Genomic DNA, 229663 nt, shown 5'->3' with positions numbered 1-229663 from the left:
CGAACGCACCGACTTCGTCGACAACGCCGCCCGCATCGAAGCCGCCAACACCCTCACCCTGCAAGCCGGGCGCGACGTCAACAGCACCGGCGGCGCCTTCAAAAGCGGCGCCGACCTGGGCGTTCAAGCCGGGCGTGATGTAAACCTGGCCACCGCCGAACAGCGCAATGCCAACACCGTCAGCACCTACATGCGCAGCAGCAGCGCAAACCAGTACGGCACCGTGATCGAAGCCGGGCGCGACTTCCAGGTGGTGGCTGCGCGCGATATCAGCGCCATCGGCAGCCAGTTGAATGCCACGCGTGATCTGGCGCTGGTAGCCAAGGGCAATGTGAACCTGGCGTCGGCGGCGAATGAACAGCATTCGGCGTTTAATTCCAAGAAGGTCACCAGCCAGGAAGACCACGTTCAGCAAGTATCGACCGTGCTCAAGGCTGGCGGTGGCGCCACCCTGAGCGCCGGGCAGAACCTGCAACTGGTGGCCAGCCAAGTGGATGCGGGCAAAGAAGCGTACCTGGTTGCGGGTAACGACCTTGCCCTCAAGGCGGCTGAAAATCAGGACTACAGCTTCTACAGCAAAACCAAGAAGACCTCGTCCGGGAAGAAATTCCGCCTCGATGAGACATCCGCCGTCAACAATGTCGGCAGCCTGGTCAGCGCAGGTACCAACAGCACCGTTGTGGCGGGTGCAAACCTGTTACTGGCCGGGAGTGCCGTCACTGCCGAAAAAGGCGCTGCGCAACTGGTCGCAGGCCAGGACGTCAGCATTCTAGCGGTCACTAACTCCGACAGCGCCCGTCACGAACGCAAAGAAAGTAAAAGCAGTTGGGGTGGGTTCAAGTCGAGCAAGGTTGAATACAAAGTCGACGAGAAACGCACCACTGCCGTGGGCAGTATGGTGTCCGGTGATACGGTCACCGTCGCAAGCGGACGGGACGTCAAAGTCACTGGTTCATCCTTGGTGAGCACGGGTGATCTGGCTGTGCAGGCCGGGCGTGATTTGACTATTGATGCCGCGCAGAACACGTTCTCGCGCACCGACATGCACAAAGAAAAAAATCGCGACCTCACGGGTGTGTTGACTGGCAACAAGCTGGGTCTGGATGACGCCACCGGCAATCAACATTTGTTCATCAATAGCCAGAAACACAACGGCACAGCCAACGAAACGACGTTGACGGGCAGCACCGTCGGGTCCAGCGCCGGCAATGTAAGTCTGGTCGCCGGGCGTGAACTGAAGGTAATTGCCAGTGATCTGGTGAGCACCAAAGATATGTCGCTCAATGGCTCTAATGTCACCATTGCGGCCGGAACAGAAACGGCTAACCAAACGAGTCAGGACAGCTCCAAGAATTTGGCGGTAGGGCGGGTGATCGGTGGTGTAGTGGTCGACACCTACAAGAGTATTCGTAACGATGTGCAGGCCGTTCAAAAGGCCGACGACAGCCGTTTGAAGGCCGTCAAAGGGGCTCAGGCGGCGCTCTCGGTCTACGATGCTTTGGGTGGCGGCAATGAAGCGGCCAACGATTCAGACGGCAAGCCCGCCAACAGCAAAGGGTCGGTGTTCAAGATTGGTACTGAACTCGCGAATACCCGCAAGAAAAGCACCAGCGAGTACAACGCCGAGACGGTGAAGCAATCGACTCTCAACAGTGGCGGTGGCCTGGCGATCGTGGCAACCGGCGATGCACCGGGCACCGCAGGTGACTTGCATGTGATCGGCAGCAGCATCAAAGCCAAAGACACGCTGTTGCAGGCTAAGAACGACGTCATCCTGGAAAGCGCTCAGGACCGTAAGAACTGGGACAACCAGAATAAAAACAACAAGACCAGCATCGGTGTGAGCCTCAGTTTCGGTGAACAGAGCGGCTTCGTGCTGGACCTGGGGGCGCAGATGGCCAAAGGTATGGGAACCGGCCATGAAGTCACCCAAGTCAATAGTACGGTGGAGACGGGTCTTCTCGTCCTCAAGAGTGGCCAGGACACAACACTGGCAGGTTCGCAGGTGCATGCCGACGCTATTAAGGCGCAGGTTGGCGGCAACTTGAACATCGCCTCTCGCCAGGACGAAGCGAGCCAGAAGAACAAGCAAACCAGCGGCGGTGTTGGCGTGAGCATTTGCGTGCCACCTTTCTGCCTTGGCTCCATGGTTTCAGGCTCCGCGAATATCGCCGGCAACAAAATGAACAGCGATTACAACGCGGTGACCCAGCAAACCGGCCTTTATGCCGGCAAGGGTGGCTATGACATCAATGTGGGTAAAAACACCACGCTTCAGGGCGCGGTAATCGCCAGCGAAGCCAGCAACGACAAGAACTACCTGAGTACTGATCGCCTGCTGGTCAGCGATATCAAAAACAACAGTGACATCAAAAGCCAGGCCGCGAGCTTGAGCTATTCCGGCGCGACAGCAGGGTTCACCGATGCGCGCTCGGGCGTGGGTGGCACGATTCCGTTGTTGCTCAAGGAATCCGACAGCAACAAAACCCGCAGCGCCGTCAGCCCGGGAACAATCGAGGTAAGGAACGCGGCCGGGGCCAATGACCTGGTCGGCTTGAACCGTGACACCGCCAACGCCAACAAGCCGCTCGACCGGCCCGACGAAAAGGCCATGCAAGAGCGGATCGACTTGATCCAAAGCTCGGCGCAACTGTCGAGCACCGTGATCAACAAAGTTGCCGAAGCCAAGGCGAACAAAGCCGCAGCATTGAGCAAGCAGGCAGATGATCAGGCCAAGGCGGGCTCACCCGATGCTGAGCAAACCGCACTGGCGGCAAACGCGGCATATCTGGATGCCAAGGGCTGGCAGGTGGGTGGTGACAAACGTGTGATGGCCGATATCGCCACCGGTTTGATCGCAGCAGGGTTAGGCGGAGCGACGGGAACTACAGCCGTAGGGATTGTTGCCAATACGTCCTCCAGTGACATCTTTAAAAAGATAGGCGACTACGCTCAGGCCAGATCCATAGATCCGAAATCTGATGCGGCCACGCGTGCCGCGTGGGCCGAGGGTGGTGCGGCGCGCGTGATGTTGCATGCGTTGGCTGGCGCGGCAATTGGGTTGTCCAGCGGTAGCCCTCAAAGCGGTGCACTAGGTGCAGGTGCATCAGCCGCGTTGATACCGGCGATCACAGATGCTTTGGAAAAAAACCAAATCAAGGGCACGGATCAAGATGCGCTGGCGTCTTTGATTGCGGCGGGTGTGGGCACTGTTGTAGGTGCTGGTAATGGCGTAAACGGTTCGATAGTAGCTGGTGGAACGGCTAATAGTGTTGAAGTATTCAACCGCCGCCTGCACAAGACCCAGGAAGTGCCAATTCTGGAGAAGAAGGCCGAAGAGCTGGAAAAGCGGGGCAAGGCTGAGTCCAGTACACGTTGGATTGATTTGCTGATGATTGCCGCAGGCGGTGCGGTCGATAAAGCTGACGAAGCACGCTTGAATGCACTGGTGCAGCAATCCAAGGGCAAGGACACCGAGTCCGAGCGATTTATGGAGGATTTGAACACTGCCAAGGGAATTGTTGCCCAGTTAGCCGCACAGGAAATTCCGCTGACCTGGAAAGATGGCACGCCCATCATGGTCAAGGGCGAGAAGGTCTACGCCTTTGGTGCTACAGAGAGTCAGAAAAACGACCCGACCCTTTTTAATGCGGCAAATGTTTACGGCCCCGGGGCGGTCTACGATCAATGGCGGCAGTACGGTCAAGAGCAGACGGCTCAGCACCAAAACGAACTATCGGGGTTGTCGACGTATGAGTCGAGTGTTGCGGATGCATCGCAGCGGTTGGCGGATATTGCGATCAAGGGGACTAAAGACGTCACGCCTGAATTCGACATTCTGGCGGCTGTGGTACCGGCGGCACGGGGTGCCAAGACTGTTTTCGAACTTATTTTAGAGAGCATTGCGATTAAGAGGCTTGCATCAGGTGCCGAGTTAAACGGTGCGGCTAAGTCCGGTGAGCTAATTGCGGGCAAAAATTGGGCTGGCGCAGCTGATAACGAAGCTGGGTTAGCCGGGAGACCTCTTACGGTTGTTCCAGGAAGATTTGATAATGAAATTGACTTGGCACTTAAATCAGATGTCACGGGAGAGGTTTTAGAGGGGCAAGTTGGAAGGGCATTGAGCGAAAAAGGAATGCTTTTGGATTATCAAAGCAAATTCAGATCTGGTTTTGTTGATGGGAAGCCTGTGGGGATTGGCGAGATTGACGCTGAAACACCTCGTTTTATCATTGAGGTTGCCAGCAGTCCGAAGCCTGGAAAAATCGAACAGTTACAGAGGTTACAAAATAACACTATGCTTAACCCTGATCGTAAAGAAGTCATACTTTTTGCTCCGAACGTGGTTAAGCCGCAGCAGATCAAAGCTTATGAAAAGGTAGGGGTTAAAGTAATTAATAGCGTCGACGAGTTATTCGAGTATGGAGCCAAAAAAGGGGGGTTATAGCTGTGAGCAACTCAGCATCAATTATATCGGATGTGGCAATTGATGAAGACGCGTTCGCTGATTTTCTCCACGCTATAGGTGGAGTCGTCAGCGCGGGTAAACGTAGTCGTGGAGTATTGATCTGGGGTGAGGCCACTTTGTATGTGTCATTACTCACCTCCGAAAAGTTCATAGGTTTTTATGATGCGCAAGATATTCTCGATTGGGAAACTTTGTTGGGTGCCACACCGAGGACAATGATTGAAATGCAGTTGGGACACTCAAAAGGGTCGATGGAAATGTATTTATGGTTGGCGTACGAGTTTGGTAAAAAATGGAATTGTGTTGTTGATGATATTAATTCTGTGACCATTAACTACTCTGAAATCTGTGACAGGTACACAAGACCGAGCGTGAAATAGGGGCATGAGATAGGGGTCAGACCACGGTTTTGTTTTTTAGAGTTAAGCAGAGTTGCTCTTTAAAAATGTGATTTATTTTTGTAATTATTCCAATCTGTTGGCCTGTTGAAGGGCGGCTAAGCTGTAAGCTCTTATCCAGTTAGGGGTTTATATGGCTCGCCGTCCTAGGGTTTTACTGCCGGATATCCCGTTGCATATTATTCAGCGGGGAAACAATCGGTCTGCGTGTTTTATTTAGATGAAGACTATATTTTTAGAAGAATAGTGGTATGACCCCTATTTTCCCAGAATAAAATGGGGGGCGGTGAAAGCTCCAACTAACTTGGTGTGGGCCTACGGCGATGGAAAAGTAGTAGTTGCTCCGAGATCCCCTTCGAATCCAAATTGCCCGGACTTATCGAAGCAAGGTGAGTTCAAAATTTTTAATCCAGGTAAGCCATAGTGTCTATTTCATTAGTTGTGTGCGAGCGATGCGGCGGTGGTTTGGTAAGTTTTGAGGAAAACAGCGCTAAAGGGCTAAGGTGTTCAGTTTGTGACTGGTCGTTAGTTACTACGAACATGTCTGGTGTTAAGGTTGATGAAGAGATATACGAAGTATTTTGTGTTGGTGATTATAGAAATAAATCACATATAATGGCTGTGTCCGAGGTGTTCGGCTCTAATTTTTTAAAGTCCAGGGATTTACTTCAGCAGGGCATGTTTAGAATTTTTTCTGGAAAGGCTGTAGACGTATTAAGAGTTCGAAAAATTCTTGCTGAAGTTGGAGTTGAGTATATAATTAAACCCGATTTTATCTAGGTTTGATGGCATAGATGCAAAAGAAATACAGGCTGGGGCTGGCAGGAATTGGAATGTTTTGGACGAGATTGCTATCCTTAACGTGGTAACGCAATCCACTCCTATAGCTTGCGGTGCTGCCTGTGGTGAGATGCTGTTGTGTGATATCTGTCATCTTTCCGCCCGAGATGAAAGTGGCCAGTTCCAATTCGCCACCCTCTAAGCACATTGGGGCTACGGTACGAAACATGATGGTGGTGAAATAGGGATCAGGCCACGGGTTTATGTTTTTTTGAGGTCAACAGTGTTAATAGTGGTCTGCCCCCTATTTCCTCTATTTCTCTGGGGAAGTTAAATATATTGATAACACATCTGGGCACTATGAGCCTTCTGGTAGCGCTGCTCAGGCCGCAGCAGAAAAGGCACTCTCTCAAAAGGGGCTTGATGTGGGAGGGAAGTATATAGAAAAGTCTGGGTGCCAGATCCTGGCAATTCCAGAAAAGGTGCTTGGGTGCCGAAATGAGTAACGTAATTAAACAATTTGATATGCTTTGCAATGCGGCTGTGGCCGCTTTTAGCGAAGAGCTAGAGATTTCCTATGAGATGTCTTTGTTGAATATTTTGGAGTTTGTAAAAAAAATCCTGGCTATAGAGAGGATTTTATAGACAGATTTAAAATGATGTTAACGTCTGGAAGCTCACCATTTGAAGCTGTAGCGTTTTGCATGCGTGAGCTTCAGTGGCCTGAAATTAAAGAATTTGTAATTTTAAATATGAATCCTTCGGAGAATCCTCGTAGTGAGGCTCTGCGAAGCACATTAACCGCATATGACGAACTTTGGCCTGATGCGGATCTTTATAGTTACTACCGCATGGATTAGTTGGTGCAAAAGAAACAGGTGCAGGAAAGGCGCCATACTCCTCGACTGCCTCGCCGGATGCTGAGGCTGGCATGCCGTACACCCATCCGGTAAAGGAGGCCGGTGCAAAAGGTATTTCTCCGGTTGTCACCGCAGAGGGAAAAATTGGAGATGCGGCATTTACTGATGTAAACCAAACAGCTCGTCCAGTAGCTCAGGCAAATCCAGATGAGCCAACTCTGATAGCTGATCGAGTAAAGGCCAAAACTGAAGCACCAGGAAAATCTTTGCCGAATGGAAATATGGCTGACGCTCATGCAGAAATTGGCGTCATACAGCAGGCAAATAATGCTGGCAAGACTCAAGGTGCTGATATGGCTATGAGCGTTGCAGGTAAAGATGTATGTGGATTTTGCAAAGGTGATATAGCGGCCGCTGCGGAAAAATCCGGATTGAGTTCTTTGACTATTCAAGCGATAGACGACGTAACTGGGAAATAGGGGTTAGACCACGTTTTTCCGTTTTTCGTTTTTTAGAGTTCAGCAGAGTTGCTCTTTAAAAACATAATTTATTTTGTGACTTTTCTGTTGTTGTCGTCCTCGGAAGAATAGTGGTCTGACCCCTGTTTTTCTCAGGGCGAGCTGTCAGGCTTTATAAGCCCGCATGCGGTTTATAACGAATTAGGTAGCGGCACCGCGCAACGAGCCGAAGCTTACCGGTCTATATTCAATGATCGACTTTCACCTGGGCTGATAGAACAAATTCGATCTTCTACAAACGGAAATTACGTTTTGGGCGATCAGAAGTTTGCGTCCGAGATCGCGCAGGCGTTAGGTAAAAGAGTTTCGCAGGGCGTGTCAGGACGCCCGAAAAGTGTCAGTTAAAAGAATAGAGGAATAGTGGTCTGACCCCTATTCCCCTCAGGGTCTGTCCCCTATTTCCCTCAGCTCAAGGCGCGACGGTGGAGTAGTGCCCGTCGCGATCAGGGCGGCAGATGTTGGTTGAAACGGGCTGGGTTTCCTGGAAGGAGCCGGCGCCGCTGAGTGTTACCAGCTCGATAGAACATTTGGCGGAGTAGAAATTCTGCTTGTGGAATTCGATGCTTGCTTCGTAATCCTTTCCGGCCTCTGGGACGAACTGGATGGTAGGTGGGTAGCAGTAACCGTTTTCGGATTTATACCCGATGTCGACCAGAACTGGCTGGTGGGCGGGGATGACGAATTCGTCGTAGCCCAGCCGGTCGGTTTTCACTGCTTCGGTGTGCGCGGTGGCGGGCATGCCGATCACGCGGTTTTGGTAGTCCTCGGCCTTCATGCCAAGTAGGTCGGCGGTGCGCCAGAGGATGTAGCTTTGTTTGGGATCATGGACGCGAGTAGCAATGCTTCCCTGTAAGCGACCATTTTCTGGATGGTTATAGTAGGCCTCACAGGTTTTGCCGGGGACATAGATGGCGTACTTTTCCGGTGCAGAATAGATGCGGATGCGCGCGCTGGTAGTCGGATCGTACTTGGCCGCTTCAGCTTCGTTACGCAGGTTGGTCTTATCGTAGCTGGTGCACCCTATTAGAAGCAGTGCGCTTGCGGTGAGTGTGAGTAATTTCATCGTGTAACAACCCTCCTTGTCGTTTCTGTAATCAGCATCTATTTGATGCGAAAGACCTCGATCTTACATGTGCGAGTCTTCCGGCCCAATCTCGCAAGAAGGAAAAAGCCGCAGATTTATTTAATCTCGTTGGAGTGATTTTCTTCTCTACCACCCACATACAAAACGGGCGACGTCTAAGCCGCCCGGCTTTCACTCAAGATGGATCGGCATTGAGTCTACGACTGATGACATCCAGCAAATCACACCCATCACGCAGCGGAATAGCCAGCAATTGGGCGAAGTCTTGAAGCACCACGGCATCGCTGCTGAGCTGTTCGCGGAAGGCCAGGTTTTCCAACAGTTGGGTGACGGCGCGAATCCGGTACGCAGCGGCGTCGTGGAGCACGTCGAGGGGCGCACAGGTGTCGATGAGCAGAGCGGGGACGGTACTGTCGTGACCCGTTAGGGGCATGTATTGGTTCATGGTGAAACCTCGGTCAGTAGAGTGAAGCAGTCACCTATCGTCGCCAAACGAATGGGTGACAGCTGTACGCAGGTTGGCGAACCGGGACCGAGTTCCGGCAGACCCGAAGGTCTCCCGCGCACAGCTGCCATAAAGCAGCGATGCGGGTACGGAAGCCCCTGCAAGCAAGCAGAAAGCTTTCGCATACGGTCAACGGATCGCCAAATCCGATCGCCCTTGTTGGGCGACGGGCCGGACTATAAGCCCCGCACCCAAACCCACGCAAGGCATCAACGCCCTGACTCAAACCCCTGCGTCCTATCCCCAACTCCCACCGACGCCAACGCTTCCCGCCGTCTGCTCACGGGTATTACGCAAATCCCCAGTCGTTTCGGGAAGCGTCCTACCGCAAAAGGAACCATTTCCCTCAAGCCCGGGTCTTTACCCCGCCCACCCGCAACCGGTCGGGCTGCATGGACTGCAGCGTTTTCAAACGACATTAAGGATTAATGTGAACCTCACCTCCCCAACCCCTTTTCTGCCACCACCGGCTGCGGTGCGTTTGCTCGCGCCTGCGTTTCAGAAAGACGCCTTGGGAGCATGCACTCGGATCAAGTGATCCTTCGCTCAGCACACCTACAGCCGCCGGGCTTATTGGCGGCTTTGACTGTAGTTCATGGAGTTTGAAATGAAGCGTAAGCCGTTCCAGAAAACCCTGTTGGCCTTGATGGTCAGCGCAGGCGCCGCGCACGTTGCTGCGGTGGAATTTGACGTCAGCAGCGGCCAGAACACGTGGAAAGGCCAGGTGTTCAACGAGCCTGTGACCTTGGTCGGTTCACGCAATGTGGTGGCCACCCAGCGTTATGTCGATGGGGCGAGTGTTGCCGAGACCGATATTCAGGGCTCGCTGATCAACCGCGCCGACTACACCATCGATGGCAGTGGCCTCAACATTCGCGGGTTCGTGGTGGATGGTGCGATTGACTCAGATCTCAGAGCCCGTGGCGGCATTATCACCGGCGATGTGGTTCAGTCCGGTGTGATCAGGCTGACCAACCAGACCTGGGCCGAAGGGTTTGAGGTAGGCGCCGCCACCGTCGGCGGCAACGTGATCAACACGGGCACCATCATCACCGTCGACGTGCCGGGTTCCGGCCCCGAGAGCGACGGCGAGGGGATCTACCTCAACGGCACCACCGTAGGCGGCGATGTCGTCAACTCCGGCCTGGTGGACGTGACGTCCTACTACGGCTTCGGCCTGATCCTGGACACCCACAACAATTTGCCGGTGACCGTCGGTGGCAAGATTCTCAACTCCGGCACCATTCGCGTCACCGGTGAAGAGGCGCTGGGCATTGAGGTTGAAACCGACACCAGTGACCTGCGCATTGAAAACAGCGGGTTGGTGACGGTCAATGGCGGCCTTGCCAGAGCGGTTCGGTTCGACTCCGGTACTTACGACTATCTGCTCAACACTGGCACTATCGAAGCCAATGGCGCCAACGCGGTCGCTGTCAGCCTGCGGGGCGCGACCTTTACCTTGAACCCACAGACGGGCGCGCGCGGCATCGTCAACCGTGGCCTGATCAAGGCCGACAGCACGGCGATCCTGGTGGATGCGCGGTACCAAACCTCGCCTTTCGAAATCAACCAGCAAGCCGGCGAGATCCGCAGTAACGCCGGCACCGCCATCGACGCCGCCAACCTCGCCACGCTGAACTGGACGGGCGGCAAAATCACCGGCGACCTGCTCAACCTGAACGCGGTGAATGTCGCGGGCCAGGCTGATTTCGTCGGCCAGCGCATCATCGCGCCGGTCTCGGTCAACGCCGGTTCGTTGAACCTCTCTGCGCCGGGCACCACGATCACCGGCGACCTTAACGTCGCCAGCGGCGCGGGCATTGATATGCACTTGGCCGACAGCGTGGTGCCGACCACGCCGTACCTGACGGTCAACGGCACGGCCAATTTTGCCCAGGCCTCAAAGCTGACCGTGAGCGCCAACCCTGGCGATTTCACCCGCACCAACAATGGCACCCAGTACACACTGCTGCAAGCCAGCAGCGTGCAAAACAACGGGCTGTCTGTTGCCAGTTCTTCATCGCTGCTCAACGTGCTCAGCTACTCGGCGGATGCCCAAACGGTCAAGGCTGTCGTCGCGGTTAAAGACAACCAGCAAGTGCAGCAGGAACTTGCCGGTGCAGGTGCCACCGCCGCAGCGGCGACGGCGGTCAATACCTTCAAGAACGAGGTGCTCGGCGGGCTGAACCAGAACGACCCCGTGTTCCAGTCCCTCGCCAACGCCGGTACTGCGCAACAGCTTGCTCAGGTGGGCGAGCAGCTCAAGCCAGACGTCAACCGTGGCGCGCTGGATGTGGCCTTGTCGGGTCAAACCGTGATCAACGGCGCGATCTTCAACCGCCTCGCTGATCAGCGCGAAGGCCATCAAACCGGCGGCGTGTGGGTGCAGGGCCTGAGCAGCAACATGGACCAGGACGGCCGTGGCGGCAACAACGGCTACTCGGCCAACAGCAGCGGCATGGCGGTGGGTGTGGACGGTCGCTTGAACGACACCACCCGCTTGGGCGTGGCCTACAGCTACCTCAACTCCAACATCCATTCCGACCTGGGCAACAAGACTGACGTCGAGGGCCACGCGCTGTCGCTGTATGGCAACTGGGCGCTGCAAAACTGGTTTGTCGACGGCAGCCTCAGCTACGGCCACAACGACAACGACAGCAAACGTCATGTGGCAGGCACCACGGCCAAGGGCAGCTACGACAGTAATGTATTGGCGGCCAGCGTGATCGGCGGCTACAGCTTCAAGCCGTCGCAGGCCGTGGTGATCGAGCCGCGCGTGACGGCGCGTTATGCCGACGTGCGCATGGATGGCTACGACGAGAAGGGCTCTTCGGCAGCGCTGAGCACCCGCTCGCAACGCTATGAAGTGGGTGAGCTGGGCGCCGGCCTGCGGTTGGCAGGCAACCTGCCGATGGGTGCTGGCAAGCTGCAACCGGAAGCAACCCTGATGGCCTATCACGACCTGATGGGCGATCGCGTCGCGCAAACCTCCAGCTTCGTGGCGGGTGGCTCGCCATTCACCGTCACCGGCGCTTCGGTGGCGCGTGACAGTTATGAAGCCAGCGTGGGCGTGAACTACCAGGTGTCGGACTTTACCGTGGGCGCCAGCTACACCCGCCAGGCGCGCAGCGGGTTTGACGCCGATGGCGTAATGCTCAAGGCACGGTATGCCTTTTAAGCGCTGACGGCGTTGCTCGGTCCGGGGCCTGCTGGCCCCGGACCACGATTATTCAACCTCGAGGTTCTTATGAAAGCATCCATCGCAATCCCCGTCGCACTGGCCTTTGCCGTGCTGATGGCGGGGTGCAGCAGCCATCGGCTTGCCGAGCAAAATTTCTCGAAGCCGGTGGTTCCGTTGGCCACCAATGACTATCAGGCCAGCCTGACATTTCGCACCAAGGGCGGCGCAGGCGACAACCCCGTGACCTATTCCCTGGCGTACGCGGAGTCGAGTTATGGCTTGGCCGAGGCTGGCGAGCGGGTTTACGACGGGTATTACTTCAGCCGCGTGCCGGGCTACCTGAAAAAAATCGGCGGTGGCACTGACTCTATCGACAAAGTGATCGAGGCCAACAAACCGCTGCGCATACACGCCAACGTCAAGCAGCAGATCGCGACGCTCAACGGCATTCCGATGCATTCCATGTTTGGCTATGCCATTACGGCGCAACCGGCGACTCAGGCGTTTACGCCGCAGCCGAAGAAGCATTACCTGATTGAGACGGTCATCAGTGATGCGTTTGTGATGAGCATTTATGAAGTGACGGCGACGGGTGAGCGCAAACCGGTGGAGGTGACAGTGGGCGCGGACTGAGCCGGCGACGCAATTGCCAAGGCGAGCACTGCGACCGTGGCGAGCGGGCTTGCCCCGCGTTGGGTTGCGAAGCGACCCCAAAAAATGGGCCTGCTACGCAGTCCAACGCGGGGCAAGCCCGCTCGCCACAGGGTGCGATCGCTACCGAATCAGAACAACTTGCGCTGCACCGCCTCGTCCAGCGTGCTGCGCGTCAACGCTTCAACCACTTCACCCGTGTTCGCCTGGAACGGGATGCCCAGAATCAGCACCAGGTGCATCCAGGTGCGCACGGATTCGCTTTTGCTCACCCGGCCCAATTCTTTGCCGTCTTTGTCCTTGAACACCGTTTCCATCGTGAAGGTGTTTTTCGCCGTGGACGGAATAATGAAGAAGGTGGCACCGGTAATGATCGCCGAGGCCATGCTGAACTGTTCGTTGTTATACAGCTTGGCGTCGGCGTAAATGTCCGAGTCCACTTTGTCAGTGCTTACCCGCGCAAAGCGGTTGGACTGGCGGAAGGCATCCGCCACAGCTTTTTCCCATAGCGCTGCCGGGGCGCCGGCGGCGGCGTTGGCGGGGCCACCGTTGACCTGGTTCAGCGCTGTGGTGCGCACGAATGCGCTGGGTTTCTGCGCTGGCGCGTTGGCGGTCGGCGGCCAAGTCTGCACCGGTGGCAGTTCGTGTTGCGAGTAGGACACGCAACCGCTCAGCAAGATCGCGGCGAGGACCAGGCTGTGCTTGATCAATCCTTTCATGTGTTGCTCCTTGAATTCAGGGTTTGGCCAGTTTGGCGGTAGCGGTGTCGAGCAGTTGCGCGACCAGTTTGTTCAGCTGCTGGGCGCCCATCGACGGTGCCCAGTATTCGCCGCCATACAGACCGACGTTGTGTTCGAACTTGAGCGCTTGCTCGGCCGTGGCCAATTCTTTGCCGTTGCGGTCGACGATCACCAGGTTGCCGGCCACGTCGAAGCTGTCGACGTAGATCGGCCCGTTGACCCAGATCCAGATCGTCAGCGTCAGCAGCGCGCCGGGTATGTAGGCCGGGTGCGGTGCGCGATGGCCCTTGAGCGAGGTCATGTTGAATTTGAGCACCACGTCGCTTTCTTCCAGGCGCGTGGGGTACTCGGTGACCTGCTTGAAGTAACCCGCCGCGCGCACGTACTGGTTGAGCTGGGCCGTGAGCGAGCGACTGATCGCAGTTTTGTTGGCCTCGTTGACGTCGGCGGCGTTCACCGTCACGTCAGCGATTTGTGCACTGCGCGGGCTGCTGGCAGCAGCCGGGTGGAGCGGGGCACCGATGGGGCCGGTGACGGTGTAGGATACGCAGCCGGTCATCGACAGCGTCGCGATCAGGGCCGCAGCCCTCAGGAGGGTGTTCAACACGCAATATCCCTATTTAATGAGCAAGCCAAGCCAGTGTCTCGACCGGTGGCTGTGAAACTTGAGGTGGGCGCGCAGCTTAGCAGGCCGCCGTTGGGCGGCGAACTTCACGGTGGCGGCAAAACCGCTTGAGTACATCGGGCAACCCCGTAAAATGCCGCGGCATTGGCTACATCGCATTTTTCAAGGACGAATCAAGCAATGCGCACTTCTGCTTTTCTCCCCGTCACCTGCCTGATGGCGGGCTGCACTTTCCAGCCGGGCCGCTGCGCGCCGGTCATCCTTGCCAAAACACCTGCCTGCTGGCCCGACACCTTTGATGTTGAGGTACTGGGCAAGATCGCGCGTTTTTTCAGCAAGTTCTGATCGCCGCGACAGCGTAGTTGACGTACACAACAGTCCCTCCCGCGGGTTCACCCGCTGCAACCGCGGACCTCTCACCCTAGGAGCACCCTGTGAAAACACTGTCCAAAATCCTGCTGTCTGGCCTCACCGCCGCAGCGCTGCTGACCGTGGCCGGTTGCGCCACGGAGAGCAACCGCGCGATGCCGGTGGAACAAGTCGCCAGCGCCAACGTCGCCTATTCCGGCGTGCGTGTGCCGATTGCCGTGGGCAAGTTCGATAACCGCTCCAGCTACATGCGCGGCATCTTCTCCGATGGCGTCGACCGCCTCGGTGGCCAGGCCAAAACCATCCTGATCACCCACCTGCAGCAGACCAACCGATTCAGCGTGCTGGACCGCGACAACATGGGCGAAATCTCCCAGGAAGCCGCGATCAAAGGCACCGTACAGAAGCTTAAAGGCGCGGACTACGTAGTGACCGGCGACGTCACCGAGTTCGGCCGCAAAGAGACCGGCGACCGCCAGCTGTTCGGCATTCTTGGCCGTGGCAAAACCCAAGTGGCTTACGCCAAAGTCGCGCTGAACATCGTCAACATCAGCACCTCCGAAGTGGTGTATTCCACCCAGGGCGCCGGTGAATACGCGCTGTCCAATCGTGAAGTCATCGGCTTTGGCGGCACCGCCAGCTACGACTCCACCCTCAATGGCAAGGTCCTGGACCTGGCCATGCGCGAAGCCATCAACCGCCTTGTCGACGGCATCAACGCCGGCGCCTGGAACCCGCGCAACTGATCAGCAGCACCTCAAGGAGCAGTACACGGATGAGCAAGGCAGTGAAGTTGGCGCTGATGCTGACAACAATCGCGACGGTCGCCGGGTGCCAAACGGCGCCCCAACCCCTGTATCAGTGGGAAAGCTACCAGCCGCAGGTTTACGAGTACTTCAAGGGCGAGCCCAAGGAAGCGCAGGTTGAGGCGCTGGAACGCGATCTGCAAAAGATCAACGCCAGTGGCCGCAAGGCGCCGCCGGGTTACCACGCCCACTTGGGCATGCTGTACATGACCATGGGCAAGGATGACCAGATGGTGCAGGAGTTTCGCACCGAGAAGGCCCTGTTCCCCGAGTCTGCTTCCTACATGGACTTTCTGCTGAAAAACGCTAAGACCGGAGTCGCCACTAAATGAGCCTGTTAAAACTCACGGGCGCCTTGCTGGCCCTGGCCTTGCTCGGCGGTTGCGCAGCGCCCAAGACCATCGATTACACCGCATACAAACAGGCGCGGCCGAAGTCGATCCTGGTACTGCCGCCGATCAATGAGTCGCCTGAAGTGCAGGCGTCCTACAGCCTGGTGTCGCAGGTGACTTACCCGCTGGCCGAAGCGGGCTACTACGTGTTGCCGATTGCCCTGGTGGACGAAACCTTCCGCCAGAACGGCCTGACCACCGCCAACGACATCCAGGGTGTGGCACCGGCCAAGCTGCATGACATCTTTGGTGCGGATGCGGCGCTGTACATCACCGTCAGCGAGTACGGCACCAAGTACATGCTGATCTCCAGCGACACCTCGGTGACGGCCTCGGCCAAACTGGTCGACCTGCGCACCGGCACCACGCTGTGGACCGGTTCGGCGCGGGCGTCGAGCGAGGAAGGCAACAACAATGGCGGCGGCCTGGTGGGCATGCTGATCACGGCGGCGGTCAAGCAGGTGATCAACAGCTCCACCGATGCCGCACACCCGATTGCCGGCATCACCAGTGCGCGCCTGCTGTCGGCGGGGCAACGCACCGGGATTCTGTACGGTCCGCGTAATCCGAAGTACGGCACCGACTGATCCGGGTACGGAAAACACTGCAGATCCAATGTGGGAGCTGGCTTGCCTGCGATAGCATCACCTCGGTTTAACTGAAAAACCGAGGCGTTTGCTTCGCAGGCAAGCCAGCGCCAACACACTTGCACAGTGATCGAGGTGTTATCCGACTCCGGTTTAACCCGAACCCTCCACACCTTGCGTCTGACCTTGTGAACGGATCATTCATTCACGAGGTTCAGCCCATGTCCCGTCCGCTGCTTTTCCTGCGCCCTGCTGCCCACGGCTTTACCGTTACGTTGCTGGTCGCGTTGGCCGGTTGTGGGTTGTCTTCTTCCCGTGATGCCGCCAAGCCTGAGCACGCTGCACCTGTCGCCGAACTGCAAAGCGCGCCGGTACAGGGTGCGCTGAGCAAACGCATGCCGATGCCGGCGCCAATGGCCATGCGCATGGTCAGTCAGGATTCAGCTGCGATGGCCTACCGCAGCGAACCCCGCGAGCACTACGCAAACCTGCCGGACAACCCGGTGCACCGCGTGGCCGAAACGCCCGTCTCGACCTTCAGTGTCGATGTCGACACCGGCAGCTATGCCAACGTAAGACGCTTCCTCAACCAAGGCCGTCTACCGCCTGAAGGTGCTGTGCGATTGGAGGAAATGGTCAATTACTTCCCCTACGACTACGCACGCCCCACCGACGGCTCGCCGTTTGGCGTGACCACAGAGATCGCCGCCACACCGTGGAACCCGCACACTCAGCTGCTGCGCATCGGCATCAAGGCGTCCGACCGCACCGTCGCGGAGCTGGCGCCGGCCAACCTGGTTTTTTTGGTGGATGTGTCCGGCTCCATGGACCGCCGCGAAGGCTTGCCACTGGTAAAAAGCACCCTGAAATTGTTGGTGGACCAGCTCCGTGACCAAGACCGCGTGTCGCTGGTGGTCTACGCCGGTGAATCTCGCGTGGTACTCGAACCCACCTCCGGCCGCGACAAAACCAAGATCCGCAACGCCATCGACCAACTCACGGCGGGCGGCTCCACGGCCGGCGCATCCGGCATCGAACTGGCCTACCAGATGGCCCGCGCAGGTTTTATCGACAAGGGCATCAACCGCATCCTGCTGGCCACTGACGGTGACTTCAACGTGGGCATCAACGACTTCGACAGCCTCAAGCAGATGGCGGCCGAGCAGCGTAAAAGCGGCGTGTCGCTGACCACCCTGGGCTTTGGTGTGGATAACTACAACGAACACCTGATGGAGCAATTGGCCGACGCGGGCGATGGTAACTACGCCTACATCGACAACCTGCGCGAAGCGCGAAAAGTACTCGTCGACCAGCTCAGTTCAACCCTGGCGGTTGTAGCGCGGGATGTGAAATTGCAAGTGGAATTCAACCCGGCCCAGGTCAGCGAGTACCGACTGCTGGGCTATGAAAACCGCGCCTTGAAACGTGAGGATTTCAACAACGACAAGGTGGATGCCGGCGAGATCGGCGCAGGGCATACCGTGACGGCGTTGTACGAAATTGTCCCGACGGGCCAGAAAGGCTGGCTGGAGCCGTTGCGCTACGCCGCTGCGCCGGCGGCTGAGCACACATCCACCGAGTTGGCGATGCTGCGCGTGCGCTATAAACCGGCAGCGCGCGGCGACAGCCAATTGATAGAGCGGCCCATCAGCAACCAGGCGACCAAGGCCAGCGACGACCTGCGCTTCTCGGCAGCTGTGGCAGCCTTCGCCCAACAGCTCAAGGGCGATGGCCGCTACACTGGCAGCATGAGTTTGCAGGACACCGCCGCACTGGCCCGCTCGGCCCGAGGCGATGACCCGTTCGGGCTGCGCAACGAGTTCGTGCAACTGGTGGAGTTGGCGCAGAGTCTTAAGCACTAACGACAATCAATGTGGGAGCGGGCTTGCTCGCGAATGCGGTGGATCAGTCGGTATATCTGTTAACTGACACTGCGCATTCGCGAGCAAGCCCGCTCCCACATTTAGAACGATTTCGACTGTGAGAAAGGAGTTCGCCACCTACATGGCCGTACCCGATGATTCACCCAGCGACGAAGCGCTGCTGGCCCGCTACCGAGCCGGAGACGGCGCCGCGTTCGAGGTTTTGTACGCGCGCCATCGCCAAGGTTTGTACCGGTTTCTGGTGTCGCTGAGCAACAAGGTCGAACTGGCCGAAGAGGTGTACCAGGAAACCTGGCTCAGCCTGATCCGCAGCACCACCCAGCCACAAGGTCGGGCGAGCTTTCGTACGTGGTTATTCCAGATTGCCCGCAACCGCCTGATCGATCAATGGCGCAAGCACGGTATCCACAACCCGCTGCACGACAGCTACGATGAGCAACTGCACGCCCAGCCCGACGACAGCGCCGGCCCCGAGCAGCAACTGAGCCTGAGCCGCGACCAGGCGCGCCTCGACGCAGCGTTGCAAGACTTGCCCGAAGACCAGCGCGAAGTCTTCCTGCTGCGCCTGCACGGCGACCTCGAAGTGCCGCAAATCGCCGCCCTCACTGGTGCCCCGCTGGAAACCGTCAAAAGCCGCCTGCGCTACGCCCAGCAGAAACTGCGCCGCCTGCTGGCCGAGGAGATACCTGCATGACCGACTCCCGACACACCCAGGACCCCGACGACGTGTTGCTCCAACACTTTCGTCAACACAGCACAGGCGAGCCGCCCGCGTCCCTCGACGCCTTCATCCTCAACACCGCCCGCCGCGAAGCTCCAACGCCGCCGCCGAGCCTATGGCAACGCTGGCTGAACGCCTGCCGCCAGCCGCGCTGGCAGATGGCTTTCGCCACCGTCGCCGGCGTGGCGCTGATGATCGGCGTGGTGATGCGCTCACCCGTGCCGCAACCGGAGATATCCACCGCGACCTTCTCCGCGCCTCATCAGGAAGCCGCGCGCCCACTTGTCCAAGCGTATTCGGCGCCGGCACCGGCGCCCATGGCCCGCATGGCTGCCGCACCACCGGTTCAGGCTGAGGTCGCCGGCGCAATGGCGGATGAGCCGGCCGCGAAACTCAGCAAACGTGCGGTGGCGTTGCCATCATTGGAGGAGGGGTTGCAGCAGATCGTGGAGCTGCGCCGAGCTGGAGAAACCAAAGCGGCCGATGAACAGCTGCTGGCGCTGCATAAGCGCTTTCCCAAGGAAGACTTGCCGGCGCGGTTGGAGGCGTTGCAGAAACGTTAGATCACGCCCACAAAAAAGCCCCAGGCCTTTCGACCTGGGGCTTTTTCGTCTGTATCTGGTGTCCCGGCGTCGTTTGAACTGGGCTATGAAGCCCCAGTATTTACTGGGGCTAGCAGACAGGTTTTCGATTAGGCATACATGTGGGCATACACGACCAGCTCGCCTGGCCCATTAATGCCCTATGCAATGCTGCCATCTATTTTGGGTTACTAGCTGGTGTGACACTGGTTGGAACAGTAGTAGCAGCCGTTAATCCGGCTATCCGACCATTTTTGTTTAGCTGCGGCTACGGCTCCATGGCAAGTGGGATAGGTGCCAACTTCGACCTGGTTTTCAAGGGAAGGCATGAACCGGCATCCGTTGGTCGCATCATGGACTTCATGATCACCATTCGCCTGGGCGTTCTTGTTGATGATAAATCTTGGCATTGGCTGTCTCCTTGGCTGCGTCATTTTTATTTTTAACCGACCAACAGCGGTACAGCGTTCACCTGGTCATGAGGGCCAGTTTGGAACGGTAGTATGAGAGCACCTACACAGCCCCCTCTAAAACCGGTGTAACGCGTGTTACTCGTGTAACGCCTATCGCCAAACGCCTGTTTTCATTGGCTTTTAGGGCCGTTACACAGTTTAGATGTCTAGCGTACATCCGATGTAACGCTGCCCCTGCGTGTAACGCAGAAAGTCAGCGCACGTCTGCTGCGGGGCAAGCGTTCTGCACCTGACGGCTTGGAGAGTAGCTGGGGAATTGGGAAATGCCATTAAGGCGCACCCTCTATTCAACCCACGGTCTCGCTGTCGTTACAGAGTGGCATGCAGCTATTCGAATTTTCGGCGACGGAAGCTAGCCCTGGTGCCAAAAACTGGCGGGGCCCCTGGGAGTATTAAGGTGGTACGGGGCATGAAACCCGCGGGATCGAGTTAGTGGGAGGTGCCGGAAGTTACTGAAATTTCAATCGTTGAAATTGAAAGGATGTTGAAGAAAAACGGCCATCGTTACAGCTTCGGTAACGGTGGCTGTATCTGTTGCTGATAGTGAACACCCGCACGGCGTCAACCATGGTGATGGGTGTCAACCACGTCAACCTGTCAACCAACTTAAAAAATCCAGCCGCTAACACGAACGCGCGGGTTCTATGCCCCGTGCCTATCCAAAATGCCCAGGGTCCCCAGCGGCTTTCCGATTCATAGGGCAAATGCACTGGTGAACAGCAGTTCACCCGGTTCACTTGTTCACTAAGCTGGGCACCTTTCCGCTGACACGATCACGCGGGTTTCCTACCCCGTACCAACCCGATGCGCTCAGGGGCCCCCTTAGCTTACCCAGGCCTAGAGCATGATCAATCTCCTCGCTGGCGGCGTTGTTGCGAGTGGGGCTTAGGGGATGCCCTCATGAAAACGTGTTATGGGTGCTACGTTCGTTAAAAAAGGATTTAACCATATGATTTTAATGAAATTTATTTGTGTTGAACGTCCTCAGTCGTATGTTGCGCAAGTGTGTGCATGGCCATTAGGTGTTACATCAACAGCTGTTTTTTGAGGAGCTGTTTATAGCTATTTGGGCGGGTGCTAACTGACCAGAGCCCTTCGCTAAAAAGGGCATCTGCCGGAAGAAGCAACCTCGCAAGACTGCTTGCAAGCCCATTATCAGGCAAGGCCGCTTGCGTCAAATCACAATTGCAGTCTCCACATGCCCGCGTTCCTAGTGCCCATAATTTGGGATGCCAAGAACAGAGCGCGGTAACCACTTCACTGCTCAACGCACGATTGGGGGTGAGGAGATCAATCAATAGGAGCATATTCAGTGGAGCTAGCGGCTATCATGTGCACCGCATTGATATGCTCATAACATGCGCTATCAAGAACTGGCTTATTTAAGTGGCGTATGACCACCATGGGGTAAACATTGGCAGTCGATCTTCAAGATCTTTCTCGGCGTCTATTCGCCACGGCGAACCAGCTTTGGACCAACACTGAGTTGAGGCCAGATCAGTATGCGCAGCCGGTATTGGCATTAATTGCTCTGAGGCAGATGGAGGCGCGGTTCGACGTTGCAGATGCTCAGCTTCCACGCGGCGGGCGGCTCGGCAATCCCACGCCGCCGGATTACCATGCGAGGGGGGCGATATTCCTGCCGCCTCATGCGCGTTTTTCCTATCTTCTTGGCCTACCGGAAACGGAAAATCTGGCCGAAGCGCTGAACGAGGCGATGAAGGCCATCGCTGAGCACAATCCGGATCTCGCCGGTGTGTTACCGCAGGGTTACGGCTCTCTGCCTAATTCTGTCCTGCGTGAGTTACTGCGGTTGCTACATCCGCTCGCGATTGCAGGCGACGCCTATGGTCTGATATTCGAATATTTCATGGGGGAATTTGCTTCCGCCTTTATGCAAAAGGGGGGCGAATATTTTACCCCGTCGAGCATCGTGAAGCTGATCGTCGAGGTGATCGAGCCTTTTCATGGACGTATTCTTGATCCGGCCTGTGGTTCCGGCGGAATGTTCGTCCATTCCGCCGAATTCGTGAAGCGGCACAATGAAAACCCGGCCCGTGCCATCAGCGTTTATGGCGTGGAGAAGATGGGCGATACCCAGAAGTTGTGCCGTCTCAATCTGGCGGTACATGGGCTCTCCGGTGATATACGCGTTGCTAGTAGCTATTATGACGACCCGCACCAGATGGTGGAAAAATTCGATTTCGTAATGGCCAATCCACCCTTCAATCAGAAAGAGGTGGATGTCGCTCGCTTGATGAACGAAGCAGGGCATGTTGATTCGCGCTTTTCTCTGGGGGTGCCAGGCGTAAATAACGCAAACTACCTTTGGATCGGGATGTTTAACGCGGCTCTCAATGATCGAGGTCGCGCTGGTTTTGTAATGGCGAATTCCGCTTCTGACGCGGGCGGTTCCGAACGAGAGATGCGACGCAAGCTGATTGAGAGCGGGGCTGTCGATGTGATCATCTCTACTTCACCAAATATGTTTTTCACCGTCACTCTGCCAGTGACGCTGTGGTTCCTGGACAAAGGAAAGAGGGGAAGCGCCCGTGAGGATCAGGTGCTGTTTATTGATGCGCGTCATATCTTCCGGCAGGTGACGCGTGCTTATCGCGATTTCACACCTGAACAGATTGAGTATTTAGGTAATATCGTGCGCATTTGGCGTGGCGAGGAGCCGGAACTGGCGGCGGATAGTAGCACTAGGATGAGCGCTCTTTTTGGGGGGGAGGGCTATAAGGATGTTCCCGGCTTGTGTCGAGCCGCTAACCGCGCCGAGATAGCCGCGCAGGACTGGAGTCTGATTCCCGGCCGTTATGTCGGTATTGCCACGGGCGCACAGCCTGATGACGAGGACTTCCGCGAGCGGTTGGCAGTCTTACAGGAGGATCTGGAAAGCCTCAATATTGAGGCTGCGCGATTGCAATCGGTGATCGCAGCGAATGTCGCAGAGGTACTGGCGGGATGAAGACTTTCCCCCTTCGCCCGTTCAAAGAACTGGTGGATATCAATCCAAGAACCAAGCTGTTGAAGGATGTCGAATATCCTTTTGTCGCAATGGAAGATCTCACACCGGGACGTCGTTATGTACATTCCCGCCAACAGCGGAAACTGGCGGGGGGGGCGAGGTTTGAGCCTGCGGACATTTTGTTGGCGCGAATTACACCTTGTCTTGAGAATGGAAAGATCGCGCAATATGACCCCGCTGGTAAACCGGCGTTCGGCTCTACAGAGTTCATTGTATTGAGGGCGAAACCGGGCGTCGCGGATCCGGGTTTTATCCATTGTCTTGCTCTCAGTAAGGAAATTCGTAAGCCAGCTATTCTGAGTATGGCTGGTGCTTCTGGGCGTCAGCGAGCAGATGCGAAGGTTGTGGCGGAGGCTCTTGTACCTGCTCCAGCCCTCGTAATTCAGCGCCGGATCGCTGAGGTTTTGGGTGCTTATGATGATTTGATCGAGGTCAACCGGCGGCGAATTGTCGTACTGGAAGAGATGGCGCGGGCACTGTTCGAAGAATGGTTCATCCGACTTCGGTTCCCTGGTTACGAGAGCGTGCCAATCGAAGACACCCCCGATGGCCCACTGCCAGCCGACTGGAGTTGGGGAACCGCTGGTGATTTGTTGCTGTTCGACCCCCGCACTCGGATACCGCGTGAGGGAGAAAAACCCTTCATCCCTATGGGGCATGTCGACACTGCAACTTCTCTGATCGCGGAGCCCGAGGTTCGCACTGGCAACTCTGGCTCAAAGTTTCAGAACGGAGATACGCTGTTTGCGCGTATCACGCCTTGCCTTGAAAATGGCAAAACCGGCCTTGTGCGGCATCTCCCCGGCCCGGATGGTATTGGGTTCGGCTCGACCGAGTTTATTGTAATGCGCGCGGCGCGAGCGGGGCTGGCTTTTAGCTATTGTCTGTCGAGGCTGCCTGCCTTTAGGGAGCACGCGCGGCAGTCCATGTCTGGGGCGAGCGGCAGGCAACGTGCCCGAAAAGAAAGTGTGGCGCAGTTTGTTATCGCTATTCCCCCAACTAATGACTTGTTCGAGCGGTTCGAAAAGGCTGCATCACCGATGTTGGAGTTAGCTGGCGAGATTGGATTGTCGAACGAGCGGCTAGCCTCCGCGCGCGATCTACTACTCCCTCGCTTAATTTCTGGCCCGCTTTTGATCACGCCGACAGACCGCGAGTTAGAGGTCGACTGAGATGGCACAACCTTCGCTTTCTAGTGAGTTTTCTGAAGATGGCGCAGTGGAGCAGCCAGCGTTAATGCTGCTGCAGCAACTGGGCTGGCAGTACGTCAACTTGATGGAGGAAAAGCTAGGCCTGGATAACCCTACCGGCCGCACCAGCTTTCGTCAGGCTTATCTCCCCGCGCGGCTGCGTACTGCACTGATAAAGCTCAACCCTAGTCTGCCTGATGAGGCTCTGAAGCTGGCACAGGAAGTTTTGATACAAGATCGCTCGGCACTGTCGCCTATAGCTGCCAATCGCGAGCTGTATCAACTACTGCGCGCTGGAGTGCGTGTTGAGATAAAGCTTCCGGAGAGCGGTGTGAGTGAAACCGTCACCGTCCGCGCGATTGATTGGCGCGATGTGGCTTCCAATGATTTTGTTATAGCGAGCCAGGTCTGGGTCGAAGGTTTGCTGCACAAGCGTCGTCCAGACACCCTAGGTTTCGTCAATGGTCTGCCGCTGCTCCTTGCTGAATGGAAGGCACTCTCCAAACCAATCTTCAACGCATACGACCAAAACCTGCGCGATTATCGTGACACCATCCCGCAGCTGTTTCCGTTCAACTGTTTCGTAGTTCTCTCGAATGGACATGAATCGCTGATGGGCGGCTCGCATACCGATTTCGATTTCTTTGCGCCTTGGAAACGACTTGAAGAGGGTGGTCCTGAGGACCCGAGTCTTGAGACGTTGCTGCGAGCCACTTGCGACCCGGGCCGATTCCTTGACCTGGTTGAAAATTTCATGCTGTTCGATGAGGCCAGGGGAGGACTACGCAAAGTGGTTGGTAAATACCATCAGGTGCTAGGCGTGAACCGAGCAATGGCAGCCGTGGAGCAGATTAGACAGAACGATGGCCGTCTCGGTGTGTTTTGGCATACGCAGGGGTCGGGAAAGTCTCTTTCAATGGTTATGTTTGCCGAAAAGGTTCTGCGACGCTTAGGCGGTAATTACACTTTTGTGATTGTGACGGACCGCGCCGAGCTGGACGACCAGATCGCTGGACAATTCGCCAGCGTTGGCGCCCTCACCAAGGATACGCAGCAGGTACAGGCTGATAGCCGTGTGCATCTGCGGGAGCTGCTAGCGGGAAATGAACGTTACGTTTTCACGTTGATTCAGAAATTCTCGACCGCTGAACGAGAACCGATGCCTGTACTTTCCGACCGTTCCGACATAATTGTTATAACGGACGAGGCGCACCGAAGCCAGTATGATCAGCTTGCAGCTAATATGCGCGCAGCGCTGCCCAATGCCGCGTTCATCGGTTTCACCGGTACGCCGCTAATCCAGGGCGAGGAAAGCCGCACTCGTGAAGTGTTTGGTGATTACGTCTCAGTCTACGATTTCGCCCAGTCCGTCCGCGATGGTGCAACGGTGCCGCTCTTTTATGAGTCTCGCAAACCCGAGCTTCAACTCAACTCTGCCGAGCTGAAGGAAGAGTTGGGTGAGCTCCTAGATGAGGTTGAGTTGAGCGAGGAGCAGGAAAAGAAGCTCCAGCGCGAATTCGGACGACAATATACTCTCATCACCAATCCTAACAGGCTCGACAAGGTGGCCGATGATGTAGCGCTGCATTTCGCCTTGCGCGGCTATCGCGGTAAGGCGATGTTTGTTGCCATCGACAAGGCGACGGCGGTTTCCATGCATGATCGCGTCAAGGCGGCGGTAATCAGACTGATCGCGGCTGATGAGAAAGCACTTAAGACGGCGCATGAGGCAGAGGGTGCAGCTATTGCAGAGCGGCTCGTGTGGCTACGCGAGTTGGATATGGCCGTGGTTGTCAGCCAGAGTCAGAACGAGATCGACGATCTCAAAAAGAAAGGCCTCGATATTCTCCCTCACCGCGAGCGTATGCAGAAGGAAAATCTGGAGGAGAAGTTCAAGGACAAAAACGACCCACTGCGGCTCGTCTTCGTCTGCGCGATGTGGATCACTGGGTTTGACGTACCCACCATTGGCACTGTCTATCTCGATAAGCCGATGAAGAACCACACGCTGATGCAAACCATTGCGCGCGCCAATCGCAATGCGTTGGGCAAGACCAGCGGTGTAATTGTCGATTACGTGGGCGTGTTCAACAATCTGCAAAAGGCGCTGGCGATTTACGCTGGCAGCGTGAACGATTCGGATACGGATGAAACGCCAATCAAGGATAAGGAAGCCTTGAGGGAGGCGTTGGAGCAGGCGCTGGAACAGGCGCAAAGGTTCACTGAGCAGTTAGGCGTAGATACAAATTTGATCATGGCAGCAGATGCTCTCTCTCGGCTCGGTTTGATTGCCAAGGCCATCGAGGTACTGGTCTCGCCCGATGATCGGCGGAGGGAGTTTGCCTATCTCGCTGGTGCGGTCACAAAGACCTACAAGGCGTTGCTACCCGATGAGCGGGCTGCACCGTATCTAAAGCCTGTTGCTGTATTCCATATGTTGGCGGACGCGGTAAAGGCCAAGCTGGGGCCCATCGACATATCGGCTATTCAGGCAAAAATTGCGGAACTACTTGATGAGAAACTGGAAGGCGTCGCGATCTTAACGCCTATCGTTGAAGGTACTGGCTCGGAGGGGCGCGTTGATCTCTCCGGCATTGACTTTGAAAAGCTGGCCAAGCTGTTCGAGACCAGCCCCAAGGTTACTGTCGAGCGAGTGCGGGAGGAGGCCGAGAATAAGGTCAAAAAGATGGCCGATGCCAACCCCTCTCGTGTGGATCTTGTTGGGAAGCTGGAAAAGCTGGTCGCCGAATACAACGCGGGATCTATCGACGCGGACAAATTCTTCGAGGCGCTGAAAGAGTTCGTCGCCGGCCTCTCAGAGGAAGAGGAGCGTGCTTCCCGAGAAGGGTTGACCGAGGAGGAGCTGGCGATCTTCGATCTGCTTACTACGCCTGAGCCGAAGCTGACCAGGTCCGAGGAGGCGGAGGTGAAAAGCGTGGCGAGGGCGCTGCTTGCCAAGCTCCAAGATCTAATGGTCGGTATGGACTGGTTGCGTGCCCAGGAAACGCGAGGCGCTGTGTGGTCAGAAATCCGGCAGCGGTTGAACGAACTGCCGCAGGCACCTTATCCAGATGCGCTCTGGAATGCAAAGGTCAGCCAAGTCTGGGACTTTGTGACGCGGCGCTATGCTAGCGAGGGCGCGCGTATTCACTAATGCAATGGCGGATTCGGATACGCGACGAGCGTCGTTCGCTCCCCATGCTAGTTCTGCGGCTTACCCCGGATTAACATTCGCCCTCGTCAAATAACTGCTTTTGCCCAACTCTGCTGCAAAATTCGGTCGTGGTTCCCACGATAGAAAAGTAGGACCCTAAGATTGAAATGTTTACTTTTAGCTGAGGATTCCGGGCATGTATCTCGCAACTGCGCGCAATAAAGGGGTATTCAGCGGTCAATATTTCGGGAGTTTGGAAGATCCGAGTTCTTTAACAACATCGGACGATGGTGGTCATGTAATGGTCTTAAGCCGAGCGTCGCCATAGACCAAAAGCCGAGAAGGCCTGAACCCTTGTTTGTAAGGATCAGATCCAGCAAAGCGGAAGCTGCTTAAGCTTCCGCTTCGTAATCACCCATTCTTTCTTTTGAGCTGGAGGTCAATGAAATCAAGCTCTGCCTTGATTGCATCAATCGTGAGCGTCTCAACCTTGGTGTCTTTGTTTGCTCTTGCTTTGAGCTTTTTCGCTCCAGCCATGCCGGCAATTATCCCGTTCAAATGCAGTTTTCGGGCCTTTAGGTATTCAGGCATCTGAGCACTGTTCTGTGGTGGTGTATTCATGGTGAGGCCGATGGTAGGCCCGAAACAGCCTGCTTTTCTCAGGCTGCTTCGGGGAAGTTTTGGGTTACGCTGCCAATAGTTCAAGTAGGCTGTGTTGGCGAGCGCGATCTGCTAGTTCATGCCAGGTCCAACTTCCAAAGCGCTCGCCCTGTTCAGGGATATCCAGCTTCATCAATGCAACCGGGTCTCGATTAATCAGGTCGCGTGCGGCCCACAACTTACCGCCTGTTTCCAGCAGCGCTTTCGCGGCCTCATTCCATTGTTCCTCCAGCACAGTGTTCGCCAGGTGAGCCGCTTTTTTCTCGATCTTGGCGCGTTCTTTTTGTGCCTCTGTGATGTGCAGATCAATCGTCACCAGCTCTTGTTCCAGAGCGGTGATAAGCAGTTGTTGACGGCGGTGATGCTCAACCGCGGCTGTGAGGTTTTTTGCTGCCTTTTGAGCTTCTGCGTTAGCCGCTTTCTCGCCCTCTACATCGCCCCAGGCGACAGCCTGCGCATAGGCGGTGGCTGCATCCGTTTCAGCTTGTCGGGCTTTTGCCATGTCTTCCTGATCGCTCTGGCGGACCTGCTGCAACCGGGTCTCGATGCTGCTGCGCTTTTCGTTGAGTTCCATCTCGTCGGCTTTCCAGTTCGCCATATCGCTGAGATAGCCCGCAGCCAAGCTCTCACGGTTTGCCAATGTATCAAGGCGGTCTATCTTCTGATTCAGTGCGCTGATCTCGAGATTTCGCGAGTCGATGCGTCTTTTGTGATCGTTGATTTCATCCTGCACGGCCCGTTGACGGCCCTGTTGGATAACCTCTGGACTTTCCAGTGCCGCTTCAAAGGGTGCCAGGTCGAGCCGAATGCTCTCCATCTCGAGGGTCAGTGTGTCGCGGCGGTCTTTCAGTTCTTGGATAGTGGTCATCTGTATTGTCTCTGTGTACTGCGGTTGATTGGGATGGTTGTCGAACGGCTGGCGAGGCCGGTAATCAGCCGGCGCTACCTCGATCAGCAGGCATGCCGTCAGGCAGCCACGGCCTCGCTCTCTTCCGTGCCCGGAATCGTCTTCACGATGTAGCAGCGTTGCTGACCCAGACCGGGTAACCGAACCAGACTCGACGCCTTGCCTTCGCTGGACGGTTCCAGCACGCCTCGTTGCAGCAGCTCCTTGTTCACTGCACTGATGTTCATGCCCTTGAAAATTTCGGCCCTCCAGGCTTCCGGCAGTACGTAGTAGGTGTTGGTGGTGTGCAGTGCATCGCCCATGCCGTGTTCCATCGTCTTGCGAAAGCCCAGTCGATCAATCGTGCGTGGGCCGTGCTCATCGATCTTGGCGGCGGCAGATTCCCAGCGGGTAAAGCGGCTTTCTCCGAACCGTTCGATGACCTGGTGTAAACGCGCCAAGATCGCATCTCCCTCAAAGTTTCCGGCGCCGCCGCGCTCAGCCAGCCATGCATGCAGGCAAACCCGTGCAGCAGTCGTGGCCGTACCATCAGGCCAACCGGTGACGCCGAAGGCGGTGGCCAACTCTCCGGCCGCTGCTGCGAGGCCAAAGCGAAGGGCGGCACGTTGGGCTTGTCCACTGGCCGATACGGGTAGGTTTTGTGTGATGAACTGCTCCACCGTGCGGCGAATGATCACCGTCCATCTAAGCATCTCGCCAGGCGCGCACAGTGCATGTAGGAAGGCGGTGAGGGGTGTGCCGTAGTATTTGGCTACGCGGGCCTTTAGCGCATCGGAGAGGGCGGCGGCGTCATCAAAGCCATTGAGCACATCGAACATGCCGAGGCCTTTGCTGGCATCCGCCGGCACGGCGAGCATGCGCACCTCCATACCGGCTTTCAGCTCCTTGTTGGCATCCGCCATGTGCTGCGCCAACGTCTTCTCGCCGGTCGAGAGAAACAGCAAGCGCCACTCCTGCACCTGTCGGCCCGCTTGTCCTCGATCATTCGCCCGGGCCTTGCCGGTGCCGTTGCCGAGCATGTAGACCGTCTCGCCGATAATGCGCGGATCGCACATGCCGATTTCATCCAGCACCAGGAGGCCGTCTGAGTGTGCGGCGGCGATGGACTCCAGCGCGTTGTCTGTCGAGCGCCATGAACGCACCAGGCGAGGCCCGCCATAAACCGATGCAGCGACTTGCAGGTGAGTTGTCTTGCCCCCGGAGCTGTCGCCATACAGGTGGAAACCGCCCGACTCATGCCCCAGCATGTTCAGAAGAGGCCCTGCAAACGCCACAGAGACGACAAACGCCAAGCGATGGTTACCAACGCATAGCGCGCCGATTTGCTGCTGCCATTGCTCCAGGGAACCTGCTTCGCTGATTGGTGGAAGCTGTGCCCCGGCTTCATAAAAATGCAGGTGTTCGGCGTGTGAGCCGATTTGCTGTTCGGGCAAAAGGAAGGCGTTGTCGTGCCACCCCAAGCGCGTCACCAATCGTGCGCGCTGGGCGCTGTCGAAGCCGCCGAGGTAACTCTGCAGGTCATTGCGTGCGTTTCGCCCTGATCGGCTTCCTGCTAGGCGCAGGCCCATGTCTACCAATGGGCCGAGTACGTCCTTGCCGAAGTCGCCGGTCATGGTCCTGGCTGGAATATTCCAGCGTTTTTTGGCGCCGTCCGGGTCGTCGAATTCGACCAACAAGCCCCAGTTGTGGCCCTTGTCGTCGCGGGTGCGAGCGATGATTTCGAGAGGCGAGCACACGGGGCGAGCCTCGCCATCATCGCCGGAATAAAACACCCCTTCAGGCGTCAGCCGAAAGCCGCCCGGCAACAGATCATTTTTCGATTTCGCAGGGCGTTTGGCGGGCGCCTTGGCCTTCTGTTCTTGAGGTTCAGTTGGCTCAGCGGCACTGCCGAAAAACTCACCGCTGCGCACCAACTCGGCGACGTGGGCAGCGGTCCAGCCTTTGGCTAACGCATCCACTGCATCGTCGCCGTCTGCCCATTTTCCACCCTTGATGAGCGTGGGCTTTCCGCCTTTGCTGCTGGGCTTGAGCTTGAACACGTCGAGCGAGATTCGTTGTACCGAAGCGACGCCCAGCTCAATCAACTTGAGCTCGATGGCGCCCATGCAGGTCTTCCCGCTGGCATCGTTATCCGGCCATAGCACCACCGTGCGCCCTTTGAGTGGCGTCAGGTCGGCCTTGTGCCAAGAGTTGGAGCCGTTCGGCCAGCACGTGGCTACATGGTCGGGCATCAGTTCAGCGGCGGCATCAGCAGCCTTTTCGCCTTCACACAGCACCACAGGCGCATCGGCCCGCTGTGCCAGCTCATCCAGGCGCAGCAGTGGCCGAGGCTCCAGCAATCCTTGCCAGCGCCATTGCGTGGTTTGCCCATCGGAGCGCTTGCACCAGGTCAACGGTGCAAAGACCTTCCTCGGTTTGCCGTCTTCATCTGGGCCCAAGTCGAAGCGATACAGCGCCATGACCGGTTGGCCCTGTGCATCGCGATAGATCCACACCTTGGACGGAACACCATGCTGCCGGTGTTTTGCTGGGCACTTGTTCATGGCCTCGGCCGGGATCGGCTGAATTGCGATCCACTCCGGCGTTGCGCTCTTGGCCGGTGCGCTTTTGGTAGTTGCAGATCCTGCGGAAACGCTGAGCAGATCCGCCAGCTTTTTGCAGGCGTCAACGTCTGTGCCGCCTTCGATGTAGCGCACCAGGTCGATCAAGTCACCGCCCTTATCACCGGTGGCAAAATCCGCCCAGGTGCCTTTGCTCAATTTGACCTTGAGTGAGCCCGCACGTTTGTCCGTGCGCGTCGGGTTCGGTGCGGTGTATTCCTTGCCGCCGTCGACGCGTTTGCCGTTCGGCAGCCAGTGATTAAGGACGCGGTCGATGTTATTCAGGGCAGCGCTTTTTACGTCGGCAAAGCTGGGACGTTTTGAGGTGTTGCCGATGCGCTGGGTCATTGCGCAGTACTCGCTGCACACAGCGCATCGTTCACGTCATCTATCAGAGCTTTCGCCATTTCTCCCAGGTAGAGGGCAGGCCAACTGAACCGCTCGCCCTCATTACTCATAGCTGCGTCGAGGGTCAGTTGGTTGGCGTAGTACTGAAACAGCGATATGGCCTCAAGTGCGTCCTCGATCGGCACGCCTTCATTGACCCTAAACAGCTTTTGAGGACCGCTGGCAACGCATGAGAATTCGGTACGCCCGAGGGTGTTGAGAGTGTTCACAGGGCACCGCCTTTCTGGCCCATTGGCACAGAGGAGGCATCACCGTACAAGGCGAGTGTTTTGATCAAGCCTAAGGTTCCGCGCACGTCCCAAATGACGGATGACAGCACGCGGTTGGAGAGTACGGGTTTATCGCCGTCTAAATGATCTTCCAGCAGCATCAGGACTGAGTCGGCACGGTCGAGGGCGCAGGTGATGGCATCGATGGGAATACCGGCTTCAGCGTCCTGGCTGACGCAGAGCAGATCCTCGGGAAGTGAGAAGCCTGGGAGCATGCTCATTGGGCACCCCCTGCGGCTTCCAGGGCGCGAGCCTTGGACATATGGGCGTTGTAACGGGAAAGGCGTGTAGCGAGGCTGGAGTTGGCGTGTAAAGCGGCGAGAGCCATTGCTCGATGAGCAGCAGCGCGAATTTTGGACGGATTGAGGGCGTGCATGGGTGGCGCTCCAAGTTTTGACTATGGAACTGCCACGATCCTTTCCACGGGATTGGGTGGCAGCTGTGCATGGGGTGGAAATACCGGGAAACTTGGAACCCGGCCAGGCCGAAGCCTGCCCACACACAGCCGCCATAACTCGAAATCGCAGGCGTAAAAAAAGACGCCTGCAATGGTAATGGGGGCGCCTGTGCGCCAAGTTTTCAAACGGGTTTCCACGCCCGGTCGCTGAATTTGCAGCGACGGCCAGAGAGTAACGTGCGTTTTTTGAAAGCGCAACTATGTAGATGGCTTGCGGATTTTCTCGATGCGGCATAAATTGATCAGGCATGTAGATTTACCTCAACGCCTCCGGTTGCCGCCGGGGGCGTTTTCGTTTCAGGCATGGACTTCCCATCGCAGGGAAACAAAGGGCAAGAAGTCGCCATCGAGGCAGGCGCGTGCATCCTCGTAGGCGTCGATTTGTTGGCCTTCGTCGACGATGATTGCTTGGGGGGCTTGGCAGGGAACTGACAATGCGCACCAGATGCCATCTCTCCATCGCATCACCATCACGTCCCGCTTCAGGCGTTTTTGCTCTGTGCGGTAACGTTCAAAACGCTGCATACCGCGTGATGAGAATCCGACTGTTCTGAGTACAGAAAAGGGCTGCAAAATGGCGTTGTTAGCGGCTCGATTTTTCATGCCGCCACCTTGTCGCGATCTGCAATTCGCGCACGTGTCCAATCTAAAACTTCAGCCAGTACCCATGCGACGGGAGCACTACGGGCGTTACTAGCGCTAAGCTTCACTGGAAGTGGGAAGCCGCTATCTGCTTGCTGCATTAGTTTGTAAATCGTTGGGCGCGCTAACCCAACTATTGCCATCACTTCCGGCATGCGGATCAGAATTGCTGAAGGATCTGCGGCAAAATGACTGGCTCGCTTGGCGTTCAGATCGCTTGTGTTGTAAGAGCGGATTTCGGTGGGATTTGCGGATTTGCAGTTATGATCATTCATGGATAACCCCTGGTCATGGATACAGGGGTATCTATCTATACATTTATCTAGATGAAGAAAACTACTTTTTCCCTAGATCGGTCAATGTATGGTCAATATGGGGTCAATGTAGGGTGAACGCGGCGGTTTAGTAATTGCGCAGCTAGCACTGGTCGATCAGGTGGCAGACGTCAGCACCTGTGCACGGCAAAGATCATACTGCGGTTGCGTTGAGAGAGATTTGAGCAGGCCGCTGCTAGCGCCGAATGCAATATGTTTTGGCGGTCAGTCATTGCCAAGTGTCTCAGGCGCTGTGTAACCGAAAGTCCCACGCCCTGCGCTTGAAGGGCAAAGCCAGCGAGGGTCGCTTGGTAGCTCGGGCGAAAAGCGTCTGCCCGCAGCACCTGAGCGCTGGCTTTTGCGTTACACGTTGGGGCAGCGTTACATCGGATGTACGCTATGTCGTTCAACTATGTAACGGGCGTGAAAGCCAATGAATCCGGGCACTTGGCGAGTGGTGTTACACGAGTAACACGCGTTACACCGGATTCAGAGGGGGGCAGGTTAAGTGCTCTCACACAGCCTTCCCAAATTGACCTTGCACTACATTTCCACTCACTAGGGCATCAAGGTGATCGGCGTACCACTGCATCATCACTCTACGCTGAGGCAGGTACACGGCTTTGTTATAGACCCCGGCAATACCCTCCTTTGCATGAGAGAGCTGGGCCTCAATGTGATTCTCATCGAAACCCTGCTCATTGAGTATGGTGCTCGCGATGTGACGAAAGCCGTGGCCTGTTTGCCGACCGGCGTATCCAAGTCTGCGGAGCGCCATTAGAAAGACGGTGTTACTACGGGGGATTGTCCTGTCTTTCCTGCCTGGAAATAGGAGAGGGTACGCACCTGTAAGTGTTCGTAACTCAGTGAGCGCTTCGATCGCCTGTCGAGAGAGGGGCACCACATGTTCGCGACGACGTTTCATTCGCTCGGCTGGGATCGTCCATAGCTTTTTGGAGAGATCGATTTCTGACCAGCGTGCTTCTCGGATCTCGCTCGGGCGCGATGCTAATAAGGAAAGCAAGCGAAGCCCTATACGGACGTCCTTTGCGTGAGGGTAGGAGTTGATCGCTCGAAGTAGCGCAGGCAGCTCTTCAATCGAAACGTGTGCATAGTTTTCAGCGCTACGTGATTGCAGGAATTTGCTGAGACCTTCAAGGGGGTTGTGGACGGCTCGTCCTGTTACGCGGGCCAGGTCATAGATCTCTTTGCAAAAGGCGCGAACTCGGCCCATTTGTTCAATGATCCCCTTCTGCTCCATGCCACGTAGAAACTCCATCCATTCCAGGGGCAATATTTCTGTGTACACGCGCTCGCCGAAGACAGGGAACACATGAAGCTCCAGTGCTCCCAGTACTCGTCTGGACGTACCTGCTTCCCAGCTTGTGCGTCTGGCTTCAAACCACTCACGGCCTAACACCTCAAAAGTGTTGTTGGCAGCAACCTGGTCGGCAACCTTGCGAGCTTGCTTGCTCACCAATGGATTTTTGCCGGTCGATGCGTCTTCCCGCAGTTGAGCTGCTTTCTGTCTCGCCAATGAGCCACTGATATCGGGGTAGCCGCCGAGGCCCAGCCACGACCATTTCCCGTCTGGCTTTTTGTAGCGCAGCTCCCACGATTTTTGCCCGTTAGGTTTCACCCGGAAGTACAGGCCATTCCCGTCCTGCTCACGATACGTAGTGTTCTCCGGCTCCAAGCCTGCAAGTGTGGTGTCTGCTAAGGGGCGGCGTTTGATTTCAGTGCGCTTCACTTCCTGTATGCCTCCAGTTATAGGAATCTCAAAGCATACACGTGGGCATACACGGCGTGAAGTTATAGAGGTAGACAGGGATGGATAGCCAGAAACAAGAAAGCCCGCACAGGGCGGGCTTCTTGGGGCGTTTCGTAGACTGTCTGAGACAGCCCGAGACTGCTATATGGTGCACCCGGCGGGATTCGAACCCACGACCCCTGCCTTCGGAGGGCAGTACTCTATCCAGCTGAGCTACGGATGCTTGTGCGGGCGACATCATACCCATGTCGTCCTTGGGCGTCCATGCCGGTCTTTGGCCGTTTATGGGTAGGAATTGGCTGCGCAGAGGCCCTGCGCCGGGCGCCGGTGGTCGATGGGGTGGAACGCGGACGAATCACGCTGATCAGAAAGATTCGGCAAATGCGCCGTTTTCGTTCTTTTTTTCGAACAGACTATTGCCCTGTACCCCCATTGATCCTAGGATTCGTTTGAGATTTCAAACGCTCTGTCTCCCGTGCGCTCTTTCACTCTTGCCGCGCGCTGGGGCTGATTTCCCTGACGGCAGCCCACAAGGCGCCTTTCAACAACTCTAATTCGCTCCGCGTGCGCGCGGTGCTGTTAAGGAAAGCCGACATGCAGCTCAAAGATACCCAGTTGTTCCGCCAACAAGCCTTTATCGATGGCGCTTGGGTCGATGCGGACAACGGTCAAACCATCAAGGTCAACAACCCGGCCACGGGCGAAATTCTCGGCACCGTGCCGAAGATGGGCGCCGCCGAAACCCGCCGCGCCATCGAAGCCGCCGACAAGGCGCTGCCGGCCTGGCGTGCGCTGACCGCCAAGGAGCGCGCGAACAAGCTGCGCCGTTGGTTCGAGCTGCTGATCGAAAACCAGGACGATCTCGGCCGCTTGATGACCCTGGAGCAAGGCAAACCGCTGGCCGAAGCCAAGGGCGAAATCGTCTACGCCGCTTCCTTTATCGAGTGGTTCGCCGAAGAAGCCAAGCGCATCTACGGTGATGTGATTCCCGGCCACCAGCCCGACAAGCGCCTGATCGTGATCAAGCAGCCCATCGGCGTGACCGCTGCAATCACCCCGTGGAACTTCCCGGCCGCGATGATCACCCGTAAAGCCGGCCCGGCCCTGGCCGCCGGTTGCACCATGGTGATCAAGCCGGCTTCGCAAACACCGTTCTCGGCCCTGGCCCTGGTTGAGCTGGCGCACCGCGCCGGTATCCCTAAAGGCGTGCTCAGCGTGGTCACCGGCAGTGCCGGCGACATCGGCGGCGAGCTGACCAGCAACCCGATCGTGCGTAAATTGTCCTTCACTGGCTCCACCGAAATCGGTCGCCAGCTGATGGCCGAATGCGCCAAGGACATCAAGAAGGTCTCGCTGGAACTGGGCGGCAACGCGCCGTTTATTGTGTTCGACGACGCGGACCTGGATAAGGCCGTCGAAGGCGCGATCATTTCCAAATACCGCAACAACGGCCAGACCTGCGTCTGCGCCAACCGCCTGTACATCCAGGATTCGGTGTACGACGCGTTCGCCGAGAAACTCAAAGTGGCTGTGGCCAAACTCAAGATCGGCAACGGTCTGGAAGACGGCACCACGACTGGCCCGCTGATCGACGAAAAAGCCGTGGCCAAGGTTCAGGAGCACATCGCTGATGCCCTGAGCAAAGGCGCCAAGCTGTTGGCCGGTGGCAAGGTGATGGAAGGCAACTTCTTCGAGCCGACCATTCTGGTCGACGTGCCGAAAAATGCCGCTGTGGCGAAGGAAGAAACCTTCGGCCCGCTGGCGCCTCTGTTCCGCTTCAAAGACGAAGCCGAAGTGATCGCGATGTCCAACGACACCGAGTTCGGTCTGGCTTCCTATTTCTACGCCCGCGACCTGGGCCGTGTGTTCCGTGTGGCTGAAGCCCTGGAATACGGCATGGTCGGCGTCAACACCGGGTTGATCTCCAACGAAGTGGCGCCGTTCGGCGGCATCAAGGCGTCGGGCCTGGGCCGTGAAGGCTCCAAGTACGGGATCGAGGATTACCTGGAAATCAAATACCTCTGCCTGGGCATCTGACCGGCAAGAGCTTGCAGCAAACGCAGAGGGCACGAGAGCGCTGACCCTTTCGTGTTTCACACCGTTATTCGTAGTGGCCGGGAAAGCTGTGGCAGTCGATCATCGCATGCTGCCGTAGTTGCCTCCCCGCCACGTATTCCTTGGACCACGCCACCCGATGAGTGGCGAATGAGGACTTTATGAGCAAGACCAACGCATCCCTGATGAAACGCCGCGAAGCCGCTGTACCCCGCGGTGTTGGCCAGATTCACCCGATCTTCGCTGAATCCGCGAAGAACGCCACCGTGACCGACGTTGAAGGTCGCGAGTTCATCGACTTCGCCGGCGGTATCGCTGTGCTGAACACCGGCCACGTGCACCCGAAAATCATCGCCGCCGTGACCGAGCAACTGAACAAGCTGACCCACACCTGCTTCCAGGTTCTGGCCTACGAGCCTTACGTGGAACTCTGCGAAAAAATCAACGCCAAGGTGCCAGGCGACTTCGCCAAGAAAACCCTGCTGGTCACCACCGGTTCCGAAGCGGTTGAAAACGCCGTAAAGATCGCACGTGCCGCTACTGGCCGTGCCGGCGTGATCGCCTTCACCGGCGCCTACCACGGCCGCACCATGATGACCCTGGGCCTGACCGGCAAAGTCGTGCCGTACTCGGCCGGCATGGGCCTGATGCCAGGCGGCGTGTTCCGCGCGCTGTTCCCGAACGAACTGCACGGTGTGAGCGATGACGACGCCATCGCCAGCATCGAACGCATCTTCAAAAACGATGCCGAGCCGCGTGATATCGCTGCCATCATCATCGAGCCGGTGCAGGGCGAAGGCGGTTTCTACGTCGCGCCTAAATCCTTCATGAAGCGCCTGCGCGAACTGTGCGACAAGCACGGCATCCTGCTGATCGCCGACGAAGTGCAAACCGGTGCCGGCCGTACCGGTACCTTCTTCGCCATGGAGCAGATGGGCGTCGCCGCCGACCTGACCACCTTCGCCAAATCCATCGCCGGCGGCTTCCCGTTGGCCGGTGTGTGCGGCAAGGCTGAATACATGGATGCCATCGCCCCGGGCGGCCTGGGCGGCACCTACGCCGGTAGCCCGATCGCGTGCGCCGCTGCATTGGCGGTGATGGAAGTGTTTGAAGAGGAGCACTTGCTGGACCGCTGCAAGGCTGTTGGCGAGCGCCTGGTGACTGGCCTCAAAGCCATTCAAGCCAAGTACCCGGTAATCGGTGAAGTGCGTGCCCTGGGCGCGATGATTGCGGTCGAGCTGTTCGAAGGAGGCGACAGCCACAAGCCGAACGCTGCTGCCGTCGCCTCCGTGGTGGCCAAGGCGCGTGACAAGGGCCTGATCCTGCTGTCCTGCGGCACCTACGGCAACGTGTTGCGCGTACTGGTCCCGCTGACCTCGCCAGACGAGCAGTTGGACAAAGGCTTGGCGATCATCGAAGAGTGTTTCTCCGAGCTGTAAGCGGAACCTGATTTGATCGACAGAAAAAACCCGCTTCGGCGGGTTTTTTTGTGCCCGATGCAGCACATTCAGGCCGTGTTCATTGTACCTAGGCAGCGTGATTGTCTAAGGTTGCAGCATTGCCGATGGAGCGTGCTGGATGACTGCTGTTGATTTACCGGCTGTACCCCGAGTGTTGATTGCCGAGGCGGACCCTTGGTCGCGGGATCTGCTCAAGCAAGTGTTGTTGAATGTGCGCTGCGACGCACGGCTGGATGTGTGTGCTGATGGGCAGCAAGCAGCCACGCTGTTGCGAGAAAAAACCTACGACCTGATTCTCGCGGATTGGGAGTTGCCGGGCGTCGATGGCCTGAGCCTGCTGCGCAGCGTGCGCCAGAAGCGCCGTTCGCTGCCCTTTATTCTGTTGAGCAGTCGTAATGACAGCGCCAGCGTGCGCGAAGCCTTGCCCCTGGCGCCGACGGCGTACCTCACCAAACCACTGAACATGGAAGGCCTGACCCAGCGCCTGCAAGACCTGCTGCTCAACGAAGGCGAAAGCGTGTACTGCGAAATTGCGCCGCTGGCGCCGGGCATGACGCTGCCGGTGTTCCTGGAGCGCCGCCGCGAAGCCTCTGACGGCGCGCCGTTGCGGGTGGATGTAAAAGACGCCGTAGAGCACAGCCTCACGCCGGATGGCCTGGACCTCGGACGCCTGGAAGACCAGGTGCGCATGGACCCGCAAATAACGGCCGTATTGATCGCCGCCGCCAACAGCGCCGGCCATCACGGCACGCCGGTGCAAACCCTGTCCGCCGCGCTGCACACACTGGCGGCCGGGCAGAGCATGAACCTGATTCTGGGCCTGGCCCTCAAGCACAACGTGGTGCTGGGCGACCCGGCGCTGGTGGCCTATGCTGAGCGCCACTGGCAACTGTCCCAAGACACTGCCGACTATGCTCGCCACCTGGCGCGCATGCTGGAGCTGGACCACGAGCGCTGCTACAGCGCCGGCATCCTGCATCGGTTGGGCGACTTGGCGTTGTTGCGTTGCCTGGAAGACTGGCGCCAGGGCGGCGGGGCGTTGGATGACGAAGCGATTGGCGAGTCTCTGGCTACCTACGGTGCGGCCTATGGTTCGGCATTGCGCGCGCGTTGGCGTTTGCCGTTGGAGCTACGCCAGTTGATTGCGTCGATCTATTCACTCGAAGGCGGGGTGTATTCGCGAGAATCGCTGGTGATGAACCTCGCGGCGCAGATGGCGCGGCTGACCGAGCGTGAAGGGTTGGAAGAGCTGGCCGGCAGCAAAACGGCGCGCTTGCTGAGGGTCGGGTTGTCGGAGTTGAGTCGGGTACGCAAGGCCTAGTCAGCAACGAGGTCACGTGTGGGAGCCGGCCCGCTCCCATCGTTGAGTGCCGTTAACTCGCTATGACGCGGTTCTTGCCTTGGCGTTTGGCCTCGTACATCGCCGCATCCGCGCGCGCAAACAGGCTGTCCAGAGACGCATCTTCTTCGCGCAGCGTAGCCAGGCCCTGGCTGACGGTGACGGTAAATTGCCGCCCTTCGTAGCTGAAACTCAGCGCCTGGATTTCCTTGCCCAACCGCTCGGCCACTTGCAACGCCATGTGCGGCGCACAACCGGGCAGCACGGCGGCGAATTCTTCGCCACCGATGCGCCCGAACAGGTCGCCACGGCGCAGTACGCTGCGACCGCTCTCGGCGATACGCCGCAACACCTGATCGCCCTCCAGGTGGCCGTAACTGTCGTTGACCTCTTTGAAGTTATCAATGTCCAGCAACAGGAACGCCAGCGTTGTGCCTTGGGCGCAGGCGCTGTCGAAGGCCAGGTTGGCGCATTCGAAAAAGTGCCTGCGATTGCTGCTCTGGGTCAGTACGTCGGTGGTGGCGAGTCGGTGCAGTTCCAACTCCATCTGTTTCTTTTCGGTGATGTCTTCGGCCATGCCGACCACGATCACCGGCCTGCCGGGCTCGACCTGCTGGTTGATATAGCATTTGTCGCTCAGCCAGCGAATCTGCCCGTCGGCGGTAATGATGCGGTACTCGCGGTCCTCCACGGCGCCTTGCTCCAGCACGCGGGCGAGGCTGTATTCGGCGTAATCGAGGTCTTCGGGGTGAACGCTGTTGCGCCATTCGCGATGGTCGGCCAATAGCAGACCGGCCGGACGGCCAAACACTCGCTCGTAGGCCGGGCTCACGTACAGCACTTGGCGCGTTTCCCAGTCGATGGCCCACAGCACGGCATTCACGCTGACCAGCAGTGAGCTGAGCAGTTGCTCGCGCTCACTCAGCCGCTCGACTTCACCCTGGGCGTGCATGAGCGCCAACAAGGTTGCCGCCGCAGCCGGGCGGGCAGGCTCAGCTGTGGGGGCATCGGGCAAGTAAGGCTTTTCGTGAACCATCGGTACAACTCTCTCTGGGCGCGCCGCAGGATGGAGCAGCGGTCACTACAAGGGGTCACCATGATGGCGAAGTGTTCTTTGAGAGAGGGGAATTGCGGTGAAGTTCCGTGAACAGGCTGACTAAGAAATGACGTCAGAAACCGGTTGTAGGCCGATTTTCGCGGTGAATAGGCTGGTTTTGGTGATTAGTTTTACGGTGGTGAGGGTGCTTGCTGTGGCGAGAGGCTTGCTGTGGCAGGCGGGCTTGCTGTGGCGAGCGGGCTTGTCCCGCGTTGGGCTGCGAAGCGGCCCTGAAACCTGGCACTGCGGTTTATCAGCAGAAATGCGATGGCTTTTATTGGGGCTGCTTCGCAGCCCAACGCGGGCAAGCCCGCTCGCCACAGGGAGCCCGCCTGCCAAGGCCAACCCGCTCACACGAGCGGGCTGTGAATGCTCGATCAGGCCGCTGTAGGACGCAGCGAATAGGTCTTCAGCTGGTGGGCAAAATCGCGCAAAGACTGAATGCCGCTGGCCTCGGCCTCGTGCACCCATTCCTTGATCGCAGCCAGCATGTCGTGGCCATTGGAGCTGGTTTTCAGCCAGATCTGCTGCAGCGCCAGGCGCTTCTCGTAGATCACGGTGAGCGCATGGCTGTGTTCCAGCAGGCTTTGGATACGCACGTGGTGGCGGTCATCCAGCAAGCTGGTTTCACGCGACAGCAGGCGTTTGGCACGGTGAAACTGATGACGCACCGAGTGATCGACCTTCTCCAGCTCTTGCTTGACCAGCGGGCCGATCACCAACTTGCGGTACTGGGCCATGATCTGGAAGCGGTTGTTGAGGATCGCCATGGCGGTGTCCATGTCCAGATGGCCTTTGCCTTCGACACGGTGGGCGATGGGGGCAACGCGCTGCACCTTGGCCAGGCGCAGGAAGCTGAAGACTTTGATCCACGCCCAACCCAGGTCGAATTCCCACTTCTTCACCGACAGCTTGGCCGAATTGGGATAGGTGTGGTGATTGTTGTGCAGCTCTTCGCCGCCGACGATGATGCCCCACGGCACCAGGTTGGTCGCCGCGTCACGGCATTCGAAGTTGCGATAGCCCACGGCGTGCCCCAGGCCGTTGATCACGCCGGCAGCCCAGAACGGAATCCACATCATCTGGATCGCCCAGATGGTGATGCCGATGGTGCCGAACAGCATCAGGTCGATGACGCCCATGATCGCCACGCCCAGCAGCGGGTAAGGCGTATAGATCTTGCGCTCGATCCAGTCGTCCGGGCAGTTCTTGCCGTAGATGCGCAGGGTCTCTGGGTTTTCGGCTTCGGCGCGGTACAGCTCGGCGCCTTTGCGCAATACGGTGGACAGGCCTTTGACGACCGGGCTGTGCGGGTCGTCGACGGTTTCGCATTTGGCGTGGTGTTTGCGGTGGATGGCGGTCCACTCGCGGGTGTTCTGCGCCGTGGTCAGCCACAGCCAGAAGCGGAAGAAGTGTTTCAGGCCGGCATTGAGCTCCAGGGAGCGATGGGCTGAATAGCGGTGCAGATAAACCGTGACCCCAACGATGGTCACGTGGGTCATCAACAGAGTGACTGCCACCAGTTGCCAGGCTGACAAGTCAAGAAAACCGTTGTACCACATAGGCTGTATGGCCCTCAGATAAAGAAAAAAGCAGCTCACGCATTATCACTAAGCCTACAGAGAAAACCAGCCGCCCTTTCAGATAGAAGTGACTGGATGTTTCTTATTCTATAATCCGCAGCCTTTGTAGGGCGATTTTGTTTTTTGGTAAGGATTACTGACCATATGCTGTTTTCATACCGAGGTGCCCTGCGTGTGGGGCTGGTATACCTGCTGGTTTCCATTGCGTGGCTCCAGCTCAGCCATCATCTATTGATCGACTTTCTCGATGACCCTTGGGAATTGGAACGCTGGCTGCAGGTGCGCGGCTATGTCTGGGTGGGGCTCAGCGCGCTGACCCTGTCTCTGATTTGCGCCCGTTTTGCCCGTGCTCACCAGCTGCAGCAGCCCCTGAAAGAAAACCGCGAGCGCCTGCGCCAGGCGGCTGCCGTGTTCGATTGCACCCGCGAAGGCGTGCTGGTCACCGACGCCCAAGGGTTGATCGTGCACGTCAATCGGGCGTTTATCGAGATCACCGGCTATCGCCGCGAAGACGTCATGGGCGAGCGGCCAAGCTTGTTCAAGTCCGGGCGCCATTCGTCGAATTTTTATCAACAGATGTTCCAAACGCTGGAACGCACCGGCGAATGGAGCGGCGAAATCTGGAATCGGCGCAAAAGCGGTGAAATTTATCCACAGTGGCAAACCATCCGCGTCATCCAGGATGACCAAGGCAAGGTCAGCCATTACGTCGCGGTGTTTTCCGATATCAGCGCGATCAAGGATTCCGAGCACGAACTGGCGCACCTCGCCCATCACGACCCGCTCACCGACCTGCCCAATCGCCTGCTGTTCACCGACCGCGCCGAGCAGGCGCTGGCCTCGGCGCAAGTGCACAAACGCGGCTGTGCCTTGCTGTTGCTGGACCTGGATCACTTCAAGATCATCAACGACAGCCTCGGCCATAACGTCGGCGACCAGTTGCTCAAAGCGGTCGGCGAGCGGCTCAAGGGGCTGTTCGGCCCCGGCGTGACCCTGGCGCGCCTGGGCGGCGACGAGTTCGCCGTGCTCGCCGAAAGTTGTCCACAGGTGGTGCAGGCCGCCGCCCTGGCCCAGCGCATGCTCGACGCGATGAAGCAGCCGTTCATCTTTGACGGCCACCAACTGTTTATCAGTGCCAGTATTGGTATCAGCCTGTTCCCCAGCGATGCCCTGAGCGCCCAGCAGTTGCTGCGCAATGCCGATTCCGCGCTGTTCAAGGCCAAGAGTGCCGGGCGCGAAAGCTACGCGCTGTACACCGAAGAGCTGACCGCCCATGCACAGAATCGCGTGGAAATCGCCAGCGAACTGCGCCGCGCCCTCGACCAGCACGAGCTGCGCGTGTATTACCAGCCGGTGCACAACCTGCAGGGCAGCCGCCTGATCGGCGTCGAAGCGCTGGTGCGCTGGCAACACCCGGAGCGCGGTCTGGTGCCACCGGGCGATTTCATCCCCATCGCCGAACGTACCGGGCTGATTGCCGACATCGACGCCTGGGTCATGGACCAGGCCTGCCGCCAGATGTGCCAATGGCTGGCCGATGGCGCGCCGCTGAGTTTTATCGCGGTGAATGTCTCCAGCCGGCTGTTTGCCCGGCGCGAGCTGTACGAGCAAGTCGCCCAGGTGTTGCACGCCACCGGCCTCGATCCGGCGTTCCTGGAGCTGGAAGTCACCGAAAGCGCGGTGATGGATGATCCGGAAGTGGCCCTTGAGCAGCTGCACCGCCTGCGTGAACTGGGCTTGCGCCTGGCCATCGACGACTTTGGCACCGGCTATTCGTCACTGCTGCGCCTCAAGCGCCTGCCGGTGCAGAAGCTCAAGATTGACCAGGGCTTTGTCGCCGGGCTGCCATGGGATGAGGACGATGCGGCGATTGTGCGCGTGGTAATCGCCCTGGCGAAAAGCATGGGCATGCAGGTGCACGCCGAAGGCATCGAGCAAGTGGAACAGGCGCGGTTCTTGTTGGAGCAGGAATGCGATATGGGGCAGGGGTATTGGTTTGGGCGGCCGATGCCGGCACAGGAGATTGATTGGCATCGGGCACCCGCTATCCGATAGGCAAAACTCGGTCAATGTGGGAGCCGGGCTTGCCCGCGATAAGGGCCTTTCAGGCGAAATATTTCGTGCCTGACACACCGTCATCGCGGGCAAGCCCGGCTCCCACAGGCTTCAGCCGCGCCTGGGTATCAGTATTTTCAGTACCAAAACCTTCGCAACCCCACGTCCTGCCAGAAAATTCTTTCTGGTTATATAAACATTCTTAAATAGTATTTTTAAGAATATCCGCGCTTATCTACTATCGCCCTCACGCCGCAAGCAGTGCCGCCACTGCCAGGCACTATTCATTTCAGGAGCGAGACCATGAGCGCATCTCTACGTAGCGTCGACGGCCAGGACGAAGCAGCCATTTTGCGTGAGATCCAGAGCGCCTTGCGCGACCTGCGGTTTGGCGCGGTGGAAATCACTGTGCATAACGCCCAAGTGGTACAGATCGAACGCAAGGAAAAATTCCGTTTGCAGAACCCGGGTAACAAACCGAGCTGAGCAACAACGGCGATTCGCATGCTAGACCCGCAACTATAAGAAAAAGCCAACACCCCAGAATTTCAGGAGCCTTCTATGTCGTCGATTCGCCGTTACGCCCTGGCCGCACTGGCCAGTGCCGTGTTTGCCGGTTCCGCTGTTGCCAAGGACTACGAGTTGCTCAACGTCTCGTATGACCCGACCCGTGAGCTGTACCAGGACTACAACGCTGAGTTCACCACCTTCTGGAAACAGTCCCACCCCGGCGACAACGTCAAGATCCAGCAATCCCACGGCGGCTCGGGCAAACAGGGCCGAGCGGTGATCGACGGCCTGCGCGCCGACGTAGTGACCCTGGCCCTGGCCGGTGACATCGACGAAATCGCCAAACTGGGCAAGACCCTGCCGGAAAACTGGCAAACCCGCCTGCCGGACGCCAGCACCCCCTACACCTCGACCATCGTGTTCCTGGTGCGCAAAGGCAACCCTAAAGGCATCAAGGATTGGGGCGACCTGATCAAGAAAGACGTGTCCGTGATCACCCCGAACCCGAAAACCTCCGGCGGCGCCCGCTGGAACTTCCTCGCCGCCTGGGCCTATGGCCTGAAAGCCGGTGGCAGCGAAGCCAAGGCCCAGGAATACGTGAAAGAGCTGTTCAAGCACGTGCCGATCCTCGACACCGGCGCGCGCGGTTCGACCATCACCTTCGTCAACAACGGTCAGGGTGACGTGTTGCTGGCCTGGGAAAACGAAGCCTTCCTGGCGCTGAAAGAAGACGGCGGCGCCGACAAGTTCGACATCGTCGTACCTTCGCTGTCGATCCTCGCCGAGCCGCCAGTGGCCGTGGTCGACAAGAACGCCGAGAAAAAGGGCAACACCGAAATCGCCACCGAATACCTCAAGCACCTGTACAGCCCGGCTGGCCAGGAGATTGCGGCGAAGAACTTCTACCGCCCACGCGATGAGAAAGTCGCCGCCAAATACGCCCAGCAGTTCCCGAAACTGGACCTGGTGACTATCGACAAAGACTTCGGCGGCTGGAAAACTGCCCAGCCGAAATTCTTCAATGACGGTGGTGTGTTCGACCAGATCTACTCGGCGCAGTAAGCCAAATTAAACTGTAGGAGCCAGCTTTCTGTGGGAGCCGGGCTTGTGTGAGAGCTGGCTTGCCTGCGATAGCATCACCCCGGTGTGACTGACACACCGAGGTGCCTGCATCGCGGGCAAGCCCGGCTCCCACAGAAGAGCCAGCTCCCACACAAGCTCGCTCCTATAGTGGTATCTACCCGCTAACCAAGGACTCTTATGTCGCGTCGTATTTCCCCCGTCATACCCGGCTTCGGGCTGACGCTGGGCTACACCGTGGTGTACCTCAGCCTGATCGTACTCATCCCCCTGGCGGCGATGTTTGTACATGCCGCTCAACTCACTTGGGATCAGTTCTGGAACATCATCTCCGCTCCGCGTGTGCTGGCGGCGTTGAAACTGAGCTTCGGCACGGCGCTGTATGCCGCCATCATCAACGGCGTGATCGGTACGCTGCTGGCCTGGGTGCTGGTGCGCTACACCTTCCCCGGCCGCAAAATCATCGATGCGATGATCGATCTGCCCTTCGCACTGCCCACCGCCGTTGCCGGCATCGCACTGACTGCGCTCTACACCCCCACCGGCCTGGTCGGCCAGTTCGCCGCTGACCTGGGCTTCAAAATCGCCTACACCCCGCTGGGCATCACCCTGGCGCTGACCTTCGTCACGCTGCCATTCGTAGTGCGCACGGTGCAGCCGGTGCTCGCCGATATCCCCCGGGAAATCGAAGAAGCCGCCGCGTGTCTCGGCGCCAAGCCCTTGCAGGTTTTTCGCTACATCCTCGTGCCTGCGTTGCTGCCCGCCTGGCTGACCGGCTTCGCGCTGGCCTTCGCCCGTGGCGTCGGTGAGTACGGCTCGGTGATTTTCATCGCGGGCAACATGCCGATGAAAACCGAGATCCTGCCGCTGCTGATCATGGTCAAGCTCGACCAGTACGACTACCACGGCGCCACCTCCATCGGTGTGCTGATGCTGGTGGTTTCCTTTGTTTTGCTGCTGCTGATCAACTTGCTGCAGCGGCGCATCGAACACCCATAAGGAGGCGCGGAACATGTCCCAATCGTCTATTTCCGCCGCGTCTTCGGCCAACGCCGCCCGTCGTGGCAGCGCGGTGTCGCGACGCATCCTGATCAGCCTCGGCTGGCTGGTGTTCTTCCTGTTCCTGCTGTTGCCGCTGTTTATCGTGGTGTCCCAGGGTTTGAAGAACGGCCTTGGCGCGTTCTTCACCGCGATCCTGGAACCCGACGCGCTGTCGGCACTGAAGCTGACGGTGATCGCCGTGGTGATTTCGGTGCCGCTCAACGTGGTGTTCGGCGTCAGCGCCGCCTGGTGCGTGAGCAAATACTCATTCCGTGGCAAGAGCATCCTGGTCACGCTGATCGACCTGCCGTTCTCGGTATCGCCGGTGATCGCCGGCCTGGTCTACGTGCTGATGTTCGGCGCCCAGGGCTTCTTCGGCCCGTGGCTGCAAGACCACGACATCCAGATCGTCTTCGCCTTGCCGGGCATTGTGCTGGCGACCATCTTCGTGACGGTGCCGTTCGTGGCCCGTGAACTGATCCCGCTGATGCAGGAGCAGGGCACCCAGGAAGAAGAGGCCGCGCGCCTGCTCGGTGCCAATGGCTGGCAGATGTTCTGGCATGTGACCGTGCCGAACATCAAGTGGGGCCTGATCTACGGCGTGGTGCTGTGTACCGCGCGGGCCATGGGCGAGTTCGGCGCGGTGTCGGTGGTGTCCGGCCACATTCGCGGCGTGACCAACACCTTGCCGCTGCACGTCGAGATCCTCTACAACGAATACAACCACGTTGCCGCGTTTGCCGTCGCGAGCCTGTTGCTGATCCTGGCGCTCTTCATCCTGCTGCTCAAGCAGTGGAGCGAGAACCGTATCAACCGCCTGCGCAAAAGCGCCGGTGAGGAATAAGTCATGTCGATTGAAGTCCGTAATGTCAGCAAGAATTTCAACGCCTTCAAGGCCCTGAACAGCATCAATCTGGACATCCAGAGTGGCGAGCTGGTGGCGTTGCTGGGCCCGTCCGGCTGCGGCAAGACCACCTTGCTGCGCATCATTGCCGGCCTGGAAACCCCGGATGCCGGCAGCATCGTGTTCCACGGTGAAGACGTGTCCGGCCACGACGTGCGTGATCGCAACGTCGGTTTTGTGTTCCAGCACTACGCGCTGTTTCGCCACATGACCGTGTTCGACAACGTCGCGTTCGGCCTGCGCATGAAGCCCAAGAACCAGCGCCCGAACGAAAGCCAGATCGCGGTCAAGGTTCACGAGTTGCTGAACATGGTGCAGCTGGATTGGCTGTCGGATCGCTACCCGGAACAACTCTCCGGTGGCCAGCGCCAGCGTATCGCCCTGGCCCGCGCCCTGGCGGTCGAGCCCAAAGTGTTGCTGCTGGATGAGCCGTTCGGCGCCCTCGACGCCAAGGTGCGTAAAGAGCTGCGCCGCTGGCTGGCGCGTCTGCACGAAGACATCAACCTGACCTCGGTGTTCGTGACCCACGACCAGGAAGAGGCCATGGAAGTCGCCGACCGCATTGTGGTGATGAACAAGGGCGTGATCGAACAGATCGGTTCACCGGGCGAAGTCTACGAGAACCCGGCCAGCGATTTTGTGTACCACTTCCTGGGGGATTCCAACCGCCTGCATTTGGGTGAGGACCAGCACGTGCTGTTCCGCCCGCATGAAGTGTCGCTGTCGCGCCATGAACTGGAAGACCACCACGCGGCTGAAGTGCGTGATATTCGGCCGTTGGGCGCTACCACACGGGTGACGCTCAAGGTCGAAGGCCAAAGCGAGTTGATCGAGGCCGAAGTGGTCAAAGACCACGACAGCCTGACCGGTCTGGCGCGTGGCGAGACCTTGTTCTTCAAACCCAAGGTTTGGCAGAAAGCTTAAAAACACCGCAAGACCCCTGTGGGAGCGGGCTTGTGTGGGAGCTGGCTTGCCTGCGATAGCATCACTGCGGTGTGACTGATACACCGAGGTGCCTGCATCGCAGGCAAGCCAGCTCCCACATTCAGACCTTGCTCGGCTTTAGATCGCGGCGTTCTACCGGGCCGGACCGCGCCTCAATCTGCTCCTTGAGGTCATGCCGCAACCCCAGCACAAACGCCAACTCCGCCACCACAAACAACGGCCCCACAATCAATCCCGACACGTCATCCACAAACGCGGGCTTCCTGCCCTCGTAATAGTGCCCGACAAACTGAATCGCCCAGCCCACCACAAACATCCCGATGCCGCTGCCCAGCCACACCGCTGTGCTCTGCGCCGCCAGCGCATGCCCGGCCCACACCGACAGGCCCATCAACACCGCCATCAGCACGCCCAGCGCCAGTTCCAGGCGCAAGTAAAACCATGCCGAAAACAGCGCGAGTAGCACTGCCGGAGATATCCACAGGCTACCGACGGCCCATTCGGGGCGCGACAACAGCACCGCCACGGCGACCACGATTAACGGGATGCCGACAAAGTGGCTGGCGATATTGCGCGGGTCGCGGTGGTAGGCGGCGTATTGACTGAGGTGCTCGACGAGGCTTTTCATTGTTGTTCCTCCTGTAGGATGCTTGATCATGCCCTGCCAGCCTGTGACTGACTGTCAGCTGGGCGACAATCTTCGGAGTTCGCATGGACACAGAGAAATGGCGCTCGCAGCTGTCCAGCGGTCATTGGTTCAGCCACTTGCCTGCCTCTTTTCAGCATAGCCTGCTGGCCAGTGCCCGGCAGCGCCAGCTGGCGGCGGGGCAATACCTGTTCAAGCGCGGCGACCCGCCCTGTGGCCTGTATGCGGTGCTCGACGGCACGCTGCGCATCAGCGCGGTGAACGAACACGGTAAGGAAGCGCTATTGAGCCTGGTAGAGCGGCCGTATTGGTTTGGCGAAATCTGCCTGTTCGACAGTTTGCCGCGCACCCACGACGCCTGCGCCGTGGGGCCGTGCACGCTGTTGCAGGTGCCGCAGCAGGCGTTGCTGAACATCCTTGATGAGTACCCGCAATACTGGCGCGACCTGGCCTTGCTGATGAGCCAGAAACTGCGCCTGAGCTTTATCAATATCGAGCACCTGAGCCTGATGCCGGCCTCGGTGCGGCTGGCGCACCGTTTACTGATGATCGTTGAAGGTTACGGCGATACCGAGCACTCAAAACGTGTGCTGCAACTGCCCCAGGAAGATTTGGCGGCGATGTTGAGCTTGTCACGCCAGACCACCAACGCCTTGCTCAAGGACCTGCAAGCCCAGGGCGTCGTGCGCCTGGGCTATGGGGAAATTGAAATCCTCGATGCTCATCGCTTGCGTGAGGCGGCGCAGACCTGAGGGTGATAGCCTGCAAACCTGATCAATCGAGGTGTGTTATGCGCGTGCTGTTAGTGGAACATGAAACCGAAGAGGCACAGCGGATGGCCCGGGGTTTGAACGAGGCCGGCTACACCGTGGAGGTCGCAGCCAATGGCATGGCGGCGTTGCGCTTCGTGGAGAGTACCGAGTACGAGCTGGTGATTCTGGATGTGATGTTGCCGGGCTTGAACGCCTGGAAGTTGCAGCAGGCTATTCGGTTGAAGGGCGAGACGCCGGTATTGTTCCTGACCACGCCGGGCGGGATTGAAGACCGGCTGCGCGGGTTGGAATTGCATGAAGATGATTATTTGCTCAAGCCCTTTGATGCCAAGGCGCTGGCGGCGCGGGCAAGAAAGTTACTGCGCCGCGATCGTGGGCGCTGATTGATCCAGGACTTGCATGGCCTGATCCACCGTCTTCGCGAGCAAGCCCGCTCCCACCTTTTGATTTGTTAACGCAGTCAAATGTGGGAGGGGGCTTGCCCCCGAAGAGGCCCTACCTAACGCAACCCATCCCGAAACTGCCCCGGCGTCATCCCCGTCCAGCGCTTGAACGCCCGATTAAAACTGCTGGTATCGGCAAACCCAAGCAAGTGGCTGATCTCGGCCAATGAGCACTGCGGATCCCGCAAGTGCAGCAGCGCGAGATTCTCCCGACATTCATTGAGCAACGCGTCAAACCGGCAGCCCTCATCCGCCAGATGCCGTTGCAAGCTGCGCAAACTCAAATGCAACGCCTGGGCGATCCGCTCGGCACTCGGCTCACCCTCCGGCAATTGCGCCTCGATGGCCGCGCGCACCTTGCGCTCCCAGGTCAGCGGTTGCAGCTGGGCGAGGGTGCGTTTGAGCACGGTTTCATTGTGTTCGGCCAACTCCGGGTTGGCGTCATCCAAGTGGCTGTCGAAGTCCCGCGCGGCAAACTCCAGGCGGTCTTCCTCGGCGCCAAAGAACACCGGTGCGCGAAACACCGTGTGCCACGGCGTGGGATCGGCCGGCTCCGGGCGCTGCAGGTACACCGCCAGCGGCGCGTACTCACGGCCCAGCCGATTTCGGCAGGTGCGCACATAGATCGCTGCAAACGCATCAATCGCTTCCAGCGCCGGTGCCGGGCTGCCGACGGGTTGCAGCAGGCGAAAGCAATAGCGCTCGCCCTCTCGACTAAGCTCCAGCGTCAGCGCATCGCTGACCACTTGGTGATAACGCACGATCCGCTCGAACACCTCGCGCAGGCTGCCGCTGGCCACCAACGCATAACCCAGCGCATGAAAGGTGGTCGGGCTGACAAACCGCGACACCCGCAAGCCGATGGCCGGGTCGCCGCTGGCCTGCACGGCCAGTGCCCATAACCGCGTGGTGGCCGACAACGGATAGCGCGCGTTGGGGTCGTCCATCTGCTGCGGGTCGAGCCCGGCTTGCGCGCACAGGGCGGCGCTGTCGAGGTCCAGGGCGTCGAGCTGCTTGCGCAGGGCGCGGGTCCAGCTGGCGAGGGAAGTGGCTTCGGGCATGGCGATTGGCGCTTGCGGTCAACAGGTTGGCGTGTGGGGCTGATGCCCTGGCGCACCGCTTGGGCCAGGATGCATCAATCAATAACCAAGAGGATGGAAGCATGGACGGTACTTCTGCAAGTCCCCAGCAGATGAACGCACAACAGCGTTCAGCGCATATCCGTGACGTGGTGCTCGCCGAAGGGGCCAGATTACGCCAGCAGCACCCCTGGCTGCGGCACCAGGACGCCCTGGGCGCGGGCATTCTGGCGTTTGCCTTGCTGGGCATGCTCGGCTCGGCGGCGCTCTACATCACCGGCCACATGGCGTGGTGGGTATGCCTGCTGCTCAATGCCTTCCTCGCCTCGCTGACCCACGAGCTGGAACACGACCTGATCCACAGCATGTACTTTCGCAAGCAACGCCTGCCCCACAACCTGATGATGGGCCTGGTATGGCTGGCGCGGCCGAGCACCATCAACCCGTGGATACGCCGGCATCTGCACCTCAATCACCACAAGGTGTCCGGCACCGAGACCGATATGGAAGAACGCGCCATCACCAACGGCGAGCCGTGGGGCCTGACGCGGTTGCTGATGGTGGGTGACAACTTCATGTCGGCGTTCATCCGCATGCTGCGCGCCAGGACCTGGAAGCACAAATTCAACATCCTCAAGCGCTCGCTGTTGGTGTACGCGCCCTTGGCGCTGCTGCATTGGGGCGCGTGGTATGTGTTTTTGGGCTTTCATGCGGCCAATGGTGTCGCCAGCCTGATGGGCGCGCCGATCGCCTGGTCAGCCGGCACCTTGCAGGTGATGCAAGTGATCGACATCGCCGCCGTGGTGATCATTGGCCCCAACGTGCTGCGCACCTTCTGCCTGCACTTTGTCAGCTCCAACATGCACTACTACGGTGATGTGGAGCTGGGCAACGTGATCCAGCAAACCCAGGTGCTCAACCCCTGGTGAATGTGGCCGCTGCAAGCCTTTTGCTTCAACTTTGGCAGCACCCATGGCATCCACCATTTTGTGGTGAAAGAGCCGTTTTACATTCGCCAGATGACCGCCAGGGTGGCGCACAAGGTGATGCGCGAGATGGGCGTGCGCTTCAATGATTTCGGCACGTTTGCGCGGGCCAACCGGCTTGGCTTTCCACCGCAAGAAGGGTTTCGGTCAGCGCCTTCGCCGCAGGCGACAAACGCACCCCAGCGCGGCTGATCACCCCGCTGCGGTTGTTCAAATTGTCCAGGGCGTGCGGCAGGTTGCGCCAGTGCAGCACCTGCAAGTCGCCTCGGGCGAACGCGTCGACGAAGGCCTCTTCAGTGCCCAGGCCTATGGCGTCGGAGTGGCGCACGATGTGGGTCAGCGCGGCGAACTGCTCAAGTTCGATGGCAGGACTGAAGTCGATGCGTCCGCTCAGGTTGGCCAGCAGTTTGCGAATGCCGGGTGCGATCAACGGCGTGGCCAGCGGGTAGTCGAACAGGTCGTTGGTGGACAGGCTGTCCTTGGCCAGCAGCGGGTGCCCGTTGCGGCAGAAAAAGACGCTGCGCCGAGGCCTAAGGGCTTGGGTGTGGAAGTTAGGGTCGGCTTCGAAATGGCGCACATCGGCGATAAAAAATTCGATTTCTTTGCGACTCAGGCTGCGCCCGAGGTGTTCCCAGTTAGCTACCTGCAACACACTGCGGACCTTGGGGTAGACGCCGATAAAGCGTGCCAGCGCCTCGGGCACCAAGTTGACGGCCGCCACCGCATCGCTGCCAAACCGCACTTCGCCGGCATCGAGCTTGGTCATGCGCGTGACTTCATGGCTAAGCAGCGCCGCGCCTTGCACCAGGCTCAGCGCGTGTTGCAGTACCACCTGGCCTTCCGGGGTGGGGCGCAGTTCTTTGTGGGCGCGGTCCACCAGCACGCAGCCGAATTCCTGTTCCAGGGCCTGGATGCTGCGGCTGAAGGCGGGTTGGGTGATACCCATGGCGTCGGCGGCGCGCACGAAACTGCGGTGCACGTTAAGAGCGATGAAGTAGCGCAGTTGGCGAAGGTCCATGGTGTGCCCGGAGTCCTGTGAAAGAACGCCGATTTTAAGGTGACTCCTTATTCCGTCAATGAAGCATTATTGTTTCGATTAGATCTTAAATGCATATCTATAGAGCGGGCGCGGCGCGATAGGTGGCCGGGCTGAAGACCCGTGTCACCAGCAGCATCGCCACCGCGGTCACCGTCAGCACCACCCAGGCGCTGACAAAGCCGCCGGTGAGTTGGCGCAGCCAGCCGGTGAGCCACGGTGAAATTGCGTTGATCAGAAAGCCCACGCCTTGCACGAAGGCGGCCAGTTGCCCGGCCTGGCGTGGGTCGCGGTGATGGTCGAGGGTCAGCAGCAGGCTCAGGGCGAAACACGCGCCCAGGCCGAAGCCGCACAGCGCCACCCACAGGTGCGGATAGTCCAGCGGCGCGATGATCAGGCCCAGATAGCCGATGGTTTGCGCCAACAGGCTGATGCCCAGCAACGGACGACGGTCGACACCGCGTTGCGCCAGCACCGGCATCAACAGCGCGGCGATCACCTGGAAGATGGTCATGAAGGCCAGCAACGAACCGCTCGGCAATACGCCCCAGCCCAGTTGCTGATAGTACGCAGGCAGCCACGCCACCAGGCTCATGTAGCCGCAGTTCACCAAACCGAAATACAGCGCCAGCAGCCACGCGCGACGATTGCGCAGGCCTTTGAATGTGGGCGCCATGTGAGGATTGCGCGGCGCACCCAACGGCAACCAGGCCCACAACAGCAACGCCCCCAGCGCCGGCAACAGCCACACGCCCAACCCCGCCTGCCATTGCTGGAAATGCGTGGCCACCACCGGGCTGAGCAGTGCGGCCAGCCCGCCGCCGGCCATCAACGACGCTGAATACACACCCATCGCCACCGGCACACGGTGATGGAATTCACGCTTGATCATCGCCGGCACCAGCGCCTGGATCAGCGCCACGCCGGCGCCGCCGAGCAAGGCCGTGACCAGCAATGCCGACGCCTGGCCCATCAACCCGCGCGCCAGGCACGCCAGCAAAATCATCATCAAGCCCAGGGCGATACCGCGTCGCTCGCCCAGTCGCGCCTCCACGCGTACGCCGACCAGCGCCACCAGGCCCATGCACACCACCGGCAGGCTGGTGAGCAGGGCGCTGCTCTGGAAACTCAGGCCCGTGGCCTGGCGAATCTCGCCTAGCAACGGGCTGATGGAACTGAGGATCGGCCGTAGGTTCAGGCCAAGCACGACCAGCAGGCCCCAACCGGCGAGTCTGCTCATGAATGAAGGGTTGAGCGGCATGCAGGACCTTTTCGGTGTGCAAAAGAAGCAGGAAGTATGGGCAGCTCGCGAGGTATTCTGAAATTAAATATAACCATGCCAATCAGTGGCAAACGCAATGGTGAGGCGCCATGTTCGACCCCGTGTTGTTACGCAGTTTTGTCGCCGTGGTGGATTGCGGCAATTTCACCCGCGCGGCCGAGCGCCTGCACGTGACCCAGTCCACCGTGAGCCAGCAGATCCGCCGCCTGGAAGAGGCCGTGGCGTGCCAGTTGCTCGACCGCGATCAGCGCCGCGTGGTGGCCACCGCCGAGGGTGAGCGCTTGCTGGCGTACGCGCGGCGCATCCTCGCGCTGCATGAAGAGGCTGCCGACGTGCTGATCACTCAGCAAAGCGACGGCGTGCTGCGCCTGGGGGTGCCAGAAGACTTTGCCGCTGAACGGCTGATGCCGTTGCTGTCGTCGTTCGTGGTGGCCTACCCGCGCGTGCGCCTGGAAGTCACCAGCGGCCTCGGCCCGGAGCTGCAGCGTCAATACCGTGCAGGTGAGTTCGACGTGTTGCTGGTCAAGCAAATGGGTGACAGCGACGACTGCCTGGCGTCGTGGCCGGAGCCGCTGTGCTGGGTCGACAGCCGCAGCATGCCGTCCCTGGGCCGCGACCCGTTGCCCCTGGTGGCGTTTCCGGTGGGCGGGTTGTATCGCAATGAAATGCTGCATCACCTGGAAGTGGGTGGCTGGCGCTGGCGCATCGGCTATTCCAGCGCCGGCCTGGCCAGCGTGTGTTCGGCAGTGGCGGCGGGGCTCGGCATCAGCCTGTTACCACGCCGGGTGGTGCAGCCTGGGCACGTGGTGCTCGGCGAGGACAGTGGGTTGCCCACGGTGCAAGGCGTGCGCCTGGCGTTATACGGCCGCAGCGGGTTGGGCGCAGCCGGGCAGACGTTGCAACGTCAATTGCTCGAGTTATGCGCCAACAGCCCAGCGTAAAGCTGTCGCCGAGCGCCGCGTTCGTGGCGAGCGGGCTTGCCCCGCGTTGGGCTGCGTAGCCGCCCCAAAACCTGCCAAACCGATATGCCTGACGGCGCGTTATCTCCCAGTGGGTCTGCTGCGCAATCCAACGCGGGGCAAGCCACCCGCCACAATCGATGCCTTCACTGAATATTTTTTATGCCTGAAAAGCATCGAAAAACAGCACCTTCGCCACAGGCCGCGCAGGCCGTGGCTTTGGCGTTTCAGGATGTTTCTCATATTCAATTTAGATCTATGTATAACTTTAAAGATTACTTTAAGAGATAAGCGTCTGGCCCCGATGATTCAGCCCTCGACGGCCGCCAAGGCAGGCCTGTCGGTTTTTTTGTGTGAAGACCGTAGGGAGTGAATCAATGGGCAATGTCCAGACCGCCGCCAGTGCACCCGAGGCGCAATGGCGCCTGGCACCGGGTGGTGAGTTGGTCGACCTTGGCCGGCCGCATCGGGCGCCGTTGGGGCAGTTGCGTTTGCAGAAAACCCCGAAGCGCTTCTCGAGCCGTCGCGAAGGGCTGCTGCTCGGCTTGCTGGTGTTGGCGCTGCACGGTGCGGTGATCTATTGGGTGAGCCAGAAGCCGACGCCGGTATTGCCGATTGTGCCGCCGGAAATCCCGCCGATGACGATCGAATTTTCCCAGCCGGCGCCGCCGGTGGTTGAACCGCCACCGCCCGTGCCGCCGCCACCACCTGTGGTCGAGCCACCGCCGCCGGTGGTGGATGAGTTGGCCGCCAAGCCGGCGCCGCCAAAACCGATTCCCAAGCCTAAACCCAAACCGGTGCCCAAGCCCGAGCCCAAGCCTGCACCCAAACCGGTCGAGCAACCGCCCGCGCCACCTACGCCGGCGCCACCTGCACCGCCCGCGCCAGCCGCGCCACCGTCGCCGGCCCCGGTTACACCCGCTTCGGCGAACGCCGCGTACCTGAAGAACCCGGCGCCGGAGTACCCGTCACTGGCCCAGCGTCGCGGTTGGGAAGGCACGGTGTTGCTCAGGGTGCATGTGTTGGCCAGCGGCAAGCCGGGCGAGATTCAGATCCAGAAAAGCAGCGGTCGCCAGCAACTCGATGACGCCGCACTGACCGCCGTGAAGCGTTGGAGCTTCGTGCCGGCCAAGCAGGGCGATGTGGCTCAGGACGGCTGGGTCAGCGTACCGATCGATTTCAAGATTCACTAACTATTCGGCAGCGGTGTGTTGGACACGCCGCGACCTGCACAGAGGGAAAACATCATGGCATTAGCATCTCCAGTTGAATCCATCGAAAGCGCGGTGATCTGGCTGCTGGTGGCCTTTTCGGTCGCCACCTGGGGCTTCGCCTTGCTCAAGGGCGTGCAGTTTGGTCGCCTCAAGGCCCAGGATCGCAAATTCCACAAACAGTTCTGGGCGGCGTCGAGTCTCGACTCGGCTGCTGAACTGGCCGAAACCCAGCCCGGCGCCGCAGCGCGCGTGGCCCAGGCCGGTTATGCCGCGATCCAGGTCGGTGACGCGCCACACGCCGCGGACCTGAGCCAGGCCATCAACCACCAGGACCGCCTCGAACGCGCCCTGCGTCAGCAGATCGTGCGTGAGCGTCGCTCGCTGGAAACCGGCCTGGCCGTGGTCGCCAGTATCGGCAGCACCTCGCCGTTTATCGGCCTGTTCGGCACCGTGTGGGGGATCATGGAAGCGTTGAAAGGCATCAGCGCCGCCGGCTCCGCCAGCCTGGAAACCGTGGCCGGCCCGATTGGTGCGGCGCTGGTGGCCACCGGTGTGGGGATCGCCGTCGCGGTGCCGGCGGTGCTGGTCTACAACTATTTCCTGCGCCGCCTGAAGCTGACGGCTGCTGACCTGGATGACTTTGCCCACGACTTCTACAGCCTGGCGCAGAAAAACGCCTTCCGCGTGCTGCTGCACCCTGCGCTGACCAAAAGCGCGGCTGGCAACCCGCAAAAAGTGAAGGAGGCGTCCTGAGATGGCCTTCTCCACGCAAGACAGTGACGAGGTGCTGAGCGAGATCAACGTGACGCCGCTGGTGGACGTGATGCTGGTGCTGCTGGTGGTGTTTATCGTCACTGCGCCGCTGTTGACCAACGCGATCCCGATCAACCTGCCCAAGACCCAAGCCGTGGCGCCGGTTGAGCAAAAGGACCCGCTGGTGGTGAGTATCGACGGCGCCGGCAAACTGTTTATCAACAAGGACGAAATCCAGCCGGACCTGCTGGAGTTCAACCTGCAGGCGGCCAAGGCCAAGGACCCCGATGTGCGGGTGCAACTGCAGGCTGACAATGGAGTGAACTACGGCGAAGTGGCGCGAGCCATGGCGTCTATCGAACGCGCGGGGATTACCAAGTTGTCGGTGATTACTGCACGTTAGTTTCAAATGCCTCGACAATTTTTTGGCCGTTTCCTTGGCAGGGTGCGGCCTTTTTTTTTGCCTGGAATTCCGTTGAAGCTCGATGTGAAATGAGGTCTATGTGGGAGCGGGCTTGCTCGCGAATACGGTGGGTCAGTAGCAGATGCGCCGACTGATGCACCGCATTTGCGAGCAAGCCCGCTCCCACATTTTGATCTGCGATGGGTTTGAGATTTTGGTTATTAATAAATAGCTTCTTATTCCTTAACGAATATAACCCCCGTCCCTATACTGGTCAGCAACGTTAAACGCTGCAGGAGGGCACACCCATGCACAGCGAGTCGATTCGTTATCTGATCGTGCCGGGCTGGCAAGGATCGCCAGAAGATCATTGGCAAACCCATTGGCAGAACAGCCTGCCCAACAGCGCGCGGGTGGAGCAGGCCGATTGGCTGACACCACGTCGCGAAGACTGGGTGGCCGCACTCGCCGAGGCCATCGCCGCCGACAGCACGCCGGTGATCCTGATCGCCCATAGCCTGGGCTGCATCACCGTCGCGCATTGGGCCGCTACTGCGCCGGTGCACTTTTTGCGTCAGGTCCGCGGCGCTTTGCTGGTGGCTCCGGCGGATGTCGAACGCCCGGCCTGTTCACCGGCCTTGCGCAACTTCGCGCCGATCCCGAGCGACCTGCTGCCGTTTCCCAGCCAAGTGGTCAGCTCCGACAACGACAGCGCGGTCAGCGCCCCGCGGGCCCTGGAACTGGCGCGCAATTGGGGCGCGGAGGCCGGGATTCTGTCCGGCGCCGGCCATATCAATGTGAAGTCCGGCCACCAGCGCTGGGAGCAGGGCTTCGCCTACCTCTATCGCCTGCAAAACCGCCTCGAGCACCACGCCCGGCGTACTGCCTGAACATTTTTCAACGCCCCGTCCCTGAGTGGATTGGGGGCGGGAGCCTGCCATGAGTCATGAAACCTTCGGCCAGCCACTGCTGACCTTCCCCGACGCCGAAAAAAGCCCGCTGAGCATCCGCGCCAAGGCCCTGGTGTTTGTCGACCCGCGCTCGCGCCAATTGCGTGAAGACCTGGAAAGCCTGGCGCCACGCGCCTTGCCGGTGTTGATTCGCGGTGAGACTGGCAGCGGCAAGGAGCTGCTGGCGCGGCATATTCACCGTGGCAGCGACCGCACCGGGTTGTTTGTCTCGGTCAACTGCGGCGCGATCAGCCCCACTTACGCCGATGCCGAGCTGTTTGGCTACGCGGCCGGCAGCCACAGCGGCGCGGCGAGCAGTCGGGCCGGGTGGTTCGGGTCGGCCAACGGCGGCACCTTGTACCTGGATGAGATCGGCGACTTGCCGTTGCCGATCCAGGTGAAATTGCTCGCCGCTCTGGAAAATCACGAAGTCACCCGCGTTGGCGCCCACCAGCCCAGCCCGGTGGATGTGCGCCTGGTTGCGGCGACCAGCATCGACCTAGCCCAGGCCGTGGCGGCGGGCAAGTTTCACGAGCGTCTGTTCCATTATCTGAGTGAAGGCCAGCTCGACCTGCCCGCTCTGCGCGAGCGCGTGGGCGATATTCTGTCGCTGGCTGAATATTTTCTCGGCATCTACAGCCAGCGCCTGGACCTGCCGGTGCCGCTGATCAGTGATACCGCCCAGCGTGTGTTGGAACTCCACAGCTGGCCGGGCAATACCCGCGAGCTGGAAAACGTTATTCACTTTGCGTTGCTGGTGAGCAGTGGTGATGAGATTTTGCCCGAACATCTCAACCTGCCGGTGGCGGGCTCGCCACTGGAACAGGTGCAGCGGATCTTCGCGAGTGCCAGCGCCGCCGAGCGGCAAACCTTGCTCAGCTTTCTAAATGAACAGCAGCTACATGAGCAAAATGGAATATCAAAGTGAATAAAAGATATTGTTCGGGAATAAAAAATCTAGGTATTGTCCACTCCACGCCGCGATAGCACTTCGCTGGCACACCATAAAAACGGTCGTCAGAGACGCCCCGGAATTTCGATAAGGACACTGCATGAAAAAGGTTCTGTTGTTTACCGCACTGGCGGCTGCCCTGACTGCAAGCTTCGCCCAGGCCAACGAGAAACTGGTGGTTGCCGCCACGCCGATCCCGCACGCCGAGATCCTTGAGCTGGTCAAACCGACCCTGGCCAAAGAAGGCGTGGACCTGGAGATCAAAGTATTCACCGACTACGTGCAACCGAACGTGCAAGTGGCTGAAAAGCGTCTGGACGCCAACTACTTCCAGACCCTGCCGTACCTGGAAAACTTCAACAAGGGCAAGGGCACCAACCTGGTCACTGTGGTCGGCGTGCACGTTGAACCTTTCGGCGGTTACTCGAAGAAGATCAAGAACATTTCCGAGCTCAAAGATGGCGCCACCGTGGCCATCCCGAACGAAGGCTCCAACAGCGGCCGCGCCCTGTTGCTGCTGCAAAAAGCCGGTGTGATCACCCTCAAAGACCCAAGCAACGCCCTGGCCACGCCGAAAGACATCGCCAGCAACCCGAAACACCTGAAATTCAAAGAGCTGGAATCGGCGCTGTTGCCTCGCGTGCTGGACCAGGTTGACCTGGACTTGATCAACACCAACTACGCCTTGGAAGCTGGCCTGAACCCAGCCAAAGACGCGCTGATCATCGAAGACGCCAAGTCGCTATACGTGAACTTCCTGGTGGCACGCCCGGACAACAAGGACAGCGACGCTATCCAGAAGCTGGCCAAGGCCCTGACCAGCCCTGAAGTCAAAGCGTTCATCGATTCCAAGTACAAAGGCGCTGTCGTACCGGCGTTCTGATGTAAACCAAACCCCCTTCAAGGTTTGAACGCCGACGGCTCACATAGCGTCGGCGTTTTTTTATGCCTGGAATTTGGAATGCAATAAATGTGGGAGGGGGCTTGCCCCCGATAGCAGTGGTTCAGTCAATGCATCTGTGCCTGACATACCGCTATCGGGGGCAAGCCCCCTCCCACATTTGATTTGCGCAGGCTTACATGTTTTGTGTGTGGATCGCCCGGCGCAACGCCATCAGCCACTTCACCAGCTCCTGCGGATCAATCGGCTTCACTTCGTTCATGGTTCAATCCCTCGAATCTCAGACCCCCCAACCATAGCCGTCACCCGGACAACCCGCGAATCCGGCGGTTATCTTTTTGGGTGATATCAATATGCTATTTGGGTATTTAAATTTTACTTTTTATACCTTTAAAGTTCGCGCTACCCGGCGTTACCCACGCCGGATCGGACTGCGCCCGCTGCATTACCCTTGCGGCGTCATGGACTCAAGATGACCTTCGATTTCGCTTTTATCCTCAGCACTTTGCCGGCGTTTCTCAGCGCCGTGGGGGTGACGCTGCAAGTAGGCCTGATCGCCATTGCCACCTCGTTGCTGGTGGCACTGATCAACGCGGCGCTGCTGGTGTTTCGCACGCCGTACCTGTCGCGCCTGGTGGCGCTGTATGTGGAGCTGGCGCGCAACACGCCGCTGCTGATCCAACTGTTCTTCGTGTACTTCGCCTTGCCGGCGCTGGGGTTCAATATCTCCGGGTTCTGGGCGGCGATCATCACCATGACCTTCCTCGGCGGCGCCTACCTCACCGAAGTGCTGCGCGCCGGTGTGGAGGCGGTGCCGCTGGCGCAGATCGAGTCGGGCAAGTCCATCGGCCTGTCCGACTGGCAGCTGCTGCGCCATGTGATCCTGCCTCAGGCCGGCATCCTCAGCCTGCCGGCGCTGTTCGCCAATTTCATCTTCCTGCTCAAGGAGACCACGGTGGTCTCGGCCGTGGCGGTGCCGGAGATTCTCTACACCACCAAGAGCTACATCGCGCTCTACTACAAAACCTACGAAATGCTCGCCGTGCTGACGCTGATTTGCGTGCTGTTGTTTTTGCCGCTGTCGCTGCTGCTCAGCCGCCTGGAAAGGAGGCTCCAGCATGGCCAGTTCGGGTCTTGAGTTGTTGTGGGTGTCGTTGCCGCAACTGGGCAAGGGCGCTGCGCAGACGCTGTCGATTTCATTTTTGAGCATTGCCTTCAGCACCGTCGGCGGCGTGCTGTACGGCGTGCTGCGCACGCTGAATAACACGCTGATCAACGCAGTGTTGCGGGTGTACCTGGAGCTGTTCCGGGCGATTCCGGTGCTGGTGTGGTTGTACCTGCTGTTTTTCGGTTTGCCGATTTTCTTCGGCCTGAGCATTCCGAGTTTCTGGTGCGCGGTGCTGGTGCTGTCGTTGTGGGGCGCCAGCGAGGTCGGCGAAGTGGTACGGGGCGCGCTGCACTCGCTGCCGCGTGGCCAGCGCGAGGCCGGGTTGTCGATTGGCCTGTCCGACCCGCAGCTGTACGGCTACGTGTTGCTGCCCCAAGCCCTCAAGCGCATGACGCCGCCAACCATCAACGTCTACACGCGCATCATCAAGACCAGCTCGCTGGCGGTGCTGATCGGCGTGGTGGACGTGATCAAGGTCGGCCAGCAAATCATCGAGCGCACCTATGAGTCAGTACTGATCTACGGCGTGCTGTTCCTGTTTTTCTTCTTTATCTGCTACCCGTTATCAGCCGCCTCCAAGGTGCTGGAACGGCGCTGGGCCCAAGCATGAGCGCATTGATCGAGTTCCAGGCTTTCAACAAATTCTTCGGCGAGCAGCAGGTGCTCAAGGGCATCGACCTGAACGTGCAAAGCGGCGAAGTGGTGGTGATCCTCGGCCCCAGCGGCTGCGGCAAAAGCACCTTGCTGCGCTGCCTCAACGGCCTGGAAGTGGCGCACAGCGGCAGCCTGCGTTTTGCCGGCAAAGAGCTGCTGGATAAAAATACCGATTGGCGCCAGGTGCGCCAGGACGTGGGCATGGTGTTCCAGAGCTACCACTTGTTCCCGCACATGAGTGTGCTCGACAACATCCTGCTTGGCCCGCTGAAAGTGCAAAAACGCGCGCCTCGCGAAGCCCGTGCCCAAGCGGAAAAATTACTCGAACGCGTTGGCCTGGCCGACAAGCGCGACGCTTTCCCACGCCAGCTGTCCGGTGGTCAGCAGCAACGCATCGCCATCGTCCGTTCGCTGTGCATGAACCCGCAAGTGATGCTGTTTGACGAAGTCACCGCCGCCCTTGACCCGGAAATGGTCAAGGAAGTGCTGGAAGTGATTCAGGGCCTGGCCCGCGACGGCATGACCTTGTTGATCGTCACCCATGAAATGGCCTTCGCCCGCGCCGTCGCTGATCGCGTGGTGTTCATGGATGCCGGTCGCATCCTCGAACACAACACCCCCGAAGAATTCTTTACGAACCCGCAAACCGCACGCGCGCAGCAGTTTCTGGAGAAGTTCTCCTTTGTTTCAACACTGCCCAAGAAAACCAAGGAATTGGAGCTGATATGAAAAAACTACTGCTGCCACTGTTGGCCGTCGCCTTACTGGCCGGCTGCGATAAAAAGGCCGAAGAGCCTGCCAAACCCGTCGCTGCTGCCAGCTACATCGACAAGATCAAGGCGCGCGACAAGCTGATCGTCGGCGTATTCACCGACAAGCCGCCGTTCGGTTTTGTGAACGAAGCCGGTCGTTACGTCGGTTTCGATACGGATATCGGCCGTCAATTCGCCAAGGATTTGCTGGGCGATGAAAACAAGGTCGAGTTTGTCGCCGTCGAGCCGGCCAGCCGTATTCCGTTTCTGCAGAGCGACAAGGTCGACCTGATCCTTGCCAACATGACGGTAACGCCGGAGCGCAAGGAAGCGGTGGACTTCACCAACCCCAACCTGAAAGTGGCGGTGCAAGCCCTGGTGCCGCAGGACAGCTCGGTGAAAAGCCTGGATGACCTGGCCACCCGCACCACCATCGTCACCACCGGCACCACCGCCGATATCTGGCTGACCAAAAACCACCCGGACTGGAAACTGCTCAAGTTCGAGAAAAACTCCGAGTCGCTGCAGGCGCTGTCGGCCGGGCGTGGCGATGCGTACGCGCAAGACAACCTGGTGCTGTTCAGCTGGGCCAAGCAGAACCCGGGCTACCGCGTGCTGGAAGAGAAACTCGGTGATGAAGCACCGATTGCGCCGGCCGTGAAGAAGGGCAACATCGAACTGCGCGACTGGGTGAATACCGAGTTGGCGAAGTTGGGCGAGGAGAAGTTCCTGCTCAAGCTGTACGACCAATATGTGCGTAAAGAGCTGAGCGATGACACCAAGCCTGAGAGTGTGATTGTTGAAGGCGGTAAGTGGCAGGGTTGATCCCGCGCTGACTGTTCTACCGCTATCGCAGGCAAGCCAGCTCACACCTTTGAGTGTGTTCGCAAATCAAAATGTGGGAGCGGGCTTGCCCGCGAAGAGGCCAGTGCAGTCACTGCACCTACTCCGGCCAATACCACGTTCTACTGCTATCGCAGGCAATCCAGCTCCCACCTTTGACCGAGTTCCAACCTTGAAATGCAGGCTAATGTGGGAGCGGGCTTGCCCGCGAAGAGGCCGGTGCAGTCACCACTTATTCCGGCCAATGCCACGTTCTACCGCTATCGCAGGCAAGCCAGCTCCCACCTTTGACCGAGTTCCAACCTTGGAATGCAGGCTAATGTGGGAGCGGGCTTGCCCGCGAAGAGGCCAGTGCAATCACCACTTATTCCGGCCAATGCCACGTTCTACCGGTATCGCAGGCAAGCCAGCTCCCACCTTTGAGTGTGTTCGCAAATCAAAATGTGGGAGCGGGCTTGCCCGCGAAGAGGCCGGTGCAGTCACTGCACCTACTCCGGCCAATGCCACGCCGGCGCATCCAACATCCCTTGCCCCACAATCCGCGTCTCGCCCATCACCTTCTCCAACACAATCGAATTACACCCTTCATCCTGTTGCAACGCTGCGATCAACCGGCTGGCATGCGACACCACCCACACCTGGCAATGCTGGGACGCCTGGATAATCAAACGCGCCAACGCCGGCAGCAAATCCGGGTGCAAGCTGGTTTCCGGCTCGTTCAGTACCATCATGGTCGGCGGCCGCGGCGTGAGCAGCGCCGCGATCAGCAATAGATAACGCAAGGTGCCGTCCGACAGCTCGGCCGCCGACAACGGCCGCAGCAAGCCTTCCTGATAAAACTCAATCGCAAAGCGCCCGCCCTGCAGCGGCTGGATATTCAGGCGTGCACCGGGGAATGCATCGCTGACCGCACGCTGTAAGGCCTCGGGGTCGCCGATTTCGCGGATGGTCTGCAACGCCGCCGCCAAATCGCGCCCGTCGTGATGCAACACCAGCGTGCGCGTTCCTAATTGTGGTTGGCGAACGGGCGCGTCCACATCGCTGCGAAAGTGATCATAAAAGCGCCAGCCACGGATGCTTTCGCGCAGCAACAACACCTCCGGCGAGCCGCGCAGGCTGCCGACCTGATCGAACAGGCTGTGGTAATCGGGTGTGTGCTGGGCCAGTACATCCCAGTTGCGCCCCTCACGTGCCCGAACCATCGGCCCGGAGCGCTGCACCAGCAGGCTGGCGGGGCGATAGAGGTGGCCGGCCCAGATGCATTCTTTTTTTATTTCGGGGTCCAGGGAGAAATAACTGATACCGGGTGACGGCAACCCCATGGAGATGGCGTAGCTGAAATCTTCCCCGGCAAATCCCAGGCGCAGACGCTTCACGTTCTGGCGGGTGGTGGCTTGTACGGCGACTTCGCCCTCACGCATGCGCCGGCTGATGGTTTCCGGCCCGGCCCAGAAGGTCGAGTCCAGCCCGCCTTCACGGGCCAGCGCATTGATGACGCCGCCTTGGGCGGTTTCCGCCAGCAGGCGCAAGGCGCGGTACAGGTTGGACTTGCCGCTGCCATTGGGGCCAGTGACCAGGTTCAGCCGGTCCAGGGGCACCACCAATTTATTGATCGAGCGGTAATTGGCCACCGCCAGGGTTTTCAACATAGGTATTCAGTCGACGTGGGAACCATTGGAGTATGGGATCCTCCATGCAGATAAGGAACCCTGATCTAAGCTCACAGTCGCATACACACTGGCAAGTCGGCATCACGCAAAAGGAGCCTGCATGGGCGGTCGCACTTCGATAGTTTTACTCAGCCTTGGCCTCTTGGCGCTGCTGAGCGGCTGTGGTCAGGAAAAGGCCGAGCCCAAGGAGCATTCGCGGGTTTTTGTGCAGACGGTGCAGCCGGCGGATTTCGCCGCGGCCGTCACCCTGACCGGCGATATCCAGGCCCGTGTGCAAACCGATTTGTCCTTTCGCGTGGGTGGCAAAATCATCCAGCGCATGGTCGACGTGGGTGACCGCGTGACCGCCAAGCAAGTGCTGGCCAAGCTCGATCCCAAGGACCTGCAGACCAACGTCGATTCCGCCCAGGCCCAGGTTGTGGCCGAGCAGGCACGCGTCAAGCAAACCGCCGCCGCCTTCGTTCGCCAGGAAAAACTGCTGCCCAAGGGCTACACCAGCCGCAGCGAATACGACGCCGCCCAGGCCGCGCTGCGCAGCAGCCAAAGCGCCCTGGCCGCCGCGCAAGCCCAGCTCGCCAACGCCCGTGAACAACTCGGTTATACCTCGCTGATCGCCGATGCGCCCGGTGTGATTACCGCGCGCCAGGCGGAAGTTGGACAGGTCGTGCAGGCCACCGTGCCGATTTTCAGCCTGGCCACCGATGGCGATCGCGATGCGGTGTTCAATGTCTATGAATCGCTGCTGGTAGAGCCGCCGCCGGATGCACCGATCACGGTCAGCCTGCTGGATAACCCGAACATCAAGGCCGTGGGCAAGGTTCGCGAGGTCACGCCGGCGGTGGCGGCCAATACCGGCACCGTGCAAGTCAAGATTGCCCTGCAATCGCTGCCCAAGGGCATGCAACTGGGCTCGGTGGTCAGCGCCACCGCCAATGGCCCGGCCAAGGCCAGCATCGAGCTGCCGTGGTCGGCCTTGACCAAAGACCTCAACGAACCCGCCGTGTGGCTGATCGACGGTGACGGCAAGGCGCAATTGCACAAGGTCAGCGTGGCGCGTTACCTCACCGGCAAAGTGATTATTGGCGACGGGCTCAAAGGCGGCGAAAAAGTCGTGGTGGCCGGCGGACAATTGTTGCACCCCGGCATGCTGGTCGAGATCGCCCAGCAAGGAGCCCAGCCATGAAGCGCCTGACGGCTCTGCTCGCCGCCAGCCTGTTGTTGGCCGCCTGCTCCAAGAAAGAACCGCCGCCCGAGCCCGTGCGCCCGGTGTTGTCGATGGAAGTCAAAGCGGAAGACCAGGAAAACCTCGGCCGCTTCGCCGGGACCATCCAGGCCCGCTATGAAAGTAACTTGGGCTTTCGCGTACCCGGCCGTATCGCCCGCCGCGCGGTGGACGTGGGCGCCGAAGTGGAGAAGGGCGCCTTGCTCGCCGTGCTCGATCCCACCGATCAGCAAAACCAATTGCGCGCCGCCCAGGGCGATCTTGCCCGCGTGCAGGCGCAGTTCATCAACGCCCAGGCCAACGCCCGCCGTCAGCAGGAATTGTTCAACCGTGGTGTCGGCGCCCAGGCTCAACTGGACGTGGCCCAGACCGACCTGAAAACCACCCAGGCCACCCTCGACCAGGCCAAGGCTTCGGTCAACCAGGCCAAGGACCAGCTCAACTACGCCGAACTGCGCACCGACCACGCCGGTATCGTCACCGCCTGGAACGCCGAGGCTGGCCAGGTCGTCAGCGCCGGCCAGCAAGTGGTGACCCTCGCGCGCCCGGACATCAAGGAAGCGGTAATCGACCTGCCGGCTGGCCTGGCTGAGCGCCTGCCCACCGATGTGGTGTTTGTGGTCGCAGGCCAACTCGACCCGAGCGTCAACACCACTGCCATCGTGCGTGAAATCGAGCCTCAGGCCCAAAGCGCCACGCGCACCCGTCGTGCGCGATTGACCCTGACCGAAACACCGCCAGCCTTCCGCCTGGGCACCGCTATCAGCGTGACCTTGAGCACCGCCATCGCACCCCGTATCCAACTGCCGGTGAGCGCCTTGCAGGAAGTTGACGGCAAGACCCGCATCTGGCTGCTCGACACCCACAGCCAGACCGTGCAGCCGCGTGACGTCACGGTGGTCAGCCGCGATGCCGACAGCGCCGTGCTCAATGGCGGCGTCAAACCCGGCGAACGCATCGTCACCGCTGGCGTGAACAGCCTGAAACCCGGGCAAAAAGTCAAAATCGACGAGGACAGCCCGCGATGAAAGGGAGCTTCAACTTATCCGACTGGGCCCTCAAGCATCAGTCCTTCGTCTGGTACCTGATGTTCGTCGCGCTGCTGATGGGCGTGTTCTCCTACATGAACCTTGGCCGCGAGGAAGACCCCTCGTTCACCATCAAAACCATGGTGATCCAGACCCGCTGGCCGGGCGCGACCCAGGAAGAAACCCTCAAGCAGGTCACTGACCGCATCGAGAAAAAACTCGAAGAACTCGACTCCCTCGACTACGTGAAAAGCTACACGCGGCCGGGCGAGTCCACGGTGTTCGTGTTCCTCAAAGACACCACCAGCGCCAAGGCGATTCCGGATATCTGGTACCAGGTGCGCAAGAAGATCGATGACATTCGCGGCACCTTCCCCCAAGGCTTGCAGGGGCCGTCGTTCAACGATGAGTTCGGTGACGTGTTCGGTTCGGTCTACGCGTTTACCGGTGATGGCCTGTCGATGCGCCAACTGCGTGACTACGTAGAGCAAGTGCGCGCCGAGATCCGCTCGGTGCCGGGCCTGGGCAAGGTCGAGATGATCGGCCAGCAGGACGAAGTGATCTACCTGAATTTTTCCACGCGCAAACTGGCAGCGTTGGGGATTGACCAGCGCCAGGTCGTACAAAGCCTGCAGTCGCAGAACGCGGTGACCCCGGCCGGGGTAATCGAGGCCGGGCCGGAGCGGATTTCGGTGCGCACCTCGGGGCAATTTGCCTCCGAAAAGGACCTGGCCAACGTCAACCTGCGCCTCAATGACCGTTTCTACCGTTTGGCCGACATTGCCGACATCAGCCGTGGCTATGTCGACCCGGCGCGGCCGATGTTCCGTTTCAATGGCCAGCCGGCGATTGGCTTGGCCATCGCCATGCAGAAGGGCGGCAATATCCAGTCATTCGGCAAGGCCCTGCACACACGCATGGATGAGTTGACGGCTGACCTGCCGGTGGGCGTGGGCGTGCACAAAGTCTCCGACCAGGCAGAAGTGGTGGAGGAGGCCGTCGGCGGCTTTACCAGCGCGCTGTTTGAAGCCGTCATCATCGTGCTGGTGGTGAGCTTTATCAGCCTTGGCATGCGTGCCGGGTTGGTGGTGGCGTGCTCGATTCCGTTGGTGCTGGCGCTGGTGTTCGTGTTCATGGAATACAGCGGCATCACCATGCAGCGCGTGTCGCTGGGCGCGTTGATCATCGCCCTCGGCCTGTTGGTGGACGACGCGATGATCACCGTGGAGATGATGATCACGCGCCTGGAAAAAGGCGAAACCAAGGAACAGGCGGCGACCTACGCCTATACCTCGACCGCGTTCCCGATGCTCACCGGCACGCTGGTAACCGTCGCCGGCTTTGTGCCTATCGGCCTCAACGCCAGCTCGGCGGGCGAGTACACCTTCACGCTGTTTGCGGTGATTGCCGTGGCGATGCTGGTGTCGTGGGTGGTGGCGGTGCTGTTTGCGCCGGTGATTGGCGTGCATATCCTCAGCGCCAACGTTAAACCCGAAAACAAAGAGCCTGGGCGCATCGGTCGCGCGTTCAATGGCGGCATGCTCTGGGCCATGCGCAACCGCTGGTGGGCCATCGGCATCACCGTGGGGCTGTTTGCGGCGTCGGTGTTCTCCATGCAGTTTGTGCAGAACCAGTTTTTCCCGTCATCGGACCGCCCGGAAATTCTCGTCGACCTCAACCTGCCGCAAAACGCCTCGATCAACGAAACGCGCAAGGCGGTCGACCGCCTTGAGGCGATCATCAAGGACGATCCGGATATCGCGCGCTGGAGCACCTATATCGGCCAGGGCGCGATTCGTTTCTACCTGCCCCTCGACCAGCAATTGGAAAACCCCTACTACGCGCAGTTGGTGATCGTCAGCAAAGGCCTGGAAGAGCGCGGCGCGTTGATTGCGCGCCTGCAAAAACGCCTGCGCGATGACTTTGTCGGCATCGGCAGCTATGTGCAGCCACTGGAAATGGGCCCGCCGGTTGGGCGGCCGATCCAGTATCGCGTGTCTGGCAAGGACACCGACCAGGTGCGCAAGCACGCCATTGAACTGGCGACCTTGCTGGATAAAAACATTCACCTGGGCGAGATCATTTACGACTGGAACGAGCCGGGCAAAGTGCTGCGCGTGGACATCGCCCAAGACAAGGCGCGGCAATTGGGGCTGTCGTCGGAAGACGTGGCGCAGTTGATGAACAGCGTGGTCAGCGGTGCTTCGGTGACCCAAGTGCACGACGATATCTACCTGATCAACGTGGTCGGCCGCGCCGAAGATGCCGAACGCGGCACCCCGGAAACCTTGCAGAACCTGCAGATTGTCACGCCCAACGGCACCTCGATTCCGTTGCTGGCCTTCGCCACCGTGCGGTATGAGCTGGAACAGCCGCTGGTGTGGCGTCGCGACCGCAAGCCAACCATCACCGTCAAGGCTTCGGTGCGTGATGAGATGCAACCGACCGACCTGGTCAAGCAACTCAAGCCCGAAATCGACACGTTCAGCGCCGGCCTGCCGGTGGGCTACAAAGTCGCCACCGGCGGCACCGTCGAGGAAAGCGGCAAGGCCCAAGGCCCTATCGCCAAAGTGGTGCCGTTGATGCTGTTCCTGATGGCCACGTTCCTGATGATCCAGCTGCACAGCGTGCAGAAGATGTTCCTGGTGGCCAGTGTCGCGCCGCTCGGGCTGATCGGCGTGGTGCTGGCGCTGATCCCCACGGGCACGCCCATGGGCTTTGTGGCGATCCTTGGCATCCTGGCGCTGATCGGCATCATCATCCGCAACTCGGTGATTCTGGTGACGCAGATCGATGCCTACGAGCGCGACGGCTACACGCCGTGGGATGCCGTGGTGGAAGCCACCGAGCACCGGCGCCGTCCCATCCTGCTGACCGCTGCGGCAGCCAGCCTGGGCATGATCCCGATTGCGCGGGAAGTGTTCTGGGGGCCGATGGCCTACGCGATGATTGGCGGGATCATCATCGCCACCTTGCTGACGCTGTTGTTCCTGCCAGCGCTTTATGTGGCCTGGTACAAGATTCGCGAGCCGAAAAAAGAACAGGCCTGACCCTCGGCGCCTTCCTGCAAGGATGTGGGAAGGCTCCTGGAAACACTTTCCCTACATTCGTCTGGCAGTAAGTGTTTTACCCTCCGGGCCTGTTTGCGTTTTGGAAGGCCCGTGTCATGCGCCGTTTAGTGCTGATTTTTTGCCTGTTGCTGTCTCCCCGACTCTTCGCTGGCACCGTGTTGGAAAACGCCCTCTGGCGGGTCGAACTCGACCCCGCCACGCTGGCGCTGCGCGTCACCCCGGCGGGCGAGGCCGCAGTGCAGGCCTCCAGCGGTGTGGCGGCGCACGCGGTCACCGATGTGCAGGCCGATACCGGGCAAGCCACTTGGCAGTGGGACAGCGGCGCCTACCACCTGACCGCGCGCCTTGAGCAGCGCGACCTTGAACTGACCATCAACGCACGCGAGCCGGGCCAATTGGCGCTGTTGCGCCAACCAGCCGAGGCCATGGGCAAAGGCTTGATCTGGCCCTTGGCCGAAGGGCATTACGTGCCGGCGGGTAACACCCTCTGGCAGGCGTTTTTGCTGGAGCAGGGCGAGGTCAATACCACCCAGGATCTGAGCCTGCCGCTATGGGGCGTGGACCATGGGCGCTTTACGCTCAATTGGTTGCTGACCAACCCCTATAACAATCGCCTGGCGTGGCAGGCCGATGGCAACGGTCTGGCGCTGTTGGCATCCCATGAATTCACCGCACTGCAACCCACCGCGCCGATGACGCTGCGCCTGCACCTGGGCGATGCCGACCCGCTGGCCGGGGCCAAGCGCTATCGCCAATGGCGGGTGGAGCAGGGCCGTTATGAGCCACTGGCGGACAAGCTGCGCCAGACCCCCGAGGCTGAAAAGCTGCTGGGTGCCAGCCACGTCTATCTGTGGGGCAATGACCTGTTAGGGCCCCAGGATGTGCGCGACTGGCCGCTGTTGGTGAAGGTGCTGCGCGGCCACGAACTCAAGGGCTTGCTGGACAAAGAGACCACGCAGGTGCTGACGCAGGCCGGCACGTTGGATCGCTACCAAAAGACGGTTTTGCTGCGTGGGCTCAACGCGGCGATCAACAAAAAGGCCCGGCAAACCTGGCAGGCCAGCGACGAGCCGGACATGCGCCAACTTGCCGAGGGGTATGGTGCACTCCGGCAGGAACTGGCCACGGCATTTGCCGGCGCCTTGACCGACAGCCCTGCCACTTGGGGCAGCACCCTGTCGGCCAAGACCCTGAAGTCGCTGCAAGACGCGGGGCTCAAGCGGCTGCTGCTGACGTTGGGCGAGGGTTGGGAAGGCGGCCTCTGGCACCCCGAAGCGATTCAGGCGGGGGTCAACGCGGGCTACTTGATGGCGCCCTACGACTCCTATGAAACCGCACTGTCCATCACCGAAAACCCGGACTGGACCACCGCGCACCTGGGCACCAAGGCTTATCGCAACTGCGCCATCGTGTTGAAGGACGGCAAGCTCAAGACCGGTTTCCAGCAATCGGGCCATTACACCGACCCGCGCTGCGTGCGGCCGTTACTGGAAGCGCGGGTGAAAGCGGTGCAAGCCAAGGCCGGTTTTAACGCCTGGTTCCTGGATGCCTACGCCACCAGTATGGTTTTCGACAGTTACCGTGACGGCGCGCCAATGACCCAGGCGCAAAACGCTGAAGGCAATATCGACGCGTCGCGTTGGCTCAACACCGTGCTCAAACTGCCCTCCGGCTCCGAAGACGGCAATGCGGTGACAGCCCAAGGCATTCTGTTTGCCCACGGCATGCAGACGCCAGTGATTGGCTGGGGTGATCGCGAGATGACCCAAGACAAGCAGTCGCCCTATTACGTAGGCAACTGGTACCCGCCGGAGCAACCGACGGTCTTCTTCAAGCCCGTGCCGCTCAACGAGCCGTTTCGCAGCGTGTATTTCGACCCGACGATGCGCCTGCCGTTGTATCAGGCGGTGTTCCACGGCTCGGTGATCACCACGCATCATTGGTTGTTCGACAGTTTGAAGCTGAGCAATGTGCGGGCTGAAAATGAGTTGACCCAGCTGCTCTACAACGTGCCGCCGCTGTATCACTTGAGTGCGGCGACCCTTAAGCAGCGGATACCGTTGATACAGCGCCAGGACCGGTTCTTCCGGCCGTTGCATCAACGCCTGGCGACTCAGGCGATGACAGGGTTTCGCTGGTTGACGGCCGACAAACAGGTGCAGGAAACCACGTTTGCCGATGGCACGCGGTTGGTGGCGAATTTTGCTGCTGGGGACAAAGAAGGGTATGCGGGAAAGAGTGTGACGGCGTTGGTAGAGGGTGAAAAACCTAGGGTGTATCAGGTGGATTAGCTGTGCCGCTGACGCCTTCGCGAGCAAGCCCGCTCCCACATGGAAATGCATTCCAAATGTGGGAGCGGGCTTGCTCGCGAAGGCGTCAGACCAGCGACGAAGGTCTACAGTTTGCGCCACACACTCGCCAACCAAGGCTGCTGTTCCCGCGGCAACCCGGCCGGTCGGTAGTAATGCTCCAGCTCCACAAACCCGGCCGCCGCCAGCAGACCCTGCCAGGTTTCAAGGTCGTGATAAGACCCATAGCGAGGACCGTTCCAGCCTTCCAGGTTTTCACCACGCGGGTTGGAACTGAACAGCACGCCACCAGGCTTCAGCGCCCCACGTAACTGCTTGAGCACCCGTGGCAGCTCCTGCTTGGGAATATGGAACAACACCGCATTGGCAAACACCCCGTCGAAGCGTTCGGTCGGCAGGTCCAGCTTGAGAAAGTCCTGCTGCAGCACTTCACAGCCACTGTCCTCGCGGGCCATTTGCGCAAACCGTTCGCAGCCATCGAGCCCCACGGCGATATGGCCCATGCGCGTAAATGTCTGCAGATCACGCCCCGGCCCGCAGCCGAAATCCAGCACGGTAAACGGCGCTGTACCCTGGATATGGCGCAGCAGCGCGTCGATGTTCTGGCTGACATCGTGATCGCGGGTGCCTTCACGGAAGTCCTCGGCCACCTTGTTGTAGTGGCCGAGGGTGATGGAGGTGATCTGGTTGAGGTCGTCGGGCTTGAGGGTCATGGCGGGGAATACCGGGCGCTGAGATCGCCCGACTATACCTCACCGCTTGTTCAGCACCCGAGCCAGGCGATCGCCGCCCAACTGAATCACCGCGACGAGAATCACCAGCAACACAATCACGGTGAGCATGATTTGCGTATCGAAACGCTGATAGCCGTAGCGGTAGGCAATGTCACCCAGGCCGCCTGCGCCGATGGCGCCCGCCATGGCTGACGAGTTGATCATGGTCACCAGCGTGATCGTGAACCCGCCCACAATCCCCGGCAGCGCCTCTGGCAACAGCACGTGCCAGATGATGTGCCAGCGGCGGCAGCCCATGGCCTGCGCGGCTTCGATCAAACCGTGGTCCACTTCGCGCAGGCTCACCTCGGCGATCCGCGCGAAAAACGGCGTGGCGGCGATGGTCAGCGGGACAACGGCCGCCCACACACCATAGGTGGTGCCGACAATCAGCCGGGTAAACGGGATCAGCGCCACCATCAGGATCAGAAACGGAATGGAGCGGAACAGATTGACGAACGCGCCGAGCACGCGGTTCAGCGCCGGTGCCTGGTAGATGCCGCCCTTGTCGCTGGTGACCAGAAACACCGCCAGCGGAATACCCACCAACAGCGCGATCAACGACGACACGCCCACCATCAATAGGGTGTCGATGGCGCCCTGCAATAAACGCTCAAACCACATAGCCCAGCACCTCCACCTGTTGCGCCCAACGCCCGGCCAGGGTGCGCAGTGCTTGTGCGTTGTGCGGCGAGCCATTCACCGCCAACAGTAATTGCCCCAAGGCATGCCCCTGAATGCGTTCCACGCCGCCTTGCAGCAAGCGCACGCGTCCGCCAAGGGCGCCGAACAGCGCGGCCAGGTCGGGCTCATCGGTATCGCTGCCGGTGAACTGCAAACGCAGTACCAACGCGGCGTCGGCCGATGTCTGGGTGAGTTGCAGACGGTTTTGCAGTTCTTCCGGCAGCCCGTGTTGCAGCGGCGCCAGCAAGGTTTTGCTGACCTCATGCTGCGGGTTGCCGAATACTTGCCACACCGGGCCTTGCTCCACGATTCGACCGTGCTCAAGCACCACCACGCGGTCGCAGATTTCACGGATCACCGCCATCTCGTGGGTGATCAACACGATGGTCAGGCCCAGGCGTTTGTTGATTTCGCGCAGCAGGCCGAGGATCGACTGCGTGGTTTCCGGGTCGAGGGCCGAGGTGGCTTCGTCGCACAGCAGAATCTGTGGGTCATGCACCAGCGAACGGGCAATGCCAACACGCTGTTTCTGCCCGCCGGACAGCTGCGCGGGATAAGCCTTGTGCTTGTCCTGCAAACCCACCAGTTCCAGCAGCTCACGCACCTTTTGCTCGCGCTGCAGCTTGGGCACGCCGGCGACCTTCAGCGGCAGCTCGACGTTCTGCCACACCGTTTTGGCCGACATCAGGTTGAAGTGCTGGAAGATCATGCCGATGCGCCGACGCAACGCGACCAGGCGGTCTTCGTCGTACTCGCCGATGTCCACCTGATCGATCAGCACGCGCCCGCTGCTGGGTTGCTCCAGGCGGTTGATGGTGCGGATCAGCGAGGATTTGCCGGCGCCGCTGCGGCCGATGATGCCGAATACCTCACCGCGCTGGATCGCCAGGTCAATGCCTTGCAAGGCATGCACGCTGCCGTCATAGGTTTTGCCCAGGTTGATAAACCGCACATGGGCGCGGTTCAAATCCGGGTGCAGTTCTGTCTGCTCGGCGTCCCTGGGCGCGGTGCCCAGGTCGCGCAGTTGGGCGTTGGCGGCGGTCATTTTTTATCTTCCCAGCCGACTTGGTAGAGCTTGCCGAGGGATTTATCCAGCGCGGCGCGTACCACCGGCGAGTGCTGGTAGATGTCGACGAACTTGATCACGCGCGGGTCGGTTTTGCTTTTGGGCTGGACCACAAACTGGATCACGTATTCCGGGTGATCGAGGCCGTCGAACAGCAGCGCCGACTCGGCATCGAAGGTCTTGGACAGACGGATGTAGGCCGGGTAACCCTGCACCAGATCGGCGTCGTCATAGGCGCGCACCAGCTGCACGGCTTCCACTTGCAGGATCTTGATCTTCTTCGGGTTGGCGATGATGTCTTCTTCGGTGGCCTTGTAACCCACGCCCGGCTTGAGCGTGATCAGCCCGGCCTTGGCCAGCAGTTGCAGGCCGCGACCGCTGTTGATCGGGTCGTTGGCGATCGCCACGCTGGCGCCCTGAGGCAGGTCGTTGAAGTTTTTGTACTTCTTCGAATACAGGCCAACGTTATTGATGATGCCCGGCGCATACGGTACCAGGTCGAACCCGGCGGCAGCCTTGGCGTTTTCCAGGAACGGAATGTGCTGGAAGTAATTCACGTCGATGTCGCCGGCGGCGAGGCTGACGTTGGGCGCGATCCAGTCGGTGAACTCCACCAGTTCGACCTTCAGGCCTTGCTTGTCGGCCTCGGCGACGGCGGCTTCCAGGGGAATCGCGAAGGCGGCGGTGGTGCCGACTTTCAGCGGTGCATCGGCGGCGAATACCGCCGAGCTGAATAAACCAAGGGCCAGGGCCAGTGCTTTGACTGGGTGGGTGAGCAGGGTCTTTTTCATAATCGATTTCCAGTCATAAGGTGTGAGTGCAAACAACTCGGTCAACTGTAGGAGCTGGCTTGCCTGCGATAGCGGTGGGCCAGCAAAAAAAATGTGCCTGACAGACCGCCATCGCAGGCAAGCCAGCTCCCACAGTTTTGGTTCAGTGTCGGTAGTTGGAACCGGTGTGTTGTTCGGGTAAGCGCGCGGAGCCATGGAAGACTTTTTCGCGCAAGGTGCCGGCTTCATAAGCCGTCTTGTACGACCCCCGCTTCTGCAACTCCGGCACTACCAGATCAATGAAGTCCACGTAGCTTTCCGGCGTGACAATGCGCGTCAGGTTGAAGCCATCCAGCCCGGTTTCGCTGATCCACGATTCCAGCTCGTCAGCGACCTGTTCCGGTGAGCCGACCAAGGTGATGTAGCGCCCGCCGAGGGCGTGCTGCTCGAGCAATTTGCGCCGCGTCCAATCGTTGTTTTGCAGATTCTTGGTGGCCGACTGAATCGCGTTGCTCTTCACGTACTGGATCGGTTCATCGATTTCGTATTGAGCAAAGTCGATTGCCGTAGAGGCCGAGAAGTGCGCCACACCGGCTTCCGGGCTGGCATAGCTCACGTACTCGGCGTGCTTGGCCCAGGCCAGTTCTTCGGTGGCGCCCACGATCACGTTGAGGCCCATGAACACCTTGATGTCCTCCGGGTTGCGCCCGGCTTCGACGGCACTGGCACGCACCTTGTCGACCTGTGCTTTGGTCGCGGCCTTGTTCTGCCCGCTGATGAATACGCACTCGGCATGACGCCCGGCGAACAGCAAGCCACGCTCCGAGCTGCCGGCCTGGAACAGCACCGGCGTGCGTTGCGGCGACGGCTCGCAAAGGTGATAACCCTCGACCTGATAGAACTCGCCGTGGTGCTCAACCTTGTGCACCTTGCCGGGCTGCGCATAGACCCGTTGCTGTGGATCGTTGATGACCGCGTCGTCTTCCCAGCTGCCTTCCCAGAGTTTGTACAGCACTTGCAGGTATTCATCGGCCTGGTCGTAACGCCGGTCATGCTCGACCTGTTCGGTCAGGCCCATGGCCTTGGCGGCGCTGTCGAGGTAGCCGGTGACGATGTTCCAGCCGACCCGGCCACGGCTCAGGTGGTCGAGGGTGGACATGCGTCGGGCGAACAGATACGGCGGCTCGTAGGTGAGGTTGGCGGTGAGGCCGAAGCCGAGGTTTTGGGTGACGGCCGCCATGGCCGAAACCAGCAGCAACGGGTCGTTGACCGGCAGCTGGATCGACTCTTTGAGCGGTACGTCGATGGAGTTCTGGTAAACGTCGTACACGCCGACAATGTCGGCGATGAACAAGCCGTCGAACAGCCCACGCTCCAGGGTCTGCGCCAGGTCGGTCCAGTATTGGAGGGTCTTGTACTGCGTCGAGGTGTCCCGTGGGTGTGTCCACAGGCCGTGGTTGATGTGCCCGATGCAATTCATGTTGAAGGCATTGAGCAGGATTTTTTTCTTCGCCATCAGATGGTCCCCCGAAGAGGCGGGTTTTCATCGTTGAGGTAGTAATTGCCCACCGCATGGTACTTCCAGCGCACCGGGTCGTGCAGGGTGTGCACGCGGGCGTTGCGCCAGTGGCGATCCAGGCCATGTTCGGCCAGGGTCGCCTGGCTGCCGGCCAGCTCGAACAAGGTGCTGCCGGCGGCCAGGGAAATTTCAGTGCTCAAGGCGCGCACTTCGGCGACGGCGATGGACGCTGCTGCGACGGTTTCGGCAGTGCTGTCGGCCTGGGCGCGGTCGAGGAACTCACCGGAGCGCTCCAGTAATGCCTCGGCGGCGTGCAGTCGGATGCTCAGGTGGCCGAAGCTTTTCAAGGTGAGCGGGTCTTCAGTGGCCTTGTCGTTGCCGGAGTCGATCCACGGCCGGGTCTTGGTGCGCACAAAATGCAGCGCATCCTCGAAGGCGGCACGGGCGATGCCGGTGTCGATGGCAGCGTGAAGGATCTGCGCCAGCGGGCCGACTGTGGTCGGGCGCTCGAAGGCGCTCTGGAACGGGACCACATCCTGTGCGGCAACCCACACGTTGTCGAACACCACGGAGCCGCTGCCGGTGGTGCGCTGGCCGAAGCCGCTCCAGTCGTCGATGACCGTCAGGCCTTCGCTGTCGCGCGGCACAAATGCCAGTTGCTGCACGCCGTGTTCATCCACCACTGAGGTGGGGATGCGTTGCGCGTAGATGGCGCCGGTGGCGTAGAACTTGCGGCCGGTGATACGAAAACCGTCGCCGTCGCGGGTGATTTGGGTCACCCGGTCGTGGGCGGTTTTGGTACCCAGCTCCGCCAGGGCGTTGCCGAAACGTTGGCCCGCGAGCACCTCGGCGTACAGGCGTTTTTGCTGCGCCGGGCTGCCATTCACGCGCAGCACTTCCAGGGCATAAAAATGGTTTTGCGGGATCTGGCCCAGCGAGGCGTCCGCCTGGGCAATCAGCGCAATGACCTTGGCCAGAGTGACGTTGGACACACCCGCGCCGCCGTGTTCCTTCGGCACGCTGATGCCCCACAGGCCGGAGCGCGAAAACACGTCCAGCTCGGGCAGGGGCAGGCGGCGTTCGCGGTCGCGCTGGGCGCTGTCGCGACGAAAGTCTTCGGCCAGGTCGCTGGCGACAATAAGGGCTTGTTCGTCGCTGGTGATAACCGCGACGTTTGTAGAGAAAGTCATGATGTTCTCCAGATGTCTGGTCGGTCAGATCCAGGAATGACGAGCCGGCAACGTGCCGTTCAGGCGATAGGCGCCGATGGCGTGATACTTCCAGCGCACCGGGTCGTGCAGGGTGTGCACGCGGGCGTTGCGCCAATGACGGTCGAGGTTGAATTCGGCGAGGGTGGCGCGACTGCCGGCCAGCTCGAAGAGCTTTTCGCTGACCTGCAGCGACACTTCGGTGGTCAGCACTTTCGCTTCGGCCACGGCTATCGACGCGCGCGCGGCGGATTGCGCGGTGATCGGCGCAGCGTTGACCTCGTCCAGCACCTTGCCGGCCTTGCGCAGCAGTGCCTCGGCGGCATGCAGTTCGATGTTCAGCTTGCCGATATCGGCGATCACATACAGGTCATCGCTGGCGCGTTCGACCTTGGCGTCGATCCATGGGCGCGAGCGTTCACGCACGAAGGCGATGGTGTCATCCAGAGCGCCGCGGGCGATGCCGGCGTCGATGGCCGCCTGGATCAATTGCGAGACGGCGCCCTGGATGTTCGGGCTTTCGCCGATGCGCCAGTTCTCTATCACCAGCTCGGCGTCCACCGGTACGCGGTCAAGCAGCACGGTGCCGCTGGCGGTGGTGCGTTGGCCGAAGCCCGACCAATCGTCAACGATGCGCAGCCCTTGCGTGCCACGGCGCACAAAGGCCATGACTTGTTTGCCGTTATCGTTCAATGCCTTCACCGCCACCCAATGGGCAAACAGCGCGCCGGTGGAGTAGAACTTCTGGCCGCTGACCACGTAGCCATCGCCTTGGGCGGTGAGCCGCGCTTTGAGTTCCAGGGTGTTTTTGGTGCCGCGTTCCGGGCCGCCATTACCGATGCGCCAGCCGTCGAGGACGCTCTGGAACAGCTGTTTTTTCTGGCGTTCGGTGGCGGCGCCCTGCAGCAGATGCAGGATGCCGAAGTGGTTCTGCGGGATCTGCCCGAGGGCCGGGTCTGCCGCGCTGATGATCGCGAACACCTCGGCCAGGGTCACGAACGATACCTGTGGGCCACCGTATTCACGGGGAATGGAAATACTGCCGAGCCCGCTGCGGGTGAACTGCTCAAGCTGCGCCCAGGGCAGCTTGCGCTGCTGGTCGCGCTTGGCCGCTTGCAGGCGCGCGGCCTGAGCCAGTTCGTGGGCTGCGCTCAACGCTTGCGCGTCGTCGCGCAGCACAGCCGCCGGCAACAGCAGTGGGGCTACGTCCAGATCACTCTGGGGGGGTGTTAGAGCCAAGTTAGACATCAGCGCCGCTCCTTGGCTGCACGTAATGCCCTGGCGTTATGCACCGGGGTAATTCTGACCATACCGACCTCGCATTCAATGAAATAAAAACAGAAAAATCAGAGATGTCCGGTGGTCCGGTGCATATACCCTAAGCGTGTTAAATTTTTAAATAAACTAACTTTTAGGAATATGCATAGAAGGTCTGTTACCCAGGTTCGCAGGGAGAACCGGGCTGACGTGGTTGGTAGGTCGATGTGGCCCCGGCCGGGCGGGCTGGCGCCTGCGACGAGCAGGCGGCGATGTTCAACGTGCGCGCGGGTGCCCAGCGCGAATTATTGCCGACGCGGTCCAGAATGCAGTACGTCACGTCCAGCCGGCAGTCGTCGCCCGCTTCGACAATCACCGCAGAGGGCACCCACACCTGCACCGTCAGACCGACGTCTTTGCTCTGGATCGTCGGCAGGTCCAGGCGCACGTCGCCCCAACGCAGGGTGATGGCGTCGCCGGTGGCCATATGCGCGTACGGCTCGATGCTCAGCGGAATGCCGCGTCGCACCTGGCTACCGTTGATGCCGTAGCGGCGGATCATGTCGGGCAGGCTGACGGGCGCAAGGTTCTGGTTTTCGTCGTTGAACAGGGGCGACGGCTGGCCGCCGGGTGGGCAGGTCTTGACCCGCACGTGCGTGACCGCCGAACGGGCTGGGCCGTGGCCGATCTGCATGACCTGATAGTGAATCTGCGCCGAACCATCCTGCACAAAGCTTTGCGGGATGCGCAGGCGGGTGGGTGTGCCGATTTTGCACGCGCTCACGCGCCGGGAGTCGGCAAAGCAGTTGTTCCAGAACAGCTCGATCAGGTCGCCTTCCTCCATGCCGGGGTAGGGGGCGATATCCACCTGCAGTTGGGCGGCGGCGAGGGCGTTGATACCGTATCGATTAGCCTGGGGCAACGTCGGGGCGGTAAGCATGGCCGAGGGTGCAGTGCGCGTCATAAGTCATCTCCTTGATGCAGCCAGCAGCAATCGTTCCGGCGCCCGTGGCGCGAGTGTGCGCCGGGTGCCGAAAGGAACGATTCAGTGAATAGCCGGGATAGGATCCAATCCTCTGGGCCCTAGATAAGAGGGTTGGCCGGCGGGCGTCAATGGCGGCAAAGGGCTAAACGGCGGGTTGGAGCAGATTCAGAAAGAGCTGACGAGGCGGGGGATTTTAAGGTGGGTGCGGCGGTGCGTTTTATTCGTTATCGCGAGGATTTTATGTAGGAGCGCGCTTAGGTGGGAGCTGGCTTGCCTGCGATAGCATCGCTGCGGTGTGACTGACACGCCGAGGTGCCTGCATCGCAGGCAAGCCAGCGCCCACCTAGGTTTTTCGGGGTGTCAGTGGGCCAGAAACTTGCTCAGGAACTGCTTGGTGCGTTCTTCCTTGGGGTTGGCAAACAGCGCCTTGGCCTCGCCCTGTTCGACGATCACGCCCTTGTCGAAGAAGATCACCCGGTTGGCCACATCCCGGGCGAAGCTCATTTCGTGGGTGACGATGACCATGGTGCGGTTTTCTTCGGCCAGGCTGCGGATGGTCGCCAGTACTTCACCGACCAGCTCCGGGTCGAGTGCCGAAGTGGGTTCGTCAAACAGAATCACCTCCGGCTCCATGGCCAATGCACGGGCGATTGCCACGCGCTGTTGCTGGCCACCGGACAAGCGCCGCGGGTAAGACCCTTCCTTGCCCGCCAGACCGACCCTGGCCAGCAGCGTGCGGCCCAGTTCGGTGGCTGCTTCGCGAGGCATCTTCTTGACCACCATCGGGCCTTCGATGACGTTTTCCAGCGCGGTGCGGTGCGGGAACAGGTTGAAGTTCTGGAACACAAAACCCACGTGCTGGCGCAAGCGTCGCACCAGGCCTTGTTGCTGGTTGAGCGGCTTGCTGCTGTCGATCTCGATGTCACCCACCTTGATGCGACCGCTGGTGGGTTCTTCGAGGAAGTTCAGGCAGCGCAGGAAGGTGGTCTTGCCGGAACCACTGGGGCCAATGATGGCGACAACTTCGCCTTCCTTGACCTCAAGGTCGATCCCGTTGAGTACCACCTGACCCTTGAATTGTTTGGTCAGTTTTTCAACCACGATCATGCTTCAAGACTCCAGGTCATGCCGGTTGACCCGGTCTTCCAGGCGGTTCTGAAAATGCGCCAGGATGCTCGCCAGGATCCAGTAGATCAGGGCAGCGGAGAGGTACATGGTGAAGATTTCGAAGGTGCGCGCAGACACCAATTGGGCCTGGCGGAACAGCTCGGGCACCTGGATGGTCGCGGCCAGCGCCGTGTCTTTTACCAGCGAAATAAAGCTGTTGCCCAACGGCGGCAAGGCCGTGCGCATGGCCTGCGGCAGGATGGCCCGGCGCAGGGTCTGCGCACGGGTCATGCCGATACTGGCTGCAGCTTCCCATTGGCCGCGCTCGATGGAGCTGATGGCGGCGCGCAGGATTTCACAGGCGTAAGCCGCCATGTTCAGCGAAAAGCCAATCATGGCGGCCGGGATCGGGTCCAGCTCGATGCCCACTTGCGGTAAGCCGTAGTAGATCAGGAACAGCTGCACCAGCAAGGGCGTGCCGCGAAAGAACGACACGTAGACGCGGGCGATCCAACTGACCAACTTGAAGCGCGACAAACGCATCAAGGCCAGGCCGAAGCCCAGCAGCAAGCCGAAAAACATCCCGCCGAGGCTAAGAATCACCGTGTAGTACGCGCCCTTGAGCAGAAAGGGCGCGGAGTCCAGCGCGAGTTGGAAACCTGCTTCCATTATTGAGTGACGTCAGCGTTGAAGTATTTCTCGGACAGCTTCTTCAAGGTGCCGTCGGCACGCAGTTTGTCGAGGGCCTTGTTCACGGCGTCGAGCAGTTCAGGCTCGCCTTTGCGCAGGGCAATGCCGGCTTCCTGGCGGGAGAAAGCATCACCGGCGGCAGCAGTGTCCGGGGCTTTCTTGGCGTATTCCAGCGCGGCCAGACGGTCGATCAGGATGGCGTCGATGCGCCCGATGCGCAGGTCCTGGAACTTGGTAGGGTCATCGTTGTAGGTCTTGATGATGGCTTTGGGTTGGTTGTCCTTGAGCCATTGTTCGTAGTTGGTGCCCAGGCCTACGCCGACTTTCTTGCCGGCCAGGTCGTCGGCGGTCTTGATGGCGTCGACGTTTTTCTTCAGCACCAGCGCCTGGATACCGGAAACGGTGTAAGGCTTGGAGAAGTCGTACTTCTTCTTGCGCTCTTCGGAGATGGTCACTTGGTTGACCACGGCGTCCAGGCGCTTGGATTCCAGGGCCGCGAGGATGCCGTCCCACGGTGTGGCTTGCAGCTTGACCTTGACGCCCAGCTCTTTGGCCAGCGCTTCGGACAGCTCGACTTCGAAACCGCTGAGCTTGCCGCTTTCATCGACGAAGCTGAACGGCGGGTAGGTGCCTTCCAGGCCGATCTTGATCTCGCCGGCCTTCTTGATGGTGTCCAGCTGCTCACCAGCGATGGCTTGGCCCATCAGACCAGCCCCGAGTGCCAAGCCCAATGTGCCAACCAGCAACGTGCGACGGAATACAGAAATAGTCATGAACAGCCCCTGTGTTTTTATGTTGAGCGAAGCAGGTGACGCAGTAGTCGTATCCTGCCTTAAAGCGCGAAGCGCGTCTTCGCCTTCGGCGCGACTATAAAGCCAGTTTCTAAGACTTGAAAATAATATAAATCTAATTTGTTATGCGTTTTTAGAATATGCAGTCAATCCAATGTGGGAGCGGGCTTGCCCGCGATAGCGGTGTATCAGCCAACACTTTTGTAGCTGCCTGACCGCTATCGCAGGCAAGCCAGCTCCCACATTTTGATCCGTGTTTATTCAGCTAAACACGGAGTCATACGCAAACAACGCCGGCGCTCCGCCGGTGTGCAGGAAAATAATCGGCCCGTCCTCAAACCGCTGGCGACCGATGCCATCGAGCAAGCCGGCCATGGCCTTGCCCGTATACACCGGGTCCAGCAGCAGGCCTTCCTGGCTTGCCAGTAACTTGACCGCCGCCAGGGTACCGGCGTTCGGTTCGCCGTAGCGCGGGCCGAAATATTCGTCCCACAGGATCACTTTGAACGCGTCGGGAACGCTCACGCCGAGCAACTCGGCGGTGCGTTCGGCCAGGCCCTGCACTTTCGGGAACTGAGCTTGCTCGGTGCGCGACACGGTAATGCCCACCACCGGCAAATTCGGCAGCACTTCGCTCAATGCCAGGGCGAGGCCACTGTGGGTGCCCGCACTGCCGGAGGCGAGTACCACGGCGGCGAACTCAATGCCGCTGGCTTCGATCTGCCCGGCTAGCTCCAGCCCGGCGCGCACGTAACCCAGCGCCCCGAGTGCATTCGAACCGCCGATCGGCACCAGGTACGGCTTCTTGCCGTTGCTGCGCAGGCGATCGGCGAGGGCATTGAGTTGGTCGTCAACGTTGTCGAGGTTCTCGACCAGTTCTATTTTGGCGTCAAACAGCTCCAGCAACAGGCGATTGCCGTTGCCCAGGTAATTCGGGTCTTCCGTGTCGGTCGGGTTCTCCAGCAGTGCCACGCAACCCAGGCCCAACTTGGCGGCCAGCGCAGCAGTTTGGCGCACATGGTTGGACTGGATCGCGCCGGCGGTCACCAGGGTGTCGGCGCCTTGAGCGAGGGCGTCGGCTGCCAGGTATTCGAGTTTGCGCAGCTTGTTGCCGCCCATGGCCAGTGGCGTGGTGTCATCGCGCTTGACGTAAATGTCCCTGCCCAGCCAGGCCGACAGCCGCTCGAGTTTTTCCAGGGCAGTGGCACCGCCCAGCAGGTCCAGGCGGTTAAAACGGTCGAGCTGTTGTTTGATCATGGCGACGCACAGTGGCTAAGTGATTGGGCGACTATAGGCAGGCACTTTTCAACCGGCAACCGCCAATCGCTTATGTCGGTTAGTTCTTAGCATCACACCATTGGTTCTTAAGGGCCGTCTGGGTGCATACCGTAAAGTGATGGGCAATTCGTCAGGAGTGAATACCGTGAGTGAGCGTTCCAGCCATTGGCAATTGCAGACCATCGTCAGCCAGCTGCGCAGCGCCCGGGACCAGTGGCGAACGCGCAATGGCCGCTTGAGCGGCGAGCACGGCGGCCGCGAATTGCCGTCGCGCGAGGCCGTGGCGCAGATTCTTGAGTCGCTGTGCGGCGCGTTGTTCCCGATGCGCCTGGGGCCGGTGGACTTGCGTGAAGAAAGTGAAGACTTTTACGTCGGCCACACCCTCGACGTCGCCTTGAATGCCCTGCTCGGCCAGGCGCGCCTGGAGCTGCGCTACGCCGCACGCCAGGGCGGCAAGGATGACGGCGAGGTCGATGCCCTGGCGATCCGTCTGATTCAGGATTTTGCCCTGGCCCTGCCGTCGCTGCGCAGCCTGCTGGACACCGACGTGCTGGCCGCCTACCACGGCGACCCGGCCGCGCGCAGTGTGGATGAAGTGCTGTTGTGCTATCCGGGGATTTTGGCGGTGATTCACCATCGCCTGGCGCACCATCTGTACCGCGCCGGGCTGCCGCTGTTGGCGCGGATCAGCGCGGAGATCGCGCACTCGGCCACGGGTATCGACATTCACCCGGGCGCGCAGATCGGCCCGAGTTTCTTTATCGATCATGGGACGGGTGTGGTGATTGGCGAAACCGCGATCATCGGCGAGCGGGTGCGCATTTATCAGGCAGTGACGTTGGGCGCCAAGCGCTTCCCGGCAGATGAGGACGGGCAGTTGCAAAAAGGCCATCCACGCCATCCGATTGTTGAAGATGATGTGGTGATCTACGCCGGGGCGACGATCCTGGGGCGGATCACCATCGGCAAGGGCTCGACGATTGGCGGCAACGTGTGGCTGACCCGCAGTGTGCCGGCGGGGGCGAATATCACGCAGGCGAATTTGCAGCATGAGGATGGGGCGCAGAAATAGAGAATCAGCACAAATCCCTTGTGGGAGCGGGCTTGCTCGCGAAGGCGGAGTGTCAGTCACGGGATATGTTGCTGACCCACTGCATTCGCGAGCAAGCCCGCTCCCACATTTTTGACCGCATTCCAATTTTGAGCCGTACTTAAAGCGGAAATCGCTGAACGATTTACCTCGCGCACCCGTCATACCAATCCCTGAGCTAGTGTAGGAATGACCTACCACTCAGCCCTGCGATTAGTCCCAAACCGCCTATTCATGTTTAACTTGAATGTTCGTTCAAGTTAAACCGGTGGTTCGCTGCCCGCTCACAACAGGAGGCTTACCTTTGCTGAGTCCGTTATTTACAGCCACATCCCACACCCTGGGGGTGCATCGTTCATGAGTGCATCGTCTACCCCATCCAGCGGCATGGTGCGCATGAATGCGCCCGTTTTCTACTTTGCCGCCAGTTTCATCCTGCTATTTGGCATCACCGTCATCGCTATCCCGCAACAGGCCGGTGCCTGGCTGCTGGCTGCGCAAAACTGGGCGGCCAACACGGTCGGCTGGTACTACATGCTCGCGATGACGCTGTATCTGGTCTTCGTGGTGGTCACCGCGCTATCGGGCTACGGCAAGATAAAACTCGGTGCCGACCACGACGAGCCCGAATTCAGCTACCTGTCCTGGGCCGGCATGCTGTTCGCCGCCGGGATCAGCATCACGCTGTTCTTCTTCTGCGTGTCCGAGCCGCTGACGCACCTGGTGCAGCCGCCTCAAGGCGCGCCGATGAACGCCGATGCCGCGCGCCAGGCCATGCAGATCCTGTTTCTGCACTGGGGCCTGCACGGCTGGGGCGTGTTCGCGTTTGTTGGCATGGCCCTGGCGTATTTCGCCTACCGGCATAACCTGCCGCTGGCGCTGCGCTCGGCGCTGTACCCGCTGATCGGCAAACGCATCAACGGCCCCATCGGCTACGCAGTGGATGGCTTCGGCATCATCGCCACCGTGTTTGGCCTGGGCGCCGACATGGGCTTTGGCGTGTTGCACCTCAATTCCGGGCTGGATTACCTGTTCGGCATTGCCCACACCCAGTGGATTCAGGTCGGCCTGATCACGCTGATGATGGGCGCCGCGATCCTCGTCGCCGTCTCCGGTGTCGACAAGGGCGTGCGCGTGATGTCCGACATCAACATGCTGCTGGCCTGCGCGCTGCTGCTGTTTGTGTTGTTCGCCGGGCCCACCCAGCACTTGCTCAATACCTTGATCCAGAACATCGGCGACTACCTCGGCGCCTTGCCGACCAAGAGTTTCGATGTGTACGCCTACGACAAACCCAGCGACTGGCTGGGCGGTTGGACGGTGTTCTACTGGGCCTGGTGGATTGCATGGTCGCCGTTCGTGGGCCTGTTCATCGCGCGTATTTCCCGCGGGCGCACCATCCGTGAGTTCGTGTTCGGCGTGCTGCTGATCCCGCTGGGCTTTACCCTGGCGTGGATGTCGATCTTCGGCAACAGCGCCATCGACCAAGTGCTCAACCACGGTTTGACCGCCCTCGGCCAGTCGGCCATCGATGACCCGTCGATGAGCCTTTACTTGCTGCTGGAAACCTACCCGTGGAGCAAGACGGTCATCGCGGTCACGGTGTTCATCAGCTTCGTGTTCTTCGTCACCTCGGCCGACTCCGGCACCGTGGTGCTGTCGACCTTGTCGTCCAAAGGCGGTAACGCCGATGAAGACGGGCCTAAATGGCTGCGTGTGTTCTGGGGCGCGATGACTGCGTTGGTCACCAGTGCCTTGCTGTTTGCCGGCAGCATCGATTCGCTCAAATCGGCGGTGGTGCTGACCTCGTTGCCGTTCTCGCTGATCCTGCTGCTGATGATGTGGGGGCTGCACAAGGCGTTCCACCTCGAATCGCAAAAGCAGATTGCCCAGTTGCATTCGCTGGCGCCGGTATCGGGCTCACGCAAGGGCACCGGCGGTTGGCGCCAGCGCTTGAGCCAGGCGGTGCATTTTCCGTCGCGCGATGAGGTGTACCGGTTCCTTGAGACCACGGTGCGCCCGGCGATCGAAGAAGTGACGGCGGTGTTTGTCGAAAAAGGCCTCAGCGTCGTCACCCAGCCCGACCCGTCCAACGACAGCGTCAGCCTGGAAATCGGCCACGGCGAAGAGCATCCGTTCGTGTATCAAGTGCAGATGCGTGGCTATTTCACGCCGTCGTTTGCGCGCGGCGGCATGGGCTCCAAGCAGCTCAACAACCGCCGTTACTACCGGGCGGAAGTGCACTTGAGCGAGGGCAGTCAGGACTACGATTTGGTGGGCTACACCAAGGAGCAGATCATCAACGACATCCTCGACCAGTACGAGCGGCACCTGCAGTTCCTGCACTTGGTGCGCTAGTTCCCTTTCACCCAAAAAAGCCCGCAAAGCCCCGTTCTACGGGGCTTTCTTAAATTTAATTTCATTCGTTGAAGCCGCGCTTTGACGCGCAACTGTCATCTGGCCACTGCGTAATTGTGTGAAGCGTTTGACGCTTTCATTTCAGAACAGTGACGGAGACCGGTAACAATGAAGACGTTAATAAGCCCCGTGGTGGGTGTCGCCATGGCGAGCTTTATGCTGTCCGCCCACGCCGATTTTATCGACGACAGCCACGCCGATGTGACCTTGCTCAACCGCTACCTCAACCAGCAAGGGCGTGATGTGGTGAACAGCAACGCCAAGGCCCACAGCATTCGTGATTGGGGCCAGGGTTTCGAGTTCAACTTCAAGTCGGGCTACACCGATGGGCCGGTTGGTTTTGGCCTTGATCTGCAGGCCTTCTATGGCTTGAAGCTGGATTCCGGTGGTGACCTCAATGACAAGGATCACCAGGGCCGCTACCCCGGCAGCATGTTCCCGTTGGACGACGGCAAATCCGCCGACCAGTTTGGCGTGCTGAGCCCCACGTTCAAGATGCGCTTTGCCAAGGATGAGCTGCGCGTGGGCACGCTGTACGGCAACAATCCGGTGTTGGCGAACACCGACGGGCGCCTTTACCAGCAGACCAACACTGGCGTGCAACTGGTGTCCAAGGACCTTAGCGATTTCACCTTCACCGGCGGCGATATCTTCAAGACCAAGATCCGCAACGAAACCGGCGACCAAGGCATGATCACTGCCGGTGGCACCAAAGAAAGCGACCGCTTCCTGTTCGGCGGTGCGGACTACACCGGCATTCAGAACACCACCGTCAGCCTGTGGTATTCCAACCTTGAGGATTACTACCAGCAGTTCTTCCTCGGCGCCAAGCGTCATGACGCGGTGGCCGTGGGTGCATTCGACACCGACGTGCGCGTGTTCCGCAGCCTGGGTGTGGGCGCCAACGCCGATGGCGACAAAGACTTCGCCGGGGCCGGCCTCTACGGTGACGGCACCAGCAAAGGCCGCATCAACCAGACCACCGCCAGCTTGCTGGAGAGCTACAGCCTGGACGGCCATACCGTTGGCCTCGGTATCCAGAAAAACAGCGGCGACAGCGACTTCCCGTACCTGGATTCGGGCCTGAACAGTGGTGACGCACGCCAGGGCCCAGGTTCAGGTGCGGACACGCCGGCGCTGACCAACATGCAGCTGAACAAATTCCAGCACGCCGGCGAGCGTACCTGGCTGGCGCAGTACAAATATGACTTCGGCAAGCTGGGCCTCACCGGCCTGACATTCTCTGCCGCCTATGCCCACGGCGATGACATCCGCACTGCGCAGGGCGACACCAGCGAATGGGAACGCAACATCGCGGTGGCCTACCAAGTACCCACCGGCACCCTCAAGGGCCTGGGCGTAACCTGGAAAAATGCCCACGCCAGCCCGGACATTACCGGTGCCACTGTGCAAGATGAAAACCGATTCTATGTCAGCTACGTCGTTCCACTTTGGTAGGAAATTGCTGTAAAAGAGACGGGCATAGTTAAGCGATTCAGCGGCTTAAAAGGCCTGGGAATAACCTTATTCCCAGGCCTTATTTGCCCTAAGCCCAGAGAGGATTCGATGACGTACATTGCTGCCGAAAACCGCTATGAATCTATCCCTTATCGCCGCGTAGGCCGCAGTGGATTGGTGCTGCCTGCACTGTCCCTGGGGCTGTGGCACAACTTTGGCGACAGCACCCCGATCGACACCCAGCGCGCGTTGCTGCGCACCGCGTTCGACCTGGGCATCAACCACTTCGACCTGGCCAACAACTACGGCCCGCCCTACGGCAGCGCCGAGATCAACTTCGGCCGTTTGCTGCGCGAAGACTTCAAGCACTATCGCGACGAGCTGATCATCTCCAGCAAAGCCGGCTGGGACATGTGGCCCGGCCCTTACGGCCAGGGCGGCGGTTCGCGCAAATACGTATTGGCGAGCCTGGACCAGAGCCTGCAACGCCTGGGCGTCGACTACGTGGATATTTTCTACTCCCACCGTTTTGATGCCGACACGCCGCTGGAAGAAACCGCCAGCGCCCTCGCCACTGCCGTGCAACAAGGCAAGGCGCTGTACATCGGTATCTCGTCTTATTCCGGCGTGAAAACCCGCGAGATGGCTGCGCTGCTCCAGGAATGGAAAGTGCCGTTGCTGATCCACCAACCGGCCTACAACCTGCTCAATCGCTGGGTGGAAAAAGACCTGCTGGACACCACCGAAGAACTCGGTGCCGGGGTGATTGCGTTCACGCCGCTGGCCCAGGGTTTGCTCACCGACAAGTACCTCAACGGCGTGCCGGCGGATGCGCGGGTTAATCGTCCAGGGGGTGGTTCGCTGCAGGCCAAGCACTTGTCCGAAGCCAACATCGCCCACGTGCGCGCGCTGAATGAAATCGCCAAGCGTCGCGGCCAGAGCCTGGCGCAACTGGCGCTGGCCTGGACCCTGCGTGACCCACGGGTGACCAGTGCGCTGATCGGTGCAAGCCGGCCGGAGCAGATCATTGAAAACGTCGGAGCGCTGCAGAACTTGAGCTTCAGTGCCGAGGAACTGGCGGAAATCGATCGGTTTGCCCAGGAAGGCGGGATCAACCTGTGGGAAAAACCATCGACCGCTGAATAACCCGATAGCACCGGGTCAATGTGGGAGGGGGCTTGCCCCCGATGACGGTGTCAGTCAGTTGACCAGTTGACTGACCCAGCGCTATCGGGGGCAAGCCCCCTCCCACATTTTTGCTCTTCAGTGTGGCAAATTTATTCGCCACGACTCGATCACTGTGGGAGCCGGGCTTGCCCGCGATGGCGGTGGGTCAGTTGATGAATGTGGTGCCTGGTGCCCCTTTATCGCAGGCAAGCCAGCTCCCACATTGTTGATCTTCATGGATGCAGAGGTTGTGCCTGGCTTAAAAGGGCGCGTCGCCCAGAATCGTTGCGCGGTGCATCACCCGCCGTTGTGGCCGGTAGTCATCGACCGCGTAATGCTGGGTCACGCGGTTGTCCCAGAACGCTACGTCGTTCTCCTGCCAGCGCCAGCGGATGGTGAATTCTGGCCGTGTCGCATGAGCAAACAACAGCTTCAAAATCGCTTCGCTTTCGGCCGGCTCCAGCTCATTGATCTTGGTGGTAAACCCATCACTGACAAACAGCGACTTGCGCCCACTCACCGGGTGCGTGCGCACTACCGGGTGCGACAGCGGCGGGTTTTTCTTGCGGGTTTCTTCCCAGCGCGCCAGGTCTTCGGCAGTGTTGCCAAAACGCTCCAGCGGGAAGGATTTGGTGAAGTCGTGTGTGGCGGTCAGGCCATCGAGCAAGCGCTTGAACGGCGCCGACAGCGCCTCATACGCCGCAATGCCACTGGCCCACAACGTGTCGCCACCAAACGCCGGCAGCAGCTTGGCGCTGAGCACCGCGCCGAGGGCCGGCGTTGGCAGGAAGGTCACGTCGGTGTGCCATACGGCATTGTCACGCACGTCGGTCACGGCGGTATCCAGGATCAGCACTTCGGGCTGCTCCGGCACGTTGGGGTAAATCGGGTGAATGTGCAGGTCGCCAAAATTTGCCGCGAACCGCGCCTGTTGCTGTGGGGTGACGGCTTGTCCACGGAAGAACAGCACCGAGTGGGTGAGCAACGCCTGCTCGATGGCGTCGCGCTGTTCCAGGTTCAGCGGCTGGGTGATATCGACGCCACTGATCTGGGCGCCCAGGGCGGTGCTTAATGGCGTAACGGTCAGGTTGCTCATGCTCTTCTCACTCAATGTGCCTGGCCATGCCAGGGCACCCATTTACGCTGCAGGGCACGCAGGCCCATTTCCATGGCGAAGGCGATCAGGGCGATCACCAGAATCCCCAGCACCACCACATCGGTGACCAGGAACTGCGCCGCCGACTGCACCATAAAACCCAGGCCGCTGGTGGCCGCAATTAACTCGGCCGCAACCAAGGTCGACCAGCCAACGCCCAGGCCGATGCGCACACCGGTGAGGATGTCGGGCAGGGCGCTCGGCAGGATCACGTGGCGAATCAATTGGGCACGGGTGGCGCCCAACGACTGCGCGGCCCGCAGCTTGGCCGGGTCGACGGTGCGCACGCCGGTCGCGGTGGCGATGGCGATAGGCGCGAAGATCGCGAGGTAAATCAGCAGCACCTTGGACAGCTCGCCGATGCCGCACCAGATCACGATCAGCGGCAGATAAGCCAGCGGTGGAATCGGCCGGTAAAATTCAATCAGCGGATCGAGAATGCCGCGCGCGATGCGGTTGGCACCGATGGCAATGCCGACCGGCACGGCGGTCAGCACCGCAAAACCCAGACCCAGGCCGATGCGCTGCAGGCTCGCGCCCAAGTGCTGCCACAAGGTGGAATCCATGTAGCCGGTGGTCGCCAGCAGCCAGCCTTTTTGCAGCACGGCGGACGGTGGTGGCAGGAACAGCGGTTCGATCAAACCGGTAGCAGTCACCGCCCACCAGAGTGCCAACAAGGCAAACAAAGTGAGCACGCTGATCCACCGTGTGCTCAGGCTACGACGCACCGGAATAACGGCGTGAGCCACCGGCTTGGCGGCGGTGGCGGGGAGTTCGTAACTGCTCATGCGGACACCTGCCGTTGCGAGAACACTTTGCCCAGCACGTGCTCGCGGGTTTCGATAAAGCGTGGGTCGGACTTGATCGCGCGCGCCGATTCACCGGCGGCGTAGCGCTGGCCGAAGTCCAGGTGCAGACGCTCGACGATCTGGCCCGGGTTGGGCGCCAACAGGATCAAATCGGTGGCGAGGAACACCGCCTCTTCGATGTCGTGGGTAATCAGGAACACCGGCTTGGCCGTGCGCCGCCAGACTTGCAGGAGCAATTCCTGCATCTGTTCGCGGGTGAAGGCATCGAGGGCGCCGAAGGGTTCGTCCATCAGCAGCACACGCGGGTCGGCCGCCAGCGCGCGGGCCAGGCCCACGCGTTGCTTTTGGCCGCCGGAGAGTTGCCAGATACGGCGACTGTCGAAACCGGCGAGGTCGACCAGCGCGAGCATTTCCCGGGCGCGTACTTCGCGTTGTGCCTTGGGCACGCCGGCCAGTTCAAGGCCGAAACCGACGTTGGCCAACACGTCCTGCCAGGGCAGCAGTGCGTCGTCCTGGAACACCACGCCGCGCTCGGCGCTGGGGCCTTTGACCGGCACGCCGTCGAGGGTGATGCGCCCGGCAGAGGGTTCGACGAAACCGGCAATCAGGTTCAACAGCGAGGTCTTGCCACTGCCGGACGGGCCGAGGGCCACCAGCAATTGCTGGGGCCCAAGGTCCAGTGAAATATCAGACAGTACCGGTTCTGTGGCGCCTGGGTACTGTGCGCTGATGCGCTCCAGTTGTAGCAAGGCCATCGCAATGAACTCCTTGAATCAGTGAGTGATGAACTTGGCGCTGACGTAAGGGGCGTAGTCCGGCAGCACGGTGTCGACCTTGCCTTGCTCCTTGAGAAACGCGGCGGTGTCGGTCACAGCCTTGGTGGTCGGGGCGCCCAGCAGGGTCACCTGATCAGCGGCCAGCGGGTAGACGTTGCCTTGCAGCAGCAGTGGGATGTCACTGGCCTTGGCGCCGGAAAGCTTGACCAGCTTGTCGACGTTGCCTGTGTCGGCGAGCCACGCTTGTGGGTCTTTGCGGTATGCGGCGTAGGCGTCCAGCGTGACTTTGGCGAAAGCGGTGACGATTTCCGGGTGCTTCTCGGCGAAGTCTTTGCGCACGATCCACGCATCGAAAGTCGGCGCGCCGAATTTGGCCAGTTCGCCGGAGGTGATCAGCACCTTGCCGTTTTCCTTGGCCACGCCCAGGGCGGGGTCCCACACGTAGGTGGCGTCGATGTCACCGCGCTTCCAGGCGGCGATGATGGCCGGTGGCGCGAGGTTGAGGATGGTCACTTTCGAAGGGTCGATGTTCCAGTGCTTCAGCGCGGCCAACAGGCTGTAGTGGCCGGTGGACACGAATGGCACGGCGATCTTTTTGCCGATCAGGTCCTGCGGGCTGTTGATCCCTGAACCATTGCGCGCCACCAAGGCTTCGGCGCCGCCGATCTGGGTGGCGACGAGGAAGGTTTCCACCGGGACTTTACGGGTGACGGCAGCGGTCAGCGGGCTGGAACCGAGGTAGCCGATCTGCACGTCGCCGGAGGCGATGGCGGCGATGATGTCGGCGCCATTGTCGAATTTGCGCCAGTCGATCTTGGCGTTAGTGGCTTTTTCGTACGCGCCGTCGGCCTGGGCGACTTTCGCCGGGTCTACGGTGGTTTGATAAGCGATGGTGACATCTGCCGCCTGGGCAAACAGGCTGGCACCGGCCAGGGACAATGCAGCCAAGAGGCGCAGAGGGGTAAGCAGTTTCAAGGGGAAGCTCCTCAATCAGGCGGCCGAGGGTCGGCGTGCGAGGAGACTAAATGATCTAAGAACTCGAAAATAAATAACGTTTTAGAATTAGCTTATTAGAAGAAGAGTGAACGCAGGTATTCAATCAGACGAGGGCAAATGTGGGAGGGGGCTTGCCCCCGATGGCGGTAGATCAATCACTGATGGGTGACTGACACTCTGCTATCGGGGGCAAGCCCCCCCACATGTTGAGCCGGGTTCGGCTTCAGTTAGTTACTGATCGCCAGGATGCTCGCCTGGTACGACCCGACGAACACATCAAAGTCGCCGACCTCGTTCTGCTCCAGTTCCGCCTGTTGCGCCAGCGACGTGCGCGCCAGTTCTTCAAAACGCGCCTGCTCGTCGGCTGGCAGCGGCTCTTTACGGAAATGCTCGGCGTGCACCTCGCTCTGGTGCAGGGAGAATTGCGCAAAGCTTTCCTTGCGCTCGGCCATCGCTGCCAACACTTGGGCCGACGGCGTCAGGGACGGATCCTTGACCTTCGCCAACTGAGCGTCGAGCGCCTCGCTGTGCTCGGTAATGCCATGGCTCTGATCCAGCAACGCCGCCAACGGCGCAATCTGCTCCAGCAGCTCGGTGGCCCATTCCTTCATGTCCACAGGCTGGCCCTGACGCTGCAATTGCAGGCCCGGACGGCGACCTTCCTTGACCACGCTGAGGAAGTTGGAGGTGGCATTGCCGCACTCGTTGTTGGCGAACAGCGGGCTGTCGTTCAGTGCGCAATACAGCAGGAACGCGTCGAGGAAGCGCGACTCCGGCAGGTCGATACCCATCGGCAGGAACGGGTTGATGTCCAGGCAACGCACTTCGATGTACTGGATGCCACGGGCCACCAGCGCCTGGATGGGGCGCTCGCCGGTGTAGGTCACGCGCTTGGGGCGAATGTTGGAGTAGTACTCGTTTTCGATCTGTAGGATGTTGGTGTTGAGCTGAACCCACTCACCGTCCTTATGGGTGCCGACTTCGACGTAGGGCGCGTAGGGCGTTGCCACCGCTTCGCGCAGGCTGTCGGTGTAGCTGGCCAGATCGTTGTAGCACGGCGTGAGGCCGGCCTGGGCGTTGCTCTGGTAACCCAGGTCGCTCATGCGCAAGCTGGTGGCGTACGGCAGGTACAGCGTGTCGGCGTCCAGCACTTCCAACTGGTGCGAGCGACCGCGCAGGAACCCGGCGTCCAGGGCTGGCGAGGCACCGAACAGGTACATCAGCAGCCAGCTGTAGCGACGGAAATTACGGATCAATGCAATGTAGGCCGTGGACTGGTAGTCGCGGTCGGTGCCGACGAAACCTTCAGTTTCCTTGAGCAAGGGCCACAACTGCTCCGGCAGGGAAAAGTTGTAGTGAATGCCGGCGATGCACTGCATGGTCTTGCCGTAACGCAGGGCCAGGCCCTTGCGGTAAACGTATTTGAGCTGGCCGATATTGGAGGTGCCGTAGTAGGCAATCGGAATATCTTCCTCGGCCGGCAACGGGCACGGCATCGACGGGCTCCACAGGTACTCGTTGCCGAGTTTGCTGTAGGCAAAGCGATGGATCTTGTCCAGGCTGCTCAGGGTATCGGCCGGGTTGGGCAGGGCTGGGGTGATGAACTCCAGCAGCGATTCCGAGTAGTCGGTGGTGATCAATTCGTTGGTCAACGCGGCGCCCAGGGCTTCGGGGTGCGGCGTTTGTGCCAGGCGACCCTCACCCGTGACGCGTAGGCATTCGCGCTCGATGCCGTGCAAGCATTGCTCTAGCAGGGAAAGGTGTTCGCGCTTGCCGAGCAGGGCCAGGCGGCGGTTGAGAAGTTCGCTCAAGTTGGATTCCTTCACGCGTCAGTCGCCCCAATATGGGGGTGGGCAGGACGGTCTACAAGGGTGAAGTTAAAACTGGCGTTATCGCCTGGTTTTGAGTCGATTTGACCCGCTTTGAAAAAGCCTACTTCACTCCATGAATTGGGCTATAGCGCAGCAAGAAAATTCCGACGCTGTTGTCGCAGCGCCGAAATTAACTCAAATCGAGGGCGGGGAGCTATAGGACAGCGAATGTGCCTTGTGCTTTTGCGACCAGTTTGTCGTCCTGATACACCTCTGCTTCAACCACCAACGTGCGTCGACCTGCGTGGATAATTCGGCTGGTGCACAGCACGTCGCCGTCGGACACGGCACGGATATAGTTGATTTTGCACTCGATGGTCGCGCTCTGCTGGTCGAAGCCATGGGAGCTGGAACAGGCCAGCCCCATGGTGATGTCCACCAGGCTGAAAATCGCCCCGCCGTGGAGCTTGCCTGCACGGTTGCGCAGCTGCGGCTCCAGGGTCAGGGCCACCTCGGCAACGCCCTCGTCCAGGCGTTGCAGGCGACAGCCGATCAGCTCGCTGAACGCGCTCTGGGTCAAACCGGCCGGGATTTCCATCAGCGTTTCTTCAACTGTTTGGCATTGGCGAACAGCGACGCCATCGCGTTGTTGCTAGGCGCTGCGGTGGCGGTTTCTTTGCGCGGTGCGTTGTTCTGCGACTGGCGTGGCGCCGAGCCTGGGCGAGCGCCACGGGCACCGTCGATTTTCTCGCCGGGGGTGTCGCTCATGCGCATCGACAAGCCAACGCGTTTGCGTGGAATGTCGACTTCCATGACCTTGACCTTGACCACATCACCGGCTTTCACCGCCTCGCGAGGGTCTTTGATGAACTTCTCCGAAAGCGCGGAGATATGCACCAAACCGTCCTGATGCACGCCGATGTCCACAAACGCGCCGAAGTTGGTCACGTTGGTGACCACGCCTTCGAGGATCATGCCCAATTGCAAGTCCTTGAGGTCTTCGACGCCGTCCTGGAACTCGGCGGTCTTGAACTCGGGTCGCGGGTCACGGCCAGGTTTTTCCAGCTCTTGCAGGATGTCGGTGATGGTCGGCACGCCGAAGGTTTCGTCGGTGTACTTTTTTGGGTCCAGGCGCTTGAGGAACGCGGCGTCGCCGATCAGCGAGCGGATGTCGCGGTCGGTCTCGGCAGCAATGCGCTGTACCAGCGGGTAGGCTTCCGGGTGAACCGCCGAAGCGTCCAGCGGGTTGTCGCCGTTCATTACGCGTAGGAAGCCGGCGGCCTGTTCAAAGGTTTTTTCGCCCAGGCGTGCGACTTTTTTCAGCGCAGCGCGGGTTTTGAACGCGCCGTTTTCGTCGCGGTGAGTGACGATGTTCTGCGCCAGCGTGGAGTTGAGGCCGGAAATACGGGCCAGCAGCGCGACAGAGGCAGTGTTCACATCCACGCCGACCTTGTTCACGCAGTCTTCCACCACCGCATCCAGACCGCGTGCCAGTTTCAGCTGCGACACGTCGTGCTGGTACTGGCCGACACCGATGGATTTAGGGTCGATCTTCACCAGCTCGGCCAGCGGGTCTTGCAGGCGGCGAGCAATGGAGACGGCGCCACGGATCGATACGTCGAGGTCCGGGAATTCCTTGGAGGCCAGTTCCGACGCCGAGTACACCGACGCGCCGGCCTCGGAGACCATGACTTTGGTCATCTTCATGGCTGGGTATTTTTTGATCAGCTCGGCGGCCAGCTTGTCGGTTTCACGGCTGGCGGTGCCGTTGCCGATGGCGATCAGGTCCACGGCGTGCTTGGCGCACAGCGCGGCCAGGATAGCGAGGGTCTGGTCCCACTTGTTGTGCGGCACGTGCGGATACACGGTGGCGTGGTCCAGCAGCTTGCCTGTGGCGTCGACCACGGCCACTTTGCAGCCGGTACGCAGGCCAGGGTCGAGGCCCAGAGTCGCACGCGGGCCGGCCGGCGCTGCCAGCAGCAGGTCGTGCAGGTTGTGGGCGAAAACATTGATCGCTTCGGTTTCGGCGCCATCGCGCAGCTCGCCGAGCAGGTCGGTTTCCAGGTGGGTGTAAAGCTTGACCTTCCAGGTCCAGCGCACGACTTCACCGAGCCACTTGTCCGCCGGACGGTTCTGATTCTGGATGCCGAATTGTTGACCGATCATGCCTTCGCACGGGTGCATGGTGCCCGGCAGCTCGTCGCCGACCTTCAGCGCGGAGCTGAGAATACCTTCGTTGCGGCCGCGGAAAATGGCCAGTGCGCGGTGCGACGGCATGCTCTTGAGCGGTTCGTCGTGCTCGAAATAGTCGCGGAACTTGGCGCCTTCCTCTTCTTTGCCGGCGATGACGCGAGCGCTGAGGGTGGCTTCCTGTTTCAGGTAGTTACGCAGTTTTTCCAGCAAGTTGGCGTCTTCGGCAAAACGCTCCATGAGGATGTACTTGGCGCCTTCGAGGGCCGCCTTGACGTCGGCGACGCCTTTTTCGGCGTTGATGAAGCGCGCGGCTTCGGTTTCCGGGGTCAGCGACGGGTCGTTGAACAGGCCGTCAGCCAGGTCACCCAGGCCGGCTTCCAGGGCGATCTGGCCCTTGGTGCGGCGCTTCTGTTTGTACGGCAGGTAAAGGTCTTCGAGGCGGGTCTTGGTGTCGGCGAGTTTGATGTCGCGTTCCAGTTGCGGGGTCAGCTTGCCTTGTTCCTCGATGCTGGCGAGGATGCTGATGCGCCGTTCGTCGAGTTCTCGCAGGTAGCGCAAGCGCTCTTCCAGGTGCCGCAGCTGGATGTCGTCGAGGCTGCCGGTCACTTCTTTACGGTAACGGGCGATGAAGGGCACCGTGGAGCCTTCATCCAGTAGAGCGACGGCCGCTTCGACCTGTTGTGGGCGTACGCCGAGTTCCTCGGCGATGCGGCTGTTGATGCTGTCCATAAAACCACCTGAAATTCTGAAAGCAGCTCGCAGGCCCGGAAAACAAGGCGTTGCAAGGCTGGTTGAGCGGCCCGACTGGCGCCGCTACCTGGGTCAAAAGGCAGCCTGTTGACCCTCGAAATCGGAAAATTGCTGCCCGTCGCGGTAAAAAATAGCGAGGCAGCAAGCAGTAAAGTCTGACATTGCTCAGCGCAAAGGCGGCGCATTATAACCAGCGTTCTGCAGCTGGGGGGGATTGCGCCGAAGGTTGCAGGGCGCGCGTTCGCTGGCGGTAGAGGAAAAATCTGCTAACAATGCACACGGTGCGTATAACGGCAGCTACGCCATAATGCGCGCCGAGATAAGAGGAGCATCTAATGAGCAGCACTGCACAAACTGCTGAAGGCGAAAAAATTCTCATCGTTGATGACGATCCGGGGCTGAGCAGCCTGCTGGAGCGTTTTTTCAACTCCAAGGGCTACCGTGCCCGCGCGGTGCCGAACACCGAGCAGATGGACCGCCTGCTGGGGCGCGAAGTGTTCAATCTGGTCGTACTCGACCTGATGCTGCCCGGCGAAGACGGCCTCACCGCCTGCAAACGCCTGCGCGGTGCGAACAACCAGATTCCCATCATCATGCTTACCGCCAAGGGCGATGAGCTGAGCCGCATCAAGGGCCTTGAGCTGGGCGCTGATGATTACCTGGCCAAGCCGTTCAACCCGGACGAGCTGATGGCCCGGGTCAAAGCCGTGTTGCGCCGTCAGGCAGCCCCGGTTCCCGGCGCGCCAGGCAGCGAAGACGAAAGCGTCACCTTTGGCGACTATGAACTGTCGCTGGCAACCCGTGAGCTCAAGCGTGGCGAAGAAGTGCACATGCTGACCACCGGTGAGTTCGCCGTGCTAAAGGCCCTGGTGATGAACGCTCGCCAGCCGCTGACGCGCGACAAACTGATGAACCTGGCCCGTGGCCGGGAGTGGGATGCTTTGGAGCGCTCCATCGACGTGCAGATTTCCCGTCTGCGCCGCATGATCGAGCCGGACCCGTCCAAGCCACGCTATATCCAGACGGTGTGGGGTGTGGGTTATGTGTTCGTGCCGGATGGCACCGCAACCAAGTGACCGATGATTTGCAGGCGCGGGCATCCGGCGTTTGACTCCATGAGAGTCAACGGGATGCCCGGCGTCTGCAATTCTGCGAGCGCCGCTCGTTTCTGCAAGGTGTCCAGCCGTTTCCTATGAAAACCCCGTTGTGGTTCCCGCAAAGTTTCTTTTCACGCACCCTTTGGCTGGTGCTGATCGTCGTTCTGTTTTCCAAGGCACTGACGCTGGTTTATCTGCTGATGAACGAAGACGTGCTGGTGGATCGGCAGTACAGCCACGGCGTCGCCCTGACGCTTCGTGCCTATTGGGCCGTCGATCCCGAAAACCGTGAAAAGGTGGCCAAGGCATCGACGCTGATTAGAGTCGACGGCGCCGGTGTACCTGAAGGCGAGCAGCATTGGCCCTACAGCGAGATTTATCAGCGCCAGATGCAGGCTGAGCTGGGGGACGACACCGAGGTGCGATTGCGCATGCATGTTTCGCCTGCGCTGTGGGTGAGGGCGCCGAGCCTGGGCGACGCGTGGATCAAAGTGCCGCTTTACCCGCACCCGTTGCGGGGACAGAAGATCTGGAACGTGCTGGGCTGGTTCCTGGCGATCGGCCTGCTTTCAACGGCATCCGCCTGGATTTTCGTGCGCCAGCTCAACCAGCCACTCAAACGCCTGGTCTTTGCCGCGCGCCAACTGGGGCAGGGGCGCAGTGTGCGCCTGCCGGTCAGCGATACGCCCAGTGAGATGACCGAAGTGTACGGCGCCTTCAACCAGATGGCGGAAGACGTGGAACAGGCCGGGCGCGAACGCGAGCTGATGCTGGCGGGCGTGTCCCACGACCTGCGCACACCGTTGACACGGTTGCGATTGTCCCTAGAGTTGATGGGCAACCATAACGACCTCACGGATGACATGGTGCGTGACATCGAAGACATGGACGCGATTCTCGATCAGTTCCTGGCGTTTATCCGTGATGGCCGCGACGAAGTGGTCGAGGAAGTCGACCTGACGGACCTGGTGCGCGAGGTGGTGGCGCCCTACAACCAGAACGGCGAACAGGTGCGCATGCGCCTGGAGCCGATTCAGCCGTTTGCCTTGCGGCGGGTGTCGATGAAACGCCTGCTCAACAACCTCATCGGCAACGCCTTGCACCATGCCGGTTCCGATGTGGAAGTGGCGGCGTATGTGTCCGGCGACAGTACTGCGCCTTATGTGGTGTTGAGTGTGATGGACCGCGGTACGGGGATCGACCCGGCGGAACTGGAAGGCATCTTCAACCCGTTCACCCGTGGTGACCGTGCCCGGGGTGGCAAGGGCACAGGCTTGGGGCTGGCGATTGTGCGGCGGATTGCTTCAATGCACGGCGGCAATGTTGAACTGCGCAACCGGCCGGACGGTGGCCTGGAGGCACGGGTGCGCTTGCCGTTGGGGCTGATGCTGCCCAGGGACGCTGTCTAACAAACAACAAAGATCAAAAATGTGGGAGCGGGCTTGCCCGCGAATGCGGTGGACCAGTCAATAAATACATCGACTGACACTCCGTCTTCGCGAGCAAGCCCGCTCCCACATTGTTTTTGCAGGGTGGCAACGCTTGCCGCGTATCAGCCTTTGCCCTTGGTGCGCGTCATATTCGGCCCACCATTCTTTTCCAGATGCTGAATGATGATGCCCGCCACATCCTTGCCGGTGGTGGTTTCAATGCCTTCCAAGCCCGGCGATGAGTTCACTTCCATCACCAGTGGCCCGTGGTTGGAGCGCAGGATATCCACACCCGCTACCGCCAGCCCCATCACTTTGGCCGCCCGCAGCGCGGTCATGCGTTCTTCCGGTGTGATCTTGATCAGGCTGGCGCTGCCGCCACGGTGCAGGTTGGAGCGGAATTCCCCCGGCTTGGCCTGACGTTTCATTGCCGCAATTACCTTGTCACCCACCACGAAGCAGCGGATGTCCGCACCGCCGGCTTCCTTGATGTATTCCTGCACCATGATGTTCTGCTTGAGGCCCATAAATGCCTCGATCACCGATTCGGCAGCGGTCGCGGTTTCGCACAGCACCACGCCGATGCCTTGGGTACCTTCCAGCACCTTGATCACCAGCGGCGCGCCGTTGACCATGTCGATCAGGTCGGGAATGTCATCGGGGGAGTGGGCAAAGCCGGTCACCGGCAGGCCGATACCGCGCCGCGAGAGCAATTGCAATGAGCGCAGTTTGTCGCGCGAGCGGGCAATGGCTACCGATTCATTGAGGGGGAATACGCCCATCATTTCAAACTGTCGCAACACCGCGCAGCCATAAAACGTCACCGAGGCACCGATGCGCGGGATCACCGCATCAAAGCCTTCCAGCGGCTTGCCCCGGTAATGGATCTGCGGCTTGTGGCTGGCAATGTTCATATAGGCACGCAACGTGTCGATCACCACCATTTCGTGGCCACGTTCGGTGCCGGCCTCAACCAGGCGGCGGGTGGAATACAGACGCGGGTTTCGCGACAGCACAGCAATCTTCATGCAGCACCTGGGGCAGAAATAGTAGAGACCGGGAACACCGGCTTGTCTTGAACGTACTTGACGCCTGGACTGACCACCAAGTGGCCGTCAATCAGCGCCTTGGAGCCCAGCAACAGGCGGTAACGCATGGCCTTGCGACAGGCGAGAGTGAACTCCACTCGCCACACCCGATCACCCAGCGCGAGGGTGGTGCTGATCACATAGCGCACCTGCGCATGGCCGTTGGAGCTCTTGATGGTTTTCATCGTCACCACCGGCGCCTCGCAGCGGCGGTGACGCAGTTGCACCACGCTGCCCAGGTGCGCGGTAAAGCGCACCCACTTCTCACCGTCGCGCTCAAATGGCTCGATATCGGTGGCGTGCAGGCTCGAGGTACTGGCACCGGTGTCGATCTTTGCGCGCAGGCCAGCCACTCCCAAGTCGGGAAGTGCCACCCACTCACGCAGACCCACAACGGTCAAATGGTCAAATGTCTTCAATATGGGTAACCGATCAGTTCGCCCAGGCCTGTGGTGAAACCTTGGCCAGGGCTTTGAATGCAGGCTTGGCGAACCAGTAACCCTGCATCAGAAATATTCCGCAGTCGGACAGGAAGTCGCGCTCGCCGGCACTTTCGATGCCTTCGGCAATGACAGTAACGCCCAACTGCTCACAGATTGTGACAATCCCCTGGACGATTACCTGACGGACACGATCCTTGTCGACATCGCGAATCAGCGCCATGTCGAGTTTGATCAGGTCAGGTTGGAAATCGGCCAGCAGGTTCAGCCCCGAATAGCCCGCACCGAAATCGTCGATGGCGGTCTTGAAGCCGAATTCGCGGTATTCACGCAGAATATTGGTCAAATGGCGATAGTTATCTACGTGCTCGCTTTCCAGCGTTTCAAAAATCAGCTGGTTCAGCGGAAAGTTGTGCGCGCGGGCCGCCTCCAGGGTGCTGCGAATACACAGCTCGGGCCGGTACACGGCATTGGGCATGAAATTGATCGAAAGATGGGTTTGCATACCCAAGGCAGCGGCCCCGGCAATCGCTTGGGTACGACACCGCTGGTCAAAGCGGTAACGGTTGCTTGCGTTGACCTGGCCCAGCACCGACAGCGCGCCTTCGCCTTGCGGGCCTCGCACCAACGCTTCGTGGGCGAAGATCGAATGGTCTCGAAGATCTACGATAGGCTGATAGGCGAACGCGAAATCGAAACCCAGGGGTTCGCTTTGCTGGCAACCCACGCAACGCTGGTTTGGCGAGGTGAGTGAAATGGGGAAGTCGGTCACGGCGTATCCTCGCAAAAACAGGGTGGTGCCTGGCGTATCTTAGGTGAGCGTTGGGGTTTATGCGTCGAAGGGCTTCAACGGTAAAGTTGCGACATTTTTCAGAGCGAGGAATTCAAGTGGCTCAAAAGCAGGAAGAGGAAGAAAAAGTCCGTTTGGACAAGTGGCTGTGGGCAGCGCGCTTCTTTAAAACCCGTGCCCTGGCCAAAGCCGCTATCGAAAGTGGCAAAGTGCACCATCGCGGTGAACGCTGCAAGCCGGGCAAGGAGCCGCGCGTCGGTGATGAGCTGCAGATTCGGGCTGGGTTTGATGAGAAGACCGTCGTGGTGCAAGCCTTGTCCGTTGTGCGCCGCGGCGCGCCCGAAGCGCAGGCGTTGTACACCGAAACCGAGGCCAGTATCGCCAAACGCGAAAACGCGGCCGCCATGCGCAAGGCCGGGGCTACCGGTATGACGACCGATGGCAAGCCGAGCAAGAAGCAGCGTCGCGATTTGTTCAAGTTTCGCGGCAGTGGTAATGATGATTGATAGCGCAAATCTCCAGGTCAATGGAGATCAAATGTGGGAGCTGGCTTGCCTGCGATAGCGTCAGGCCAGCCAGCCTTTCCGTCACTGACCCACCGCTATCGCAGGCAAGCCAGCTCTCACATGCATCTACTTCGTCAGGCGGCAGTGCGTATGACGCTCAATCGCCCGATCACCGGCAGCTTACCGAGCAAACCGAAGATTGGCGCCGTCAGTCGCAGCAACCCATTCGACACCTTCGCCGCAAACGGCGTGTAATACCCCCATCCCAGCGCCAACAGGGCCAGCAATACCCCGCCGATATAGTCGTCTTGCCCCCAGTGCGCGCCGGCTACCAGCCGCGGCATCATGAACAACAGGGCCAAGCCCCAAATCACCAGCACCTGGCCGATGCGTTTGGCAAACACCGTCATGAACATGCCCCAGATCAGCAATACCGACGCGTGATCGCCGGGGAAGCTCTGGCTCGAACGGTCCTTCAACTCCCAGGTTTTTTCCAGACCAGGGAAGTAGTCACTCATATGAATCGCCCCGCTGATCACCATCGACGGGCTGCTGTGCTGCCAGCCCATCTGCGCCGCGAGTTTGGAAAACAGCATGCGGATGAACAGCAACAGCAGCAGAATGCCGAAAAAGCCGAAAAATGCCTGGCGCACTTCAATCGCCTTGAACACCCAATCTCCGCGAATCAGCAACGTCAGCAAAATCACGCCGACCACCGCGTCAAATGGTCGCAGACTGGCCACGGCCCACACATGCAGCCAGGTCGAATGACTCGCCAGCGGGTCATTGAGCAGGTGAAACAGCCATTCGTCGAAAATTACACACAGCATCTGGCCCGTGGGCCACAGCCAAAAACACAGCAGTCCGATAGCGAGTAGATTGCACAGTGCCCATCGCCGGAGGTTCCACTTGGCTTGGAACAAACCCGGATTGTTCATAAACTGTTCCTCTTCGCTCTATTTAGCTCTCCGTTTCCAGGAGAAAGCCGCACCAAGATGGTGCTAAAGCGTTTAATTTTATAAACCTTGTAATCATTTTGTCATCAATTCAGATACCCAGACCTATGACTGATCTACCGGATACCGACTTCACCCAACGCTTCATCTTCGACGAGAACGACGCCCGCGGCGAACTGGTCTCGCTGGAGCGCAGCTATGCCGAAGTCCTTGCCAAGCATCCCTATCCGGAGCCGGTTGCGCAGCTGCTTGGTGAGCTGATGGCGGCGGCATCGCTGCTGGTGGGCACCATGAAGTTCGACGGTTTGCTGATTTTGCAGGCGCGTTCCGAAGGCCCGGTGCCGATGCTGATGATCGAGTGCTCCAGCGAGCGCGAAATTCGCGGCCTGGCCCGTTACGACGCCGACCTGATCGCGCCGGACGCCACGCTGTCTGACCTGATGGCCAACGGCGTACTGGCAATCACCGTCGACCCGACGGAAGGCCAGCGCTACCAGGGCATCGTCGATCTTGACGGCGAAACCCTGTCGGACTGCTTCACCAACTATTTCGTGATGTCTCAGCAGGTCGGCACCAAGTTCTGGCTGAATGCCGACGGCAAGCGCGCCCGTGGCCTGCTGCTGCAACAACTGCCGGCCGACCGCATCAAGGACGACGATGAGCGCACCGACAGCTGGCGCAAGCTGACCGCCCTGGCTGGCACTCTGACCGCTGAAGAGCTGCTGGGCCTGGACAACGAAACCATTCTGCATCGCCTGTACCACGAAGAGGCCGTGCGCCTGTTCGACCAACAGGGCCTGCGCTTCCGTTGCAGCTGCTCGCGCGAGCGTTCGGCGAATGCCTTGGTCAGCCTGGGCCTGGAAGATGCGCAGAATCTGGTGGTGGAACACGGTGGCAATATCGAGATCGACTGCCAGTTCTGCAATCAGCGTTACCTGTTCGATGCCGCCGATGTAGCCCAATTATTCGCCGGCGCAGGCATCGACACCCCTTCCGACACCCGCCACTAAAACGTTTAAGCACAGGTAAATCACCTGACAAATGCCGGATTAGCGCAGTTCTGACGGGAGGGCCCTACTCTTTTTGGGCTTTTCTGGCATAATCCGGCCCACTTTTTTCGCGGTAGTAGTGCGCAACTTTCTACTACAAAACGTTTGGAGCACTCGGCCATAGGCCGACGGGGAACCTCATGACGCAAGCCAATAACGCCGTATACACCGATCTGAGTGTTGACGATCTGGTCAAAGAAGCCCTGCAGCGCGGTGAAGGCGTGCTTGCCGATACCGGCGCGCTGGTCGTAGAAACCGGTCACCGTACCGGCCGTTCTCCGGTCGACCGCTTCATCGTTGAAGAGCCCACCACCCAGGACGCCATTGCCTGGGGCCCGATCAACCGCAAGTTCCCAGCCGACAAGTTCGATGCGCTGTGGGCTCGCGTCGAGGCGTTCAACAACGCGCAAGAGCATTTCGTTTCCCACGTTCACGTAGGGGCTGCAGAAGACCACTACCTGCCCGTGAAAATGACCACCCAGACTGCCTGGCAGAACCTGTTCGGTCGTTGCCTGTTCATCAACCCGGCTCAGTACAACCCGGCCGGCCGTGATGAGTGGCAAGTGCTTAACGTGGCCAATTTCGAGTGTGTGCCAGAGCGTGACGGTACTAACTCCGACGGTTGCGTGATCCTCAACTTCGCCCAGAAAAAAGTCCTGATCGCCGGCATGCGTTACGCCGGTGAAATGAAAAAAGCCATGTTCTCGGTGCAGAACTTCCTGCTGCCGGCTGCTGACGTGCTGCCAATGCACTGCGCCGCCAACATCGGCGAAGAAGGCGACGTGACCCTGTTCTTCGGTCTGTCGGGCACCGGTAAAACCACCCTGTCCGCCGACGAAAGCCGTTACCTGATCGGTGACGACGAACATGGCTGGGGCGAAGGCGTGGTGTTCAACATCGAAGGCGGTTGCTATGCCAAGTGCATCGACCTCTCCGAGAAGAACGAGCCGGTTATCTGGAAAGCCATCAAGCACGGCACCGTGCTCGAAAACGTGGTGATCGACGATGCCAAGCACGCCGACTACACCAACGTCAGCCTGACCCAGAACAGCCGTGCCGCCTACCCGCTGGAGCACGTTGCCAAGCGTTCCGAGAAGAACCTGGGCGGTGAGCCAAACGCGGTGATCTTCCTGACCTGCGACCTGACCGGCGTACTGCCGCCCGTGTCGATCCTCAGCGAAGAACAAGCGGCTTACCACTTCCTGTCCGGCTACACCGCGCTGGTGGGCTCGACCGAAATGGGTTCGGGCAGCGGCATCAAGTCGACCTTCTCCACCTGCTTCGGCGCGCCGTTCTTCCCGCGCCCGGCCGGCGAGTACGCAGAGCTGCTGATCAAGCGCGTGCGCGGCTTCGGCTCCAAGGTCTACCTGGTCAACACCGGCTGGACCGGCGGCGGCTACGGCGTCGGCAAACGCTTCAACATCCCGATCACTCGCGGCGTGATCGCAGCGATCCAGAGCGGCGCGTTGATCGGCGCTGAGACCGAACACCTGGACACCATCAACCTCGACGTGCCATTGGCCGTACCGGGCGTTGAGACTGGCCTGTTGAACCCACGTAACACCTGGGCTGACAAGGCTGCCTACGACGAAGCGGCGAAAGCGCTGGCGGGTCTGTTCATCGAGAACTTCAAGAAGTTTGAAGTGAGCGACGCGATCAAGGCGGCCGGGCCTAAGTTGTAAGGTTCAAGCTGTTAAAAGCCGCCCCTAGTGGGCGGCTTTTTTATGCGCGAAAGGTTAGTCGGCGATGTGCAAAACCACTGCGCCGGCCAGCACGAATGCAACGCCCAACACTTGCACCGCCGACAACCGTTCCTTGAAAAACACAAATCCCAGCACCGCCGCAATCCCACCCGACAATGTACTGATCACCGTCACCACTGAAACCGACCCCGCCATCGCCCCCCACGAAAACGCCGAGAAACCCCCGAGGTTCATCAAGCTCGCACCGGTCAATGTCGCGCAGTTTTTCAGCGGTGGAATCTTCAGGCCATCTTTGATCTTCAGCACCATCACCACCAACACGCACAGGCCTACCAGGTAACCCAGCCACAACATGGTGATCGGTCCCAGTGCCGGCAGCGTGTAGCGGCCTTGCAGCCAGAAGCTGGTGCCGTACAGCAAGGCGGCGAGCATGGCGTAGGCAATGGAGAGGCGTGGGTGGTTGTGCGGGACGCCGTTGCCCTTGTGGATGCTGGACAGGCTCACGCCGACCACGCACACGCCGATGCAGCCCAGTTGGACCAGGCTGATGTGTTCGCCGCTGGCCCAGGACAGCAGCGTCGTGACCACGCCGTACGATGTCACCAGCGGCGCGACGATGGCCGCTTTGCCCAGAGCGAAAGCCTTGGACAGCGCGAGGGCGCCCGAGACGGTGAGCAGCGCGGCCGCGATGCCCAGGAGCCAGACGCTCAACGGGGCATTCAGGGATTTGAACAGGTAGGCCGGGAAGATGACCAGCAGCCAGGTCATGATCAGGAAACCGAGGGCTTGGCCGAAGTACACCGCGCGTTTAACGCCGACAGCCCGGGCATTGAGACCCACAAGAAAGTCCGTGCCACCCCAGAGCAGGGCGGCCAGCAGGCCCATTAATACGTCCATGTACGGTCCTTGGTATGTAGGCAATTCGCCAGGTTAGCGCATCGCCAATGTGGGAGCGGGCTTGCCCGCGAATGCGGTAGATCAGTGAGCGATACTCTACCTGACACACCGCATTCGCGAGCAAGCCCGCTCCCACATTTGAGCCTCAGTGTTGTTCAGATCAACTGAGGTTTTCCAGGGTCTGGGTGTCCCAACTATGGGTCTTGATGGCCAGGTAGAGCATGCCAATGGTCAGCGGCACTTTATCGCCTCGGCCTTTGGCGCGGCGTTTGAGGAACACATCGAACACCGGCGGTTGGAAGTAACGGTAGGCATCGTAGTCGCCCAGATCGACTGCAAAATCCTGCTCCAGCGCTTCCATGAATTGCTTGGCCTCGGCGCGGTCGCAGCCAAGGTCGAAGTTGAGCGAGGTTTCAAGGCGAAGGGTCTTGTGCTTCGGCAGGCCGATTTCTTCGTGCAGCAATTGCAGGAGCTGCTGCATGACGGGGTCTTCGGGGAAGTTGGGGGCCAGGTTCATGGTGGGAGCACGCAGAAGTGGGTGAGGGGGATGGTTGCGTTGTCGGCGGAATTTGTTTCGGGTGATGAAGAGTAGCAACCCTAACAAGAATATGAAGACCGGTATGAATGGCATTCTGAGGATCACCGCTATGTAGGGTAGCAGGAACGTCAAAGTGAGACCTGTGGTGAGACAGGTGATGGCGAAGCGCTTTCTAAGCGTGGGGTCGGTGATCTGGTAATGCACCACCATATAGATAAGGAGAAAAATCGCGGATTGAAGGTAAAGGTCCATGTGATCAAGACTCGTCTGAGTGGACATGCATTGAGAGTGTTGACCGCTGAGGCCCGATTCCTCCTCTCACATTTGCGTCCAATCCGATGATGATGTCACCTGCGTGATACCTGCGAAGCTTGCCGGAAATCGTATCGCCAACTAAGCCAGCCGTTACCGTTGATATAGCTATCCCCGGGGCTTTAATCGCACCGGAAATTATTTGTTTGATGAACACGTTTTGATCGTTTAACCGGTCGGCCTGGCTCCGTCTCAGCGGCTGGGAAATCGCGACTGCTATCTCGCAGGGTAAATCTCGGGCCAACATTTTCTCATACAAGCTGCGTATCTGATCGCGCACTTGTCGCGCAGCTGTTTTTGCTTCAAGCAGGCACAGGTTAGCCAAGGCATGCCGACTTTCAGGCACAACAGTGAAGCGAATCACTATGAAGGTGACGCCATAGTGGCCGATGTGTTGAGTCCTTTCGATGTTCACGGGTTTTCGCCTGGACAGTTGAGAAGGCGCTAGTTTCGGTCATGGGAAGGGGCGTTATGTAGAGGGGTTAGCAGGTGTTTTAAGTAGTTTGGGAATAGGGCTACGCGGTGTTTGCCTGTTTCTCACAGAGGTTTCCGGCATTTACGGTTTGACAGTGTTTTTTTCAGCTACATCTATCAAATGTGGGAGCTGGGCTTGGCCGCTATGGGGGGGCAGGCGCTGAAATATAGCCTGATTTACCGCTATCGCCGCGGTGCCACGATTCGACAAGCCAGCTCCTACAGGGTTTAGCTCAGTGGCTGGCTTGGGTGTGGTTGCTCATCGACCGTCGGTTGCAGTTGCACGTGTTGCGATGCTTCCAGCAGATCACAGCCATCCTGCACCAGCAGGTAAAGAGCATTGATGATGTGGGAGATGTCTTTGAGGTCGGCGTGTTCGTAGGTAAGGCAGGTGAAGGTTTCCAGTAAGTCGGTGGCAGCGCGGATGCGCTGGTGTGCGGCGGACTGGATGTCTTCGGCGGTGGCTTCAGTGTCGATGACGAGAGGGTGGGTGTTGGTGAAATTGGTGCGCAGAAGGCGATAGCGATTTTCGGACGGATTTATAGCGTTCATTTATTTGAATCTCTGTGTAGTTAGAGGACCGCCATCATCGTGACCAAGCGATGGGTGGCGGACTGTGTCCAGGTTGGTCAACCGGCAGAGATTCACCCGGCACGCCCGAAGGCGTCCCAAACACAGCCGCCATGAAGCGTGTGGGCACAGGAGTGCCTACGACATCTGAAGGTGCGTATGTGAACTCTGTATCGGGTGACCAAACCCGATCGCTGATTGTGCAGCGAGGGGCGAACTATAGGTGGGTGGGGTGGGATGGTGCAATACAGGCAAGAGGCTGTTTAGCGAGGTACGCTGATACACCGCTCAAAAATCGCCTCAAGCCCCCGATAATCACACGCCACCGCATCAATGTTCGCCGGTATCCACGCCGCTTGTTTCACCAGCCACCAATTCACTGAAAAACCGGCATTCACAATGATCTGTTCGAACAAAATCCGCTGCGCGCGGCCATTGCCTTCACGAAAGGGGTGGATGACGTTGAGGTCGCCATAAGCCTCGGCAATCAGCGGCACCAGTTCAGCCTGGGTCGCGCCTACATACCAATTGCCTTGTTCCATATGCCGAATGATTTTCGCCGCTTCCGGCGGAATGCGTTCCGGCGTGCAGAACAGGGTATCGCCTTTCTGGATGTTGACGCTGCGCAGCTCCCCGGCCCAGTCGTAGATATCGCCGAACAGGGTGCGGTGGATGTGTTGCAGTCGTTCGAGGCCGTAAGGCGGAGGATAGAGTGGGAGGCTGCCTACAGCAATTTCGGATAGTTCGCGCTCGGCTTGATGCAGGAGTATTTCATCGCGCAAATCGAGGCGGTTGCGCAGGACACCGCTATCGGGGTAGCAGTACGGATCCTGGCCCACCCCGTATTTGTCGAGCATCAGTGCGGAGTTTTGCGGTACTTGGCGAGGACGGCTTCGCGGGTCGGCAGGGGTTTGTCGACATCGGCCGGTTGGGTGTCGAACCCTTCCAGGCGCAGGCTTGCCAAGTAATTGGAACGACGGATCTTGTGGTAATGATCCTGTTTTTGCTCAAACGTCGGTTCGCTCATTGCAGCGTACTCCTGGGTCGCAAGGGTTGATTGTAGCGCAATGCGTCAAAGGGTAGGCGGGATAAAACCACATCAAACTGGATCGTCCCTACGCGCAGCACGAGGAGCGAGCTGTTGGGTAAAACCTCGCACTTCGGCCCAAGGCCATCCTCCAGGCTGTGTATCATCCTGTCTCTTTTTTCCTTGTGACCTTTCTCGATTCGCTGAGCGCGCTGGTCTATGTTTTGGGCTCGTTTCAGCGGTCAATGGAGTGACAGCTTATGCACAACACCCTCCAGCAGGTCTTTGGTTATCCACAGTTTCGTTCGGGCCAGGAAGAGGCGGTCAGCGCCGTACTGGCCGGTCGTTCGGCCGCTGCTATTTTCCCCACCGGTTCGGGCAAGTCGTTGTGTTATCAGCTGTCGGCGGTGCTGTTGCCGCACCTGACGCTCGTGGTGTCGCCGTTGTTGGCGTTGATGCAGGACCAGCTGGGTTTCCTGCAACGCCATGGCATTTGCGCTGGCAGTATTGATTCGGCGCAGAGCCGCGAGGACGCCAATGATGTGATGGCCCGGGCGCGTTCGGGCGAGCTGAAAATTCTGATGATTTCCGTGGAGCGCCTGAAGAACGAGCGCTTCCGTAACTTTCTGCAAAGCGTGCAGATTTCGTTGCTGGTGGTGGACGAGGCGCACTGTATTTCCGAGTGGGGCCACAACTTCCGTCCGGACTATTTGAAGCTGCCGGACTACCAGCGTCAGTTCAATATCCCACAAGCGCTGCTGCTGACGGCTACAGCCACGCCCAAGGTGATTGCCGACATGCAGGCGAAGTTCGCCATTGCGCCGGACGATGTCATCACCACAGGCTTCTACCGGCCCAATCTCAACCTGCTGGTAGAGCCGGTGAGCGGGCATGACAAACGTCGGCGCCTGGTCGAATGGATGAGCGAGCGAGCCAATCAGCCAAGTATCGTCTACGTCACCTTGCAGAAAACTGCTGAGCAGATCGCCGAACATCTGAACCGCAACGGCATTCAGGCCGAGGCTTATCACGCCGGTTTGCCCCACGACAAACGCGAGGGTATCCAGCAGCGTTTCATGGGTGGGCGCTCCAATTGCATCGTCGCCACCATCGCATTCGGCATGGGCATCGATAAAAGTGACATCCGCAATGTGGTGCACTTCGACCTGCCTAAATCCATTGAGAACTACAGCCAGGAAATCGGCCGTGCAGGGCGGGACGGGCAGCCGTCCGATTGCCTGGTGCTGGCCAACCGCGACAGCCTCAATGTGCTGGAAAACTTTGTGTACGGCGACACGCCGGAACAGGCGGGCATTCTCCGTGTGCTGGAGGAGTTGCAGGCGGCGCGCGGCGAGGGGCAGTGGGAGTTCCTGTTGAGGCCGCTGTCGGACCACAGCAACATCCGCGAGCTGCCACTGAAGACGCTGCTGGTGCAGTTGGAGCTCAAGGGCGTGATTGCGCCGCGTTATGCTTTTTACGCCGAGTACCGCTTCAAGTACCTGATCGAACCCGAGGCCTTGCTGGCGCGTTTCTCCGGCGAGCGACAGCAGTTTGTCGCGGCGATCATTGAGGTATGCAGTCGCGCCAGAACCTGGGCGACCGTGGATTTCGACGCGCTGTACCAGCAGCACAATGCCGAGCGCAGCCGGGTGGTGAAAGCGCTGGATTACTTCCAGGAGCAGGGTCTGATCGAGCTGGAAAGCAAGCAGATGACGGAGGTTTACAGCTTGCTGCACACCGAGTTCGATCCACAGGCGTTGAGCGAGGAGTTATACACAGGCTTCAAGCAGCACGAGGTGAAGGAGGTGGCGCGGATCCATGCCATGCTCGATCTGTTTGCCACCGAAGAATGCCTGGGCCAGCGTTTGGCCCACTACTTTGGCGATGAAAATGCGCCGCTGCGCTGCGGGCATTGCTCGGTATGTCATGGCCACGTGGCGCATTTACCGCCGCCGCCGAGTTTGCCAGCGCTCGTGGATAAAAACTTCATGGCGCTGTGCGGTGATTTTATCCACAGGCATCATGAGCACACCGGGCAACTGCCGGGCGCGGAGCGATTGACACGATTCCTCGGTGGTATCAGCGTGCCGCTGTTTACCAAGTTGAAGGCGCGGGGTATTCCGGGCTTCGCCGCGCTGGAGGCGTATCCCTACGCCGAGGTGCGTGAATGGGCCCAAGCCCATCTGAACGACCTGTAAATCCACTCATGAGAGCTGCACATGTCTGATTCGATGCCGCAACGCGCTGACTACCGTCACTTCCAACCGATCATCACGCGTTGGCACGATAACGATGTGTATGGTCACGTGAACAATGTCACCTACTACAGCTTCTTCGACACGGCGGTGAATACTTACCTGATTGAAGAGGGGGGGGTGGATATTCACGACGGTGAAGTGGTGGGGTTTGTGGTGAGTTCGGCGTGCGATTACTTTGCGTCGATCGCGTTTCCCGATCGCATAGAGATTGGCCTGCGCGTGGGCAAGTTGGGTAACAGCTCGGTGCAGTATGAGTTGGCGGTGTTCAAGTCAGGCGAGGAGGATGCCTGTGCGGCGGGGCGCTTTGTGCACGTCTTTGTGGACCGGGCGTCGAACCAGCCGGTGACGATTCCGGGGCGATTGCGCGAGGCGTTGCAGCGACTGGTGGTGTGACGCAGCCATTGTGACCAATGAGGCTCAAATGTGGCAGCTGGCTTGCCTGCGATAGCGGTGGTTCAGGTTTAGTTGTGCTTCCTGACCCAACGCTATCGCGGGCAAGCCCGGCTCACACAGGGAGTTCCGTGTGCCTTGGACCGTTGGCTTAACGGTGACGGTAGTGATGCTTGTTCTTGCGATGCCCGTACGCGTGGCCACGGCCACGATGGTCATCACGGTCATAACGACGGTTATCCCGCCCACGATAGCGACGATCGTCGTCATCGCTCTTGTTGCCCATGTAGTTGCCCAGCGCGCCACCTGCACCGCCGCCTGCGGCTGCGCCGATCAGGCTGCCGGTGTTGCCGCCCATGCTGCGGCCCACCACGTTGCCGCCTGCCGCGCCGAGTGCGCCGCCAATGGCTGCTTCACCACGGCTGCGCTTGTCAGCGCCGACTGCACTGCCGCCCGCGCCGCCCAGCGCTGCGCCGATGGCCGAACCGGTGTTACCGCCGACCTGCTGGCCAACAACCGAACCTAGAACCCCGCCCAATGCGCCGCCCACACCGGCTTCGGTGGTGCCACCGGCCATGGCTGCGCCACTGACCAGGCCAAGGGACAACAAGAGAATCGAGGAAAACTTCATAGAGAGACCTCAAGAGGATGACGGCGCGATCCTGAGGTTGTATCGGGATGCTGACAATCGAAAACCGACCAGTGGTACAGGTTGTATACAATTCTCTAAGTTGCTGTTTTGTATGGGGAACTTAAGTGGTTTTTGCGAGTCTTTAACTACTTCGGAACGGCCGCTTTTATGCAAAAGCGGCCTTTTTTGTGCCTTGGGCTTTTAGTAGCCATGGCGAGCGGCTTGTTGTGGTGAGCGGGCTTGCCCCGCGTTGGGCTGCGAAGCGGCCCCTAATAATGTCACCGCATTCTTTCAGTCAGAACGCAGTGCCTGGACCAGGGGCTGCTACGCAGCCCAACGCGGGGCAAGCCCGCTCGCCACAATCGGTCCCGGTGTCGCAACAAGCCCGCTCGCCACAACGGGTCTCGGTCAGGCCGAGCGTGCCATGATCAAGCCGGTCGCACTCGCTGCTTCCAGACGGATCGCTACAAACTTCGACGTCGGCGTATGGCTGCCATCACCGGTGCTCTCCAGCGGCACCAGCGGGTTCACTTCCGGGTAGTAAGCGGCTGCCTGCCCCGCCGGAATATCAAACGCCAGCAACGTAAAGCCCTTCACTCGGCGTTCACGGCCATCTTCCCACAGCGAAACGATGTCGGCTTTCTGCCCGGGCTTGAAGCCCAGGCGGATGATGTCGGCTTCATTGACGAACAACACGTCACGCTGACCTTTCACGCCACGGTAGCGGTCGTCCAGGCCGTAAATGGTGGTGTTGTACTGATCGTGAGAGCGCATCGACTGCATGATCAGGTCCGGCACCCGGCCCGTGGCGTGGGTGCGTTCGTGGATCAAGTCTTTGGGCAGCACGTTGGGGCGGAAATTGGCGCGGCCCGAGGGCGTATTCCAGCGGCGTGCGCCGGCGGAGTTGCCCAGGTAGAAACCGCCCGGGTGTTTGATGCGCTCGTTGAAGTCCTTGAAGCCTGGGATGGTGTCGGCGATCAGGTCGCGGATGCGCCCGTAGTCGGCGACCAGCCAGTTCCAGTCCACCGGTTTGCTGCCCAGGGTTGCGGCAGCAATGCCGGCAAGAATCGCAGGCTCGGATTTCATCAGCTTCGACAGTGGCTGCAGTTGGCCGTTGGAGCCGTGAACCATGCTGAACGAGTCTTCCACCGTGACCGCTTGCGGGCCGTCGGCCTGGATATCGATGTCGGTACGGCCCAGGCACGGCAGGATCAGCGCGTCTTTACCGTGCATCAAATGGCTGCGGTTGAGCTTGGTGCTGATCTGCACGGTCAGGTCGCAGCTGCGCAGCGCTTCAAAGGTGCGCGGGCTGTCGGGCGTGGCTTGGGCGAAGTTACCGCCCAGGCCGATAAACACTTTGGAGCGGCCTTCGAGCATCGCGTGGATGGCTTCCACGACGTTATGCCCATTGTGGCGCGGCACCTGGAACTGGAAGCGCCGTTCCAGGGAATCGAGGAATGCCACCGGTGGGCGTTCGTTGATGCCCATGGTGCGGTCGCCCTGCACGTTGCTGTGGCCGCGCACCGGGCACAGGCCGGCGCCTGGGCGGCCGATGTTGCCGCGCAGCAGCATCAGGTTGGCGATTTCCTGGATGGTCGGCACCGAGTGGCGATGCTGGGTGATGCCCATCGCCCAGCACATGATCACGTTCTTGCCTTTGGCGTACATGCGCGCCGCTTGCTCGATCTCCACCAGGGTCAGGCCGGACTGCTCGACGATCTCATCCCACGAGGTGTCATCGATCTGGCCCAGGTACTCCAGCACGTTGGTGGTGTGCTCGTTGAGGAAGTCGTGATCGAACACGGCTTCTTTGCCTTCGGCCTGGGCCTGGCGCTCCCACAGCAGCAGGAACTTGGCCATGCCGCGCAGGATGGCCATGTCGCCGCCCAGTGCCGGGCGGAAGTAGGCGGTGTTGGTAGGCTTGTCGCCGTTGGTGAGCATTTCCAGCGGGTGTTGCGGGTGCTGGAAGCGTTCCAGACCGCGCTCTTTCAGCGGGTTGATGCACACCACCTGAGCGCCGCGTTTAACTGCCTCACGCAACGGTTCGAGCATGCGCGGGTGGTTGGTGCCGGGGTTCTGGCCCCATACGAAAATCGCATCGGCGTGTTCGAAGTCGTCAAAGGTCACCGTGCCTTTGCCCACGCCCACGCTTTGCGCCAAGGCTACGCCGCTGGCTTCGTGGCACATGTTCGAGCAGTCCGGGAAGTTGTTGGTGCCATAGGCGCGCACAAACAGCTGATACAGGTACGCCGCTTCGTTGCTGGCGCGGCCCGAGGTGTAGAACTCGGCCATGTCCGGGCTTGGCAGTGCGTTGAGGTGCTTGCCGACCAGGTCGAACGCCGCTTCCCAGCTGATCGGCGTGTAGCGGTCAGTTTCGGCGTCATAGCGCATCGGCTCGGTCAGGCGGCCTTGGTATTCCAGCCAATAGTCGCTTTGCTCCAGCAGTGCGGTGACGCTGTGCTTGGCAAAAAATGCGGCATCCACGCGGCGTTTGGTGGCTTCCCAGTTGACCGCCTTGGCGCCGTTTTCGCAGAACTTGACCATGCCGCTTTCCGGCGAGTCGCCCCAGGCGCAGCCCGGGCAGTCGAAGCCGCCGTTCTGGTTGGTCTTGAGCATCATGCGCAGGTTTTTCAGCGCGTTGTCGCTGGTCAACCAGGCCTGCGCCACGCTGATCAGCGCGCCCCAGCCGCCAGCCGGACCTTTGTAGGGCTTGTAGCGCGGAGTCGGGGTTTGGTCGGCTTGGTGGTGCTGGCTCATGACTGGTTCTCCATCGCAGGGCTGTAGACCCGCGGCGCACTTTTCTGCGGCAGGTGGATGAGATTTAGGTTGTGTCGGCGGGCCCATTGCAAGGCCAGGCCGGTAGGCGACGACAGGCTGACCAAGGTCTGGATGCCCGCACGCAGAACTTTCTGAATTAATTCGAGGCTGCAGCGACTGGTGACAATCGCCAGGCCGCCGTCGGTCGGAATCTTTTGGCGGATCAAGGCGCCGATCAGCTTATCCAAGGCGTTATGCCGGCCGATGTCTTCGCGGCCCATCAGCAATTCGCCCTGATTATTCATAAATACCGCCGCATGTACTGCGCCGCTGTACTGGCCCAACGGCTGGAACGCGCTGATGCGCTGGCGCAGGCCGTCGAGCCATTCGGCGGGTGGCAAGGGCGCGCCGGGCAGCACTTGAAGGTCTGGCAGGGCTTGCTCCACCGCCTCGACACCGCACAAACCGCAGCCACTGGTGCCTGCCAATTGGCGGCGCTGCTGTTTGAGGTTCCAGAAGGCACGACTGGAAATTTGCACCTGAGCGTACTGGGCGGAGCCCGAACCGCTGAGTTTCAAGTCATATATGTCGCTAACGTCGGCGATAATGCCGCTGCCGATGCTGAAGCCGACGATAAAATCTTCCAGGTCCGTTGGCGTCACCAACATGACCGCCTGGCTGATGTCGTTATAGGCAATCGCCAACGCCACTTCTTCCGCCAACGCTGTGCTGGCGACTTCTGTGTGTTCGAGGTTGCAAAACTGGTAGCTCTGGCTGGAGGCGGGCGCGGGCGTTTCGAGGGCGGGGGCCGCGCAGACTGGGCGCTTGGCGTTCATGTGGCAGTACCACCGGCGGATTGATCAGTGTTTAGACTAGGCGCGACAAAGGGTCGCGTCTAATCGCCAGTACTGATCTATCGATAGATGGCGTCGATCAAGGCTCTTGCTGCGATTTTTGAAACAGCGCGAAACAGGCTTCCGCCAATGCCGAACGCGGTGCGCTGCGACGCATGATCAGCCCCAGGCGAGCCAATGTGTGAGCGTCTTCAATGGGTTGCAGGCGCAGGTGCTCAGTCAGTGCATCCAGGCCCCCATCCAATGGCATCACCGCGCAGCACAGGCCGCCGTGCACGGCTTGTAACAATTGATGCACCGCATCGGTTTGCAGCAGCGGTTGCGGGTGGAGCCCGCGACTGTGGAAGTTGTGGTCGATGGACTGACGGAAATGCATGCCGCTGGTGAGCATGCCCAGCGGCAGTTCGATCAGCGCTTCCCAGCTCAATGGCTTGTCGCCGAAGCTGAAAAAACGTTGGTCGTAGAGCAGGCCCATGCGGGTTTCGCCCAAGGCCAGCGAGTCGAAGCGCTCGTTATCCAGGCGCTCCAGGTAGGACACGCCGAGGTCCAGGCGGTTGCTCGCCAGCTGTTCGAGGATTTGCTCGGAGCTCAATGCCGACAGTTCAAAGCGCAGGCTCGGATGATCTTCGTGCAGTTGCTTCATCAAGGCCAAGGGATCGAAGCTCGACAACGGCACCACACCCAGGCGCAAGGTGCCGACCAGATTGCCGCGACAGGCCGCCGCTTCGGCCTGCAAGCCGTCATAGGCCGCCAGCACCGTACGCGCCCACGCCAGCACGCGTTCGCCCGGCGCGGTAAAGCCTTCAAAGCGCTGGCCACGATTGACCAGCGGCAAGTCCAGCTCTTCTTCCAGGTTACGCAAGCGCATCGACAGGGTCGGCTGGGTGATATGGCAGCGCGCGGCCGCCTGGCCGAAGTGGCGCGTCTCGTCGAGGGCGATGAGGAATTTCAACTGTTTGATGTCCATCTTCGCTCCGGGCTTATTCCAATGGCGGGGGATTCTAGCGCGTTTGGGTCTTTGGTCGGCCTGGAACCCAAGACAGCAGGACTGGTCTAGTCTTGGGCATCTGGAACTTAAAAACCCAAGGAGAGCGCACCATGAGTATTTTTAGCTTTGTTAAGGAAGCAGGCGAGAAGCTTATTGACCTGTTGACGCCGGGTAACGCCAACGCAAGTGATGAGTTGAAAAAGCACATCAGCGATGTCGGGCTCGGAAACCCGAATATCACCGCAACCGTTGATGGCGACAAGGTCACCGTGAAGGGTGAAGTTGCCACTCAGGAAGAGAAAGAAAAAATCATCCTGGCTGCAGGCAACATCGCAGGTGTTGGCAGTGTAGAAGACCAGATCACCGTGACCGGCCCGGCTGTGACAGCTGCCCGTTTCGTCGTCGTGAAAAAGGGCGATACGCTGAGCGCGATTTCCCTGGCGGTGTACGGCAACGCCAACCAGTACAACAAGATCTTTGAGGCCAACAAGCCATTGCTCAAAGATGTGAACAAAATTTACCCAGGGCAGACACTGCGCATTCCTGAGTAATACGCGGGCCCAACGGTGGGAGCGGGTTTGTGTGGGAGCTGGCTTGCCTGCGATAGCATCACCTCGGTGTCATTGATAAACCGAGGTGCCGATATCGCGGGCAAGCCCGGCGCCCACACAAGGCCGCTCCCACTTTTGATTAGAGCCCGGCGATCAGATCCCGGTAATCCCCCACCGCCGCAAACTCTGCCGTGTCCTTTGGCCCCTTCTTGCTGTCCGGTTCTTTCACTGCCAGCAGGTGCCCCACGCCAAAATCGCGCGCGCTGCGCAGGATCGGCAAGGTGTCATCGATAAACAGGCTGCGGGCCGGGTCGAAGTGGATGTCGGCGTGCAGGGCTGCCCAGAATTGTGGGTCTTCCTTGGGAAAACCATAGTCATGGGAGCTGATCAACCGCTCGAAATACGGCGCCAGTTCAATGCGTTCCAACTTCAAAGACAGCGAATCACGATGCGCGTTGGTGATCAGAATCACGCGCTTGCCGGCCTGTTTGATCGCCGCCAGAAAGGTATCCGCGTCCGGGCGCAGGGCAATCAGGTGGGCCGTTTCCAACTTGAGTTCGCGCACCGGAATATTCAGCTCCGTGCTCCAGAAATCCAGGCAATACCATTGCAACTGTCCCGCCTTACGCTCGAACAGTGGCTGCAATTCCATATCGGCCATGGCGCGGCTCACGCCGTGCAGCTCGGCGTAGCGCTGGGGCAGGTGCTCCATCCAGAAATGGTTGTCGAAATGCAGGTCGAGCAAGGTGCCGTCCATGTCCAGCAGGACGGTGTCGATGGCGTGCCAGGGCAAAGAGGGCATGGGGCGTTCTCATGTAAGTAAAGATATCCGACACAGACAATCGGAAAAGCCACGGTATAGTAACCCGATCACGCCAAGGAGCCGCTTATGCGCCAGAAACCCACCGTCCTCGCCCGCGAAATAGTCGCCAGTAGCCGTTTGTTCCGCGTGGAGGAAGTGCAATTGCGCTTTTCCAATGGCGTTGAACGGACCTACGAGCGCCTGGTAGGCCGCGGTGCCGGCTACGGCGCGGTGATGATCGTGGCGATGATTGACGACGATCATGCGTTGCTGGTGGAAGAGTATTGCGGCGGCACCGATGAATATGAGGTGTCGTTGCCCAAGGGGCTGATCGAGCCCGGCGAAGACGTACTGGCGGCGGCCAACCGTGAACTCAAGGAAGAGGCCGGTTATGGCGCGCGTCAGTTGGAACACATCACCGAGCTGTCGTTGTCGCCCGGCTACATGAGCCAGAAAATCCAGGTGGTGTTGGCCACCGATCTGTACGAAGAGCGCCTGGAAGGCGATGAGCCTGAGCCTATGCGGGTTGATCGGGTTAACCTGCGCGAGCTGTCGCAGCTTGCGCAAAATGAGCAGTTCAGCGAGGGGCGCGCCCTGGCGGCGCTGTATCTGGTACGAGACCTGTTGACCCAGCGTGGAGCGTTTATCGCATGAGCGAACTGTTTTTAGGCCACCCGTTTATTGCCCCTGTGATTGAGCTGGCCCGTCAGGCCGGTGAAGTGATCCTGCCGTATTGGCGCGCCGACGTGGCGGTCACCTCCAAGTCGGATGACTCGCCGGTGACGGCAGCGGACCTGGCCGCCCACCATCTGATTCTCGCCGGCCTTACCGCGCTCGACCCGAGCATTCCGGTGCTGTCCGAAGAAGACGCGGATATCGACCAAAGTGTGCGTGCGGGTTGGCAGCGCTGGTGGCTGGTTGACCCGCTGGATGGCACCAAGGAATTTATCTCTGGCAGCGAAGAGTTCACCGTCAATATCGCCTTGATCGAACAAGGCCGCGTGGTGTTTGGCGTGGTATCGATGCCCACCAGTGGCCGTTGCTACTTCGGTGGCGCGGGGCTGGGGGCGTGGCGTTCTGATGTGAACGAAGCACCCAAGCAGATTCAGGTACGCCAGACGCCGGCAGCGGGTGAAGCCTTCACCGTAGTGGCCAGCCGTCGCCACAGCAGCCCTGAGCAGGAGCGCCTGCTGCACGGTTTGAGCGAAGGCCTGGGAGCGTTGAAGCTGGCGAATATCGGCAGCTCGCTGAAATTCTGCCTGTTGGCCGAAGGCAGTGCCGATTGCTACCCACGTTTGGCGCCGACGTCGCAGTGGGACACCGCAGCGGCCCAGGGCGTGTTGGAAGGCGCGGGCGGCGAGGTGTTGGAGTTGAGTGGTGAGCCGTTCAGCTATCCGGCGCGTGAGTCGTTGTTGAACCCGTTCTTTTTGGCGCTGCCGGCCAAGGCCGCATGGCGGGAGCGCCTGCTGACCCTGGCGAGATCTTGAGCCCGGCGTAGATTCAATGTGGGAGCTGGCTTGCCTGCGATTTCAATAGATCAGCCACCAACGCTGTGACTGTCAGACCGCTATCGCAGCGTATCTACATAACTTCCGATAACCGCAAAATAGGTAGCAGGCGACCTTTCGTGGCGAGCGGGCTTGCCCCGCGTTGGGCTGCGAAGCGGCCCTAAAACCTGAAACGGCGGTCTGTCAGCAGAGCGCGGTGTTCTTATTGGGGCTGCTTCGCAACCCAACGCGGGGCAAGCCCGCTCGCCACGGAGGGTGGTGTCGCTATTCGAGATTGTGTAGATACCGTGGTAATCCAGCTCTCATATTTTTTGGGGTGTGGCGGTTAACGGTGCAAAACGTACTGGCCAGTAAACGCCACCGCGCGCTCCTCACTCCCCTCATTCACAATCCACGTCTCCAGCGTCAGCCGCGCGCGACCATAACGGTTATACGTCGCCACAAAACGCTTCCACACCTTCTCCTCCGGCGCCCGGCACACCACCGTCGCATCCCGTGTGACGGGCAGCGGATAGCTGATCTGCCCTTCCTGAATCACGATATGCCCGTCATCTATGCCTTCTTCGCGCAATTGCAGGTGCAGCCAGCCCCAGCCCGCCAGCACGGCGCCGCAATACAGGCTGCCGCCGAACATGGTGCTCTTGTGGTTGATATTGGCTTGCAAGGGCAGGTGCAGCTGCAACTGGCCGTTTTGCCAGTCGAGCACTTTGAGGCCCATTTCTCGGGTAAGCGGGATGTCGTGGTGCAGGATGGATTCCAGGTAACGGCTGTCGCGGCTCATGGCGGCCTCTTGGCGAGTGGGCGGGGTCATTCGTCGTCGGCGCTGTGGCTGGCGCTGTCGGCGAAGTTCAGGCCGTGCTTGCGCAGTTTGTCGTGCAGGGTTTTGCGCGGTATGCCCAAGGCTTCGGCGAGGCTGCGCACCGAACTGTGAGGGCGGGTCAGTTCAGCGGCGATCAGGCTTTTTTCGAACTGCTCGACTTGTTCGCTCAGACCGCCCGGCGTGGAGGTCAGGACGCCAGCGGCAGGGTTGTCCGCCGTCGCGTCCAGTGCCAGCTCGAGCCCCAGGGCAAAGCGTTCTGCCGCATTCTGCAGTTCGCGCACATTGCCGGGCCAGCTATGGCGCAGCAGCAGCGCGCGCTGGCCCGGTTGCAGCTCGTTAAGCGGCAGGCCGTGACGGCTGCTGGCCTCGTCGGCAAAGTGTTGAAACAGCATCAAGGCATCCTCGCCGCGCTCGCGCAACGGTGGAATGCGCAGCGGTGCGACATTGAGGCGGTAATACAAGTCGGCGCGAAAGCGACCCTGATCGGCAGCCTGGCGCAGGTCTTCCTTGGTGGCAGCGATGATGCGGATATCCAGCGGGATCAGTTGATTGCCCCCCAGGCGTTCCACCACGCGCTCCTGCAGCAGGCGCAACAGCTTGACCTGCACGTCCAGGCTCATGCTTTCGATTTCATCGAGAAACAGCGTGCCGCCGTTGGCGAATTCGAATTTGCCGATACGGCGTTTCTGCGCGCCGGTAAATGCCCCCGGCTCATGGCCGAACAGCTCGCTCTCGACCACCGATTCCGCCAGGGCGCCGGCATTGATCGCCACAAACGGCCCGCTGCGTCGGCTAGACAGGTCGTGCAGCGCACGCGCCACCACCTCTTTGCCGGCGCCGGTTTCGCCGAGGATCAGCACGTCGGCGCGGGTCGCGGCCAGGGCGCCGATCTGCTCGCGCAGGCGCAGCATTTGTGGCGAATGCCCGACCAGGCGCGTGCTCAATTGCTGACGGTCACTGAGGGCCAGGCGCAGGCTGCGGTTGTCCAGCACCAGGCGGCGCAGGGCCAGGGCGCGGCGCACGCTGTCGAGCAGGGCATCGCTGGCGAAGGGTTTTTCAAGAAAGTCATAGGCGCCGGCCCGCATGGCTTGCACCGCCAGCGGCACGTCGCCGTGGCCGGTGATCAACAGTACTGGCAGTTCCGGGTCTTGGCCGTGCAGTTCGGCGAGCAACTCCAGGCCGTCCATGCCGGGCATGCGGATGTCGCTGACCACCACGCCCGGCCAGTCCCGCGACAGGCGCGCAGTGAGGCCGGTGGCTTCGCCCAGGGTCAGGACGTTCAGCCCGGCCAGGTCCAGGGTCTGGCACAGGGCCTGACGCAGGTGTGGATCGTCGTCGATCAACACCACCTGAATCTGGTTATCGATACTCATACACTGCGGTCCTCGGACGGTTGAAGACTGACGCCCGGCGAGCCGGCACGCAATTTCAAGGTTAACAGCGCGCCGCCTTCCTTGTGGTTGGCAAACAGCAATTCGCCGCCAAAGGCACGCATCAACGTGTCACAAATTGCCAGCCCCAACCCAAGGCCCTGGGTGCGCGTCTTGGTTGTGTAGAACGGCTCGCTGGCGCGGCCCAGGGCTTCCATGCAAAAGCCTGGACCGTTGTCGCGAATGTACAGGTTGACGCCCTGTTCGGTGGTTTGGGCACTCAACCAGAGTTTGCGCGGCGGGCCTTTTTCGGTAAGGGCGTCGAGGGCGTTAGCCAGCAAGTTGCCGAGTACCTGGCGCAGACGGGTTTCGCCGGCTTGTACCCACAGGGTTGCTTCTGGCAAATCACGGATCAGCTCGACTTCCATCGAGCGTCGCCGCTTGGCCAGTAACGCCAGTGCATCGTCCAGCGCCGGTTGCAGGGCCACGCTTTCCGGTGCGTGGCGGTCGCGACGGGCGAACGCGCGCAGATGCGCGATGATCGAGGCCATGCGCCCGGTCAGTTCGCTGATCAGTTTGAGATTGCCGCGGGCGTCATTGGTGCGCTCGTGGTCGAGCAGGATCTCGGCGTTTTCTGCATAGCTGCGAATCGCCGCGAGCGGTTGATTGAGTTCGTGGCTGATGCTCGCCGACATGGTCCCCAACGCTGACAGTTTGCCGGCTTGCACCAGGTCGTCCTGGGCGCGAACCAGCTCCTGCTGGGCGTGTTCGCGCTCAAGCACTTCCTGCTTCAGACGCCGGTTGAGGCCTTCAAGGTCGCTGGTGCGCTCGATCACGCGGGCTTCCAGTTCGCGGCGCGCCTTGGCTTCAAACGCGATGCGTTCCAGATAATGGCGACGGCGCTGCATCATCAAGCCCAGCAGCAGCATCAGTACCAGCAACGTGGCGCCGCCGACCGCCACCACCGTGCGCACCGGGCGATTGATCAGCGAGCGCGGCGCCAGAATTTCCACCGTCCAGCCGGTTTCGGCAATGGCCGAGGATTGGCGCAGCCACGCCGTCGTACTCAAGGCCAGCGGCTGTGGGTCGCGCGTTGGGTAGGGCTGGATCGCGATGATGGCTTGGCGCTCTTCGGCAGTCAGCGGCCGTGTCGCACGGAATCGCCATTGCGGGCGCGAGGTAAGGATCACCACGCCGTTGTGGTCCGTCACCAGCAGTTGTTCCGGGGTTTTGCCCCACAGGCTTTCGGTATGGTCCAGGTCGACCTTGACCACCAGCACGCCGATGATTTTGTCGCCATCGCGCACGGCGGCGGCGAAGAAGTAGCCGCGTTTGGCCGACGTGGTGCCCAGGCCGAAAAACCGGCCCAAGCGCCCGGCCATGGCTTCGCTGAAATAGGGGCGAAACGAGAAATTGCGCCCGACAAAGCTGTCCTGCTTGTCCCAGTTGGAGGCGGCGAGCGTTTTGCCGGTGGTGTCCATCAGGTACATCACTTCCACCCCGGCCTGGGCGGCGACGTTCTTGAGCAACAGGTTGGCGTTGACCAGGTTGGTGCTGACATCGGGCGCATCCAGCGCGGTGCGCAAGGCCGGCAAGTCACCCAGAATCTGGGGCAGCACTTCATAGCGGTGCAGGGTGCCGAGCAGGTTGGCGACGTAGAGGTCGAGGGTCTGGCGGTTTTGACTGGCCAGTTCGCTGCCGTAATAACGCTCGGCCAGGTGTTCCAGCGGCCACAGCAGCGGTGCCAGGCACAACGCCAACAGGGCGAGGCTGCGCCAGCGGGGTCTTCGCGGAAGGGGTGGAGTCATGGGAATCATGCGCCTGTGGGGACAGGCGCATTATGCCTAGCTGTGGTGCGTGATGCTGTTGTTATGCGATCAGGTCTTTTGGCTCGGTGTTACCCAGGCGCTCACCTTGATAGCTGCCGTCCTGGACGCGGCGGCACCAGTCGAGGTTGTCGAGGTACCACTGCACCGTTTTGCGCAGGCCGGTTTCGAAGGTTTCTTCGGGCACCCAACCCAGTTCGTGCTCGATCTTGCTGGCATCGATCGCATAGCGCTGATCGTGGCCCGGGCGATCCTTGACGAAAGTGATCAGGTCGGTGAATTTTTCCACGCCCGCCGGGCGATTGGGTGCCAGTTCTTCGAGCAGGCCACAAATGCCACGTACCACGTCGATATTCTTCTGCTCGTTGTGACCGCCGATGTTGTAGGTCTCGCCCACCACACCTTCGGTAACCACTTTGAACAGCGCGCGAGCGTGATCTTCGACGAACAGCCAGTCGCGCACTTGCAAGCCATCACCGTAGACCGGCAGTGGCTTGCCGGCGAGGGCGTTGAGGATGACCAGCGGGATCAGCTTTTCGGGGAAGTGGAACGGCCCGTAGTTGTTCGAGCAGTTGGTCAGCAGCACCGGCAAACCGTAAGTGCGCTGCCACGCGCGGACCAGGTGGTCGGACGCCGCCTTGCTGGCCGAGTACGGCGAGCTGGGCGCGTAAGGCGTGGTTTCAGTGAACAGGTCGTCCACGCCGTGCAGGTCGCCATAAACCTCATCGGTAGAGATGTGGTGAAAGCGAAACGCGCTCTTGGCCGGCTCTTCCAGCGTTTGCCAGTAAGCGCGAGTGGCTTCCAGCAGGCTGTAGGTGCCGACGATGTTGGTCTGGATAAAATCCGACGGGCCATCAATGGAGCGGTCGACATGCGACTCGGCCGCCAGGTGCATGATTGCCTGAGGCTCAAAGCGCGCAATCACGGCGCTGACCGCGGCCTGGTCGATGATATCGGCCTGCACGAACTCATAGCGGCTATTGGACGCAATGCTGGTCAGCGATTCCAGGTTGCCTGCGTAGGTGAGTTTGTCCAGGTTGAGCACTTCGTGCTCGGTGTTTTGAATCAGGTGACGAACCAGGGCGGAACCGATAAAACCGGCACCGCCGGTGATGAGAATACGCATGTCGAGGGCCTTTTCCTTAGACGAAGACTTGGCGAAGTTGGCATAGCTTGAGTTGTGAATCGGGACGGCGCAAGCCCGGTATGCGTGAGGGGTTGATTAACGGCCCCGAACAATGGCGATATAGGCGCCTGAAAAAGCAGAGGTCACCACAATGTTGCTCGCCACATTGATCCATCGTGCCAGTTTGCCTTGCCCACAAATAAGCGCCGATCAAGCCGCGCAATTGCTCGAGCAACATTACGGTTTGACGGGCGCGTTGCAGTCGCTGGGCAGCCAACAAGACCTCAATTACCGAGTTGACAGCGAGCGTGGCCGCTTTGTTCTGAAGATCTGCCGTGGCGATTACGCTGCCGTTGAACTGCAGGCCCAGCACGCCGCCCTCAATGACCTGCAAGCGCACGTGCGCGTGCCCAAGGTGAACCGCGCACTGACCGGGGAAGACCTGCTGACCGTCACCGTGGGTGGGCAAACCGTGCACCTGCGGTTGCTGGACTATATTGACGGCCAGCCCCTGACGCAGCTGCCGCACCTGGGCCGTGACGTGATCGCAGGCTTTGGTGAGTTGTGTGGACAGGTCAGCCGCGCACTGGAGCATTTCGAGCACCCGGGCCTGGACCGCACGTTGCAATGGGACCCGCGCCACGCCCATGCACTGATCACGCACCTGCTGGCCAACCTGGATAACCTGCCGCACCGCGACGCCATCGAGCGCGCGGCCAACCACGTACACGCGCGCCTTCAGCCTTTGGTCGATCACCTGCCGTGGCAAGCCGTACATCTGGACATCACCGATGACAACGTCGTCTGGCAGCGCGACGCCCAGCGGCATTGGCAGGTCCAGGGCGTGATTGATTTCGGCGATTTGGTGCGCACTTGGCGCATTGCCGACCTGTCGGTGACCTGCGCGGCGCTGTTGCACCATGCCGATGGAGACCCCTTTGCCATCCTGCCGGCGATCCAGGCCTGCCACGCGGTGACGCCATTGCAGCGCGAGGAATTACAGGCGTTATGGCCGCTGATTGTGGCGCGCGCGGCGGTGCTGGTGCTCAGCAGCGAACAGCAGCAACGCCTTGATCCTGACAACACTTACCTGCTGAAAAATGCCGAGCACGAGTGGGAAATTTTTCATGTGGCGACCTCGGTGCCGTATGCGCTGATGGAGGCGGCGATCCTCAGCTGTGTCGCAGAAGCGTTGCCGCCGATGGCCGACCAAGACTTCGCACCGTTGCTGCCGGGCCTTGTGGGACGTGAGTTTGCGCTGATCGACCTGGGTGTACTCAGCCCGCATTTCGAGGCCGGCAATTGGGAGTTGCCCGGCATAGACCGCCGGTTGCTGGATGAAGCGGCGACCGTGCATGGGCTGGCGGCCAGCCGGTATGGGCAATACCGGTTGTCGCGAACGCGCGCCGACAGTGCCGTCGAGCCGCAGACTTTCCCGCTTCACGTGGAGTTGCATCTGCCTCACGGCACCGTATTGGAAGCGCCCTTTGGCGGTACGTTGCGCCAAGGCGACGACGGTCTGCTGTGCTTGCATGACGCTCAACTGAGCCTGCGTGTCGGCGGCGTGAAAACCGCATTGAAACCGGGCTCGGTGCTGGTGAAGGGGCAACTGCTCGGTGAGGTGCACGCCCCGCTCACCGTACAGTTATGCCGTGCCGAGCTCGAGCCGCCGTTGTTCTGCACGCCGTCCAGGGCGCCGGCGTGGCAAGCCCTCTGTCCGTCGCCGGCCACGTTGCTGGGGGTGGCCTGTGATGCCGAGCCGGAACTGGACCGCGAAGCTCTGCTGGCACGTCGGGATGCCAGCTTCGCTCGCTCGCAGAAGCACTATTACGTCGACCCGCCGCGCATCGAGCGCGGCTGGCGCAACCACCTGATCGACATGCAGGGCCGTTCGTACCTGGACATGCTCAACAACGTCGCCGTGCTGGGCCATGGCCACCCGCGCATGGCGGCGGTGGCGGCGCGGCAATGGTCGCTGCTCAACACCAATTCGCGCTTTCACTATGCGGCGATTGCCGAGTTTTCCGAGCGTTTGCTGGCATTGGCGCCAGAGGGCATGGACCGAGTGTTTCTGGTCAACAGCGGCACCGAGGCCAATGACCTGGCGATTCGCCTGGCCTGGGCCTACAGCGGCGGGCGCGACATGCTCAGCGTGCTGGAGGCGTACCACGGCTGGTCGGTGGCGGCGGATGCGGTGTCGACCTCGATTGCCGACAACCCGCAGGCGTTGAGCAGCCGCCCGGACTGGGTGCACCCGGTGACCGCGCCGAACACCTATCGCGGCGAGTTCCGTGGGCAGGACAGTACGCCGGATTACGTGCGAAGCGTGGAGCACAACCTGGCGAAAATCGGCGCGAGTAAACGCCAGTTGGCAGGGTTCATATGCGAGCCGGTCTACGGCAATGCGGGGGGCATTTCCCTGCCGCCGGGTTATTTGCAGCAGGTCTACGCGCGGGTGCGCGCCCAGGGCGGCGTGTGCATCGCCGATGAGGTGCAGGTGGGTTATGGGCGCATGGGCCATTTTTTCTGGGGTTTTGAAGAGCAGGGCGTGGTGCCGGACATCATCACCATGGCCAAGGGCATGGGGAACGGCCAACCGTTGGGCGCGGTGATCACCCGGCGCGAAATTGCCGAGGCGCTGGAGGCCGAAGGGTATTTCTTCTCGTCGTCGGGGGGCAGCCCGGTCAGCTGTCAGATCGGCATGGCCGTGCTGGACGTGATGCAGGAAGAAAAGCTGTGGGAAAACGCCCAGGTGGTGGGCGGGCATTTCAAGGCGCGCTTGGAGCAGTTGATTGATCGTCACCCGCTGGTCGGCGCTGTTCATGGCTCCGGCTTCTATCTGGGGCTGGAGTTGGTGCGTGACCGCCTCACCCTGGAACCGGCCACCGAAGAAACGGCGTTGCTGTGTGACCGGTTACGGGAGCTGGGGATTTTCATGCAGCCTACGGGTGACTACCTCAATATCCTCAAGATCAAGCCGCCGATGGTCACGTCCAAACGCAGCGTGGACTTCTTCGTCGACATGCTGTCGAAGGTGCTGGATGAACAATTGCAATAGTCGATTGTTATCGGTTATCTGCTGTATTGCTTTCTGTTTATCGTCTTTTTTCCCTTTTAAAGCCGATTTTTATCCGTTATAAAGTCGGTCTTCACCCCATTCGGAGCCCTGAACGCCATGACCACCCTGCACAGCACACCTCGCGCCGATGGCTTCTACATGCCCGCCGAATGGGCTCCACAGACTCAAACCTGGATGATCTGGCCTGAGCGCCCGGACAACTGGCGCCTGGGCGGTAAGCCCGCGCAGGCCGCGCACGTGGCTGTGGCCAAGGCCATCGCGCGCTTTGAGCCGGTGACGGTGGGTGTTTCGGCCAGGCAATACGAAAACGCGCGCGCACGGTTGGACGTGCCGAATATTCGCGTGGTGGAAATGTCCAGCGATGACGCTTGGGTGCGCGACACCGGCCCGACCTTCGTGATCAACAACAGCGGCGAAGTGCGCGGCGTGAACTGGGATTTCAATGCTTGGGGCGGTTTCGACGGTGGTCTGTACGCGCCGTGGAACCGTGACTCGCAGGTGGGCGGCAAGATTCTCGAGATCGAACGTGCGCCGCGCTACCGCACCGAAGGCTTCGTGCTGGAAGGTGGCTCGATCCATGTGGACGGCGAAGGCACGTTGATCACCACCGAAGAATGCCTGTTGAACCGCAATCGCAACCCGCACCTGGATCGCGCGGCCATCGAAGCGGTGCTCAGCGCCAATCTGGCTGTGGATAAGATCATCTGGTTGCCGGACGGTCTGTTCAATGACGAAACCGATGGCCATGTGGATAACTTCTGCTGCTATGTGCGCCCAGGCGAAGTGCTGCTGGCGTGGACCGACGACCCGCAAGACCCGAACTACGCGCGCTGCCACGCTGCCATGGATGTGCTGCAAAGCAGCACTGACGCCCAGGGGCGCGCATTCATAGTGCATAAAATGCCGATCCCGGGGCCGCTGTATGCCACTGAAGAAGAGTGCGCGGGCGTCGACTCGGTGGACGGTAGCCAGGAACGTAACCCGAGCGTGCGGTTGGCCGGTTCCTACGTGAACTTCCTGATCGTCAACGGCGGCATCATCGCGCCAAGCTTCGACGACCCGCTGGACAGTCAGGCCAAGCAGATTCTGCAGAACCTGTTCCCGCAGCACGAAGTGGTGATGGTGCCGGGGCGCGAACTGTTACTGGGTGGCGGCAATATCCATTGCCTGACCCAACAACAGCCGGCGCCGCACAAAAACTGAGTGCAGTTGTAACAGCGTCTGAGCAACAGCGCGGCAGTACCCGTTCATAGCGCTGATAGCAAGCCCGCGGCCCTGCACGGCCGCGGGCTTTTTTGTATCCGAATGCCTATAAATACGGGACATTGGCATAGCTCTTGTATCGGTGTGGTCACAGTGACTCGAGGCGATGACTGCGCAGTTCTGTCACAAACCTTGAGTAAGTTAGCCGCTCACGCAGTAGGAGAGAGCGCTGAAATGAATGCCGATATCAACCTGATCTACACGCGTCCGTTCCACCCCACGCGGGTCAACGGTGATGCGATCCATGCGTTGGCGCTCTGGTTGAAGGCAAACAGCTCGCGGCGGGTCAGGCACGCTGACTTGCGCCGTGTGATGAGTGAACGTTATCCGGCGGGGCTGTTCAGTGAGGATGAAGTGCGCGCGTTGTGTGAATTGTTGAAAAACTGAAGGGCACTGAGATCAATGGTGGCAGCGGGCTTGCCTGCGATGGCATCGCGGCCAAGCCCGCTCGTACATGAGGGTGTCAGGTTTTAGAAACTGTAGGTGCCCGTTACAACCAGGCTACGTGGCTCGCCCGGCTGGATCTGCGCCGCACTGGTGGCCGAAGCGTAATAGTGTTTGTCGGCAATATTGTTCAGCGCCGCGCGTAGGTCCCATTGCTTCTGGCGGAACCCGGCCAATGCGTCCCACCGCCCATAACCTGGCAGCGCCACAGTGTTGAGGTTGTCGGCGTAACGGTCACCCACCAGGGTCAGACCGGTTTCGGCATACCAGCCCATCTCGGGTTTCCAGGTGATAAACAGGCTGGCATTGCGCTTGGCCACATCGCTGATGCGCTTGCCTTCAAAGCCATTGTTGTCCTTCTCGACTTTGGCATCCTGCAGGCCGATGCCACCACGCACATACCAATTGCCGACGAGCTTGCCGGCGGCCGTCAGTTCCACACCGCGCGAGCGTTGCATGCCGGTGAGCAAGGTGATGGTACGGTCGAGCGGGTCGCTGGTGCGGCGGTTATAAAGCTCAAGCTCGTACACGGCGAGGGTGGTGCTCAGGCGGTCGTCGAGCCAATCGCTCTTCACGCCGATTTCCTTCTGTTTGGTCAGTTCGGGGCTCAGGTCGTTGACGCTGCCAGCGGCATTGGGCGTGATACCGATCAGGCCACCGCCCGCAGGGGAGAAGGTTTTGCTCCACGAGGCATAAAACGAGTGACGTTCCAGCGGCGTCCATACCAGGCCGACGCGCGGGCTGGCGCTTCGGCTATCGACAGCTTGGCGGGTGTTGAGCACCTTGCTGGTGGTGTCCACTTCGAAATGGTCATACCGCAGGCCAGCCAGCAGTTGCCATTGGTCGTTGAGGCGCAGTTGGTCCTGCACGTACACGGCGCGACTTTCGACTTCCGTGTGGTTGTAACTTGAAAGACTCATCGGCCCGTTGTGGCTCAGGTGGCGGTTGGGCTGGTTGAGATCCAGGCTCGGCACGGCTTGGCCGCCACGGTTGACGGCGGTGGCGGTATACAGCTTCGGGTCGCGGCGCTGGCTGCCCAGCTCCAGGCCGGTGAGCAGGCGGTGCTCCAGGCCGAAGGTGTCGAAAGCGCCTTCCAGCTCGAGGTTGTTGAAAACGTTGCGGGTGGTCAAATCCTGCTGCCAGCGCTGGCGCGTGACCCTGTTGGTTTTCGGGTCGTAGCCGGTCTGGTAGGTGTTGTCGAAATCGCTGTCGAGCTTGAACACGCCCAAGGTGTGGCGCAGTTGCCAGTTGGCGTTGAGTTCATAAGCGAGCCTGGAGCGCAGGGACTGAGACTTGTCGTCGATGTAATCGCGGCTATCAAAATAGGTGGCGCTACGGCTCACGTCTGCCGGGCGCCCGTTGACCCCGGGAATACCGCGGTCCGGCGTGCGGTTGTAGCGGCTGTATTCGTATTGCACCAGCCAATTGAGGTCGGGCGTCAGTTGCCAGCTCATCGACGGCGCAAACAGCTGGCGATTGCCACTGACGCCGTCGCGGAAACTGTTGTTGTCCTGGTTGCCCATGTTCAGGCGCAGGCTGATGTCGTCTGTGGGGTCGGTGCTGAGGTCGGCATACAGGCTGCGCAAATCATCGCTGCCGCCCTGGGCTTCGATGCTGGAGGTGTGACCCGCGGTGGGCAATTTGCTCACGCGGTTGACGATCCCGCCCTGACCGCCGCGCCCGTACAGCACGGCTGCCGGGCCTTTGAGCACCTCAATGCGTTCGATGTTATGCAGGTCGCGCACGTACTGGCTGTCGTCGCGAATGCCGTCCAGGTAGAAGTCGTTGCTTGCGTCGAAACCACGAATGCGCAGGCTGTCAAAGCGCGTGTCGGCGCCGCTGCTCACGTTGGGAATGCCGCTTAACGCCTGGCCCAGATCGTTGGTGCCGTAGGCGCGCAGGGTTTCGGTTTTTACCGAATCGATGGCCTGCGGCACATAACGCACAGACGTGGCAGTGCGGGTGGCGGTGTGGGTCTCTTTGACGCGTGGGTCGTCTTCGTCAACTTCGGTGCTGATCGAGGTTTCCGGCAAAATCGTGGCGGCGCAGGCAAAACCAGCAGACAGCAGAGCAGAAAGCCCAAGAGTGATGGGCGTCAGGCGAGAGACAGGCATGAAGGAATCTATCCAAAAAGTTCGGGAAGGAATGTGCGCGTTAATGGTAATGCTTTGCATTTGCGCGCGTTATGCATTCCCAAAAATGTAGGCTCTGGAAAGTGTTACTCGATGTGTTTTTTTTGCGGTTCTGAGTGATTTTCTGTCTTTCATGCAGGCGCTGTAGGCCGTTGCTTAGAATTATTTCGCCTAAATACAGACGATTCACGAAATTGACACATAGTTCAACGCGCGCATAGGATTGCGCCCAACGCCTGTGGCTAACCGCCATGACTTATCCAATAAAAAAAGGCCCGCGGCAGTTCAGTCGTCCGCGGGCTTTGTTTTTTCCGGAAAAAGTCGACACCAGAAAAGCGACACGGAGCCTGGTGTCACAGCGCGTACTCAACCAGTAATAAGGAATATAAGAAATGTTGAAGCAACGGATGGGTCTGATCGCTCTGGGGATTTTGAGCGCTACTCAGGCAATGGCAAACGACCAGGAGCAATCCAAGGGTTTTGTTGACGACAGCCACCTGAACATCGCAGCACGTAATGCCTACATCAGCCGTGACTACAAAAACGGCAAGCAAGACAAAGCCGAGTGGGGCCAGGGCTTCATCGGTAAGTTCGAATCCGGCTTCACCCAAGGCACCGTCGGTGTGGGTGTGGACGTGATCGGCCAATACGCCATTCGCCTGGATGGTGGCCGAGGCCGCGCTGGCGCGGGCGGTATCGACTTCTTTAAAGAAGGCGCAGCCACCACGCGCGCGGATGGCACCACTCGCAACGGCGCACCGGCCGACGATTTGGCCAAGGGCGGCGCAGCCGTCAAATTCCGGGTTTCCAACACTGTGCTGAAGTACGGTGATCAGTTCCCGGCAGTCCCTGTTCTGCAGTACGACAACTCCCGCCTGTTGTCGGAAACCTACACGGGTACCTCGATCGTTTCCAAAGAGATCGCCGGCCTGCAACTGGACGCTGGTCACTTCACCAAGGAAGCGCGCAAGAGCGCCGAAGGCACCGACAGCGGTCGCCTGAAAAGCATTGATTACATCGGTGGTAGCTACAAATTCACCGAAAGCCTGTCGGCCGCGCTGTACGCCTCCGACATGCAAGACGTGCTGAAGAAGCAATACGTCAACGTCAACTACGTACTGGCCCTGCCAGAGAAGCAATCGTTGACCTTCGACTTCAACGGCTACAAAACCAAGCTGGACAAGAGCTTCGCCCTGGAAAACCAAGGTGACGCCGACGCCCGCGACAACAAAATCTGGAGCCTGGGCGCGACCTGGGCGGTTGGCCCGCACAGCTTCACCGTTGCTCACCAGCGCAGCACCGGCGACACCGGTTATCTGTACGGCGGCTACCGCAACGCTGGCGGCATCGGCGATGGCGGCAACACCATCTTGCTGGCCAACTCCTACTGGTCCGACTTCAACGGTAAGGACGAGCGCTCCTGGCAAGCAGGCTACGGCCTGGACTTCAGCGCCTTCGGCGTGCCTGGCCTGACCTACAACATTGCTTACGTGCGCGGCACCAACATTGACGACGGTTCCAACCGCGGCAGTGGCACCGAGCGTGAAATCTTCAACCAGTTCAAATACGTCGTTCAAAGCGGCCCAGCCAAAGACCTGAGCCTGCGCGCTCGTGCGTCCTGGTTGCGCGTCTCCAGCAACGCCAGCAACTACAACGTAGGCGGTAACGAAATCCGTCTGTTCGCCGATTACCCGATCAACGTTTTCTAATTGATTCGGCGTCGCGCCTGATTTTAGGCGATCAAAAACCCCGACTGGTTCGGGGTTTTTTTATGCCTGCACTTCAGTCTTGGCGGCTGTGCAAAATTTTGCGGGCGAGTGAGGCATTCAGGTAGTTGAGCATCATCGCCAACCCTTCGTAGGGCTCGATTTTCTGGTTATCGATGCACAGTTGCGCCATCTGCAGCAGCACTTGGCGTTTCTTCTTGTTGACCCGCGCTCCAGGTACGCCGAACGCGGTTTTACGTCGCTCGGGTAATGGCGCTTCGGGCGTCAGTTCTACCGTGACCCACACGCCTTGGGCAAATTGCAGGCTGACATCGGCGATGTGTTCGATGGGCAAGGGGTGCGTCAGATTGGCGAACACAAAATGCTCCGGCGTCAGACGCAGCGCGGTTTGCGGTGCGCGCTTGAAGCGGCGGATGCCCATCCATAAAAAGATCAGCGCGATGCTGCCGATCGCCGCGCCGGCGCCCACGGCCGACAGCGGGGTGCCTTTCAATTTTTCCGGGGAAAGCCAGGGCCGACTCATGATGGCCAACCCCAGCAACACAAACGGCACTGCCAACACCGCCATCAGCGTGCCGCGCCACCGGCCGCCTTCATGCAGCGAGCATTCGCCTGTAGTGGACGTGACCATGCTTTCCAACAGCTCGGTTTGCTCAGTGTTTTCGGCCTCTGCCAGCGCGTTCAGATCGCGGGAAAGTTGTACTCGCACGCTAAGCGGAGCGCTGAAACACGCATCGATCTGCGCATTCGCAGCGTCTACATCCACCGCACGCGTGGCGCGGTGCACGGCGTCTTCCACGTGCACTTGTAAGGCTTGCAAGCGTTCGCCATTTGATGGGTGAGAGTCGGTCGGGTGCGGTTGGTGAATGTCCAGCGCTTCGGGCGGCAGCTGCAAGGGTGTGTCGCGCAATGCGGTCAGCACCGCGCCGGGCAAGTCATCCTCTGTGGCCGTGTCACAGAGCGTCAGCAAAGCCTGCTCGATGTGGGCATGCAGTACCGAGATTCGCAACAACGCCGAGGCCGCCGCCGCATTGCCCACCAATCGCGCGCCGGCAGCGTCCGCCAGTAACTCGCGTTCTCGGCTCCAGTGATTCACTGCGTGATCGAACCGCTGCATGAAAAACAGGCCGAACATGAACGAAGGGCGCATGAGCCAACCCTGGATCAGGTCGCTGGCCTGCATGGTTTCCAGCAGTGCCCGCAGGCTGCGGTCGACGCCGTCGTAGATCGGCAGAAAATGCAGGCTGTACTCGGTGTCCTCACCCACAAAGTGCGCCAGCTCGTGGCCGATCACCGCGCCGATTTCTTCGCGGTTCAGCAGGCCCAGGTGCAGCAACGGCACATGCAGGGTGCGCCCGCTCAATCGCGTTTCGGCGGGCATTACATTGGCTTCGCTGGAGGTCACGTAAAAGCCCTGGGCCAGGCTCACCACAATATGGTCCGGCGCCAATGCACCCAGTTGGCCGGCCAGTTCGCGTACGTGGCGCCATAACCCGGGTGCCTGCTGCGGTGTAATGACCTGCCCGAACATCTGCAACGGTTCGGGCTTGAACATCCCCAGCATGTTGCGCAGTTGTTTAAGCAGCGACCAGATTGAATACACACTGAAGGCGGCCAACACACCCAGTGTTGCCATCAACTTGACTTCGCCGCTGCCCAGGCGTCCCACATGCCACATCGCCAGGCCTTCATAAATCAGCACCAACGCCAACGTCGCGGCCATTGCCACCACATGGCTCACCAGCCCGTAGGGCAACAGCCGGCTGCCCAGGGAGAACACCTGCAGCAATTTCTCCCGCGACTGCTGCGCGCGTTGCCCTGCCCACTGGGTGCCGGCCAGCGCGGCCAGGCCGATGCACGCCGCGAGCAACCCCAGGCCGATCACCCACGGTGCCAGTTCGCGCAGGGCGCGGTTTACGCGATGAGCAGTCGGCAGCTCGGATTCAACGTTGTCCAGGCGTGAGAGCGCCAGTTGCACGCTGATTTTCTCTTTGCCCAGGTCGACCAGCGCCGCTGGATTTCGCGCCGCCAGCGCCTGCAACTGCTGTTTGGCAGCGTTCACCTTGGCGCTGTAAACGATGATGTCCGTGGTCGCGTCGGCGGCACGCTGGCGCTCCCAGCCACCGAGGGCGGCGAGCAATAGGGGAAAGATGACGAGCAGGCAGATCAGTTTCAGGGCGTTCATGGAAGTCCGTTCACAACGCAGAGGTGTCGGTTATACCGAAAAAAGCGTCAGGCGAGATACATGAAGGTATTACCTCATGCATCTGTTACACCGCGTCACTAATGAAGTACTCCAGCCCACCTTTATCCCTATCAGGCGCACGCCTAAATTAGCCCCACTTGCCCGCCCATCACCTCGACGGCCGGCTACTGGAGCCACTGCCATGCCCTTTGTCAGCCTGCGCATCACCCGCGATAGCGCCCCGGCCACCACATTCACACCCTATTGCCCAGCATGGCAGGGCGACTCCAACACCTTCACCGCCTTTACCATCACCAAGGCGTGACGACTGGGGAGGTTAATACGGGCGGATTTGTTGCAGTTATTGGTGAGACTCCCCTATCGAATGAGAGCTATCACGTTCGTTGACTTAACGACTGCGTGGCGCTTTTCGCGCCTGCCTCAAAATCGGGTTCTCAGGCTCGGTCGCTGAGTTCGCAGCCGAGCGTCAGCCGTGTCGAGACCGCCAGGCAACACTCCGCGAGGTTCATCACGGCATGAAACTGCTCTACGCCATTGTTGCAGCGCTTTCCTGGTGTCGGGACTTTCGATGCACATAGTTCAGTGCAGGCTTCTCGATAAACAGCCACGACAAGGTGGCCAGCACGATCACAACTGCCGCAGTTGCCAGCATTGAAGCGTAGAAGCTCAGTGCCGTCGTATTGATCATGAGTTGCTGCACGGGGAAGGCGTAGAGATACATCCCATACGAAATATCGAATCGAGATTTAATGATTCGATCTTTGCACAACGTCCCAAGTGACAGCACCAGAAGACTTACCCCGATACTTGCAAACACCATAACCAACGGCGTGTTCAGGGAGACCAGAATAAGTGCCGCCGACAGAATGCCGATCAATAGTTTCGCTTTTGCGCTGCTGAATGCAGCTCGATAGAAATACAGCGAAGACCCTACGAAGAATGCAATCCCGACGGTTGAGTACACCAGTAGCTTCGGCGCCATCGGGTGTGTTGACGTGCTGCATAAATAGGTGGTTATGCAAAAGGCAAGTGCGATGATCAGCGGCACGGCTGCCCTGCGCAATACCAGCAGCGCCAACGCGAGCAGCACGTAGCAGCCAAACTCAATTTTCAGCGACCACAAGCTTCCGTTGAACGAATCTTTAAATATGAAGGTGCTGGTAATGTCGCCTATGTCCGCGCGGCCAAACGCCGACACTTTCAAAAAGTCTGTCAACGACTCCAGGCTGAATGCATAGCCCCAACCGTTTTTGCTGAATGCAGGCCCGCAGAGGTACACCATCACAAATGCACAGGCGATCAAGGCAGGAAAAATTCGCGCGATTCGCTTCTCCATGTAGTGGTAGAAGCTGCGAGTATTTAGAAAGCTTTGAGTGATGAGGAAGCCGGATATGGCGAAGAATGCCAATACGGCAATCGCCCCTAACGAGTTGTAGCCCTGCAACATGGGTTCTTGCTGGCCGGAAAGTACGTAGTGGTGGCTTACAAGAACTGCCAGCGCCGCTAGGTGCCTGATCAGGTCGAATGAATTGTCGCGATTAATCACGCACCGCTCCGTTGGTAATTGAATGATGAAATGTGTGCATGACGGGCCGCTCAAGTGCAGCGTTCCTTGCCGTGGCGCATTCTCCATCAATCATTCGGTAGGGCAAAGTCGTTTTTCAGCCGGCCCAAAAGCTATTGATAGGGGGGAGGCCTCAGCCAAGGGCGAGGGCACGAATGAGCGCAGAGACGAACGACATCACAGTCGATGTGGCCAGCTGTGTGTAGCGAGGGCGCTGATGCTTACGCCAGAAACAACAAAGCCCTCACATTGCTGTGAGGGCTTCGTCTTATATGGTGCCGGCACCAGGAGTCGAACCCGGGACCTACTGATTACAAGTCAGTTGCTCTACCAACTGAGCTATACCGGCGTGTTAGGGCGACGATTATAGCGATTGGCAAGCATCTGTAAACCCCTGAATTCTGACTATTTTTGCAGAGGCGAAGGTTTTTTTGCGATCACTGCTTTTTCGTCGTCTGCGGGGCCTCAAATCAGCCTCAATTTCCGTCCCCGCAAGTGTCGGTAAATTTCATGTACTCCAACACCTGTGTCCGGTCTTTCGAATCCAGGTAGCTCATTCGTGCATTCACTACGCCGCAGCCTGAGCGGGCGTCTTCGGTGGTTGACAATGCGCGCTGGATGTCCGGCTTTTGACTTGCGTGGGCATGGGCGCCGAAGGTCAAGGCAAGCAGGCCTAAGGCGACGCAGTGTCTCCAGTTGTGCGGGGTCATGGTGCTGTCCTCTGGGGCGTCAATGGTGGGCTGAGGTCATTGAATGCCTTGCAGGTATCTGGGCTGTGTCTCGCAGCTTTGGTTTTGTCTCGTTATGTGTTGGCCTGAGGTTTATGTACTCGCTGATACGAAAGAGGCTTGAGAGCGTTTGACGTGAAATAAAAAATGATCAAAAAACACACAAATAATTTTTAGTTAGTTGATTTAAAAAGAAATATTTAGATATTGGCTTAAAGCCATAAAAATGGCGCCATGCCGCTCATCTGAAAAAAATTTGTTACAAACACCAAAATACTGACACCATCAGTGTGATATCACACAATGCGCGCCTTAATTGATCGGCGATTAGAACGGGAGGAGCAGTCAGTGGGGCGTGCAGATCACATTTCAAAACTTTACACCGCGCTGGCTGAACCCTCTTTGCGCGAGCCCTCGGTGGCCGAGCCTTTACAGCGTTTGCTGGATCATTTGAACCAAGGCACGGCCGCTTCTGTTCCCCCACCCCAAGTAGTAGAAAGCCCGGGCGGCGAGGTGTATTCGCACGCCTCGGCGCCCAAGGTGGTGGTTGTGGTTTCTGCTACCGGCGGCGTGGGGCGCAGCACGTTGGCCGCCGCGCTTGCCAGCGGTTTGCAGCGTCAGGGGCATCCAGCGCTGGCGCTGGACCTGGACCCGCAAGACGCGCTGCGTCATCACTTGTGCCCGGGGTTTGATCTGCCTGGCCTTGGGGCGACCAGCTTGCTCAATCAAACCTGGCAAGCCTTGCCCAAAAGAGGGTTTGCCGGGTGCCGGCTGGTCAGCTTTGGTGAAACCGACGCCGTGCAGCAACAAAGCCTGAATCGTTGGCTGGGGCAGGATCTCGAATTTCTCGGCAAGCGTTTGGCCGGCCTCGGGCTCAATTGCCAGGACACGGTGGTCATCGACGTCCCTGCGGGCAACACGGTGTATCTCGGCCAGGCAATGTCGGTGGCGGATGCGGTGCTGGTGGTGGTTCAGCCGGACGCGGCTTCGTTTCGCCGATTGGCCAAGATGGACGAAGTACTCGCGCCCTACCTTGCAAGTGAATCGCCGCCTCAACGGTTTTACGTGATCAATCAGGTGGACGGCGGTCACGCGTTCAGCCAGGACATGGCGGGCGTTTTCAAATTGCGCCTGGGTGATGCCGTGTTGGGCACGGTTCAACGCGATCCCTCGTTCAGCGAGGCGCAGGCTTACGGGCGAGACCCGCTCGACCCCGTGCTTGATAGCGCCGGATGCCAAGACGTGAATGCGCTGTGTCGGGCGTTGAGCGCGAGAATGCGCTAAAGGCGAACGGCCATTTATTTGACTATTTACCGTTTGTCTAAAAAACACCCAGTCAAAACATCAAAATAATGACACTTCGCCACACCTGTCACAGAATGCGTCACTAAGACGCCAATAATAAGACCTGCGGTAAGTGCCTGCTTGCCGAACTTCACGTCTTTACGATGCGTCGTGAGGAGTAGGCCATGAGCCTGAGTGAAGAGCTTTTGACGTTGTTCGGCAAAAACGTCACCCACGATGCCCAAGGCATCAATGCGCGCATGCACTTTTTCGGCAGCGTGCCTGCTGACCCATCCCCCCACGCACACGCTCACGCCGTTGATCTGGCAGCACTGCGCCCGAAAATCGTCGCGCTGGTGTCGATGAATGGGGGTGTCGGCCGAAGCACCTTGGCCACAGCCCTGAGCAGCGGCCTGCAGCGTCATGGCGAATCAGTAGTGGCGCTGGACCTGGACCCGCAGAACGCCTTGCACCATCACTTTGGCGTCAGTGCGGCGCTTCCCGGTATCGGCCGCACCAGCCTGGAGCATGGGCAGTGGAGCCCGTTGCAACAGCTCGGTTTCGCCGGTTGCCAAGTGCTTACCTTTGGCGATATCGATGTTCAGCAGCAGGAAAATCTCGAGCGCTGGCTCAAACACGAGCCGACCTGGCTGGCTCAACGTCTCCTATCGCTGGGCCTGAGCGAGCGGCAAACGGTGATCATCGATACGCCAGCTGGCAACAACGTCTACTTTCATCAAGCGCTGAACGTTGCCGACGTGGTGTTGGTGATTGTGCAGGCGGATGCCGCGTGCCTTGGCACGCTCGATCACTTGGATGTATTGCTTGCGCCGCACCTTGCCGGTGAACGCCCGCCTGCCGTGCATGTGGTGGTCAATCAGGTGGATGAGAGCAATGCTTTCAGCCTGGACATGGTTGAGGCCTTCAAACAGCACCTCGGCAAGGCTCCGCTGGAGGTTCACCGTGACATGGCGATCAACGAGGCGCTGGCGTTTGCTGCCGACCCGTTGGATAACGTTGCGAAACACCTGGCCAGCGACGATATCAACGAAATTTGCCAGCTGTTGAAGGCGCCCAAAAGAACGGCTTAAGCGTGGTTTATACGCGTTACGCCAGATGCTTATGCACAATCGGTTGGTCGTGCGTGTCACGAAACAGCCATTTTGCGGAGCCGTTCTCAACACGCTGCAACTGCCTGTTTTGCGTGCACTTTATAATGTGAACAAAAAATGACCAGCTTGGCTTTTGGCCTGTAGCGCTGATAGTTACAGCGCTCGTAAAGAATTCATCAACAGACTTATCCACAGGGCGCGTGTAGGAAATTTGCCCCTTAATCGCGCTCAGCCACCACCATCAAATTGCGCGGGGTCAGCGTGGCGTCGCAGAAGCTGCCTATCTCAACGTTATAGCCCTGTTCGAGCAGAAAAAGTGCCCGGTCCAGCACCAGCCACATTTCCAATGGGCGCCGAAACAACCCACGGACCAACTCCAGGTTTCTGACCTCGGCCAGCCGGCGCCAGCCCTGCGCTTCCAGCGCCTGCCAATCCTGTTCACCTGTGGATAAGCCCTTTAGGCTCGCCAGCGCTTGGCAATAGTCTGCGAAAGGTTGATCCAGCCAGCGGGCGGGCAAGGAAGGCGTGGGCAAATAGTCGTCGCAGCCACGCAATTGCCGCTGTAACTGATCGAAGCCCAAGCGTCGGGCCATGGAGATATCCCGTTGCTGGCGTACGCGGTTGCCGGCAGTCACGGTTTCGCTCAACGGCAGGCCCAGGTCATCAATCGACAGCCGCAATTGCGACGCGCGTGCGGTGCCGGATACGGCTTGATAGCTGTCAGCGTTGATGCGGTTGTAACAGCAGGGCGCCAGTGCCAGCTGCTTGCAACCGGCCGCGCTGGCCAGTTGCAGCAGGCGCACGTGCAGGTCGCCGCAGGCATGCAGGGCGACGGGTGTGTGTTCGGGGCTGAGTGCCACCTGGGCCATCACGTCTTGCAGGCGATGAGTGACGGGCAAGCGGTGGTGATCGCTTAATGCCTGGCCGGAGGCAATCAGCGCCGGGTCGTATTCCAGGCATGTCAACTGCTGGCCGGGTTGCAGCAGGCGGCGGCCAAGATGGCCTTTGCCGGCGCACCAGTCCAGCCAATGGCCGGGCGTGTGAGTGAAATTGAGTGCGGCACCGAAGGCTTCGATCTGTTGCCACTTGCGACCCGGTACGTCGACATTCAGTCGATGACGCGCCGGCTCCAGCGCCTGTGTCGGTAACCTGTCCACAGCACTGAGCTGCAGCGCCTGTTCGGCCAGCTGTGGAAAAGGCGCGGGCGCCGGCAGCGCGTGAGGCCAGTTGTGACAGCTTTCGGCATCGGCCAACGTGCGCTGGCGTAACCACTGGGCAAGCTCGGGATACTCGCGTTCCCAGGGTAATTGCAGGTGCGTAAAGGGCCGTGGTCGCCACAGCCCTTGGCGCTCGATCAGGAACGCATCCAGCGCCGCGAAGCGCGCCTCAACGTCCCTGGCAAGCATCGACGCGCAACCAGCGTTCGAGCAGTTTGAAGCCGCGTACCAGGATGTAGGAAATCAGCAGGTAGAACACGCCGGCGGTGAAGAACATCTCAACCGTCAGGTAGTTGCGCGCAATGATGGTCCTGGCCATACCGGTCAGTTCCAGCAAGGCCACTGTGCTCGCGAGGGAGCTTGCCTTGAGCATCAAAATGACTTCGTTGCTGTAGGCCGGCAGGCCGATACGGGCCGCACGCGGCAGGATGATATAGAACAGCGTTTTCGGCTTGGACATGCCCAGCGCGCGAGCTGCTTCGATTTCGCCCGGCGGGATAGCCTGGATGGCGCCGCGCAGGATCTCGGCGATATAAGCCGCCGTGTGCAGGGTCATGGTGGCCGTGGCACACCAGAAAGGGTCGCGCAGGTACGTCCACATGAAGCTTGCGCGCACGGCATCGAATTGGGCCAGGCCGTAATAGACCAGGAACAACTGCACCAGCAATGGGGTGCCGCGAAAAAAGAAGATATACGCGTAGGGCAGCGAGCGCACATACCAGCGCTTGGACGAGCGAGCGATGCCCAGCGGGATCGCCAGGATCAGCCCGAGAATCACGGCAATGCCAACCAGTTCCAGGGTCAGAATGGCGCCCTGGATAAACTTCGGCAGCCACTTATAGATGACTTCCCATTCCATTACGTCGTCCTCACGAAGCCGCGGGCGGCGCGTTTTTCCAGCACGTGCATAGCGACCATCGACAGCGACGTCAGGCCCAGATAAATGAACGCGGCGACCAGATAGAAGGTGAACGGCTGTTTGGTGACGGTGACCGCGATCTGGGCGTGGCGCATGATTTCCTCCAGGCCGATAACCGTGACCAGCGCGGTGTCTTTCATCAGGATCAGGAACAGATTGCCCAGGCCCGGCAGGGCGATGCGCCACATCTGCGGCATGATCAGGCGGGTGAAGATGCGAAACTTCGACAGGCCCAATGCCACACCGGCTTCGCGATGGCCCTTGGGAATAGCGATGATCGCGCCACGTAACACCTCGGTGGCGTAGGCCCCGAAACACAGGCCCAAGGCGATCACGCCGGCCGCGAACGCGCTGAGCGACAGGTCGGGAATGTCGAGCATTTCACCCAGGCTGCGCATCGCGTTGATCGTGCCGAAATAAATCAGCAACACCCACAACAGTTCCGGCACGCCGCGAACGATGGTCGAGTAAACGCCGCCAAGCCATTGCAACGGCTTGTAGGGCGATGTCTTGGCCAAGGCGCCGGCAAGGCCCAGCACCAGCCCCAGGCATAAAGCCGTGAGCGCCAGTTTGACGGTCATCAGCGCGCCGGCGGCGAGCGCCGGGCCGAATCCGTAGAGATCGAAATTCATGGTGTTTTCATATCGCGGCAGGCATTGCTAAAAGCCGACGCGCTCAAGCAGCGCGTCGGGCAGGCCGTTCAGATCATTCGATGCTGAACGGGAAGTACTTGTCGTTGATCTTTTTGTAGGTGCCGTCTGCCTTGATCTCTGCCAAAGCTTTGTTCAGGCGCTCGCGCAACGGGTCGCCCTTGCGTACGGCGATCCCGATCTTGTCGCTTTCTACAACGGGGTCGCCCTTGAATTCATAGGCCGAACCGTCTTTGCTCTTGAGCCATTCGTACTGCACGTATTTGTCGGCGAGGATGCCGTCCAGGCGGCCGGACGTCAGGTCGAGGTAGGCGTTTTCCTGGGTGTCGTAAAGCTTGGCCTCGGTGTCCGGCAGCTTGTCTTCCAGGTAAGTACCGGCCAGCGTCGCGCGCTGTGCACCGATGACCTTGCCCTTCAGGTAGGCCGCGTCGGTCTTGAAGTCCGCAGTCGCTTTAGGCGCGATGAATTGCAGCTTGTTGGAGTAGTACGGGTCGGTGAAGTCGACGGCCTGCTTGCGCTCATCGGTGATCGACAGCGAGGACACCAGGAAGTCGAACTTCTTGGCGTTCAGGGCCGGGATGATGCCGTCCCAGTCGGACACATACACTTCGCACTTCTCGACTTTCATCTTCGCGCACAGGGCGTCGCCGATGTCTTTGTCGAAGCCGACGACGTTGCCGCTGGCGTCTTTATTGTTGAAGGGCGGGTAGGCCGCTTCGATCCCCATCTTCAAGGTTTCTGCCATGGCCGTGGCGCTGAACGCCATCGAAACGGCCGCGGCCAGAAGGAATTTTTTATAGTTCTGCATGCATGTTGCTCCGTTAGCGGTTGCTGGACATGAATTGTTTGCAGCGCGCCGAAAGCGGGTTTTCAAATACCTGCTGTGGCGATCCTTGCTCTTCGACCAGGCCCTGGTGCAGGAACACCACTTCACTGGACACCTGACGGGCAAAGCCCATTTCATGGGTGACCAACAGCATGGTGCGGCCTTCTTCGGCCAGCGCGCGGATCACATTAAGTACTTCCTGGACCATTTCCGGGTCAAGCGCCGATGTCGGCTCGTCGAACAGGATGACCTTGGGCTGCATGGCCAGGGTGCGCGCAATGGCCGCCCGTTGCTGCTGGCCACCGGACAGTTGCGCAGGGTAGGCGTGACGCTTGTCGGCGATGCCGACCTTGGCCAGCAAGGCTTCGGCCACTTCCGTGGCTTCGGCTTTGCTTTGGCCGAGCACACGGCGGGGCGCCTCGATGATGTTGTCGAGGATGCTCATGTGTGGCCACAGGTTAAAGTTTTGAAACACAAAACCGATTTCGCTGCGCAGGCGGTTGATCTGTTTGCCGTCGGCGGCCATCAGCTCGCCGTTTTTCGCGGCCTTGAGCTTGAGTTCTTCGCCGGCGACCAGGATCTGTCCCTGGTGCGGGTTTTCCAGCAGGTTGATGCAGCGCAGGAAGGTGGACTTGCCGGAACCGGAGGAACCCAGGATCGAGATCACGTCGCCGTCGCGGGCGGTCAGCGAGATACCTTTAAGTACCTCAAGCTCACCATAGCGTTTATGCAAGTTGCGGATTTCAAGCGCGGGCGCGGCCTCGGCCATGTGCGGTCCTCATTGTGTTCATTGCATTCCTGCTGTTGGGCCGCCTTCCTGGCGAGGCGCCAAGCTAGCATAGCGTTCGGATGGCAGCCAACAGCGCTGCGGACGGTTAACGGGTGGCCTGCGGCAGGGTGTCGCATCGGCGCAGCAGCGTGTCGCGCCATCAACAACCTACAGACGTTTGAACCCGAGAAATCCACAGGCTTTGCGTAAAAAAGGGCGCGATGGTGCCAGCTTTGGCCGGGTGTTGGAAGGGTTAACCGGGCAAACGGTCCATATCAGCCCCTTTGTGGGGCGTCACGCACTTTTTGTGTGTGTTTTTGGTGCGCATGACCGTCTGGATTGTGGGTCGCACGGTAACGCTATAGCGGAATGCCATTGTTCTCAATGACTTGCAGCGCACGTTGAATTGTCCTACAGCCCGCGTCAATCGCGGCTCTGTAATATTTTGGCGCAAATCTTGCGTAAAAAATAAAGAACGCCCCGTTGGTTTCTTTTCACGAGAAAGATCGCAGGCCGGGCGGACCGTTTTCGCAATTCCTCGTAAAGGTGTGTCAATGAGTAGTACGCAAAGCTCCAATGACCTCGAACAGGGGCTCAAACCGCGTCACGTCACCATGCTGTCGATTGCCGGCGTCATTGGTGCCGGTTTGTTTGTTGGCTCCGGCCACGCGATTGCTGCCGCCGGCCCGGCCGTACTGCTGGCTTACGCCGCTGCGGGTACGTTGGTGGTATTGGTGATGCGCATGCTCGCCGAGATGGCCGTGGCCTCGCCGGATACCGGTTCGTTCTCCACCTATGCCGACCGTGCGATTGGCCATTGGGCCGGTTTCACCATTGGCTGGTTGTACTGGTGGTTCTGGGTGCTGGTGATTCCGTTGGAAGCCAACGCTGCTGCGACCATCCTTAATGCATGGTTCCCTGATGTGGCGATCTGGGCCTTTACCCTGATCATCACGTTGCTGCTCACGGCAACCAACCTGTTCAGCGTGAAAAACTATGGTGAATTCGAATTCTGGTTTGCGCTGATCAAAGTCGTGGCGATTGTGGGCTTTGTGATCCTCGGCCTGGCGGCGATTTTCGGCTTCCTGCCGACCAGTCAGGTCAGCGGCGTGTCCCACCTGTTCGACACCCAGGGCTTTATGCCTAATGGCATGGGCGCGGTATTGGCGGCCATCCTGACCACCATGTTCTCGTTCATGGGCACCGAGATTGTCACCATCGCTGCGGCCGAATCGAAGAACCCTGGCCAGCAAATCACCAAGGCCACCAACTCGGTGATCTGGCGGATTGGTTTGTTCTACCTGCTGTCGATCTTCATCGTTGTGTCGCTGGTGCCATGGAACGATCCGACCCTGGCGGCCGTAGGTTCCTACCAGACTGTGCTGGAACGCATGGGCATTCCGAACGCCAAGCTGATCGTCGACCTGGTGGTATTGGTTGCCGTGACCAGCTGCCTGAATTCGGCGTTGTACACCGCCTCGCGCATGCTGTTCTCCCTGGGGCGTCGCGGTGATGCGCCGGCGATGTCCAAGCGCACCAACAAAAGCGGCACGCCTTACTGCGCGGTGCTGTTGTCCACTGGCGCGGCGTTCCTGGCAGTGTTCGCCAACTACGTCGCTCCGGCGGCGGTGTTCGAGTTCCTGTTGGCAAGCTCCGGCGCCATCGCGTTGCTGGTGTACCTGGTGATCGCAGTGTCGCAACTGCGCATGCGCCAGAAGCGCACGGCTGCGGGCGAGAAGATTGTGTTCAAGATGTGGCTGTTCCCTGGCCTGACCTACGCGGTAATGGTGTTCATCGTCGGTACGCTGACCATCATGCTGTTCCAGGAAGCGCACCGGGTCGAGATTATTGCGACCGGGATTTTGAGCTTGCTGGTGGTGCTGGCGGGGTTGTTTGTGGCGAGCCGTCGCAAGGCGCAGAAAGTAGGCGCTGCCGTACTCAATTGATGTAATGAAATGCGCTGCGCAATGCATCGCAATTCAAATGTGGGGGCGGGCTTGCCCGCGATTACGGTAGATCAGCCAGCACATCTGGCGACTGATCCACCGCTTTCGCGGGCAAGCCCGCTCCCACATTTGGTGTTGTGTCAGTCTGCTGAGTTGGCGAGCGCTTGGGAGGCCGCCACGTAATCGGCCTGAAACTGCGGCGACTCGATCCACGCCAGCGCTGCCGCTTCATCATCACTGTCCGTCGCCCACTGCCGGTACTCGATCAGTGCCGCGAGAATGAAGTCAGTGGCCTCTTCTTCGCCTTCCTGCTCCAGCACCAGCGCCAGCAACGGGTGCGCCAGAAATACTGCACACAGTGCCTGCTGGCTGGTTTCGCCCGCGGTGCGCATCTCCATAAACAACTCGGTCAAATCTACCGACTCAAGGTCAATGCGGCTGTCATCGCCGGCGAACGCATCCGGCTTGGTCGCAACGCTGCGTTGGGTACGGTTTTGCTTGGCCTTGGCCTTTGCCCGGTGGGCACGTTTTTGCTGCTTGTTCGGCGAGGCCATGGGCTCAACGTCCTTGGGTACTGGGTCTGGGTGGGTATTGAAGCGCAGGTTGGGGGTAAATCCCAAGGGATTCTAAACGCGCTGACCGGGAGCGCCTTGCATCAACTCACCGTGTTGCAGCCACGCCAGTGCAATCGGCCACAGCCGGTCCTGATATTCACTGCGGAAAAAGGCGAAATGCCCGACGGCTTTTTCGCCAATATCTTCAGGGGCTATGCGCAGATGCGTGCGCTCGCTGTGTTCGAAATAGCCCAGTAGCCGCTCAATTGCCGCCACCGTGCCAAACGGGTCGTCGGTGATGCTGATCGCCAGCAACTGCGCCTTCACGCGGGCAAATGGCAGCTCATTCAGCGCGCGCCCGCTGGGGCGCGTCTCGTACCGGGGGGTTGGCGTGCCCCAGTCGTGCACCACGCCGGCCGGTGTGTCTTCCAGCCAGCCCAGGCGTTTGCCGGGGAAGTAGCCATACAGCGCGGTCACCAGCGGCATCACCACATGCCACTTGGCAAACATGCGCCAGCGCCCGCTGGCCTCATAGTCGCGCCAGTACGCAAACTGCGCGCCGACTGTGACGATGCGTCGGATCACCGCGCCGGAGGCGCCAAGCCCCGCCGCACAGCCTCCAAAGCTGTGACCGATCACATCAATCGGCTGCCCTGGAAACTCCCGTTGCGCGCGCTGCAGCATCGCCTCGAAATCCAGCACGCCCCAATCCGACCACGACGCCTTGAATCCGCGCAGCGAGCCACTGCGGGACTCGCCTATGCCTCGGTAGTCGTACGTGATGACGTCCAAGCCATTGGCAAACAGGTAGTCGGCGAAGCGAGAGTAGTGGCGGCAGCGTACGGAAGTGGCGGCGTTGATGATGACAACCGGGCGTATCGGGTCGGTTCTGATATGGCGCCAGGTGAAGCCGCCGATGGGGTAGCCGTCGTTGGCGGGCTCACGGAATGCTTCCGGGGCTGGTCGAGTGGGCAGGTTCATAGGTCGGCTTGATCCTTGCGCTTTTGGTGTGGGCTGTAGGGCCACGCGCTTTTATAAGAAACCGAAATTAACAAATTTAGCGCGGCAGGGGCGTAACAAATATCGCGATGCTCGACCTCGCCCCCCCTGAGTGCTTAGGCTTGCGATCTGTTCATCAGCCAAAGTCAGTCCATGACCCGCGACACCCTCGAACACAGTCAGATCCCCATCTACTTCGTTGCCGTCCTGCTGGCGGCGGCATTCGGCGTGCTTGCGCCGCTGTCAGCCCATGGTCTTGGCGTGCTGGTGACGCCCGCCATCGCGGTGCTGATGTATGCGATGTTCCTGCAAATCCCGTTTCTGGAGCTGCGCCAGGGTTTGGGCAACAAGCGCTTTATCTCGGCGCTGTTATTGGCCAATTTCATCCTGGTGCCCTTGCTGGTGTGGGCGTTGACCCGTGGCTTGGTGGAGCGCCCGGCGCTGTTGGTGGGTGCATTGCTGGTGTTGCTGACGCCGTGCATCGACTACGTGGTGGTGTTTACCCACATCGGTAAAGGCGATTCGCGGCTGATGCTGGCGGCAACGCCGGTGCTGTTGCTGCTGCAACTGGTGCTGTTGCCGGTGTACCTGGGTTTCATGCTGGGCGCGCAATCCGCTGTCGTGGTGGCGGTAGAGCCGTTCGTGGAGGCGTTTGTGCTGTTGATTGTGCTGCCGATGATGCTGGCGGTGCTGACGACATTCCTGGCGCGGCGCTCCAGCGTGATCAATATGTGGAACGACGCCTGGGCCTGGCTGCCGGTGCCCGCGATGGCGCTGGTGCTGTTTGTGGTCATCAGCTCGCAGATCACCTCGGTGGTGCGCGATATCGGTTTGCTGTTGCCGCTGATGCCGGTGTACGTGGGCTTCTTGTTGCTGGCGCCGTTGATGGGCGCGTTGGCTGCACGGTTGTTGGCGTTGCCTGCTGTGACCGCGCGGGCGGTCACGTTCAGTGCCTCGACCCGCAATTCTCTGGTGGTCTTGCCCCTTGCGCTGGCTTTGCCGGAAGACGTGCGCGGGCTGGCTGCAACGGCGGTGATTCTGCAAACCCTCGTTGAGCTGATGGGCGAGCTAGTCTACATCCGGCTGATTCCGGCACTGGTGTGGCGCGCTGGTCGATAAATCCATAAATGTTCGGGTTTGTTCAGGCGCTATTCAGGAGCTGAGTCGGCACCATGGAGTCGGCGCAGCCTACCTGAAAGGACATTCGATGGATCACCGCAGCCGTTTTCGCCTGGAGTCCCTGGGCCTGTTTCTGATCGCTTTACTGCTGTTCACCTTGGGCATCTGGGATGAGCAACCCCAAGGGTTTGACGGGCGTTGGGCGCTGTTTCTGCAAGAAATGTTTCGCCATGGCGCGAGTCTTTTTCCGACTACCTACGGTCAGCCTTACCCGGACTACCCGGGGACCGCGACCTTTTTCAGCTTCGTGTTTGCCCGCTTGTTCGGGGCGCCCAACCACCTGGCGAATGTCCTGCCGACGGCGCTTGCCTCGGCGGGCATGATCGCGCTGATCTATCGCTTGCTGGTGCCATTGAGCCGACCTTGGGCGTGGCTGACGGTATTGCTGACGCTGCTCACCACCCAATTGCTCGATAAGTCGCGCTCGGTGTGCCTGGACCTGATGATCGCGTTGCTGTGTGTGGGCAGTTTCTACCTGCTGCACAGCGGCGAGCGCATGGGGTCGCGGGTGCGGCAGCTTGCCGTGTTCCCGTTATTTATTCTGGCGTTCGCGATTCGTGGGCCGCTTGGGTTGATCGAGGTGTGTGGCGTGGTGTGCGTGTACTGGGCGCTCGGCCGACCGGGGCAGCGCGTCAAGCAGGTGCTGATTCACGGTTTTGTGGGGTTGGTGTTGCTGGTGGCGTGCTGGTGGATGTTGATGAAGCTGGCGCGGTTCAGCGGCGGCGATGCCTTTGCCGATGAGGTGTTCAGGATGCAGGTCAGCGGGCGCCTCGATGAGAGTGGCGAGCCGTTTTACTTCTACTTCAAGCTCAGTTTGTACCGCTACTTCCCGGTGGTGCCGCTCGCGCTGGCCACGATGATTGCGCTGCGTCATCGCTGGTCTGAGCGCTGGGTCAATGACGATATTCAGCTGGTGGTACGGCTTGGCGCCTGTGGCTTGATGATTTTGCTTGGGCTTTCGGTGCCGCACTTCAAGCGCGCTTATTACATTCTGCCGATGGTGCCGATGTTCGCCGCTGTCGCCGCCTATGGGCTGCTTCAGGCGCAACATTGGCTGATCGGCGTGCGCCGCTGCTACGAAGGGCTTGTCGCGGCGCTGCCGGCGTTGTGCGTGGTCGTGCTGTTTGTGTGTCGGCACGCCTGGCAAAAGCACGGCTACTGGCCGGACGTTTCGTTACCGCTGATGATTGGCGCGCTGCTGGTGTTGCAACTGGCGGCGCTGATGGCCTGGCGTCGTCCATTGCGGTTGGTGTGGCTTAGCGTGGTCGCACTGGCGGCGCAATGGCTGCTGTTGGTGGTGGTTATAGACCCCGCCAAGGATCTGCAATTTGATACGCGCAAGTTTGTCAGCCAGGTTGAAGCGCTGCGTGAGTCCGATCCAGGCCCCTTGGTGTTCGTCAATCTGGGGCGCGATACCTGGGCGGTGCGCTACATGATGAACCTGGATCACGATGAGCAGCCGCTGTTCGTCGCTGATAATCAGCTTGAACAATTAACCACGTTGCCACGGCCATCCTGGGTGATTGTGCCGCGCAAGGAGGCAGCGCTGTTGAAAGGGACGTCGATGGAGCAGCAAGCGCCAAGCTTTGAAGGGCGGCTGAACGATAATCTGCTGATGGTGTTTTTGCTCAAGTGAGCATTTCTTCCCCGCATAAAAAAGCCTGCACAAGGCAGGCTTTTATTGGGCGGTGCAGAGGGCGAATCAGGCAGCTTCAAGCATAGGTATCTGCATGCCGATTTTTGCCGAGGCAAAGTTCATGTCGCCGCTGGCAATGGACTGGCCTTTGAAGCCTTGGCCGATAAGGTCCTTGATGTAGAGCTTGTTGTAGATGAAGGCAAACACAATGTTGCTCACGCCCATTGTGAACATGGCGATGACGAACTGGATCAGGCCGTACTTCAGGTCGCCGCGAAACAGTGCCGGGAAGCAGCCGAAAAAGAACGTTGTCCAGGAAAATCCAACCGGGGCCTCTTTCATTGCGCCGGTATGCGGGTTTTTGAAAATGATCGATGTGTATGCCATTTACTTCTCCATGTGCCCAAGTGGGAGGCAGTACGTCGGGCTGGCGTAGTGCTGGGTGTTGCGGTGCGTGTGTCGCTGTCAACGCTAGTCCACGACTTCCCAGATCAGGTTGTCGTCGTCGACCATGACCTTCACGATCAGTGTTTCAGGGCCATCCGGGCCTTCCACTTCAACGATCCCGCGGTATTTGTTTTCCCCTCGCTTTATCAGCGTCAGGTCTTTGATCCTGTTTTCGCCGGGCGAGGTGTCGTTATCCCACTGCTCCTGCATGCTTTCCCGTACTTCCTGGGCAAGTTCTTCATTTGCCGCATTGGCGGTGCCAGCGCAAAACAGGTACGCGGCGAACACCATTGCGGTCTTGAGTCTTCCTGTTGTGGGGATCATGCAAGCGTCCTTGAAGGAGTGGTCCCGGGTGCAGCCCTGCGCCCAACTTGATTTCACACCTGCTGGGGTTGCTGAGTCTGACCGCGCAGAATGTTTTGCTTACGCTGCTCTTCCGGCAGGTCATTGATGCAGTAGTTGATGTAAAAGGCGTGCAGGAAGAAGGTGTAGAAACCGTTCATTCTCAGGTCGATCTTGTGCTCGCTTAGAGCGTATTCCGACAGGGCTTTTTTAGCCTTGAATGCCCAGACGATATAAAGGGCGCTGGAGGCGATCATAAGAATCCCGGACAACAAGTCCATAGATGCCAAGCCACTGTTGGAAAGGAGACCGCCCAAGCCAAGGCATACCGCAAGCCAAATGATGTAGGTGTCGTCAACCAGTCGGACCTTTGTGGTTTCGCTGATAATTTTGTTGTTTCGAGCCAGCCACAACAGCACGTAGAGCCCCGCTGTTGCTATGCAAAGCAACACCATGTTGGCGGTCTTTGTGTCGATTTTGTCTTTCAATTCATTGATGTTGGACATAACTTTTCCATGTCGATAGATATCGAGTGGGCGCAGCGAGGGGGGGCTAAGGTTGGGTGACTGGGTCACCTGGCCTGTTTTGGTTTTTGAATACCAAAGGCCGACGAGATACGGGAGGGATAAGGATGCATCCGCATGATGTTGCTCGCCTGCCATGGCATTCAGCCAAATCATAGCATAATGCTACTATTTTTCGACAGGGTGCATGCGCGGAAGGGGCAGCAAATCGAAGGCAACAAAAAACCCGCACTTGGCGGGTTTTTTGTGTGTTTCAGATGACGTTTGCACCACCTGAAACTAATTAGTGGTGCCCAGAGACGGAATCGAACCGCCGACACGGGGATTTTCAATCCCCTGCTCTACCGACTGAGCTATCTGGGCAACGGGGCGCATTAAACGGGTTTTTCAGGGGGTCGTCAAGCAAGTTTTCAAAAAATATTTAATTATTACCGTCGCTTACGTGCCGACCCCGGTTTTTGATCAATTATTGAGCAGGCGGCACGTAGCCGTCGGCCTTGGCGTAATCCTCGCCAGAAAAGAACTTGTCCATCTCGCCCTGCAGGTATTTGCGGTCTTCGGCGTTCATCATGTTCAGGCGTTTTTCGTTGATCAGCAGGGTCTGGTGTTTTTGCCAGTCGGCCCAGGCTTTGGCGGAGACGTTGTCGAAGATGTCCTGGCCTTTGGCGCCGGGGAACGGTGCGCGCTCCAGGGCAGGCAATTCTTCGTGGTACTTGCGGCACATGATGGTGCGGGTCATGACGGAACTCCTGCGTTCAATACGTCGGCCGCGCGCTTCAGCAGTTTTTTTACCGGGGCGGCAAGGCCCAGGCGCGGCGGGGTGGCGAGGTTATACCAGAGCCAGTCGGCCTCGGCCACGTGATGGGCGGATTCCTCGACCTGGACCAGCCAGGGTTCGATGGCCAGCTGGAAGTGGCTGAAGGTGTGGATCAGCCCCGGCAGTTCATGCGGCGTGCCCAGCGCGAGCGCGTGCTGGTTGGCCAAGTGTTCCAGGTCCTGGAGGTCGTCGAGCTCCGGCAAGCTCCACAAACCGCCCCACAGGCCCGTGGAAGGGCGGCGGTAAAGCAGAATCGCGCCCTCGGCGTTGGCCAGCATCGGCATCAGCGTGCGCTTTTGCGGGATGGTTTTGCGCGGCTTGGGGATTGGGTAGCGTGTCTCCAGGCCGAGCATGTGCGCCTCGCAGCCCTTTTCCAGCGGGCACAGCAGGCAACTGGGTTTGCTGCGGGTGCAGAGCGTGGCGCCCATGTCCATCATCGCCTGGGTGTAGGCGTTGACGCGGTCGTGCGGCGTAAAGCGCTCTGCGGTGGCCCAGAGCTGCTTGGCAACCTTGGGCTCGCCGGGGTAGCCCTCTTGCGCGGTAAAGCGCGCCAATACGCGCTTGACGTTGCCGTCGAGGATGGGCGCCCGCAGGCCCATGCTCAGGCTGGCGATCGCACCCGCAGTGGATAAGCCGATGCCGGGCAGTTCAGTGAGCTTTTCGACGTCCTTGGGAAACTCGCCACCGTATTGGGCGACGACGATCTTGGCGGTCTTCTGCAGGTTGCGTGCGCGGGTGTAGTAACCCAGGCCGGTCCACAGGTGCAGCACTTCGTCTTCCGGCGCGGCGGCCAGGGCTTCGACCGTCGGCAGGGAAGCCATGAACCGGTCGAAGTAATTGAGCACGGTGCTGACCTGGGTCTGTTGCAGCATGATCTCCGAGACCCACACCCGGTAAGGCGTAATGCCCTGTTGCCAGGGCAGGTCATGGCGACCGTGGCGGTCGTACCAGTCCAGCACCGCCTGTGAAAACTGCTCGTTTCTCATCGTTTGAACAAGCCTTTAAGGGCGTCTTTCAACTGCGGGTTGACCTTGTCGAGTTTCTCTTCGAGCTTCTCGCTGAGTTTGTTGCCGGCGGCTTTGACCGCAACCTGAGTCAAGCCGTCCTTGTCCAGGCGGCAGGCTTTGGCGCCCAGTTCCAGCGGGCCGCGGCAGCGCAGCGGCACTTCGATGCCCCGGAAGTTGGAGCCGACCTGGCAAGCCGGGTCCGGCACGTCGCGTGTATCGCCTTCAACGATGATGCCGACGCGATAATCCATGCCCAGCACGCGCAGGTCGATGTCACCGTTGCCGTTGACTGTCAGGCCCGGAATACGCACTTTCAGGTCCGGGTTGCTGGCCACGCCGTTGCGCAAGGTCAGGTTGCCGCGCAGTTCCTGGAACGGCGTGTCCTTGCCTTGTGGCGTGGTGGTCAAGGTCTTGCGGTTGAGCAATGCGATGCCGGTGCACAGCTGCTGTTCAATGTTGGCGTTGAGCAGCGCGCCGTTATTGATCACAAAGCTGGCGGTGCCGTTAAGGCTGTCGATCAGCGCCTTCTGGCTGTTGCCACGGCCGTTGAGGTTGCTGTCGAGGGTGATTTGGCCTTTTACCGGCGGGTTTTGCCCCTGAGCTTGCAGGATGCGCTCGACCGGCACTTGCTTGATGTGGGTTTGCAGCGCCAGCACCGGGATGTCCTGGCGCACATCGAGTGTGCCGTTGGCCTGGAAGGTGCCGTTGTAGAGGCCGCCGCTGAGGGTATCAAGCTTGAGCTGGCCATCGATGCCGGAGGCTTTGAGTGCAGCGTTCTGGATCGGCAGCTTGCTCAGGGTCAGTTGGCCGAAGGCCAGGTCGGCGTCCACGTCCAGCGTGCGCAGGCGCGTGAGTGGCAACAGCTTGTCGGTGCTCCACGCGCCTTTGGTTGGTGCGTCCGGCAGCGGTGTGGTGCCACCGGCGGCCATGGCGCCGGCCTCGCTGTTCTGCACTTCGGCCTGGCGTGCGGCCGCTGCACCTTTGGCGGTTTCGGACTTGGCCGGCAGGTAGTTGTCGGCGTTGAAAGTATCGCCTTTGAGTTGCAGGCGCAGGGATTGCTTGGCGAAATCCTCTACAGCGATGCGGCCGGTGAAGGTGCTGCTGTCGAGTTTCAGGTTCAAGTCTTCCAGTGCCACGCTGGTAGGCGTGCCTTTGAGGCGGCTGACCAGTTCAACTTTGCTCAGGCTGCCCGCCGCCATCGGTGGCAACGGATGGCCGACGCTGTCGAGGAACTTGGCCAGGTCAAACTGGGCAATGGACAGGGCGCCGCTGAGCTGTGGGGTTTTGTTCAGGTCATTGACCTTCAGTTCGCCCAAGGCGCGCAGCTGGTTGGCGGAGAGTTTCAGGTTGGTCCATTCGGCAATATTGGCCGCCAAGTCCACCAGCAGTTGGCCTTGGGTGGAGAACGTTACGGTCTTGCCCTGCAGCGGCTCGCCGGTGGCTTCGCCGCTCAGCTTCATGTCTTCGAACTGATAGCGCTGGAGCGCACGCTGGATGCGCAGGTTGCCGTTCAACTCGGTCTTGACGCGCATCAGCGGCTGGTTGCTGCCCAGGAATGCCGTGAGTTTGAGCGGAATGCTTGCGCCTTCGTGCACGGCACCGGCGCTTAACTGGATGCTTTCGGCGCTGTACTGTTTGCCGGTCTGCTCATCGTTGTATTCAACGCGGGCGTTGTTGATGGTCAGGCTGTCGATGTCCAGGCGGATCGGTTTTGGCGGTTTTTCCGGTTCAGGTTCGGCCGGCGTTTCCGCGGGGGCAGGCACCGGCGCATTGGCCGGTTTCTCGGTCACGTTCTTGCCGATGTCCTCCCAGTTGCCGTGGCCTTGCTTGTCGCGGTTGAGGCGCAGGTTCAGGCCTTCGACACGCACATCGCTCATCTGCACTTCACGGCGCAGCAGCGGCAGCACGCGCACCGACAGGCCGAGCATCTGCAGGTCGGCAAACGGCTGAGTCGGGTTGGTCATGGTCGCGACGCTGGCTTCGTGCAATTCCAGGCCCAGCCAGGGGAACAGGCTCCAACCGATGTCGCCATTGAGCGTCAGCTCGATGTGGGCCTTGTCGCGGGCAATCTGGCGGATCTCGTCTTTGTAATCGTTGGGATCGAAGAGGTGGGTCAGGGCAAAGCCCAGGGCCACAATGATCAGCAACAGCCCGAGAAGTACCAGACCCAGGATTTTGCCGAACGCTTTCATGGGCGAGTCCTTGTATGTCGATTTCAAAATTTAGCCGCAGAGTATAACGCTCGACGGCCTGCGTCAGTTCATGCATCGTTACATTGTATCTAGACGCAGCAAAATCGGATTTTGCCGCCCAGCAGAGCAGGTTGCGTGAAAAAGGTGATATCAGTTTGGTTTTTCTGTCATCCACTGGTGCTAATCTGCGCGGGTTCGTCTGTCGTCTGCGACACAGCGTCGCGCTTAAAAGGAGCTTTACTCGACAACAACGGCTAACGCTCTGCGTGCAAGGCCGAGGGAGAGAGCGCCTGACGGACACATACTAATAACTGGGGGAAACACCAATGAGCACAAGCACTGCGGCTGGTAGTACTGCCGCACAGCCTGCGTTCCTGTCCAAGGAGCGCATTATCGCCAAGCCAGGGTTCAACCGCTGGCTGGTTCCACCGGCCGCCCTGGCCATCCACCTCTGCATCGGCATGGCCTACGGGTTCTCGGTGTTTTGGCTGCCGCTGTCCAAAGCGCTGGGTATCACGGCACCGGTCGCCTGCGCGCCGGACATGAGCTTCATCACGCAAGTCTTCTCGTCCCAGTGCGACTGGCCCATCTCCATGCTGGGCTGGATCTACACGCTGTTCTTCATCTTCCTGGGTTGCTCCGCAGCGATCTGGGGCGGCTGGCTGGAACATGCCGGGCCACGTAAGGCCGGCGTTGTATCGGCCTTGTGCTGGTGTGGCGGTCTGTTGATCTCGGCGTTGGGCATCTATACCCACCAGATCTGGCTGATGTGGATCGGCTCCGGCGTGATCGGCGGTATCGGCCTGGGCCTGGGCTATATCTCGCCCGTGTCGACCCTGATCAAGTGGTTCCCGGACAAACGCGGCATGGCCACCGGCATGGCGATCATGGGCTTTGGCGGCGGCGCAATGGTCGGTGCACCCTTGGCTGCAGCGCTGATGGGCCACTTCGCTTCGCCAACAAGTGTGGGCGTGTGGCAGAGTTTTGTGGTCATGGCCGTGATCTACTTCGTGTTCATGATTGGCGGCGCGCTGTCGTACCGCGTTCCGCCAACCGGCTGGAAGCCTGAAGGCTGGACCGCGCCGGCGAAAAAAGCCAGCAATGCGATGATCACCCACCGTCACGTTCACGTGAACGTGGCGTGGAAAACCCCGCAATTCCGCCTGGTGTGGCTGGTGCTGTGCCTGAACGTGTCTGCCGGTATCGGCATTCTCGGCATGGCGTCGCCGCTGCTGCAGGAAGTGTTCGGTGGCAAGTTGCTGGGTGTCGATGTGCCGTTCGGCCAGCTGGATGCCGGGCAATTGGCGTCCATCGCGGCTATCGCCGCAGGCTTCACCGGCTTGTTGAGCCTGTTCAACATCGGTGGGCGGTTCTTCTGGGCGTCGTTCTCCGACTACCTGGGCCGTAAAAATACCTACTTCGTGTTCTTCGCCCTGGGCTTTGCCCTCTACGCGCTGATCCCGAACCTGGGGCACCTGGGCAACGTGGCGCTGTTCGTGGCGGCGTTCTGCATCATCCTGTCGATGTACGGCGGCGGTTTTGCCACCGTTCCGGCGTACCTGGCCGACCTGTTCGGCACCCAGATGGTCGGCGCGATCCACGGTCGCCTGTTGACCGCTTGGGCGGCGGCGGGCGTGTTGGGCCCGGTGTTGGTCAACTACCTGCGTGAGTATCAGCTGAGCATCGGCGTTGAACGTGCCGCGGCGTATGACATCACCTTGTACATCCTCGCCGGCCTGCTGGTGCTGGGCTTCATCTGCAACCTGCTGGTGCGCCCGGTGGCCGACAAGTACTTCATGACCGACGCGGAACTGGCTGCCGAACAGGCGCTGGGCCATGACAAAGGCGCCACTGCCTCTACGTCGCTGGAGTGGAAGGCTTCTTCCGCCAGCGTGCCATTGGCTATCGTGGCGTGGCTGGTGGTGGGCATTCCGTTGGCGTGGGGTGTGTGGGTGACCCTGCAGAAGACGGCGGTATTGTTCCACTGATAAACCGTTGCGCAGTGCCCGCTCATGCAAGATGAGCGGGCCTCGGGCAGTCAGAGCGGGCTACTCCTGCTTCTTGTCAGGCAAGGCTTTGGTTGATTGACCGCGCCATGGGATGCGTTGAAACCATGGCCGCGGCACCGGATGCACGATTACCCGCAAGGCTCGGGCGTAATCCATGACCAGGCCGGGTGTCCAGGCCATGGTCATGGCGCGCTTGCGTACTTGCGCGGCAATCCACAGTTCCGGCATGAGCAGGGTCTGCAACACCGAGCGCCAGCGCCGCGACCGTTCCGCCAATACCCCATCCATCGAGGCTTCCAAGGCAAATGCCACGCTGCTCGAGCAGTTGCGGTAGGTCAGGTTGTAAGTGGCCTGTTGGCGATAGTTATTGGAAAACTCAATCAACGCCTTGCGGCTGTACCGGTGAAAAATGATCTTGCGGTCCGAATCGCACCAGTTGGCCACTTCGGTGGCGTAGTCCGGCTGGAAGGTGCCCGGCACGTCATTGTTGCGAGTGGCCTTGAGAATGCGGAAAAACTCTGACGGTGAGCGATCAATGTCTGCAACCGGATACAGGCTCAGGTACACCGACGGCGACAGCTCAAGGGCAGCGTGCCCGGTTGAAATCACGCCTTGTGCATCCACGGCCGCGATGTAGCGATTGATGATAGGGCGGGGAATGGTGGTTGCGCTGGCGGTGCCTTCCGGCGTCCAGATATGCACCACCAGTGGATCGGTGCAGGCAGGCTCCGGCTCAGGCTGCGGCAGCGGTTCCTGCGGCGGCAGCTTCTTGAAATCCGATAGCAGATCCCTGGGCGCAAGCAGCTCGAACGTCGAGGTGCCATGGCGCAATCGCCTGACGCGACGCGCAATGCGTACCGTGTTCAGGCCGCTGACGATCATCAGCGCGCCAAGAAAAAAAGACACGGTGGCACTGTTGGCGATGGGGTACGGGCTGACCAGCAACCCGGCGAACACCACTTGGGCGCCGCCGCTGATCAACGATGATCGCCAGCGCGGGAACCTGACGACCCAGGCCGAGGTGATGGTCAGCAGGCCGATCACAAAGTAGGTAAAGCCAAAAATGATCGCCAGCAGCAGGTTGCTGTAGACCTTGTCGGCGAGGATCAATACCGCGACAAAAAAGCAAATCCCGCCCTTGAAATACAGCACGGCGCGCTGAGTACCCACGCCGCTGGCGGCCACGCTCAGGGTGACAATGCTTTCCAGCAGCAACAGCAAGCCGAACGCGCGCAGCGGAAAATACAACTCGCCATCCAGGCCGTCGATCATCACGCCAACGCCCATCACGCCCCATACGATACCGATCAGGCCGAGAAACCAGAATTTGGATCGGACGAATTCAACGCCGAACAGCAGTAAAGCAATCTGAATCATGAAGGTACTCGTACAGGTAGACGCTGATCGGCAAACGTTCAGGAATAGCGACTGCTTTGCCAGTTGCCGACAAATACTTGGCCCCTGGCATCGCGCATGGCGCCGGGGCTTTGGTCGTAAAGGGTCAGCCAGTCACCGTTGCCTTTGTCGATGCGAAAGGCCAGCGATGAGGCGTGGGTACGGGTGTCCGGCGACCAGTGCTGTTTGAGTTTTTCGCGGTCATCGGGGTGCACGCGCGCCAGCACCTGCTCAATGGTGCCCAGGGGCCGGGTGCCGATATCCAGCAGCGAATCGAGGTTGTCGTCCCAGAGGATGTCGCCTGTTTCGGGATGCAACTGGTACATCACGCCGTCGCCCCCCAGCCTTCCGGTTTGCGGGTCGTAGGGCCTGGCCGATTGCGTCATCAGGCGTATCACCACCACCAGCAGGGCGGTAATGGACAAGTAGCTTTGCGCAAGCAGCAGAGGCTCGCCTTCGAGCAGGCCCGGCACATAAAACGGCCCGGTCTTCTGATCGGTGTAATTGACCACGATGCTGCCTAGCACCAGCAGCGCGATCGAGCCTCCAGGGCTGCGCCAGGTCACGCAAACGGCAAGGGCGAGGGCGATCGGCAGGCAGGCCAGGATGAAATACACCGCAGCGCCGGCATCGGTGTCCAGCATGCTGGTGAGCCAGTGCGGCGCGGCCCCGAAGACGTACCAGGTATTTAATGCGAGCAGCAGCAGCCACCCGGCGCCGGCGAGTTTCTCCCGTGCGCTGACGGGAAATTCGCGCAGGTTGCTGTTCAGCACGTTCATGACCACAACGGTCGCAAAGAACACGCCGTTAACGCCAGACATCCAGTTGGTCATCAGCGTATGGGGTGATGTTTCCCCGGCCAGCATCAGCCAGCCCTTCCTGATCAGCGCCTGCACGCCACAAATGGCCACGGTCGCCAGCAACCACAGCACGATGGCGTGCAGGTCGTCGCCACGGCGCGCGAAACGCCGTACCAGCCAGGCAATGGCAATCGAACCTGCCAGCGCCTCAGCCGAAAGCGCGATGGCAGCCGGTGACTCCTCCCAGCCGTGCGCACCGAGCAGCACCCGCGCGATCAATAACACAAGGAACAGCATCGGCCAGTGCGCACGGCGCGAGCTCAGGAAGGCCGACACCGAAACGCCCGCCGGAAACCAGATAATCGCCATCTTCGAGACGGGGTCATCAAAGGCCAGCGAGGCCATGCCGGTCACGTAATAGGTCAACGCCCACAGGAGGAGAATGCCGCTGCGCCGTAAGACTCTGGGTATCGTCACTGTTCAGTATTCATCAGGTTTTAAACGTAGCGCTCATGTTACAGCGAAGCCGGCGCTGGCATTTGGCTAATATGCCGGGCGCACCATCCTGGAGCATGCACTTGTACGCACATGTCTAGCGCCGACACTCCATCAGTCTTATCCCCTTCGATGTTTCTGTTTAGCGTCCGCGCCCCTATAATGGCTGCCTTTTTCGCCCAATGATTTTGCGGAGCTGGTGATGGCCGAACGTAAGGCGTCCGTCGAGCGCGACACTCTGGAAACCCAGATCAAAGCCTCGATCAACCTGGATGGCACCGGAAAGGCCCGATTTGATATCGGTGTACCTTTTCTTGAGCACATGCTGGACCAGATCGCCCGTCACGGGCTGATCGACCTGGATATCGTCAGCAAGGGCGACCTGCATATCGACGACCACCACACGGTGGAAGACGTCGGTATCACGTTGGGCCAGGCATTTGCCAAAGCCATCGGCGACAAGAAAGGCATCCGTCGCTACGGCCACGCCTATGTCCCGCTGGACGAAGCGCTGTCGCGTGTGGTCATCGACTTCTCCGGCCGCCCAGGCCTGCAGATGCACGTGCCCTACACCCGCGCCACCGTGGGCGGCTTTGACGTTGACCTGTTCCAGGAATTTTTCCAGGGTTTCGTCAACCACGCGCTGGTCAGCCTGCACATCGACAACCTGCGCGGCACCAACACCCACCACCAGATCGAAACCGTGTTCAAGGCTTTCGGCCGCGCGCTGCGCATGGCCGTGGAGCTGGATGACCGCATGGCCGGGCAAATGCCCTCGACCAAGGGCGTCCTGTAATGCAGACGGTCGCGGTTATCGATTACGGCATGGGTAACCTGCACTCGGTGGCCAAGGCCCTCGAGCACGTAGGCGCCGGCAAGGTGCTGATCACCAGTGATGCCAACGTGATTCGCGAAGCCGACCGGGTCGTATTTCCTGGTGTTGGCGCGATTCGCGACTGCATGGCCGAGATCCGCCGCCTGGGCTTTGACAGCCTGGTGCGCGAAGTCAGCCAGGACCGCCCGTTCCTCGGCATCTGCGTGGGCATGCAAGCCTTGCTCGAGCGCAGTGAAGAGAACGACGGCGTCGACTGCATCGGCCTGTTTCCAGGCCAGGTGAAGTTCTTTGGCAAGGACCTGCACGAAGACGGTGAACACCTGAAAGTCCCGCACATGGGCTGGAACGAGGTGCGCCGCACCGTCGACCACCCGCTGTGGCACGAAATCCCGGACATGGCGCGTTTCTACTTTGTGCACAGCTACTACATCGCCGCCGGTAACCCGCGCCAGGTGGTCGGTGGCGGGCACTACGGCGTCGACTTCGCCGCAGCGCTGGCCGAAGGTTCGCGTTTTGCGGTGCAATTCCACCCGGAGAAGAGCCATACCCATGGTCTGCAGTTGCTGCAGAACTTCGCCGCCTGGGATGGGCGCTGGTAAATGGCCAGGAAGCCGAAGCAGCCGATCTTGAACCTCACCCCCGAGCAGGAGAGTGAGGCTACCCTCAAGATCAAGCGCTTCATGGAGGACCGCTTCGAGCTCAAGTTGGGCTCGTTCGAGGTTGCCGAGATTCTTGAACTGTTCACCACCGAAGTGGCGCCGCACTATTACAACAGGGCGATTTTCGACACGCAGACGCTCCTTAAAGAAAGGTTCGAAAGCATCGAAAGCGACTTGTGGTCGCTTGAGAAACCCTGATTTCCCAAGCATTGCTGAATATCGAATAAGGTTTGCCAGATGCTGATTATCCCCGCTATCGATCTCAAGGACGGCGCTTGTGTACGCCTGCGCCAAGGCCGCATGGAAGACTCCACCGTGTTCTCCGATGACCCGGTGAGCATGGCTGCCAAATGGGTAGAAGGTGGCTGCCGTCGTCTGCATCTGGTGGACTTGAACGGCGCCTTCGAAGGCCAGCCGGTCAACGGCGAGGTGGTGACCGCCATCGCCAAGCGCTACCCGAACCTGCCGATCCAGATCGGCGGCGGTATTCGCTCCCTGGAAACCATCGAGCACTACGTCAAGGCTGGCGTGAGCTACGTGATCATTGGCACCAAGGCCGTGAAAGACCCGGCGTTCGTTGCCGAGGCCTGCCGCGCGTTCCCGGGTAAGGTGATTGTCGGCCTGGACGCCAAGGACGGTTTCGTCGCCACCGACGGCTGGGCTGAAATCAGCACCGTGCAAGTGATCGACCTGGCCAAGCAGTTCGAAGCCGACGGCGTGTCCGCCATCGTTTATACCGACATCGCCAAAGACGGCATGATGCAGGGCTGCAACGTGCCGTTCACCGCCGCGTTGGCTGCCGCCACCAACATTCCAGTGATCGCTTCCGGTGGTATCCACAACCTGGGCGACATCAAGTCGCTGCTGGACGCCAAGGCGCCTGGCATCATCGGCGCCATCACCGGCCGCGCGATCTATGAAGGTACCCTGGACGTCGCCGAAGCCCAGGCTTACTGCGATGCCTACAACGGCTGAGGACTGACCATGGCGCTGGCCAAACGCATCATCCCTTGCCTGGACGTCGACAACGGTCGCGTGGTCAAGGGCGTCAAGTTCGAGAACATCCGTGACGCCGGCGACCCGGTGGAAATCGCCCGTCGCTACGATGAGCAAGGTGCCGACGAGATTACCTTTCTCGACATCACCGCCAGCGTCGACGGCCGCGACACCACGCTGCATACCGTAGAGCGCATGGCCAGCCAGGTGTTTATCCCGCTGACTGTGGGCGGTGGCGTTCGCACCGTGCAAGACATCCGCAACCTGCTCAATGCCGGCGCGGACAAGGTCTCGATCAACACCGCCGCGGTGTTCAACCCGGAGTTTGTCGGCGAAGCCGCGCAGCACTTCGGTTCGCAGTGCATCGTGGTCGCCATCGACGCCAAGAAAGTCTCCGGGCCGGGCGAAACCCCGCGCTGGGAGATCTTCACCCACGGCGGTCGCAAACCCACCGGGCTGGATGCGGTGGAGTGGGCGATGAAGATGGAAGGCCTGGGCGCCGGTGAGATCCTGCTGACCAGCATGGACCAGGACGGCATGAAAAACGGCTTCGACCTCGGCGTGACCCGCGCCATCAGTGATGCGCTGGGCATTCCAGTGATCGCGTCCGGCGGTGTCGGCAACCTGCAGCACCTGGCCGACGGCGTGATCGAAGGCCACGCCAGCGCGGTGCTGGCGGCGAGTATTTTCCACTTTGGCGAATACACCGTTCCGGAGGCCAAGGCCTACATGGCGGCGCGCGGTATCGTCGTTCGCTAAACGCTGCTGGACACCATGGCGGGCGCGCGGCACTCTCTGCGCTTGCCATGGATTCCGGTAACTTTCATGTTCAAACACCTGCTGCTCGCCCTCGCCAGTTCTTCCATGCTTTTGGCAGGTTCGGCCCGTGCCGAAGAACCGTCTGACGCCTCTTTGGTGTTGCTGACGGAAAACTTCCCGCCGTACAACATGGCAAAAAACGGCAAGAACTTCGCCAAGGACGAGAACATCGAAGGCATCGCCGTGGACATCGTGCGCGAGACCTTCAAGCGTGCTGGCATTTCCTACAACCTGACCCTGCGTTTTCCTTGGGAGCGAATCTACAAACTCGCCCTGGAAAAACCTGGTTATGGCGTATTCGTGATGGCGCGCCTGCCGGACCGTGAAGCCCTGTTCAAATGGGTCGGCCCCATCGGCCCGGACGATTGGGTGTTGCTGGCCAAGGCCGACAGCAAGATCCAGCTGGATGACCTGGAGCATGCGCGCCGCTACAAGATCGGCGCCTACAAAGGCGACGCCATTGCCGATACGCTGGAAAAGCAGGGCCTCAACCCACTGGTGGTATTACGCGACCAGGACAACGCGCAAAAGCTTCTGGATGGCCAGATCGACCTGTGGGCCACCGGTGATCCCGCCGGGCGTTACCTGGCGCGTCAGGTGGGCGTGACGGGGCTCAAGACCGTGTTGCGCTTCAATAGCGCGCAACTCTACCTCGCGCTGAACAAGGACGTGCCGGACGAACTGGTCGCCAAGCTTCAGGCCGCGCTGGATCAGCTGCGCAAAGACGGCGTGGTCGACGAAATCATGGCGCGCTACCTCTAAATACAGCTATGTAGCGCACGGTAATCAGCAGAATAAACACGGTCAAATGTGGGAGCGGGCTTGCCCGCGAAAGCGGTGTGTCAGTCACTGAATCTGCTGACTGACCCACCGCCCTCGCGAGCAAGCCCGCTCCCACACGGGAATGTCGCCATCTGATCTAACGGTACTGACCGTTCTTGCCATGCCCGGCCATGGCCTGATTGCCGCGCACGCTGATCATCAGCTTGATATCAATCCAGTCGATGCCCTGAGCCTTGAGCTTGGGCAACTCGCGCTCCAGCACCGCCAGCGTCTGCGGATAAGGGTGGCCGATCATCACCACCGAGCCCTGCTTGTGCGCCAGCTTGATCGCGGTTTGCAGTTGCGTGGTAATGGCCGCCTCGGTGCGCTCGTCATCAAGGAATACATCCCGCGAGACATGCGCCAAACCAATCTTTTGCGCTTCGGCGGCGGCGACGGTCTGCGCGCTGGTGCGGCTGTCGACAAAGAACTTGTTGCGCCGCTGCAGCTCGCCCATCAACCAGGCCATGGCGTCCCGTTGGGCAGTCATGCGGCTGCCCATATGGTTGTTGATGCCAGCGGTGTAGGGCACGGCCTTGAACGCGGCATCCAGGCGTTTGCCGAGTTCTTCGATCGGCAGCTCGGGGTGCCAGGCGAACGGGCCGGTGGCCGGGTCCATGGGCATGTGCAGGATCACAATCTTGCCGGCCTTGTGCGCTTCGCGGGCGAATTCGGCGGCGTGGGGCGTGTCCGGCATCACCGCCGTGGTCACCGGCCCGGGCAGGCCCAGCACGCGACGATCCCGAGGCAGGTTTTGCCCCAGGTCGTCGATGATGAGGGTCAGGTAGGCTTTGTGTGGCTCGCCGTCAGGCGTCGCGTGGGCGACGCCTGCCAGGCTGCAAAGCAGGGCGATGATCAGGGCAAAACGCATATCAACGGCTGCGCGTGATGCTCAGGCCTTTCAGCAGGCTCAGCGCCTGGGCCAGTTGGTAATCGTCGTCCTGCGGCATCGGCTTGGCTTTGGCGCCGCTGCCGGTTGGCTGGTCGGCACCGCCGTTGCCATTGCCCAGGTGACCTTGCAGGTCGGCCTCTTTGTAGTACTCGCTGTCGATCTCGTTGGTGATCTTGGCTTTACGCACTTCGATGTCCGGGACGATGCCCTGCGCCTGAATCGAACGGCCGTTCGGCGTGTAGTACAGCGCCGTGGTGATCTTCAATGCGCGGTCGTTGTTCAGCGGCAGCACAGTTTGTACCGAGCCTTTGCCGAAGCTGGTGGTGCCCATCAGCACGCCGCGTTTCTGGTCCTGCAGGGCACCGGCGACGATTTCCGACGCCGAGGCGCTGCCGCCGTTGATCAGCACTGCCAGTGGCACGCCTTCGCTCAAGTCATTGCCGGTGGCCGAGAAGCGCAACTCGGAGTTGGCGATGCGGCCTTTGGTGTAAACAATCAGGCCCTTGGTGATGAAGTGGTCGACCACTTCCACCGCCGACTGCAACACGCCGCCTGGGTTGTTACGCAGGTCGAGCACGATGCCGTTGAGTTTCTTGCCGTTGTCTTTGCGCAGCTTGGCCAGGGCCTTGGCCACTTCGTCGCCGGTCTTGACCTGGAACTGGGTGATACGGATGTAGCCGTAGCCGGACTCCAGCAGTTGGCTCTTCACGCTCTTGACCGTGATGGTCGCGCGGGCCAGGGTCACGTCAAACGGATTGCCGCCGTCGCGCACCAGGGTCAGGGTGATTTTCTGGCCGAGCTTGCCACGCATCTTGTCGACAGCTTCGGTCATGGTCTGGCCGCGAGTCGGTTGACCGTTGATCTTCACGATCAGGTCGCCAGCCTGGATGCCAGCTTTTGACGCCGGCGTGTCGTCGATCGGCGAGACCACTTTGATCTGGCCGTCTTCGGAGCCGACTTCGATGCCCAGGCCGCCGAACTCGCCGCTGGTGCTTTCCTGCAACTCGGCAAAATCTTCCGGGCCCAGGTAAGCGGAGTGCGGGTCGAGGTTGCTAAGCATGCCTTTAATGGCATTTTCCAGCAGGGTTTTATCGTCTACGGGTTCGACATAGGCTGCCTTGATCCGGTCCATGACCTCGGCAAAGGTGCGCAACTCGTCCAGCGGCAGCGGGGCCTTGGTGGTCGCAGCCGTGGTCGCGGTCGTGGCGGCGGGTGCAGCCCCAGCGGCCTGGTCGGCAAAAGCCAGAGGCGCGCCGATCACCAGGGCGATCGTCAGGGCCAGCGAAGTGAGGCGGGACAAATGCAGCATGTCGAACGAACTCCTAATGTAGATGCGGCCCTATCCTTGGGAACGGCACCATTGTGCAGGGTCGCTCGGGCGGCCCTGCTGACGAATAGCGAAGTACAGCGCCGGAGTGTCCTGGCCACCACTGTTACCGACAGTGGAGATGGATTCACCGGCTTTTACAACATCACCTGCCGACTTGAGTAAAGTCTGATTGTGGCCGTAAAGGCTCAAATAGCCATTACCGTGGTCAAGAATCACCAACAAACCGGCGCCGCGCAGCCAATCGGCAAACACCACGCGCCCACCGTGAACGGCATGAACCTGGCTGCCGGCGGCGGCGCTGATCATGACCCCGTCCCATTTGGCGCGGGTATCGTCACCTCGGGTTTCACCGAAGCGTGCCAGTAGTCGACCATCAACAGGCCATGGAAGTTTTCCACGCGCTGAAGCAAAAGGTCCGCCGAACGACTCGCCGGCGCTGGAAACCAGCGGGCCAGGCGCTGCGTGCGCCGGTTTGCGTGGGGCCGGAGCGTCGGTGGTGGCGGCCAGTTCGGCTTCACGCTGACGCTTTTTTTCCGCTTCCTGCTGGGCGATCAGCGCTTTCTGCCGCGCTTCTTCGGCCTCACGTGCCTGGCGAGCCAGGGTTTCCTCGATGGTTTTGAGCACTTTGCCCAGGTCAGCCTGGTCTTGCTCGCGGGCCTGCAGCTTGGCGTCGCGGGCCTTCACATCGTCGTTGAGCTTGGCCAGGGCGAGCTGGCGCTCTTTGCGGACCTTGTCCAGCTGGTCGCGCTGGGTGTCGAGGGCGGTTTTCTGGTCGAGCAGTTGCGATTGCTGGTCGGCAATTTCCTGCTCGACGTTGGCCAGCTGGCGCAGGGTTTCGTTAAAACCCTTCAACTGCGCCAGGCGTGCCTTGCTCAGGTAGTCGTAATAGGTGAGGGTGCGCGCGAATTTTTCCGGGTTCTGCTGGTTGAGCAGCAGCTTGAGGTATTCCTGGCGGCCGCTCTGGTACGCGGCGCGGGCCTGGATCGCAATCAGGCGTTGCTGTTCAACGCGTGCGCTCTGGAGTTTTTTTTTCTCAGCGTCGAGTCGCTCCAGTTCCGACTCGCTCTTCTTTAATTCTTTTTGTAGCTCCTGGACCTGCTTCTCGAGCTTGCCCATTTCGGTTTCGGTACCGCGCAGGTCTTTCTGCACCCCGGATTTCTCTTCCTGGAGCTTGCCGAGCAGTTTCTTCAGCTCGGTAATGTCCTGACGCGTAGCGTCCAACTGTTGTTGGGTTTGTGCGCGCTCATCGGCAAATGCCGGTTGGAGCAGGCAGACTAGAGCGAGGGTAATCAAGGCGCGAAGCATAGAGGCGGGCGACACCAGGGAAAGGGACGGCCTAGTATGCCCGCCAAGCGCCGCAAAAAAAACGCCCAATTCGGGCTGGAAGGCAAGATAGGTGCCGAGTGGCGTTGGTATGGCGAAAAGATATCTACCAAACACAGGAGATCCAATGTGGGAGGGGGCTTGCCCCCGATAGCGGTGTATCAGCCACCTCTGTGTCAGCTGACCCACCGTAATCGGGGGCAAGCCCCCTCCCACACTGTTTTGCGGTGATGCTGGGGATCAAACCAGAATCGACGTGCCGGTCATCTCTTTCGGCTTCTCCAGCCCCATCAGCATCAACATGGTCGGCGCCACGTCCGCCAGCACGCCGCCGTGCCGAACTTTGAAGTCGCGCTTGCCGACATAGATGAACGGCACTGGCTCGGTGGTGTGCGCGGTATGGGCCTGGCCGGTGGATTCATCCGACATCTGCTCGCAGTTGCCGTGGTCAGCGGTGATCAGCGCTTCGCCGCCGACTTTGTCCAGGGCGTCGACGATGCGGCCGACGCACAGGTCCAGGCATTCCACGGCTTTTACGGCCGCTTCCAGGTTGCCGCTGTGGCCAACCATGTCGCCGTTGGCGTAGTTGACCACGATCACGTCGTAACGCTGGTGCTCGATGGCATCGACGATCTTGTCGGTCACTTCCGGCGCGCTCATTTCCGGCTGCAGGTCATAAGTGGCGACTTTTGGCGACGGAATAAGGATGCGTTCTTCGCCCGGGAACGGTTCTTCACGCCCGCCGGAGAAGAAGAAGGTGACGTGAGCGTATTTTTCGGTTTCGGCGATGCGCAGCTGGGTCTTGCCGTTCTTGGCCAGGTAATCGCCCAGCACGTTTTCCAGGCTGCCTGGCGCGAAGGCCGACGGGGCCGGGATGTTGGCGGCGTATTGGGTGAGCATCACGAACTCGACCTTCGGCTGGCGTGCGCGCTCGAAGTCTTTGAAGCCGGCATCGACGAATACATGGCTCAGCTCACGGGCACGGTCGGCGCGGAAGTTCATGAACACCACGGCGTCGCCGTCTTCGACTTTCACTGGCTCGCCGATGGTGGTGGCTTTGACGAATTCGTCGCTCTCGCCACGCGCATAGGCGGCTTGCAAGCCTTCCTGGGCGGTGGCCGCGTTGAATTCGGCCTGGCCGTCGACGATCAGGTTGTAGGCCTGGGCCACGCGGTCCCAGCGGTTATCGCGGTCCATGGCAAAGTAACGGCCGACCAAGCTGGCGATGCGGCCTTTGCCGAGGGCGGCGAAGGTGGCGTCGAGCAGTTCAATGGACGACTGGGCGCTTTTTGGCGGGGTGTCGCGGCCGTCGAGGAAAGCGTGCAGATAAATTTTGTCGGCGCCGCGCTTGAAGGCCAGCTCGGCCATGGCGACCAGGTGGTCCTGGTGGCTGTGTACACCGCCGTCGGACAACAGGCCCATGAAGTGCACGGCCTTACCGGCCGCAACTGCTTTATCCACCGCCGCGCAAATGGCCGGGTTCTCGAAGAACTCGCCGTCACGGATCGATTTGGTCACGCGTGTGAAGTCTTGGTATACCACTCGTCCGGCGCCGAGGTTCATGTGGCCGACTTCCGAGTTGCCCATCTGGCCGTCCGGTAGGCCTACGTCCATACCGGAACCGGAGATCAATCCGTTGGGTACTGTGGCGCTCAGGCGGTCGAGTACCGGCTTCCTGGCCGAGTACACGGCGTTGTCGTGGTGGCTTTCACTGTGTCCGAAGCCATCGAGAATTATCAGGACCAAAGGTTTAGGCGTAGTAGTCATAGATCCTCTCGCGGCGGTAATAAAGGAAGGCAATCTAAAAGGGAGTGGCAGTTTAAAGCGAAGTTCCGACCACGTCACCGCTTTACGGGGGTTGGCCCCCCCTGACGGCTGTGTATACTTACCGCCATTTTAACGCCCTGGAACCTCCTTGATGGTTGATCACCTGATTGCATTTGCCACTGCCCACTACCTGCTCGCGGGTGCCTTCGTCATCCTGCTGGCGCTGCTGATCGCTCATGAAATGAGCCGCGGTGGCCGCAGCCTGAGCACGTCGGAGCTGACCGCACTGGTCAACAAGGATGAGGCCGTTGTCGTGGATATTCGTCCGGCCAAGGATTTTGCCGCCGGCCATATCGTCGGCGCCCTGAACATTCCGCAGGACAAGCTGATCGCACGCTTGCCCGAGCTGGAAAAATACAAAGGCAAGACCATCATTCTGGTCGACGCCCAAGGCCAGCACGCCGGCACCCACGCCCGCGAGATGCTCAAGACCGGTTTCACCGCCGCCAAACTGTCCGGCGGTATCGGCAGCTGGAAGGCCGATAACCTGCCGCTGGTGAAGTGATATGAGCCAGGTTGTCGTTTATTCCAGCGATTATTGCCCTTACTGCATGCGAGCCAAGGCTTTGCTGGAGAAAAAGGGCGTTGCCTTCGAAGAGATCAAGGTCGATGGCAAGCCCCAGGTGCGCGCCGAGATGACCAAGAAAGCGGGACGCACGTCCGTGCCGCAGATCTGGATCGGCGACAAGCATATCGGTGGTTGCGATGACCTGTTCGCCCTGGAGCGCGCCGGTAAGCTTGATGCGCTGCTGCTCGTCTGACTCCTAACCCCTAAAAGACCCCAAGATCAAGAAGGATCTGCGATGACTGACCAACAGAACACCGAAGCAGCGCAAGACCAAGGCCCACAATTCTCGCTGCAGCGGATCTACGTGCGTGACCTGTCGTTCGAAGCGCCGAAAAGCCCGGCCATCTTCCGTCAGGAATGGACACCAAGCGTTGCGCTGGACCTGAACACCCGTCAAAAGGCACTCGAAGGCGACTTCCATGAAGTCGTGCTGACCCTGTCGGTCACCGTCAAGAACGGCGAAGAAGTGGCCTTCATCGCTGAAGTGCAACAGGCCGGTATCTTCCTGATCCAGGGCCTGGACGAGGCTTCGATGAGCCACACCCTGGGCGCGTTCTGCCCGAACATCTTGTTCCCGTATGCCCGTGAGACCCTGGACAGCCTGGTCACTCGTGGCTCGTTCCCGGCGCTGATGCTGGCTCCGGTGAACTTCGATGCCCTGTATGCGCAAGAGCTGCAGCGCATGCAAACAGAAGGTTCGTCGACCGTTCAGTAATGGGCCCGACGCAGCAACCAATGTGGGAGGGGGCTTGTGTGGGAGCTGGCTTGCCTGCGATAGCGTCACCTGGGTATCACTGATACACCGAGGTGCCTGCATCGCGGGCAAGCCCAGCTCCCACACAAGCTCCCTCCCACATTTGCTATGTGTATTACTTGAAACCGAGCTGGCGCCAGCCTTCGTAGACGGCGACGGCCACGGTGTTGGACAGGTTCAAGCTGCGGCAGCCCTCACGCATCGGCAAGCGCAGGCGATGGCCGTCGGGCAGGGCGTCGAGCACCTCTGCCGGCAGGCCACGGCTTTCCGGGCCGAACAGGAAGGCGTCGCCCTCGGCAAAGCTGGCGTCATGAAACGGCCGCGAACCTTTGGTGGTGAACGCGAACAGCCGCGGGTGGCCCAGGCTTTCCAGGCAGCTGGCCAGGTCCGCATGGCGCTTGAGCGTGGCGTACTCGTGGTAGTCCAGCCCGGCGCGGCGCAGGCGCTTGTCGTCCATGTCGAAGCCCAGAGGCTCGATCAAATGCAGGTGGCAGCCACTGTTGGCGCACAGCCTGATAACGTTGCCGGTATTCGGCGGAATTTCTGGTTGAAAAAGGATGACGTGAAACATGCACGGCTCCGAAGGCAAAGATGCGCTGCATTCTACCCCCGAAGACGACCCAAGACCGAAGCTATTGCCCAGGGTTTTGGGCTCATTGGCCATTGTTGGGTTGATGATCGGCCTGATGATCGGCCGCCTCACAATGCCGGACCCGGTCGAACTGCAACAGGTCGAGACCGCGGCGGACGGCCTGGTGGTGTGGTTCAACAGCGAACCCAAGCTGCACGGCGAACATATCGACGGCACCGTGGCGCTGCTGTTTGACGCGCTGGGCAAGGCCGCCAGCGGGCAGCTCAAGGTCAATGACAAGGATGTGAACTGGCGCATCCGCAAGACCGATGGCGGCTTGCTGCTGAACCTGGTGGCGGCTCGGCCGTTGCGCGGGGAGTGGAAAGGGGAGAAGGCCGATGGCCGTTGGCGGTTGCAGATCCATCTGCGCGAGGAATAAAAGAGGGAATCCCCGGCCTGCCTGTACCGAGGTTCCCGAAACGGGTGTGGGGCGCGACGCGATCCGCATCAAGCACCCCAGGTGTAAAGAGGGGATTCTCGGCCTGCCTGTACCAAGGTCCCCGAAACTGGGTAGTACAAGGGTTATTGCAGGGCGCGTGCCAGAACTTGCAATGTGTGCCAAAAAAAATTGCCAGAAAGCGCAAAGCCCCGAAATACGGGGCTTTGGTGTTTTTGGCGATTCATTTTTTGTTAATGATTTGGTCGTTTCAGGGGTTGGAGCTGTGCCCGATGCCGGTTCATGGTGCATTGAAGCGGTGCACGGTCTGAAGCCTGGTGGAGATCCAAACGTGCAGGAGATTCAAATGTGGGAGGGGGCTTGCCCCCGATAGCAGTGTGTCAGCCAGCGAGTATGTGGCTGATACACCGCAATCGGGGGCAAGCCCCCTCCCGCATTTGATATTCAGTGGATGAGAAGGCTGTGATCAGCCTTCATCACCCTCATCATCATCGCCGCCATCGACATTCATCCCCAGCTCCTTGATCTTGCGCGTCAAGGTATTGCGGCCCCAGCCCAACAGCACGGCGGCGTCGCGGCGGCGGCCGGCGGTGTGCTTCAAGGCAGTTTCGATCATGATCCGTTCGAACGCCGGTACGGCGCTGTCGAGCAGGTTCGACTGGCCGCGTGCCAAGGCCTGATCGGCCCACTGGCGCAGCGCCTGTTCCCAGTTGGTCACCGGTGCCGAGTCCTGCGGCAGGCTCAGCAGCTCCGGCGGCAGGTCGCTGATATGCACTTCACGGCCGGAGGCCATGACGGTGATCCAGCGGCAGGTGTTCTCCAGCTGCCGCACGTTGCCCGGCCACGGCAGATTCTTGAGATATTCCTCGGTCTCGCTTTTGAGCAACTTCGGCTCGACGGCCAGCTCTTGAGCGGCGCGGCTGAGGAAGTGACGAGCCAGGGTCGGAATGTCTTCGCGGCGATCCGACATGCGTGGGATGTGGATACGGATCACGTTCAGACGGTGGAACAAGTCCTCACGGAATTTGCCCGCGTGCACCAGGGTTTCGAGGTTCTGGTGGGTCGCTGCAATGATGCGCACATCGACCTTGACCGGCGTGTGCCCGCCCACGCGATAGAACTCACCGTCAGCCAATACTCGCAGCAAGCGGGTTTGGGTGTCGGCCGGCATGTCGCCGATTTCATCCAGAAACAACGTGCCGCCGTCCGCCTGTTCAAAGCGCCCGCGACGCAGGTTGGCCGCGCCGGTAAACGCGCCTTTTTCATGGCCGAACAGCTCGGATTCCATCAAGTCCTTGGGAATCGCCGCCATGTTCAGCGCGATAAACGGCGAAGCCGCCCGCGGGCTGTGGCGGTGCAAGGCATGAGCCACAAGCTCTTTGCCGGTGCCCGATTCGCCGTTGATCAGCACGGTGATGTTGGAGTGGCTCAAGCGCCCGATGGCGCGAAACACTTCCTGCATCGCCGGCGCTTCGCCGATGATTTCCGGGGTACGGGTCAGGGCCGGTGGGGCTTCCTGGTTCTGTTGTTCCTGGGCGTGCTGGTTGGCGCGCTTGACCAGCGCCACGGCCTCGTCCACGTCGAACGGCTTGGGCAGGTATTCAAAGGCACCGCCCTGATAGGACGCGACAGCGCTGTCCAGGTCCGAGTGCGCGGTCATGATGATCACCGGCAGGCGCGGGTGCTGCTCGCGGATGCGCGCGAGCAAATCCAGGCCACTGGCGCCGGGCATGCGGATGTCGGAGATGATCACGTCCGGCTGCTGGCGCGCCAGGCGGCTCATCACCCCGTCGGCGCTGTCGAAGCTCTGGGTGGTCATGCCTTCCTGTTGCAAGGCTTTCTCGAGGACCCAGCGGATAGAACGGTCGTCATCGACGATCCAGACAGTTTCACTACGGCTCATGTCGATGGGGCTCCTTGTTCCAGAGGCAGAAAGATCGAGAAGGTGGTGTGACCGGGATGGCTCTCACACTCGATCAAACCCTGGTGCTGGCTGATGATGTTCTGGGTAATGGCCAGGCCCAGCCCGGTACCGTCCGGGCGGCCGCTGACCATGGGGAAGAAGATGGTTTCCTGCAGTTCTGCAGGAATGCCCGGGCCGTTGTCGATGATCTCGACCTTGGTTACCAGGCGGTGGCGCACATGGCCGATGGTGAACTGTCGCAGGGCGCGGGTGCGCAGGCTGATGCGGCCCAGGCGCAGCTCGTTCTGGCTGCTGATGGCCTGCATGGCGTTGCGCACGATATTGAGCACGGCCTGGATCATCTGTTCGCGGTCGATCAACACGTCCGGAATGCTTGGGTCGTAGTCGCGTACCAGGGTGATGCAGCCTTGGCTTTCGGCCTCGACCAACTGGCAAACGCGTTCCAGCACTTCGTGCACGTTGGTCATCGCCAGCGACGGCAATTTGTTGGAGCCGAGCATGCGGTCCACCAGGTTACGCAGGCGGTCGGCTTCTTCGATGATGACGTTGGTGTAGTCCTTGAGGTTCTCGTCCGGCAGCTCGCGGGCGAGCAATTGCGCGGCGCCGCGAATCCCGCCCAGCGGGTTCTTAATCTCATGGGCCAGGCCGCGCACCAGCATCTTGCTGGTTTCCTGCTTGGACAGCTGCGCTTCTTCTTTAGTAATACGCAGCAGGCGGTCGCGCGGGTGCACTTCGAGCAGCAGCAAGGTGGCACCGTTGCTCAGGATCGGGGTTACTGCGTAGTCGACGGTCAGGGTCTGGCCGGTGAGGGCGGTGAGCATCGCTTCGCGCTTGGTGAACGGGTGTGCCTGCTCCACCGCCTGGCGCAACGAGCTCAAGGCTTCGGCCGACTCGGTGAACAATTCGCTGATGAACTGCCCATGGCTGCGCTGCCCGCTGATGGCCAGGAGCATCTCCGCCGCCGGGTTCATGTACTCAAGACGCAGGTCGTCATTGAGCAGAATGGTCGCGGTGGTCAGGTTGTCGAGTAATAAACGGTGCAGTGCATCGCTGATGGTCATCAGGACCTCTTTTGGAGCAAGGCGCGGGCTTGAGGCACACGCTGATACAAGGAAAATGCAAAAACCAAACCAAGGCTCCGAAAAGAAGCGTTAAAGCCCTGAAATAGGGGTTTAAGGCGCGAAACTGTGGCGTTCTGCCAGCTCACTCGGGAAGATTCGAACCAAAATGGGCTGTCTGGGTGGGAAGGGTGCGGCGCTACGCACCAATATAGTGCAGTTTTGCGAGGTTTGTTCAGGAAGGTTTTTTAGGCGTGCTTTTTCGATTGTTCAGGCAAGGCTTGATGACCTCGCGCAAGCCTGTGCTGTCTTTGGGCAGGATGAACTCGGCGCTCAGTGGCGAATCACCGGGAATGGCGGAGGGAATGGTCATCCTGATGCGCTGGCCACCCATGTCATCGGTGATCCACTCGCGCAGTTCTTGGCGGTTGGCGGGCATGGTGAGTTTGAACAGCACGCCGTGCTGCTGCGTGGGCTCGGCGCTGTAATAGCCGTTTACGCGGTAAGTGCGGGCTGGAAGCACGCCGGTGGTGAGGCTGAGCGGGCCGGTGGAGCGAGCGTCCGGGCCTTCATAAATACCGGGTTTGAAATGCAACTGGTCGGTGTGGGTGAGCAGCGAGATCATTGGGCGCAAGGGCGCGCTGTAGCACGCCACATGTAGGATCGCCATGCTGGAATTGCCGTCGTGGGCAGCGGTGCCATTGATGCGGGCATTGATAATCGTGCTTTGCGGGTAAGGCGCTTCTACCGTCCAGGCCGTGGGCTCAAGGTCGAGGGTCGTTGACGGTGTGGGTTTTTGCGCTGCGGCGATCGGGCTGAGCACGAGCGTCAGTGAACACAGGGTCTTACAGATAAGGTTCATCGCAAAGACATCGGCGAGTGGCGGCAGGACGCTGCATCGTAGAGGCCCGATGGCCTGGGATGTATCAGACATTTCCGCGATTTAACCAAGGTGCGGGAAAGGGCCTTCAATGAAGCAGGCCCTTATCCTTCAAGGCGTGTAGACGCACAACTCGGCCGTGGCGCGGGTCATTGCGATCTGCACCAAGGGATCGTTAAGCGGTTCGTGCACGGCCAGGGCTACCCAGTGCGGGCACTGCGGGTTGCTGCGCTCGGGGCCGAAGTCGGCTAATTGTTGCAGCATGCGCTTTTGCAGCTGGTCCAGTTGAGGGCGAATCTTGCCGGTCAGGTCCGGGCGCGGCGTATCGGGCGCCTTGCCTTTAAACTGCCAGTCGGACAGTCGGGTGTATTGCACCAGTTTATTCGCCTCGATCTGCGCGGAGAAAAACTGCTCCGCCGCCTCGGGCGAGACTTTGTAGTCGGGGGCCTGGGCTCTCGCGCTGGCGATCACAGCCTGTTCGCGAGGGCGATCTTCCACGGCTTTGTGGCTGTCCCATTTGCTCAGTGCGACCTGGTCGGCGATGGTCAGGCGCTCGGCGATGCTGTTGAGCAGCGGTTCGAGTGTCGGCGGCGCGGCAGTGGCGGTGGCGCTGGCGAACAGCAAGGCAAGTACGAGTCGATGTTTCAAAGGCGGTCCCCTGTAGGCACGAGCGTGTTCGAAGGTCGCCAACGATAACGCGTAATTATTGAAGGCGCGCGGCACGCATGAGATTTTTTGCGCGCGTCTGCGCCCGGCAGTTAGTGGCGCAGGCCACCATCAATCGGTGTGGGAGAGCGGCATGCCGGGGCTGCCGGCATAAAACACCAGTAACTCCACCGGCGTATCCCCTGTGACGCCTCGATGGACGATGTTGACCATCTCGGCGAGTGTCTGCCCTTGTCTGAAAACCCGGGCGTGCCCGCTGTCGCGGCTTTGCACCGTGAGTTCGCCGCTGAGTATGTAAGCCGCATTGGGCATCGGGTGTGTGTGCCAGGCGAGGGTTGTGTGTGGCGCAATCTTGAGCTTCAACAGCGTCAGCTCCGGGGCGCTTTGGGGGTAGCCGGTATAAGGCGTACCGTCCCAGGATGCGCTGCTTTGCAGCAGGATTTGCCTTTCGATCGGCGCAGGGGCTTTGGGCGGGGTGCCACACCCGTGCAGAAACAGGCAGGCGATGAGCGCGAGCGAGCGGTTGTACATGATTTGATCCGTTGAGCAGAGTAGTGCCTCAGGCTACGTGCGTTAGATCGGGATGGATGTCGGGCGAGGCGGTGAGTCTGCGCAGTTATCTGCCTGTGTGATGTAAGAGGTGGGCGTGGCAGGTGTCGCAACGCCGCCAGAAACACGATGGCTTTGACGGGTACCCACGGCGGCCTTCTCCCGCGCCGCGCGGGTAGCTTCGATATTTTCAGGCATAAAAAAAGGCCTCCCGAAGAAGGCCTTTTTTGTCACGCCGCTTTAAGCGGCGCTACCGGATCAGCAGCTGTAGTACAGCTCGTATTCCAGTGGGTGTACGAAGGTGCGTACTTTGATTTCTTCTTCGCTTTTCAGCTCGATGTAGGCATCGATGAAGTCGTCGCTGAATACGCCGCCTTTGGTCAGGAACGCACGGCCCTTGTCCAGCTCTTCCAGGGCTTCTTTCAGGCTGCCGCACACTTGTGGGATCTCTTTGGCCTCTTCAGGCGGCAGGTCGTACAAGTTTTTGTCGGCGGCGTCGCCTGGGTGGATCTTGTTCTGGATACCGTCCAGGCCGGCCATTACCAGGGCAGCGAAGGCCAGGTACGGGTTGGCTGCTGGATCCGGGAAGCGCGCTTCGATACGGCGAGCGCGAGGGCTGGACACGTAAGGAATACGGATCGAGGCGGAACGGTTACGTGCCGAGTAAGCCAGCATTACTGGTGCTTCGAAACCTGGGACCAGACGCTTGTAGGAGTTGGTCGACGGGTTGGTGAAACCGTTCAGGGCCTTACCGTGCTTGATGATGCCGCCGATGAAGTACAGGGCGGTGTCGGACAGGCCGGCATAACCTTCGCCAGCGAAGGTGTTTTTGCCTTCTTTGGCGATGGACAGGTGAACGTGCATACCCGAGCCGTTATCGCCGTACAGCGGCTTAGGCATGAAAGTAGCGGTACGGCCGTAGGCATCAGCCACGTTGTGTACGCAGTATTTCAGGGTCTGAACTTCGTCAGCCTTGGCAACCAGGGTGTTGAACTTCACGCCGATTTCGTTCTGGCCGGCAGTCGCCACTTCGTGGTGGTGAACTTCGATGACCAGGCCCATTTCTTCCATGGCGTTGCACATGGAGGTACGGATTTCGTGGTCGTGGTCGAATGGCGGAACCGGGAAGTAGCCACCTTTGATGCCTGGACGGTGGCCTTTGTTGCCGCCTTCGATGTCCTGGTCGGACATCCACGAACCTTGTTCGGAGAAGATCTTGAACATGGAACCGGAGATGTCGGACTTGAACTTGACCGAATCAAAGATGAAGAATTCTGGCTCTGGGCCTACGAATACGGTGTCGCCGATACCGGTCGACTTCAGGTATTCCTCGGCACGCTTGGCGATCGCACGTGGGTCGCGGTCGTAGCCTTGCATGGTCGAAGGCTCGATCACGTCGCAGACGATGATCAGGGTTGGGTCTTCGGTGAACGGGTCGAGAACGGCAGTGCTGTCGTCCGGCATCAGGATCATGTCGGAGGCTTCGATGCCTTTCCAGCCAGCAATGGAGGAACCGTCGAACATTTTGCCTTCTTCGAAGAAAGCATCATCCAGCGCGTCGCGAGCCGGCATGGTCACGTGGTGCTGAGTACCTTTAGTGTCCGTGAAGCGCAGATCAATCCATTTAACGTCATGATCTTTGATGAGTTGAACCGACTTCGACATGGTGTCCTCCGGGTGGCTTCGGGCTGGGGTAGTGGAGTTAGCCCTTAGAATGTGGGTGATGCCGGCGCGAATACTCGACCAAGGCAACCTGCCTCACAAGAGAGCAAATTGCATGCCAGTGCGCCAACATGGCCTTATTGCCTCAAAATGGCCCCTATAAAGGTGCAATCCGCTGAAGCGCAATAAATAACGCACTGCAATGTAGCGCTAATTTGCGCAAATGACCTGTTTTGGTGCGTGTTGTGTCTGATGCATATTAACTGGTTAAACCTTGAGCGATTTCCGCTATAATCCGCGCCCCCCTTTTTCAGCAGGCCCGGCGCGCGCTGTTTCCATGAAATTAATCGTTAAAGTGTTCCCCGAGATCACCATCAAAAGCCGACCGGTACGGACGCGTTTCATCCGTCAGTTGGCCAAGAACATCCGTGCCGTGCTCCGTGACCTGGACCCGGCTGTGGTGGTGAACGGCGTGTGGGACAACCTCGAGCTGGAAACCCGTGTCACCGACGCCAAAGCCTTGAAGGACATGACTGAGCGCCTGAGCTGCATGCCGGGCATCGCGCATTTCCTGCAGGTGGATGAGTACCCGCTGGGCGACTTCGACGACATCACCGAAAAGTGCAAACAGCACTACGGTAGCGAGCTTGAAGGCAAGATCTTTTCGGTGCGCTGCAAGCGCGCCGGCAAGCACACCTTCAGCTCCATGGACGTCGAGAAATACGTCGGCAGCAAGCTGCGTCGCGAGTGCGGCGCTGCCGGAATTTCCCTGAAAGCGCCGCAAATTGAAGTGCGCATGGAAATTCGCGACCAACGGTTGTTTGTGATCCACAGCCAGCACAACAGCATCGGCGGCTACCCGTTGGGTGCCCTGGAACAGACCCTGGTACTGATGTCCGGCGGTTTCGATTCCACGGTGGCGGCCTACCAGATCATGCGCCGCGGCCTGATGAGCCACTTCTGCTTCTTTAATCTGGGCGGGCGTGCACACGAATTGGGCGTGATGGAAGTCGCGCACTTTATCTGGAAGAAGTACGGCAGCTCCCAGCGCGTGCTATTCGTAAGCGTGCCGTTCGAGGAAGTGCTGGGCGAAATTCTCGGCAAAGTCGATAACAGTCATATGGGCGTAGTATTGAAGCGTATGATGTTGCGCGCTGCGTCGCGGATTGCCGATCAGCTGCAGATCGACGCGCTGGTGACCGGTGAAGCGATTTCCCAGGTCTCCAGCCAGACGCTGCCGAACCTGTCGCTGATCGACTGCGTGACCGAGAAGCTGGTGCTGCGCCCGCTCATCGCCAGTCACAAGCAGGACATCATCGACCAGGCCGAAGAAATCGGCACGGCGGCGTTTGCCAAACACATGCCTGAATATTGCGGGGTCATCTCGGTGAACCCCAAGACCCACGCCAAGCGCAACCGCGTGGAGTACGAAGAACAACAGTTCGACATGGCGATTCTGGAGCGTGCGCTCGAGAACGCCAAAATGGTCCCGATCGATCGCGTCATCGACGAATTGGGCCAGGATGTGCAAATCGAAGAAGTCAGCGAAGTCCTGGCCGGCCAGATTGTCGTCGACATCCGTCATCCGGATGCCGCCGAAGATGAGCCGCTGGAAATCGCTGGCATCGACGTGCAAACGCTGCCGTTCTACGCATTGAACGCGCGTTTCAAGGAACTGGATAACAGCCGTCAGTACCTGCTGTATTGCGACAAAGGCGTGATGAGTCGCCTGCATGCCCACCATTTGCTCAGTGAGGGGCATGCCAATGTGCGCGTTTATCGACCGAGCTAAGAGCCCGGGGCTGTTTGCCTGTGGCCTGCGTCACCGGCCCCCCGACTCTGCCGTCAAGCTGTAACGGCAAGGCCTGACTCTACTGTTAATCGCTGCCACGACCTGTCAGCACACCGAATCCTCTGATCGAGATACACAAGTGATCGAAAATCTACGTAACATCGCCATCATTGCTCACGTTGACCATGGTAAAACCACCCTGGTAGACAAACTCCTGCGTCAATCCGGCACCCTGGAGCGCAACGAGCTCAACGACGAGCGCGTGATGGACTCCAACGACCAGGAAAAAGAGCGCGGTATTACCATCCTGGCTAAAAACACCGCTATCAACTGGAACGGCTACCACATCAACATCGTGGACACCCCGGGCCACGCCGACTTCGGCGGCGAAGTTGAACGTGTAATGTCGATGGTTGACTCCGTTCTGCTGCTGGTTGACGCTCAAGACGGCCCTATGCCGCAAACCCGTTTCGTGACCAAGAAGGCGTTTGAAGCCGGCCTGCGTCCGATCGTGTGCATCAACAAGGTTGACCGTCCAGGCGCGCGTCCGGACTGGGTTCTGGACCAGATCTTCGACCTGTTCGACAACCTGGGTGCTACCGAAGAACAGCTGGACTTCAAAGTCGTTTACGCCTCGGCCCTGAACGGCATTGCCGGTCTGGAACACACCGACATGGCTGAAGACATGACCCCGCTGTACCAGTCGATCGTCGACAACGTACCGGCGCCAAAAGTTGACCGTGACGGTCCGTTCCAGATGCAAATCTCGGCACTGGACTACAACAGCTTCCTGGGTGTTATCGGTGTTGGCCGTATCGCTCGTGGTAGCGTCAAGCCGAACACCCCGGTTGTCGCCATCGGCGCCGACGGCAAGAAACGCAACGGCCGTATCCTGAAGCTGATGGGTCACCACGGTCTGCACCGTATCGACGTTGAAGAAGCGTTTGCCGGTGACATCGTGTGCGTGAGCGGTATGGACTCGCTGTTCATCTCCGACACCCTGTGCCAGCCGGACAACGTCGAGGCGATGAAGCCTCTGACCGTTGACGAGCCAACCGTTTCCATGACCTTCCAGGTAAACGACTCGCCTTTCTGCGGTAAAGAAGGCAAGTTCGTGACGTCCCGTAACATCAAGGAACGTCTGGACAAAGAGCTGCTGTACAACGTTGCACTGCGCGTTGAAGAAGGCGACTCGGCTGACAAGTTCAAGGTTTCCGGCCGTGGTGAGCTGCACCTCTCGGTACTGATCGAAACCATGCGTCGCGAAGGCTTCGAAATGGGCGTTGGTCGTCCTGAAGTGATCATCCGTCAGGTTGACGGCGTGAAGCAGGAACCGTTTGAAAACGTCACCATCGACACCCCTGAAGAATCCCAGGGCAAGGTCATGGAAGAGATGGGCCTGCGTAAGGGCGACCTGACCAACATGGTGCCGGATGGCAAAGGCCGTGTGCGTCTGGAATACAACATCCCTGCTCGTGGTCTGATCGGTTTCCGTAACCAGTTCCTGACCCTGACCAACGGTGCTGGCATCCTGACCTCGATCTTCGATCGCTACGACACCATGAAGTCCGGCGACATGTCCGGCCGTCAGAACGGTGTTCTGGTATCGGTAGAAACCGGCAAGGCACTGACCTACTCCCTGGAAACTCTGCAGGCGCGTGGCAAGCTGTTCGTTGAACACGGTCAAGAGATCTACAACGGTCAGATCGTTGGTCTGAACAGCCGTGACAACGACATGGGCGTCAACCCAACCAAAGGCAAGAAGCTCGACAACATGCGTGCTTCGGGTAAAGACGAAACCATCGCTCTGGTTCCACCTGTTCGCTTCACCCTGGAACAGGCCCTGGAATTCATCCAGGACGACGAGCTGTGCGAAGTCACGCCTAAGTCGATCCGCCTGCGTAAGAAGATCCTGGACGAAGGCGAGCGTACCCGCGCTGCCAAGAAAGCCAAGAACTGAGTTAACTCAGGCTGAATGAAAAACGCCCCCGGTCGAAAGGCCGGGGGCGTTTTTTTGTGCCTGCAATTTTTGTGGTGGCTGTACCGGCCCTATCGGGGGCAAGCCCCCTCCCACCTTTGAAATGCGTTCCAATGTGGGAGGGGGCTTGCCCCCGATGGGGCCTTAGAAAGCCCCACAAAAATCGGATCAGAACTTATCGAGCGTCTTGAACTTGGTCTCGCGCACCACTTCCTTGGGCTTATACGCGCAGTACCCCGGCCGCGGCCCGATTTTGGGGTGGTTGCGGCACGTATCCGGACGCTTGTCATAAATAGTGCAGAAGCGCGTCTTACGATCCAGGTACAGGCAATCGTTGTTGCTCATGCGCTGCAAGGTAAAAATCTCGGATTTGGAATTGAAACGCTCGACGATGCCTTCTTTCTGCAAGCGCTTGGCGATGTTCTTGGGCGGGTCGCCGCGCTCGAATTCATCGACGATGCCAATGCGGATAAGGTCCTTGATCTTCACCTCAACCGGCAGCGTGCAGCAGCTGGACACGCAGCCACCGCACATGTGGGCGGAATATTTCTGCCAGGTCTCGAGACGGTCGAGTTCCGCGGCGGCGATCAGTTGAGGCTTCATCAGGGTTCCAAGGTGGGGCTGTATCCGGGCGCGCGATCATACCGGGATTGATGGTTTTTTGAACAATATTTTGTGGTTTTCAGCCCGAAGGCTGCTCAAGCACCAATTGGGCACGACCCCTGCATCAATTTCCCACAAAGGTGAATGAGTAAAAATACTGCCGAACCAGAGCGTCTACCGTCTGTCAGACCGACTAGGCTCTAGCAACTCCTTCAATCTCGCCCGAGGTCGCACCGATGTCTCAGGAACCGCTTGCACGAGAAGCAGAGGTAGCCGCATTCCGCGATGCTGTCTTGACCAAACTCACCTACGCGGTGGGCAAGGACCCCGACCACGCTTTCGACCACGACTGGTTCGAAGCCATTGCCCTGGCCGCCCGCGACCAGATGGTCGATCACTGGATGGACCACACGCGGCGCATTTACCGCAAAGGCCAGAAGCGGGTTTATTACCTTTCCCTGGAATTTCTTATTGGCCGTTTGCTCTACGACAGCCTGAGCAACCTCGGCGTGCTGGAGATCGCGCGCGAAGCGCTGTCCGAACTCGGTGTGGACCTGGAGCGCATCCGCCTGCTGGAGCCCGACGCGGCGCTTGGCAACGGTGGCCTGGGCCGCCTGGCCGCATGCTTTATGGAAAGCATGTCGACCTTGGGCATTGCCGGCCACGGTTATGGCATTCGTTACGAGCACGGTTTGTTTCGCCAGGCGATCGTCGATGGCTGGCAACAGGAGCAGACCGAGCGCTGGCTGGACTTTGGCAACCCGTGGGAATTCGAACGGGCCGAGGTGATTTACCCCATCGGTTTTGGCGGCAGCGTCGAAACCCTGGCGGACGCTTCCGGCAAGATGATCCAAGTGTGGTCGCCGAATGAAACCGTGCGCGCGGTGGCTTATGACACCCCCGTCGTCGGCTGGCGCGGTGCCAGCGTCAACACCCTGCGCCTGTGGCGTGCACGCGCCGTGGAAGACTTGCACCTGGAGCGTTTCAACGCGGGTGACCACTTGGGCGCCGTCGCCGAAGTCGCCCGCGCCGAAAGCATCTCCCGTGTGCTTTACCCGGCCGACAGCACCGAAGCAGGGCAGGAACTGCGTCTGCGCCAGGAATACTTCTTCGTCTCTGCCTCGCTGCAGGATCTGCTGCGCCGCCACAAAAACATGCACGGCTCGGTATTGAGCCTGGGCGAACACGCCGCCATCCAGCTCAACGACACGCACCCCTCGATTGCCGTCGCCGAGCTGATGCGCCAACTGGTCGACCTGCATGACATTCCGTGGGAAGCGGCGTGGGACGTGACGGTTGAAACCCTTTCCTACACCAACCACACCTTGCTGCCCGAAGCGCTGGAAACCTGGCCTGTAGGTTTGATGGAACGCATGCTGCCGCGGCACATGCAGATCATCTACCTGATCAACGCCCAGCACATCGACTCGCTGCGGGCCAAGGGCATTCACGACTTCGACGTGCTGCGCGCCGTGTCGCTGATCGAAGAAGACAACGGCCGCCGCGTGCGCATGGGTAACCTGGCGTTCCTCGGCTCGCATAGCGTCAACGGCGTGTCGGGCCTGCACACCCAGCTGATGCGCAGCACGGTGTTCTCCGAGCTGCACAAGCTGTACCCGGAGCGCATCAACAATAAAACCAACGGCATTACCTTCCGCCGCTGGCTGTACCAGGCCAACCCCAAGCTCACCGATATGCTGGTGGACGCGCTGGGGCCGGACATTCTCGACACCATGGAAACGCGCCTGACGGAGCTGGAAACCTTCGCCGAGAAGCAATCCTTCCGTAAAGCCTTTGCCGATCAGCGATTGCACAGCAAGCGTGCACTGGCCGAGATCATCCATGAGCGCCTGGGTATTTCAGTGAACCCGGCGGCGATGTTCGACGTGCAGGTCAAACGCATCCACGAATACAAACGCCAACTGCTCAACCTGCTGCACACCGTCGCGTTGTACCAGGCGATCCGCGCCGAGCCGGGCACCGACTGGGTGCCACGGGTGAAGATCTTCGCCGGCAAGGCTGCGGCGAGTTACCACCAGGCCAAGTTGATCATCAAGTTGACCAACGACATCGCCCGCACCGTGAACAACGACCCGACCGTGCGCGGTTTGCTCAAGGTGGTGTTCCTGCCCAACTACAACGTCAGCCTGGCGGAAAGCATCATTCCGGCGGCGGATTTGTCGGAGCAGATCTCCACGGCCGGCTTTGAAGCCTCGGGCACCAGCAACATGAAGTTCGGCCTCAACGGCGCGCTGACCATCGGCACCATGGACGGCGCCAACGTAGAGATGCACGAGCGCGTAGGCGCCGATCACATGTTCATTTTTGGCCTCAGTGCTCAGCAGGTCGAAGCCCGCAAGCACGCTGGCGAATTCAACGCCGGGCCGGAAATTGCTGCCTCCCATCGTCTCAACGACGTGTTGCAAGCGATTCGGGGCGGGGTGTTCTCGCCGGATGATCCCGGCCGCTATGTGGGCCTGATCGACGGGTTGATCGATTACGACCGCTTCCTGGTATGTGCCGACTTCGACTCCTACTGGGACGCCCAGGCGCGGGTCGAGGCGCATTGGCATGACTCCAAGGCATGGTGGCGTTCAGCGGTGCTGAATACGGCGCGCATGGGTTGGTTCTCTTCGGACCGCACCATCAGGGAGTACGCGACCGAAATCTGGAAAGCGCTCGACTAACCACCGCAATACAAAATGTGGGAGGGGGCTTGCCCCCGATAGCGAATTGCCAGTTTGCAGATATGTCGACTGGCACACCGCTATCGGGGGCAAGCCCCCTCCCACATTGGCCCCGCGTCGATATACTGGGCCCCGGTTTGCCCGCCTCGGGCTGCTTAGGGATATCAACCATGCAATGGATTTTCATGCTGATTGGCCTGGTGCTCGGCTGGACACTCGATGAGTCGTTCAGTGACGCGGGTATCGGTGCGCTGCTGGGTTTGGGCATTGGTCAGGCCATTCGCCTGGCGAAGCTGTCGGCGCAAGCGGACCAGCAGGCGCGTCAGTTGGAAACCACGCAAAAGGCGCTGATTGCGCTGGGTGAGCGCCTGCGGCAACTGGAGGTGCCCGCGCCGACGAACAGCGTGATTGTCGAACCCTCCGTGCCTGAACCTCCTGCTGTCGTTGCAAAGCCCGAACTTGTCTGGGAGCTGCCCGCCGAACTGGCGCCTGTCGCCGTGGTTGCCGAGGCGAGCCAGCCGCTGTCGGATGACGTCTGGGCCCCAGCGCCGACGCCAGAACCTAAAGAGCCTGCTATTGCCCGCGGCCCCAACCTGATCGAGCGCGCCATCAGTGGCGCGCGCAATTGGCTGTTTGGCGGTAATACCGTGCTGCGCGTCGGCGTGGTGTTGTTGTTCCTGGGCCTGGCCTTTTTGCTGCGCTATGCCACCGAAGGCGTGGTGGTGCCGATCGAGTTGCGTTACGCCGGGGTTGCCGCTGCCGCCATCGGCCTGTTGGGCCTGGGGTGGTGGTTGCGGCTGCGTAACAGCAATTACGGCCTGATGCTGCAAGGCACCGGCATTGCCGTGTTGTACCTGACGGTGTTCGCCGCAATGCGTTTGCACCCGTTGATCGACCCGGGCGCCGCGCTGGGCCTGCTGGTGGCGGTCACGGTGTTCTCGGCGATCCTGGCGATCACCCAGGATGCCCTTGGCCTCGCGTGCGCGGCGGCGTTGGGTGGCTTTGCCGCGCCGATTCTCACGTCAACCGGCGCCGGCAATCACGTGGCGTTGTTCAGCTACTTCGCATTGCTCAACGCCGGCATCTTGGCCATCGCCTGGTTCAAGGCCTGGCGCTTGCTCAACCTAATCGGGTTCGTGGGTACTTTCGGCATTGGTTTCGCCTGGGGCATGCGTTCCTACACACCGGAACTGCTGTGGAGCACCGAGCCGTTCCTGATCCTGTTTTTCCTGATGTACCTGGCCATCGGCCTGTTGTTCGCCCGGCGCAAACTGCTTGAGATGAGCGACGCACCCGAAGACGACAGCCGGGGTGCGCTGCTGCGCTGGTCGGCGGCCAAGGGTGATTACGTCGACGGCAGCATGCTGTTCGGCCCCCCGTTGGTGGGCTTTGGTGTGCAGTTCGCGCTGGTGCAGCACCTGGAATTTGCCGCCGCATTCAGTGCGCTGGGCCTTGGCATTCTCTACATGGGGCTGGCGCAATGGCTGCGTGGCGGGCGCGCCTTGCTGCTGGCGGAAACCTGCCTGGCGTTGGGCGTGATCTTTGCCAGTTTGGCGATTCCGCTGGGCCTCGACGCACGCTGGACGGCTGCGGCGTGGGCGGTGGAGGGCGCGGGGATTTTCTGGCTCGGCTTGCGTCAGCAGCGGCCACTGGCGCGCGCGTTCGGCCTGTTGCTGCAATTGGGCTCGGCGCTGGCGTTCCTCAGCGAACTGCGCGTAGGCGAACTGACCTTGCTTGACGGTGCGCCATTGGGCGCGCTGTTGCTGGGTGCGGCGCTGTTGTTCAGCTTTAATCAGTTGCGCAAGGCGTCGACCGAGCAGGCGGCGGATTGGGAGCGCAAAGGCCTGCCCGTGCTGGCGAGCCTGGGCCTGAGCTTTTTGTACCTGCTTGCACCGTTGCTGCTGCTGACCCAAGGCACTGCCATCAGTTGGGCAATCGCGGGTCTTGTGACGTTGTTTGTCGGCCTGCGCATCGGCTCGCGCACCTTCCTGTTCACCGCGTTTGGCGTGCAATTGCTCGGTGGCGCGTTGTTCCTGTTGCGCTTGCAGGGCGGTAACGGGGCGGCGGTATTCAGTGCGGGCTGGAGCGGTTTGTTGACCGCCTCGCTGATCGGCCTGGCGTTGGTCGGCGGCATGCTGCTGGCCGCGCGCGACGACAAGGTGCGCAGCGACGTAGGCCTGCTGCGCGGTCTGTCGGTGGTGCTGCTAGCCGGTCTGGTCCTGATCAACCTCGCGGTGCTGTTCGTGCTGCCGTGGGAAAGCGCCAGCGGCGTCTGGGCAGCCAGCGGTTTGCTGATCATCTGGTTGAGCCTGTACCTGCAACAACGCGTGAGTTTTGTGTTTGGGTTGCTGCTGCAACTGATCGGCGGCGCTTCGTTCCTGTTGGCGGTGCCACAGCTGCTTGGGCCGTTGAGCAGCGAAGGCTTGCACCCCTTGGCGCACAGCGGTTTCTGGACGCCAATGGTGTTGGGCCTGGCTGCCTTGGTCGGCGCCTGGCGCTTGCAGCGTGAGCCGCATGCGCCGGTGTTTGCCGTGTTGAAACTGCAACGCCTGTCTGACCTGCTGCTGGTGTGGGGCGCGGCCTGGTGGACGCTGGCGCTGATCGGTGAAGTGTTGCGGTTTATCCCGCAGGCGCTGCAAGGGCCATTTTTGCTCGGCATCGCGGCGGTGAGCGTGGCGATCTGGGCGCTGCTGGCCGAACGTTTGCGCTGGGCGTCGCTGGGCATGTTATGCGCCTTGCTGATGCCGGCGGCGGGCGTGGTGTTGCTGGCCTCAGCCGATGACTACTACCATCCGGCAGCGCAGTACGGCTGGCTGGCCTGGTTGGCGGTGTTTGTGGTGCATTTCATTTCGCTACGGCGTTTGGCGGCGGTGGTGCCGAGCAACGTGCTGAGCATCGCTCACGTACTCGGCTGCTGGATGCTGATCGGCGTGCTGGCGCTGGAGCTGCGTTATGGCCTGTTGCTGCTGTCGAGCGAATACAACGCCTGGCGCTGGCTGGGTTGGGCGATCCTGCCAAGTCTGTACCTGGTGTTGGCGGCTGCGCCACGCCGCTGGCCATGGCCGGTGTCGGCGTATCCGCGTGAATACCGTGTGCTCGCCGCGTTGCCGCTGGCGGTGTTGATGCTCGGCTGGTTCTGGTTGGCCAATATCTTCAGCGACGGTACGGCCAAACCGCTGCCGTATGTGCCGCTGCTCAGCCCTCTGGACCTGGGCCTGCTGTTCGCGTTGCTGGGTATTTACCTGTGGTCGCGCAGCGTAGCGCCGCAGCGCGGTCCACGTGCCGAGCTGATCGCCCAAGGTGTCGCGGGGGTTTCGCTGTTTGCCTTTTTCACGGCCCTGGTGATGCGCGCTGCCCACCATTGGGCGGGCGTGCCGTTCCATCCGGAGGCGTTGCTGGAGTCGATGCTGGTTCAGGCCGGCCTGTCGATTGTCTGGACCCTGATCGCCCTCGGGCTGATGATCGGCGGCCATCTGCGCCATCGCCGCGAAGTGTGGTTGATCGGTGCGGCGCTGATTGCGGTGGTGGTCGCCAAGCTGTTCTTCGTCGAGCTGAGCAACCGTGGCGGGCTGGCGCGGATCGTGTCGTTTATCGGCGTGGGTGGGTTGCTGCTGGTGGTGGGTTACTTTGCGCCGCTGCCGCCCAAGCGTGCCGAACCTGTGTTGGAAACTGAAGGAGCATCCTCTTGATCGGTAAGTTGAGCGTGATCGCGGTGGGCGTGTGTATGACGTCGTCGGTGTGGGCGCTGGAAACGCCTGCCGACTTCACCACGCAAGTGCCGCTGGCGGTGAGTGGCAGCGGCCCTTGGTATCGCCTGGAGCTGCCGCTGTCTGTGCAACTGAGCGCGCGCCAGGCGGATCTCGGCGATGTGCGCGTGTTCAATGCCGCCGGTGAGCCGCAGGCCTACGCGCTGTCACGCCAATCTGCGCAACGCACTGAAAGCCGCACTGTGACCGACGTGAAGTGGTTTCCGCTGTACGCCGCCGACACGCGCGAAAGCGTGCCGGATGTGGTGATGAAATCCACCGCCGAAGGCACGCTGCTCGAAGTGCGCCCGTCCAAGGCGGGCAAGCAAGTGCTGCGCGGCTGGGTGCTGGACGCCAGTGCGATCAAGGCGCCGTTGCAGCAATTGAGCCTGGACTGGAGCCGCGAACAGGACGGTTTCCAGCGTTTCAGCATTGAGGCCAGCGACGACTTGCAGCACTGGGAGTCGTGGGGCGATGGCCAGGTGGCACGCCTGTCGTTTGCCGACGAGCGTGTCGAGCAACACGAGGTAAGTTTGCCGGGGCAACCGGCGCGTTACCTGCGCCTGGTGTGTCAGGGCCAGGTCGCGCCGACGCTGACCTCGGCCAAGCTGGTGAGCGCCACCAGCAGCAGCCTGCCGATGCCATTGGTGTGGTCGCAGCCATTGTCGGGTGCGCGGCTCAAGGCGGGGGAGTACAGCTGGCAGTTGCCGACGGGGCTGCATGTCGAGCGTCTGCGCATCGAGCTCAAGCAGCCGAACACCCTGGCGCCCGTCACCTTGGCGGGGCGCCGTGACGCCAATCAAGCCTGGCAGCCGCTGAGCAATGGCGTGTTGTACCACTTGACCCAGAATGGCCAGGACGTGGTGCAGGATGAGTTGCAACTGCCGGGAGTGGCTGTCGGCGAGCTTAAATTGCAGGTGGATGAGCGCGGCGGTGGCCTGGGCGTTGAGGCGCCAGCCCTGCGTTTTGCCGTGCGCGCCACGCAGTTGGTATTTCTGGCGCGGGGTGAGCCGCCGTTTACCCTGGCGTTGGGCAATGGCGCGGTCAAGGCGGCAAACCTGCCCTTGTCGACCTTGATTCCCGACTACAGCGCCGAGCGCCTCAAGACGCTGGGCCAGGCCAGGGTCAGCGGTGACGCTGTGGTTAAAAGCGCCAGCGTTGCCGCATTGCCCGAAGTGGGCACCGACTGGAAGAAACTCGGCCTGTGGGCCGTGCTCCTGTTGGGTGTGGCGGCGCTGGGGGCGATGGCCTACAGTTTGTTGCGTGCGCCTGCGGCCAAACCGTGAACTCTATTGGCGTTAAATCCTCTGATTAGAGGAAATAACCCTCGACTCGCGTTAAACTGCGCGGGTTTTTAAGCCCCCCATTCTCCGGAGCCTTACATGTCCCGCGTTACCCTGAGTCGCTATTTGATCGAGCAGACCCGCAGCAACAACACGCCTGCCGATCTGCGCTTCCTTATCGAAGTGGTGGCGCGTGCTTGCAAGGAAATCAGCCACGCCGTGTCCAAAGGCGCACTGGGTGGTGTTCTGGGCAGCATGGGCACTGAAAACGTCCAAGGCGAAGTGCAGAAGAAGCTCGATGTGATCTCCAACGAGATCCTGCTCGAAGCCAACGAATGGGGTGGTCACCTGGCCGGCATGGCGTCCGAAGAAATGGACAATGCCTACCAGATCCCGGGCAAATACCCGAAAGGCGCCTACCTGCTGGTGTTCGACCCACTGGACGGTTCGTCCAACATCGACATCAACGCGCCGGTCGGCACCATCTTCTCGGTACTGCGTTGCCCGAACGAATACCTGAGCCAGAACGAAGCCCTGAACGAAAAGGCCTTCCTGCAGCCAGGCACCGAGCAAGTGGCTGCCGGCTACGCGATCTACGGCCCACAGACCATGCTGGTGCTGACCCTGGGCGACGGCGTCAAAGGCTTCACCCTGGACCGTGAAATGGGCAGCTTCGTGCTGACTCACGAAGACATCACTATTCCTGCCTCTACCCAGGAATTCGCGATCAACATGTCCAACCAGCGCCACTGGGAAGAGCCGGTGACTCGCTACGTCGGCGAGTTGATGGCAGGTGAAGAAGGCCCGCTGAAGAAGAACTTCAACATGCGCTGGGTCGCCGCGATGGTAGCTGACGTGCACCGTATCCTGACCCGTGGTGGCTTGTTCATGTACCCGCGTGACAGCCGCGAGCCGTCCAAGCCTGGCAAGCTGCGTTTGATGTACGAAGCCAACCCGATGTCCTTCCTGGTTGAGCAAGCGGGCGGCGCGTCCACCGACGGTCACCAGCGCATCCTCGACATCCAGCCCGAAGGCCTGCACCAGCGCGTGGCGGTGTTCCTGGGCTCCAAAGAAGAAGTTGAGCGCGTGACCGGTTACCACAAGAAGTAAGACGCGGCGATAACTTATCCGCGATGTTGTGAGGCTGTTCACTGTTGAAAAAGCCCCGAAACGTTTCAGCGTTTTCGGGGCTTTTTTGTTTTTGCTCATCGGGAACCAGACACCTCTTTTCCCTTCTAAGCTTCTGGCAGATACCCAAGCTGCTTCGTCCCTCCAGGAGTTTTTCCATGTCGTTACGCCGTCTCGCCCTGCTTGCTTTTTGCGTGCTATTGGCCGCTTGCAGCAAGGTCAACCAAGAAAATTACGCGAAGTTGTCGGCTGGCATGGCCAAGGCTGAGGTGGAGTCGCTGCTGGGCAAACCGACCGATTGTTCTGGCGCACTGGGCATGTCCAGTTGCACCTGGGGCGATAAAAACAGCTTTATCAGCGTTCAATATGCCGGTGACAAAGTTTTGATGTTTTCCGGGCAAGGCCTGAAGTAAACCGGGGCGCGAGCCTGCGGGAGAAGAAGAATGATGCGTTTTGTTTTTTGCCTTTGTGCCAGCCTGTTTTTGGCAGGCTGCGCCAGCCATTCTGGCGATGATCTGCAACCCAAGACAGCAAGCAACGTCAACCTCAAGCGCTACCAGGGCACCTGGTATGAGTTGGCCCGATTGCCCATGTACTTCCAGCGCAACTGCGCGCAGTCCGAAGCCCGCTACACGCTGCTGCCCGATGGCGACATGTCGGTGTTCAACCGCTGCCTGACGCCTGAATGGAAGTGGGAAGAAGCCAAGGGCACGGCCACGCCGCAAGTGCCAGGCAAGACCGACAAGCTTTGGGTGGAATTCAATAACTGGTTCACGGCGCTGCTGCCGGGCGTCGCCAAGGGCGATTACTGGGTGCTGTATGTCAGCGATGACTACAAGACCGCCATCGTCGGCAGCCCAAGCCGGCGTTACATGTGGATATTGTCACGTACGCCGACGGTGAATGCCGACACCCGCGAAGACCTGCTGAGCAGGGCGCGCCAGCAAGGGTATGACACCACGCGATTGATCTGGCGTACGTCGGACAAGCAGATGGCCAAAACCTCGCAGTAATCTGAGGTCACCCTCAATCTAATGTGGGAGCTGGTTTGCCTGCGATAGCATCACCCCGGTGTAACTGATACACCGAGGTGTCTGCATCGCAGGCAAGCCAGCTCTCACATTTGTTATGGGTTGTTGGTTAGCCGAGCAAGTCCCTCAATACCTGCGTGAATGCCCGGCTGCTCTCTTCTTCACCGGCATGGCGGCCATCGCGCACCACCCACTTGCCGTTGACCAGCACATCGCGCACTTGCCGATCACCGCCGGCGAACAGCCAGCGATTGAGAATCCCGTCCTCGGTTGCCGTTGCCAGGTACGGATCGCTGCCGTCCAGCACTATCCAATCCGCGCGTTTACCCACTTCCAACCGACCAATCGGCTGGCCCAGCGCCTGGGCGCCGCCGTCCAGCGCGGCATCAAACAGCGTGCGGCCGACCATCGGTTGATCACTGCGGTACAAGCGGTTGCGCCGTTGATCGCGCAGGCGCTGGCCGTATTCCAGCCAACGTAATTCTTCCACCACGCTCAACGACACATGGCTGTCGGAACCGATTCCCATGCGCCCGCCTTGAGCGAGGAAATCGACTGCGGGGAAAATCCCGTCGCCCAGGTTGGCTTCGGTGGTCAGGCACAGACCGGCAATCGCGCGGCTCTTGGCCATGCGCGCCACTTCGTCAGCATCAGCGTGAGTGGCGTGCACCAGGCACCAGCGCTCATCCACCTCAACGTTGTCATACAGCCATTGCAACGGGCGCTTGCCGCTCCAGGCCAGGCAGTCATCGACTTCTTTTTGCTGCTCGGCGATGTGGATATGCACCGGGCACGTCTTGTCGCTGGCAGCCAGGACGTCATTGATTTGTTGCGGCGTGACGGCGCGCAGAGAGTGGAAGCACAGGCCCAACTGCTGCGCCGGTTGCGCGGCGAGGATTGGCTTGAGGCGCGCTTGCAGGTCCAGGTAGTTCTCGGTGCTGTTGATAAACCGCCGCTGGCCTTCATTCGGCGCCTGGCCGCCAAACCCGGAATGGCTGTAGAGCACCGGCACCAGCGTCAGGCCAATCCCGCTGCTGGCGGCCGCCTGGCTGATCTGCCGCGACAGCTCCGTGCGGTCGGCATACGGCTGGCCGCTGACGTCGTGATGCACGTAGTGAAATTCGGCCACCGAGGTATAACCGGCCTTGAGCATCTCGATATACAGCTGGCGCGCGATGATCTGGAGCTGGTCCGGGTTGATCTTGCCGACCATGCGGTACATCAGATCGCGCCAGGTCCAGAAGCTGTCATTCGGGTTGCCGGCCACTTCCGCCAGGCCCGCCATGGCGCGCTGGAATGCATGCGAATGCAGGTTTGGCATGCCCGCCAACACCGGGCCTCTGAGCCGTTCGGCGCCGTCTGCACTGGCGTTGGGCTCAACGTGGGTCAGCACGCCATCGGCGCTGACTTCAAAGCGTACATCGTTGGCCCATCCATTAGGCAGCAGCGCGCGTTCGGCAAAGAAAGCGGACATGATCAAGGCACCCCGGTCGTGTGTTTATTTGTATATACATATACAGACGTTTGCCTGCTCGGTAAACTCCGGCAATCTATGCATCTTTTCCCCCTGCAAGGATTCCCTGTGCCGACTCCGCCTGCCAAGTCTTCGCTGGCTGCCCACATGGACGAAAGTCCGGCGCCCTTGTATGCCCGCGTCAAACAGATGATCAGCCAGCAGATCCTCAACGGCAACTGGCCGCCGCATTACCGCGTGCCGTCCGAGAGCGAGCTGGTCAGCCAGCTGGGCTTCAGCCGCATGACCATCAACCGCGCCCTGCGCGAACTCACCGCCGAAGGGTTGCTGGTACGCATGCAAGGCGTCGGCACGTTTGTCGCCGAGCCCAAGAGCCAGTCGGCGCTGTTTGAAGTGCACAACATTGCCGATGAGATCGCCTCCCGCGGCCATCGGCATACCTGCCAGGTCATCCATTTGTGCGAAGAGGCCGCAGGCTCCGAGCGCGCCGTCGCCCTGGAAATGCGCGAAGGCGGGCGGGTATTCCACTCGCTGATCGTGCACTTTGAAAACGACATTCCGGTGCAAATCGAAGACCGTTTCGTCAACGCCCTGGTGGCGCCGGATTACTTGCAGCAGGACTTCACCCAGCAAACGCCATATGCCTACCTCAACCAGGTTGCGCCGCTGACCGAAGGCGAGCACGTGGTTGAAGCGATCCTCGCCGATGCCGAGGAGTGCAAGCTGCTGCAGATCGAGCCAAGCGAGCCGTGCCTGTTGATTCGTCGGCGTACCTGGTCCGGTCGCCAGCCGGTGACCGCCGCGCGTTTGATCCACCCCGGTTCCCGCCATAGCCTGGAAGGACGTTTCAGTAAATGAGTGCAGTGAAAGTCTGGCGCGCCACCGATTACATCCGCATGCCGTGGAAGAACGGCGGCGGCAGCACCGAAGAAATTACCCGTGACGCCGGCACCGGCCTGGATGGCTTCGGCTGGCGCCTGTCGATTGCCGATATCGCCGAGTCGGGTGGGTTTTCCACCTTCGCCGGCTACCAGCGCGTGATCACTGTGATCAAGGGCGCAGGCATGGTCCTGACCGTGGATGGCGAAGAGCAGCGTGGTTTGTTGCCGCTGCAGCCCTTTGCGTTCAGCGGTGAAAGCGAGGTTTCGTGCCGCTTGATCACCGGGCCGATCCGCGATTTCAACCTGATTTATTCGCCGCAGCGTTATCAGGCGCGCTTTCAGTGGATTGATGGCGTGCAGCGGTTTTTCACGACGGCGCAGACGGTGCTGGTGTTCAGCGTGGCGGATGAAGTGAAGGTGCTGGACCAGAAGCTGGGGCATCACGATTGTCTGCAGGTGGACGGTAACACTGGCCTGTTGGACCTCTCGGTCAGTGGCCGCTGCTGCGTCATCGAACTGACCGCACGCGGTTAAAAAATGTGGGAGGGGGCTTGCCCCCGATTAAGGTGTATCAGTACCCGTTGGGCTGGCTGATGCACTGCAATCGGGGGCAAGCCCCCTCCCACATTTGCTTCTGTGGCGCTCACAGAATCTGTTTCCAGTCCCGCACCAATTTGTTACCGAACGCCCCAACGTGGCGCAATGCCGCGTTGTTGTGAACAATCTCCCTCGCAAAAAAACGCCTCTGTAAGAAATTTCACCAAACCTCCAAGCCTTAATTTTCAAGGCTTACACACGCCTTCCAAAAAATTCCCAACAGCTCACCCGCAAAGTTGGCCGCTTGATTGCATATGCTTGTATGTACAAGTAAAGATGTGTGCGTAAGACTCTCCTTCGCACCATCAATGTTCGCGCATCGATCGCCGAGGAGTCTGTTGTGACCAAGCCTACAAAGTACCGTGACGTCGAAATCCGTGCCGCTCGCGGTAACAAGCTCACCGCCAAAAGCTGGCTGACTGAAGCGCCGCTGCGCATGCTGATGAACAACCTCGACCCACAAGTGGCCGAGAACCCGAAAGAATTGGTGGTGTACGGCGGTATCGGCCGTGCAGCGCGCAACTGGGAGTGCTACGACCAGATCGTCGAAAGCCTCACCAACCTGAATGACGACGAGACCCTGCTGGTGCAATCCGGCAAGCCGGTCGGCGTGTTCAAGACCCACAGCAACGCGCCGCGCGTGCTGATCGCCAACTCCAACCTGGTGCCGCACTGGGCCAGTTGGGAACACTTTAACGAGCTGGATGCCAAGGGCCTGGCCATGTACGGCCAGATGACCGCCGGCAGCTGGATCTACATCGGCAGCCAGGGCATCGTCCAAGGCACTTACGAAACCTTCGTCGAAGCCGGTCGCCAGCATTACAACAGCGACCTGACCGGCCGCTGGGTCCTCACCGCCGGCCTCGGCGGCATGGGCGGCGCGCAGCCGTTGGCGGCAACCCTGGCCGGTGCCTGCTCGCTGAACATCGAGTGCCAGCAGGTCAGCATCGACTTCCGCCTGAGCAGCCGCTATGTCGACGAGCAAGCCACCGACCTCGACGACGCCCTGGCCCGCATCGCCAAATACACCAAGGAAGGCAAGGCCATCTCCATCGCCTTGCTGGGTAACGCGGCGGAAATCCTGCCGGAACTGGTCAAGCGCGGCGTGCGCCCGGACATGGTCACCGACCAGACCAGCGCCCACGACCCGCTCAATGGCTACCTGCCGGCCGGCTGGACCTGGGACGAATACCGCGCCCGCGCCAAGACCGAACCAGCTGCTGTAATCAAGGCCGCCAAGCAGTCGATGGCCGTGCACGTCAAAGCCATGCTGGAATTCCAGAAGCAAGGCATCCCGACCTTCGACTACGGCAACAACATCCGCCAGATGGCGCAGGAAGAAGGCGTGGAAGATGCCTTCGCCTTCCCAGGTTTCGTGCCGGCCTACATCCGCCCACTGTTCTGCCGTGGCATCGGCCCGTTCCGTTGGGCTGCACTGTCCGGCGACCCGCAAGACATCTACAAGACCGACGCCAAAGTCAAAGAGCTGATCCCCGACGACGCCCACCTGCACAACTGGCTGGACATGGCCCGCGAGCGCATCAGCTTCCAGGGCTTGCCGGCACGGATCTGCTGGGTTGGCCTGGGCCAGCGCGCCAAGCTGGGCCTGGCGTTCAACGAAATGGTGCGCAGCGGCGAGCTGTCCGCGCCGGTGGTGATCGGCCGTGACCACCTCGACTCTGGCTCGGTTGCCAGCCCGAACCGCGAAACCGAAGCCATGCAGGACGGTTCCGACGCCGTGTCCGACTGGCCACTGCTCAACGCCTTGCTCAACACCGCCAGCGGCGCAACCTGGGTGTCGCTGCACCACGGCGGCGGCGTGGGCATGGGCTTCTCGCAGCATTCGGGCATGGTGATCGTCTGCGACGGCACCGACGAAGCAGCTGAGCGCATTGCTCGCGTGCTGCACAACGACCCGGCCACCGGGGTGATGCGTCACGCCGATGCCGGTTACCAGATCGCCATCGACTGCGCCAAGGAACAGGGCCTCAATCTGCCGATGATCAAGTAACGAACGGCCAGGTTCCTGTGGGAGTGGGTTTGTGTGGGAGCTGGCTTGCCTGCGATGCGGGCGACTCGGTCTCTCGGCAGAACCGAGGGGATGCCATCGCAGGCAAGCCAGCTCCCACATTTGCCCTGCTGTTTACACAAAACCTGTTTCACCCGCACCACCGAAAAACAATCCATCAGAGGTTGAACACACATGGCTGCAAATGACGCACGTGCAAGCACCACCCCGTTGATCGAAAGGCGTTCGATCGACTACATCCCGGAAGCGGAAAGACACGGTCGTCTATTGAGTCAGTTCACCCTGTGGCTGGGTGCCAACCTGCAAATCACTGCGATTGTTACCGGGGCCTTGGCCGTGGTGCTGGGCGGTGATGTGTTCTGGTCGTTGATCGGTCTGTTGATCGGTCAACTGCTGGGCGGCGGCGTGATGGCGCTGCATGCGGCGCAAGGCCCGCAACTGGGCTTGCCGCAGATGATTTCCAGCCGCGTGCAGTTTGGCGTGTATGGCGCGGTGATCCCGCTGGTGCTGGTGTGCCTGATGTACATCGGTTTTTCGGCCAGCGGCTCGCTGCTGGCGGGGCAGGCGGTGGCGCAGCTGCTGCACGTCGAAGACTGGGTCGGCATCGTGCTGTTCGCCGGGCTGATCATGGTGTTCACCGTCTTCGGTTACCGCGTGATCCACGGTATTGGTCGCGTCGCCAGCGTGCTTGGCGTGGTTGCCTTCATCTACCTGTTCTACAAATTGCTCGCCGCAAACGATGTCGGTGCGCTGCTGGGCAACAAGCATTTTTCGCTGAGCAGTTTTCTGTTGGCGATTTCGTTGTCGGCGTCCTGGCAGATCGCGTTCGGCCCGTATGTGGCGGACTACTCCCGCTACTTGCCGCGCAGTACGCAGGCGTCGAAAACCTTCTGGGCGGTTGGCCTGGGTTCGGTGATCGGGGCGCAGGCGTCGATGGTGTTCGGTGTGTTCGCGGCGGCCCTGGCCGGTGCGCAATTCGCCCACCACGAAGTGTCGTTTATTGTCGGCTTGGGCGGCACCGGCATTGTCGCGGCGCTGCTGTATTTCAGCATCGCCTTCGGCAAGGTCACGGTGACCACGCTCAATGCCTACGGCAGCTTCATGTCGATTGCGACCATCATCAGCGGCTTTCGTGGCAGCCGGCACATTTCGAGTGCGGTACGCCTGCTGTACATCTTCCTGATGGTGTCGATTGCCGCCGCACTCGCGTTGCTGGGCAAGGACTCGTTCCTCAAGGATTTCTCCGCGTTCATCCTGTTCCTGCTCGCGTTTTTCACGCCGTGGAGCGCGATCAACCTGGTGGACTTCTACTGCATCACCAAAGAGCGCTACGACATTCCGGCGCTGTCCAACCCCAATGGTCGCTACGGCCGCTGGAACTGGATGGGCATCAGCATCTACGTGCTGGGCGTGCTGATCCAGATGCCGTTCATCTCCACGCATTTCTACACCGGCCCACTGGTCGCCAGCCTTGGCGACACCGATATCTCCTGGATCATCGGCCTGGTGGTGCCCGCTGCGCTGTATTACTGGGCCGCGAAAAAGTGGCACAGCGCAATTCCTGAACACCTGATCCTGCCGGTAGAGCAGGGCGCTATACCAACGACAAACGGGCTGGCCGCACAAGCCTGATGGGACGTGGACAGGGCAGGATGCCTACTGACTGCCGTAATCCATTTCAAGATTGGGAGCGTCACAACAATGAAAATGAATAAGACCCTGCTGGCCACGCTGCTCTCTGCAGGCTTGCTCGCCTCCGCTGGCGCACAGGCGGCCGGTTGGTGCGAATCCGGTAAGCCTGTGAAGTTCGCAGGCCTGAACTGGGAAAGCGGCATGTTGCTCACCGACATCCTGCAAACCGTGCTGGAAAAAGGCTACGACTGCAAAACCGACAGCCTGCCGGGTAACTCCATCACCATGGAAAACGCCCTGAGCAGCAACGACATCCAAGTGTTTGCCGAAGAGTGGGTCGGCCGCAGCGAAGTCTGGAACAAGGCCGAGAAGGCCGGCAAAGTCGTCGGCGTCGGCGCGCCCGTTGTCGGTGCCGTCGAAGGCTGGTACGTGCCACGTTACGTGATTGAAGGCGACGCCAAGCGCAAGTTGGAACCCAAGGCGCCGGACCTGAAAAACATCGCTGACCTGGCCAAATACGCCTCGGTGTTCAAGGACCAGGAAGAACCTTCCAAAGGCCGTTTCTACAACTGCCCGGCCGGCTGGACCTGTGAGCTGGACAACAGCGAAATGCTCAAAAGCTACGGCCTGGAAAGCACCTACACCAACTTCCGCCCAGGCACCGGCCCGGCGCTGGATGCGGCGGTGCTGTCGAGCTACAAGCGTGGCGAGCCGATCCTGTTCTACTACTGGTCGCCGACGCCGCTGATGGGCCAGGTCGACCTAGTCAAGCTGCAAGAAAAGCCCGGTGTGGATAAAAGCGTGAGCATCAAGGTCGGCTTGTCCAAGACCTTCCACGAGCAAGCGCCAGAGCTGGTGGCTGTGCTGGAGAAGGTCAACCTGCCGATCGATTTGCTCAACCAGAACCTGGGCCGCATGGCCAAAGAGCGAATTGAGTCGCCAAAACTGGCGAAAATTTTCCTCAAGGAACATCCTGAAGTCTGGCACGCATGGGTGAGCGACGACGCAGCCAAGAAAATCGACGCGGCCTTGTAGGTCAAGCGTGTCCGACTACCCTGAGGGGCTCGTCGGACACCCGGCCACAACCCACTGGATCGAGAGCACGCTATGTTTCCTGAGAGTTTTACGTTTTCCATCGCCGACTGGGTTAACGGTTGGGTGGACTCACTGGTCACCAACTACGGCGATGTGTTCCGGCACATCTCCGACACCCTGCTGTGGGCCATCGTCAACCTGGAAGGGTTGCTGCGCGCGGCGCCCTGGTGGCTGATGCTGATCATCGTCGGCGGCATCGCCTGGCATGCCACCCGCAAGGTAGTGACCACGGCGGTGATCGTCGGCCTGCTGTTCCTGGTGGGCGCGGTTGGCCTGTGGGACAAGCTGATGCAGACGCTGGCGCTGATGATGGTCGCCACGGTGATCTCGGTGCTGATCGGCATTCCGCTGGGCATCTTGTCGGCGCGCAGCAATCGCCTGCGCTCGGTGCTTATGCCGTTGCTGGACATCATGCAAACCATGCCGAGCTTCGTGTACCTGATCCCGGTGCTGATGCTGTTCGGCCTGGGCAAGGTGCCGGCGATTTTCGCCACGGTGATCTACGCCGCGCCGCCGCTGATTCGCCTGACCGACCTAGGCATTCGCCAAGTCGACGGCGAAGTCATGGAAGCCATCAACGCCTTCGGTGCCAACCGCTGGCAGCAACTGTTCGGCGTGCAACTGCCGCTGGCGCTGCCAAGCATCATGGCCGGTATCAACCAGACCACCATGATGGCGTTATCGATGGTGGTCATCGCCTCGATGATCGGCGCGCGTGGCTTGGGTGAAGACGTGCTCGTCGGCATCCAGACCCTCAACGTCGGCCGTGGCCTCGAAGCCGGGCTGGCGATTGTGATTCTTGCAGTGGTCATCGACCGCATTACCCAGGCCTATGGTCGTCCACGGCATGAGGCGAGCAAATGACTACTGTCAGCAAAATTGAAGTTAAAAACGTCTTCAAGATTTTCGGCAACCGTTCCAAGGACGCTCTGGCCATGGTTGGCCAAGGCAAGACCAAGGATCAGGTACTGGCCGAGACCGGTTGCGTGGTCGGCGTCAACGACTTGTCCCTGAGCATCGGCACCGGCGAGATCTTCGTGATCATGGGGCTGTCGGGCTCGGGCAAATCCACGCTGGTGCGTCACTTCAACCGCCTGATCGACCCAACCAGCGGCGCGATTCTGGTGGACGGCGAAGACATCCTGCAACTGGACATGGAAGCCCTGCGCCAATTCCGTCGGCACAAGATCAGCATGGTGTTCCAGAGCTTCGGCCTGCTGCCCCACAAGAGCGTGCTCGACAACGTCGCCTACGGCCTGAAAGTGCGCGGCGAAACCAAGCAGGTGTGCGCCGAGCGCGCGCTGCACTGGATCGAAACCGTGGGCCTCAAATGCTACGAAAACAAATACCCGCACCAGCTGTCCGGCGGCATGCGCCAGCGTGTGGGCCTGGCCCGCGCCTTGGCAGCCGACACCGACATCATCCTGATGGACGAAGCCTTCAGCGCCCTCGACCCGCTGATCCGCGCCGAGATGCAGGACCAGTTGCTCGAGCTGCAAAAGACCCTGCACAAAACCATCGTGTTCATCACCCACGACCTCGACGAAGCCGTGCGTATCGGCAACCGCATCGCGATCCTCAAGGACGGCAAGCTGATCCAGGTCGGCACGCCGCGCGAGATTCTGCATTCGCCAGCGGATGAGTATGTGGACCGGTTTGTTCAGCGGCGGGCGGCGGTGGTCTGAGCCCGATTGTGTGGTGAGGCTGCGGGCCCTATCGGGGGCAAGTCCCCTCCCACAGGTTGAACTGTGAACACCTTCAAAGGTGGAAGGGGGCTTGCCCCCGAAGAGGCCGGTAAGGCTGCACAAGAATTGAAGAAGGTATGAAGATGTCCCAGGCAGCAAAAATCATCATCGCCGACGCCCCCCTGCGTTGGCAGGACGTGGTCGCCGTCGCCCGCTTTGGTGCGCAGCTCGAACTCTCGGGCCACGCCTGGGCGCGCATCGACAATGCCCAGGCCATCGTGCAGCGCATCGTCACCAGCGGCGAGCGCGCCTATGGCGTGAACACCGGCCTGGGCGCGCTGTGCAATGTGTCGCTCAAGGGCGAGCAACTCAGCCAGCTGTCGCGCAATACCTTGCTGAGCCACGCCTGCGGCGTCGGCCCGGTGCTGAGTGACGAGCAAACCCGCGCGATTATTTGCGCGGCAATTATCAACTACAGCCACGGCAAATCCGGCCTGCACCCACAGGTGGTGCATTCGCTGCTGGCGCTGCTCAACCACGGCATCACGCCGCAAGTGCCGTCCCAGGGTTCGGTGGGTTACTTGACTCACATGGCCCACGTCGGCGTGGCGTTGCTCGGTGTCGGCACGGTGAGCTATCGCGGTCAGATCGTGACAGCGCAAGAAGCATTACACGCAGAAGGTTTGCAGCCGGTGGTACTCGGCGCCAAAGACGGCCTGTGCCTGGTCAACGGCACGCCGTGCATGACCGGCCTGAGCTGCCTGGCCCTGGCCGACGCACATCATTTGCTGCAATGGGCCGACGTGATCGGCGCCATGAGTTTCGAGGCCCAGCGCGGCCAGATCGACGCTTTTGATGAAGCCATCATCGCCCTCAAGCCGCACCCGGGCATGCAGCAAGTCGGCATCAACCTGCGCGCCTTGCTCGATGGCAGTGAAGTGATCGCCAGCAGCCAGGGCATTCGTACCCAGGACGCCTTGAGCATCCGCTCGATCCCGCAAATCCACGGCGCCGCGCGCGACCAGGTCGAACATGCCACGCGCCAGATCGAGACCGAACTCAACAGCGCCACCGACAACCCGCTGGTGCTCGGCACGCCAGACACCTACCGCGTGGTGTCCCAGGCCAACCCGCACGGGCAGTCCGTGGCCTTGGCGGCCGACATGCTCGCCATCGCCATGGCCGAAATCGGCTCGGTGGCCGAGCGCCGCCTGGACCGCCTGATCAACCCGCACGTCAGCGGCTTGCCGGCGTTCCTGGTCAGCAACCCCGGCGTCAACTCCGGGATGATGATCGTGCAATACGTCGCCGCTTCGCTGTGCGGGCAAAACCGCCAGCTGGCGCAACCGGCGGTGCTCGACAACTTCGTCACCTCCGGCCTGCAGGAAGACCACCTGAGCATGGGCACCAACGCCGCGCTCAAGCTGCATCAGTTGCTGGCCAACGTCACCCAGATTCTCGCCATCGAGTACCTGCTGGCGGCCCAGGCCTTCGAGTTTCTCAAGGACCAGCGTTTCGGCGCAGGCACCGACAGCGCCTGGCGTCTGCTACGTGAAAAAGTCCCACCTTACGAGCAAGACCGCTGGCTGGCGCCGGACATCGCCAGCGCCGCGGCGTTGCTCAAGGACACCGCTTTGCTGCACCACGTATTACCCCATTTGCACTGATTACTTATTCAAAAATTTCAGAAGAACAATTCAAAGGAGCATGAATGTGACTGCGCTAAATCTGATTCCAGGCCAACTGAGTCTTGCCCAACTGCGGGCCATCTACCAGCAGCCGGTAACCCTCAATCTGGATGACAGCGCCACGGCGCAGATCGAAGCCAGTGTTGCCTGCGTGGAGCAGATTCTCGCCGAGAATCGCACCGCCTATGGCATCAACACCGGTTTCGGCCTGCTGGCCTCGACCCGCATCGCCAGCGAAGACCTGGAAAACCTCCAGCGTTCGCTGGTGCTGTCCCACGCCGCCGGCGTTGGTGAGCCGATCAGCGACGCGCTGGTGCGGTTGGTCATGGTGCTCAAGGTCAACAGCCTGAGCCGTGGTTTCTCCGGGATTCGCCGCCAGGTGATCGACGCGCTGATCGCACTGATCAACGCCGAGGTGTACCCGCACATCCCACTCAAAGGTTCGGTCGGCGCTTCGGGCGACCTGGCGCCGTTGGCGCACATGTCGCTGGTGCTGCTGGGCGAGGGCAAGGCGCGCTACAAAGGCGAATGGCTGGAAGCCACCGAGGCACTCAAAGTCGCAGGCCTGACGCCGCTGACCCTTGCCGCCAAAGAAGGCCTGGCCCTGCTCAACGGCACCCAGGTGTCCACCGCCTATGCGCTGCGCGGCCTGCTCGAGGGCGAAGACTTGTTCGCCGCTGCACTGGCGTGCGGCGGGCTGACCGTGGAAGCCGTGCTCGGCTCGCGCTCGCCGTTCGACGCGCGTATTCACGCCGCACGTGGCCAGCGTGGGCAGATCGATTCGGCTGCGGCCTATCGCGACCTGCTCGGCGAAAGCAGCCAGGTCTCCCAGTCGCACCAGAACTGCGACAAGGTGCAAGACCCGTACTCCCTGCGCTGCCAGCCACAAGTCATGGGCGCCTGCCTGACCCAGTTCCGCCAGGCCGCCGACGTGCTGGTGGTAGAGGCCAACGCCGTGTCGGATAACCCGCTGGTGTTTGCTGCCGAAGGTGACGTGATTTCCGGCGGCAACTTCCACGCCGAACCGGTGGCCATGGCGGCTGACAACATGGCGTTGGCCATCGCCGAAATCGGCTCCCTGAGCGAGCGCCGTATCTCGTTGATGATGGACAAACACATGTCGCAATTGCCGCCGTTCCTGGTGGGCAATGGCGGGGTCAACTCCGGCTTCATGATCGCCCAGGTGACTGCTGCTGCACTCGCCAGCGAGAACAAGGCGCTGTCCCATCCGCACAGCGTGGATAGCCTGCCGACTTCGGCGAACCAGGAAGACCACGTGTCCATGGCCCCGGCTGCGGGCAAACGCCTGTGGGAAATGGCCGAGAACACCCGTGGCATCCTGGCGGTGGAATGGCTGGCGGCGTGCCAGGGCCTGGACCTGCGCGACGGTTTGAAAACCTCGCCGAAGCTGGAAAAAGCCCGTGGCATCCTGCGTGCCAAAGTCGGCTTCTACGACAAGGACCGCTTCTTCGCCCCGGACATCAATGCCGCCAGCGAACTGCTCGCCAGCCGCTGCCTGAACGAGCTGGTGCCGGCCAAGTTGCTGCCGAGCCTCTAAGCTCGCCGCTGTCCAACTGTGGGAGTTGGCTTGCCTGCGATAGCTATCTGTCAGTTGACACATGTGTGACTGACATACCGCCATCGCAGGCAAGCCAGCTCCCACAGGTTGAGCATTCGCCGATTTGAATTTTCTCGGGATAACAATAACTAGGGAAGAGAAATGCACCAGCAAGAAAAGGGTTTGAAACGCGGGCTGAACGCCCGACATATTCGCTTCATGGCACTCGGTTCCGCGATCGGCACCGGGCTGTTCTATGGCTCTGCCTCCGCCATTCAGATGGCCGGCCCCGCCGTGCTGCTCGCCTATCTGATCGGCGGCGCCGCCGTATTCATGGTGATGCGCGCCCTCGGCGAGATGGCTGTGCACAATCCGGTTTCCGGCTCCTTCGGCCAGTACGCCAGCACCTACCTGGGCCCGATGGCCGGGTTTATCCTCGGCTGGACCTATGCGTTTGAAATGATCATCGTCTGCCTCGCCGACGTCACCGCGTTTGGCATCTACATGGGCTTCTGGTTTCCCGAGGTCGCGCGCTGGGTGTGGGTGCTCGGCATTGTGTTTTTGATCGGCGGCCTGAACCTGTGCAACGTCAAAGTGTTTGGCGAGATGGAGTTCTGGCTGTCGCTGCTCAAGGTCGGCGCCATTGTGGCGATGATTCTCGGCGGTTTCGGCATCATGCTGTTCGGCATTCATTCGGCCGGCGACACCCAGGCCAGCGGCATCAGCAACCTGTGGGCCCATGGCGGCTTCATGCCCAACGGCGTTGGCGGCCTGATCGCCTCGTTCGCGGTGGTGATGTTTGCGTTCGGCGGCATCGAAATCATCGGCATCACCGCCGGTGAAGCCAAGGACCCGCAACGCGTGATCCCCAAGGCGATCAACGCAGTGCCGTTGCGCATCCTGTTGTTCTACGTGCTGACGCTGTTCGTGTTGATGGCGATCTACCCGTGGCCGCAGATCGGCAGCCAGGGCAGCCCGTTCGTGCAGATCTTCAGCAACCTGGGCATCGGCTCGGCGGCGACCATCCTTAACATCGTGGTGATCTCGGCGGCCGTCTCGGCTATCAACAGCGACATCTTTGGCGCCGGCCGCATGATGTACGGCCTGGCCCAGCAAGGGCAGGCGCCCAAGGGCTTTGCGCAGCTGTCCAAACAGGGCGTGCCGTGGATGACCGTGGTGGTGATGGGCGCGGCGTTGCTTGGCGGCGTGGTGCTCAATTACCTGATTCCGGAGAACGTGTTCCTAGTGATCGCCTCGATTGCCACCTTCGCCACTGTGTGGGTGTGGCTGATGATTCTGTTCACTCAGGTCGCAATGCGCCGCTCGATGACCAAGGAGCAGGTCGCCGCGCTGAAATTCCCGGTGCCGTTCTGGCCCTATGCGCCCGCAGCGGCCATCGTGTTCATGCTGTTCGTGTTTGGCGTGCTGGGTTACTTCCCGGACACCCAGGCCGCTTTGCTGGTCGGCGCCGTGTGGATTGTGCTGCTTGTCGTCGCTTACCTGCTGTGGGTCAAACCCGCTGCCGGGCAAGCGGCCACGGTTCATTACGACCCGGCTTTGTCTCATCGTTAACTTAGGGAGGCGTTGATGAAAACGCTTTGGCAACACTGCCACGTCGCAACCATGGCAGACGGCAAATACTCGATCATCGAGGATGCCGCCATGGTCACTGCCAATTCGCTCATCGAGTGGATTGGCCCCCGCAGCCAGGCGCCGACGGCGGATTACGCCCAGGTGCATGACCTGCAAGGCGCGTGTGTCACCCCCGGGCTGATCGACTGCCACACCCACACGGTGTTCGGCGGCAATCGCAGCGGCGAATTCGAGCAGCGCCTTGAAGGCGTGAGCTACGCCGACATCGCGGCCAAGGGTGGCGGTATTGCCAGCACCGTGCGCGCCACCCGCGCGGCCACTGAAGATGAACTGTTTGCCAGCGCGCACAAGCGCCTGCGCAGTTTGCTGCGTGACGGCGTGACCACGGTGGAGATCAAGTCCGGCTACGGCCTGGACCTGGCCAGCGAGCGCAAACTGCTGCGGGTCATCCGTCGCCTCGGCGAAGCGCTGCCGGTCAGCGTGCGCGCCACGTGCCTGGCAGCGCACGCATTGCCGCCGGAGTACAAGGACCGCGCCGACGATTACATCGACCACATCTGCCACGAGATGCTGCCGGCCCTGGCGGCCGAAGGGCTGGTGGACGCGGTGGACGCCTTCTGCGAATACCTGGCGTTTTCTCCTGAACAGGTTGAGCGCGTGTTCAAGGTCGCCCAGCAACTTGGCCTGCCGGTGAAGCTGCACGCCGAGCAACTCTCTTCGTTGCATGGCTCAAGCCTGGCCGCGCGTTACCACGCGCTGTCGGCGGACCATCTGGAATTCATGACCGAGGACGACGCCATCGCCATGGCCGCGTCGGGCACTGTCGCCGTGTTGCTGCCGGGCGCGTTCTACTTTCTGCGTGAAACCCAGCTGCCGCCGATGGATGCGCTGCGCAAGCACGGCGTGAAGATTGCCATCGCCAGCGACCTCAACCCCGGCACCTCGCCGGCGCTGTCGGTGCGCCTGATGCTGAACATGGCCTGCACGCTGTTCCGCATGACCCCGGAAGAAGCCCTGGCCGGCGCCACGCAACACGCGGCTACCGCGCTGGGCATGGGCGACACCCACGGCTCGCTGGAAGTGGGCAAGGTCGCCGACTTTGTCGCCTGGCAGATTGATCGCCCCGCCGACCTGGCCTACTGGCTGGGCGGCGAACTGGATAAACGCGTGGTGCGCCACGGCGTCGATGTCACTGTTTAAGGAGCACTGCTGTGGATAAGGTTCTGAACTTCAAACAAGGCCGAGTGCCGCTGCTGATCAGCATGCCCCACGCGGGCCTGCGCCTGACGCCTGCGGTGCAAGCCGGATTGATCCCCGAGGCACACAGCCTGCCGGACACCGACTGGCACATTCCCACGCTGTATGACTTTGCCGAAGGCCTGGGCGCCAGCACCTTGTCGGCAGAGTACTCGCGGTTTGTGATCGACCTGAACCGGCCATCGGACGACAAGCCGCTGTATGTCGGTGCCACTACGGGGCTGTACCCGGCGACATTGTTCGACGGCGTGCCGTTATTTCGCGAAGGCCTGGAGCCTTCCGCCGAGGAGCGCGCCACCTACCTGCAGAAGATTTGGGGGCCGTACCACCGCGCCCTGCAAGAGGAACTGGCGCGGCTCAAGGCCGAGTTCGGCTATGCGCTGCTGTTTGATGCGCACTCGATCCGCTCGGTGATCCCGCACCTGTTTGAAGGCAAGCTGCCGGACTTCAACCTCGGCACTTTCAATGGCGCCGCCTGTGATCCTGAGCTGGCCAGCCAGCTGGAGGCGATTTGCGCCGCGCACCCGCAGTACACCCACGTGCTTAACGGGCGCTTCAAGGGCGGGCATATCACTCGCCATTACGGCGACCCGGCGCAGGATATTCATGCGGTGCAGCTGGAGTTGTGCCAGAGCGCTTATATGGAGGAGTTTGAGCCGTTTCGTTATCGGCCGGATTTGGCCGAGCCGACACGGGTGGTGTTGAAGCAGTTGCTGGAAGGGTTGTTGGCCTGGGGGCAGAAGCGTTACGGCTGAAATGGCTATCGCAGGCAAGCCAGCTCCCACATTTGGAATGCATTTCAAGGTGGGAGCTGGCTTGCCTGCGATGAGGCCTCACAGTCGCCCCAGTGCAACTGCCGGTCGCCACAGGTCGTGTTAACAGAGGTCCCGCTGGGTAAGGTTGTGGGTAGGGCGCGCCAGACGCCACTCCCCACAATAAAGCTGCCGAGTGAGACCTCATCCATGAAAAGACTGTTGTTGATCCTCACCGGCGCCGCTTTGATCAGCGCCAACGCCATGGCCGCAGAACCTGCATCCTGCAAAGCCATACGCATGGGCGTGGTCAGTTGGACCGACGTGGTCGCCACCTCCGGCATGGCTGACGTGCTGCTCAATGGCCTGGGCTACGACAGCAAACAGACCAGCGCCGTGCAACAGATCATCTTTGCCGGCATCCGCGACAAGCGCCTGGATATCTTCCTCGGCTACTGGAAACCGGCGATGGACAACAACATCGCGCCGTTCCTGGCCGCCAAGCAGGTCAAGGTCTTCGACACGCCCAGCCTGTCTGACGCCCAGGCCACTCTGGCGGTGCCGCAATACGTGGCCGACGCCGGGCTGAAAACCTTTGCCGACATTGCGCGTTTCAAGGACAAGCTGGGCGCCAAGATCTACGGCATCGAGCCTGGCAGTGGCGCGAATACCGATATCCAGAAAATGATCGACACCAACCACTTTGGCCTGGGCGGCTTCAAGCTGGTTGCCTCCGGTGAAGCGGGCATGCTCGCGGCCGTACAGCGTGCGGTGAATCGCAAGGAGTTTGTCGTTTTTGTCGGTTGGACCCCGCACCCGATGAACATCAACATGAAAATGGCTTACCTCACCGGCAGCGAAGATGTGTTTGGCGCTGACGAAGGTCGGGCCACGGTGTCCACCGTGACCGCGCCGGATTTCGCCGAGCGTTGCCCCAACGCCAACCGGCTGCTGACAAACCTGACCTTCACCGCCGCGCAGGAAAGCCAGTTGATGGTGCCGATCATGGAGCGCCAATCGCCGCAGGACGTGGCCAAGCACTGGCTGCGCGAGCACCCCGAGGATTTGCAGCGCTGGCTGGCTGGGGTGACAGCGTTTGATGGCGGCGATGGCGTCGCGGCCGTCCAGTCCAGCCTCAAACCCTAAGCCAGGCAGGGTAGCTCAAACAACACAGGGCAAATGTGGGAGCGGGCTTGCCCGCGATGGCGGCGTATCAGGTCATTCACAAGTGGCTGACACACCGCTATCGCGGGCAAGCCAGCTCCCACACTTGATCTACAGCGATTAGGGATATTTGCGCATGTATCCGATTTCTCCGCAGCTTGCGGCCTTCGTCACTAAAACCGAATCCTTCAGCAGCGACGACTCGTCGCTCGCAGGTTTACGCCGTAACTACGACCGCATGTGCCAGGCATTCACCCCGCCGAAGCCAGCAGGGCTGCAAGTCGCTGACTTTGCCCTCGGTGCAGTCGGCGTGCGCAGCTATCTCCCTTCGGCGCCCACGCCAACCGAAGGCTGGCCATGCCTGCTTTATATGCACGGCGGCGGCTGGGTGGTCGGCGGGCTGGATTCCCATGACTTCATCTGCTTCGAGCTGGCCAGCACGCTTGAAGCACTGGTGATCGCCATCGACTACCGCCTGGCGCCGGAACACCCGTTCCCGGCGGCATACCAGGATTGCCGCGCAGTGTGGCAGGCCATCCAGGCCGGGCAGGGGCCGCACGCCATCAACCTGCAGCGCCTGGTGGTGATGGGTGACAGCGCGGGCGGCAATCTGGCTGCGGCGTTGTGCCTGGGTTTGCGCGATGACGGCCAGCCGCTGCCCCGCGCCCAAGTGCTGATTTACCCAGGTTTGGGCGGCGCGGCGGACCTGCCGTCGCGCCGTGACTGCATGGATGCGCCCTTGCTCAGTACCGCCGACACCGATTGCTACCTGGCGCTCTACCTGCCGGGCGCGGACACGCCATCGGCCTATGCCATGCCACTGCTGGCCAAGGACTTCAGCGGTTTACCCAAGGCGTTGATCGCCGTGGCCCAGTTCGACCCGCTGCGCGACGACGGCATGCTGTATGCCGAACGCCTGCGGGCGGCAACTGTGGAGGCGGTGTTGTATCCCGGCAAAGGCCTGGTCCACGGCTGTTTACGCGCGCGCGGCCAAGTGGCGCAGGTGGATCAGCTCTACGAGTATCTATTGGGCTACGTGCGGCGCTGCCTGGGGAGCGAAGGGCTGACACAGGTCTAAGTGCTCAAGGACATGCTCATTGCACAATTCGGGTTTATGATGCCAGACGGCAAAAATAATAGACGTCCCCTCAGGGATGAACCCGACACCCTACGGAGCGCGCAATGCAGACTTGGTACCCGCAGATCAAACCCTACGCCCGGCACGATCTGGCCGTCGATGACACCCACACCCTGTACGTCGATGAAAGTGGCTCCCCCGAAGGCTTGCCCGTCGTCTTTATCCACGGTGGCCCGGGCTCCGGCTGCGACGCCCAGAGCCGCTGCTACTTTGATCCGAACCTGTACCGCATTGTCACCTTCGATCAGCGCGGCTGCGGACGCTCCACGCCTCGCGCCAGCCTGGAAAACAACACCACCTGGGACCTGGTCGCCGACCTTGAGCGCATTCGCGAACACCTGGGCATCGAAAAGTGGGTGCTGTTTGGCGGCTCCTGGGGCTCGACCCTGTCGCTGGCTTACGCGCAAACCCATCCCGAGCGCGTGCATGGCCTGATCCTGCGCGGGATCTTCCTGGCGCGCGACCAGGACATTCACTGGTTTTACCAGGAAGGTGCGAGCCGCATGTTCCCGGATTACTGGCAGGACTACCTGGCACCGATCCCGGCGGATGAGCGCCACGACCTGGTCGCCGCCTACCACAAACGCCTGACCGGCAACGACCAGATCGCCCAGATGCACGCCGCCAAGGCGTGGTCCGGCTGGGAAGGCCGCATGCTGGGCCTGTGCCCGAGCCCGCAGCATGTCGAGCGGTTTTCCGAGCCGCAGCGCGCGCTGTCGATCGCACGTATCGAATGCCACTACTTCACCAACAACTCTTTCCTTGAGCCCAACCAGCTGATTCGCGACATGCACAAGATCGCCCACTTGCCTGGCGTAATCATTCACGGGCGCTACGATATGATTTGCCCGCTGGACAATGCCTGGGAGCTGCATCAGGCGTGGCCCAACAGTGAGCTGCAGGTGATTCGCGAGGCCGGCCATGCCGCGTCCGAGCCCGGCATTACCGATGCCTTGGTGCGTGCAACCGGCGAAATGGCACGGCGCCTGCTTGATCTGCCGCCAGAAGAAGCATGAAGGGCCTGTTGCAACGGGTGCGTGGCGCCCGCGTCGAAGTGGCGGGCGAGGTCGTAGGCGCAATTGACCAGGGTTTGCTGGTGCTGGTCGCCGTTGAGCCTTCAGATACCCCAGAGAGCGCCGACAAACTGTTACACAAGCTGCTTAACTACCGGGTATTCAGTGATGACGAGGGCAAGATGAACCTGTCCTTGAAAGACATTGGCGGCGGTTTGCTGCTGGTGTCGCAGTTCACCCTGGCGGCGGATACCAAAAGTGGCCTGCGGCCAAGCTTCTCCACGGCGGCCCCTCCGGCGCTGGGAGCAGCGCTTTTTGATCACTTGCTGTTACAAGCGCAACAATTGCATGGCAAGGTGGCGTCAGGGCGTTTTGGGGCGGATATGCAGGTGCATTTGGTCAATGATGGCCCTGTGACCTTCCTCTTACAGACATGAATGTATTAAAAACGACGTTAATGCCTAAAAACGCAGGGTTTCGCTACAAATACTTCGTTGTCCCTGATGCGTTGTTTCGCGGGCTACTAGATAATCGCGCGCTACGGGGATCAGCGTTGTTTGGTCCATTTTTGACTTAGGTAGAGACTTGTCCGACAAACCAATGGGGAATCATTTTGACCCAAGGGAGTCGGAACAATGCTCGCCAACCTGGCATATAGATAGCTGGCCGTTGGTTTTTTGATCTGTTTTCGGCGAGGGTTGCTCGTGATTGTTAGTCCCTGTAATGCACCAAAATTGTCTGCCAAACGGTTACGAAACGCACTGGTAACGGGCTCTGCCCTGTTTTGCCTGTTCGGCGCGGGTCAACTGTGGGCATTCAGTCTGGATGATGTGTCGGCCAAGGCAAAAGAGCTGGCCGGGCAGAAATACGAAGCTCCGCGCAGCAATCTGCCGAACGAATTTCGCGAAATGAAATTCGCCGACTATCAGAAGATTCGTTTCCGTAACGAAAAGGCCGAGTGGGCCGATCAGAACACGCCGTTCAAGCTGTCCTTCTATCACCAGGGCATGCACTTCGACACGCCGGTGAAAATCAACGAAGTCACCGCCGACACCGTCCAGGAAATCAAATACGACCCGACGCGTTTCGATTTCGGCGACGTGAAATACGATCCCAAGTCCACTGAACAGCTGGGTTATGCCGGTTTCCGTGTGCTGTACCCGATCAACACGCCCGACAAGCAAGACGAAATCATGACCATGCTTGGCGCCAGCTACTTCCGCGTCGTCGGCAAAGGCCAGTCGTATGGCCTGTCTGCCCGTGGCATGGCGATCGACACTGCATTGCCGTCCGGTGAAGAATTCCCGCGTTTTACCGAATTCTGGATCGAGCGTCCAAAACCGGGTGAAAAGCAGTTGGTGATCTTCGCCTTGCTGGACTCCCCACGCGCCACCGGCGCCTATCGCCTGACCCTGCGCCCTGGCACCGACACCGTTGTCGACGTCAAATCGCAGATGTTCCTGCGCGACAAGGTCAGCAAACTGGGCGTTGCCCCGCTGACCAGCATGTTCCTGTTCGGTGCGAACCAGCCGTCCAAGGTGCTCAACTACCGTCGTGAACTGCACGATTCCAGCGGTCTGTCGATCCATGCCGGCAATGGCGAGTGGATCTGGCGCCCTCTGAACAACCCTAAACACCTGTCGGTCAGCAACTTTGCCATCGAAAACCCGCGTGGTTTCGGCCTGCTGCAACGTGGCCGCGACTTCAGCCACTACGAAGACCTGGACGACAACTACGACAAGCGCCCAAGCGCCTGGATCGAGCCTGAAGGCGACTGGGGCAAGGGTTCGGTCGATTTGGTAGAGATTCCGACCGCCGATGAAACCAACGACAACATCGTTGCGTTCTGGAGCCCGGCCGAGCTGCCAAAAGTCGGCGAGCCGCTGGACATCAGCTACCGCCTGCACTGGACCATGGACGAGAAAGCCCTGCACCCGGCCGACAGCGCCTGGGTCAAGCAGACCCTGCGTTCGACCGGTGACGTGAAGCAATCCAACCTGATCCGTCAGCCGGACGGCAGCGTGGCCTACCTCGTTGACTTCGAGGGCCCGTCCCTCAAAGCCCTGCCGGCAGACGCCGCGGTGCGCAGCCAAGTGAGTGTCGGCGACAACGCCGAAATCGTTGAAAACAGCGTGCGTTACAACGAACACACCAAAGGCTGGCGCCTGACCCTGCGGATGAAGATCAAGGACGCAGGCAAACCGACTGAAATGCGTGCGGCCCTGGTCCAGGACATCCCGCAGCCGGAGCCTGAGAAAGCGTCGACCCAAGTGATCAAGGCCGACAAGCTCTTGGCCAAGCAACACGAGAAGCAGGCCAAGAAAGAAGCTAAAGAAGCAAAAGACGCAAAAGACGCGAAAGAAGCCAAAGACAAGGAAGCCAAGCAGCCAGAAGCTGCCCCGGCCACGCCACTCTCTAATCCGGAGCCGGCCAAGACAGAACACGTCCTGACCGAAACCTGGAGCTATCAGTTGCCTGCCGATGAGTAATTCTCAAGCCACGCCCGAGACTCTGTCCGAGTACCTGGCGCACCTCCCGATGACCGCCGAGCAGCGCGCCGAGCTAGCGGGCTGCACGTCCTTCAGCGAGCTGCATGAGCGGCTTTCGTCCGCGACGTTCGACGCACCAACCGACGCTGCCCAAGCGTCGGTCGGCCGTCGGCTGACCCTCAACACCGCCGAAGAGCTGCAAGACGCGGAAATGCTTGCGCTCGACGCCAGCGGCCGGGTTTGCCTGAAGGCCACGCCGCCGATCCGTCGGACCAAAGTGGTGCCTGAGCCTTGGCGCACCAACATTCTGGTGCGCGGTTGGCGCCGGATGACCGGTCGCACCAACCCGCCAAAGCCGCCCAAGGACGATCGTGTACTGCCGGCCGCGCGCTGGCGTACCGTCGGTTCGATCCGCCGCTACATCCTGCTGATTTTGATGCTCGGTCAGACCATCGTTGCCGGCTGGTACATGAAAGGCATCATGCCGTACCAGGGCTGGTCACTGGTCGACTTCGACGAAGTGCGCAACCAGACCTTGCTGCAAACCGCGACCCAAGTGCTGCCTTACGCGCTGCAAACCAGCATCCTGATCATGTTCGGGATCTTGTTCTGCTGGGTCTCGGCCGGTTTCTGGACCGCGCTGATGGGCTTTCTGGAACTGCTCACCGGTCACGATAAATACCGGATTTCCGGTAAAAGTGCCGGTGACGAGCCGATTCCCAAAGACGCCCGCACCGCGCTGGTAATGCCGATTTGCAACGAAGACGTGCCCCGGGTATTTGCCGGTCTGCGCGCCACTTTCGAGTCGGTGGCCGCCACGGGCGACCTGGACCGTTTCGATTTCTTCGTCCTCAGTGACAGTAACGAAGCCGATATCTGCATCGCCGAACAGCAAGCCTGGCTTGACGTATGCCGCGAAGCCGGGGGGTTCGGCAAGATCTTCTATCGCCGCCGTCGCCGTCGCGTCAAACGCAAAAGCGGCAACCTCGACGACTTCTGCCGTCGCTGGGGCGGTGACTACAAGTACATGGTGGTCCTCGACGCCGACAGCGTGATGAGCGGCGAATGCCTGACCAGCCTGGTGCGCCTGATGGAAGCCACGCCGGATGCCGGGATTATCCAGACCGCGCCGCGTGCGTCGGGTATGGACACCCTGTATGCGCGCATGCAGCAGTTCGCCACCCGTGTGTACGGCCCGCTGTTTACCGCTGGCCTGCACTTCTGGCAGTTGGGTGAATCCCACTACTGGGGCCACAACGCGATCATCCGCATGAAGCCGTTTATCGAGCACTGCGCCCTGGCGCCGTTGCCGGGTAAAGGCGCGTTTGCCGGTGCGATCCTCTCCCACGACTTCGTTGAAGCAGCGCTGATGCGCCGTGCCGGCTGGGGCGTGTGGATTGCCTACGACTTGCCGGGCAGCTACGAAGAACTGCCGCCGAACCTGCTGGACGAACTCAAGCGTGACCGTCGCTGGTGCCACGGTAACCTGATGAACTTCCGGCTGTTCCTGGTAAAAGGCATGCACCCGGTGCACCGCGCGGTGTTCCTGACCGGCGTGATGTCGTACCTGTCGGCGCCGTTGTGGTTCTTCTTCCTGGTGCTGTCGACGGCGTTGCTGGCGGTGAACACCCTGATGGAGCCGCAGTACTTCATGGCGCCACGCCAGTTGTACCCGCTGTGGCCGCAATGGCATCCGGACAAGGCGGTGGCGTTGTTCTCCACCACCATCGTGCTGTTGTTCCTGCCTAAGTTGCTGAGCATCATCCTGATCTGGGCCAAGGGCGCGAAAGAGTTCGGCGGCAAGTTCAAGGTGACCTTGTCGATGCTGCTGGAGATGCTGTTCTCGATGCTGCTGGCGCCGGTGCGGATGATCTTCCACACCCGTTTCGTGCTCGCCGCGTTCCTCGGCTGGGCTGCGACCTGGAACTCGCCGCAGCGTGACGACGACTCCACGCCGTGGAGCGAGGCGGTCAAACGTCACGGTCCGCAAACATTGCTCGGCTTCCTCTGGGCATTGTTGGTGGTGTGGCTGAACCCAAGCTTCCTGTGGTGGCTGATCCCGATTGTCGGTTCGCTGATGCTGTCGATTCCGGTGTCGGTAATTTCCAGCCGCGTGAAGCTGGGCCTCAAGTCCCGCGACGAGAGCCTGTTCCTGATCCCTGAGGAATACAATCCGCCGCAGGCCTTGCTGTCGACCGAGAAGTACACCCACGAAAACCGTTGGCACGCGCTGAACGACGGGTTTGTGCGTTCGGTCGTCGACCCGCAGCAGAATGCGCTGGCCTGCGCCCTGGCGACCTCGCGTCACCGTGAAGCGGAGCCGATCGAGCATCTGCGTCAGGAGCGTGTCCGCCACGCATTGAAAGTCGGCCCTGCCGGCCTCAACAACGGCGAGCGCGTGGCGCTGCTCAGCGATCCGGTCGCCCTGGCTCGCCTGCACCAGCAAGTCTGGAGCGAAGGCCACGCCGAGTGGCTCGGCGCCTGGCGTGCTTCGATCAAGGCGGACCCGCACGCGCCTTTGCTGCCGCTGCAACCGCTGTCGTCCCAGGCTCAATCGGCCTGATTCATACGCCCCCGAGGGCCCACCTCGGGGGCGTTTGAAGCGCTGGTCCTACAGCGTTTCGCGCTTCTTCCTCTACGCACTAACGCCTTGTTATTTCGAAACAAAAGTCCTTTGTTCGCGACGTATTGCCGTGCCTGTGGCTGGGTTAGCATCGCCCCCTCGAATTGACGAGGTCACAGGGGGAATCATGAGCAAAAGCTATTGTTGGGCGTGGCTGACGGGCGTTGTCGCATGGGTGTACGCGGGCCTGCTGAGTGCCGGCGCCCTGGACGACGCCGTGCGCCGTGGCGTGCTTAAGGTCGGCACCACGCCCGCCTATGTGCCCTTCGAGATGACGGACAAGCAGGGACGCATCGTCGGCTTCGAGATCGATTTGCTCAAGGCCATGAGCCACGCCCTGGGCGTCCAACTCGAATTGGTCACCATGCCCTATACCGACCTGGTACCGGGGCTGATGGCGAACAAGTTCGATCTGATCGGCAGCGGCATGACGGTCACTCAAGAGCGCAATCTGAAGCTCAATTTCAGCGACTCCTTCATCGTGGTTGGCCAAACCGCGCTGCTGCATCCGAGCCTGGCCGGCAAAATTTCCAGTATCGAAGACCTCGACGAGGCGGGTTACCGGATCGCCGCCACGGCAGGTACGACCGGAGAGACAGCGGCGCGACGCTTTCTCGGGGCAGCCCGGTTAAGCAGTTTCGCCACCGCGGAAGAGGGCGTGCGGCAGGTGGTGGAGGGCAATGCCGATGCCTTCATTCATGACGCACCCTACAACCTGATCGCAATGGCCCGGCCGGAAAACCGCACTCTGTTGGCGCTCGAGCAGCCATTCACCTTTGAGCCTCTGGCGTTCGGGTTGAAAAAAGGTGATTACGACAGCCTCAACTGGATCAACCACTTCCTCAGCCAGGTGGCCCAGGACGGGACCTACGATCGCCTGCACGACAAGTGGTTCAAGGACACCGCCTGGATGGCCGAGATTGATTGATCGTCATAACCACTTATCTATCAAGACGTTGCCGCGCTCTCCCGCTGAACCTGTCTGACCCTGCGCGTTGCTGCACCGTTGTGGGGCTTTTCCGACATACGCAGGGAACATTTACCCGTGAAACCTTTGTGACGGGCAGCGAGTGGGGTAGGATCGCACCCCGAATTGGTGCAGCCCTTTTGCGCGCCGACTTTATAAGAACCGTTCAGGGGACTTGATGATGAAAAAGTATCTTTCGATGCTGATGCTCGGCGTCACCGCGCTGGTCGCGGCCACTGCGGCCCACGCTGGCGCCATCGATGATGCGGTCAAGCGCGGCACGCTGAAAGTCGGCATGGACCCGACTTACATGCCGTTCGAAATGACAGACAAGCGCGGTGACATCATCGGCTTTGAAGTCGACATCCTCAAGGCCATGGCCAAATCGATGGGCGTCAAACTGGAGCTGGTGTCCACCGGTTACGACGGCATCATCCCGGCCTTCCTGACCGGCAAGTTCGACATGATCGGCAGCGGCATGACGCTGACTCAGGAACGCAACCTGCGACTCAATTTCAGCGAACCCTTCATCGTGGTCGGCCAGACGTTGCTGATTCGCAAGGACCTGGAAGGCACCATCAAGTCCTACAAAGACCTCAACGATGAGAAATACCGCCTGACCTCCAAGCTGGGCACCACCGGTGAGATGGTCGCCAAAAAGCTGATCTCCAAAGCCAAGTACCACGGCTACGACAACGAGCAGGAAGGCGTGCTCGACGTGGTCAACGGCAAGGCTGATGCCTTTGTGTATGACGCACCGTACAACGTGGTTGCCGAGAAAAAGGTCGGCAACGGCAAACTGGTATTCCTGGAAGAACCCTTCACCTTCGAGCCGTTGGCGTTTGGCCTGAAAAAAGGCGATTACGACAGCCTCAACTACATCAATAACTTCCTGCACCAGATCCGCAACGACGGCACCTACGATCGCATCCATGACAAGTGGTTCAAGAGCGCCGAGTGGCTCAAGGACATGGAATAAAGGCTGACACCCAGTCGACTTCATCGCAGGCAAGCCAGCTCCCACAGTTGAAATGCGTTCCCTTATGGGGGCGGGCTTGCCCGCGATGACGGCATGCCAGGCGATACATCTTCGGAAAGTGAAATGAAACAGAAAAAAGCCCAATGGCCCTGGCACCTGCTGACCGTGGTCGTGCTGGTTGGCCTGGCTGGCGCGTTGTACTACGCCACCTCGCTGATGTCTTACGAGTGGCGCTGGAACCGCGTGCCGCAGTACTTCGCCTATCAGGCCGAAACGTCCCAGCGCGCCGCCGACATCTCCACCGTGGTGGAACTGGTGCACAAAGGCGACGTCGCTGAAGTGACCCTGCGCAACGACGCCGGCACTGAGCAAAAGCTCACCGTGGCCGACAACAGCCTGCAAGTGTCGCGTGGCGACGATGTTGCCGAGGGCGACGTGGTGGGCGTGACCCGGCATTGGGCGCTGGGGCCGTTGATGTGGGGCTTGTGGACCACATTGTGGCTCTCGGTGGTGTCCGGCATTCTCGGCCTGGCGATCGGTTTGGCAACCGGCCTGTGCCGTCTGTCCAGTAACCCGACCCTGCGCGACCTGTCGACGATCTACGTCGAGCTGGTACGCGGTACGCCGCTGTTGGTGCAGATCTTCATTTTCTATTTCTTCATCGGCACGGTGCTCAATCTGTCGCGGGAGTTTGCCGGGATCGCGGCGCTGTCGCTGTTCACCGGCGCTTATGTGGCGGAAATCGTGCGCGCCGGTGTGCAGTCGATCACCCGCGGCCAGAATGAAGCCGCGCGTTCCCTGGGCCTGAGTGCCAGCCAGTCGATGCGCCATGTGGTATTGCCGCAAGCGTTCAAGCGCGTGCTGCCGCCTTTGGCCGGGCAATTTATCAGCCTGGTCAAGGACACGTCGCTGGTGTCGGTAATCGCGATTACCGAGCTGCTCAAAAGTGGCCGCGAGGTGATCACCACCTCGTTCTCGCCGTTTGAAATTCTGTTCTGTGTGGCAGGCCTGTACCTGCTGATCAACCTGCCGCTGTCGAAAATGGCCAGCCGGCTTGAGCGGAGGCTCGCGCAAAGTGATTGAAGTCCGCGATCTGGTAAAAGTCTTCGACACCCGTGGTCACGTGGTGCGCGCGGTGGACCACGTCACCACCCAAGTCGCCAAGGGCGAAGTGCTGGTGGTGATCGGCCCGTCGGGTTCCGGCAAATCCACCTTCCTGCGTTGCCTGAATGGTTTGGAAGCATTCGACTCGGGCTCCGTCAGCATCGACGGCCTGCAACTGGCTGACCCGAAAACCGACGTGAACGCCTACCGTCGCGAAGTCGGCATGGTGTTCCAGCATTTCAACCTGTTCCCGCACATGACGGTGCTGGAAAACCTGTGCCTGGCGCAAAAAGTCGTGCGCAAGCGCGGCAAACAAGAGCGCGAGGCCAAGGCCCTGGCGCTGCTCGAAAAGGTCGGTATTGCGCAAAAGGCCAACGAGTTTCCGTCACGTTTGTCCGGTGGACAGCAACAGCGCGTGGCCATCGCCCGCGCGTTGGCGATGGAACCCAAGGTCATGCTGTTTGACGAGCCCACTTCGGCGCTGGACCCGGAAATGGTCGGTGAAGTGCTGGACGTGATGAAGACCCTCGCCCTGGAAGGCATGACCATGGTCTGCGTCACCCACGAGATGGGTTTTGCCCGCGAAGTGGCCGACCGGGTGCTGTTTTTTGACCATGGCAAATTGCTGGAAGACGCTTCCCCTGCCGCGTTCTTTGACGCGCCGAAAGACCCGCGGGCCCAGGCCTTCCTGCGCCAGGTCCTGTAAACCTCAACGCCGGGCTCGACTGGGTCAATTGAGCACCGGCGGCCGCGGTGTGTGGCGACACACCGCCCCCTCATCACACCGCGATTAATCTTCTCCGGCACTGCATTGTGCGGTGCCTGCAAGCGGGTGAGCCGAAACAGGCTCAAACGCTCAATGGATTCGGCGGCTCGGGTCGGCCGCCGTGCAAGGCGGCTCAGATGCGAAAGCGGCCTACCAGGGTTTGCAAGTAAATCCCCAGGCGCGCCAGTTCGGCACTGGAGGCGGCGGTTTCCTCACTGGCCGAAGAGGTCTGTTCAGACACATCGCGCACATTCAGCACACTGCGGTTGATCTCTTCGGCCACGGCACTCTGCTGCTCGGCGGCGGTGGCGATCTGCGAGTTCATCGCCTGAATGGTCGAGACCGTGCGGGTAATATTGCCCAGCGCGTTGCCGGCCCGACGGGTCAGCTCGACGCTGCTGTCGGTGAGGCCACGGCTGTTGTCCAGGATGGTGGCCACCTGCTGGGTGCCGCTTTGCAGGCCGACGATCAGCTCTTCGATCTCTTCAGTGGACTTCTGCGTACGCTGGGCCAGGCTGCGCACCTCATCGGCGACCACGGCAAAGCCACGTCCGGCTTCACCGGCACGCGCGGCCTCGATCGCGGCGTTAAGCGCCAGCAGATTGGTTTGCTGGGCGACCGACTTGATCACGTCGAGCACGCTGCCGATCTTGTCGCTTTCGCGCTTCAGATGGCCCATGGCTTCGGTGGAATTGCCCACCTCAGTGGCCAGGCGCTCGATCTGGGCGATGGCCTCACCCACGACCTTGTCGCCTTCGCGGGCCTGCTGGTCAGCGGCCACGGCGGCTTCAGAGGCTTCCTCGGCGTTACGCGCCACTTCCTGCACGGTGGCCGCCATTTCATTCATGGCAGTGGCCACCTGGTCGGTCTCGACCTTTTGGCTATTGACCCCCGCGCTGGTCTGCTCGGTGACGGCCGACAGTTGCTCGGCGGCGCTGGCGATCTGAGTGACGCCATCGCTGATCCCGCCGATCAGCTCGCGCAGGCCGACGGTCATGCTTTGCGTGGCGCGTTGCAGCTGCCCCAACTCGTCCTGGCGCGCAGAGTTGAGGTTGTGGCTCAGGTCGCCGGAGGCGACGTGCTCAGCGACTTTGAGGGTCTGGTTCAGCGGAATGACGATTTGACGCGTGATGGCCCAGGCGGCGACCACGCCGAAGATCAGCGCCAGTACGGTGGCCAGCAGCAATAGCTGCTTGGCATGCGCCGCGTCGGCATCGCGTACTGCGGTTTGCGAGACGGTGAGTTTTTCGCTGTGGCCCAGCAGGATATCGCCTTGCTCGGTCATGATTTTCAGGGCCGCAGCGCTGGCGACCTGGGAGTCGCGGTACTGGCTGACGGCGGTGCGATAGGCTTGCAGCGACACGCCGGCTTCTTGCAGGTTGGCCTGGTACTGGGCAGGCAATTGGCCTTCCAGTTCGGTGATTTTCTTCAGGGCGTTGTCGATGGCATCCAGGGCAGGCTGCTCGGCCTCCGTCTTGGCGCTGTAGGTGTAGCCGCGCACCTGGAAGCGTGATTGCTGGATCAGCTTGCTCAAGTCGACCACGCTGTTGAACTGGGTGACGCTGTCACCTTGCAGCAGCGCCTTCTCGACCTCATTGGTCTTGGCCACGGCGTTGTCGGCGGTGTCGCCGAGCTTGCTGCGCGCGCCTTCGCGCTTCAGGCCGGCCTGGACCATGGTGGCGAAGGCTTTTTTGTATTGGTTCAAGGCCTCCTGTTGTTGCTCCACCAGGGCCTTGTCGTCGGGTTGCTCGATCAGGGTTTGTGCGGTTTTAAGGCCGTTGTCCAGCTGGGTAAGCAGGCTGTTGACCGCATCCGTGCCTTGTTCGCCGCGACGCATTTCGAAGTCCAGGCGTGCCAGGCGCAGGTCTTTGGTCAGGCCGTTGAGGCTGGAGATAAAGCCCAGTTTGTCACCGCGACTGATCACATCGCCCAGGCCGGTCCAGCCGGTGAAGGTGGTCAACAACGTCAGGACTAACACTAAGCCAAAGCCAATGCTCAGCTTGCGGTTGACGCTCACATTCCCCAGTTTTTCGGCTAACCAACGATACATACTGCGAACTCCCTTTGAACAAGGCTTGGACTTATTCAGAGGCTATCGGCTGCGCAGGATTATTCTGTAGGCGCGATGGATCATGTTGCGCGTTTTGAGGTGGGCAGGTTTTTTGTGGCGAGCGGGCTTGCCCCGCGTTGGGCTGCGCAGCAGCCCCAGTCAGAGCAACGCCGTATGTCAGGCATACCCAGTTGACCGTTTTGGGGCCGCTTCGCGCCCCAACGCGGGCAAGCCCGCTCGCCACAAAAAGCCCGCTGGGCAGGCAAACGGCGAGGTTTAGAACAGGCGGGCGAGCAGGGCGGTCACGGCGGTTTCTACGCGCAGGATTCG

At 60.1% G+C, this 229663-nt stretch carries 198 protein-coding genes, 3 tRNA genes and 3 pseudogenes (2 of these 204 cut by a window edge); 109 read left to right on the top strand and 95 right to left on the bottom strand.

Translation table 11 applies throughout. The features are described 5' to 3' along the window. From ACM530_RS08985 to ACM530_RS08970, 4 genes are all read left to right on the top strand, one after another. Positions 1–4447, top strand: partial view of a hemagglutinin repeat-containing protein gene (locus ACM530_RS08985; protein WP_416364626.1) — the 3' portion only. 6446 nt of this gene lie to the left of the window's left edge; 4447 of the gene's 10893 nt are visible here — the last part of the coding sequence; its start codon lies off the left edge, out of view; its stop codon occupies positions 4445–4447. A gap of 2 nt (positions 4448–4449) precedes the next feature. Continuing rightward, a complete protein-coding gene (locus ACM530_RS08980; protein WP_416364625.1) occupies positions 4450–4848 on the top strand; it encodes a hypothetical protein in 399 nt (132 codons plus the stop codon). 441 nt (positions 4849–5289) lie between these two features. Beyond that, positions 5290–5646, top strand: coding sequence for a hypothetical protein (locus tag ACM530_RS08975; RefSeq protein ID WP_416364624.1), 357 nt, complete (start codon positions 5290–5292; stop codon positions 5644–5646). 931 nt (positions 5647–6577) lie between these two features. After that, positions 6578–6985, top strand: a complete 408-nt coding sequence (locus ACM530_RS08970) for a hypothetical protein (RefSeq protein ID WP_416364623.1) — start codon at positions 6578–6580, stop codon at positions 6983–6985. A 448-nt stretch (positions 6986–7433) separates the two neighbouring features. On the opposite strand, the gene ACM530_RS08965 is transcribed toward ACM530_RS08970, so the two are convergent. Together ACM530_RS08965 and ACM530_RS08960 are read right to left on the bottom strand one after the other, a co-directional pair. Further along, entirely contained in the window at positions 7434–8087 is a 654-nt protein-coding gene (locus tag ACM530_RS08965) for a hypothetical protein (RefSeq protein WP_416364622.1), read from the bottom strand. A 196-nt stretch (positions 8088–8283) separates the two neighbouring features. Continuing rightward, positions 8284–8541: a hypothetical protein gene (locus ACM530_RS08960; protein ID WP_416364621.1), complete on the bottom strand. Its 258-nt coding sequence runs from the start codon at positions 8539–8541 to the stop codon at positions 8284–8286. Positions 8542–9220: 679 nt separating this feature from the next. Here ACM530_RS08960 and ACM530_RS08955 point away from each other — a divergent pair. Further along, positions 9221–11791: an autotransporter domain-containing protein gene (locus ACM530_RS08955; protein WP_416364620.1), complete on the top strand. Its 2571-nt coding sequence runs from the start codon at positions 9221–9223 to the stop codon at positions 11789–11791. Between the two features lie 69 nt (positions 11792–11860). Further along, on the top strand, positions 11861–12427 hold the full coding sequence (locus ACM530_RS08950) for a hypothetical protein (protein ID WP_416364619.1): 567 nt from the start codon (positions 11861–11863) through the stop codon (positions 12425–12427). Between the two features lie 149 nt (positions 12428–12576). On the opposite strand, the gene ACM530_RS08945 is transcribed toward ACM530_RS08950, so the two are convergent. Both ACM530_RS08945 and ACM530_RS08940 read right to left on the bottom strand, forming a co-directional pair. Beyond that, positions 12577–13164 (bottom strand): hypothetical protein, encoded by a 588-nt coding sequence (locus ACM530_RS08945; protein ID WP_119738306.1) that lies wholly within the window; start codon positions 13162–13164, stop codon positions 12577–12579. 16 nt (positions 13165–13180) lie between these two features. After that, the gene (locus ACM530_RS08940) at positions 13181–13792 is read right to left on the bottom strand and encodes a hypothetical protein (protein WP_416364618.1); all 612 of its coding nucleotides are present in this window, start codon (positions 13790–13792) and stop codon (positions 13181–13183) included. Between the two features lie 198 nt (positions 13793–13990). On the opposite strand from ACM530_RS08940, the gene ACM530_RS08935 reads away from it, so the two are divergent. The 11 genes from ACM530_RS08935 to ACM530_RS08885 all read left to right on the top strand — a co-directional run bounded on the left by ACM530_RS08935 (position 13991) and on the right by ACM530_RS08885 (position 26997). Continuing rightward, complete coding sequence (locus tag ACM530_RS08935) at positions 13991–14155, top strand: hypothetical protein (RefSeq protein WP_416364617.1); 165 nt, start codon at positions 13991–13993, stop codon at positions 14153–14155. A gap of 89 nt (positions 14156–14244) precedes the next feature. After that, positions 14245–14925 carry a CsgG/HfaB family protein gene (locus tag ACM530_RS08930; protein ID WP_010214228.1) on the top strand — a complete coding sequence of 227 codons (681 nt, stop codon included), beginning with the start codon at positions 14245–14247 and terminating at the stop codon, positions 14923–14925. A gap of 29 nt (positions 14926–14954) precedes the next feature. Beyond that, the gene (locus tag ACM530_RS08925) at positions 14955–15317 is read left to right on the top strand and encodes a DUF4810 domain-containing protein (RefSeq protein WP_106577341.1); all 363 of its coding nucleotides are present in this window, start codon (positions 14955–14957) and stop codon (positions 15315–15317) included. Beyond that, positions 15314–15964 (top strand): DUF799 domain-containing protein, encoded by a 651-nt coding sequence (locus ACM530_RS08920; RefSeq protein WP_145159672.1) that lies wholly within the window; start codon positions 15314–15316, stop codon positions 15962–15964. Before ACM530_RS08925 ends, ACM530_RS08920 begins: the two co-directional genes overlap by 4 nt. Positions 15965–16185: 221 nt before the next feature. Next, entirely contained in the window at positions 16186–17826 is a 1641-nt protein-coding gene (locus tag ACM530_RS08915) for a vWA domain-containing protein (RefSeq protein ID WP_416364616.1), read from the top strand. Between the two features lie 142 nt (positions 17827–17968). Beyond that, positions 17969–18541, top strand: coding sequence for an RNA polymerase sigma factor (locus tag ACM530_RS08910; protein ID WP_416364615.1), 573 nt, complete (start codon positions 17969–17971; stop codon positions 18539–18541). After that, positions 18538–19131, top strand: a complete 594-nt coding sequence (locus ACM530_RS08905; RefSeq protein WP_416364614.1) for a hypothetical protein — start codon at positions 18538–18540, stop codon at positions 19129–19131. The genes ACM530_RS08910 and ACM530_RS08905 overlap by 4 nt, the downstream gene beginning before the upstream one ends. A 140-nt stretch (positions 19132–19271) precedes the next feature. Beyond that, the gene (locus tag ACM530_RS08900) at positions 19272–19595 is read left to right on the top strand and encodes a hypothetical protein (RefSeq protein WP_416364613.1); all 324 of its coding nucleotides are present in this window, start codon (positions 19272–19274) and stop codon (positions 19593–19595) included. Positions 19596–21036: 1441 nt separating this feature from the next. Further along, positions 21037–22593, top strand: coding sequence for a type I restriction-modification system subunit M (locus ACM530_RS08895; protein ID WP_416364612.1), 1557 nt, complete (start codon positions 21037–21039; stop codon positions 22591–22593). Further along, the gene (locus tag ACM530_RS08890; protein WP_416364611.1) at positions 22590–23825 is read left to right on the top strand and encodes a restriction endonuclease subunit S; all 1236 of its coding nucleotides are present in this window, start codon (positions 22590–22592) and stop codon (positions 23823–23825) included. Before ACM530_RS08895 ends, ACM530_RS08890 begins: the two co-directional genes overlap by 4 nt. A gap of 1 nt (position 23826) precedes the next feature. Then, positions 23827–26997 carry a type I restriction endonuclease subunit R gene (locus ACM530_RS08885; RefSeq protein ID WP_338514080.1) on the top strand — a complete coding sequence of 1057 codons (3171 nt, stop codon included), beginning with the start codon at positions 23827–23829 and terminating at the stop codon, positions 26995–26997. A gap of 411 nt (positions 26998–27408) precedes the next feature. Here ACM530_RS08885 and ACM530_RS08880 read toward each other — a convergent pair whose 3' ends face one another. The 9 genes from ACM530_RS08880 to ACM530_RS08840 form a co-directional block, all read right to left on the bottom strand. Next, the gene (locus ACM530_RS08880; RefSeq protein WP_338514081.1) at positions 27409–27618 is read right to left on the bottom strand and encodes a hypothetical protein; all 210 of its coding nucleotides are present in this window, start codon (positions 27616–27618) and stop codon (positions 27409–27411) included. A 64-nt stretch (positions 27619–27682) separates the two neighbouring features. After that, complete coding sequence (locus tag ACM530_RS08875; protein WP_338514082.1) at positions 27683–28525, bottom strand: chromosome segregation protein SMC; 843 nt, start codon at positions 28523–28525, stop codon at positions 27683–27685. Positions 28526–28623: 98 nt separating this feature from the next. Then, positions 28624–31512 carry a DUF927 domain-containing protein gene (locus ACM530_RS08870; protein WP_416364610.1) on the bottom strand — a complete coding sequence of 963 codons (2889 nt, stop codon included), beginning with the start codon at positions 31510–31512 and terminating at the stop codon, positions 28624–28626. Then, complete coding sequence (locus ACM530_RS08865; RefSeq protein ID WP_029295748.1) at positions 31509–31781, bottom strand: DUF3077 domain-containing protein; 273 nt, start codon at positions 31779–31781, stop codon at positions 31509–31511. The genes ACM530_RS08870 and ACM530_RS08865 overlap by 4 nt, the downstream gene beginning before the upstream one ends. Continuing rightward, entirely contained in the window at positions 31778–32062 is a 285-nt protein-coding gene (locus tag ACM530_RS08860; RefSeq protein ID WP_003175982.1) for a hypothetical protein, read from the bottom strand. The genes ACM530_RS08865 and ACM530_RS08860 overlap by 4 nt, the downstream gene beginning before the upstream one ends. Before the next feature lie 533 nt (positions 32063–32595). Continuing rightward, complete coding sequence (locus ACM530_RS08855) at positions 32596–32901, bottom strand: hypothetical protein (protein WP_029295745.1); 306 nt, start codon at positions 32899–32901, stop codon at positions 32596–32598. Further along, entirely contained in the window at positions 32898–33215 is a 318-nt protein-coding gene (locus ACM530_RS08850) for a helix-turn-helix transcriptional regulator (RefSeq protein WP_081041769.1), read from the bottom strand. Before ACM530_RS08850 ends, ACM530_RS08855 begins: the two co-directional genes overlap by 4 nt. A gap of 553 nt (positions 33216–33768) precedes the next feature. Beyond that, on the bottom strand, positions 33769–35004 hold the full coding sequence (locus ACM530_RS08845) for a tyrosine-type recombinase/integrase (protein ID WP_338514085.1): 1236 nt from the start codon (positions 35002–35004) through the stop codon (positions 33769–33771). 167 nt (positions 35005–35171) lie between these two features. After that, positions 35172–35248: transfer RNA gene (locus tag ACM530_RS08840), tRNA-Arg, on the bottom strand. Between the two features lie 371 nt (positions 35249–35619). Between ACM530_RS08840 and gabD the strand changes: the two genes are divergently transcribed. The 3 genes from gabD to ACM530_RS08825 all read left to right on the top strand — a co-directional run bounded on the left by gabD (position 35620) and on the right by ACM530_RS08825 (position 39861). Continuing rightward, positions 35620–37062: an NADP-dependent succinate-semialdehyde dehydrogenase gene (gene gabD, locus ACM530_RS08835; protein ID WP_095186318.1), complete on the top strand. Its 1443-nt coding sequence runs from the start codon at positions 35620–35622 to the stop codon at positions 37060–37062. Between the two features lie 179 nt (positions 37063–37241). Continuing rightward, positions 37242–38519, top strand: coding sequence for a 4-aminobutyrate--2-oxoglutarate transaminase (gabT, locus tag ACM530_RS08830; RefSeq protein ID WP_106577350.1), 1278 nt, complete (start codon positions 37242–37244; stop codon positions 38517–38519). Between the two features lie 139 nt (positions 38520–38658). Next, the gene (locus tag ACM530_RS08825) at positions 38659–39861 is read left to right on the top strand and encodes an HDOD domain-containing protein (RefSeq protein WP_416364609.1); all 1203 of its coding nucleotides are present in this window, start codon (positions 38659–38661) and stop codon (positions 39859–39861) included. Between the two features lie 52 nt (positions 39862–39913). On the opposite strand, the gene ACM530_RS08820 is transcribed toward ACM530_RS08825, so the two are convergent. After that, on the bottom strand, positions 39914–40915 hold the full coding sequence (locus tag ACM530_RS08820) for a GGDEF domain-containing protein (protein WP_145159695.1): 1002 nt from the start codon (positions 40913–40915) through the stop codon (positions 39914–39916). A 437-nt stretch (positions 40916–41352) separates the two neighbouring features. After that, the gene (gene desA, locus ACM530_RS08815; RefSeq protein WP_404486277.1) at positions 41353–42537 is read right to left on the bottom strand and encodes a delta-9 fatty acid desaturase DesA; all 1185 of its coding nucleotides are present in this window, start codon (positions 42535–42537) and stop codon (positions 41353–41355) included. 165 nt (positions 42538–42702) lie between these two features. On the opposite strand from desA, the gene dibA reads away from it, so the two are divergent. The 6 genes from dibA (at position 42703) to ACM530_RS08785 (ending at position 49072) form a co-directional block, all read left to right on the top strand. Continuing rightward, positions 42703–44613, top strand: a complete 1911-nt coding sequence (gene dibA, locus ACM530_RS08810) for a phosphodiesterase DibA (protein WP_416364608.1) — start codon at positions 42703–42705, stop codon at positions 44611–44613. Positions 44614–44916: 303 nt separating this feature from the next. Further along, entirely contained in the window at positions 44917–45099 is a 183-nt protein-coding gene (oscA, locus tag ACM530_RS08805; protein WP_003170956.1) for a sulfur starvation response protein OscA, read from the top strand. 75 nt (positions 45100–45174) lie between these two features. Then, positions 45175–46185, top strand: a complete 1011-nt coding sequence (locus ACM530_RS08800; protein ID WP_106577355.1) for a sulfate ABC transporter substrate-binding protein — start codon at positions 45175–45177, stop codon at positions 46183–46185. A 198-nt stretch (positions 46186–46383) separates the two neighbouring features. After that, a complete protein-coding gene (gene cysT, locus ACM530_RS08795) occupies positions 46384–47202 on the top strand; it encodes a sulfate ABC transporter permease subunit CysT (RefSeq protein WP_003218141.1) in 819 nt (272 codons plus the stop codon). A 13-nt stretch (positions 47203–47215) separates the two neighbouring features. Then, on the top strand, positions 47216–48088 hold the full coding sequence (gene cysW / locus ACM530_RS08790; RefSeq protein WP_003218139.1) for a sulfate ABC transporter permease subunit CysW: 873 nt from the start codon (positions 47216–47218) through the stop codon (positions 48086–48088). A 3-nt stretch (positions 48089–48091) separates the two neighbouring features. Continuing rightward, positions 48092–49072: a sulfate/molybdate ABC transporter ATP-binding protein gene (locus ACM530_RS08785; RefSeq protein ID WP_145159703.1), complete on the top strand. Its 981-nt coding sequence runs from the start codon at positions 48092–48094 to the stop codon at positions 49070–49072. A gap of 121 nt (positions 49073–49193) precedes the next feature. On the opposite strand, the gene ACM530_RS08780 is transcribed toward ACM530_RS08785, so the two are convergent. After that, complete coding sequence (locus ACM530_RS08780; protein WP_416364607.1) at positions 49194–49721, bottom strand: DUF962 domain-containing protein; 528 nt, start codon at positions 49719–49721, stop codon at positions 49194–49196. A gap of 83 nt (positions 49722–49804) precedes the next feature. On the opposite strand from ACM530_RS08780, the gene ACM530_RS08775 reads away from it, so the two are divergent. Further along, positions 49805–50491: a Crp/Fnr family transcriptional regulator gene (locus ACM530_RS08775; RefSeq protein WP_416364606.1), complete on the top strand. Its 687-nt coding sequence runs from the start codon at positions 49805–49807 to the stop codon at positions 50489–50491. Positions 50492–50529: 38 nt separating this feature from the next. Next, positions 50530–50895, top strand: a complete 366-nt coding sequence (locus ACM530_RS08770; RefSeq protein ID WP_119738264.1) for a response regulator — start codon at positions 50530–50532, stop codon at positions 50893–50895. A gap of 116 nt (positions 50896–51011) precedes the next feature. Here ACM530_RS08770 and ACM530_RS08765 read toward each other — a convergent pair whose 3' ends face one another. Continuing rightward, on the bottom strand, positions 51012–52016 hold the full coding sequence (locus ACM530_RS08765; protein WP_145159709.1) for an AraC family transcriptional regulator: 1005 nt from the start codon (positions 52014–52016) through the stop codon (positions 51012–51014). A gap of 101 nt (positions 52017–52117) precedes the next feature. Between ACM530_RS08765 and ACM530_RS08760 the strand changes: the two are divergent. After that, positions 52118–53212: pseudogene (locus ACM530_RS08760) on the top strand (fatty acid desaturase). On the opposite strand, the gene ACM530_RS08755 reads toward ACM530_RS08760, so the two are convergent. Together ACM530_RS08755 and ACM530_RS08750 are read right to left on the bottom strand one after the other, a co-directional pair. Continuing rightward, positions 53103–54038 carry a LysR family transcriptional regulator gene (locus ACM530_RS08755; RefSeq protein WP_416364605.1) on the bottom strand — a complete coding sequence of 312 codons (936 nt, stop codon included), beginning with the start codon at positions 54036–54038 and terminating at the stop codon, positions 53103–53105. The pseudogene ACM530_RS08760 and the gene ACM530_RS08755 overlap by 110 nt on opposite strands. A 97-nt stretch (positions 54039–54135) precedes the next feature. Then, the gene (locus tag ACM530_RS08750) at positions 54136–55317 is read right to left on the bottom strand and encodes a CynX/NimT family MFS transporter (protein ID WP_416364604.1); all 1182 of its coding nucleotides are present in this window, start codon (positions 55315–55317) and stop codon (positions 54136–54138) included. A 110-nt stretch (positions 55318–55427) separates the two neighbouring features. Here ACM530_RS08750 and ACM530_RS08745 point away from each other — a divergent pair, with 110 nt between their 5' ends. From ACM530_RS08745 to ACM530_RS08695, 11 genes are all read left to right on the top strand, one after another. Further along, complete coding sequence (locus ACM530_RS08745; RefSeq protein WP_262208169.1) at positions 55428–56279, top strand: LysR family transcriptional regulator; 852 nt, start codon at positions 55428–55430, stop codon at positions 56277–56279. Positions 56280–56674: 395 nt separating this feature from the next. Next, positions 56675–57490: an energy transducer TonB gene (locus tag ACM530_RS08740; protein WP_416364603.1), complete on the top strand. Its 816-nt coding sequence runs from the start codon at positions 56675–56677 to the stop codon at positions 57488–57490. Between the two features lie 51 nt (positions 57491–57541). Then, complete coding sequence (locus ACM530_RS08735) at positions 57542–58264, top strand: MotA/TolQ/ExbB proton channel family protein (RefSeq protein WP_145160395.1); 723 nt, start codon at positions 57542–57544, stop codon at positions 58262–58264. A gap of 1 nt (position 58265) precedes the next feature. Continuing rightward, on the top strand, positions 58266–58667 hold the full coding sequence (locus ACM530_RS08730) for an ExbD/TolR family protein (protein ID WP_145159738.1): 402 nt from the start codon (positions 58266–58268) through the stop codon (positions 58665–58667). A 308-nt stretch (positions 58668–58975) separates the two neighbouring features. Continuing rightward, positions 58976–59557, top strand: a complete 582-nt coding sequence (locus ACM530_RS08725) for an alpha/beta hydrolase (RefSeq protein WP_119738240.1) — start codon at positions 58976–58978, stop codon at positions 59555–59557. 49 nt (positions 59558–59606) lie between these two features. Beyond that, complete coding sequence (locus tag ACM530_RS08720; protein WP_416364602.1) at positions 59607–60545, top strand: sigma 54-interacting transcriptional regulator; 939 nt, start codon at positions 59607–59609, stop codon at positions 60543–60545. A 124-nt stretch (positions 60546–60669) separates the two neighbouring features. Next, a complete protein-coding gene (locus ACM530_RS08715) occupies positions 60670–61452 on the top strand; it encodes a MetQ/NlpA family ABC transporter substrate-binding protein (protein WP_416364601.1) in 783 nt (260 codons plus the stop codon). A 490-nt stretch (positions 61453–61942) separates the two neighbouring features. After that, entirely contained in the window at positions 61943–62608 is a 666-nt protein-coding gene (locus ACM530_RS08710) for an amino acid ABC transporter permease (protein ID WP_106577379.1), read from the top strand. Continuing rightward, positions 62589–63248, top strand: a complete 660-nt coding sequence (locus ACM530_RS08705) for an amino acid ABC transporter permease (RefSeq protein ID WP_032884905.1) — start codon at positions 62589–62591, stop codon at positions 63246–63248. Before ACM530_RS08710 ends, ACM530_RS08705 begins: the two co-directional genes overlap by 20 nt. After that, positions 63245–64021: an amino acid ABC transporter ATP-binding protein gene (locus ACM530_RS08700; protein ID WP_416364600.1), complete on the top strand. Its 777-nt coding sequence runs from the start codon at positions 63245–63247 to the stop codon at positions 64019–64021. Before ACM530_RS08705 ends, ACM530_RS08700 begins: the two co-directional genes overlap by 4 nt. Next, a complete protein-coding gene (locus tag ACM530_RS08695; RefSeq protein ID WP_416364599.1) occupies positions 64018–64869 on the top strand; it encodes a transporter substrate-binding domain-containing protein in 852 nt (283 codons plus the stop codon). Before ACM530_RS08700 ends, ACM530_RS08695 begins: the two co-directional genes overlap by 4 nt. Positions 64870–65375: 506 nt before the next feature. Here the strand turns inward: ACM530_RS08695 and ACM530_RS08690 are convergent. Continuing rightward, complete coding sequence (locus tag ACM530_RS08690) at positions 65376–66536, bottom strand: AAA family ATPase (RefSeq protein WP_416364598.1); 1161 nt, start codon at positions 66534–66536, stop codon at positions 65376–65378. 121 nt (positions 66537–66657) lie between these two features. Between ACM530_RS08690 and ACM530_RS08685 the strand changes: the two genes are divergently transcribed. The 4 genes from ACM530_RS08685 to ACM530_RS08670 all read left to right on the top strand — a co-directional run bounded on the left by ACM530_RS08685 (position 66658) and on the right by ACM530_RS08670 (position 74169). Then, the gene (locus ACM530_RS08685; protein WP_145159750.1) at positions 66658–67740 is read left to right on the top strand and encodes an efflux RND transporter periplasmic adaptor subunit; all 1083 of its coding nucleotides are present in this window, start codon (positions 66658–66660) and stop codon (positions 67738–67740) included. Then, positions 67737–68807, top strand: a complete 1071-nt coding sequence (locus ACM530_RS08680; RefSeq protein WP_242201423.1) for an efflux RND transporter periplasmic adaptor subunit — start codon at positions 67737–67739, stop codon at positions 68805–68807. The genes ACM530_RS08685 and ACM530_RS08680 overlap by 4 nt, the downstream gene beginning before the upstream one ends. Next, positions 68804–71857, top strand: a complete 3054-nt coding sequence (locus ACM530_RS08675; RefSeq protein ID WP_416364597.1) for an efflux RND transporter permease subunit — start codon at positions 68804–68806, stop codon at positions 71855–71857. Before ACM530_RS08680 ends, ACM530_RS08675 begins: the two co-directional genes overlap by 4 nt. Positions 71858–71973: 116 nt before the next feature. Further along, positions 71974–74169 carry a glycoside hydrolase gene (locus ACM530_RS08670; RefSeq protein ID WP_416364596.1) on the top strand — a complete coding sequence of 732 codons (2196 nt, stop codon included), beginning with the start codon at positions 71974–71976 and terminating at the stop codon, positions 74167–74169. A gap of 104 nt (positions 74170–74273) precedes the next feature. On the opposite strand, the gene ACM530_RS08665 is transcribed toward ACM530_RS08670, so the two are convergent. The 12 genes from ACM530_RS08665 to ACM530_RS08610 all read right to left on the bottom strand — a co-directional run bounded on the left by ACM530_RS08665 (position 74274) and on the right by ACM530_RS08610 (position 86294). After that, on the bottom strand, positions 74274–74900 hold the full coding sequence (locus ACM530_RS08665; RefSeq protein WP_404486313.1) for a class I SAM-dependent methyltransferase: 627 nt from the start codon (positions 74898–74900) through the stop codon (positions 74274–74276). Between the two features lie 39 nt (positions 74901–74939). Then, positions 74940–75584, bottom strand: coding sequence for a methionine ABC transporter permease (locus tag ACM530_RS08660; RefSeq protein ID WP_145159760.1), 645 nt, complete (start codon positions 75582–75584; stop codon positions 74940–74942). Continuing rightward, a complete protein-coding gene (locus ACM530_RS08655) occupies positions 75574–76689 on the bottom strand; it encodes a methionine ABC transporter ATP-binding protein (RefSeq protein WP_416364595.1) in 1116 nt (371 codons plus the stop codon). Before ACM530_RS08655 ends, ACM530_RS08660 begins: the two co-directional genes overlap by 11 nt. Next, positions 76686–77501: a MetQ/NlpA family ABC transporter substrate-binding protein gene (locus ACM530_RS08650; RefSeq protein ID WP_416364594.1), complete on the bottom strand. Its 816-nt coding sequence runs from the start codon at positions 77499–77501 to the stop codon at positions 76686–76688. The genes ACM530_RS08655 and ACM530_RS08650 overlap by 4 nt, the downstream gene beginning before the upstream one ends. A 142-nt stretch (positions 77502–77643) precedes the next feature. Next, positions 77644–78996: an LLM class flavin-dependent oxidoreductase gene (locus ACM530_RS08645; RefSeq protein WP_416364593.1), complete on the bottom strand. Its 1353-nt coding sequence runs from the start codon at positions 78994–78996 to the stop codon at positions 77644–77646. Continuing rightward, positions 78996–80189 carry an SfnB family sulfur acquisition oxidoreductase gene (locus ACM530_RS08640; RefSeq protein ID WP_416364592.1) on the bottom strand — a complete coding sequence of 398 codons (1194 nt, stop codon included), beginning with the start codon at positions 80187–80189 and terminating at the stop codon, positions 78996–78998. Before ACM530_RS08640 ends, ACM530_RS08645 begins: the two co-directional genes overlap by 1 nt. Before the next feature lie 24 nt (positions 80190–80213). Continuing rightward, entirely contained in the window at positions 80214–81455 is a 1242-nt protein-coding gene (locus ACM530_RS08635) for an SfnB family sulfur acquisition oxidoreductase (RefSeq protein ID WP_416364591.1), read from the bottom strand. A gap of 187 nt (positions 81456–81642) precedes the next feature. Continuing rightward, on the bottom strand, positions 81643–82428 hold the full coding sequence (locus tag ACM530_RS08630) for a hypothetical protein (protein WP_242201415.1): 786 nt from the start codon (positions 82426–82428) through the stop codon (positions 81643–81645). A gap of 381 nt (positions 82429–82809) precedes the next feature. Beyond that, positions 82810–83556, bottom strand: coding sequence for an L-cystine ABC transporter ATP-binding protein TcyN (gene tcyN, locus ACM530_RS08625; protein WP_262208138.1), 747 nt, complete (start codon positions 83554–83556; stop codon positions 82810–82812). A 3-nt stretch (positions 83557–83559) separates the two neighbouring features. Next, entirely contained in the window at positions 83560–84225 is a 666-nt protein-coding gene (gene tcyL, locus ACM530_RS08620) for a cystine ABC transporter permease (RefSeq protein ID WP_106577395.1), read from the bottom strand. Beyond that, positions 84225–85019 carry a cystine ABC transporter substrate-binding protein gene (gene tcyJ / locus ACM530_RS08615; protein ID WP_145159776.1) on the bottom strand — a complete coding sequence of 265 codons (795 nt, stop codon included), beginning with the start codon at positions 85017–85019 and terminating at the stop codon, positions 84225–84227. The genes tcyL and tcyJ overlap by 1 nt, the downstream gene beginning before the upstream one ends. A gap of 279 nt (positions 85020–85298) precedes the next feature. Continuing rightward, positions 85299–86294 (bottom strand): D-cysteine desulfhydrase, encoded by a 996-nt coding sequence (locus ACM530_RS08610; RefSeq protein WP_416364590.1) that lies wholly within the window; start codon positions 86292–86294, stop codon positions 85299–85301. Positions 86295–86460: 166 nt separating this feature from the next. Here ACM530_RS08610 and epsC point away from each other — a divergent pair, with 166 nt between their 5' ends. From epsC to mgrA, 4 genes are all read left to right on the top strand, one after another. Then, on the top strand, positions 86461–87387 hold the full coding sequence (gene epsC, locus ACM530_RS08605) for a serine O-acetyltransferase EpsC (protein ID WP_242201411.1): 927 nt from the start codon (positions 86461–86463) through the stop codon (positions 87385–87387). 414 nt (positions 87388–87801) lie between these two features. Beyond that, entirely contained in the window at positions 87802–89763 is a 1962-nt protein-coding gene (gene betT / locus ACM530_RS08600) for a choline transporter BetT (protein WP_178119672.1), read from the top strand. Positions 89764–89931: 168 nt separating this feature from the next. Then, positions 89932–91281, top strand: coding sequence for an OprD family outer membrane porin (locus ACM530_RS08595; protein ID WP_145159784.1), 1350 nt, complete (start codon positions 89932–89934; stop codon positions 91279–91281). Positions 91282–91389: 108 nt separating this feature from the next. Beyond that, positions 91390–92427 carry an L-glyceraldehyde 3-phosphate reductase gene (mgrA, locus tag ACM530_RS08590; protein ID WP_145159786.1) on the top strand — a complete coding sequence of 346 codons (1038 nt, stop codon included), beginning with the start codon at positions 91390–91392 and terminating at the stop codon, positions 92425–92427. Between the two features lie 280 nt (positions 92428–92707). On the opposite strand, the gene tauD is transcribed toward mgrA, so the two are convergent. The 7 genes from tauD to ACM530_RS08555 form a co-directional block, all read right to left on the bottom strand. Continuing rightward, entirely contained in the window at positions 92708–93544 is an 837-nt protein-coding gene (gene tauD / locus ACM530_RS08585) for a taurine dioxygenase (protein ID WP_416364589.1), read from the bottom strand. Between the two features lie 11 nt (positions 93545–93555). Beyond that, complete coding sequence (gene tauC / locus ACM530_RS08580) at positions 93556–94392, bottom strand: taurine ABC transporter permease TauC (RefSeq protein WP_145159790.1); 837 nt, start codon at positions 94390–94392, stop codon at positions 93556–93558. Continuing rightward, on the bottom strand, positions 94389–95168 hold the full coding sequence (tauB, locus tag ACM530_RS08575) for a taurine ABC transporter ATP-binding subunit (protein ID WP_064450187.1): 780 nt from the start codon (positions 95166–95168) through the stop codon (positions 94389–94391). The genes tauC and tauB overlap by 4 nt, the downstream gene beginning before the upstream one ends. 18 nt (positions 95169–95186) lie before the next feature. After that, positions 95187–96164, bottom strand: coding sequence for a taurine ABC transporter substrate-binding protein (tauA, locus tag ACM530_RS08570; protein WP_416364588.1), 978 nt, complete (start codon positions 96162–96164; stop codon positions 95187–95189). 248 nt (positions 96165–96412) lie between these two features. Continuing rightward, on the bottom strand, positions 96413–97996 hold the full coding sequence (gene gshA / locus ACM530_RS08565) for a glutamate--cysteine ligase (RefSeq protein ID WP_404486335.1): 1584 nt from the start codon (positions 97994–97996) through the stop codon (positions 96413–96415). Positions 97997–98210: 214 nt separating this feature from the next. Continuing rightward, positions 98211–98594, bottom strand: a complete 384-nt coding sequence (locus tag ACM530_RS08560) for a PaaI family thioesterase (RefSeq protein ID WP_404486337.1) — start codon at positions 98592–98594, stop codon at positions 98211–98213. Further along, on the bottom strand, positions 98594–100918 hold the full coding sequence (locus ACM530_RS08555) for a Tex family protein (RefSeq protein ID WP_119738198.1): 2325 nt from the start codon (positions 100916–100918) through the stop codon (positions 98594–98596). Before ACM530_RS08555 ends, ACM530_RS08560 begins: the two co-directional genes overlap by 1 nt. A gap of 356 nt (positions 100919–101274) precedes the next feature. Here ACM530_RS08555 and ompR point away from each other — a divergent pair, with 356 nt between their 5' ends. Together ompR and ACM530_RS08545 are read left to right on the top strand one after the other, a co-directional pair. Then, positions 101275–102015 carry a two-component system response regulator OmpR gene (ompR, locus tag ACM530_RS08550; protein WP_053255745.1) on the top strand — a complete coding sequence of 247 codons (741 nt, stop codon included), beginning with the start codon at positions 101275–101277 and terminating at the stop codon, positions 102013–102015. 116 nt (positions 102016–102131) lie between these two features. Next, on the top strand, positions 102132–103445 hold the full coding sequence (locus ACM530_RS08545) for an ATP-binding protein (RefSeq protein WP_145159800.1): 1314 nt from the start codon (positions 102132–102134) through the stop codon (positions 103443–103445). Between the two features lie 143 nt (positions 103446–103588). Here the strand turns inward: ACM530_RS08545 and rimK are convergent, their stop codons facing one another. The 3 genes from rimK to ACM530_RS08530 are packed head-to-tail and all read right to left on the bottom strand — an operon-like array spanning position 103589 to position 105766. After that, positions 103589–104494: a 30S ribosomal protein S6--L-glutamate ligase gene (gene rimK, locus ACM530_RS08540; RefSeq protein WP_025855543.1), complete on the bottom strand. Its 906-nt coding sequence runs from the start codon at positions 104492–104494 to the stop codon at positions 103589–103591. Continuing rightward, positions 104491–104955, bottom strand: coding sequence for an ATP-dependent zinc protease (locus ACM530_RS08535; RefSeq protein ID WP_370004704.1), 465 nt, complete (start codon positions 104953–104955; stop codon positions 104491–104493). The genes rimK and ACM530_RS08535 overlap by 4 nt, the downstream gene beginning before the upstream one ends. A 31-nt stretch (positions 104956–104986) precedes the next feature. Further along, on the bottom strand, positions 104987–105766 hold the full coding sequence (locus ACM530_RS08530; protein ID WP_145159802.1) for an EAL domain-containing protein: 780 nt from the start codon (positions 105764–105766) through the stop codon (positions 104987–104989). A 116-nt stretch (positions 105767–105882) separates the two neighbouring features. Here ACM530_RS08530 and ACM530_RS08525 point away from each other — a divergent pair, with 116 nt between their 5' ends. Next, a complete protein-coding gene (locus tag ACM530_RS08525) occupies positions 105883–106290 on the top strand; it encodes an RNA-binding S4 domain-containing protein (RefSeq protein ID WP_053255749.1) in 408 nt (135 codons plus the stop codon). Between the two features lie 134 nt (positions 106291–106424). Here the strand turns inward: ACM530_RS08525 and ACM530_RS08520 are convergent, their stop codons facing one another. Continuing rightward, on the bottom strand, positions 106425–107228 hold the full coding sequence (locus ACM530_RS08520; protein WP_119738193.1) for a phosphatase PAP2 family protein: 804 nt from the start codon (positions 107226–107228) through the stop codon (positions 106425–106427). 125 nt (positions 107229–107353) lie between these two features. Here ACM530_RS08520 and hslO point away from each other — a divergent pair, with 125 nt between their 5' ends. Together hslO and ACM530_RS08510 are read left to right on the top strand one after the other, a co-directional pair. Continuing rightward, the gene (gene hslO, locus ACM530_RS08515) at positions 107354–108256 is read left to right on the top strand and encodes an Hsp33 family molecular chaperone HslO (RefSeq protein WP_145159804.1); all 903 of its coding nucleotides are present in this window, start codon (positions 107354–107356) and stop codon (positions 108254–108256) included. 179 nt (positions 108257–108435) lie between these two features. Then, positions 108436–109977: a phosphoenolpyruvate carboxykinase gene (locus ACM530_RS08510; RefSeq protein ID WP_416364587.1), complete on the top strand. Its 1542-nt coding sequence runs from the start codon at positions 108436–108438 to the stop codon at positions 109975–109977. Between the two features lie 54 nt (positions 109978–110031). Here ACM530_RS08510 and ACM530_RS08505 read toward each other — a convergent pair whose 3' ends face one another. From ACM530_RS08505 to ACM530_RS08480, 6 genes are all read right to left on the bottom strand, one after another. After that, the gene (locus ACM530_RS08505; protein ID WP_416364586.1) at positions 110032–110895 is read right to left on the bottom strand and encodes an EamA family transporter; all 864 of its coding nucleotides are present in this window, start codon (positions 110893–110895) and stop codon (positions 110032–110034) included. A gap of 160 nt (positions 110896–111055) precedes the next feature. Further along, positions 111056–111412: a DUF1493 family protein gene (locus tag ACM530_RS08500; protein ID WP_145159808.1), complete on the bottom strand. Its 357-nt coding sequence runs from the start codon at positions 111410–111412 to the stop codon at positions 111056–111058. Between the two features lie 277 nt (positions 111413–111689). Further along, complete coding sequence (locus tag ACM530_RS08495; protein WP_416364585.1) at positions 111690–112160, bottom strand: hypothetical protein; 471 nt, start codon at positions 112158–112160, stop codon at positions 111690–111692. A 287-nt stretch (positions 112161–112447) separates the two neighbouring features. Then, on the bottom strand, positions 112448–112771 hold the full coding sequence (locus ACM530_RS08490) for a hypothetical protein (protein WP_145159812.1): 324 nt from the start codon (positions 112769–112771) through the stop codon (positions 112448–112450). A 281-nt stretch (positions 112772–113052) separates the two neighbouring features. Further along, the gene (locus tag ACM530_RS08485; protein ID WP_145159814.1) at positions 113053–113646 is read right to left on the bottom strand and encodes a putative adenosine monophosphate-protein transferase Fic; all 594 of its coding nucleotides are present in this window, start codon (positions 113644–113646) and stop codon (positions 113053–113055) included. Further along, entirely contained in the window at positions 113646–113816 is a 171-nt protein-coding gene (locus tag ACM530_RS08480) for a YhfG family protein (RefSeq protein WP_096236773.1), read from the bottom strand. Before ACM530_RS08480 ends, ACM530_RS08485 begins: the two co-directional genes overlap by 1 nt. A gap of 260 nt (positions 113817–114076) precedes the next feature. Here ACM530_RS08480 and ACM530_RS08475 point away from each other — a divergent pair, with 260 nt between their 5' ends. Both ACM530_RS08475 and ACM530_RS08470 read left to right on the top strand, forming a co-directional pair. Next, complete coding sequence (locus tag ACM530_RS08475) at positions 114077–116014, top strand: ATP-dependent DNA helicase RecQ (RefSeq protein WP_416364584.1); 1938 nt, start codon at positions 114077–114079, stop codon at positions 116012–116014. A 21-nt stretch (positions 116015–116035) separates the two neighbouring features. Beyond that, positions 116036–116467, top strand: a complete 432-nt coding sequence (locus tag ACM530_RS08470; protein ID WP_416364583.1) for an acyl-CoA thioesterase — start codon at positions 116036–116038, stop codon at positions 116465–116467. A gap of 148 nt (positions 116468–116615) precedes the next feature. Here the strand turns inward: ACM530_RS08470 and ACM530_RS08465 are convergent, their stop codons facing one another. From ACM530_RS08465 to ACM530_RS08450, 4 genes are all read right to left on the bottom strand, one after another. Next, positions 116616–117095 carry a glycine zipper domain-containing protein gene (locus tag ACM530_RS08465; RefSeq protein WP_145159820.1) on the bottom strand — a complete coding sequence of 160 codons (480 nt, stop codon included), beginning with the start codon at positions 117093–117095 and terminating at the stop codon, positions 116616–116618. Between the two features lie 408 nt (positions 117096–117503). Continuing rightward, complete coding sequence (locus ACM530_RS08460; RefSeq protein WP_124416183.1) at positions 117504–119852, bottom strand: FdhF/YdeP family oxidoreductase; 2349 nt, start codon at positions 119850–119852, stop codon at positions 117504–117506. Then, entirely contained in the window at positions 119849–120688 is an 840-nt protein-coding gene (fdhD, locus tag ACM530_RS08455) for a formate dehydrogenase accessory sulfurtransferase FdhD (protein WP_119738173.1), read from the bottom strand. Before fdhD ends, ACM530_RS08460 begins: the two co-directional genes overlap by 4 nt. Positions 120689–120785: 97 nt before the next feature. Further along, a complete protein-coding gene (locus ACM530_RS08450; protein WP_416364582.1) occupies positions 120786–121673 on the bottom strand; it encodes a LysR family transcriptional regulator in 888 nt (295 codons plus the stop codon). Between the two features lie 131 nt (positions 121674–121804). On the opposite strand from ACM530_RS08450, the gene lysM reads away from it, so the two are divergent. Then, positions 121805–122245, top strand: coding sequence for a peptidoglycan-binding protein LysM (gene lysM, locus ACM530_RS08445; protein ID WP_242198684.1), 441 nt, complete (start codon positions 121805–121807; stop codon positions 122243–122245). A 139-nt stretch (positions 122246–122384) separates the two neighbouring features. Here the strand turns inward: lysM and yrfG are convergent, their stop codons facing one another. Then, positions 122385–123047 carry a GMP/IMP nucleotidase gene (yrfG, locus tag ACM530_RS08440; RefSeq protein ID WP_416364581.1) on the bottom strand — a complete coding sequence of 221 codons (663 nt, stop codon included), beginning with the start codon at positions 123045–123047 and terminating at the stop codon, positions 122385–122387. Positions 123048–123134: 87 nt separating this feature from the next. Between yrfG and nudE the strand changes: the two genes are divergently transcribed. Beyond that, on the top strand, positions 123135–123701 hold the full coding sequence (nudE, locus tag ACM530_RS08435; protein ID WP_106577427.1) for an ADP compounds hydrolase NudE: 567 nt from the start codon (positions 123135–123137) through the stop codon (positions 123699–123701). Beyond that, positions 123698–124534 (top strand): 3'(2'),5'-bisphosphate nucleotidase CysQ, encoded by an 837-nt coding sequence (gene cysQ / locus ACM530_RS08430; protein WP_145159830.1) that lies wholly within the window; start codon positions 123698–123700, stop codon positions 124532–124534. The genes nudE and cysQ overlap by 4 nt, the downstream gene beginning before the upstream one ends. Before the next feature lie 346 nt (positions 124535–124880). On the opposite strand, the gene ACM530_RS08425 is transcribed toward cysQ, so the two are convergent. From ACM530_RS08425 to rfbB, 4 genes are all read right to left on the bottom strand, one after another. Next, positions 124881–125336 carry a thioesterase domain-containing protein gene (locus ACM530_RS08425; RefSeq protein WP_416364580.1) on the bottom strand — a complete coding sequence of 152 codons (456 nt, stop codon included), beginning with the start codon at positions 125334–125336 and terminating at the stop codon, positions 124881–124883. 26 nt (positions 125337–125362) lie between these two features. Further along, complete coding sequence (locus tag ACM530_RS08420; RefSeq protein ID WP_404486359.1) at positions 125363–126748, bottom strand: sigma-54-dependent transcriptional regulator; 1386 nt, start codon at positions 126746–126748, stop codon at positions 125363–125365. Beyond that, positions 126745–128553, bottom strand: coding sequence for a sensor histidine kinase (locus ACM530_RS08415; RefSeq protein ID WP_262208090.1), 1809 nt, complete (start codon positions 128551–128553; stop codon positions 126745–126747). Before ACM530_RS08415 ends, ACM530_RS08420 begins: the two co-directional genes overlap by 4 nt. Before the next feature lie 61 nt (positions 128554–128614). Then, the gene (gene rfbB, locus ACM530_RS08410) at positions 128615–129697 is read right to left on the bottom strand and encodes a dTDP-glucose 4,6-dehydratase (protein WP_145159837.1); all 1083 of its coding nucleotides are present in this window, start codon (positions 129695–129697) and stop codon (positions 128615–128617) included. A 151-nt stretch (positions 129698–129848) separates the two neighbouring features. Here rfbB and ACM530_RS08405 point away from each other — a divergent pair, with 151 nt between their 5' ends. From ACM530_RS08405 to ACM530_RS08395, 3 genes are all read left to right on the top strand, one after another. Continuing rightward, a complete protein-coding gene (locus tag ACM530_RS08405) occupies positions 129849–132755 on the top strand; it encodes an aminotransferase (RefSeq protein ID WP_416364579.1) in 2907 nt (968 codons plus the stop codon). A gap of 117 nt (positions 132756–132872) precedes the next feature. Continuing rightward, complete coding sequence (gene aguA / locus ACM530_RS08400) at positions 132873–133979, top strand: agmatine deiminase (RefSeq protein WP_416364578.1); 1107 nt, start codon at positions 132873–132875, stop codon at positions 133977–133979. 234 nt (positions 133980–134213) lie between these two features. Further along, positions 134214–134426, top strand: a complete 213-nt coding sequence (locus tag ACM530_RS08395; RefSeq protein WP_145159843.1) for a hypothetical protein — start codon at positions 134214–134216, stop codon at positions 134424–134426. An 83-nt stretch (positions 134427–134509) separates the two neighbouring features. On the opposite strand, the gene ACM530_RS08390 is transcribed toward ACM530_RS08395, so the two are convergent. Continuing rightward, entirely contained in the window at positions 134510–136597 is a 2088-nt protein-coding gene (locus ACM530_RS08390) for a TonB-dependent receptor (protein ID WP_416364577.1), read from the bottom strand. A 410-nt stretch (positions 136598–137007) separates the two neighbouring features. Here ACM530_RS08390 and ACM530_RS08385 point away from each other — a divergent pair, with 410 nt between their 5' ends. Then, entirely contained in the window at positions 137008–138324 is a 1317-nt protein-coding gene (locus tag ACM530_RS08385; protein WP_106577437.1) for an OprD family porin, read from the top strand. A gap of 73 nt (positions 138325–138397) precedes the next feature. On the opposite strand, the gene ACM530_RS08380 is transcribed toward ACM530_RS08385, so the two are convergent. After that, complete coding sequence (locus ACM530_RS08380) at positions 138398–140527, bottom strand: M48 family metallopeptidase (protein ID WP_416364576.1); 2130 nt, start codon at positions 140525–140527, stop codon at positions 138398–138400. A 202-nt stretch (positions 140528–140729) separates the two neighbouring features. On the opposite strand from ACM530_RS08380, the gene ACM530_RS08375 reads away from it, so the two are divergent. Continuing rightward, positions 140730–140852, top strand: a complete 123-nt coding sequence (locus ACM530_RS08375; RefSeq protein WP_416364575.1) for a hypothetical protein — start codon at positions 140730–140732, stop codon at positions 140850–140852. 222 nt (positions 140853–141074) lie between these two features. Here the strand turns inward: ACM530_RS08375 and ACM530_RS08370 are convergent, their stop codons facing one another. From ACM530_RS08370 to ACM530_RS08360, 3 genes are all read right to left on the bottom strand, one after another. After that, positions 141075–142094: an acyltransferase family protein gene (locus ACM530_RS08370; RefSeq protein WP_416364574.1), complete on the bottom strand. Its 1020-nt coding sequence runs from the start codon at positions 142092–142094 to the stop codon at positions 141075–141077. Between the two features lie 291 nt (positions 142095–142385). Next, positions 142386–142461 (bottom strand) — tRNA-Thr (locus ACM530_RS08365). Positions 142462–142588: 127 nt separating this feature from the next. Next, complete coding sequence (locus ACM530_RS08360; RefSeq protein ID WP_416364573.1) at positions 142589–142822, bottom strand: DUF2790 domain-containing protein; 234 nt, start codon at positions 142820–142822, stop codon at positions 142589–142591. A gap of 435 nt (positions 142823–143257) precedes the next feature. Here ACM530_RS08360 and bcsQ (ACM530_RS08355) point away from each other — a divergent pair, with 435 nt between their 5' ends. Continuing rightward, positions 143258–144124 carry a cellulose biosynthesis protein BcsQ gene (gene bcsQ / locus ACM530_RS08355; RefSeq protein WP_416364572.1) on the top strand — a complete coding sequence of 289 codons (867 nt, stop codon included), beginning with the start codon at positions 143258–143260 and terminating at the stop codon, positions 144122–144124. Positions 144125–144309: 185 nt separating this feature from the next. After that, a complete protein-coding gene (gene bcsQ / locus ACM530_RS08350; RefSeq protein ID WP_242198717.1) occupies positions 144310–145215 on the top strand; it encodes a cellulose biosynthesis protein BcsQ in 906 nt (301 codons plus the stop codon). A gap of 239 nt (positions 145216–145454) precedes the next feature. Here bcsQ (ACM530_RS08350) and ACM530_RS08345 read toward each other — a convergent pair whose 3' ends face one another. The 5 genes from ACM530_RS08345 to ACM530_RS08325 form a co-directional block, all read right to left on the bottom strand. Further along, entirely contained in the window at positions 145455–146642 is a 1188-nt protein-coding gene (locus tag ACM530_RS08345; protein WP_416364571.1) for a methyltransferase, read from the bottom strand. Beyond that, a complete protein-coding gene (locus tag ACM530_RS08340) occupies positions 146623–147312 on the bottom strand; it encodes an ABC transporter permease (protein WP_416364570.1) in 690 nt (229 codons plus the stop codon). Before ACM530_RS08340 ends, ACM530_RS08345 begins: the two co-directional genes overlap by 20 nt. Continuing rightward, positions 147312–148004, bottom strand: a complete 693-nt coding sequence (locus tag ACM530_RS08335; RefSeq protein WP_119738133.1) for an ABC transporter permease — start codon at positions 148002–148004, stop codon at positions 147312–147314. The genes ACM530_RS08340 and ACM530_RS08335 overlap by 1 nt, the downstream gene beginning before the upstream one ends. Before the next feature lie 73 nt (positions 148005–148077). Continuing rightward, on the bottom strand, positions 148078–148830 hold the full coding sequence (locus tag ACM530_RS08330; RefSeq protein WP_003187758.1) for an ABC transporter substrate-binding protein: 753 nt from the start codon (positions 148828–148830) through the stop codon (positions 148078–148080). 13 nt (positions 148831–148843) lie between these two features. After that, positions 148844–149617 (bottom strand): ABC transporter ATP-binding protein, encoded by a 774-nt coding sequence (locus tag ACM530_RS08325; RefSeq protein WP_106577457.1) that lies wholly within the window; start codon positions 149615–149617, stop codon positions 148844–148846. Positions 149618–150171: 554 nt separating this feature from the next. On the opposite strand from ACM530_RS08325, the gene gabP reads away from it, so the two are divergent. Further along, entirely contained in the window at positions 150172–151563 is a 1392-nt protein-coding gene (gabP, locus tag ACM530_RS08320; protein WP_145159859.1) for a GABA permease, read from the top strand. 140 nt (positions 151564–151703) lie between these two features. Here gabP and ACM530_RS08315 read toward each other — a convergent pair whose 3' ends face one another. Then, on the bottom strand, positions 151704–152117 hold the full coding sequence (locus ACM530_RS08315) for a hypothetical protein (protein WP_369301679.1): 414 nt from the start codon (positions 152115–152117) through the stop codon (positions 151704–151706). A gap of 72 nt (positions 152118–152189) precedes the next feature. Next, the gene (locus ACM530_RS08310) at positions 152190–153098 is read right to left on the bottom strand and encodes an alpha/beta fold hydrolase (RefSeq protein ID WP_416364569.1); all 909 of its coding nucleotides are present in this window, start codon (positions 153096–153098) and stop codon (positions 152190–152192) included. Positions 153099–153269: 171 nt separating this feature from the next. Here ACM530_RS08310 and ACM530_RS08305 point away from each other — a divergent pair, with 171 nt between their 5' ends. Together ACM530_RS08305 and ACM530_RS08300 are read left to right on the top strand one after the other, a co-directional pair. Next, positions 153270–154235 carry an arsenic resistance protein gene (locus ACM530_RS08305; protein WP_416364568.1) on the top strand — a complete coding sequence of 322 codons (966 nt, stop codon included), beginning with the start codon at positions 153270–153272 and terminating at the stop codon, positions 154233–154235. A gap of 88 nt (positions 154236–154323) precedes the next feature. Beyond that, positions 154324–155931 carry an ArnT family glycosyltransferase gene (locus ACM530_RS08300; RefSeq protein ID WP_416364567.1) on the top strand — a complete coding sequence of 536 codons (1608 nt, stop codon included), beginning with the start codon at positions 154324–154326 and terminating at the stop codon, positions 155929–155931. Between the two features lie 66 nt (positions 155932–155997). Here ACM530_RS08300 and ACM530_RS08295 read toward each other — a convergent pair whose 3' ends face one another. The 7 genes from ACM530_RS08295 to ACM530_RS08265 all read right to left on the bottom strand — a co-directional run bounded on the left by ACM530_RS08295 (position 155998) and on the right by ACM530_RS08265 (position 161260). Beyond that, a complete protein-coding gene (locus ACM530_RS08295) occupies positions 155998–156318 on the bottom strand; it encodes a hypothetical protein (protein WP_177017252.1) in 321 nt (106 codons plus the stop codon). Between the two features lie 84 nt (positions 156319–156402). After that, on the bottom strand, positions 156403–156702 hold the full coding sequence (locus ACM530_RS08290; RefSeq protein WP_369301675.1) for a hypothetical protein: 300 nt from the start codon (positions 156700–156702) through the stop codon (positions 156403–156405). 53 nt (positions 156703–156755) lie between these two features. Continuing rightward, positions 156756–157226, bottom strand: a complete 471-nt coding sequence (locus tag ACM530_RS08285) for a hypothetical protein (protein WP_177017254.1) — start codon at positions 157224–157226, stop codon at positions 156756–156758. Between the two features lie 305 nt (positions 157227–157531). Then, positions 157532–157607 (bottom strand) — tRNA-Phe (locus ACM530_RS08280). A 103-nt stretch (positions 157608–157710) separates the two neighbouring features. Beyond that, positions 157711–157983 (bottom strand): oxidative damage protection protein, encoded by a 273-nt coding sequence (locus ACM530_RS08275; protein WP_106577463.1) that lies wholly within the window; start codon positions 157981–157983, stop codon positions 157711–157713. After that, positions 157980–159047, bottom strand: coding sequence for an A/G-specific adenine glycosylase (gene mutY / locus ACM530_RS08270; protein ID WP_106577464.1), 1068 nt, complete (start codon positions 159045–159047; stop codon positions 157980–157982). Before mutY ends, ACM530_RS08275 begins: the two co-directional genes overlap by 4 nt. After that, positions 159044–161260, bottom strand: coding sequence for an AsmA family protein (locus tag ACM530_RS08265; RefSeq protein WP_416364566.1), 2217 nt, complete (start codon positions 161258–161260; stop codon positions 159044–159046). The genes mutY and ACM530_RS08265 overlap by 4 nt, the downstream gene beginning before the upstream one ends. 326 nt (positions 161261–161586) lie before the next feature. On the opposite strand from ACM530_RS08265, the gene ACM530_RS08260 reads away from it, so the two are divergent. Beyond that, complete coding sequence (locus tag ACM530_RS08260) at positions 161587–163248, top strand: OFA family MFS transporter (protein ID WP_145159872.1); 1662 nt, start codon at positions 161587–161589, stop codon at positions 163246–163248. A 60-nt stretch (positions 163249–163308) separates the two neighbouring features. Here the strand turns inward: ACM530_RS08260 and ACM530_RS08255 are convergent, their stop codons facing one another. Continuing rightward, positions 163309–164646 carry an HdeD family acid-resistance protein gene (locus ACM530_RS08255; protein WP_416364565.1) on the bottom strand — a complete coding sequence of 446 codons (1338 nt, stop codon included), beginning with the start codon at positions 164644–164646 and terminating at the stop codon, positions 163309–163311. 38 nt (positions 164647–164684) lie between these two features. Next, positions 164685–165941, bottom strand: a complete 1257-nt coding sequence (locus tag ACM530_RS08250) for an MASE1 domain-containing protein (RefSeq protein WP_145159876.1) — start codon at positions 165939–165941, stop codon at positions 164685–164687. A gap of 220 nt (positions 165942–166161) precedes the next feature. On the opposite strand from ACM530_RS08250, the gene hisB reads away from it, so the two are divergent. The 6 genes from hisB (at position 166162) to ACM530_RS08220 (ending at position 170030) form a co-directional block, all read left to right on the top strand. After that, a complete protein-coding gene (hisB, locus tag ACM530_RS08245) occupies positions 166162–166755 on the top strand; it encodes an imidazoleglycerol-phosphate dehydratase HisB (protein ID WP_003218037.1) in 594 nt (197 codons plus the stop codon). Next, positions 166755–167393 carry an imidazole glycerol phosphate synthase subunit HisH gene (gene hisH, locus ACM530_RS08240; RefSeq protein WP_262208058.1) on the top strand — a complete coding sequence of 213 codons (639 nt, stop codon included), beginning with the start codon at positions 166755–166757 and terminating at the stop codon, positions 167391–167393. Before hisB ends, hisH begins: the two co-directional genes overlap by 1 nt. Further along, positions 167394–167651 (top strand): DUF2164 domain-containing protein, encoded by a 258-nt coding sequence (locus ACM530_RS08235; protein ID WP_010213888.1) that lies wholly within the window; start codon positions 167394–167396, stop codon positions 167649–167651. Between the two features lie 39 nt (positions 167652–167690). After that, complete coding sequence (hisA, locus tag ACM530_RS08230) at positions 167691–168428, top strand: 1-(5-phosphoribosyl)-5-[(5-phosphoribosylamino)methylideneamino]imidazole-4-carboxamide isomerase (RefSeq protein ID WP_145159883.1); 738 nt, start codon at positions 167691–167693, stop codon at positions 168426–168428. 9 nt (positions 168429–168437) lie between these two features. After that, entirely contained in the window at positions 168438–169208 is a 771-nt protein-coding gene (hisF, locus tag ACM530_RS08225) for an imidazole glycerol phosphate synthase subunit HisF (protein WP_003171107.1), read from the top strand. Positions 169209–169274: 66 nt separating this feature from the next. Further along, positions 169275–170030 (top strand): substrate-binding periplasmic protein, encoded by a 756-nt coding sequence (locus ACM530_RS08220; RefSeq protein ID WP_145159885.1) that lies wholly within the window; start codon positions 169275–169277, stop codon positions 170028–170030. Between the two features lie 157 nt (positions 170031–170187). On the opposite strand, the gene ACM530_RS08215 is transcribed toward ACM530_RS08220, so the two are convergent. The 4 genes from ACM530_RS08215 to gpmI all read right to left on the bottom strand — a co-directional run bounded on the left by ACM530_RS08215 (position 170188) and on the right by gpmI (position 175402). Continuing rightward, the gene (locus ACM530_RS08215) at positions 170188–170961 is read right to left on the bottom strand and encodes a divergent polysaccharide deacetylase family protein (RefSeq protein WP_145159887.1); all 774 of its coding nucleotides are present in this window, start codon (positions 170959–170961) and stop codon (positions 170188–170190) included. 1 nt (position 170962) lies between these two features. Beyond that, positions 170963–172291 carry a S41 family peptidase gene (locus ACM530_RS08210; protein ID WP_145159889.1) on the bottom strand — a complete coding sequence of 443 codons (1329 nt, stop codon included), beginning with the start codon at positions 172289–172291 and terminating at the stop codon, positions 170963–170965. Between the two features lie 30 nt (positions 172292–172321). Next, the gene (locus tag ACM530_RS08205; RefSeq protein ID WP_106577475.1) at positions 172322–173617 is read right to left on the bottom strand and encodes a murein hydrolase activator EnvC family protein; all 1296 of its coding nucleotides are present in this window, start codon (positions 173615–173617) and stop codon (positions 172322–172324) included. A gap of 258 nt (positions 173618–173875) precedes the next feature. Beyond that, a complete protein-coding gene (gene gpmI, locus ACM530_RS08200) occupies positions 173876–175402 on the bottom strand; it encodes a 2,3-bisphosphoglycerate-independent phosphoglycerate mutase (protein ID WP_242198735.1) in 1527 nt (508 codons plus the stop codon). 151 nt (positions 175403–175553) lie between these two features. Between gpmI and ACM530_RS08195 the strand changes: the two genes are divergently transcribed. The 3 genes from ACM530_RS08195 to secB are packed head-to-tail and all read left to right on the top strand — an operon-like array spanning position 175554 to position 176745. Beyond that, positions 175554–175967, top strand: coding sequence for a rhodanese-like domain-containing protein (locus ACM530_RS08195; protein ID WP_145159895.1), 414 nt, complete (start codon positions 175554–175556; stop codon positions 175965–175967). 1 nt (position 175968) lies between these two features. Then, positions 175969–176223, top strand: coding sequence for a glutaredoxin 3 (gene grxC, locus ACM530_RS08190; protein ID WP_106577477.1), 255 nt, complete (start codon positions 175969–175971; stop codon positions 176221–176223). A 42-nt stretch (positions 176224–176265) separates the two neighbouring features. Continuing rightward, complete coding sequence (gene secB / locus ACM530_RS08185; RefSeq protein WP_106577478.1) at positions 176266–176745, top strand: protein-export chaperone SecB; 480 nt, start codon at positions 176266–176268, stop codon at positions 176743–176745. 154 nt (positions 176746–176899) lie between these two features. On the opposite strand, the gene ACM530_RS08180 is transcribed toward secB, so the two are convergent. Then, on the bottom strand, positions 176900–177355 hold the full coding sequence (locus ACM530_RS08180; RefSeq protein ID WP_003171120.1) for a tRNA (cytidine(34)-2'-O)-methyltransferase: 456 nt from the start codon (positions 177353–177355) through the stop codon (positions 176900–176902). Between ACM530_RS08180 and ACM530_RS08175 the strand changes: the two genes are divergently transcribed. Further along, on the top strand, positions 177354–177794 hold the full coding sequence (locus ACM530_RS08175; protein ID WP_416364564.1) for a hypothetical protein: 441 nt from the start codon (positions 177354–177356) through the stop codon (positions 177792–177794). The genes ACM530_RS08180 and ACM530_RS08175 overlap by 2 nt on opposite strands. A 484-nt stretch (positions 177795–178278) precedes the next feature. Here the strand turns inward: ACM530_RS08175 and ntrC are convergent, their stop codons facing one another. From ntrC to glnA, 6 genes are all read right to left on the bottom strand, one after another. Then, positions 178279–179715, bottom strand: a complete 1437-nt coding sequence (gene ntrC / locus ACM530_RS08170) for a nitrogen regulation protein NR(I) (RefSeq protein ID WP_416364563.1) — start codon at positions 179713–179715, stop codon at positions 178279–178281. Beyond that, a complete protein-coding gene (gene glnL, locus ACM530_RS08165) occupies positions 179712–180797 on the bottom strand; it encodes a nitrogen regulation protein NR(II) (protein ID WP_016979130.1) in 1086 nt (361 codons plus the stop codon). The genes ntrC and glnL overlap by 4 nt, the downstream gene beginning before the upstream one ends. 232 nt (positions 180798–181029) lie before the next feature. After that, positions 181030–181656 carry a hypothetical protein gene (locus tag ACM530_RS08160; RefSeq protein ID WP_369301663.1) on the bottom strand — a complete coding sequence of 209 codons (627 nt, stop codon included), beginning with the start codon at positions 181654–181656 and terminating at the stop codon, positions 181030–181032. A gap of 129 nt (positions 181657–181785) precedes the next feature. Next, positions 181786–182322 (bottom strand): chorismate mutase, encoded by a 537-nt coding sequence (locus ACM530_RS08155; RefSeq protein WP_145159903.1) that lies wholly within the window; start codon positions 182320–182322, stop codon positions 181786–181788. A 129-nt stretch (positions 182323–182451) separates the two neighbouring features. Continuing rightward, positions 182452–182871 (bottom strand): cupin domain-containing protein, encoded by a 420-nt coding sequence (locus ACM530_RS08150; protein WP_145159904.1) that lies wholly within the window; start codon positions 182869–182871, stop codon positions 182452–182454. Between the two features lie 276 nt (positions 182872–183147). Continuing rightward, complete coding sequence (gene glnA, locus ACM530_RS08145; RefSeq protein ID WP_034117297.1) at positions 183148–184554, bottom strand: glutamate--ammonia ligase; 1407 nt, start codon at positions 184552–184554, stop codon at positions 183148–183150. A 334-nt stretch (positions 184555–184888) separates the two neighbouring features. Here glnA and thiI point away from each other — a divergent pair, with 334 nt between their 5' ends. Then, on the top strand, positions 184889–186343 hold the full coding sequence (thiI, locus tag ACM530_RS08140) for a tRNA uracil 4-sulfurtransferase ThiI (protein WP_106577484.1): 1455 nt from the start codon (positions 184889–184891) through the stop codon (positions 186341–186343). Between the two features lie 139 nt (positions 186344–186482). Continuing rightward, on the top strand, positions 186483–188303 hold the full coding sequence (gene typA, locus ACM530_RS08135) for a translational GTPase TypA (RefSeq protein WP_032890153.1): 1821 nt from the start codon (positions 186483–186485) through the stop codon (positions 188301–188303). 186 nt (positions 188304–188489) lie between these two features. Here typA and ACM530_RS08130 read toward each other — a convergent pair whose 3' ends face one another. Continuing rightward, entirely contained in the window at positions 188490–188924 is a 435-nt protein-coding gene (locus tag ACM530_RS08130) for a YkgJ family cysteine cluster protein (RefSeq protein ID WP_017529542.1), read from the bottom strand. A 236-nt stretch (positions 188925–189160) separates the two neighbouring features. Here ACM530_RS08130 and ACM530_RS08125 point away from each other — a divergent pair, with 236 nt between their 5' ends. The 6 genes from ACM530_RS08125 (at position 189161) to ACM530_RS08100 (ending at position 198781) form a co-directional block, all read left to right on the top strand. After that, entirely contained in the window at positions 189161–191611 is a 2451-nt protein-coding gene (locus tag ACM530_RS08125) for a glycogen/starch/alpha-glucan phosphorylase (RefSeq protein WP_262208047.1), read from the top strand. Between the two features lie 170 nt (positions 191612–191781). Next, positions 191782–195300 (top strand): DUF2339 domain-containing protein, encoded by a 3519-nt coding sequence (locus tag ACM530_RS08120; protein ID WP_416364562.1) that lies wholly within the window; start codon positions 191782–191784, stop codon positions 195298–195300. After that, entirely contained in the window at positions 195300–196643 is a 1344-nt protein-coding gene (locus ACM530_RS08115) for a DUF3999 domain-containing protein (RefSeq protein WP_416365084.1), read from the top strand. Before ACM530_RS08120 ends, ACM530_RS08115 begins: the two co-directional genes overlap by 1 nt. A gap of 96 nt (positions 196644–196739) precedes the next feature. Then, positions 196740–197750: a class 1 fructose-bisphosphatase gene (locus tag ACM530_RS08110; protein ID WP_053253909.1), complete on the top strand. Its 1011-nt coding sequence runs from the start codon at positions 196740–196742 to the stop codon at positions 197748–197750. A gap of 176 nt (positions 197751–197926) precedes the next feature. Beyond that, positions 197927–198181, top strand: coding sequence for a hypothetical protein (locus ACM530_RS08105; protein ID WP_017849914.1), 255 nt, complete (start codon positions 197927–197929; stop codon positions 198179–198181). 30 nt (positions 198182–198211) lie between these two features. Further along, positions 198212–198781: a lipocalin family protein gene (locus tag ACM530_RS08100; protein ID WP_145159912.1), complete on the top strand. Its 570-nt coding sequence runs from the start codon at positions 198212–198214 to the stop codon at positions 198779–198781. A gap of 127 nt (positions 198782–198908) precedes the next feature. Here the strand turns inward: ACM530_RS08100 and ACM530_RS08095 are convergent, their stop codons facing one another. Next, a complete protein-coding gene (locus tag ACM530_RS08095; protein ID WP_145159914.1) occupies positions 198909–200273 on the bottom strand; it encodes a formimidoylglutamate deiminase in 1365 nt (454 codons plus the stop codon). Positions 200274–200420: 147 nt separating this feature from the next. Here ACM530_RS08095 and hutC point away from each other — a divergent pair, with 147 nt between their 5' ends. From hutC to ACM530_RS07985, 22 genes and pseudogenes are all read left to right on the top strand, one after another. Continuing rightward, entirely contained in the window at positions 200421–201131 is a 711-nt protein-coding gene (hutC, locus tag ACM530_RS08090; protein ID WP_232000148.1) for a histidine utilization repressor, read from the top strand. Continuing rightward, complete coding sequence (locus tag ACM530_RS08085; protein ID WP_106577489.1) at positions 201128–201688, top strand: HutD family protein; 561 nt, start codon at positions 201128–201130, stop codon at positions 201686–201688. Before hutC ends, ACM530_RS08085 begins: the two co-directional genes overlap by 4 nt. A gap of 403 nt (positions 201689–202091) precedes the next feature. Beyond that, on the top strand, positions 202092–203762 hold the full coding sequence (gene hutU / locus ACM530_RS08080; protein WP_094949334.1) for a urocanate hydratase: 1671 nt from the start codon (positions 202092–202094) through the stop codon (positions 203760–203762). 192 nt (positions 203763–203954) lie between these two features. Continuing rightward, a complete protein-coding gene (locus ACM530_RS08075) occupies positions 203955–205412 on the top strand; it encodes a purine-cytosine permease family protein (protein ID WP_369301660.1) in 1458 nt (485 codons plus the stop codon). A gap of 69 nt (positions 205413–205481) precedes the next feature. Beyond that, the gene (locus tag ACM530_RS08070) at positions 205482–206447 is read left to right on the top strand and encodes an ABC transporter substrate-binding protein (protein WP_416364561.1); all 966 of its coding nucleotides are present in this window, start codon (positions 205482–205484) and stop codon (positions 206445–206447) included. A gap of 72 nt (positions 206448–206519) precedes the next feature. Continuing rightward, positions 206520–207371, top strand: coding sequence for an ABC transporter permease (locus ACM530_RS08065; RefSeq protein ID WP_416364560.1), 852 nt, complete (start codon positions 206520–206522; stop codon positions 207369–207371). Then, positions 207368–208192 carry a quaternary amine ABC transporter ATP-binding protein gene (locus ACM530_RS08060; protein WP_416364559.1) on the top strand — a complete coding sequence of 275 codons (825 nt, stop codon included), beginning with the start codon at positions 207368–207370 and terminating at the stop codon, positions 208190–208192. Before ACM530_RS08065 ends, ACM530_RS08060 begins: the two co-directional genes overlap by 4 nt. Before the next feature lie 143 nt (positions 208193–208335). Further along, a complete protein-coding gene (locus ACM530_RS08055) occupies positions 208336–209859 on the top strand; it encodes an HAL/PAL/TAL family ammonia-lyase (RefSeq protein ID WP_416364558.1) in 1524 nt (507 codons plus the stop codon). 40 nt (positions 209860–209899) lie between these two features. Further along, positions 209900–211438 (top strand): histidine ammonia-lyase, encoded by a 1539-nt coding sequence (gene hutH / locus ACM530_RS08050; protein WP_416364557.1) that lies wholly within the window; start codon positions 209900–209902, stop codon positions 211436–211438. 162 nt (positions 211439–211600) lie between these two features. Next, a complete protein-coding gene (locus tag ACM530_RS08045; protein ID WP_416364556.1) occupies positions 211601–213010 on the top strand; it encodes an amino acid permease in 1410 nt (469 codons plus the stop codon). Between the two features lie 15 nt (positions 213011–213025). Further along, positions 213026–214231: an imidazolonepropionase gene (gene hutI, locus ACM530_RS08040; RefSeq protein WP_416364555.1), complete on the top strand. Its 1206-nt coding sequence runs from the start codon at positions 213026–213028 to the stop codon at positions 214229–214231. Between the two features lie 11 nt (positions 214232–214242). Then, entirely contained in the window at positions 214243–215043 is an 801-nt protein-coding gene (gene hutG / locus ACM530_RS08035; RefSeq protein WP_416364554.1) for an N-formylglutamate deformylase, read from the top strand. Between the two features lie 207 nt (positions 215044–215250). Beyond that, entirely contained in the window at positions 215251–216186 is a 936-nt protein-coding gene (gene choX / locus ACM530_RS08030) for a choline ABC transporter substrate-binding protein (protein WP_416364553.1), read from the top strand. Positions 216187–216340: 154 nt separating this feature from the next. After that, positions 216341–217282, top strand: a complete 942-nt coding sequence (locus tag ACM530_RS08025) for an alpha/beta hydrolase (protein WP_416364552.1) — start codon at positions 216341–216343, stop codon at positions 217280–217282. A 104-nt stretch (positions 217283–217386) separates the two neighbouring features. Next, entirely contained in the window at positions 217387–218358 is a 972-nt protein-coding gene (gene pip, locus ACM530_RS08020; RefSeq protein ID WP_119738084.1) for a prolyl aminopeptidase, read from the top strand. Then, on the top strand, positions 218355–218792 hold the full coding sequence (gene dtd, locus ACM530_RS08015; RefSeq protein ID WP_078740275.1) for a D-aminoacyl-tRNA deacylase: 438 nt from the start codon (positions 218355–218357) through the stop codon (positions 218790–218792). The genes pip and dtd overlap by 4 nt, the downstream gene beginning before the upstream one ends. Before the next feature lie 267 nt (positions 218793–219059). After that, the gene (locus ACM530_RS08010) at positions 219060–220844 is read left to right on the top strand and encodes a glucan biosynthesis protein (protein WP_416364551.1); all 1785 of its coding nucleotides are present in this window, start codon (positions 219060–219062) and stop codon (positions 220842–220844) included. Continuing rightward, positions 220837–223445, top strand: a pseudogene (mdoH, locus tag ACM530_RS08005) (glucans biosynthesis glucosyltransferase MdoH). Before ACM530_RS08010 ends, mdoH begins: the two are co-directional and overlap by 8 nt. 149 nt (positions 223446–223594) lie before the next feature. Continuing rightward, entirely contained in the window at positions 223595–224395 is an 801-nt protein-coding gene (locus ACM530_RS08000) for a transporter substrate-binding domain-containing protein (protein WP_416364550.1), read from the top strand. 220 nt (positions 224396–224615) lie between these two features. After that, positions 224616–225413 carry a transporter substrate-binding domain-containing protein gene (locus ACM530_RS07995; protein WP_145159945.1) on the top strand — a complete coding sequence of 266 codons (798 nt, stop codon included), beginning with the start codon at positions 224616–224618 and terminating at the stop codon, positions 225411–225413. Between the two features lie 123 nt (positions 225414–225536). After that, entirely contained in the window at positions 225537–226496 is a 960-nt protein-coding gene (locus ACM530_RS07990; RefSeq protein ID WP_145159947.1) for an amino acid ABC transporter permease, read from the top strand. Continuing rightward, complete coding sequence (locus ACM530_RS07985; protein ID WP_369301648.1) at positions 226489–227223, top strand: amino acid ABC transporter ATP-binding protein; 735 nt, start codon at positions 226489–226491, stop codon at positions 227221–227223. The genes ACM530_RS07990 and ACM530_RS07985 overlap by 8 nt, the downstream gene beginning before the upstream one ends. A gap of 193 nt (positions 227224–227416) precedes the next feature. On the opposite strand, the gene ACM530_RS07980 is transcribed toward ACM530_RS07985, so the two are convergent. From ACM530_RS07980 to ACM530_RS07970, 3 genes and pseudogenes are all read right to left on the bottom strand, one after another. After that, the gene (locus tag ACM530_RS07980) at positions 227417–228130 is read right to left on the bottom strand and encodes a methyl-accepting chemotaxis protein (protein ID WP_410017213.1); all 714 of its coding nucleotides are present in this window, start codon (positions 228128–228130) and stop codon (positions 227417–227419) included. 171 nt (positions 228131–228301) lie between these two features. Then, positions 228302–229333, bottom strand: a pseudogene (locus ACM530_RS07975) (methyl-accepting chemotaxis protein); the annotation flags it as partial. 276 nt (positions 229334–229609) lie between these two features. Then, positions 229610–229663, bottom strand: the end of a protein-coding gene (locus ACM530_RS07970) for a 16S rRNA (uracil(1498)-N(3))-methyltransferase (protein WP_416364549.1). Its footprint extends 654 nt past the window's final position; 54 of the gene's 708 nt are visible here — the last part of the coding sequence; its start codon lies off the right edge, out of view — the gene reads right to left on this strand; its stop codon occupies positions 229610–229612.

It is taken from the genome of Pseudomonas sp. NFX183 (assembly GCF_047943075.1).
Taxonomy (GTDB): domain Bacteria; phylum Pseudomonadota; class Gammaproteobacteria; order Pseudomonadales; family Pseudomonadaceae; genus Aquipseudomonas.
This window is presented reverse-complemented; position numbering and strand designations above follow the sequence as displayed.

What these genes read in the sequence shown, in the direction of transcription:
- ACM530_RS08875 (WP_338514082.1), bottom strand. Translation starts at nt 28,525, where the DNA reads ATGACCACTATCCAAGAACTGAAAGACCGCCGCGACACACTGACCCTC.
- ACM530_RS08920 (WP_145159672.1), top strand. Translation starts at nt 15,314, where the DNA reads ATGAGCCTGTTAAAACTCACGGGCGCCTTGCTGGCCCTGGCCTTGCTC.
- ACM530_RS08890 (WP_416364611.1), top strand. Translation starts at nt 22,590, where the DNA reads ATGAAGACTTTCCCCCTTCGCCCGTTCAAAGAACTGGTGGATATCAAT.
- cysT (WP_003218141.1), top strand. Translation starts at nt 46,384, where the DNA reads ATGTCGCGTCGTATTTCCCCCGTCATACCCGGCTTCGGGCTGACGCTG.
- ACM530_RS08645 (WP_416364593.1), bottom strand. Translation starts at nt 78,996, where the DNA reads ATGGCGAAGAAAAAAATCCTGCTCAATGCCTTCAACATGAATTGCATC.
- ACM530_RS08255 (WP_416364565.1), bottom strand. Translation starts at nt 164,646, where the DNA reads ATGATTCAGATTGCTTTACTGCTGTTCGGCGTTGAATTCGTCCGATCC.
- tauC (WP_145159790.1), bottom strand. Translation starts at nt 94,392, where the DNA reads ATGAGCAGTTACGAACTCCCCGCCACCGCCGCCAAGCCGGTGGCTCAC.
- grxC (WP_106577477.1), top strand. Translation starts at nt 175,969, where the DNA reads ATGAGCCAGGTTGTCGTTTATTCCAGCGATTATTGCCCTTACTGCATG.
- ACM530_RS08480 (WP_096236773.1), bottom strand. Translation starts at nt 113,816, where the DNA reads ATGAGCGAACCGACGTTTGAGCAAAAACAGGATCATTACCACAAGATC.
- ACM530_RS08950 (WP_416364619.1), top strand. Translation starts at nt 11,861, where the DNA reads ATGAAAGCATCCATCGCAATCCCCGTCGCACTGGCCTTTGCCGTGCTG.
- gabP (WP_145159859.1), top strand. Translation starts at nt 150,172, where the DNA reads ATGAGTAGTACGCAAAGCTCCAATGACCTCGAACAGGGGCTCAAACCG.
- ACM530_RS08000 (WP_416364550.1), top strand. Translation starts at nt 223,595, where the DNA reads ATGAGCAAAAGCTATTGTTGGGCGTGGCTGACGGGCGTTGTCGCATGG.
- ACM530_RS08395 (WP_145159843.1), top strand. Translation starts at nt 134,214, where the DNA reads ATGAATGCCGATATCAACCTGATCTACACGCGTCCGTTCCACCCCACG.
- ACM530_RS08635 (WP_416364591.1), bottom strand. Translation starts at nt 81,455, where the DNA reads ATGTCTAACTTGGCTCTAACACCCCCCCAGAGTGATCTGGACGTAGCC.
- mutY (WP_106577464.1), bottom strand. Translation starts at nt 159,047, where the DNA reads ATGAGAAACGAGCAGTTTTCACAGGCGGTGCTGGACTGGTACGACCGC.
- ACM530_RS08925 (WP_106577341.1), top strand. Translation starts at nt 14,955, where the DNA reads ATGAGCAAGGCAGTGAAGTTGGCGCTGATGCTGACAACAATCGCGACG.
- dtd (WP_078740275.1), top strand. Translation starts at nt 218,355, where the DNA reads ATGAAGGGCCTGTTGCAACGGGTGCGTGGCGCCCGCGTCGAAGTGGCG.
- hutC (WP_232000148.1), top strand. Translation starts at nt 200,421, where the DNA reads ATGGACGAAAGTCCGGCGCCCTTGTATGCCCGCGTCAAACAGATGATC.
- ACM530_RS08075 (WP_369301660.1), top strand. Translation starts at nt 203,955, where the DNA reads ATGGCTGCAAATGACGCACGTGCAAGCACCACCCCGTTGATCGAAAGG.
- hutH (WP_416364557.1), top strand. Translation starts at nt 209,900, where the DNA reads ATGAATGTGACTGCGCTAAATCTGATTCCAGGCCAACTGAGTCTTGCC.
- ACM530_RS08265 (WP_416364566.1), bottom strand. Translation starts at nt 161,260, where the DNA reads ATGAAAGCGTTCGGCAAAATCCTGGGTCTGGTACTTCTCGGGCTGTTG.
- ntrC (WP_416364563.1), bottom strand. Translation starts at nt 179,715, where the DNA reads ATGAGCCGTAGTGAAACTGTCTGGATCGTCGATGACGACCGTTCTATC.
- ACM530_RS08630 (WP_242201415.1), bottom strand. Translation starts at nt 82,428, where the DNA reads ATGACGCGCACTGCACCCTCGGCCATGCTTACCGCCCCGACGTTGCCC.
- ACM530_RS08720 (WP_416364602.1), top strand. Translation starts at nt 59,607, where the DNA reads ATGAGTCATGAAACCTTCGGCCAGCCACTGCTGACCTTCCCCGACGCC.
- ACM530_RS08765 (WP_145159709.1), bottom strand. Translation starts at nt 52,016, where the DNA reads ATGCCCGAAGCCACTTCCCTCGCCAGCTGGACCCGCGCCCTGCGCAAG.
- ACM530_RS08855 (WP_029295745.1), bottom strand. Translation starts at nt 32,901, where the DNA reads ATGAAAAATCGAGCCGCTAACAACGCCATTTTGCAGCCCTTTTCTGTA.
- ACM530_RS07990 (WP_145159947.1), top strand. Translation starts at nt 225,537, where the DNA reads ATGAAACAGAAAAAAGCCCAATGGCCCTGGCACCTGCTGACCGTGGTC.
- ACM530_RS08260 (WP_145159872.1), top strand. Translation starts at nt 161,587, where the DNA reads ATGAGCACAAGCACTGCGGCTGGTAGTACTGCCGCACAGCCTGCGTTC.
- yrfG (WP_416364581.1), bottom strand. Translation starts at nt 123,047, where the DNA reads ATGCCCTCTTTGCCCTGGCACGCCATCGACACCGTCCTGCTGGACATG.
- ACM530_RS08725 (WP_119738240.1), top strand. Translation starts at nt 58,976, where the DNA reads ATGCACAGCGAGTCGATTCGTTATCTGATCGTGCCGGGCTGGCAAGGA.
- ACM530_RS08755 (WP_416364605.1), bottom strand. Translation starts at nt 54,038, where the DNA reads ATGGACCTTCGCCAACTGCGCTACTTCATCGCTCTTAACGTGCACCGC.
- ACM530_RS08175 (WP_416364564.1), top strand. Translation starts at nt 177,354, where the DNA reads ATGCACGGCTCCGAAGGCAAAGATGCGCTGCATTCTACCCCCGAAGAC.
- ACM530_RS08110 (WP_053253909.1), top strand. Translation starts at nt 196,740, where the DNA reads ATGTCCCGCGTTACCCTGAGTCGCTATTTGATCGAGCAGACCCGCAGC.
- hutI (WP_416364555.1), top strand. Translation starts at nt 213,026, where the DNA reads ATGAAAACGCTTTGGCAACACTGCCACGTCGCAACCATGGCAGACGGC.
- glnA (WP_034117297.1), bottom strand. Translation starts at nt 184,554, where the DNA reads ATGTCGAAGTCGGTTCAACTCATCAAAGATCATGACGTTAAATGGATT.
- ACM530_RS08945 (WP_119738306.1), bottom strand. Translation starts at nt 13,164, where the DNA reads ATGAAAGGATTGATCAAGCACAGCCTGGTCCTCGCCGCGATCTTGCTG.
- ACM530_RS08125 (WP_262208047.1), top strand. Translation starts at nt 189,161, where the DNA reads ATGTCTCAGGAACCGCTTGCACGAGAAGCAGAGGTAGCCGCATTCCGC.
- hisA (WP_145159883.1), top strand. Translation starts at nt 167,691, where the DNA reads ATGCTGATTATCCCCGCTATCGATCTCAAGGACGGCGCTTGTGTACGC.
- ACM530_RS08595 (WP_145159784.1), top strand. Translation starts at nt 89,932, where the DNA reads ATGAAGACGTTAATAAGCCCCGTGGTGGGTGTCGCCATGGCGAGCTTT.
- ACM530_RS08655 (WP_416364595.1), bottom strand. Translation starts at nt 76,689, where the DNA reads ATGACCGCCGCCAACGCCCAACTGCGCGACCTGGGCACCGCGCCCAGG.
- ACM530_RS08880 (WP_338514081.1), bottom strand. Translation starts at nt 27,618, where the DNA reads ATGAATACACCACCACAGAACAGTGCTCAGATGCCTGAATACCTAAAG.
- ACM530_RS08100 (WP_145159912.1), top strand. Translation starts at nt 198,212, where the DNA reads ATGATGCGTTTTGTTTTTTGCCTTTGTGCCAGCCTGTTTTTGGCAGGC.
- ACM530_RS08885 (WP_338514080.1), top strand. Translation starts at nt 23,827, where the DNA reads ATGGCACAACCTTCGCTTTCTAGTGAGTTTTCTGAAGATGGCGCAGTG.
- ACM530_RS08305 (WP_416364568.1), top strand. Translation starts at nt 153,270, where the DNA reads ATGACCCGCGACACCCTCGAACACAGTCAGATCCCCATCTACTTCGTT.
- ACM530_RS08775 (WP_416364606.1), top strand. Translation starts at nt 49,805, where the DNA reads ATGGACACAGAGAAATGGCGCTCGCAGCTGTCCAGCGGTCATTGGTTC.
- ACM530_RS08555 (WP_119738198.1), bottom strand. Translation starts at nt 100,918, where the DNA reads ATGGACAGCATCAACAGCCGCATCGCCGAGGAACTCGGCGTACGCCCA.
- ACM530_RS08150 (WP_145159904.1), bottom strand. Translation starts at nt 182,871, where the DNA reads ATGTACAACCGCTCGCTCGCGCTCATCGCCTGCCTGTTTCTGCACGGG.
- desA (WP_404486277.1), bottom strand. Translation starts at nt 42,537, where the DNA reads ATGTGGTACAACGGTTTTCTTGACTTGTCAGCCTGGCAACTGGTGGCA.
- ACM530_RS08500 (WP_145159808.1), bottom strand. Translation starts at nt 111,412, where the DNA reads ATGAACCTGGCCCCCAACTTCCCCGAAGACCCCGTCATGCAGCAGCTC.
- ACM530_RS08215 (WP_145159887.1), bottom strand. Translation starts at nt 170,961, where the DNA reads ATGCGTTTTGCCCTGATCATCGCCCTGCTTTGCAGCCTGGCAGGCGTC.
- ACM530_RS08415 (WP_262208090.1), bottom strand. Translation starts at nt 128,553, where the DNA reads ATGACTCCACCCCTTCCGCGAAGACCCCGCTGGCGCAGCCTCGCCCTG.
- rfbB (WP_145159837.1), bottom strand. Translation starts at nt 129,697, where the DNA reads ATGCGTATTCTCATCACCGGCGGTGCCGGTTTTATCGGTTCCGCCCTG.
- ACM530_RS08745 (WP_262208169.1), top strand. Translation starts at nt 55,428, where the DNA reads ATGTTCGACCCCGTGTTGTTACGCAGTTTTGTCGCCGTGGTGGATTGC.
- ACM530_RS08665 (WP_404486313.1), bottom strand. Translation starts at nt 74,900, where the DNA reads ATGACCCTCAAGCCCGACGACCTCAACCAGATCACCTCCATCACCCTC.
- ACM530_RS08690 (WP_416364598.1), bottom strand. Translation starts at nt 66,536, where the DNA reads ATGTTGAAAACCCTGGCGGTGGCCAATTACCGCTCGATCAATAAATTG.
- ACM530_RS08105 (WP_017849914.1), top strand. Translation starts at nt 197,927, where the DNA reads ATGTCGTTACGCCGTCTCGCCCTGCTTGCTTTTTGCGTGCTATTGGCC.
- ACM530_RS08160 (WP_369301663.1), bottom strand. Translation starts at nt 181,656, where the DNA reads ATGAACCTTATCTGTAAGACCCTGTGTTCACTGACGCTCGTGCTCAGC.
- ACM530_RS08055 (WP_416364558.1), top strand. Translation starts at nt 208,336, where the DNA reads ATGTCCCAGGCAGCAAAAATCATCATCGCCGACGCCCCCCTGCGTTGG.
- mgrA (WP_145159786.1), top strand. Translation starts at nt 91,390, where the DNA reads ATGACGTACATTGCTGCCGAAAACCGCTATGAATCTATCCCTTATCGC.
- ACM530_RS08380 (WP_416364576.1), bottom strand. Translation starts at nt 140,527, where the DNA reads ATGAACGCCCTGAAACTGATCTGCCTGCTCGTCATCTTTCCCCTATTG.
- ACM530_RS08670 (WP_416364596.1), top strand. Translation starts at nt 71,974, where the DNA reads ATGCGCCGTTTAGTGCTGATTTTTTGCCTGTTGCTGTCTCCCCGACTC.
- ACM530_RS08330 (WP_003187758.1), bottom strand. Translation starts at nt 148,830, where the DNA reads ATGCAGAACTATAAAAAATTCCTTCTGGCCGCGGCCGTTTCGATGGCG.
- ACM530_RS08770 (WP_119738264.1), top strand. Translation starts at nt 50,530, where the DNA reads ATGCGCGTGCTGTTAGTGGAACATGAAACCGAAGAGGCACAGCGGATG.
- cysQ (WP_145159830.1), top strand. Translation starts at nt 123,698, where the DNA reads ATGAGCGAACTGTTTTTAGGCCACCCGTTTATTGCCCCTGTGATTGAG.
- tauB (WP_064450187.1), bottom strand. Translation starts at nt 95,168, where the DNA reads ATGGCCTTGCTACAACTGGAGCGCATCAGCGCACAGTACCCAGGCGCC.
- ACM530_RS08680 (WP_242201423.1), top strand. Translation starts at nt 67,737, where the DNA reads ATGAAGCGCCTGACGGCTCTGCTCGCCGCCAGCCTGTTGTTGGCCGCC.
- tauD (WP_416364589.1), bottom strand. Translation starts at nt 93,544, where the DNA reads ATGAGCAACCTGACCGTTACGCCATTAAGCACCGCCCTGGGCGCCCAG.
- ACM530_RS08780 (WP_416364607.1), bottom strand. Translation starts at nt 49,721, where the DNA reads ATGAAAAGCCTCGTCGAGCACCTCAGTCAATACGCCGCCTACCACCGC.
- ACM530_RS08375 (WP_416364575.1), top strand. Translation starts at nt 140,730, where the DNA reads ATGCCCTTTGTCAGCCTGCGCATCACCCGCGATAGCGCCCCGGCCACC.
- ACM530_RS08560 (WP_404486337.1), bottom strand. Translation starts at nt 98,594, where the DNA reads ATGGAAATCCCGGCCGGTTTGACCCAGAGCGCGTTCAGCGAGCTGATC.
- ACM530_RS08850 (WP_081041769.1), bottom strand. Translation starts at nt 33,215, where the DNA reads ATGAATGATCATAACTGCAAATCCGCAAATCCCACCGAAATCCGCTCT.
- betT (WP_178119672.1), top strand. Translation starts at nt 87,802, where the DNA reads ATGAATGCGCCCGTTTTCTACTTTGCCGCCAGTTTCATCCTGCTATTT.
- ACM530_RS08300 (WP_416364567.1), top strand. Translation starts at nt 154,324, where the DNA reads ATGGATCACCGCAGCCGTTTTCGCCTGGAGTCCCTGGGCCTGTTTCTG.
- gabT (WP_106577350.1), top strand. Translation starts at nt 37,242, where the DNA reads ATGAGCAAGACCAACGCATCCCTGATGAAACGCCGCGAAGCCGCTGTA.
- tcyJ (WP_145159776.1), bottom strand. Translation starts at nt 85,019, where the DNA reads ATGACTATTTCTGTATTCCGTCGCACGTTGCTGGTTGGCACATTGGGC.
- ompR (WP_053255745.1), top strand. Translation starts at nt 101,275, where the DNA reads ATGAGCAGCACTGCACAAACTGCTGAAGGCGAAAAAATTCTCATCGTT.
- ACM530_RS08700 (WP_416364600.1), top strand. Translation starts at nt 63,245, where the DNA reads ATGAGCGCATTGATCGAGTTCCAGGCTTTCAACAAATTCTTCGGCGAG.
- bcsQ (WP_242198717.1), top strand. Translation starts at nt 144,310, where the DNA reads ATGAGCCTGAGTGAAGAGCTTTTGACGTTGTTCGGCAAAAACGTCACC.
- ACM530_RS08640 (WP_416364592.1), bottom strand. Translation starts at nt 80,189, where the DNA reads ATGACTTTCTCTACAAACGTCGCGGTTATCACCAGCGACGAACAAGCC.
- ACM530_RS08180 (WP_003171120.1), bottom strand. Translation starts at nt 177,355, where the DNA reads ATGTTTCACGTCATCCTTTTTCAACCAGAAATTCCGCCGAATACCGGC.
- choX (WP_416364553.1), top strand. Translation starts at nt 215,251, where the DNA reads ATGAAAAGACTGTTGTTGATCCTCACCGGCGCCGCTTTGATCAGCGCC.
- ACM530_RS08195 (WP_145159895.1), top strand. Translation starts at nt 175,554, where the DNA reads ATGGTTGATCACCTGATTGCATTTGCCACTGCCCACTACCTGCTCGCG.
- ACM530_RS08910 (WP_416364615.1), top strand. Translation starts at nt 17,969, where the DNA reads ATGGCCGTACCCGATGATTCACCCAGCGACGAAGCGCTGCTGGCCCGC.
- ACM530_RS07995 (WP_145159945.1), top strand. Translation starts at nt 224,616, where the DNA reads ATGAAAAAGTATCTTTCGATGCTGATGCTCGGCGTCACCGCGCTGGTC.
- ACM530_RS08970 (WP_416364623.1), top strand. Translation starts at nt 6,578, where the DNA reads ATGCCGTACACCCATCCGGTAAAGGAGGCCGGTGCAAAAGGTATTTCT.
- ACM530_RS08210 (WP_145159889.1), bottom strand. Translation starts at nt 172,291, where the DNA reads ATGCTGCATTTGTCCCGCCTCACTTCGCTGGCCCTGACGATCGCCCTG.
- ACM530_RS08710 (WP_106577379.1), top strand. Translation starts at nt 61,943, where the DNA reads ATGACCTTCGATTTCGCTTTTATCCTCAGCACTTTGCCGGCGTTTCTC.
- ACM530_RS08460 (WP_124416183.1), bottom strand. Translation starts at nt 119,852, where the DNA reads ATGAGCCAGCACCACCAAGCCGACCAAACCCCGACTCCGCGCTACAAG.
- ACM530_RS08390 (WP_416364577.1), bottom strand. Translation starts at nt 136,597, where the DNA reads ATGCCTGTCTCTCGCCTGACGCCCATCACTCTTGGGCTTTCTGCTCTG.
- lysM (WP_242198684.1), top strand. Translation starts at nt 121,805, where the DNA reads ATGAGTATTTTTAGCTTTGTTAAGGAAGCAGGCGAGAAGCTTATTGAC.
- ACM530_RS08660 (WP_145159760.1), bottom strand. Translation starts at nt 75,584, where the DNA reads ATGTGGTTTGAGCGTTTATTGCAGGGCGCCATCGACACCCTATTGATG.
- ACM530_RS08235 (WP_010213888.1), top strand. Translation starts at nt 167,394, where the DNA reads ATGGCCAGGAAGCCGAAGCAGCCGATCTTGAACCTCACCCCCGAGCAG.
- hisH (WP_262208058.1), top strand. Translation starts at nt 166,755, where the DNA reads ATGCAGACGGTCGCGGTTATCGATTACGGCATGGGTAACCTGCACTCG.
- ACM530_RS08465 (WP_145159820.1), bottom strand. Translation starts at nt 117,095, where the DNA reads ATGAAGTTTTCCTCGATTCTCTTGTTGTCCCTTGGCCTGGTCAGTGGC.
- gpmI (WP_242198735.1), bottom strand. Translation starts at nt 175,402, where the DNA reads ATGACTACTACGCCTAAACCTTTGGTCCTGATAATTCTCGATGGCTTC.
- fdhD (WP_119738173.1), bottom strand. Translation starts at nt 120,688, where the DNA reads ATGAACGCCAAGCGCCCAGTCTGCGCGGCCCCCGCCCTCGAAACGCCC.
- glnL (WP_016979130.1), bottom strand. Translation starts at nt 180,797, where the DNA reads ATGACCATCAGCGATGCACTGCACCGTTTATTACTCGACAACCTGACC.
- ACM530_RS08485 (WP_145159814.1), bottom strand. Translation starts at nt 113,646, where the DNA reads ATGCTCGACAAATACGGGGTGGGCCAGGATCCGTACTGCTACCCCGAT.
- ACM530_RS08425 (WP_416364580.1), bottom strand. Translation starts at nt 125,336, where the DNA reads ATGAGCCGCGACAGCCGTTACCTGGAATCCATCCTGCACCACGACATC.
- ACM530_RS08860 (WP_003175982.1), bottom strand. Translation starts at nt 32,062, where the DNA reads ATGAGCATGCTCCCAGGCTTCTCACTTCCCGAGGATCTGCTCTGCGTC.
- ACM530_RS08705 (WP_032884905.1), top strand. Translation starts at nt 62,589, where the DNA reads ATGGCCAGTTCGGGTCTTGAGTTGTTGTGGGTGTCGTTGCCGCAACTG.
- ACM530_RS08325 (WP_106577457.1), bottom strand. Translation starts at nt 149,617, where the DNA reads ATGGCCGAGGCCGCGCCCGCGCTTGAAATCCGCAACTTGCATAAACGC.
- ACM530_RS08965 (WP_416364622.1), bottom strand. Translation starts at nt 8,087, where the DNA reads ATGAAATTACTCACACTCACCGCAAGCGCACTGCTTCTAATAGGGTGC.
- ACM530_RS08610 (WP_416364590.1), bottom strand. Translation starts at nt 86,294, where the DNA reads ATGATCAAACAACAGCTCGACCGTTTTAACCGCCTGGACCTGCTGGGC.
- ACM530_RS08120 (WP_416364562.1), top strand. Translation starts at nt 191,782, where the DNA reads ATGCAATGGATTTTCATGCTGATTGGCCTGGTGCTCGGCTGGACACTC.
- ACM530_RS08695 (WP_416364599.1), top strand. Translation starts at nt 64,018, where the DNA reads ATGAAAAAACTACTGCTGCCACTGTTGGCCGTCGCCTTACTGGCCGGC.
- tcyL (WP_106577395.1), bottom strand. Translation starts at nt 84,225, where the DNA reads ATGGAAGCAGGTTTCCAACTCGCGCTGGACTCCGCGCCCTTTCTGCTC.
- gabD (WP_095186318.1), top strand. Translation starts at nt 35,620, where the DNA reads ATGCAGCTCAAAGATACCCAGTTGTTCCGCCAACAAGCCTTTATCGAT.
- ACM530_RS08825 (WP_416364609.1), top strand. Translation starts at nt 38,659, where the DNA reads ATGACTGCTGTTGATTTACCGGCTGTACCCCGAGTGTTGATTGCCGAG.
- ACM530_RS08385 (WP_106577437.1), top strand. Translation starts at nt 137,008, where the DNA reads ATGTTGAAGCAACGGATGGGTCTGATCGCTCTGGGGATTTTGAGCGCT.
- ACM530_RS08060 (WP_416364559.1), top strand. Translation starts at nt 207,368, where the DNA reads ATGACTACTGTCAGCAAAATTGAAGTTAAAAACGTCTTCAAGATTTTC.
- ACM530_RS08220 (WP_145159885.1), top strand. Translation starts at nt 169,275, where the DNA reads ATGTTCAAACACCTGCTGCTCGCCCTCGCCAGTTCTTCCATGCTTTTG.
- ACM530_RS08505 (WP_416364586.1), bottom strand. Translation starts at nt 110,895, where the DNA reads ATGGACGTATTAATGGGCCTGCTGGCCGCCCTGCTCTGGGGTGGCACG.
- ACM530_RS08905 (WP_416364614.1), top strand. Translation starts at nt 18,538, where the DNA reads ATGACCGACTCCCGACACACCCAGGACCCCGACGACGTGTTGCTCCAA.
- aguA (WP_416364578.1), top strand. Translation starts at nt 132,873, where the DNA reads ATGACCACCCTGCACAGCACACCTCGCGCCGATGGCTTCTACATGCCC.
- ACM530_RS08290 (WP_369301675.1), bottom strand. Translation starts at nt 156,702, where the DNA reads ATGATCCCCACAACAGGAAGACTCAAGACCGCAATGGTGTTCGCCGCG.
- ACM530_RS08510 (WP_416364587.1), top strand. Translation starts at nt 108,436, where the DNA reads ATGACGCAAGCCAATAACGCCGTATACACCGATCTGAGTGTTGACGAT.
- ACM530_RS08420 (WP_404486359.1), bottom strand. Translation starts at nt 126,748, where the DNA reads ATGAGTATCGATAACCAGATTCAGGTGGTGTTGATCGACGACGATCCA.
- ACM530_RS08285 (WP_177017254.1), bottom strand. Translation starts at nt 157,226, where the DNA reads ATGTCCAACATCAATGAATTGAAAGACAAAATCGACACAAAGACCGCC.
- pip (WP_119738084.1), top strand. Translation starts at nt 217,387, where the DNA reads ATGCAGACTTGGTACCCGCAGATCAAACCCTACGCCCGGCACGATCTG.
- ACM530_RS08335 (WP_119738133.1), bottom strand. Translation starts at nt 148,004, where the DNA reads ATGAATTTCGATCTCTACGGATTCGGCCCGGCGCTCGCCGCCGGCGCG.
- ACM530_RS08470 (WP_416364583.1), top strand. Translation starts at nt 116,036, where the DNA reads ATGTCTGATTCGATGCCGCAACGCGCTGACTACCGTCACTTCCAACCG.
- ACM530_RS08095 (WP_145159914.1), bottom strand. Translation starts at nt 200,273, where the DNA reads ATGTCCGCTTTCTTTGCCGAACGCGCGCTGCTGCCTAATGGATGGGCC.
- ACM530_RS08685 (WP_145159750.1), top strand. Translation starts at nt 66,658, where the DNA reads ATGGGCGGTCGCACTTCGATAGTTTTACTCAGCCTTGGCCTCTTGGCG.
- ACM530_RS08340 (WP_416364570.1), bottom strand. Translation starts at nt 147,312, where the DNA reads ATGGAATGGGAAGTCATCTATAAGTGGCTGCCGAAGTTTATCCAGGGC.
- thiI (WP_106577484.1), top strand. Translation starts at nt 184,889, where the DNA reads ATGAAATTAATCGTTAAAGTGTTCCCCGAGATCACCATCAAAAGCCGA.
- hslO (WP_145159804.1), top strand. Translation starts at nt 107,354, where the DNA reads ATGACTGATCTACCGGATACCGACTTCACCCAACGCTTCATCTTCGAC.
- oscA (WP_003170956.1), top strand. Translation starts at nt 44,917, where the DNA reads ATGAGCGCATCTCTACGTAGCGTCGACGGCCAGGACGAAGCAGCCATT.
- ACM530_RS08870 (WP_416364610.1), bottom strand. Translation starts at nt 31,512, where the DNA reads ATGACCCAGCGCATCGGCAACACCTCAAAACGTCCCAGCTTTGCCGAC.
- nudE (WP_106577427.1), top strand. Translation starts at nt 123,135, where the DNA reads ATGCGCCAGAAACCCACCGTCCTCGCCCGCGAAATAGTCGCCAGTAGC.
- ACM530_RS08405 (WP_416364579.1), top strand. Translation starts at nt 129,849, where the DNA reads ATGTTGCTCGCCACATTGATCCATCGTGCCAGTTTGCCTTGCCCACAA.
- ACM530_RS08475 (WP_416364584.1), top strand. Translation starts at nt 114,077, where the DNA reads ATGCACAACACCCTCCAGCAGGTCTTTGGTTATCCACAGTTTCGTTCG.
- dibA (WP_416364608.1), top strand. Translation starts at nt 42,703, where the DNA reads ATGCTGTTTTCATACCGAGGTGCCCTGCGTGTGGGGCTGGTATACCTG.
- ACM530_RS07980 (WP_410017213.1), bottom strand. Translation starts at nt 228,130, where the DNA reads ATGAATGAAATGGCGGCCACCGTGCAGGAAGTGGCGCGTAACGCCGAG.
- ACM530_RS08065 (WP_416364560.1), top strand. Translation starts at nt 206,520, where the DNA reads ATGTTTCCTGAGAGTTTTACGTTTTCCATCGCCGACTGGGTTAACGGT.
- ACM530_RS08675 (WP_416364597.1), top strand. Translation starts at nt 68,804, where the DNA reads ATGAAAGGGAGCTTCAACTTATCCGACTGGGCCCTCAAGCATCAGTCC.
- ACM530_RS08545 (WP_145159800.1), top strand. Translation starts at nt 102,132, where the DNA reads ATGAAAACCCCGTTGTGGTTCCCGCAAAGTTTCTTTTCACGCACCCTT.
- rimK (WP_025855543.1), bottom strand. Translation starts at nt 104,494, where the DNA reads ATGAAGATTGCTGTGCTGTCGCGAAACCCGCGTCTGTATTCCACCCGC.
- ACM530_RS08310 (WP_416364569.1), bottom strand. Translation starts at nt 153,098, where the DNA reads ATGAACCTGCCCACTCGACCAGCCCCGGAAGCATTCCGTGAGCCCGCC.
- ACM530_RS08045 (WP_416364556.1), top strand. Translation starts at nt 211,601, where the DNA reads ATGCACCAGCAAGAAAAGGGTTTGAAACGCGGGCTGAACGCCCGACAT.
- ACM530_RS08275 (WP_106577463.1), bottom strand. Translation starts at nt 157,983, where the DNA reads ATGACCCGCACCATCATGTGCCGCAAGTACCACGAAGAATTGCCTGCC.
- ACM530_RS08205 (WP_106577475.1), bottom strand. Translation starts at nt 173,617, where the DNA reads ATGCTTCGCGCCTTGATTACCCTCGCTCTAGTCTGCCTGCTCCAACCG.
- tcyN (WP_262208138.1), bottom strand. Translation starts at nt 83,556, where the DNA reads ATGATCGTGGTTGAAAAACTGACCAAACAATTCAAGGGTCAGGTGGTA.
- ACM530_RS08025 (WP_416364552.1), top strand. Translation starts at nt 216,341, where the DNA reads ATGTATCCGATTTCTCCGCAGCTTGCGGCCTTCGTCACTAAAACCGAA.
- ACM530_RS08915 (WP_416364616.1), top strand. Translation starts at nt 16,186, where the DNA reads ATGTCCCGTCCGCTGCTTTTCCTGCGCCCTGCTGCCCACGGCTTTACC.
- ACM530_RS08820 (WP_145159695.1), bottom strand. Translation starts at nt 40,915, where the DNA reads ATGGTTCACGAAAAGCCTTACTTGCCCGATGCCCCCACAGCTGAGCCT.
- ACM530_RS08740 (WP_416364603.1), top strand. Translation starts at nt 56,675, where the DNA reads ATGGGCAATGTCCAGACCGCCGCCAGTGCACCCGAGGCGCAATGGCGC.
- ACM530_RS08315 (WP_369301679.1), bottom strand. Translation starts at nt 152,117, where the DNA reads ATGGCCTCGCCGAACAAGCAGCAAAAACGTGCCCACCGGGCAAAGGCC.
- ACM530_RS08650 (WP_416364594.1), bottom strand. Translation starts at nt 77,501, where the DNA reads ATGAAAAAGACCCTGCTCACCCACCCAGTCAAAGCACTGGCCCTGGCC.
- ACM530_RS08490 (WP_145159812.1), bottom strand. Translation starts at nt 112,771, where the DNA reads ATGAACGCTATAAATCCGTCCGAAAATCGCTATCGCCTTCTGCGCACC.
- ACM530_RS08935 (WP_416364617.1), top strand. Translation starts at nt 13,991, where the DNA reads ATGCGCACTTCTGCTTTTCTCCCCGTCACCTGCCTGATGGCGGGCTGC.
- ACM530_RS08295 (WP_177017252.1), bottom strand. Translation starts at nt 156,318, where the DNA reads ATGGCATACACATCGATCATTTTCAAAAACCCGCATACCGGCGCAATG.
- secB (WP_106577478.1), top strand. Translation starts at nt 176,266, where the DNA reads ATGACTGACCAACAGAACACCGAAGCAGCGCAAGACCAAGGCCCACAA.
- ACM530_RS08730 (WP_145159738.1), top strand. Translation starts at nt 58,266, where the DNA reads ATGGCCTTCTCCACGCAAGACAGTGACGAGGTGCTGAGCGAGATCAAC.
- ACM530_RS08785 (WP_145159703.1), top strand. Translation starts at nt 48,092, where the DNA reads ATGTCGATTGAAGTCCGTAATGTCAGCAAGAATTTCAACGCCTTCAAG.
- ACM530_RS08800 (WP_106577355.1), top strand. Translation starts at nt 45,175, where the DNA reads ATGTCGTCGATTCGCCGTTACGCCCTGGCCGCACTGGCCAGTGCCGTG.
- ACM530_RS08750 (WP_416364604.1), bottom strand. Translation starts at nt 55,317, where the DNA reads ATGCCGCTCAACCCTTCATTCATGAGCAGACTCGCCGGTTGGGGCCTG.
- ACM530_RS08085 (WP_106577489.1), top strand. Translation starts at nt 201,128, where the DNA reads ATGAGTGCAGTGAAAGTCTGGCGCGCCACCGATTACATCCGCATGCCG.
- cysW (WP_003218139.1), top strand. Translation starts at nt 47,216, where the DNA reads ATGTCCCAATCGTCTATTTCCGCCGCGTCTTCGGCCAACGCCGCCCGT.
- hisB (WP_003218037.1), top strand. Translation starts at nt 166,162, where the DNA reads ATGGCCGAACGTAAGGCGTCCGTCGAGCGCGACACTCTGGAAACCCAG.
- ACM530_RS08960 (WP_416364621.1), bottom strand. Translation starts at nt 8,541, where the DNA reads ATGCCCCTAACGGGTCACGACAGTACCGTCCCCGCTCTGCTCATCGAC.
- ACM530_RS08955 (WP_416364620.1), top strand. Translation starts at nt 9,221, where the DNA reads ATGAAGCGTAAGCCGTTCCAGAAAACCCTGTTGGCCTTGATGGTCAGC.
- ACM530_RS08450 (WP_416364582.1), bottom strand. Translation starts at nt 121,673, where the DNA reads ATGGACATCAAACAGTTGAAATTCCTCATCGCCCTCGACGAGACGCGC.
- ACM530_RS08715 (WP_416364601.1), top strand. Translation starts at nt 60,670, where the DNA reads ATGAAAAAGGTTCTGTTGTTTACCGCACTGGCGGCTGCCCTGACTGCA.
- ACM530_RS08345 (WP_416364571.1), bottom strand. Translation starts at nt 146,642, where the DNA reads ATGCTTGCCAGGGACGTTGAGGCGCGCTTCGCGGCGCTGGATGCGTTC.
- ACM530_RS08130 (WP_017529542.1), bottom strand. Translation starts at nt 188,924, where the DNA reads ATGAAGCCTCAACTGATCGCCGCCGCGGAACTCGACCGTCTCGAGACC.
- ACM530_RS08520 (WP_119738193.1), bottom strand. Translation starts at nt 107,228, where the DNA reads ATGAACAATCCGGGTTTGTTCCAAGCCAAGTGGAACCTCCGGCGATGG.
- ACM530_RS08070 (WP_416364561.1), top strand. Translation starts at nt 205,482, where the DNA reads ATGAAAATGAATAAGACCCTGCTGGCCACGCTGCTCTCTGCAGGCTTG.
- ACM530_RS08360 (WP_416364573.1), bottom strand. Translation starts at nt 142,822, where the DNA reads ATGACCCCGCACAACTGGAGACACTGCGTCGCCTTAGGCCTGCTTGCC.
- hisF (WP_003171107.1), top strand. Translation starts at nt 168,438, where the DNA reads ATGGCGCTGGCCAAACGCATCATCCCTTGCCTGGACGTCGACAACGGT.